The organism is Pseudarthrobacter sp. alpha12b, from assembly GCF_054130495.1.
The window spans coordinates 459304-685738 of the sequence record NZ_CP196746.1; the positions used below are offsets into that span (position 1 = coordinate 459304).

At 66.5% G+C, this 226435-nt stretch carries 213 protein-coding genes, 4 tRNA genes, 3 rRNA genes, 1 pseudogene and 2 riboswitches (2 of these 223 running past the window's edge); of the genes and pseudogenes, 163 read left to right on the plus strand and 58 right to left on the minus strand.

Annotated elements, in window-relative coordinates:
* From ACTAQI_RS01970 to ACTAQI_RS01990, 5 genes are all read left to right on the plus strand, one after another.
* Window positions 1–280 carry the final stretch of a glycine C-acetyltransferase gene (locus ACTAQI_RS01970; protein WP_457949198.1) on the plus strand. It extends 917 nt beyond the left edge of the window, so 280 of the gene's 1197 nt are visible here — the last part of the coding sequence; its start codon lies off the left edge, out of view; the stop codon is at window positions 278–280.
* A gap of 56 nt (window positions 281–336) precedes the next feature.
* The gene (locus ACTAQI_RS01975; RefSeq protein ID WP_457949199.1) at window positions 337–1482 is read left to right on the plus strand and encodes an NAD(P)/FAD-dependent oxidoreductase; all 1146 of its coding nucleotides are present in this window, start codon (window positions 337–339) and stop codon (window positions 1480–1482) included.
* Window positions 1483–1493: 11 nt separating this feature from the next.
* Window positions 1494–2705, plus strand: a complete 1212-nt coding sequence (hutI, locus tag ACTAQI_RS01980; RefSeq protein WP_457949200.1) for an imidazolonepropionase — start codon at window positions 1494–1496, stop codon at window positions 2703–2705.
* Window positions 2706–2805: 100 nt separating this feature from the next.
* Complete coding sequence (locus ACTAQI_RS01985; protein WP_457949201.1) at window positions 2806–3594, plus strand: DeoR/GlpR family DNA-binding transcription regulator; 789 nt, start codon at window positions 2806–2808, stop codon at window positions 3592–3594.
* 95 nt (window positions 3595–3689) lie between these two features.
* Window positions 3690–4469: a CPBP family intramembrane glutamic endopeptidase gene (locus ACTAQI_RS01990; protein WP_457949202.1), complete on the plus strand. Its 780-nt coding sequence runs from the start codon at window positions 3690–3692 to the stop codon at window positions 4467–4469.
* A 550-nt stretch (window positions 4470–5019) separates the two neighbouring features.
* On the opposite strand, the gene ACTAQI_RS01995 is transcribed toward ACTAQI_RS01990, so the two are convergent.
* Window positions 5020–6615, minus strand: a complete 1596-nt coding sequence (locus ACTAQI_RS01995; protein WP_457949204.1) for a DUF222 domain-containing protein — start codon at window positions 6613–6615, stop codon at window positions 5020–5022.
* Window positions 6616–6809: 194 nt separating this feature from the next.
* On the minus strand, window positions 6810–7448 hold the full coding sequence (locus ACTAQI_RS02000; protein ID WP_457949205.1) for a VOC family protein: 639 nt from the start codon (window positions 7446–7448) through the stop codon (window positions 6810–6812).
* A gap of 161 nt (window positions 7449–7609) precedes the next feature.
* Window positions 7610–7724, plus strand: a riboswitch (SAM riboswitch).
* 43 nt (window positions 7725–7767) lie between these two features.
* Between ACTAQI_RS02000 and ACTAQI_RS02005 the strand changes: the two genes are divergently transcribed.
* The 4 genes from ACTAQI_RS02005 (at window position 7768) to ACTAQI_RS02020 (ending at window position 13178) form a co-directional block, all read left to right on the plus strand.
* Entirely contained in the window at window positions 7768–9090 is a 1323-nt protein-coding gene (locus ACTAQI_RS02005) for a bifunctional o-acetylhomoserine/o-acetylserine sulfhydrylase (RefSeq protein WP_457949207.1), read from the plus strand.
* Between the two features lie 102 nt (window positions 9091–9192).
* Window positions 9193–9308: riboswitch (SAM riboswitch) on the plus strand.
* Window positions 9309–9320: 12 nt separating this feature from the next.
* Window positions 9321–10436 (plus strand): homoserine O-acetyltransferase MetX, encoded by a 1116-nt coding sequence (gene metX, locus ACTAQI_RS02010; RefSeq protein WP_457949208.1) that lies wholly within the window; start codon window positions 9321–9323, stop codon window positions 10434–10436.
* A gap of 209 nt (window positions 10437–10645) precedes the next feature.
* A complete protein-coding gene (locus tag ACTAQI_RS02015; RefSeq protein WP_457949210.1) occupies window positions 10646–12028 on the plus strand; it encodes an MFS transporter in 1383 nt (460 codons plus the stop codon).
* A 4-nt stretch (window positions 12029–12032) separates the two neighbouring features.
* Window positions 12033–13178, plus strand: a complete 1146-nt coding sequence (locus tag ACTAQI_RS02020) for a zinc-binding dehydrogenase (protein ID WP_457949211.1) — start codon at window positions 12033–12035, stop codon at window positions 13176–13178.
* A gap of 18 nt (window positions 13179–13196) precedes the next feature.
* On the opposite strand, the gene ACTAQI_RS02025 is transcribed toward ACTAQI_RS02020, so the two are convergent.
* Window positions 13197–14105 carry a LysR family transcriptional regulator gene (locus ACTAQI_RS02025; RefSeq protein WP_457949213.1) on the minus strand — a complete coding sequence of 303 codons (909 nt, stop codon included), beginning with the start codon at window positions 14103–14105 and terminating at the stop codon, window positions 13197–13199.
* 137 nt (window positions 14106–14242) lie between these two features.
* Here ACTAQI_RS02025 and mmsB point away from each other — a divergent pair, with 137 nt between their 5' ends.
* Window positions 14243–15163, plus strand: a complete 921-nt coding sequence (gene mmsB / locus ACTAQI_RS02030; RefSeq protein WP_457949214.1) for a 3-hydroxyisobutyrate dehydrogenase — start codon at window positions 14243–14245, stop codon at window positions 15161–15163.
* Window positions 15164–15196: 33 nt separating this feature from the next.
* Window positions 15197–16681 carry a CoA-acylating methylmalonate-semialdehyde dehydrogenase gene (locus ACTAQI_RS02035; protein ID WP_457949216.1) on the plus strand — a complete coding sequence of 495 codons (1485 nt, stop codon included), beginning with the start codon at window positions 15197–15199 and terminating at the stop codon, window positions 16679–16681.
* 72 nt (window positions 16682–16753) lie between these two features.
* Here ACTAQI_RS02035 and ACTAQI_RS02040 read toward each other — a convergent pair whose 3' ends face one another.
* Both ACTAQI_RS02040 and ACTAQI_RS02045 read right to left on the minus strand, forming a co-directional pair.
* Window positions 16754–17299, minus strand: coding sequence for a hypothetical protein (locus ACTAQI_RS02040; RefSeq protein ID WP_457949217.1), 546 nt, complete (start codon window positions 17297–17299; stop codon window positions 16754–16756).
* Between the two features lie 48 nt (window positions 17300–17347).
* On the minus strand, window positions 17348–18217 hold the full coding sequence (locus tag ACTAQI_RS02045; RefSeq protein WP_457949219.1) for an SGNH/GDSL hydrolase family protein: 870 nt from the start codon (window positions 18215–18217) through the stop codon (window positions 17348–17350).
* Between the two features lie 77 nt (window positions 18218–18294).
* On the opposite strand from ACTAQI_RS02045, the gene ACTAQI_RS02050 reads away from it, so the two are divergent.
* Window positions 18295–18945 (plus strand): alpha/beta hydrolase, encoded by a 651-nt coding sequence (locus tag ACTAQI_RS02050; RefSeq protein ID WP_457949220.1) that lies wholly within the window; start codon window positions 18295–18297, stop codon window positions 18943–18945.
* Window positions 18946–19002: 57 nt separating this feature from the next.
* Here ACTAQI_RS02050 and ACTAQI_RS02055 read toward each other — a convergent pair whose 3' ends face one another.
* Window positions 19003–19233, minus strand: coding sequence for an RNA-binding S4 domain-containing protein (locus tag ACTAQI_RS02055; RefSeq protein ID WP_457949221.1), 231 nt, complete (start codon window positions 19231–19233; stop codon window positions 19003–19005).
* Window positions 19234–19265: 32 nt separating this feature from the next.
* Here ACTAQI_RS02055 and ACTAQI_RS02060 point away from each other — a divergent pair, with 32 nt between their 5' ends.
* The 3 genes from ACTAQI_RS02060 to ACTAQI_RS02070 all read left to right on the plus strand — a co-directional run bounded on the left by ACTAQI_RS02060 (window position 19266) and on the right by ACTAQI_RS02070 (window position 22822).
* Window positions 19266–20261 (plus strand): DMT family transporter, encoded by a 996-nt coding sequence (locus ACTAQI_RS02060; protein ID WP_457949222.1) that lies wholly within the window; start codon window positions 19266–19268, stop codon window positions 20259–20261.
* A gap of 129 nt (window positions 20262–20390) precedes the next feature.
* Window positions 20391–21776 carry a glycine--tRNA ligase gene (locus ACTAQI_RS02065; protein ID WP_306631838.1) on the plus strand — a complete coding sequence of 462 codons (1386 nt, stop codon included), beginning with the start codon at window positions 20391–20393 and terminating at the stop codon, window positions 21774–21776.
* A 2-nt stretch (window positions 21777–21778) separates the two neighbouring features.
* Window positions 21779–22822, plus strand: a complete 1044-nt coding sequence (locus tag ACTAQI_RS02070) for a GNAT family N-acetyltransferase (RefSeq protein ID WP_457949225.1) — start codon at window positions 21779–21781, stop codon at window positions 22820–22822.
* A gap of 71 nt (window positions 22823–22893) precedes the next feature.
* On the opposite strand, the gene ACTAQI_RS02075 is transcribed toward ACTAQI_RS02070, so the two are convergent.
* Both ACTAQI_RS02075 and ACTAQI_RS02080 read right to left on the minus strand, forming a co-directional pair.
* The gene (locus ACTAQI_RS02075) at window positions 22894–23718 is read right to left on the minus strand and encodes a lysophospholipid acyltransferase family protein (RefSeq protein WP_457949227.1); all 825 of its coding nucleotides are present in this window, start codon (window positions 23716–23718) and stop codon (window positions 22894–22896) included.
* Window positions 23719–23729: 11 nt separating this feature from the next.
* Window positions 23730–24512 (minus strand): alpha/beta hydrolase, encoded by a 783-nt coding sequence (locus tag ACTAQI_RS02080; RefSeq protein ID WP_457949228.1) that lies wholly within the window; start codon window positions 24510–24512, stop codon window positions 23730–23732.
* A gap of 140 nt (window positions 24513–24652) precedes the next feature.
* Here ACTAQI_RS02080 and ACTAQI_RS02085 point away from each other — a divergent pair, with 140 nt between their 5' ends.
* Complete coding sequence (locus ACTAQI_RS02085; protein WP_457949229.1) at window positions 24653–26035, plus strand: YibE/F family protein; 1383 nt, start codon at window positions 24653–24655, stop codon at window positions 26033–26035.
* A 25-nt stretch (window positions 26036–26060) separates the two neighbouring features.
* On the opposite strand, the gene ACTAQI_RS02090 is transcribed toward ACTAQI_RS02085, so the two are convergent.
* Window positions 26061–27281 (minus strand): globin domain-containing protein, encoded by a 1221-nt coding sequence (locus tag ACTAQI_RS02090; RefSeq protein WP_457950965.1) that lies wholly within the window; start codon window positions 27279–27281, stop codon window positions 26061–26063.
* Between the two features lie 148 nt (window positions 27282–27429).
* On the opposite strand from ACTAQI_RS02090, the gene dusB reads away from it, so the two are divergent.
* The 10 genes from dusB (at window position 27430) to ACTAQI_RS02140 (ending at window position 35936) form a co-directional block, all read left to right on the plus strand.
* A complete protein-coding gene (gene dusB, locus ACTAQI_RS02095; RefSeq protein ID WP_457949230.1) occupies window positions 27430–28608 on the plus strand; it encodes a tRNA dihydrouridine synthase DusB in 1179 nt (392 codons plus the stop codon).
* Window positions 28601–29920: a deoxyguanosinetriphosphate triphosphohydrolase gene (locus ACTAQI_RS02100; RefSeq protein WP_457949232.1), complete on the plus strand. Its 1320-nt coding sequence runs from the start codon at window positions 28601–28603 to the stop codon at window positions 29918–29920. The genes dusB and ACTAQI_RS02100 overlap by 8 nt, the downstream gene beginning before the upstream one ends.
* A gap of 159 nt (window positions 29921–30079) precedes the next feature.
* Window positions 30080–30403, plus strand: coding sequence for a hypothetical protein (locus ACTAQI_RS02105; protein ID WP_457949234.1), 324 nt, complete (start codon window positions 30080–30082; stop codon window positions 30401–30403).
* A gap of 1 nt (window position 30404) precedes the next feature.
* Window positions 30405–31529, plus strand: coding sequence for an FAD:protein FMN transferase (locus tag ACTAQI_RS02110; RefSeq protein ID WP_457949236.1), 1125 nt, complete (start codon window positions 30405–30407; stop codon window positions 31527–31529).
* The gene (locus ACTAQI_RS02115) at window positions 31522–32079 is read left to right on the plus strand and encodes a ferric reductase-like transmembrane domain-containing protein (RefSeq protein WP_457949238.1); all 558 of its coding nucleotides are present in this window, start codon (window positions 31522–31524) and stop codon (window positions 32077–32079) included. The genes ACTAQI_RS02110 and ACTAQI_RS02115 overlap by 8 nt, the downstream gene beginning before the upstream one ends.
* Window positions 32076–33341 (plus strand): NADH-ubiquinone oxidoreductase-F iron-sulfur binding region domain-containing protein, encoded by a 1266-nt coding sequence (locus tag ACTAQI_RS02120; RefSeq protein ID WP_457949240.1) that lies wholly within the window; start codon window positions 32076–32078, stop codon window positions 33339–33341. The genes ACTAQI_RS02115 and ACTAQI_RS02120 overlap by 4 nt, the downstream gene beginning before the upstream one ends.
* Window positions 33338–33598 (plus strand): ferredoxin, encoded by a 261-nt coding sequence (locus tag ACTAQI_RS02125; RefSeq protein WP_457949241.1) that lies wholly within the window; start codon window positions 33338–33340, stop codon window positions 33596–33598. The genes ACTAQI_RS02120 and ACTAQI_RS02125 overlap by 4 nt, the downstream gene beginning before the upstream one ends.
* 29 nt (window positions 33599–33627) lie before the next feature.
* The gene (dnaG, locus tag ACTAQI_RS02130; RefSeq protein ID WP_457949243.1) at window positions 33628–35571 is read left to right on the plus strand and encodes a DNA primase; all 1944 of its coding nucleotides are present in this window, start codon (window positions 33628–33630) and stop codon (window positions 35569–35571) included.
* Window positions 35572–35666: 95 nt separating this feature from the next.
* A tRNA-Asn gene (locus ACTAQI_RS02135) sits at window positions 35667–35739 on the plus strand.
* 124 nt (window positions 35740–35863) lie between these two features.
* Window positions 35864–35936, plus strand: a tRNA-Asn gene (locus ACTAQI_RS02140).
* Between the two features lie 73 nt (window positions 35937–36009).
* On the opposite strand, the gene ACTAQI_RS02145 is transcribed toward ACTAQI_RS02140, so the two are convergent.
* The 3 genes from ACTAQI_RS02145 to ACTAQI_RS02155 form a co-directional block, all read right to left on the minus strand.
* A complete protein-coding gene (locus ACTAQI_RS02145) occupies window positions 36010–36417 on the minus strand; it encodes a hypothetical protein (protein WP_457949244.1) in 408 nt (135 codons plus the stop codon).
* A 77-nt stretch (window positions 36418–36494) separates the two neighbouring features.
* On the minus strand, window positions 36495–36674 hold the full coding sequence (locus tag ACTAQI_RS02150; RefSeq protein ID WP_457949245.1) for a hypothetical protein: 180 nt from the start codon (window positions 36672–36674) through the stop codon (window positions 36495–36497).
* Window positions 36675–36772: 98 nt separating this feature from the next.
* Window positions 36773–37996 (minus strand): multidrug effflux MFS transporter, encoded by a 1224-nt coding sequence (locus ACTAQI_RS02155; protein ID WP_457949247.1) that lies wholly within the window; start codon window positions 37994–37996, stop codon window positions 36773–36775.
* Between the two features lie 178 nt (window positions 37997–38174).
* On the opposite strand from ACTAQI_RS02155, the gene ACTAQI_RS02160 reads away from it, so the two are divergent.
* The 6 genes from ACTAQI_RS02160 to ACTAQI_RS02185 all read left to right on the plus strand — a co-directional run bounded on the left by ACTAQI_RS02160 (window position 38175) and on the right by ACTAQI_RS02185 (window position 43412).
* On the plus strand, window positions 38175–39026 hold the full coding sequence (locus ACTAQI_RS02160) for a phage holin family protein (RefSeq protein WP_457949248.1): 852 nt from the start codon (window positions 38175–38177) through the stop codon (window positions 39024–39026).
* Window positions 39027–39096: 70 nt separating this feature from the next.
* Window positions 39097–39720, plus strand: coding sequence for a CDP-alcohol phosphatidyltransferase family protein (locus tag ACTAQI_RS02165; protein ID WP_457949250.1), 624 nt, complete (start codon window positions 39097–39099; stop codon window positions 39718–39720).
* Entirely contained in the window at window positions 39720–40628 is a 909-nt protein-coding gene (locus tag ACTAQI_RS02170; RefSeq protein ID WP_457949251.1) for a DMT family transporter, read from the plus strand. Before ACTAQI_RS02165 ends, ACTAQI_RS02170 begins: the two co-directional genes overlap by 1 nt.
* A 111-nt stretch (window positions 40629–40739) precedes the next feature.
* Window positions 40740–41936 carry a glycosyltransferase gene (locus ACTAQI_RS02175; RefSeq protein ID WP_457949252.1) on the plus strand — a complete coding sequence of 399 codons (1197 nt, stop codon included), beginning with the start codon at window positions 40740–40742 and terminating at the stop codon, window positions 41934–41936.
* A 74-nt stretch (window positions 41937–42010) separates the two neighbouring features.
* A tRNA-Ile gene (locus ACTAQI_RS02180) sits at window positions 42011–42084 on the plus strand.
* Between the two features lie 137 nt (window positions 42085–42221).
* The gene (locus ACTAQI_RS02185; RefSeq protein ID WP_457949253.1) at window positions 42222–43412 is read left to right on the plus strand and encodes an acyl-CoA dehydrogenase family protein; all 1191 of its coding nucleotides are present in this window, start codon (window positions 42222–42224) and stop codon (window positions 43410–43412) included.
* A 43-nt stretch (window positions 43413–43455) separates the two neighbouring features.
* Here ACTAQI_RS02185 and ACTAQI_RS02190 read toward each other — a convergent pair whose 3' ends face one another.
* Entirely contained in the window at window positions 43456–44061 is a 606-nt protein-coding gene (locus ACTAQI_RS02190) for a M23 family metallopeptidase (protein WP_457949255.1), read from the minus strand.
* 447 nt (window positions 44062–44508) lie between these two features.
* Here ACTAQI_RS02190 and rpsB point away from each other — a divergent pair, with 447 nt between their 5' ends.
* From rpsB to ACTAQI_RS02220, 6 genes are all read left to right on the plus strand, one after another.
* Entirely contained in the window at window positions 44509–45396 is an 888-nt protein-coding gene (gene rpsB / locus ACTAQI_RS02195) for a 30S ribosomal protein S2 (protein WP_457949256.1), read from the plus strand.
* Between the two features lie 126 nt (window positions 45397–45522).
* Window positions 45523–46359, plus strand: a complete 837-nt coding sequence (gene tsf, locus ACTAQI_RS02200; protein WP_141161028.1) for a translation elongation factor Ts — start codon at window positions 45523–45525, stop codon at window positions 46357–46359.
* Between the two features lie 133 nt (window positions 46360–46492).
* Window positions 46493–47230 carry a UMP kinase gene (pyrH, locus tag ACTAQI_RS02205; protein WP_159632390.1) on the plus strand — a complete coding sequence of 246 codons (738 nt, stop codon included), beginning with the start codon at window positions 46493–46495 and terminating at the stop codon, window positions 47228–47230.
* A 130-nt stretch (window positions 47231–47360) separates the two neighbouring features.
* The gene (gene frr, locus ACTAQI_RS02210) at window positions 47361–47918 is read left to right on the plus strand and encodes a ribosome recycling factor (protein ID WP_255174994.1); all 558 of its coding nucleotides are present in this window, start codon (window positions 47361–47363) and stop codon (window positions 47916–47918) included.
* On the plus strand, window positions 47918–48838 hold the full coding sequence (locus ACTAQI_RS02215) for a phosphatidate cytidylyltransferase (protein ID WP_457949258.1): 921 nt from the start codon (window positions 47918–47920) through the stop codon (window positions 48836–48838). Before frr ends, ACTAQI_RS02215 begins: the two co-directional genes overlap by 1 nt.
* 121 nt (window positions 48839–48959) lie before the next feature.
* Entirely contained in the window at window positions 48960–49544 is a 585-nt protein-coding gene (locus tag ACTAQI_RS02220) for a DivIVA domain-containing protein (protein ID WP_457949260.1), read from the plus strand.
* Window positions 49545–49568: 24 nt separating this feature from the next.
* Here the strand turns inward: ACTAQI_RS02220 and ACTAQI_RS02225 are convergent, their stop codons facing one another.
* The 5 genes from ACTAQI_RS02225 to ACTAQI_RS02245 are packed head-to-tail and all read right to left on the minus strand — an operon-like array spanning window position 49569 to window position 54078.
* Window positions 49569–50258: a hypothetical protein gene (locus ACTAQI_RS02225; RefSeq protein ID WP_457949262.1), complete on the minus strand. Its 690-nt coding sequence runs from the start codon at window positions 50256–50258 to the stop codon at window positions 49569–49571.
* A gap of 19 nt (window positions 50259–50277) precedes the next feature.
* The gene (locus ACTAQI_RS02230) at window positions 50278–51768 is read right to left on the minus strand and encodes a sodium/solute symporter (protein ID WP_457950966.1); all 1491 of its coding nucleotides are present in this window, start codon (window positions 51766–51768) and stop codon (window positions 50278–50280) included.
* Window positions 51769–51778: 10 nt separating this feature from the next.
* Entirely contained in the window at window positions 51779–52150 is a 372-nt protein-coding gene (locus tag ACTAQI_RS02235) for a DUF485 domain-containing protein (protein WP_440165620.1), read from the minus strand.
* Complete coding sequence (locus tag ACTAQI_RS02240) at window positions 52147–52863, minus strand: LytR/AlgR family response regulator transcription factor (protein WP_457949264.1); 717 nt, start codon at window positions 52861–52863, stop codon at window positions 52147–52149. The genes ACTAQI_RS02235 and ACTAQI_RS02240 overlap by 4 nt, the downstream gene beginning before the upstream one ends.
* Window positions 52864–52896: 33 nt before the next feature.
* Window positions 52897–54078: a sensor histidine kinase gene (locus ACTAQI_RS02245; protein WP_457949266.1), complete on the minus strand. Its 1182-nt coding sequence runs from the start codon at window positions 54076–54078 to the stop codon at window positions 52897–52899.
* Between the two features lie 231 nt (window positions 54079–54309).
* Here ACTAQI_RS02245 and ACTAQI_RS02250 point away from each other — a divergent pair, with 231 nt between their 5' ends.
* Both ACTAQI_RS02250 and ACTAQI_RS02255 read left to right on the plus strand, forming a co-directional pair.
* The gene (locus ACTAQI_RS02250) at window positions 54310–54690 is read left to right on the plus strand and encodes a DUF485 domain-containing protein (RefSeq protein WP_457949268.1); all 381 of its coding nucleotides are present in this window, start codon (window positions 54310–54312) and stop codon (window positions 54688–54690) included.
* Window positions 54687–56303, plus strand: coding sequence for a solute symporter family protein (locus tag ACTAQI_RS02255; RefSeq protein WP_457949269.1), 1617 nt, complete (start codon window positions 54687–54689; stop codon window positions 56301–56303). The genes ACTAQI_RS02250 and ACTAQI_RS02255 overlap by 4 nt, the downstream gene beginning before the upstream one ends.
* A gap of 125 nt (window positions 56304–56428) precedes the next feature.
* On the opposite strand, the gene ACTAQI_RS02260 is transcribed toward ACTAQI_RS02255, so the two are convergent.
* The 4 genes from ACTAQI_RS02260 to ACTAQI_RS02275 form a co-directional block, all read right to left on the minus strand.
* Entirely contained in the window at window positions 56429–57094 is a 666-nt protein-coding gene (locus ACTAQI_RS02260) for a hypothetical protein (RefSeq protein ID WP_457949271.1), read from the minus strand.
* Window positions 57095–57096: 2 nt separating this feature from the next.
* Window positions 57097–57501 carry a DUF4383 domain-containing protein gene (locus tag ACTAQI_RS02265; protein ID WP_457949272.1) on the minus strand — a complete coding sequence of 135 codons (405 nt, stop codon included), beginning with the start codon at window positions 57499–57501 and terminating at the stop codon, window positions 57097–57099.
* A 170-nt stretch (window positions 57502–57671) separates the two neighbouring features.
* The gene (locus ACTAQI_RS02270) at window positions 57672–58217 is read right to left on the minus strand and encodes a hypothetical protein (RefSeq protein ID WP_457949273.1); all 546 of its coding nucleotides are present in this window, start codon (window positions 58215–58217) and stop codon (window positions 57672–57674) included.
* A 146-nt stretch (window positions 58218–58363) separates the two neighbouring features.
* Window positions 58364–58837 carry an Lrp/AsnC family transcriptional regulator gene (locus ACTAQI_RS02275; RefSeq protein WP_457949275.1) on the minus strand — a complete coding sequence of 158 codons (474 nt, stop codon included), beginning with the start codon at window positions 58835–58837 and terminating at the stop codon, window positions 58364–58366.
* 193 nt (window positions 58838–59030) lie between these two features.
* Here ACTAQI_RS02275 and pdhA point away from each other — a divergent pair, with 193 nt between their 5' ends.
* The 3 genes from pdhA to ACTAQI_RS02290 are packed head-to-tail and all read left to right on the plus strand — an operon-like array spanning window position 59031 to window position 62616.
* Window positions 59031–60200 carry a pyruvate dehydrogenase (acetyl-transferring) E1 component subunit alpha gene (pdhA, locus tag ACTAQI_RS02280; RefSeq protein ID WP_457949276.1) on the plus strand — a complete coding sequence of 390 codons (1170 nt, stop codon included), beginning with the start codon at window positions 59031–59033 and terminating at the stop codon, window positions 60198–60200.
* Entirely contained in the window at window positions 60200–61219 is a 1020-nt protein-coding gene (locus ACTAQI_RS02285) for an alpha-ketoacid dehydrogenase subunit beta (RefSeq protein WP_457949277.1), read from the plus strand. Before pdhA ends, ACTAQI_RS02285 begins: the two co-directional genes overlap by 1 nt.
* On the plus strand, window positions 61216–62616 hold the full coding sequence (locus tag ACTAQI_RS02290; protein ID WP_457949278.1) for a dihydrolipoamide acetyltransferase family protein: 1401 nt from the start codon (window positions 61216–61218) through the stop codon (window positions 62614–62616). The genes ACTAQI_RS02285 and ACTAQI_RS02290 overlap by 4 nt, the downstream gene beginning before the upstream one ends.
* 105 nt (window positions 62617–62721) lie before the next feature.
* Here the strand turns inward: ACTAQI_RS02290 and ACTAQI_RS02295 are convergent, their stop codons facing one another.
* A complete protein-coding gene (locus ACTAQI_RS02295; RefSeq protein WP_457949279.1) occupies window positions 62722–63378 on the minus strand; it encodes an SACE_7040 family transcriptional regulator in 657 nt (218 codons plus the stop codon).
* A gap of 145 nt (window positions 63379–63523) precedes the next feature.
* On the opposite strand from ACTAQI_RS02295, the gene ACTAQI_RS02300 reads away from it, so the two are divergent.
* The 7 genes from ACTAQI_RS02300 to ACTAQI_RS02330 are packed head-to-tail and all read left to right on the plus strand — an operon-like array spanning window position 63524 to window position 71492.
* Window positions 63524–65131 (plus strand): carboxyl transferase domain-containing protein, encoded by a 1608-nt coding sequence (locus ACTAQI_RS02300; protein ID WP_457949280.1) that lies wholly within the window; start codon window positions 63524–63526, stop codon window positions 65129–65131.
* A gap of 13 nt (window positions 65132–65144) precedes the next feature.
* Window positions 65145–67331 (plus strand): acetyl/propionyl/methylcrotonyl-CoA carboxylase subunit alpha, encoded by a 2187-nt coding sequence (locus ACTAQI_RS02305; RefSeq protein ID WP_457949281.1) that lies wholly within the window; start codon window positions 65145–65147, stop codon window positions 67329–67331.
* 2 nt (window positions 67332–67333) lie between these two features.
* Entirely contained in the window at window positions 67334–68497 is a 1164-nt protein-coding gene (locus tag ACTAQI_RS02310; protein ID WP_457949282.1) for an acyl-CoA dehydrogenase family protein, read from the plus strand.
* Between the two features lie 35 nt (window positions 68498–68532).
* Window positions 68533–69336, plus strand: coding sequence for a CoA transferase subunit A (locus ACTAQI_RS02315; protein WP_457949283.1), 804 nt, complete (start codon window positions 68533–68535; stop codon window positions 69334–69336).
* Window positions 69333–70115, plus strand: coding sequence for a CoA transferase subunit B (locus ACTAQI_RS02320; RefSeq protein ID WP_457949284.1), 783 nt, complete (start codon window positions 69333–69335; stop codon window positions 70113–70115). The genes ACTAQI_RS02315 and ACTAQI_RS02320 overlap by 4 nt, the downstream gene beginning before the upstream one ends.
* Window positions 70112–70648, plus strand: coding sequence for a MaoC family dehydratase (locus tag ACTAQI_RS02325; RefSeq protein WP_457949285.1), 537 nt, complete (start codon window positions 70112–70114; stop codon window positions 70646–70648). Before ACTAQI_RS02320 ends, ACTAQI_RS02325 begins: the two co-directional genes overlap by 4 nt.
* 4 nt (window positions 70649–70652) lie before the next feature.
* Entirely contained in the window at window positions 70653–71492 is an 840-nt protein-coding gene (locus ACTAQI_RS02330; protein WP_457949286.1) for an HpcH/HpaI aldolase/citrate lyase family protein, read from the plus strand.
* On the opposite strand, the gene ACTAQI_RS02335 is transcribed toward ACTAQI_RS02330, so the two are convergent.
* A complete protein-coding gene (locus ACTAQI_RS02335; protein WP_457949287.1) occupies window positions 71493–72962 on the minus strand; it encodes a lipase maturation factor family protein in 1470 nt (489 codons plus the stop codon).
* A 93-nt stretch (window positions 72963–73055) separates the two neighbouring features.
* Here ACTAQI_RS02335 and dxr point away from each other — a divergent pair, with 93 nt between their 5' ends.
* The 11 genes from dxr (at window position 73056) to ACTAQI_RS02390 (ending at window position 84565) form a co-directional block, all read left to right on the plus strand.
* On the plus strand, window positions 73056–74240 hold the full coding sequence (dxr, locus tag ACTAQI_RS02340) for a 1-deoxy-D-xylulose-5-phosphate reductoisomerase (protein ID WP_457949289.1): 1185 nt from the start codon (window positions 73056–73058) through the stop codon (window positions 74238–74240).
* A gap of 17 nt (window positions 74241–74257) precedes the next feature.
* On the plus strand, window positions 74258–75589 hold the full coding sequence (locus ACTAQI_RS02345) for a M50 family metallopeptidase (protein WP_457949291.1): 1332 nt from the start codon (window positions 74258–74260) through the stop codon (window positions 75587–75589).
* Window positions 75590–75666: 77 nt separating this feature from the next.
* Window positions 75667–76356, plus strand: coding sequence for a MarR family transcriptional regulator (locus ACTAQI_RS02350; RefSeq protein ID WP_457949293.1), 690 nt, complete (start codon window positions 75667–75669; stop codon window positions 76354–76356).
* A 29-nt stretch (window positions 76357–76385) separates the two neighbouring features.
* Complete coding sequence (locus ACTAQI_RS02355; protein ID WP_457949294.1) at window positions 76386–76913, plus strand: hypothetical protein; 528 nt, start codon at window positions 76386–76388, stop codon at window positions 76911–76913.
* 97 nt (window positions 76914–77010) lie between these two features.
* Window positions 77011–77304 carry a YciI family protein gene (locus tag ACTAQI_RS02360; RefSeq protein WP_457949296.1) on the plus strand — a complete coding sequence of 98 codons (294 nt, stop codon included), beginning with the start codon at window positions 77011–77013 and terminating at the stop codon, window positions 77302–77304.
* Window positions 77305–77338: 34 nt separating this feature from the next.
* Window positions 77339–78505 carry a flavodoxin-dependent (E)-4-hydroxy-3-methylbut-2-enyl-diphosphate synthase gene (gene ispG / locus ACTAQI_RS02365; protein ID WP_457949298.1) on the plus strand — a complete coding sequence of 389 codons (1167 nt, stop codon included), beginning with the start codon at window positions 77339–77341 and terminating at the stop codon, window positions 78503–78505.
* On the plus strand, window positions 78468–79358 hold the full coding sequence (locus tag ACTAQI_RS02370) for a GNAT family N-acetyltransferase (protein WP_457950967.1): 891 nt from the start codon (window positions 78468–78470) through the stop codon (window positions 79356–79358). The genes ispG and ACTAQI_RS02370 overlap by 38 nt, the downstream gene beginning before the upstream one ends.
* Before the next feature lie 40 nt (window positions 79359–79398).
* Window positions 79399–80160, plus strand: coding sequence for a hypothetical protein (locus ACTAQI_RS02375; RefSeq protein ID WP_457949300.1), 762 nt, complete (start codon window positions 79399–79401; stop codon window positions 80158–80160).
* Between the two features lie 355 nt (window positions 80161–80515).
* A complete protein-coding gene (locus ACTAQI_RS02380) occupies window positions 80516–82327 on the plus strand; it encodes a proline--tRNA ligase (RefSeq protein ID WP_457949302.1) in 1812 nt (603 codons plus the stop codon).
* Entirely contained in the window at window positions 82324–83118 is a 795-nt protein-coding gene (locus tag ACTAQI_RS02385) for a sulfite exporter TauE/SafE family protein (protein WP_457949304.1), read from the plus strand. Before ACTAQI_RS02380 ends, ACTAQI_RS02385 begins: the two co-directional genes overlap by 4 nt.
* A gap of 55 nt (window positions 83119–83173) precedes the next feature.
* A complete protein-coding gene (locus ACTAQI_RS02390) occupies window positions 83174–84565 on the plus strand; it encodes a pyridoxal phosphate-dependent decarboxylase family protein (protein WP_457949305.1) in 1392 nt (463 codons plus the stop codon).
* Window positions 84566–84608: 43 nt separating this feature from the next.
* Here ACTAQI_RS02390 and ACTAQI_RS02395 read toward each other — a convergent pair whose 3' ends face one another.
* From ACTAQI_RS02395 to ACTAQI_RS02405, 3 genes are all read right to left on the minus strand, one after another.
* Window positions 84609–85649 (minus strand): aminoglycoside phosphotransferase family protein, encoded by a 1041-nt coding sequence (locus ACTAQI_RS02395; RefSeq protein ID WP_457949307.1) that lies wholly within the window; start codon window positions 85647–85649, stop codon window positions 84609–84611.
* 4 nt (window positions 85650–85653) lie between these two features.
* The gene (locus ACTAQI_RS02400) at window positions 85654–86421 is read right to left on the minus strand and encodes a VIT1/CCC1 transporter family protein (RefSeq protein ID WP_457949309.1); all 768 of its coding nucleotides are present in this window, start codon (window positions 86419–86421) and stop codon (window positions 85654–85656) included.
* Between the two features lie 105 nt (window positions 86422–86526).
* Window positions 86527–87651: a DUF4439 domain-containing protein gene (locus ACTAQI_RS02405; protein WP_457949311.1), complete on the minus strand. Its 1125-nt coding sequence runs from the start codon at window positions 87649–87651 to the stop codon at window positions 86527–86529.
* A 107-nt stretch (window positions 87652–87758) separates the two neighbouring features.
* Between ACTAQI_RS02405 and ACTAQI_RS02410 the strand changes: the two genes are divergently transcribed.
* From ACTAQI_RS02410 to rbfA, 5 genes are all read left to right on the plus strand, one after another.
* Window positions 87759–88370 (plus strand): ribosome maturation factor RimP, encoded by a 612-nt coding sequence (locus tag ACTAQI_RS02410; protein WP_457949313.1) that lies wholly within the window; start codon window positions 87759–87761, stop codon window positions 88368–88370.
* Entirely contained in the window at window positions 88370–89350 is a 981-nt protein-coding gene (gene nusA / locus ACTAQI_RS02415) for a transcription termination factor NusA (RefSeq protein WP_457949314.1), read from the plus strand. The genes ACTAQI_RS02410 and nusA overlap by 1 nt, the downstream gene beginning before the upstream one ends.
* 179 nt (window positions 89351–89529) lie before the next feature.
* Window positions 89530–89877: a YlxR family protein gene (locus ACTAQI_RS02420; protein WP_457950968.1), complete on the plus strand. Its 348-nt coding sequence runs from the start codon at window positions 89530–89532 to the stop codon at window positions 89875–89877.
* A 152-nt stretch (window positions 89878–90029) separates the two neighbouring features.
* The gene (gene infB, locus ACTAQI_RS02425; RefSeq protein ID WP_457949316.1) at window positions 90030–92948 is read left to right on the plus strand and encodes a translation initiation factor IF-2; all 2919 of its coding nucleotides are present in this window, start codon (window positions 90030–90032) and stop codon (window positions 92946–92948) included.
* 291 nt (window positions 92949–93239) lie between these two features.
* Entirely contained in the window at window positions 93240–93749 is a 510-nt protein-coding gene (gene rbfA / locus ACTAQI_RS02430; RefSeq protein WP_457949317.1) for a 30S ribosome-binding factor RbfA, read from the plus strand.
* Between the two features lie 83 nt (window positions 93750–93832).
* Here the strand turns inward: rbfA and ACTAQI_RS02435 are convergent, their stop codons facing one another.
* Window positions 93833–94960, minus strand: a complete 1128-nt coding sequence (locus ACTAQI_RS02435) for a ScyD/ScyE family protein (protein WP_457949319.1) — start codon at window positions 94958–94960, stop codon at window positions 93833–93835.
* 174 nt (window positions 94961–95134) lie between these two features.
* Between ACTAQI_RS02435 and ACTAQI_RS02440 the strand changes: the two genes are divergently transcribed.
* Both ACTAQI_RS02440 and trxA read left to right on the plus strand, forming a co-directional pair.
* A complete protein-coding gene (locus tag ACTAQI_RS02440) occupies window positions 95135–95656 on the plus strand; it encodes a nucleoside deaminase (RefSeq protein ID WP_457949320.1) in 522 nt (173 codons plus the stop codon).
* Window positions 95657–95658: 2 nt separating this feature from the next.
* The gene (gene trxA / locus ACTAQI_RS02445) at window positions 95659–96096 is read left to right on the plus strand and encodes a thioredoxin (protein WP_457949321.1); all 438 of its coding nucleotides are present in this window, start codon (window positions 95659–95661) and stop codon (window positions 96094–96096) included.
* A gap of 40 nt (window positions 96097–96136) precedes the next feature.
* Here the strand turns inward: trxA and ACTAQI_RS02450 are convergent, their stop codons facing one another.
* Window positions 96137–97294, minus strand: coding sequence for a pyridoxal phosphate-dependent aminotransferase (locus ACTAQI_RS02450; protein WP_457949323.1), 1158 nt, complete (start codon window positions 97292–97294; stop codon window positions 96137–96139).
* 90 nt (window positions 97295–97384) lie between these two features.
* On the opposite strand from ACTAQI_RS02450, the gene truB reads away from it, so the two are divergent.
* From truB to ACTAQI_RS02500, 10 genes are all read left to right on the plus strand, one after another.
* Window positions 97385–98320 (plus strand): tRNA pseudouridine(55) synthase TruB, encoded by a 936-nt coding sequence (gene truB / locus ACTAQI_RS02455; RefSeq protein ID WP_457949325.1) that lies wholly within the window; start codon window positions 97385–97387, stop codon window positions 98318–98320.
* A gap of 2 nt (window positions 98321–98322) precedes the next feature.
* Window positions 98323–98676 carry a hypothetical protein gene (locus tag ACTAQI_RS02460; protein WP_457949326.1) on the plus strand — a complete coding sequence of 118 codons (354 nt, stop codon included), beginning with the start codon at window positions 98323–98325 and terminating at the stop codon, window positions 98674–98676.
* 19 nt (window positions 98677–98695) lie between these two features.
* Window positions 98696–99148, plus strand: a complete 453-nt coding sequence (locus ACTAQI_RS02465; RefSeq protein ID WP_457949328.1) for a hypothetical protein — start codon at window positions 98696–98698, stop codon at window positions 99146–99148.
* A 99-nt stretch (window positions 99149–99247) separates the two neighbouring features.
* On the plus strand, window positions 99248–100231 hold the full coding sequence (locus tag ACTAQI_RS02470; RefSeq protein WP_457949329.1) for a bifunctional riboflavin kinase/FAD synthetase: 984 nt from the start codon (window positions 99248–99250) through the stop codon (window positions 100229–100231).
* A gap of 40 nt (window positions 100232–100271) precedes the next feature.
* The gene (gene kynA, locus ACTAQI_RS02475) at window positions 100272–101126 is read left to right on the plus strand and encodes a tryptophan 2,3-dioxygenase (protein WP_457950969.1); all 855 of its coding nucleotides are present in this window, start codon (window positions 100272–100274) and stop codon (window positions 101124–101126) included.
* On the plus strand, window positions 101123–102382 hold the full coding sequence (locus tag ACTAQI_RS02480; protein ID WP_457949331.1) for a kynureninase: 1260 nt from the start codon (window positions 101123–101125) through the stop codon (window positions 102380–102382). Before kynA ends, ACTAQI_RS02480 begins: the two co-directional genes overlap by 4 nt.
* A gap of 185 nt (window positions 102383–102567) precedes the next feature.
* Window positions 102568–102837, plus strand: a complete 270-nt coding sequence (gene rpsO / locus ACTAQI_RS02485) for a 30S ribosomal protein S15 (RefSeq protein ID WP_285245402.1) — start codon at window positions 102568–102570, stop codon at window positions 102835–102837.
* A gap of 242 nt (window positions 102838–103079) precedes the next feature.
* Window positions 103080–105338, plus strand: coding sequence for a polyribonucleotide nucleotidyltransferase (locus ACTAQI_RS02490; RefSeq protein WP_457950970.1), 2259 nt, complete (start codon window positions 103080–103082; stop codon window positions 105336–105338).
* Between the two features lie 112 nt (window positions 105339–105450).
* Window positions 105451–106794: a M16 family metallopeptidase gene (locus ACTAQI_RS02495; protein ID WP_457949333.1), complete on the plus strand. Its 1344-nt coding sequence runs from the start codon at window positions 105451–105453 to the stop codon at window positions 106792–106794.
* Window positions 106795–106866: 72 nt separating this feature from the next.
* Window positions 106867–107373, plus strand: a complete 507-nt coding sequence (locus tag ACTAQI_RS02500) for a DUF1579 domain-containing protein (RefSeq protein ID WP_457950971.1) — start codon at window positions 106867–106869, stop codon at window positions 107371–107373.
* Window positions 107374–107381: 8 nt separating this feature from the next.
* Here ACTAQI_RS02500 and ACTAQI_RS02505 read toward each other — a convergent pair whose 3' ends face one another.
* Window positions 107382–107663, minus strand: coding sequence for a hypothetical protein (locus tag ACTAQI_RS02505; RefSeq protein WP_457949334.1), 282 nt, complete (start codon window positions 107661–107663; stop codon window positions 107382–107384).
* 414 nt (window positions 107664–108077) lie between these two features.
* Between ACTAQI_RS02505 and ACTAQI_RS02510 the strand changes: the two genes are divergently transcribed.
* Window positions 108078–108944, plus strand: coding sequence for a helix-turn-helix transcriptional regulator (locus ACTAQI_RS02510; protein ID WP_457949336.1), 867 nt, complete (start codon window positions 108078–108080; stop codon window positions 108942–108944).
* An 86-nt stretch (window positions 108945–109030) separates the two neighbouring features.
* Here the strand turns inward: ACTAQI_RS02510 and ACTAQI_RS02515 are convergent, their stop codons facing one another.
* The 3 genes from ACTAQI_RS02515 to moaA form a co-directional block, all read right to left on the minus strand.
* Window positions 109031–110614 (minus strand): DUF222 domain-containing protein, encoded by a 1584-nt coding sequence (locus tag ACTAQI_RS02515; protein WP_457949337.1) that lies wholly within the window; start codon window positions 110612–110614, stop codon window positions 109031–109033.
* 100 nt (window positions 110615–110714) lie between these two features.
* Window positions 110715–110981 carry a MoaD/ThiS family protein gene (locus tag ACTAQI_RS02520; protein WP_457949338.1) on the minus strand — a complete coding sequence of 89 codons (267 nt, stop codon included), beginning with the start codon at window positions 110979–110981 and terminating at the stop codon, window positions 110715–110717.
* Between the two features lie 5 nt (window positions 110982–110986).
* A complete protein-coding gene (gene moaA / locus ACTAQI_RS02525) occupies window positions 110987–112114 on the minus strand; it encodes a GTP 3',8-cyclase MoaA (RefSeq protein ID WP_457949340.1) in 1128 nt (375 codons plus the stop codon).
* Window positions 112115–112375: 261 nt separating this feature from the next.
* Between moaA and ACTAQI_RS02530 the strand changes: the two genes are divergently transcribed.
* The 8 genes from ACTAQI_RS02530 to ACTAQI_RS02565 all read left to right on the plus strand — a co-directional run bounded on the left by ACTAQI_RS02530 (window position 112376) and on the right by ACTAQI_RS02565 (window position 119419).
* Window positions 112376–113899 carry a molybdopterin-dependent oxidoreductase gene (locus ACTAQI_RS02530; RefSeq protein WP_457950972.1) on the plus strand — a complete coding sequence of 508 codons (1524 nt, stop codon included), beginning with the start codon at window positions 112376–112378 and terminating at the stop codon, window positions 113897–113899.
* 40 nt (window positions 113900–113939) lie between these two features.
* Entirely contained in the window at window positions 113940–115190 is a 1251-nt protein-coding gene (locus tag ACTAQI_RS02535; RefSeq protein ID WP_457949341.1) for a molybdopterin molybdotransferase MoeA, read from the plus strand.
* The gene (gene moaC, locus ACTAQI_RS02540) at window positions 115178–115669 is read left to right on the plus strand and encodes a cyclic pyranopterin monophosphate synthase MoaC (protein ID WP_457949342.1); all 492 of its coding nucleotides are present in this window, start codon (window positions 115178–115180) and stop codon (window positions 115667–115669) included. Before ACTAQI_RS02535 ends, moaC begins: the two co-directional genes overlap by 13 nt.
* Window positions 115670–115686: 17 nt before the next feature.
* Window positions 115687–116199, plus strand: coding sequence for a MogA/MoaB family molybdenum cofactor biosynthesis protein (locus tag ACTAQI_RS02545; RefSeq protein ID WP_457950973.1), 513 nt, complete (start codon window positions 115687–115689; stop codon window positions 116197–116199).
* Window positions 116189–116677 (plus strand): molybdenum cofactor biosynthesis protein MoaE, encoded by a 489-nt coding sequence (locus ACTAQI_RS02550; protein WP_457949344.1) that lies wholly within the window; start codon window positions 116189–116191, stop codon window positions 116675–116677. Before ACTAQI_RS02545 ends, ACTAQI_RS02550 begins: the two co-directional genes overlap by 11 nt.
* A gap of 111 nt (window positions 116678–116788) precedes the next feature.
* The gene (gene dapB / locus ACTAQI_RS02555; RefSeq protein ID WP_457949346.1) at window positions 116789–117559 is read left to right on the plus strand and encodes a 4-hydroxy-tetrahydrodipicolinate reductase; all 771 of its coding nucleotides are present in this window, start codon (window positions 116789–116791) and stop codon (window positions 117557–117559) included.
* A gap of 3 nt (window positions 117560–117562) precedes the next feature.
* Window positions 117563–118036, plus strand: coding sequence for a hypothetical protein (locus ACTAQI_RS02560; protein WP_457949347.1), 474 nt, complete (start codon window positions 117563–117565; stop codon window positions 118034–118036).
* A gap of 378 nt (window positions 118037–118414) precedes the next feature.
* Window positions 118415–119419 carry a TM2 domain-containing protein gene (locus ACTAQI_RS02565; RefSeq protein ID WP_457949348.1) on the plus strand — a complete coding sequence of 335 codons (1005 nt, stop codon included), beginning with the start codon at window positions 118415–118417 and terminating at the stop codon, window positions 119417–119419.
* 96 nt (window positions 119420–119515) lie between these two features.
* Here ACTAQI_RS02565 and ACTAQI_RS02570 read toward each other — a convergent pair whose 3' ends face one another.
* On the minus strand, window positions 119516–120766 hold the full coding sequence (locus tag ACTAQI_RS02570; RefSeq protein WP_457949349.1) for a heparan-alpha-glucosaminide N-acetyltransferase domain-containing protein: 1251 nt from the start codon (window positions 120764–120766) through the stop codon (window positions 119516–119518).
* Between the two features lie 148 nt (window positions 120767–120914).
* Between ACTAQI_RS02570 and ACTAQI_RS02575 the strand changes: the two genes are divergently transcribed.
* The 7 genes from ACTAQI_RS02575 to ACTAQI_RS02605 all read left to right on the plus strand — a co-directional run bounded on the left by ACTAQI_RS02575 (window position 120915) and on the right by ACTAQI_RS02605 (window position 128884).
* Window positions 120915–121397: a hypothetical protein gene (locus ACTAQI_RS02575; RefSeq protein ID WP_457949350.1), complete on the plus strand. Its 483-nt coding sequence runs from the start codon at window positions 120915–120917 to the stop codon at window positions 121395–121397.
* Window positions 121398–121455: 58 nt separating this feature from the next.
* Complete coding sequence (gene dapA / locus ACTAQI_RS02580; RefSeq protein WP_457949351.1) at window positions 121456–122364, plus strand: 4-hydroxy-tetrahydrodipicolinate synthase; 909 nt, start codon at window positions 121456–121458, stop codon at window positions 122362–122364.
* 40 nt (window positions 122365–122404) lie between these two features.
* Window positions 122405–124096 (plus strand): ribonuclease J, encoded by a 1692-nt coding sequence (locus ACTAQI_RS02585; RefSeq protein WP_441862058.1) that lies wholly within the window; start codon window positions 122405–122407, stop codon window positions 124094–124096.
* A 140-nt stretch (window positions 124097–124236) separates the two neighbouring features.
* Complete coding sequence (locus ACTAQI_RS02590; RefSeq protein ID WP_457949352.1) at window positions 124237–127128, plus strand: DNA translocase FtsK; 2892 nt, start codon at window positions 124237–124239, stop codon at window positions 127126–127128.
* A 17-nt stretch (window positions 127129–127145) separates the two neighbouring features.
* Complete coding sequence (gene pgsA, locus ACTAQI_RS02595) at window positions 127146–127790, plus strand: CDP-diacylglycerol--glycerol-3-phosphate 3-phosphatidyltransferase (RefSeq protein WP_457949353.1); 645 nt, start codon at window positions 127146–127148, stop codon at window positions 127788–127790.
* Window positions 127787–128266: a CinA family protein gene (locus ACTAQI_RS02600; RefSeq protein WP_457949354.1), complete on the plus strand. Its 480-nt coding sequence runs from the start codon at window positions 127787–127789 to the stop codon at window positions 128264–128266. Before pgsA ends, ACTAQI_RS02600 begins: the two co-directional genes overlap by 4 nt.
* Before the next feature lie 165 nt (window positions 128267–128431).
* Window positions 128432–128884, plus strand: coding sequence for a helix-turn-helix domain-containing protein (locus tag ACTAQI_RS02605; RefSeq protein ID WP_018771597.1), 453 nt, complete (start codon window positions 128432–128434; stop codon window positions 128882–128884).
* Between the two features lie 70 nt (window positions 128885–128954).
* Here the strand turns inward: ACTAQI_RS02605 and ACTAQI_RS02610 are convergent, their stop codons facing one another.
* Complete coding sequence (locus ACTAQI_RS02610; protein WP_457949355.1) at window positions 128955–129485, minus strand: MarR family winged helix-turn-helix transcriptional regulator; 531 nt, start codon at window positions 129483–129485, stop codon at window positions 128955–128957.
* A gap of 41 nt (window positions 129486–129526) precedes the next feature.
* Between ACTAQI_RS02610 and ACTAQI_RS02615 the strand changes: the two genes are divergently transcribed.
* The 6 genes from ACTAQI_RS02615 (at window position 129527) to dapF (ending at window position 135106) form a co-directional block, all read left to right on the plus strand.
* A complete protein-coding gene (locus tag ACTAQI_RS02615; protein WP_457949356.1) occupies window positions 129527–129751 on the plus strand; it encodes a DUF3046 domain-containing protein in 225 nt (74 codons plus the stop codon).
* A 229-nt stretch (window positions 129752–129980) separates the two neighbouring features.
* Complete coding sequence (recA, locus tag ACTAQI_RS02620) at window positions 129981–131036, plus strand: recombinase RecA (protein ID WP_026266121.1); 1056 nt, start codon at window positions 129981–129983, stop codon at window positions 131034–131036.
* 120 nt (window positions 131037–131156) lie between these two features.
* Window positions 131157–131657, plus strand: coding sequence for a regulatory protein RecX (locus tag ACTAQI_RS02625; protein ID WP_457950974.1), 501 nt, complete (start codon window positions 131157–131159; stop codon window positions 131655–131657).
* Window positions 131658–131660: 3 nt separating this feature from the next.
* Window positions 131661–133217, plus strand: a complete 1557-nt coding sequence (gene miaB, locus ACTAQI_RS02630) for a tRNA (N6-isopentenyl adenosine(37)-C2)-methylthiotransferase MiaB (RefSeq protein WP_457949357.1) — start codon at window positions 131661–131663, stop codon at window positions 133215–133217.
* A gap of 3 nt (window positions 133218–133220) precedes the next feature.
* Window positions 133221–134117 (plus strand): tRNA (adenosine(37)-N6)-dimethylallyltransferase MiaA, encoded by an 897-nt coding sequence (gene miaA, locus ACTAQI_RS02635; protein ID WP_457949359.1) that lies wholly within the window; start codon window positions 133221–133223, stop codon window positions 134115–134117.
* A gap of 44 nt (window positions 134118–134161) precedes the next feature.
* The gene (dapF, locus tag ACTAQI_RS02640) at window positions 134162–135106 is read left to right on the plus strand and encodes a diaminopimelate epimerase (protein ID WP_457949361.1); all 945 of its coding nucleotides are present in this window, start codon (window positions 134162–134164) and stop codon (window positions 135104–135106) included.
* On the opposite strand, the gene ACTAQI_RS02645 is transcribed toward dapF, so the two are convergent.
* Window positions 135078–135701: a class I SAM-dependent methyltransferase gene (locus tag ACTAQI_RS02645; RefSeq protein WP_457949362.1), complete on the minus strand. Its 624-nt coding sequence runs from the start codon at window positions 135699–135701 to the stop codon at window positions 135078–135080. The two genes, dapF and ACTAQI_RS02645, sit on opposite strands and share 29 nt — an antisense overlap.
* Before the next feature lie 434 nt (window positions 135702–136135).
* Here ACTAQI_RS02645 and hflX point away from each other — a divergent pair, with 434 nt between their 5' ends.
* Window positions 136136–137716: a GTPase HflX gene (gene hflX, locus ACTAQI_RS02650; protein ID WP_457949364.1), complete on the plus strand. Its 1581-nt coding sequence runs from the start codon at window positions 136136–136138 to the stop codon at window positions 137714–137716.
* Complete coding sequence (locus ACTAQI_RS02655; RefSeq protein WP_457949366.1) at window positions 137709–139766, plus strand: ATP-dependent DNA helicase; 2058 nt, start codon at window positions 137709–137711, stop codon at window positions 139764–139766. Before hflX ends, ACTAQI_RS02655 begins: the two co-directional genes overlap by 8 nt.
* A 99-nt stretch (window positions 139767–139865) precedes the next feature.
* On the opposite strand, the gene lexA is transcribed toward ACTAQI_RS02655, so the two are convergent.
* The gene (gene lexA / locus ACTAQI_RS02660; protein WP_457949368.1) at window positions 139866–140600 is read right to left on the minus strand and encodes a transcriptional repressor LexA; all 735 of its coding nucleotides are present in this window, start codon (window positions 140598–140600) and stop codon (window positions 139866–139868) included.
* A gap of 354 nt (window positions 140601–140954) precedes the next feature.
* Between lexA and ACTAQI_RS02665 the strand changes: the two genes are divergently transcribed.
* The 8 genes from ACTAQI_RS02665 to ACTAQI_RS02700 all read left to right on the plus strand — a co-directional run bounded on the left by ACTAQI_RS02665 (window position 140955) and on the right by ACTAQI_RS02700 (window position 147276).
* A complete protein-coding gene (locus tag ACTAQI_RS02665; RefSeq protein ID WP_457949370.1) occupies window positions 140955–141305 on the plus strand; it encodes a LysM peptidoglycan-binding domain-containing protein in 351 nt (116 codons plus the stop codon).
* A gap of 152 nt (window positions 141306–141457) precedes the next feature.
* Window positions 141458–142576 (plus strand): histidinol-phosphate transaminase, encoded by a 1119-nt coding sequence (locus ACTAQI_RS02670; RefSeq protein ID WP_457949372.1) that lies wholly within the window; start codon window positions 141458–141460, stop codon window positions 142574–142576.
* 61 nt (window positions 142577–142637) lie between these two features.
* Window positions 142638–143264: an imidazoleglycerol-phosphate dehydratase HisB gene (hisB, locus tag ACTAQI_RS02675; RefSeq protein ID WP_018771583.1), complete on the plus strand. Its 627-nt coding sequence runs from the start codon at window positions 142638–142640 to the stop codon at window positions 143262–143264.
* On the plus strand, window positions 143261–144022 hold the full coding sequence (gene hisH / locus ACTAQI_RS02680) for an imidazole glycerol phosphate synthase subunit HisH (RefSeq protein WP_457949374.1): 762 nt from the start codon (window positions 143261–143263) through the stop codon (window positions 144020–144022). Before hisB ends, hisH begins: the two co-directional genes overlap by 4 nt.
* Window positions 144023–144181, plus strand: a complete 159-nt coding sequence (locus ACTAQI_RS02685) for a hypothetical protein (protein ID WP_457949376.1) — start codon at window positions 144023–144025, stop codon at window positions 144179–144181.
* Between the two features lie 87 nt (window positions 144182–144268).
* On the plus strand, window positions 144269–145015 hold the full coding sequence (gene priA, locus ACTAQI_RS02690) for a bifunctional 1-(5-phosphoribosyl)-5-((5-phosphoribosylamino)methylideneamino)imidazole-4-carboxamide isomerase/phosphoribosylanthranilate isomerase PriA (protein ID WP_457949378.1): 747 nt from the start codon (window positions 144269–144271) through the stop codon (window positions 145013–145015).
* 20 nt (window positions 145016–145035) lie between these two features.
* Window positions 145036–145920: an SseB family protein gene (locus ACTAQI_RS02695; protein WP_457949380.1), complete on the plus strand. Its 885-nt coding sequence runs from the start codon at window positions 145036–145038 to the stop codon at window positions 145918–145920.
* Window positions 145921–145977: 57 nt separating this feature from the next.
* Window positions 145978–147276: an MFS transporter gene (locus tag ACTAQI_RS02700; protein WP_457949382.1), complete on the plus strand. Its 1299-nt coding sequence runs from the start codon at window positions 145978–145980 to the stop codon at window positions 147274–147276.
* Between the two features lie 212 nt (window positions 147277–147488).
* On the opposite strand, the gene ACTAQI_RS02705 is transcribed toward ACTAQI_RS02700, so the two are convergent.
* Window positions 147489–147875, minus strand: a complete 387-nt coding sequence (locus ACTAQI_RS02705) for a DUF1844 domain-containing protein (RefSeq protein ID WP_457949383.1) — start codon at window positions 147873–147875, stop codon at window positions 147489–147491.
* Between the two features lie 400 nt (window positions 147876–148275).
* On the opposite strand from ACTAQI_RS02705, the gene infC reads away from it, so the two are divergent.
* The 4 genes from infC (at window position 148276) to ACTAQI_RS02725 (ending at window position 151125) form a co-directional block, all read left to right on the plus strand.
* Entirely contained in the window at window positions 148276–149307 is a 1032-nt protein-coding gene (gene infC, locus ACTAQI_RS02710; protein ID WP_457949385.1) for a translation initiation factor IF-3, read from the plus strand.
* Window positions 149308–149426: 119 nt separating this feature from the next.
* Window positions 149427–149621, plus strand: coding sequence for a 50S ribosomal protein L35 (rpmI, locus tag ACTAQI_RS02715; protein ID WP_009358635.1), 195 nt, complete (start codon window positions 149427–149429; stop codon window positions 149619–149621).
* Window positions 149622–149739: 118 nt separating this feature from the next.
* Window positions 149740–150129 (plus strand): 50S ribosomal protein L20, encoded by a 390-nt coding sequence (rplT, locus tag ACTAQI_RS02720; protein ID WP_018763610.1) that lies wholly within the window; start codon window positions 149740–149742, stop codon window positions 150127–150129.
* Between the two features lie 69 nt (window positions 150130–150198).
* Window positions 150199–151125 carry a TrmH family RNA methyltransferase gene (locus tag ACTAQI_RS02725; RefSeq protein WP_457949389.1) on the plus strand — a complete coding sequence of 309 codons (927 nt, stop codon included), beginning with the start codon at window positions 150199–150201 and terminating at the stop codon, window positions 151123–151125.
* 135 nt (window positions 151126–151260) lie between these two features.
* Here ACTAQI_RS02725 and ACTAQI_RS02730 read toward each other — a convergent pair whose 3' ends face one another.
* Window positions 151261–151536, minus strand: a complete 276-nt coding sequence (locus tag ACTAQI_RS02730) for a GlsB/YeaQ/YmgE family stress response membrane protein (protein ID WP_457949391.1) — start codon at window positions 151534–151536, stop codon at window positions 151261–151263.
* A gap of 196 nt (window positions 151537–151732) precedes the next feature.
* Between ACTAQI_RS02730 and ACTAQI_RS02735 the strand changes: the two genes are divergently transcribed.
* Entirely contained in the window at window positions 151733–152689 is a 957-nt protein-coding gene (locus ACTAQI_RS02735) for a cation diffusion facilitator family transporter (protein WP_457949393.1), read from the plus strand.
* A 55-nt stretch (window positions 152690–152744) separates the two neighbouring features.
* On the opposite strand, the gene ACTAQI_RS02740 is transcribed toward ACTAQI_RS02735, so the two are convergent.
* Window positions 152745–153953, minus strand: a complete 1209-nt coding sequence (locus ACTAQI_RS02740) for an MFS transporter (RefSeq protein ID WP_457949395.1) — start codon at window positions 153951–153953, stop codon at window positions 152745–152747.
* Window positions 153954–154115: 162 nt separating this feature from the next.
* On the opposite strand from ACTAQI_RS02740, the gene ACTAQI_RS02745 reads away from it, so the two are divergent.
* Window positions 154116–154562: a (deoxy)nucleoside triphosphate pyrophosphohydrolase gene (locus ACTAQI_RS02745; RefSeq protein WP_457949397.1), complete on the plus strand. Its 447-nt coding sequence runs from the start codon at window positions 154116–154118 to the stop codon at window positions 154560–154562.
* Here ACTAQI_RS02745 and ACTAQI_RS02750 read toward each other — a convergent pair.
* The 3 genes from ACTAQI_RS02750 to ACTAQI_RS02760 form a co-directional block, all read right to left on the minus strand.
* Window positions 154559–155659 carry an Rv2578c family radical SAM protein gene (locus tag ACTAQI_RS02750; RefSeq protein ID WP_457949399.1) on the minus strand — a complete coding sequence of 367 codons (1101 nt, stop codon included), beginning with the start codon at window positions 155657–155659 and terminating at the stop codon, window positions 154559–154561. The genes ACTAQI_RS02745 and ACTAQI_RS02750 overlap by 4 nt on opposite strands.
* Window positions 155660–155763: 104 nt before the next feature.
* Window positions 155764–156426 (minus strand): SIMPL domain-containing protein, encoded by a 663-nt coding sequence (locus ACTAQI_RS02755; RefSeq protein ID WP_457949401.1) that lies wholly within the window; start codon window positions 156424–156426, stop codon window positions 155764–155766.
* Window positions 156426–156878, minus strand: a complete 453-nt coding sequence (locus ACTAQI_RS02760; protein WP_457949403.1) for a hypothetical protein — start codon at window positions 156876–156878, stop codon at window positions 156426–156428. Before ACTAQI_RS02760 ends, ACTAQI_RS02755 begins: the two co-directional genes overlap by 1 nt.
* A gap of 201 nt (window positions 156879–157079) precedes the next feature.
* On the opposite strand from ACTAQI_RS02760, the gene pheS reads away from it, so the two are divergent.
* Both pheS and pheT read left to right on the plus strand, forming a co-directional pair.
* Window positions 157080–158141, plus strand: coding sequence for a phenylalanine--tRNA ligase subunit alpha (gene pheS, locus ACTAQI_RS02765; protein ID WP_457949405.1), 1062 nt, complete (start codon window positions 157080–157082; stop codon window positions 158139–158141).
* A 3-nt stretch (window positions 158142–158144) separates the two neighbouring features.
* On the plus strand, window positions 158145–160688 hold the full coding sequence (pheT, locus tag ACTAQI_RS02770) for a phenylalanine--tRNA ligase subunit beta (RefSeq protein ID WP_457949406.1): 2544 nt from the start codon (window positions 158145–158147) through the stop codon (window positions 160686–160688).
* A gap of 108 nt (window positions 160689–160796) precedes the next feature.
* On the opposite strand, the gene ACTAQI_RS02775 is transcribed toward pheT, so the two are convergent.
* The 3 genes from ACTAQI_RS02775 to ACTAQI_RS02785 form a co-directional block, all read right to left on the minus strand.
* A complete protein-coding gene (locus tag ACTAQI_RS02775; protein ID WP_457949407.1) occupies window positions 160797–161255 on the minus strand; it encodes an SRPBCC family protein in 459 nt (152 codons plus the stop codon).
* 267 nt (window positions 161256–161522) lie between these two features.
* Complete coding sequence (locus tag ACTAQI_RS02780; RefSeq protein ID WP_457949408.1) at window positions 161523–162161, minus strand: SRPBCC family protein; 639 nt, start codon at window positions 162159–162161, stop codon at window positions 161523–161525.
* 154 nt (window positions 162162–162315) lie between these two features.
* Window positions 162316–163281, minus strand: a complete 966-nt coding sequence (locus ACTAQI_RS02785) for a quinone oxidoreductase family protein (protein WP_457949409.1) — start codon at window positions 163279–163281, stop codon at window positions 162316–162318.
* Window positions 163282–163439: 158 nt separating this feature from the next.
* Here ACTAQI_RS02785 and argC point away from each other — a divergent pair, with 158 nt between their 5' ends.
* The 10 genes from argC to ACTAQI_RS02835 all read left to right on the plus strand — a co-directional run bounded on the left by argC (window position 163440) and on the right by ACTAQI_RS02835 (window position 173496).
* Window positions 163440–164471 (plus strand): N-acetyl-gamma-glutamyl-phosphate reductase, encoded by a 1032-nt coding sequence (gene argC, locus ACTAQI_RS02790; RefSeq protein ID WP_457949410.1) that lies wholly within the window; start codon window positions 163440–163442, stop codon window positions 164469–164471.
* The gene (argJ, locus tag ACTAQI_RS02795) at window positions 164468–165634 is read left to right on the plus strand and encodes a bifunctional glutamate N-acetyltransferase/amino-acid acetyltransferase ArgJ (protein WP_457949411.1); all 1167 of its coding nucleotides are present in this window, start codon (window positions 164468–164470) and stop codon (window positions 165632–165634) included. Before argC ends, argJ begins: the two co-directional genes overlap by 4 nt.
* Window positions 165635–165689: 55 nt before the next feature.
* Entirely contained in the window at window positions 165690–166649 is a 960-nt protein-coding gene (gene argB, locus ACTAQI_RS02800) for an acetylglutamate kinase (RefSeq protein WP_457949412.1), read from the plus strand.
* Complete coding sequence (locus ACTAQI_RS02805) at window positions 166646–167899, plus strand: acetylornithine transaminase (protein ID WP_457949413.1); 1254 nt, start codon at window positions 166646–166648, stop codon at window positions 167897–167899. The genes argB and ACTAQI_RS02805 overlap by 4 nt, the downstream gene beginning before the upstream one ends.
* Window positions 167896–168897 (plus strand): ornithine carbamoyltransferase, encoded by a 1002-nt coding sequence (argF, locus tag ACTAQI_RS02810; protein WP_457949414.1) that lies wholly within the window; start codon window positions 167896–167898, stop codon window positions 168895–168897. The genes ACTAQI_RS02805 and argF overlap by 4 nt, the downstream gene beginning before the upstream one ends.
* On the plus strand, window positions 168897–169427 hold the full coding sequence (locus tag ACTAQI_RS02815; protein ID WP_457949415.1) for an arginine repressor: 531 nt from the start codon (window positions 168897–168899) through the stop codon (window positions 169425–169427). The genes argF and ACTAQI_RS02815 overlap by 1 nt, the downstream gene beginning before the upstream one ends.
* 45 nt (window positions 169428–169472) lie before the next feature.
* A complete protein-coding gene (locus ACTAQI_RS02820; RefSeq protein ID WP_056338239.1) occupies window positions 169473–170678 on the plus strand; it encodes an argininosuccinate synthase in 1206 nt (401 codons plus the stop codon).
* Window positions 170679–170683: 5 nt separating this feature from the next.
* Window positions 170684–172111: an argininosuccinate lyase gene (argH, locus tag ACTAQI_RS02825; RefSeq protein WP_457949416.1), complete on the plus strand. Its 1428-nt coding sequence runs from the start codon at window positions 170684–170686 to the stop codon at window positions 172109–172111.
* A gap of 70 nt (window positions 172112–172181) precedes the next feature.
* Window positions 172182–172730 (plus strand): pyridoxine/pyridoxamine 5'-phosphate oxidase, encoded by a 549-nt coding sequence (locus ACTAQI_RS02830; protein ID WP_457949417.1) that lies wholly within the window; start codon window positions 172182–172184, stop codon window positions 172728–172730.
* A 22-nt stretch (window positions 172731–172752) separates the two neighbouring features.
* Window positions 172753–173496, plus strand: a complete 744-nt coding sequence (locus ACTAQI_RS02835; protein ID WP_457949418.1) for a maleylpyruvate isomerase family mycothiol-dependent enzyme — start codon at window positions 172753–172755, stop codon at window positions 173494–173496.
* Here ACTAQI_RS02835 and ACTAQI_RS02840 read toward each other — a convergent pair.
* Complete coding sequence (locus ACTAQI_RS02840; protein WP_457949420.1) at window positions 173493–173987, minus strand: methylated-DNA--[protein]-cysteine S-methyltransferase; 495 nt, start codon at window positions 173985–173987, stop codon at window positions 173493–173495. The two genes, ACTAQI_RS02835 and ACTAQI_RS02840, sit on opposite strands and share 4 nt — an antisense overlap.
* The gene (locus tag ACTAQI_RS02845) at window positions 173984–175462 is read right to left on the minus strand and encodes an AlkA N-terminal domain-containing protein (RefSeq protein WP_457949421.1); all 1479 of its coding nucleotides are present in this window, start codon (window positions 175460–175462) and stop codon (window positions 173984–173986) included. Before ACTAQI_RS02845 ends, ACTAQI_RS02840 begins: the two co-directional genes overlap by 4 nt.
* A gap of 128 nt (window positions 175463–175590) precedes the next feature.
* Between ACTAQI_RS02845 and ACTAQI_RS02850 the strand changes: the two genes are divergently transcribed.
* The 6 genes from ACTAQI_RS02850 (at window position 175591) to rrf (ending at window position 185833) form a co-directional block, all read left to right on the plus strand.
* Complete coding sequence (locus ACTAQI_RS02850; RefSeq protein ID WP_457949422.1) at window positions 175591–176268, plus strand: DNA-3-methyladenine glycosylase; 678 nt, start codon at window positions 175591–175593, stop codon at window positions 176266–176268.
* Window positions 176269–176319: 51 nt separating this feature from the next.
* On the plus strand, window positions 176320–178548 hold the full coding sequence (locus ACTAQI_RS02855; RefSeq protein ID WP_457949423.1) for a HelD family protein: 2229 nt from the start codon (window positions 176320–176322) through the stop codon (window positions 178546–178548).
* A gap of 34 nt (window positions 178549–178582) precedes the next feature.
* The gene (gene tyrS / locus ACTAQI_RS02860; protein ID WP_457949425.1) at window positions 178583–179896 is read left to right on the plus strand and encodes a tyrosine--tRNA ligase; all 1314 of its coding nucleotides are present in this window, start codon (window positions 178583–178585) and stop codon (window positions 179894–179896) included.
* 495 nt (window positions 179897–180391) lie between these two features.
* A 16S ribosomal RNA gene (locus ACTAQI_RS02865) occupies window positions 180392–181917 on the plus strand.
* A gap of 499 nt (window positions 181918–182416) precedes the next feature.
* Window positions 182417–185546: ribosomal RNA gene (locus ACTAQI_RS02870) — 23S ribosomal RNA — on the plus strand.
* Between the two features lie 170 nt (window positions 185547–185716).
* Window positions 185717–185833 (plus strand): 5S ribosomal RNA (gene rrf, locus ACTAQI_RS02875).
* Together the 16S, 23S and 5S rRNA genes form the textbook arrangement of a ribosomal RNA operon.
* A 77-nt stretch (window positions 185834–185910) precedes the next feature.
* Here the strand turns inward: rrf and ACTAQI_RS02880 are convergent.
* On the minus strand, window positions 185911–187323 hold the full coding sequence (locus ACTAQI_RS02880) for a hypothetical protein (RefSeq protein ID WP_457949427.1): 1413 nt from the start codon (window positions 187321–187323) through the stop codon (window positions 185911–185913).
* On the opposite strand from ACTAQI_RS02880, the gene ACTAQI_RS02885 reads away from it, so the two are divergent.
* The 12 genes from ACTAQI_RS02885 to ACTAQI_RS02940 all read left to right on the plus strand — a co-directional run bounded on the left by ACTAQI_RS02885 (window position 187276) and on the right by ACTAQI_RS02940 (window position 198559).
* The gene (locus tag ACTAQI_RS02885; RefSeq protein WP_457949428.1) at window positions 187276–188139 is read left to right on the plus strand and encodes a hypothetical protein; all 864 of its coding nucleotides are present in this window, start codon (window positions 187276–187278) and stop codon (window positions 188137–188139) included. The two genes, ACTAQI_RS02880 and ACTAQI_RS02885, sit on opposite strands and share 48 nt — an antisense overlap.
* 6 nt (window positions 188140–188145) lie before the next feature.
* Window positions 188146–189135, plus strand: coding sequence for an HAD-IIA family hydrolase (locus tag ACTAQI_RS02890; RefSeq protein WP_457949430.1), 990 nt, complete (start codon window positions 188146–188148; stop codon window positions 189133–189135).
* A 9-nt stretch (window positions 189136–189144) separates the two neighbouring features.
* Window positions 189145–189393: a hypothetical protein gene (locus ACTAQI_RS02895; protein WP_457949432.1), complete on the plus strand. Its 249-nt coding sequence runs from the start codon at window positions 189145–189147 to the stop codon at window positions 189391–189393.
* Window positions 189393–190208, plus strand: coding sequence for a TlyA family RNA methyltransferase (locus tag ACTAQI_RS02900; RefSeq protein WP_457949433.1), 816 nt, complete (start codon window positions 189393–189395; stop codon window positions 190206–190208). The genes ACTAQI_RS02895 and ACTAQI_RS02900 overlap by 1 nt, the downstream gene beginning before the upstream one ends.
* Before the next feature lie 13 nt (window positions 190209–190221).
* Entirely contained in the window at window positions 190222–191247 is a 1026-nt protein-coding gene (locus ACTAQI_RS02905; RefSeq protein WP_457949434.1) for an NAD kinase, read from the plus strand.
* A gap of 4 nt (window positions 191248–191251) precedes the next feature.
* Window positions 191252–192991, plus strand: a complete 1740-nt coding sequence (gene recN / locus ACTAQI_RS02910) for a DNA repair protein RecN (protein ID WP_457949435.1) — start codon at window positions 191252–191254, stop codon at window positions 192989–192991.
* Between the two features lie 135 nt (window positions 192992–193126).
* A complete protein-coding gene (locus tag ACTAQI_RS02915; RefSeq protein ID WP_457949437.1) occupies window positions 193127–194902 on the plus strand; it encodes a CTP synthase in 1776 nt (591 codons plus the stop codon).
* Between the two features lie 25 nt (window positions 194903–194927).
* Window positions 194928–195587 (plus strand): NUDIX domain-containing protein, encoded by a 660-nt coding sequence (locus tag ACTAQI_RS02920; protein ID WP_457949438.1) that lies wholly within the window; start codon window positions 194928–194930, stop codon window positions 195585–195587.
* Window positions 195587–196627, plus strand: coding sequence for a site-specific tyrosine recombinase XerD (xerD, locus tag ACTAQI_RS02925; protein ID WP_457949439.1), 1041 nt, complete (start codon window positions 195587–195589; stop codon window positions 196625–196627). Before ACTAQI_RS02920 ends, xerD begins: the two co-directional genes overlap by 1 nt.
* A gap of 128 nt (window positions 196628–196755) precedes the next feature.
* On the plus strand, window positions 196756–197259 hold the full coding sequence (locus ACTAQI_RS02930; protein ID WP_457949441.1) for an RNA polymerase sigma factor: 504 nt from the start codon (window positions 196756–196758) through the stop codon (window positions 197257–197259).
* A gap of 2 nt (window positions 197260–197261) precedes the next feature.
* Entirely contained in the window at window positions 197262–198041 is a 780-nt protein-coding gene (locus ACTAQI_RS02935) for a hypothetical protein (protein WP_457949442.1), read from the plus strand.
* Window positions 198042–198076: 35 nt separating this feature from the next.
* Complete coding sequence (locus tag ACTAQI_RS02940; RefSeq protein WP_457949444.1) at window positions 198077–198559, plus strand: 8-oxo-dGTP diphosphatase; 483 nt, start codon at window positions 198077–198079, stop codon at window positions 198557–198559.
* A gap of 83 nt (window positions 198560–198642) precedes the next feature.
* Here ACTAQI_RS02940 and ACTAQI_RS02945 read toward each other — a convergent pair whose 3' ends face one another.
* From ACTAQI_RS02945 to ACTAQI_RS02960, 4 genes are all read right to left on the minus strand, one after another.
* The gene (locus ACTAQI_RS02945) at window positions 198643–199782 is read right to left on the minus strand and encodes a bifunctional 2-methylcitrate synthase/citrate synthase (RefSeq protein ID WP_457949446.1); all 1140 of its coding nucleotides are present in this window, start codon (window positions 199780–199782) and stop codon (window positions 198643–198645) included.
* 61 nt (window positions 199783–199843) lie between these two features.
* Entirely contained in the window at window positions 199844–200746 is a 903-nt protein-coding gene (prpB, locus tag ACTAQI_RS02950) for a methylisocitrate lyase (RefSeq protein ID WP_457949448.1), read from the minus strand.
* Complete coding sequence (locus ACTAQI_RS02955) at window positions 200746–202266, minus strand: MmgE/PrpD family protein (protein ID WP_457949450.1); 1521 nt, start codon at window positions 202264–202266, stop codon at window positions 200746–200748. Before ACTAQI_RS02955 ends, prpB begins: the two co-directional genes overlap by 1 nt.
* A complete protein-coding gene (locus ACTAQI_RS02960) occupies window positions 202259–202915 on the minus strand; it encodes a GntR family transcriptional regulator (protein WP_457949452.1) in 657 nt (218 codons plus the stop codon). Before ACTAQI_RS02960 ends, ACTAQI_RS02955 begins: the two co-directional genes overlap by 8 nt.
* A gap of 172 nt (window positions 202916–203087) precedes the next feature.
* On the opposite strand from ACTAQI_RS02960, the gene ACTAQI_RS02965 reads away from it, so the two are divergent.
* Entirely contained in the window at window positions 203088–204992 is a 1905-nt protein-coding gene (locus tag ACTAQI_RS02965; RefSeq protein WP_457950975.1) for a propionyl-CoA synthetase, read from the plus strand.
* 33 nt (window positions 204993–205025) lie between these two features.
* On the opposite strand, the gene ACTAQI_RS02970 is transcribed toward ACTAQI_RS02965, so the two are convergent.
* Window positions 205026–205739: a response regulator gene (locus ACTAQI_RS02970; RefSeq protein ID WP_457949454.1), complete on the minus strand. Its 714-nt coding sequence runs from the start codon at window positions 205737–205739 to the stop codon at window positions 205026–205028.
* Window positions 205736–207370 carry a sensor histidine kinase gene (locus ACTAQI_RS02975; RefSeq protein WP_457949456.1) on the minus strand — a complete coding sequence of 545 codons (1635 nt, stop codon included), beginning with the start codon at window positions 207368–207370 and terminating at the stop codon, window positions 205736–205738. Before ACTAQI_RS02975 ends, ACTAQI_RS02970 begins: the two co-directional genes overlap by 4 nt.
* 157 nt (window positions 207371–207527) lie before the next feature.
* On the opposite strand from ACTAQI_RS02975, the gene ACTAQI_RS02980 reads away from it, so the two are divergent.
* From ACTAQI_RS02980 to ACTAQI_RS03025, 10 genes and pseudogenes are all read left to right on the plus strand, one after another.
* The gene (locus tag ACTAQI_RS02980; RefSeq protein ID WP_457949458.1) at window positions 207528–208871 is read left to right on the plus strand and encodes a cation:dicarboxylate symporter family transporter; all 1344 of its coding nucleotides are present in this window, start codon (window positions 207528–207530) and stop codon (window positions 208869–208871) included.
* Between the two features lie 233 nt (window positions 208872–209104).
* A complete protein-coding gene (locus ACTAQI_RS02985) occupies window positions 209105–210004 on the plus strand; it encodes a ParA family protein (protein WP_079597205.1) in 900 nt (299 codons plus the stop codon).
* Between the two features lie 7 nt (window positions 210005–210011).
* A complete protein-coding gene (locus tag ACTAQI_RS02990; RefSeq protein WP_457949460.1) occupies window positions 210012–210827 on the plus strand; it encodes a segregation and condensation protein A in 816 nt (271 codons plus the stop codon).
* A 116-nt stretch (window positions 210828–210943) separates the two neighbouring features.
* Window positions 210944–211513, plus strand: coding sequence for an SMC-Scp complex subunit ScpB (scpB, locus tag ACTAQI_RS02995; protein WP_457950976.1), 570 nt, complete (start codon window positions 210944–210946; stop codon window positions 211511–211513).
* Between the two features lie 126 nt (window positions 211514–211639).
* A complete protein-coding gene (locus ACTAQI_RS03000) occupies window positions 211640–212878 on the plus strand; it encodes a pseudouridine synthase (RefSeq protein WP_457949462.1) in 1239 nt (412 codons plus the stop codon).
* Between the two features lie 3 nt (window positions 212879–212881).
* Window positions 212882–213991 carry a prephenate dehydrogenase gene (locus ACTAQI_RS03005; protein WP_457949464.1) on the plus strand — a complete coding sequence of 370 codons (1110 nt, stop codon included), beginning with the start codon at window positions 212882–212884 and terminating at the stop codon, window positions 213989–213991.
* Window positions 213991–214704 carry a (d)CMP kinase gene (gene cmk, locus ACTAQI_RS03010; RefSeq protein ID WP_457949466.1) on the plus strand — a complete coding sequence of 238 codons (714 nt, stop codon included), beginning with the start codon at window positions 213991–213993 and terminating at the stop codon, window positions 214702–214704. The genes ACTAQI_RS03005 and cmk overlap by 1 nt, the downstream gene beginning before the upstream one ends.
* A 31-nt stretch (window positions 214705–214735) precedes the next feature.
* A pseudogene (locus tag ACTAQI_RS03015) lies at window positions 214736–215414 on the plus strand (lysophospholipid acyltransferase family protein).
* A 10-nt stretch (window positions 215415–215424) separates the two neighbouring features.
* Window positions 215425–216972, plus strand: coding sequence for a ribosome biogenesis GTPase Der (der, locus tag ACTAQI_RS03020; RefSeq protein ID WP_457949468.1), 1548 nt, complete (start codon window positions 215425–215427; stop codon window positions 216970–216972).
* A 137-nt stretch (window positions 216973–217109) separates the two neighbouring features.
* Window positions 217110–217183, plus strand: a tRNA-Pro gene (locus ACTAQI_RS03025).
* 167 nt (window positions 217184–217350) lie between these two features.
* Here ACTAQI_RS03025 and ACTAQI_RS03030 read toward each other — a convergent pair.
* Together ACTAQI_RS03030 and ACTAQI_RS03035 are read right to left on the minus strand one after the other, a co-directional pair.
* Window positions 217351–219120, minus strand: a complete 1770-nt coding sequence (locus ACTAQI_RS03030) for a polysaccharide deacetylase family protein (protein ID WP_457949470.1) — start codon at window positions 219118–219120, stop codon at window positions 217351–217353.
* Between the two features lie 525 nt (window positions 219121–219645).
* A complete protein-coding gene (locus ACTAQI_RS03035; RefSeq protein ID WP_457949471.1) occupies window positions 219646–220515 on the minus strand; it encodes an Fpg/Nei family DNA glycosylase in 870 nt (289 codons plus the stop codon).
* Between the two features lie 167 nt (window positions 220516–220682).
* On the opposite strand from ACTAQI_RS03035, the gene gcvH reads away from it, so the two are divergent.
* The 5 genes from gcvH to ACTAQI_RS03060 all read left to right on the plus strand — a co-directional run bounded on the left by gcvH (window position 220683) and on the right by ACTAQI_RS03060 (window position 223770).
* Window positions 220683–221069 (plus strand): glycine cleavage system protein GcvH, encoded by a 387-nt coding sequence (gene gcvH, locus ACTAQI_RS03040; protein ID WP_255175126.1) that lies wholly within the window; start codon window positions 220683–220685, stop codon window positions 221067–221069.
* 156 nt (window positions 221070–221225) lie between these two features.
* Complete coding sequence (locus ACTAQI_RS03045) at window positions 221226–221702, plus strand: FHA domain-containing protein (RefSeq protein WP_457949473.1); 477 nt, start codon at window positions 221226–221228, stop codon at window positions 221700–221702.
* A gap of 22 nt (window positions 221703–221724) precedes the next feature.
* Window positions 221725–222441: a transcriptional regulator FtsR gene (gene ftsR / locus ACTAQI_RS03050; RefSeq protein WP_457949475.1), complete on the plus strand. Its 717-nt coding sequence runs from the start codon at window positions 221725–221727 to the stop codon at window positions 222439–222441.
* The gene (locus tag ACTAQI_RS03055) at window positions 222441–222944 is read left to right on the plus strand and encodes a bifunctional nuclease family protein (protein WP_457949477.1); all 504 of its coding nucleotides are present in this window, start codon (window positions 222441–222443) and stop codon (window positions 222942–222944) included. The genes ftsR and ACTAQI_RS03055 overlap by 1 nt, the downstream gene beginning before the upstream one ends.
* Before the next feature lie 232 nt (window positions 222945–223176).
* A complete protein-coding gene (locus tag ACTAQI_RS03060) occupies window positions 223177–223770 on the plus strand; it encodes a MerR family transcriptional regulator (RefSeq protein WP_018763528.1) in 594 nt (197 codons plus the stop codon).
* An 81-nt stretch (window positions 223771–223851) separates the two neighbouring features.
* Here ACTAQI_RS03060 and ACTAQI_RS03065 read toward each other — a convergent pair whose 3' ends face one another.
* Window positions 223852–224670 carry a ParA family protein gene (locus ACTAQI_RS03065; RefSeq protein ID WP_457949479.1) on the minus strand — a complete coding sequence of 273 codons (819 nt, stop codon included), beginning with the start codon at window positions 224668–224670 and terminating at the stop codon, window positions 223852–223854.
* Window positions 224671–224971: 301 nt separating this feature from the next.
* Here ACTAQI_RS03065 and ACTAQI_RS03070 point away from each other — a divergent pair, with 301 nt between their 5' ends.
* Window positions 224972–226435, plus strand: the beginning of a protein-coding gene (locus ACTAQI_RS03070) for a pyruvate carboxylase (RefSeq protein WP_457949481.1). The gene runs 1935 nt beyond the window's last position; the window shows 1464 of its 3399 coding nt (coding positions 1–1464); the start codon lies at window positions 224972–224974; the stop codon falls past the right edge of the window.

The window sequence follows — 226435 nt, forward strand, 5'->3', positions numbered from 1 at the left end:
GAACGCCGGGCTGTTCCGCCGCCGCATGACGGAAGAGGGCTTCGACCTGCTCCCCGGCGAACACGCCATCGTCCCGGTCATGTTCGGCGATGCCGTCATGGCGGCCAAGGTGGCCGACCGGATGCTGCAGCACGGCGTCTTTGTCACCGCCTTCAGCTTCCCCGTGGTCCCGCGCGGTGCCGCCAGGATCCGGGTGCAGCTTTCGGCTGCGCATTCAACGGACGACGTCGAAGCATGCGTGCGTGCCTTCGTCGCCAGCCGTGCCGAGGCAGCAGCCTGACGGGACTTCCGGAAAGGCAAGGTCCCCGCAAGCAGGAACTCTGTCAGGATGGACGAATGGCAGCACATTACGATGTCCTGATTGTGGGCGGCGGCATCGCCGGCCTGTCCCTGGTGTCCGCGCTCGCCGGCCGCTGCAGCGTGGCGCTGGTGGAGGCGGAGCAGGAGTTGGCGTACCACACGTCCTCCCGCTCCGCCCGCCAGCTGATCCCCAGTTATGGGCCTCCCGTGGTGCAGGAGCTCACCGTCCGGACCCTTGAGCTGCTTGCAGCCCGCGACGCCGAACTGCCGCAGCCGGTCCTGACGCCGCGCAGTTTCATGCTGGTGGGCTCCGCGGAGGATGTCGCTGCGGAAGCCAGCGGGCACATGCAACCCATCAGCGTGCACAGCGCCCTTGAGCTCTGTCCGGCGCTGGTCCCCGGAACCTTTGCCGCCGCCGGGCTCGATACCGGCTCCTTCGGCTGCGACGCGCCCCTGCTCCTGGAAGAGCACCGCAGGCGGGCGCTCGCCGCCGGGACCGACATCATTACCGGTGCGCGGGTGCATTCCGCGCAAAGGCTGGGTTCCGGCTGGCAGGTGGGTGCCGGGGCCGAGGGCTTTGAAGCGGGCGTCCTGGTGAACGCTGCCGGTGCCTGGGCCGATGAGCTCGCGGTGATGAGTGGCGTCGAGAAGCTGGGCCTGCAACCGTACCGGCGCACTGCGGCGATTGCCGCCGTCGAACGCCCCCTGCCCGCTGCCACCCCGATGGTAGCTGCGGCGGACAATACGTTCTACTTCCGCCCTGACGGTGACGACGTCCTGATTTCGCCGTCCGAAACCGTACCCAGTGGGCCAGAGGACGCCCGCCCGCGGCCGGGCGACGTGGAACGGCTGGTGGAGACGCTGAACGCCTTCACCAACTTGGGAATCACGGGAATCCGCCGGGCCTGGACGGGCCTGCGCACCGAAGCGGCGGACGGGATTCCGGTAGCTGGGTTCGACGCCGAAGCGGCCGGTTTCTATTGGCTCGCCGGGCAGGGCGGCTACGGATTCCAGACCTCCGCCGCCATGGCTGAGTTGGCGGCCAAGCAGATTCTTGACCGCCTGGAGGCGTCCGAAGGCGCGGGCTCTGATGGTCCAGCCGCTGATGCCTCAGCCGCTGATGGTCCGGGATCCCGGACAGCGCAGACCCTCGCGGCCACCCGCTGGTCCATCTGGCGTTGAAGAATAAACCCATGAGCACCCTGATCACCAACATTGCCGAGCTGATGACGCAGGACCTTGAGCACCGGGTCCTCAAGGATGCGGCGATGGTGATCGAGGGGGAGCGGATCGCCTGGATCGGGGCCGCAGCAGATGCCCCCGCGTCGGATGACGTTGTCGACGCCGGCGGCCGGGCCATGCTCCCGGGCTGGGTGGACTCCCACACCCACCTGCTGTTCGCCGGGGACCGGACCGCTGAATTCGAAGCCCGGATGGCAGGGGAGGCCTACGCCGCCGGCGGCATCGCCGTCACCATGAACGCCACGCGTGCCACCTCGGATTTCGACCTCACCCGCCTGGCCATGGGCCGGGTGGCTGAGGCGGTCTCGCAGGGCACTACGTATCTGGAGACCAAGACCGGCTACGGCCTTGACGTGGAACATGAGGCACGCAGTGCGCGCATCGCGGCCACCGTGGCAGACCAGGTGACCTACCTCGGCGCCCATCTGGTTCCGGCCGGCCAGGACCCGGAGGCCTACACCGACCTGGTCTGCGGGCCCATGCTGGACGCCGTCCGCCCATACGTCCACTGGGCCGACGTCTTCTGCGAGGAAGGTGCCTTCACTGCCGAGCAGTCCCGCCGCGTGCTGCTGGCCTGCCGCGACGCAGGGTTGGGGCTGCGTGTGCACGGGAACCAACTGGGCGAGGGCCCGGGCGTGCAGCTTGCCGTGGAGTTGGGCGCTGCCAGCGTGGACCATGTCAACTACCTGGCCGGGCAGGACGTGAAGGCCCTGGCTGCTTCCTGGTCCGAATGGGATCCCGTCACCGGAGCCGGTGAGCGGGGCACCGTGGCCACGTGCCTTCCTGCCTGCGACCTTTCCACCCGCCAGCCGTTGGCACCTGCCCGTCAGTTGCTCGACGCGGGAGTGCAGGTGGCGCTGGCGTCCAACTGCAACCCCGGAACCTCGTACACAAGTTCCATGGCATTTTGCGTGGCGACCGCAGTCCTGCAGATGAACCTGAGCGTGCACGAAGCGGTCCGCGCCGCCACCTATGGCGGCGCCTTGGCGTTGCACAAGGAAACCGGGCAGGACGCCGACGGCGAACGCGCTGTGGGGTCCATCGCCGTCGGGCACCGGGCCGACCTGCACCTGCTGAACGCCCCCTCCGCCACCCATCTCGCTTACCGCCCGGGCATGCCGTTGACATACGCTGTGTGGCGGGCGGGAGCCCGGCAGAGGTAGATTCCTCCGGCTTTGTGATTGTTCCTGATTGTTTTCCTCCGGCTATAATCAGGAAACGTCATCAGGAGTGGTGGCTGGTGTATCGAAAGGCCTCAACTGCATGACACGCACTGACCGGTTGACGGCGATCCTTGACCTGCTGGCCAAGACCGGCCAAGTAGAGGTCGACGAGATCGTCAGCACCCTCAATGTTTCCCCCGCCACTGCCCGCCGTGACCTCGACAGCCTTGCCAAGCGCCGGCTCCTCACGCGCACCCGGGGCGGCGCCACCACGGGTGCCCTGGCGTACGACCTGCCCGGGCGCTACAACCGTGACGACCATGCCGAGGCCAAGGAACAGATCGCGCAGTGCGCCTCGGCCCTGATCCGGCCCGGATCGGTCATTGGGCTGTGCGGGGGCACTACCAGCACCGCACTCGCGCAGATCCTGGCCACCCGGGAAGACTTGAACGCCCCCTCCAACCAGCCCACCCTCACCGTGGTGACCAACGCCATCAACATCGCCGGCCAGTTGGCGGTACGGCCCAACATCAAGGTGATGGTTACCGGTGGAATCCTCAATCCGCGGTCCTATGAACTGGTGGGGCCCTACACGGACATCATCATGCAGAAAGTGGTGCTGGACATCGCGTTCATCGGCGTCAACGGCATCGACCCCGAGGTTGGGCCCACCAACACGGGGGAGGGGGAGGCCTCGGTCAACGCCTTGCTGGCTTCCCGTGCCCGGGTGTCCTATGTCCTGGCCGATTCGTCCAAGGTGGGCGTGCGTGCCTTTGCCACCATGGACGGCTACCACTTCACCCGGCTCATCACCGACTCCGGGATTTCTGCCCGGGATAAGGCGGCGTTCGAGGCCCGGGGTACGGAAGTGATCGTCGCTCCGGCCTGATTGAGGCCGCGTAGCCCGGGATTCTTCCCCGTCTGCGCTACGGACACCGGCAACTCCATCAGGCCGGATCCAGAAACTGAAGGCAAGATGGGAACATGCTGGTTCCCTCCCGCCGTCGCATGCGGCTCGAAGTCTGGATCGTCCTGGGCCTGTCCCTGGGCCAGTCGGCCGTCTATTCCGTGGTACAGCTGCTGGATAAGATGACGCGCGCCCCGTTGGCCGAGGGCACGTCCACCCTGAACCGTTCCCAGAGCACCCGCGAGTACTTCGACCTCACTTATCAGCTGCTGGACATCATCTTTGCGCTGGTGCCTGTGCTGCTGGTCCTCTACTTCCTCACGGACCAGCGCCAGGCGGCGCCGGGCGACGCCGGCAACTCCGGCTCTGCGTTCCGCAAACTTGGCTTCAACTTCGCCCGGCCCGGTATGGACCTGCTGCAGGGCCTGGGCCTGGCTGCACTGATCGGCATACCGTCCTTGGGGCTCTATGCGGCCGGCCGGGCGCTCGGCATCACCACCGCCATCATTCCCAGTGCACTGGACGCGTATTGGTGGACCGTTCCGGTCCTGATCCTGTCCGCCGTCCGTCACGCGGTGCTCGAGGAAGTCATTGTGGTGGGCTATCTCCTGGACCGCTTCGGCAAGTTCGGCTGGAGCATGCCGCTGGCCATTGCGGTGAGCTCCCTGCTGCGCGGCAGCTACCACCTGTACCAGGGCTTCGGTCCGTTCATTGGCAACGCCGTGATGGGGGTTGTCTTCGCGTGGCTGTACACCCGTACCAAGCGTGTGATGCCGTTGGTCATCGCCCATGCGCTGCTGGATATCGTGGCTTTTGTAGGCTTCAGCCTCTTCGGCAAGGCCGTGGGGCTGGGGTAGGCACTGGGACACAGTCAGGGCGAACTGTCAGCAGACGGTTCAGGAGACTTATTCAGCCTGACCACCTGTTGACCATGAGATGGCTTTCATGGATCGTGTGCACCATGAGCCTGCGGTCGCGATGGACATCATGGTCGCTGCTGGCCGCAATGGTGCTGGCCGGACTTCTAGTTCTTGCCCGATTGTGGAGCGTCCATCAGCAAACAGCTGATTGGGTTCTCTGGGCCAACGAAGTTCCTTCACGAGTGCAGTTCGCCGGTCGTGACTATAACTGCGGTCCAAATCCTGCGACCGCACATCACGACTTAGCCGGAATGACTAGACAAGGCACGACAGCAGGCGGGGCCGAGATCCTCGCAGAACCGCCCTCTGATGAAGCCCGGGTCTTCATCGTCGTACGGACGGCTGAGGGAACTTTTGGTTGCGGCCTGCTCGGCGGCCCCTGATTTTCCAGTCCCCCTTCCTAGGCCGGGGGCCGTTTACCTTATGGAGCGCATCCCATACAGGAGCCTGCCATACAGGAGCTTGAGGCAGGTTTGGATTGCTGCTGTCACATCAGCGACAGCAGCAACTGCCAGTCCGCCTGCGGATCAGGCGGCAGCACGCAGGGCTTCGCGTAAAAGTCGTCCCATAGCGGACCCGTCGGCGAAAGGTCGTCCGGATCCAGCAGGTTGTCGCCGTCAGGTTCCTCCACCTCGGGCGCTGCCCACGCTGTCACCGCTGACACACCCGCTGGCGGTGGTGCAGCCTCCGGTGCGAAGGTGGATTTATCCGACGGCGATATCCCTGGCGGCCAGTGGGTTGGCTCGGGGTTGGGGTGTTCGGGTTTGTAGTGGCGGCCTGTGGGTGAGGTCCAGCCCGGCGGTTCATTCCGGTTTGCCTTATCGGGGAGCCAGGGCCGTGCGTGTTTGAGCCGGTGGTGTTTTGGGCAGAGCTGTGCCAGGTTGCTGGTGCCGGTGGTTCCGCCGTGTTCCCAGGCGGTGAGGTGGTCGGTTTCATTGTCCTGGGTGCGGTTGTTGCAGCCGGGGAAGGTGCATTTGCCGTCGCGCATGCGGATCCAGCGTTTGATGGTTTCGGGAAGCCGGTAGTTTTTGCGGCCGATTTCGAGTGGTGCGCCGTCGCGGGGGTCGACGAGGACCCGGTAGAACGACTCCGCCCCGTCCGCGACGAGTGTCCGGGCCACGGACGCCGGGATCGGCCCCTGACCGTCCAGTTCTGCGGGTTCGTCCGTCAGGCCGAGGAGGGAGCAGACCGGCACCGTGACCAGGACGTCGGCCCGCGGGGTGGGGACCTGGCCCGCATCGGTGGCGCTGCCTGCGCCGAGGAGTAGTGATGCTGCGATGTCGGGCCGTAGTTGGGTGAGGGTGCGGGTTTCGCCGGGGCCTTGGAGGCCGCGGGCGGTGGCGGTGCTGCGGTTCCAGATGGCGCAGGCGGTGTCGCCGGGGAGGTAGAGGGAGATCCAGGCCATGCCGTCGCGGTCAGGGGTGTATTCCATCCGCCGGTCGGCGACGCCTTTGGCATGGCGCTTCTCAAGGGTCTCGGGGTGGTGGCGTTCCCGCCAGGCGCGGACCTTGGCGCGGAACCGGGAGGGGATGAGTTCGCCGGGGGCTGCGCCGCGGGCGGGGTCGGGCGCACCGGGGTCGAAGAAGTGCACCACCAGGGCGGCGGCACCGGCTGGGGTGAGCCCCTCAGTTTCGTCGGCAACAATTCGGGCGTGCTGCCAGGAAATGGTCCCGGCTACCAGTGCGTCCATCACCGGCGGCAGGGAACACACCTGGCGGGACTGCTCCACGAACGCCCCGGCAGCACCTGAACTGATGGTCAGGACCCCCGCGATCTCCTCCACCGCTGACATCTCCGCATACATGCGTTCATGCACCGGTGCGTCCGGGGCCAGCATGGCCTGCTGGAAAACAACGCACTCCACCGCGTCCCGGGCTTCCACGGCCGCGAGCTGTGCCCTCAAACGGGACGAGACTTCCAAACGATCCAAGCGCAGCTCGTACCGCCGCTGCAACACGTCAACATCATGACCAACACCTGCCCCGGCGCCCAGGAAGGCATCCTCACGGTCCAGCGCATCAAGGGCAGCAACAGAGGCATGAATGCCCTCCATAGCCATCCCGCCACCGCTGCTGATTCCCATGGAAACATCATCCAACAGGGGTCCGACAATCAAGGTCCGCAGGCGTCCCGGCCGCGGGCAGTAACCAGTTAAATGGATTCGGCCGCCATCGGGTAGTGACGCCGTTGTCACCACCTGATGGCGGCCGAAGCAGATCCGGGCATTGGCCCGGCAAACCCACCTCCCGCGAGTGCCGGGAAAGAGGGATTGGAGCGTCAGAGAGTGACGGCTCCGTTGGCGGTCTCGAAGGTGACCGACAGGATGCCCGGTGTGCCGTGCGGTGCGACCCACTCCACTGCAACGTCCTCAAGCGGCTTCTCCACCGGCTCACCCAGCCACTCGGTCACCCGCGAGGCGGAGCCGGCGATGGTCAGGCAGCTCATCTTGAGGTTGCTCTCGTACGCGTTGGACGGGTGGAGCGACGGGTCCCCCTCCCACTTGAGCATGTACGGCACCTGGGGATCGGCGATGAGGCCCAGGATGCCAATCTGCTTCCAGACCAGCTCACGGCCGTCCGGGAACTTGCGGTTGCCGTTCACGGCGGCGCGGCCCAGGCGTTCCTCGAAGGGGGCGAGGTCGTCCACTTCGACGCACCAGCCCATCCATCCGCCACCGGCAGCGGAACGGGCACGCACTGCCTGACCGAACGGTGCCTTGTCGGATGCCGGGTGGTCCAGGACCTCAACGACTTCCAGGTACTTATGACCGGCGAGCGGGATGATCATATTCCGGGTTCCGAACCGGGGGTGTACGCCACCCTTCACTGCCTCAACGCCGAGGGCAGTTGCAATACGGTCGGTAGTGGCCGCGAGGCCATCGTGTTCACAGGCGTAAGAGACGTGATCCATGCGCATGCGAACATCTTGGCACTTTGTGATCGGGCTCTCAGCTAAGGCTAGCCTTACTAGCATTTTGACTGCCGGCTGCCCTGGTCCCAGCGCGCGCGGAGCCGCAGGAAGACCTTGTTCGTCACAATCCTGTTCACGGCAACCACCGGCTTCCTAGACTGGGCGCAGGTCATGAGTGCCAGCGCCAAGCCCCGGCTCGCTGGCCGGCAACCCTCCATCCGCGGTGGGGTGCCCCGGGTGAAGACCTGGCTCTCCGGCAACAGCCGGGAGCAAGCGCGGCCCGTAAGGCTCCGAGCATGCCGGGCCCATGTCAAAGGAGATTTGGATGTCCCACGGATGGTCCTTCGAAACCCGCCAGATCCATGCCGGCCAGGCGGTGGACAGTGCCACAGGGGCGCGTGCCCTGCCCATCTACCAGACCACGTCATTTGTGTTCCCGAGTGCCGAAAGCGCCGCCAACCGCTTCGCCCTGGCCGAACTTGCGCCCATCTACACCCGCATCGGCAACCCCACACAGGATGCCGTCGAACAGCGGATTGCCAGCCTCGAAGGAGGCCTGGCCGCGTTGCTGCTCAGCTCCGGGCAGGCCGCCGAGACCTTCGCGGTCCTGAACATTGCGGAGGCGGGCGACCATATCGTGGCCAGCCCCAGCCTCTACGGCGGCACCTACAACCTGTTTGCCCACACCCTGAAGAAGTTCGGTATCTCGGTCACCTTCGTGGCAGACCCGGACAACCTGGACCAGTGGCGCGATGCCGTCCAGCCCAACACCAAGCTCTTCTTCGGTGAAGTCGTTTCCAACCCGCGCCAGGATGTCCTGGACATCGAAGGCATCTCGCAGGTGGCCCATCAGGCCGGAGTGCCGCTGATCGTGGACAACACCCTGTCCACCCCCTACCTGATCCGCCCCTTGGAGTGGGGAGCGGACATCGTGATCCACTCAGCCACCAAATACCTGGGCGGCCACGGCACGGCCATCGCCGGCGTCATTGTCGATTCCGGCAAGTTCGATTTCAGCAAGGACCCCGCGCGGTTCCCCGGCTTCAACACCCCGGACCCCACCTACAACGGCCTGGTCTACGCCCGCGACCTGGGGGAGGGTGGCGCTCTCGGGGCCAACCTGTCCTACATCCTCAAGGCCCGCGTGCAGCTGCTCCGCGACCTGGGCTCGGCGGTGTCGCCCTTTAACGCCTTCCTGATTTCCCAGGGCCTGGAGACGTTGAGCCTGCGGGTGGAGCGGCACGTGGCGAACGCCACGGAGGTGGCGCGCTGGCTGGAGGCAAGGGACGACGTCGAATCCGTCGCCTACGCCGGGCTGCCGTCCAGCCCCTGGTACGGGCGTGGCCGCAAGTACGGGCCCAAGGGGACAGGCGCCGTCGTCGCCTTCAACCTTGCCGGCGGGGCTGAAGCGGGCAAGCGCTTCGTCGACGCCCTGGAGCTGCACTCCCATGTGGCCAACATCGGTGACGTCCGCTCGTTGGTCATCCACCCGGCGTCGACCACGCACAGCCAGCTCTCGCCGGAGCAGCAGGTCGTCGCCGGGGTGCATCCGGGACTGGTCCGGCTGTCCGTGGGCCTGGAGCATATCGATGACATCCTGGCCGACCTGGAAGCAGGCTTCCGCGCAGCCAAGGGCGCTGAAGCCTGACGTCAGAGCCGGGGCTGCAGCACGTGCCGCAGGCAAGCCGGGAAAGTCACAACCGGTCATACTCTTGGCCTGGAGTGGGGGGTGTTTCGTACACTCGAACCAGGTCATGAGTGCCAGTGACAGCCCCGGCTTGCTGGCCGGCAACCCTCCATCCGCGGTGGGGTGCCCCGGGTGAAGACCTGGCCTGCCGGTCAAATGACGGCAGGCAAGCGCGTAGAAGAGGTCTTGCCATGACGGTTACCGTCGCCCGAACCACCATCCCTGAACACGGAATCGTCCGCTACGCCTCCATCGGGGGACTGGAACTTGAAGCCGGCGGCTACCTGCCGGACGTCACCCTGGCCTACGAAACCTGGGGGACGCTCAACGCGGACGCCAGCAACGCCATCCTGGTCGAGCACGCACTGACCGGCAGCACCCACGTGACCCGCGGCGACACCGACGAAGAAGGCTGGTGGGAGCAGCTGGCCGGCCCCGGCGCCCCCGTGGATACAAACCGTTTCTTCGTGGTGTCCGTCAATATCGTGGGCGGCTGCTATGGGTCCACCGGCCCCTCCTCACCGGCCCCGGATGGAGCGCCGTGGGGCTCGAGGTTCCCCCTGGTCACGCTGCGCGACAGCACCGCTGCGGAGGCCCGGCTGGCAGACCAGCTGGGCATCAAGAGCTGGTTCGCAGTCCTTGGGGGATCCATGGGCGGCGCCCGGGCCCTGGAATGGGCCGTGATGTACCCCGAGAGGGTGCAGCGCTGCGCCGTGATCTCGGTGGGGGCCGCCAGCACGGCCGAACAGATTGCCTTCGCGCAGGCCCAGACATTGGCCATCCGGCAGGACCCGAACTTCAACGGCGGCGACTACTACGGCGGTCCAAGCCCGGAAGAGGGGCTCGCGCTCGCCCGGCGCATCGCCCACATCACCTACCGGTCCGCCGCGGAACTGGAAGGCCGCTTCGGCCGCTCACCGCAGGCGCCCGAGTCGCCCCTTCAGGGGGAAGTTCTTGCCTCCCGGGGCCGCTACCAGGTGGAAAGCTACCTGGACCATCAGGGCAACAAGCTCGTGAAGCGCTTCGACGCCAACAGCTATATCGCCCTGACCGAGGCGCTGATGAGCCACGATGTCTGCCGGGGACGGGGCTCCCTTGCCGAAGCATTGGCCAAGTCCACGGCACGGTTCTTTGTGGCCGCCGTCGACTCCGACCGGCTGTACTTCCCGTCGCAGTCCCATGAGCTGGCCCAAGCGCTGCCCGGCGACGTGGATGTCCACCTCATCCAGGCGCCAATCGGCCATGACGGGTTCCTGACGGAGATTGGGCAGCTGGGCGGCCAATTGCGCAGCACCTTCCTGGCCTAGCGGGGCACGCCCCGGGGCGTCGAGCCACGTCCAGCGCAGGAAGAAACAGCTGCATGTGCATTCCTGCAGATGCGTTCTGCACTAATCGGCGTTGAGGTTGCACCGCCAGCAGACCATACTCAATCGAATCCGGCTTTCGTGGTGTGCATCACACCCGTCTGCCATCGACTGGTCCCCGTGGTGTCGACGACGATGCCGAAGGAGTTCGCATGAGTACGGAAAGCTCCGCCGCAAGGCGTACAGAGGAAACCGACGTCAAGGCCTCAGGCCTGAAGAAGGTGGTTACGGCGTCCATGGCCGGAACCGTCGTGGAATGGTACGAGTTCTTCCTCTACGCGTCGGCTGCCACCCTGGTGTTCGGAAAGGCCTTCTTCCCCAACGCCGGCACCGAACTGGACGGCATCATCGCCGCCTTCCTCACCTATGCCGTCGGCTTCGTTGCACGCCCCATCGGCGGCATCGTCTTTGGCCACTTCGGCGACAAGTTCGGCCGGAAGAAGCTGCTGCAGCTGAGCATCATCCTGGTGGGGGTCTCCACCTTCCTCATGGGCTGCCTGCCCACATTCGCGCAGATCGGCTACTGGGCGCCCACGCTGCTGGTGGTCCTCCGGTTTGCCCAGGGCTTCGCGGTGGGCGGGGAGTGGGGCGGCGCGGTCCTCCTCGTGGCGGAGCACAGCCCCAGCAAGTCCCGTGGCTTCTGGGCCAGCTGGCCGCAATCGGCCGTGCCGTTGGGCAACCTCCTGGCCACGGCCGTGCTGTTCGTCCTGTCCTCCACGCTGACCCAGGACGCGTTCCTGGGCTGGGGCTGGCGCGTGGCGTTCTGGCTCTCAGCCGTCATCGTCCTGATCGGTTACTACATCCGCACCAAGGTCAACGACGCCCCCATTTTCCTGGAGGCCCGCAAGGAGGTGGCGGAGGGCCACAAGGGCTATGGCGTGGCTGAAGTGTTCCGGCGCTACCCGCGCGGCGTCTTCACCGCCATGGGCCTGCGTTTCGCTGAGAACATCCTCTACTACCTTGTAGTGACGTTCTCCATCACCTACCTGAAGACTGTGGTGCAGGCCGATACCACCCGCATCCTCCTGCTGCTGCTCCTCGCCCACGCCGTCCACTTCGCCGTCGTGCCCATGGTTGGCAAGCTGTCGGACCGCTTCGGCCGCAAACCCGTCTACATGGCCGGAGCCATCATGGGCGCCACCTGGGGTTTCTTCGCCTTCCCCATGATGGACACAAAGAGCGACTTCATCATCCTGGCCGCCATCATGATCGGCCTGGTGTTCCACGCCTTCATGTACGCCGGGCAGCCCGCCATCATGGCGGAAATGTTCCCCACCCGGATGCGCTATTCCGGGGTGTCCCTGGGCTACCAGGTGACGTCCATCGTGGCAGGCTCCCTGGCTCCGATCATCGCCGCGTCGCTCCTGGGAACCTATAAGTCCTCCGTCCCCGTGGCGGTGTACCTGCTCATCGCGTGTGCCATCACCGCCGTCGCGGTTTTCTTCCTGAAGGAAACCCGGGGCATCTCGCTGCACGACGTTGACGCGGCCGACGCCAAGGGCACTGCCGACCTGCTCGCGGCCAGCAAGAAGTAAGCCCATGAAAGCCGCCGTCCTTTATTCCACCGTTCCCGCTGCCCCCACTGCCGCGGGCGCTGCGGGGAAACAGACCTACTCCGAGGCCCGGCCGCTGCTGGTGCAGGAACTGGAGCAGCCGGAGCCGCGTGCCGGGGAACTGGGAGTTTCCATCACCTATTCGAGCCTGTGCCACTCGGACCTGTCGGTAGTGGACGGTTCCCGCGTCCGGCCTCTTCCCATGGCTTTGGGCCACGAGGCGGTGGGGCGCGTGGTGTCCGTGGGCGAGGGCGTGTCCGATGTATCCGTGGGCGACCACGTGGTGCTGGTTTTCGTGCCCAGCTGCGGGCACTGCCGGGCATGCCTGGCCGGACGGCCTGCACTTTGCCACCGGGCAGCAGAGGTCAATGGCTCCGGCGACCTGCTGCACGGGCCTGCGCTGTTGCGGACCCCGGCGGGGGAGCGCATCAACCACCACTTGGGCGTTTCCGCCTTCGCTGATTACGCGGTGGTTGCGCGGGAATCAGTGGTGGTAATTGACGACGACGTGCCGGACACGGTCGCGGCGATGTTTGGTTGCGCCGTGCTCACCGGAATGGGTGCCGTGCTCAACACCGCGGGCCTCAGCCCGGGGCAGTCCGTGGCAGTTTTCGGCCTCGGCGCCGTGGGCCTGTCCGCCGTCATGGCAGCGCGCCTCGCCGGGGCCGCCAGCGTGATCGCCATCGATCCAAACCAGGGCAAGCACCAGTTGGCCCGCGACGCCGGGGCTACGTCGGTTGGAACGCCGGAGGACGCAGCCGGGCTGATCGCGGACGCCGCCGGCGACGGCGTGGACGTCGCCATTGAGGCTGTCGGCTCCGCCGGCGTCATCGCCTCCTGCCTGGAACTGTTGACGCGGGGCGGCGCGGTGGTCTCGGTGGGCCTGCCCCACCCGTCCGCAGAGCTGACGGTGCCTGCCTTGCAGTTTGCCGGGGCCGGCAAACGGCTGCTGGGCTCCTACATGGGCGATGCCGTTCCTGCGCGGGACATCCCCAGGTACCTTGGGTACTGGCGGGAGGGCAGGCTGCCGGTTGAGTTGCTGCACACGGACACCCGGCCACTGAGCGAGATCAATGAGGGACTGGATGCCCTGGCCTCCGGGCAGGTGGTCAGGCGGCTTTTCCGGGCCTGACTCTTCCGGAAGGAAGGCCTAACCGGCCAGCAGCCCGGAGCGCTCCTGCACTTCCTCTTTCAGTGCCGCAATCACTGCCTGCACCCGGGCTGAGCGGAGCGACTCGGGACGTGCAACGGCCCAGATGGGGAGCTGGCGTTCAAAGTCGGCCGCCAGGACGGGCACGAAATCGGCGCAGTCTCCCACTATGAAGTTGGGCAGCAGCCCAATGCCGGCTCCTTTTCGCACCGCCTCCACCTGCGCGAACACGCTGGTGGCCTGGAAGCTGGTCCTGGGCGTCGGAAGCTGCGCTGACCACCGCGGCCCAAGCTCTTCGACCTGGAGCGCAGACTCGACATAAGAGACAAACGCGTGCTGCTTCACGTCGTCGAGCGTTTCCGGCAGGCCGTGCCGGGCTGCATAGCCGGGGCCCGCATAAAGGCGCAGGTAGTAGTTGCTCAGGAAGATGGTTTGTGCGGTGCTGATATCGGCCCGGCCCACCACAATCTCAAGGTCCACGCCGGACCGGTTCTGGCTGACTTTGCGGGTGGCGCTCAGCATTTCAATGTTCAGCTGCGGGTTCTGCTGCTGGAGCCGCACCAGCGACGGGGTGACGAACACAGCACCCACACCGTCCGTGGTGGCGACGCGGACCAGGCCGGCAAGCGCGCTCTGGTCCGGGCTGATCAGCCCGGACAGCGAGCCAAGCGTGGCCTCGATCGTCTCCGCAGCCTCCACTGCGGCGGCGCCAAGCTGCGTCAACTCCCAGCCGTGCGGGCTGCGTTCCAGGGTACGGCCGCCCAGCTGCTTGTCAAGGGCCAGGATCCGGCGGGAAATGGTGGTGTGGGTGGTTCCGAGGGTTTCTGCCACCGCGTTGAACCTGCCCAGGCGCGCCACGGTCAGCAGGATGAGCAGGTCGTCGGGGCTTGGCAACCGTTTCGCGTCCACGCATGGCCTTTCCTTCTATGTGCAGCAATGCACAGGGCGTCTGTGAATTTTTCCCTTGATTGCACTCTAGCAGGGTGTGATCCTAGACACAGACGTGTCCGGCAGCAACGCCGGAACGGAAGCAAAGGAGCTTACGCATGGCAGTTATCGGTTGGATCGGGCTTGGCAATATGGGCGGCCACATGTCCGTCAACCTGGTGAAGGCGGGGCACGATGTGCGCGGTTTCGACCTCAATCCCGCGGCGCTGGCAGCCGCTGAGGCGGGCGGCGTCAAGCGCGCGGCCAGCATCGCCGAAGCCGTGGACGGCGCGGACGCGGTGTTCACCATGCTGCCCAAGGGCGAGCACGCCCGCGCGGTGTATCTCGGCGAGGACGGGGTCCTGGCGCACGCGGACACCCGCACGCTGCTTGTGGACTCCTCCACGATCGACATCGCCTCGGCGCAGGAGCTGCACGACGCCGCTGCTGCCGCCGGCTTCCGCTTCGTGGACGCCCCGGTCTCGGGTGGCATGAGTGGCGCCGAGGCCGGAACACTGACCTTCATGGTGGGCGGTGAAGAGGGTGCCGTGGCGGACGCTTCGGGCTACATCGGCCCCATGGCCGGCAACATCATCCCCACCGGCGGGCCCACCACCGGGCAGGCGGCCAAGATCTGCAACAACCTGATGCTTTTCATTAACCTCGCCTCCACCGCCGAGGGCGCGGTCCTCGCGGACCGGCTGGGCCTGGACAAGCAGGTCTTCTGGAACATTGCCTCGGTCTCCTCGGGCGATTCGTGGGCGCTGCGGACCTGGTACCCGGTGCCCGGGGTGGTTCCCACCGCCGCTTCGAACAACGACTTTGCGCCCACCTTCACCACCGAGCTTGCAAACAAGGACATCGGACTGGCCATCAGCGCCGCCGAAGACACCGGCACGCCGCTGGAGATCGGCCGGCACGTCCAGCAGCTGTTCCAGCAGCTCATCGACGCGGGTGCGGCCGGCAAGGACTGCTCCATGATCATCAAACTCGTGGACGGCTCGCTTGAGCCGGCCACGCGGACGCCGTCCGCCCAGTAGCCCGCGTAAGCCACCGCACGAAAAGAGACTCCCTTGGAAACCATCCCGCATTACATCAACGGCGCCCGCGTCAGCGACGCCGACCGCTTCGGCCCCGTTTACAACCCCGCCACCGGCGAACAGGAAAAGCAGGTGGCCCTCGCCTCGGCGTCGCGGACGGAGGAAGCCATCGCGGCAGCGCGGGCCGCGCTGCCCGCCTGGCGGGCTACCAGCCTGGCGAAACGGACCACCATCTTCTTCCGGGTCCGCGAAATCCTGACCCAGCGCAAGCCGGAGCTCGCCGCGATCCTCACCAGCGAGCACGGCAAGGTCCTCTCGGACGCAGAAGGCGAGATTGCCCGCGGCCTGGAGAACATCGACTTCGCCACCGGACTGTCCCACATGCTCAAAGGCGAACGCTCGGAGCAGGTAGCCGGCGGCATTGACGTCCACTCGGTCCGCCAGCCGGTGGGCGTGGTGGCCTGCATTACCCCGTTCAACTTTCCGGCCATGGTGCCTCTCTGGATGATCGGCAGCGCCCTGGCCTGCGGCAACACCGTGCTGCTGAAGCCCAGCGAGAAGGATCCGTCGGCCGCCGTCTTCATCGCCGAGGCCTTCACCGAGGCGGGCCTGCCGCCCGGTGTGCTGAACGTGGTCCAGGGGGACAAGGAAACGGTGGACGTCCTGCTGGAGCATCCCGACGTCAAGGCAGTGAGCTTCGTCGGCTCCACCCCCATTGCCAAGACGATCTACCGGCGGGCGGCGGAGCATGGCAAGCGGGTGCAGGCCCTGGGCGGCGCCAAGAACCATATGGTGGTGCTTCCCGACGCCGACCTGGAGATGGCTGCCGACGCTGCGGTGTCCGCGGCCTACGGTTCGGCGGGCGAACGCTGCATGGCCGTCAGCGTCCTGGTGGCCGTGGGCAACATTGCCGACGACCTGGTCAAGGCGATTTCCAGCCGCATGGCAAACCTGAAGATCGGTGCTGGAACCGACCCCGCCTCCCAGATGGGCCCGTTGATCACTGCCGAGCACAGGGACCGCGTGGCCTCCTACGTTGCCGGAGCGGAAGGCGAAGGGGCCACGGTGGTTGTGGACGGGCGCTCGCAGCAGTTCGATTCGAAGGGGTTCTTCATCGGCGTCAGCCTGGTGGACCACGTCAAGCCGGGCATGAAGGTGTACGACGACGAAATCTTCGGCCCCGTCCTGTCCGTGGTCCGCGTCGATACCTACAGCGATGCCGTGCAGCTGGTCAATGACAACGAGTTCGGCAACGGTACGGCCATCTTCACCCGTGACGGCGGGGCGGCACGGCAGTTCGAGTTCGACGTCGAGGCAGGCATGGTGGGCGTCAATGTCCCCATCCCGGTCCCGGTGGGCACTTTCTCGTTCGGCGGGTGGAAGAACTCGCTGTTTGGCGACACGCACGTGTACGGCCCCGACAGCATCCGGTTCTACACGCGGGGCAAAGTGGTGACCACCCGCTGGCCGGATCCTTCCATCTCCGTGATCGACCTGGGCTTTCCGCAGGTGGACTGAGTAAAGGTGCATTAAGCAAAACAGGTCGGGGACCGCAAAACCGGTTCCCGACCTGTTTGACCATCACGCTTGCTAGCCGTTCATGATGTCTCCGCGGCGCTTCATGTACTCCTCCATGGACAGCTCACCGTTGCTGTACTGCTGGTCCAGCTCCGTGAGTTTCCGGGCCCGGAACCCTTGCGGTGCCGACGGCGGCGGGGGCGTGGCAGGACCGGAAGGCTGTTCCGGTCCCTGCTGCTGGTAGGGCTGCTGCTGGAACGGAGGTTCCTGCGGAGCGCCGTAGCGGGGGTCGGTCATGGGCGGCTGCCCGTACTGGTAGGGCACCGGCGGCTGGTCCTGCTGGCCCGGCCGGCGGAAGCCGCCGGAGAAGTAGTCCTGCTGGGTGTAACCGTCGCGGGGCTGGCGGTTCTGCGGCCTGGCCGAGCCTGGGAACTGGCCATAACCCGGGTACTGGTCGGACCCCGGATATTGGTTCGAACCGGGGAACTGGCCAGGCCCGGAAAACGGCCCGGGCAAGCCCTGGTCCCTGTCCCGCCGTGCCATGGAGCGCCGGTATGCCCGCATGGCCATGGGGACAACGAAGGACAGGATGATGATCCAGAAAAACAAGCTGCTCACGGTGCCGCGCCTCTCGAGTGTTGTCCTTCCAGCGTAACCCCGGCGGCCCTACCGGCGGCTGGGTTCTGAGGTTCCCAACGGACCCTCGCCGGATCCCAACGGAACGCCGGGGCCAAAGACGGGACCCGGCGTCGGCCGTTTTGCCGTGATGCCGTCGCCGGAGGACTGGTGGCGCAGCCGGCGCAGCACCCACGGCACGAAGTATTCGCGCGCCCACACGAAGTCCCCGCTCCTGGCCTCCCGCCAGGTCCGCGGCGGCAGTGGCTTGGGCTGAAGCGGTTCCAGGGAATGCTGCACGTTCAGCGCATCCAGCACCATCGCCGCAATGGTGTGGTGGCCCAAGGGGGAGAAGTGCAGGCGGTCCTGGTCCCACATCTGCGGGTCGCTCAGCTGCCGCAGCGACCACATGTCGGCGATGACGGCGTCATGGCGCGCTGCCACCGTCCGCAGGTTCTCGTTGTAGATGGCCACCTTGCTGCGGATCCGGCCCAGCACCGACGAACCTGTATCCGGGCCGTTGAACAACACCACCGTGGCGCCGCCCATGGACAGGATCTGGACCACGGAATCGAGTTTCTCGGCCAACGCGTCAGGGTCGCCGCCGGGACGGATCAGGTCGTTGCCGCCGGCGGACAAAGTCACCAGGTCCGGCTTCAGTTCCAGGGCGGGCGCGAGCTGCTGGTCCACGATCTGCTGCAGCAGCCTGCCACGGACGGCAAGGTTGGCGTAGGCGAAGTCCGGCTGGGTGCGGCCCAGCTCTTCGGCCACGCGGTCGGCCCAGCCGCGGTGGCCGCCGGGGCTTGAAGGCTCGGGGTCGCCGATGCCCTCGGTGAAGGAGTCGCCCATCGCCACGTACCGGGTCCAGGGGTGGGAACCGGGGTGCACGGAGGGGGTCTGGATGGCACTTGCGTCAGTCACGGTCCTATCCTGCCTTCCGCTTCGCTGCCTACGCGAACGTAGGTTGCTACTTTCCGGTAACTGTAAGAATGGAAACCATGACAGACGCCGAAGTATTTCCTGCCCCCGTTGTCCTGTGGTCCCATCCGGAAGACCAGCGTGCCGGCAAGCCGCTGCTGGTGCTGCTCCACGGCTACGGCGCCAATGAACAGGACCTGCTCAGCCTCGCCGACATGCTGCCCGGGGACTTCGCCGTCGCCTCAGTGCGCGCGCCCATCGCCATGGGCCCCGGCTTCACGTGGTTCCCGCTCACGGCCTCCATCGACTACTCGCTGGACCGGGTCAAGAAGGCCTCGGCCTACGTGCTGGACTGGATCGACACCATCAGGGTGGGCCACCCCTCCGTCTCGCTGCTTGGCTTTTCCATGGGCATGGCCATGGCCACCACGCTCCTGCGCCAGCGGCCCACCGACTTTGCCGCCGTCGTGGGACTCTCAGGCTTCGTGGTGGACGCCGGCGACGACCCCACTTTCAAGGACGCCGAGCTGGACGGAACCGTCCCCATGTTCTGGGGCCGCGACCAGCAGGATCCCGTGATCACCCAGGACAAAATCGAATTCACCATGGGCTGGGTGCGCAGGCACGTCAAGCTCATCAAGGTGCTGTACACCGGCATGTGGCACGGCATCAACCAGCAGGAGATCGGGCACGTGGGGGAGTTCCTCACCCACGAGGTGCTGAACAAGTAGGCGGACGACGGCGGCGCGGCGGCCTGGGAGGCCGGCCCGCCGCCGGCCCACCGGAGGTCAGCCCTCCGGTGCCACCACCTTCACCGAGTGGCCGTTGACTGTGACGATGTCGCCGTTGTGCAGCTGGCGGCCGCGGCGGTCATCGATTTCGCCGTTGACCTTGACCAGCCCGTTCTTGATGAGCTCCGCCGCCTCCACCCCGTCCTCCACGAGGTTGGCGAGCTTCAGCAGCTGGCCCAGCCGGATCATGCTGTCGCGGATGGGGACGTCGTCAATGGGGTTGCTCATACAGCAATAATGCCTGAACTAAGGTGGATTCAATGACCTCCCCTTCGCGCCTGCCGGTACTCGCAGGCCTGCCCTTGGCCGTGGGTTCCGGCCTCGCCATCCCCGTCCAAGGGCGCATCAACGGGGCCCTGGGTGCCCGGCTTAATGACGGAATCGCCGCCGCGGCCGTGAGTTTCAGCACAGGCCTGCTGGTTATGATCGTCATTTCGCTGGTCCTGCCACGCGGCCGGGCCGGCTTGGCAAGCATCCTCCCTGCGGTCCGCACGCGCGCCTTTCCCCGCATCTACGTCGTGGCCGGTGCCATCGGTGCGCTGTTCGTGTTTGCCCAGTCCTTCACCGTGGGCATCCTCGGAGTGGCACTCTTCACGGTGGCCACCGTCACCGGACAGACCGTCAGCGGTCTGCTGGTGGACCGGCTGGGAATTGGCCCGGCAGGAAAGAAATCCGTGACGGGCATCCGCATCATCGGCTGCGTCCTGACCATCGCCGCCGTGGCCTGGGCCGTTTCACCCCGGTTCAGCGGCGCAGGGGCCGGCTCCGAAGGCGGCCCGGGTGCATTACTCGTTCCCGTCCTGCTGCCCGTGGCGGCAGGCTTCCTCATGAGTTTCCAGCAGGCCATGAACGGCACCGCCACCGTCCATTACGGCACCCCCATTGCCGCGACCCTGGTCAACTTCGTGGCCGGCTGTACGGTGCTCTGGGTGGCGTTGGCTGCGAAGCTGGCCGTGGCGGGCCCGGCCAATCCGCTGCCCGCGGAGTGGTGGTACTACCTGGGCGGACCCATGGGCTGCGTCTTTATTGGTCTGGGTGCCCTCCTGGTCCGCAGCCTGGGCGTCCTGGTCACCGGGCTGGGCATGATCGCAGGCCAGTTGCTCGGTTCGCTGGCCCTGGACCTTGCGCTGCCTGCCCCGGGAACCGTCGTCGCTCCCGCCACCGTCCTGGGGACCCTGCTGACGCTCGGCGCCATCATCCTGGCAACTCTGCCCTGGCCGCGGGGCGCGCTGCGCAGGCAGCGGCCGGTACGCTAGGACTCAAGCTTTCCCACCACCTTCCTTCATCCGCCCCGACCCGCTGCCCGCTGTGCCCCGGCATACGGCAGCCGGGGCCTGACAACCGCGGACCGCACCCAGCGGCCCTGTAGAAACTGGAGTTACCCCATGGCAGCAAAATCCGTCCTCGACCAGGTCATTTCCCTCTCCAAGCGGAGGGGCTTCGTGTTCCAGGCCGGTGAGATCTACGGAGGTTCGCGTTCTGCCTGGGACTACGGGCCCTTGGGTGCGGAGCTGAAGGAAAACATCAAGCGCCAGTGGTGGCAGTCCATGGTCCGCGGCCGCGAGGACGTGGTGGGCTTGGATTCCTCCGTGATCCTGCCCCGCCAGGTATGGGAGGCCTCCGGCCACGTGGAGGTCTTCTCCGACCCCCTGGTGGAGTGCCTCTCCTGCCACAAGCGCTACCGCGCTGACCACCTCGAAGAGGAATACGAGGAAAAGAAGGGCCGCCCGGCGGAGAACGGCCTGAAGGACATCGCCTGCGCCAACTGCGGCACCCGCGGCCAGTGGACCGAGCCGCAGGAGTTCTCCGGCCTGCTCAAGACCTACCTGGGACCTGTCGCCAACGAGGAAGGCCTGCACTACCTGCGCCCCGAAACCGCACAGGGCATCTTCGTGAACTTCAACAACGTCCTCACCACCTCCCGGAAGAAGCCCCCGTTCGGCATCGGCCAGATCGGCAAGTCCTTCCGCAACGAGATCACGCCCGGAAACTTCATCTTCCGCACCCGTGAGTTCGAGCAGATGGAAATGGAGTTCTTCGTGGAGCCCGGCACTGATGAGGAATGGCACCAGTACTGGATGAAGGAGCGCATGGCCTGGTACACGGGCCTGGGCATCCGCGAGGAGAACCTGCGCTTCTACGAGCACCCCAAGGAAAAGCTCAGCCACTACTCCAAGGGCACCACGGACATCGAGTACCGCTTCGGCTTCCAGGGCTCCGAATGGGGCGAGCTGGAAGGCATCGCCAACCGCACCGACTTTGACCTTTCCACCCACGCCAAGGCCTCCGGTACGGACCTGAGCTACTTCAACCAGGCCACCAACGAGCGCTACACCCCGTACGTCATTGAGCCCGCGGCCGGCCTGACCCGTTCCTTCATGGCGTTCCTGGTAGACGCCTACACCGAGGACGAGGCCCCCAACGCCAAGGGCGGCGTGGACGTGCGCACTGTGCTGAAGCTTGATCCGCGCCTGGCTCCGGTCAAGGCCGCCGTGCTGCCGCTGAGCCGCAACGAGGACCTGTCCCCGAAGGCCAAGGCCCTGGGCGCGCAGCTGCGGAAGAACTGGAACATCGACTTCGACGACGCCGGCGCCATTGGCCGCCGCTACCGCCGCCAGGATGAGATCGGCACCCCGTTCTGCATCACCGTGGACTTCGACACCCTCGAGGACCAGGCCGTCACCATCCGCGAGCGGGACACCATGAGCCAGGAACGCGTCTCCCTGGACAAGGTGGAAGGCTACCTGGCCGCCCGCCTGATCGGCGCCTGAGCATGGCCATCGAATACCGCGAATGGCGGGACGGCGACGACCTGGCGCTGCTGGAAATCTGGGGCGACCCGGACACCGCGCAGGCCCGGCAGTTCCGTGGCGCCCTCGCCGTGTCCTCCAACGGCAGGGACGGCATGCCATGGCGCCGCTGCATCGTGGCGGAAGACGTCGTTGACGACGTGGGCATTCCTGTGGCTGCCGGCGTCGTCTATGAAGCCTCGCTGCACCCCGAGCGCCTGTGGACGTACATCGAAGTGGCGAAGGACCACCGGCGCGAGGGCATCGGTGCCAGCCTCCTGACCATGCTGCGGCGCGAAGCCGAAAACGCGCCGTCGGGCGTCACCAAGCTCCGCGCCAAGGTGGAACCCGGCACCGCGGGTGCCGCGTTCGCTGAAGAGTTCGGGCTGGCGCCGATCCAGCGCTCCCGGCTGGTCATCGTGGAACCCGGAGCCCTGAAGCTGCCCGTCTTCCCGGACAAGGACCACGGCGGCCGCCCCATTGACGGTGAAAACGCCGGTTCAGACATCGTGATGGACCTGGCCACCGGCTCAGTGGAGCTCACTGACGTGGTGGGCCGCTACTACACCTCCATCCACGGCTGGGACTCCCCGGGGGTCCTGTCGGTGGGGCAGGTGCAGAAGCTGTTCCTGGACGAGCTCACCGGCGCCCACGGCGCAATCGTGCTGCGGGCGCAGCCGGAATCCGCGTTTGGTGCCGGTGTGACGCCGGGCAGGAAGGGCCGCATCCGGGCGTTCGCGGTCAGCTACGCCGCCCCTGCCGGCCCCGACGACGCACCCCATGCGGACGCTGCCGGGAGCGCGGGACCGGACACGCCCACGGACGTTTTCGTGGGCCACGAGCCGGCACTGGCCGATGACGATGCGGCCGAGGCTGTCCGGGACATGCTCGCCCTGATCGCCTACCAGCACCCGGTCATGCTGGAACTGGACGATTCCATGACCGCCCTGCGCGCCGCCGTCGAGCCCCTCCTGGACAGTGGCAAAGCCCGGCTGGCGGGCGCCGAAACCCTGGTGGTCTCCGACTAGGGCACTTCCGGCCCACTGCATCGCGCCACGTGCCGTTCCCGGACGGCACGTGGCGCCGTCGTTTAATCCGGCTACTTGGTGCGGGGAGCACGACGGCGGCCCGCGGCTGCGTCAGCCGCGTCCAGCAGCTGCCGCTCGGCATCGGTGGGGGCGCCGCCGCCCAGGTGCGCCGGCACCCACCATGCCCCGGGTTCCGGCTGGAGCGGAAAGCCGGCGATGCAGTGGTCGATCCCGGACTGCAGGGTGCTGCGCAGCATGTCGGTGGCCGCCTCCACGTCAACGTCCGCCGGAAACATCAGGGGCTCGGCCACATGGACCCGGATGGGCGCCCGCCAGCCGCGCCGCAGGGAAAAGCCGTGCCCACGGGTCAACACCCGGTGGGCGCCCCAAATGGATACCGGAATGACCGGGACGCCTGCCTCCGCGGCCATCCGGACGGCCCCGGTCCGGCATTCGCGGACAGTAAAGCTCCTGCTGACCCCCGCCTCGGGGAACACCGCCAGGTATTCCCCGTCCTGCAGCTTGGCCACCGCAGCCGCGTAGGCGTCCGAGCGGTCCGCATACCCCACCACCACATGGCCGCTGGCGCTGATGGCTGGGCCGGCAAGCCAGTGGTCCGCCGCGCCCTGGTGGACCAGGAACCGCAGCTGGGCACGGGCACGTCGCCACAGGAGCAGCTCGAGCACGGCAAAATCCACGTAGCCGAAGTGCGTCACGGCAAAAACCGCGCCGTCACCGGGGGCAGCTTGCCGGGATGGTCCGCCCGGAGGTTCCTGTGCGGGCAGGTGCTCCAGGCCCGTGGCCCGGATGTCCAACTGCAGGGCCCAGCGCAGGAACTGGCCCGTGCGGACGATCAGCCGGTAGAAGCGGTCGTTGGACGGGGGACGCCAGGGCACGGGAACGGAACCTAGAGGGTGACGTGGACGGAAGACTCGGGAAGCAGTTCCGTGAAGGCGCGGGACGGCTGGATGCCGGCGCCCGTGCTCTCGGTGAAGGACTTGATGACGAACCCGGTAGCGAGGGTCTGCCACACGCGGACTTTCCGGAGCATGAAGTGGCCCACGCCCCTGAGCGACACGTACTGCATGCTCGCCGCGTCCGCGGACGCCCGGCGGGCGAAGGCAAGTGACTGCGAGGGACTGGTCATGTGGTCAGTGGTGCCATGGATGATCAGGACTTTCCTCCCGGCGACGTTGGCGGCGGGAGTTTCCGGGCTCAGCCAGGGGGCAAGCGCCACCACGGCCTCCACCTGGGGGTGGTCTGCTGCGCACACGGCGGTCAGCCCGCCCATGGAGTGGCCCAGCAGGAAGACGGGAACGTCGGGGTGGCGTTCGGCGATCTGCTGCAGGGCCCACCTGGCGTCCTGCAGCGGGGACATGTCCGGGCCGTTCCAGCCGCGGACGCTGTTGCGCAGGGACCACACGGCGAGGCCGTGTTTCCGGCCGGCGCGGTGCAGGTGCCTGGCGAACGGAACCATCCGGGCCGGGCTCAGGTGCCGGGCCTCCACCGGGTCCCGGCTGTGGGCCCTGCCGCCGTGCAGGACCAGGACTACGCCCTTGGTGTCACTGGATGCTTCAAGGACGCTCAGGACGGGTTTGTGGGCGGGAGCAACTGGGACCTGCCCGGCCCGCACCGTCCCGTTGTTTGCTGTCCCACTGCTGCCGGCCCCACGCGTACTCCGGTTGTCCATGCCTGGCTCCTCCCCATCCCGATGGTCCATTTATAAACCCTATGGCGCCCCACGTAGAGTTCAACCATGAGGTTGTACTGCTGATGGGCGCCGGTCACTCCCACGCTTCCTTGGATCATTCGGAGCCGACGCCCCAGGCGATGGCTGCCCGCAGCAAGGCGAACCGCATCCTGGCCGCGGTACTCATTCCGCTGGCGCTGCTGACCCTCGCCGGGATGGCCGCGCTGTGGCCATCCGGCAGCAAGGAAGGAGTCTCGCTCGCGAACCCCTATTCCACCGCCCCTGGGGTGACCTTCGATACGGGCACCATCCAGAACGTGGTGACGGAGAACTGCCAGCAGGGCACCGGCCAGCAGGGATCGGGCCAGCAGGGCACCGGCCAGCAGGGTTCAACGCAGCAGGCGCCAGGGAAAGGCTCGGACTGCACCTTCGCCTTCACCGAGCCGGACAAGGGCGGAAGCCCGGTGAAGGTGGTCATCAACCCCGACGTTGCCTCCTCGCACGGGGTCAAGCCCGGGGACCAGATCCGGTACCTGAACCTCTCCAACGCCCAGGGTGCGGCAGGGGCACAGGGGTCGCCGGCCTACATCTTCGTGGACTTCGTAAGGACCATGCCGATCGTCCTGCTCGCGGTGCTCTACGCGGTGGTGGTCATCGCCGTCGCCAGGTGGCGCGGGCTGCGTGCCCTGATCGGGCTGGTGGGCGCATACTTCGTGCTCGCAAACTTCCTGCTCCCTGGCCTGGTGGAAGGCAAACCGCCCCTGCTGCTGGCCCTGGTGGGATCCACCGTGATCATGATCGGGGTGCTGTATTTCGCCCACGGATTCTCCGCGCGCACGTCAACCGCGCTCCTGGGCACCATCTTCGGGCTGGCCATCACCGCCCTGCTGGCAGCGTGGGCCACCGACGCCGCCAACCTGGCCGGCGTGGGCAGCCACGACGCCGCCACCTTGGTGAACACGTCGTCGAACATCTCCATCTCCGGCGTGATCCTCTGCGGACTCATCATCTCCGGCCTGGGCGTCCTCAACGACGTCACCATCACCCAGTCCTCGGCGGTGTGGGAGCTCTACGAACTGGCACCGGCCAGCAGCGCCCGGAAGCTGTTCACCTCGGCCATGCGGATCGGCCGCGACCACATCGCCTCAACCGTATACACCATCGCCTTCGCCTACGCCGGCGCCGCGCTGCCCATCCTGATCATCGTCATGCTCTACGACCGGCCGCTGATGGACACCCTCACCAGCGCCGAACTCTCCGAGGAGGTCATCCGGACCCTGGTGGGTTCGATCGGGCTGGTCCTGGCCATCCCGGTCACCACCCTGATCGCCGTGCTGGTGGTCAAGGCAACAGGCATCAAGGCAACGGGCATGGCGGACGACGGCGGGCACAGCCATGCGGAGGACGTGGGGGATACCGGGGCGCTCGCCGCAGCCGCCCTTGACGAACGCAGCCGGCGCACCGCCGTCGAACCAGGCCAGGAGCCCGCCATCCGGCGGGGCCGGCGGGCAGACCGCGGCTGAACCTGCGGGGACGGCCGCCGGTTGCTTACTGGAAGTCGGCCAGCCAGAGATCCGGGCCGAAGACTTCGTATTGGATGTCCTTCGCCCGGACACCTGCGCCAACCAGGGCGGTCCGGACGGCCTGCATGAAGGGCACGGGGCCGCAGAGGTAATACTCGGCGTCGGACGGCAGTTTGACGTCCTTGATGTTCATGAACCCCGAGTGAACCGAGCCGCCGTCGCCGCCGGGGGAAGATCCGCCACCGTCCGGATTCAGGAACCAGGTATTGATGGACCCGTCGGGCAGCGCGGCGAGGTCGGCCGTCACCTGGTTCCGCAGCGCAAACGAGGCAGGGGAGTCGTCCGCGTGCAGGAACAGGACCTTCCGCTGGGAGCCGGACTTGACCAGGTGGGACAGCATGCCGGCCATGGGCGTGATGCCGATGCCGGCGCTTGCCAGCACCACGGGCCGGTCAGTGTATTCCAGGACAACATCGCCGAAGGGCGCGGAGAGGGTGACCTCGTCACCCACGTTGACGTGGTCGTGCAGGAGGTTGGACATCTCGCCGTCCGGCTTGCCTTCCGTGCGGACGCGCTTGACGGCGAACCGCCGGTGCTGCCCGTCGTCGGACTGGGTCAGGCTGTACTGGCGGGGCTGCAGGACGCCGTCGGGCATCTGCATCCGGAGGGTGACGTACTGTCCAGGCAGTGACGGCTTGACCTCCCGCTCGTCGGTCCGCTCCACCACGAAGCTGACAACGTCGTCGGTTTCCTGGATCTTTTCGGCCACCCGCCACGTGCGCCACACGGTCTCCGGGCTTAGCCGGACGGCGTCATACAGCCCGCGTTCCTTGTTGATGAGCATGTTGGCCATAAGCCAGTAGACCTCGTCCCAGGCCGCCGCCACCTCGGGTGTTACCGCGTCGCCAAGGACATCGACGATGGCCCACATGAGGTTGTCGTGCACCACCTGGTACTGCTCGGGGCTCAGGCCCAGGGACACGTGCTTATGCGAAATGCGGGAGAGCAGATGGTCCGGCAGGTGGGTGGGGTCGTTGACCAGGAAGCCTGCGAAAGCGGCGACCGAACCGGCAAGGGCCTGCTGCTGCCGGCCGTCAGCCTGGTTGCCGCGGTTGAACAGGCCATTGAGCAGTTCGGGGTGTTCCCCGAACATGTGCCGGTAGAAGCGGGCGGCGATCTCCTGGATGTTCTCGCCCACCACGGGGAGGGTGGCCTGGATGACGGGGTATGAGGTATCTGACAGCACTTCCATCTCTCCTTGGAGTCGTCCTGCAGGGTTGGACCGCCTCACGGGTGTCCGTCCGCGCCACGCTAGCACCGGGCCTGCAGCCGTAAAAGGCCCCAAAGGCACTGGCCGGAATCACCGATTTGCCCGGCTTTGCAACAATGGACAGGTGACTGTTGCTGCAACTCCGCCCGCCCCCAAGCTGGAACTCCCGCCCCTGAAGCTGGGACCCATCACGGTTGACACCCCGGTGATCCTGGCCCCGATGGCCGGCATCACCAACTCCGCCTTCCGCAGGCTCTGCCGTGAGTACGGCGGCGGCATGTACGTGGCGGAGATGGTCACCTCCCGCGCGCTGGTAGAGCGGACCCCCGAATCCCTCCGCATCATTTCGCATGACGACGACGAGAAAGTCCGCTCCGTCCAGCTGTACGGCGTGGACCCCGGGACCGTCGGCGCTGCCGTGCGGATGTTGGTGGAGGAAGACAGGGCGGACCATATCGACCTCAACTTTGGCTGCCCGGTGCCCAAGGTGACGCGGCGCGGCGGCGGTTCAGCCCTGCCCTGGAAGATCGACCTGTTCACCGCGATCGTGCAGACCGCCGTCAAGGAAGCCGCCAAGGGCAACATTCCACTGACCATCAAGATGCGCAAGGGCATCGACGATGACCACCTGACGTACCTCGACGCTGGCCGCATCGCCCGCGATGCCGGTGTTGCCGCCGTCGCCCTCCACGGCCGTACGGCTGCCCAGTTCTATTCCGGCAAGGCCGACTGGTCCGCCATCGCCCGGCTGCGCGAAGCCCTGCCGGATATCCCCGTGCTGGGCAACGGCGATATCTGGTCCGCCGAGGACGCCGTCCGGATGGTGCGCGAAACCGGCGTGGACGGCGTGGTGGTGGGTCGCGGCTGCCAGGGGCGGCCCTGGCTGTTCGGGGACCTGCAGGCCGCGTTCGAAGGCAGCGACGTCCGCCACCGGCCCAACCTGCGCCAGGTCGCCGAGGGCGTGTACCGCCACGCCGAATTGATGGTGGAGACCTTTGGCGATGAAGGCAAGGCGCTGCGGGAGATCCGCAAGCACATCGCCTGGTACTTCAAGGGCTACGTGGTGGGCGGGGAACTGCGCACCCGGCTGGCCCTGGTCACCAGCCTGGAGGTGCTCCGGGATACGCTGGCCGAGCTGGATCTGGACTCGCCCTACCCCGGCGTGGATGCCGAGGGGCCCCGTGGCCGCGCCGGCTCGCCCAAGAGGCCTGCCCTGCCCAAGGACTGGCTGGACTCCCGGGCCTTGAACGAAGACCAGTCCAAGGACATTGCCGCGGCCGAACTGGACATCTCCGGTGGCTGATGCCTCCGTGGCCGGACACGCAACTGCCGGAACCCCTACCGCCGCCCTGGCGCTGCCCGGCTACGACACGCACGATTCCGCCCGCTGGGTGGAGGAACCGCCCAAAAGCACCTACCGCTCCGACTTTGAACGGGACAGGGCCCGGGTGCTGCACTCCTCCGCCCTGCGCCGCCTCGGCGCCAAAACCCAGGTGGTGGCCCCCGATACGGACGACTTTGTCCGCACCCGCCTCACCCACAGCCTTGAGGTGGCCCAGGTGGGCCGCGAACTGGGCAGGGCCCTGGGTTGCGATCCGGATGTGGTGGACACGGCCTGCCTCAGCCACGACCTGGGCCATCCGCCCTTCGGGCACAACGGTGAGTCGGCGCTCAATGAGGTGGCGCATGCCATCGGCGGCTTCGAAGGCAACGCCCAGACGCTGCGCCTGCTCACCCGGCTCGAACCCAAGGTGCTCACGGCTGACGGCCAGCCCGCCGGACTGAACCTGACCCGCGCAAGCCTTGACGCGGCGTCGAAATATCCTTGGTCGGCACTGGAAGCGCCGGTGATCCACGGCCGGCGGACCAGCAAGTTCGGCGCCTACGAGGACGATCTCCCCATCTTTAACTGGATCCGCGAAGGTGCCCCGGAGCGGCGGACCTGCCTGGAAGCCCAGGTTATGGACCTGGCGGACGATATTTCCTATTCCGTGCACGACGTGGAGGACGCGATCGTCGCCGGCCACTTCCAGCTGCGCTGGATGGACAACCCGGACCACCGGGCACGCGTGGTGGGCTACGCCAAGCAGTGGTACCTGCCGCACAACGATCCCGCCGCCATTGATGCCGCCCTGGCCCGGCTGGAGGCCACGGACGTATGGGTGCGCGAGGCCGATGGCAGCCGCAAATCCATGGGAGCCCTGAAGAACATGACCAGCCAGCTGATCGGCCGGTTCTGCCAGAGCGCGCTGGAAACCACCCGTGCCGTCTATGGGCCGGAGAACCTGACCCGGTACAGCGCCGAACTGATGGTTCCCGATGAAACCGTCATGGAGATCGCGGTGATGAAGGGCCTTGCCACAACGTTCGTGATGACAACGGAGCACCGGCAGCCCATCTACGAGCGCCAGCGGGAAGTGCTCCATGCCCTGGTAACCGCCCTCAGCGCCACGGGGGACCGGCACCTGGAGCCGATGTTCGCGGCCGACTGGCGGGCGGCGGACGACGACGGCGCCCGCCTTCGCGTGGTCATCGACCAGGTGGCGTCCCTCACCGACGGGTCCGCCCTGGCCATGTACGAGCGCCTGGTGGGGAGCCTGCCCTCGCTCTGGTGACCCCCATTTGGTTACCGGCCCGCTTTACCTGCCCTGGTGTACCTGCCCTGTTGGGCCTGACATGGACATTCGCCTGATCAACAGCTTCCTTAAAGCATTTACACAGGAAGGGAGCGCACCATGGGAGGAAAGGCAGGCCGCTAGGAACGGGAGCAGGTCATGAGTACTCGCAGCAGGGGCAAGCGCCTTGCCACCGGGATCACCGCGGCCGTAGGCGTTGGCAGCTTCGCCGCCGCCGGGGTTGCGGCAGCCGCTGTGTACACCGCAACACCTTCCGTGGTTGCCAGGACAACTCCCGCTACAAACACCAGCACGCAGGGAAGCACGCCCAAATCAGGTTCTGCCCGCTCCGACGACGATGACTACGGGACCCGGCAGGACAACAGCTCGCGCCGCTCCAAGAGCTACGGCAACTACGGCAGCACCACGCCGGTCCAGCCAGGCAACGGCGGCACCGTCCACGGCCGGTCGTCGGGGTCCTGACGTGGCACGTTCCGGTATGGCTGGTCCTGGCGCCGCTGCTGCCGAGCGCACAACAACCCCGAATCACACAGCCCCTTCGGAGAAGACAGCCCAATCCAGCTGGACCGTCTGGGAGCTTGAAGCATCGGTCACCGTCACAGACCGGGGCCTGCTTGCGGCCGCTGAAGTAATGGTCCGCGATGTAGTGGCGGCCGTTGACCTCGCCTGCAGCCGCTTCCGTGAAGATTCCGAACTGATGAGGCTCCAGCCCCGAATGGCCGGGGGCGTAAGCATCAGCCCGATGTTCCGGCTGCTTCTCGAACACGCCCTGGACGCTGCCCGGATCACCGGGGGAGACGTCGACCCCACCCTCGGAGCAGACCTGGCCGCCCTGGGACACGGCCCGGGGATGCGCGGCAGGCCCGGGCTCACCAGCGTGGCGGTACCGCTGCAGGCTGCACCGCCCCAGGCTTCACTGCCACGCCCTGCATCACCGCAACCACCAGCACCGCGGGTGCCTGGCTGGTCCCGCCTGCAGCTCGACGGCGGGACCCTGACGGTGCCGCCCGGCCTCCGCCTGGACCTGGGAGCATCAGCAAAGGCAGCAGCGGCCGATCTCGCCGCTGCCGGTGTTCACCGGACGCTGGGCTGCGGGGTGCTCGTAGGCCTGGGAGGCGACCTGGCGAGTGCAGGGCCGGGGCCACAGGAGGACGGAAAGCCCGGCCAGTGGCAGATTGTGGTGCAGGACCTTCCTGCGGACCCTGCCCAGCACATTTCCCTGGCCCCCGGGTTTGCTTTGGCCACGTCCAGTACGCAAAAGCGCCGCTGGAAGCATCAGGGGGCTGAGGTCCACCACATCCTTGACCCCCGCTTTGGCCTCCCGGTCGAGCCAGTCTGGCGGTCCGTGAGCGTTGCGGCGCCTACCTGCCTGGAAGCGAACGCGTTCAGTACCGCTGCGATCGTCCGCGGTTTCGCGGCCCTGGCATGGTTCCGGACCGAAGGCATTTCCGCCCGGCTGGTGGACAGCCAGGGCAGGGTCGCAACCACCGGAGGCTGGCCCGCCGAGCGCCATGACCCCAGCGAAAGCCGCGAACCTCCCGCAGGTACCGGCCCAGGCTCCAGCCCCAGGGGTGCCGGCCATGGATGAGGCGATGTGGGCGTTTGGCCGGGTGAGCGGGTTCGTGTCCCTGGCACTGTTCACCGGGTCCGTGGTGCTGGGGATCCTGAACCGGTCAGGCCGGCCGCTGATGGTGCTGCCGCGATTCTCCATCAGCCTCCTGCACCGGAACATCGCCCTGCTTGCCACGGTCTTCCTGGGGCTGCACGTGGGATCGCTGCTCCTTGACTCCTTTGCCAAGTTGAATCCGGTGGACATCGTGGTGCCGTTCCTGGGATCCTTCCAACCATTCTGGCAGGGTCTGGGAACAGTGGCCCTGGACCTTGTCCTCGCCGTGGTGGTGACGGGCCTGCTGCGGCACCGGATCGGGCAGCGCAGCTTCAAGGCCGTGCACTGGCTCAGCTATGGTGTCTGGCCGGTGGCAATGGCGCACGCCCTGGGAAACGGCACCGACGTTTCAAGCGGCTGGTTCCTCCTGCTGGCTGCGGCGTCCGCGGTGGCCGTTGCCGCGGCCCTGCTGTGGCGGCTGAGCCCCTCCTTCCTCGAAACCTCCCACGCCAGGCAAGGAAACCTCCCGTGAGCCAAGCCAATAACACCTATCCACCGGTGCCCATGCAGATGCAGGACGGCACGGGGCAGGAACCGCGGCTCCTGGCGGCGGGCCCTGACGCGGGGTGGGAACAGCACCTGGACACCTTTGGCCCCTGGGAACCGCGCGCTGCCGGACCCGGACTCCTGGAGGAACTGGCGGCGGCCGGACTGACCGGCCGGGGCGGGGCGGCGTTCGAAACCTGGCGCAAGGCCACTGCCGCTGCCGGGTCCGGCAGGAAGGGCATGTTTGCGGCCCGCCCCGTGGTGGTCGCCAACGGCGCCGAAGGCGAACCGCTCAGCTTCAAGGACCGGACACTCCTTGCCCACGCGCCCCACCTGGTGATCGACGGGCTGATGGTCCTGGCCGAAGCCCTGGGCGGCGCAAGCACGTACGTGTACGCACCTGCGGCCCGGCTGCCCCGCGTGCGGCAGGCCATCAGTGAACGCCCCCGGGGCAAAAGGATCCGGCTGGTGCAGGCGCCCGAAACGTTCATCTCCGGTGAGTCAAGCGCCGTGGTCAATATGATCGCCAACGGCAGCGCCGTCCCCACCGACCAGCGCCGGCGCCTCAGCGAGTCCGGCCTCAACGGCCGGCCCACGCTGGTGGTCAACGTCGAGACCCTCGCCCAGGTTGCCCTGATAGCCCGCTACGGGGCGCAGTGGTTCCGCCAGGCTGGGACTGCGACGGACCCGGGTACCCGGCTGGTGTCCGTCTCCGGCCCCGCCCCGGTACGGGATGTGGTGCTGGAGGTGCCCGGCGGCGCGCAACTTTCGGCGGTCCTGCAGGAAGCGGGGATGGACCCTGCTGCCCTGTCGGCGGTCCTGGTGGGTGGCTACCACGGGCGGTGGGTGCGGCCGGCTGCGCACGCGCTCTCACCGGTGGGGCCACCGGGCCGCACGGCCCGGCCGGGCGCAGGCGTGATCCATGCCCTGGACCTGCAGGCCTGCGGCATCCAGGCGACGGCCCGGATGGTCAGCTACCTCGCCGACCAGTCCGCCAGGCAATGCGGGCCCTGTATGTTCGGGCTGCCGGCCATGGCGTCCGTCCTCAACCGGATCGCCGGAGGGGAAACAAATCCCCGCCTTGCCGCCGAGCTGGACCGCCTGGGGCGGCTGGTGTCCGGGCGCGGTGCGTGCAGGCACCCGGAAGGAACCACGGGACTGGTCAGCAGCGCCCTGGAGGTCTTCGCTGCCGACTTCCGCGCCCACCTTTCCGGATACTGCACGGGCCCCGGAGGCGCAGCAGCATGAAAACACACCTGCACATCGACTGGACCAGCTGCGACGGCCGCGGCCTGTGCGCCGAACTGCTTCCGGGGGTCCTGGACCGGGACGACTGGGGGTACCCCGTGGCGCGCGGGAAAGTGGGCCGCGAACGGACGGACGTTCCGCTGCGCGACGCCGACCGGGAAGCCGCGCAGGAGGCCGTCTTCCTTTGCCCCAAGCTGGCCCTGAGCCTGCTGGAGCGGTCGGTGCCGGAACCGGCGAAGCCCGCGCCTGGCCGTTGAGGCCGGCACAGTGACACTAAGATTGCTGTGTGGCTGGGCTGATTAAACGTGAAGATATTGACGAAGTACGCCAGCGCACTGACATCAAGGAAGTGGTTGACGGCTACGTCACCCTCAAGGGCGCCGGGCTGGGAACCTTCAAAGGTCTGTGCCCCTTCCACGATGAGCGCTCGCCGTCCTTCACCGTGCGTCCCCAGGTAGGCCGCTACCACTGCTTCGGCTGCGGCGAGGACGGCGATGTCATCGCCTTTGTCCAAAAGCAGGACCACAGTTCCTTCCAGGAAGCCGTGGAAAAGCTCGCGTCCCGGATCGGCTACGAACTCCGCTACGAGGACGGTGGAACCGGCCCCAACCGCGAGGAAGTGGGCCGCCGCCAGCGGCTGCTGGACGCACACAAGATCGCGGACGAATTCTTCCGTGCCCAAATGCTCACGCCAGGCGCCGCCACGGCCCGCAACTTCCTGTTCGGCCGCGGCTTTGACCGGGCAGCTGCAGAACACTTTGGCTGCGGCTACGCGCCCCAGGGCTGGGATGCCCTCCTGAAGCACCTTCGCGGCCGCGGCTTCACTGACGCCGAGCTCAGACTCACCGGGATGTTCAGTGAGGGCAACCGCGGCATTTACGACCGTTTTCGCGGCCGCCTTATCTGGCCCATCAAGGACATGGCCGGCGACACCATTGGCTTCGGCGCCCGCAAGCTGTACGAGGACGACCAGGGACCCAAGTACCTCAATACCCCTGAGACAACCCTCTACAAGAAGTCCCAGGTCCTGTACGGCATCGACCTCGCCAAGAAGAGCATCGCCAAAGACAGGCAGCTGGTGGTGGTGGAGGGCTACACCGACGTCATGGCCTGCCACCTTGCAGGAATTACGACGGCGGTGGCCACGTGCGGCACGGCGTTCGGCACCGAGCACATCAAGATCGCCCGCCGGCTTTTGTCCGATGACGGCACCGGGGGAGAGGTGGTGTTCACCTTCGACGGTGACGCCGCCGGCCAGAAAGCTGCCCTGCGGGCCTTCGAAGAGGACCAGCGTTTCACCGCCCAGACATACGTGGCCGTGGAACCCACCGGCGCAGATCCCTGCGACCTCCGCCTCAGCCGGGGGGATGAGGCGGTGCACGCCCTGATCCAGTCGCGGCGGCCGCTGTTCGAGTTTGCCATCCGCAGCACACTGAAGCAGTTCAACCTGGACACCGTTGAAGGCCGCGTCCAGGGCCTCAAGGCCTCAGTGCCGGTGGTGGCGGCCATCCGCGATGCCTCCACCCGGACGGGCTACTGCCAGGCGCTGACCGGCTGGCTGGGCATGCCGGACCCCAATGAGGTCCTGCGGCTGGTCACCGCAGAAGTGAAGAACGCCGGAAAACGCGGCGAACCGGGACGGTCCCCGGCTCCGGGCCAGCCGCAAGCAGGCGGTCCTTCCAGCCCAGCCCCCGCCCAACCCGGCGGGCCCGGCGTTGCCGCCGGGCCGTCGTCGGGCGTTGTCCCCTCCTTCCACCGCCCCGACCCGCGCGATCCCGTGGCCTCCATGGAGCGGCAGGCGCTCGAAGTTGCCCTGCAGCAGCCGTCCCTGCTGGCAGGCGGCGTCTGGGACCGCTTTGCCGCTGCCCGGTTCGCCATCCCGGCCTTCCAGGCCGTCCACGACGCCATGCGTGCCGCGGGACCCGGACTGACTGTCGATCCGGTGCGCTGGGTGGAGCAGGTGATGCACGAGGTCCCGGAGCCCCTCCGGCCCCTGGTCTCGGAGCTCGCCGTGGTGCCGCTGCCGGCCCATACGGAGGAAGCGGTGCTGAAGTACTGCCGGGATATCCTGTCGCGGCTTTTCGAACTCCAAATCACCCGGGTCAAGGCGGACAAGATGGGCCAGCTCCAACGCCTCGACGCCGCAGCGGACCCGGAAACCTACCAGCGGCTCAACCGCGAACTGATGATGCTGGAGATGGAACGCCGGGCGCTGCGGGCGGAGTCGTAGGCGCGGCCTGGCCCACGGGCCAAGGGGTGGGCCAGGTCACTGCCGCACGATTTCGTTTCGGCGGCAGGTGTTTGCTAGGCTAATATCCGCTTCATTCCTCCTTAGCTCAATTGGCAGAGCATTCGACTGTTAATCGAAGGGTTGCTGGTTCAAGTCCAGCAGGAGGAGCTTCCAATCCCCGTTCCGGCCTCCGGAACGGGGATTTTTGTTTCCCCAGCAGGGCCGTTTGAGCCCGGAAAACCGCCGATTTCCCATGGGCCGGAATCCTTTGCTAATGTCATACCTGCTTCATTCCTCCTTAGCTCAATTGGCAGAGCATTCGACTGTTAATCGAAGGGTTGCTGGTTCAAGTCCAGCAGGAGGAGCGCTACGAAAAATCCCCGTTCCTCCATTGGGAGGAATGGGGATTTTTTTGTTTCCGCGGGTGGGAAGCGGACGTCAGACGAAGTCCATTTCCACCTGCAGGAACCTTTCGGCCTCGGCGATCGCCGCCTGGAAGGCTTCGTTCTCCGTGGGGGATTTGCGGGGCTCGCGCGGGTTCCATTCATGCGGCGCGGAGTGGATCCGCACAAAGCCGGCGTCCGGCGGAGCGTAAAAGATTCCGAAGCGCTGAACGGGCCATTCCGGCGACGTTTCCGGCGCCACCAGCAGGGCCGCCTTGAAAGCGGGATTGAACCATTGGGCGATGGGCCGCCGCCGGTCCTCTGTGAACAGCCCTGCCGCATACAGCGCCGCCGACTGCTGGCCTGCCTGCGCGCACAGCCGCTCCCACCACAGTGGCAGGATCCTGGCGTCGCACCGTTGCCATGTGGCCGGAAGTGGCGGTTGGTTCTGCCAGCTGGACACGGGATCATTTTATCGCGCGAGGGTGCCGGAGGGCAGGGACGGCAGGCGTCAACCGGCGAGTCCGGCAGCAGGAGCAGTCAGCGGCGGTCGCGGCGGCCCGGATTGACCCGGTACAGGAGCGCGGCACCCGCCAGCGTTCCCAGGATGATGCCCATGGCGGGGTTGCCAAGGGCGCGGCCGGCAAAATAGCCCACGACGGCGCCAAGCACCGCCCCGAGGAACAGCCCCCTTCCGTTGCGGTGCGGTTTACGGCTCACAGGATGCCTTTCGTGGAGGGGACGGGCGGTGGTGGACCGTGTGCTTTGTAGGGGGTCAGTGCTCAGTGAATGGAAGGCGCCCAGTGTACGGCCGGAGCTCAGTGGATCGAGGGTACCGTGCGCGGCCGGACCACCAGCCAGAGTGCCGCGATCGCCAGCAGGATGCATGCCGCCTGCACTGCTCCCATGGGCGCGGCGCTGGTGATGCCGAGCCAGCCCACCACGGGGGAGATAAGCCCGGCCATGAGGAACGTCGCCGCGCCCAGCAGGGACGCTGCCGTGCCTGCCTGCGCGGCGTGCCCGGCCAGGGCCAGCACCTGGACGCAGGGGAACATGAAACCGGTGCCCATGATGTAGAACCACAGCGGGACCATCACGCCCCACAGGCCCAGGCCCGCCCGGTCGAAGACCACGATCAGCAGGGCCATCAGGAACATCCAGGCCGTGGCGCCTGCCAGGATCCACTGCGGCGGCACAATCCTGATCAGCCGCGAACTGGTCTGCACGCCGGCCACGATGCCCAGCGAGTTGATGCCAAAGAGCAGCCCGTACTGCTGGGCGGAGAATCCGAACACGTCCTGGAAAAGGAAGGGCGAGGCTGACAGATAGGTGAAGAGGCCGCCGAAATTGAAACCCGCCACCATGAGCAGGCCCACGAAGATCCGGTCGCTGAACAGAGCCTTATAACGTTGCCGGGCTGTCATGCCGCTCCGGCCCCTCTTCTCCGGCGGAAGCGTTTCCCGGACCAGGAGCAGTGCGGCCACGATCACCAATGTCCCGTATGCGGCCAGGAACACGAAGATGCCCGGCCACGGCATCACCAGGAGCAGTTGCGAGCCGATGACGGGGGCAAGGATGGGGGCCAGCCCGTTGACCAGGGACATCCGGGAGAACATCCGCACCATGGCGTAACCGGAAAACAGGTCCCGCACCATGGCCATGGCCACCACGCCGCCGCCCGCCGCGCCCACGCCCATCAGCACACGGAAAACTCCCAGCGTGGTGATGTCCGTGGACGTCGCGGCGCCCAGGGATGCCGCGATGTGCAGGGCCGTCGCCAGGATCAGTGGCGTCCGGCGCCCGAACTTGTCGCTGAAGGGACCGACCATCAGCTGCCCGAACGCGAAGCCGACCGTGGTCCCCGCCAGTGTGAGCTGTACCTGGGCCTCGGTCACCCCCAGGCTTGCTTCAAGTGCCGGAAAGGCGGGCAGGTAAAGGTCGATCGTGAACGGGCCGAGGGCGGTCAGGGCGCCCAGAAGGAGGATGTACAGCAGCTTCCGGCGGCGGGTCAGCAGGTCGCCCGGATTGGGGGGATTGGTCACGGAGAACAATCCTAGGCCCGGGCATGGCGGTTTTTGCAGCGTTGTAGGCCGCGCCGTCCGGCAAGCCCCCAAGTTCGCCCTGAACCTGAATGGTAGTTTTGGTGGCGTGGACTGTGCGGCTGCACATTTCCGCAGCAACGGAAGCAGTATCGACCCATAAACCAGTAAGGCGGAACCGATGAGTGGACGTCACAGCGGGCGTACCAGCCCGGGATTGCGTATCACTGCGCTGCCCGGAACGGCAAGACTCCTTTTCCGGTTGGCCCCCCGCCAGCTCAACGACGAGATCGCCTTCGCCAAGATTGAACTTAAGCGCAAGGGAATCCAGGTGGGGGTGGCCGCGGCCTTCTTCGCCGTGGCGCTTCTTTTCCTTGCGTTCCTGGTGGTTGGCCTGATCGTCGCGGCCATCATGGGGCTGGCCACCATCATGCCCGCCTGGCTGGCAGCCCTCCTGGTCTCCGCCGCTTTCCTGCTGATAGCCCTCATCGGTGGCCTGGTTGGCCTCGCGAGGTTCAAGAAGGCCATGCCGCTCATGCCGGAGGAAACGATCCGGGGCATCAGGCACGATATCGGGGTTGCCCGGGAAGGTTCCGCCTTCAACCCGGCCATCCTGGATCCGGAGAGCCCGGAGGCTAAGGCTGCGAAGGCCGCCAAGGCCGAAGCAGCTGCCAAGGCAAAGGCCGAGAAGGCAGCCAAGGCCGCCGAGCACGGCAAGGAGTTCCCGCACGCGTCCGAACCCGAGCTGGTGCGACGCCTGAGCCAGCGCCGCCACCACCTGACCGAGGTCCGGGACGAACTCGGCACCGAGCTGGACGTCAAGACCCAGGCGCGGTACGTGCTGGCCGCCGCCCAGGTCAAGGCGCGCGAAAGCCAGGTGCTGGCGCAGCGCGGTGTGGACGCGGCGGGGCAAAGGCTTGCAGCCCTGTCCGGTTCCGCTGACCTGCCCAGGCGCTGGAAGCCGCTGACGGCCTTTGTTGCGGCCGGTACCGTCCTTGTGGTCCTCCTGCGCAGGCTCCTGCGGTCCAACTAGGCCAGTTTCCGATGAACGTTTCATAACCGAAAGACCGCGCCGTGGCGCAGCAGGAAGGAAAGGGGGACGGGTGAAGTTCATTGGTGCAGGCGCCCGCCCCGGCCGTCCCCAGGTGGACCATGACCGCGTGGTCACCATCCCCAACCTGCTCACCGTGGTGCGGTTCATGGGTGTTCCGCTCTTTATGTGGCTTGTCCTGGCCCAAAAGGAATACGGGGCCGGTGTGATCGTCCTGGCTGTCATGGCCGGGACGGACTGGATTGACGGCTATATCGCGCGCCGGTTCGACCAAGCCTCCAAGCTTGGCAGGGTCCTTGACCCCATCGCCGACCGCCTTGCCCTGCTGGCCGTGGCGTTCACCCTGGTGATTGCCGGCGTCGTGCATTGGCTGTACCTGGCCGCTCTGGTGGTTCCTGACGCCGTCCTGCTCATACTGACGCTCTCCCTCTTCCGGGGCCACCCGGACCTGCCGGTCAGCGTGGTGGGCAAGGTGCGGACCGGGCTGCTGCTGCTGGGCACGCCGCTGCTGGTCCTCTCCCGCCTGGACAGCGGTTTCTCCGACCAGCTGTTCGCTACCGCCTGGGTGGTGCTGGGCCTGGGCCTGGTTGGCCACTGGATCGCCGCCTACAACTACTTCTGGGCCATGCTGCGCAAGGGCCGGGCGCTGAAACAGCACGACGGCGGGAACGGCTGATGGTGTGGTTTGCCGTCGGCCTGGCGGTGCTCGGCGCCTTCTGCCTGGCCCTGGGTGCCCAGCGCCAGGGCAGCGCCGTCAAAGCCGATACCGGCGGCCTGGCGCTGAGTTCCAACGGATTCCTGCGCCTGCTGCGCAATCCCCGGTGGATGTTCGGGCTCCTGCTGCTGTGCACCGGCATGGCCATGAACGCTGTTGCCCTGGTCTCCGCACCGCTCACGGTGATCCAGCCCATTGGCGCCATTGCCCTGGTGATCACCACGGTGGTCAACGCGCGGGACCAGGACCTGACCATCAACCGTGCCACCGCCGTCTCGATTGGCGCCTGCGTCGCCGGGTCTGCGCTCTTTGTCCTCCTGGCGGTCAACGTCACCCAGGAGAACCACCATGTCAGCCCGGAGGACGAGCTCACCATCGTGCTGCTGCTGGCCCTGGCGGTGGGGCTGTTCGGCACGCTGGCAGTGACGTTCAGGCACCGGATGAACGCGTTCATCTACATCCTCGGCGCCGGCATCCTGTTCGGCTTCGTGGCGGTCCTCACGCGGATTATTGGCAAGCACCTCCTGGACCCCAACGGACTCTTCCTGCTGAACGTCCAGTGGTACTCCGTGGTGGCCATTATCGCGGCCGGCGGCCTGGGCTCCTGGTTCGTGCAGAGCGCGTACTCCACCGGGCCGCCGGACCTGGTCATCGCCGGACTCACGGTGGTGGACCCCATGGTGGGCATTGCCATCGGCATCATCATCCTGGGCGAACTGCGCCCCGATGTCCATGCCGTCATGGCCATTGCAATGGGAACCGCCGCCTGCCTTGCTATCGTTGGGGTTATCGCCCTTTCCCGGCACCACCCGGAGGTCACCAAGCGCAAGAAGGACGCGCGGAAGGCCGCCGGAAGGCCGTCCCACTAGTCCATTTCCGCCCGAAACCAGCTATCCCACGAAGCCCGGCGCCCGTGCGCCAGCGGCCGACCGTGCTGTCAGTCCCAGCTGTCCGCACCGTGACCATCAGGAGTACTCCCCATGACCACGCCAGCCGACCAGCGTCCCCTGACCATCCTGATCGCGGCGGACACCTATCCGCCGGATGTCAACGGCGCTGCCCAGTTTGGATACAGGCTGGCCAAGGGAATGACTGCCCGGGGCCACAACGTCCATGTCCTCGCGTCCCGCGACAGCAAGGGAAAGAGCTTCACCGAGTTCCGCGCGGAAGCAACCGTGCACCGGCTCCGCTCGCACAGGGCGTTCACCCACGAGAGCTTCCGCATCTGCCTCCCCTGGGAAATCAAGAAGGAAATCAGCCTGCTGTTCGACCGGGTGAAGCCCGACGTGGTGCATATCCAAAGCCACTACATGATCGGCGAACACGTGCTCTATGAGGCCGTGAAGCGCGGCGTCAGGATCGTGGCCACCAACCACTTCATGCCCGAAAACCTCAACCCCTTCCTGCCGTTCCCCCAGTGGTTCAAGGACATCATTGGCCGGATCTCCTGGAAGGACATGGGTAAGGTTATGGGACAGGCGGACGTGGTGACCACCCCCACGCCCCTGGCCGCCAGGGCCATGCATGACCACGCCTTCCTGCGGAAGGTGCTCCCGCTGTCCAACGGCATCGACTCCGCCGCCTATGAACTGCAGCCCGGCGAGCACGTCGAGCCGCATGCCCACCCCACCGTGCTGTTCGTCGGACGCCTTGCGGAGGAAAAGCATGTGGATGTGCTCATCAAGGCCATCGCCAAGACGCCGCCGGAGCTCAACGTGCATCTGGAGATCGTGGGCGGCGGCGAAGTTCGCTCCGACTTGGAGGACCTGGTACGGCGGCTTGGACTTACCAGCCGGGTGAAGTTCCTGGGCCTCGCCAGCGACGATGAACTGCGTACCGCCTACATCCGGGCCGACCTGTTCTGCATGCCCGGAACCGCGGAGCTGCAGTCCCTGGTGACCCTGGAAGCGATGTCCGCCTCCACGCCCGTGGTCCTGGCCGATGCCATGGCCCTGCCGCACTTGGTGCGCGACGGCGAGAACGGCTACCTCTTCACGCCCAACGACAGCGATGACCTGGCCAAGAAGATCACCCAGGTCCTGGAGCTGCCCAAGGACGGGCAACGCGCCATGGGCCGGGCCAGCCGGCAGATGGTGGAGCCCCACAGCATCCAGGGAACGCTGCAGACCTTCGAGGACCTGTACCGCGGCGCCACCTACGAGGACAAAGTGGTCTGAACCCTTTCCCGGGTTTGCTAGAGTGTTTTTGCCCTGCCGGAGCGTGGCGTGTCAACACACGGTCCGGGGCTTGGGGGGCTATAGCTCAGCTGGTTAGAGCGCGGGACTCATAATCCTAAGGTCCTCGGTTCAAGTCCGAGTAGCCCTACCGACAACCGCGGCCGACGTTTTTCGTTGGCCGCGGTTTTCTTGGTTAAGCCCGGCCCCTGAGGTATGTTACTGACCAGTAACATACCGTGCTCCGCTCCGCTGCATGGTCAGCGCTGATCATCAAAGAAGGTAACCATGGCCACCTCCGCAGCCGATTTCCAAGAGCTTCCGTACGCTGATGGCGACTTCTTCGCCTTCGAGCAGCTTCTCTCCGGCAAGGAGCAGGACCGGCTCGCCGAAGTCCGCGACTTCCTGGCACGCGAAGTCAGGCCCATCGCGGTGGACTGCTGGAACCGCGGGGAGTTTCCCATGGACCTGGTGCCGAAGCTTGCCGGCCTGGACCTGGTCAGCCCGGTCCGGCGGCAGGGGTACTCCAACCTCTTCGCCGGCATGCTGCACGCCGAGGCCACCCGTGCCGACGCCTCCATCGCCACCTTCCTGGGCGTGCACGACGGGCTGTTCACCGGTTCCATTGAGTTGCTGGCATCGCAGGAGCAGAAGGACGAGTGGCTCCCCGACATCTACGCCCTCAGGAAGATCGGCGCCTTTGGCCTGACCGAGCCGCTGGGCGGCAGCGACGTGGCCGGCGGAACACGCACCACGGCGCGCAGGGACGGGGGCAACTGGATCCTCAACGGCGCGAAGCGGTGGATCGGCAACGCCACCTTCTCCGACTGGGTAGTGGTGTACGCCCGCGATGTGGCAGACAACCAGGTCAAGGGCTTCATGGTGGACACGACCCGTGACGGGTTCAGTGCGGCAAAGATCGAGAACAAGATCTCCCTGCGCACCGTCCAAAACGCTGACATCGTCCTGACTGACGTGGTGGTCCCGGACCACTTCAAGCTCGCCAACGCCAACAGCTTCCGCGACGTCAACAAGGTGCTCAAGGTCACCCGGCTGTCCGTAGCCTGGCAGGCTGTCGGGCTCCAAATGGCCGCTTTCGATGTTGCCCGCCGCTATGCCGTTGAGCGCCAGCAGTTCGGCCGCCCCCTGGCCTCCTTCCAGCTCATCCAGGACCAGCTGGTCCGGATCCTGGGCAACACGGTCAGCTCCATGGGCATGATGGTCAGGCTTTCGCAGCTGGAGGACGCCGGGGAAGCCAAGGACGAGCAATCCGCCCTGGCCAAGGCATTCGCCACTGCCCGCATGCGGGAGAGCGTGGCGCTGGGCCGCAGCATCCTGGGCGGCAACGGCATCGTGACCGACTATGAGATGGCCAAGATCTTCGCCGACGCCGAGGCCATCTACTCCTACGAGGGCACGGCCGAGATCAACACCCTGGTCACGGGCCGGGCCATCACCGGCATCTCGGCCATCGTGTAGGCTGCGCCGCGCTCCTTGAGCGGCGGCGCCGCGTTCCCGTGGCCTAGGGTGGCCCGGGCAGTGGAAGCAGGATGGACGGGCGAAGGTCCAGGACGAACTGCAGCGGATTGACGTACTCCGTCCCTTCCCGGACGCCCCAATGCAGGCACCGGGCTGCGGGGCAGTGGCCCGGCAGCACGGTCCCGATCACCTGGCCACCCGCTACTGCGGCGCCCACCGCGAGGGTGCTTTCCACCGGTTCGAAACTGCTGCGCAGTCCGCCGCCATGGTCGATGGTGATCACGGGACGGTCCACCACCACGCCAACGAAGGTGACTGTTCCCGCTGCGGGGGAAGTCAGCTGGGACCCGGCCGCGGCGTAGCCGAGGTCCACGCCGCGGTGGCCGCTGAGCCAGGGCTTTGGCGGGGGATCGAAACCCCGCAGCACCGGCGGGCGCGGCGCCAGCGGCCACTGCCAGGAATGCCTGGCAGCCGCGGGGGCGGCCGCGGTCGTACTTCCCCTGGGGCCGCCGGCCTCCTGGCTGAAGTTGGCCGTACCGTACAGAGCGGTGTTGCTGGTGAGGGCCGCGCTGTTGGGAAGGGCCGCGCCGGGGGAGGCGACGGACGCCGGCAGCAGCAGCAATGCGGCCAGCAGGGCTGGTGCTTTCATGCGACCAGCCTGCCCGGCTGTGCCCGGCACCGGCAGAGCCGGTTGGGGCTATGTGGATAACGTTCCGGACGGGTGCATCCTGTCCGGCGGCCGGGGGCTCCTGTAGTACACTTGATGGAGCAGTTTGCTGCGCCCTCAACGCCTTCCGTCCCAGTGGTTCACCCCCGCGGTGCATTCCCCTGTCCGGATGGCGTCGGCACATCTCATTCAGGAGTGTGGGGGAGCGGCGGCTGACTACGCGCATCCAGCCCTCCGGCAGCCAACGCCCCGGCGTCGTCCATGGAGGATCGCGCTTCCTGCGGTCAGGCTTTAGTCCTGATGGGAAGAGCGGTGGATGCCAGGAGCACGGCCCGTCCGGGCCACGCTGACCAACCGTCAACTATTGGCAGGGTAAGAAGCCTTCGGGCTTTCTCATGAATGACCTGCCGGAAAATAAGGAGCGCCGGAATGCCCGTCGTAACCATGCGCCAGCTGCTTGACAGCGGCGTCCACTTTGGACACCAGACCCGCCGTTGGAACCCGAAGATGAAGCGCTTCATCTTCACCGAGCGCAACGGCATCTACATCATCGACCTGCAGCAGTCGCTGTCCTACATCGACCGTGCCTACGAGTTCGTCAAGGCCACTGTTGCCCACGGCGGCACCGTACTCTTCGTCGGCACCAAGAAGCAGGCCCAGGAAGCAATTGCCGAGCAGGCAACCCGCGTGGGCCAGCCCTACGTCAACCAGCGTTGGCTCGGCGGTATGCTGACCAACTTCCAGACGGTCTCCAAGCGCATCCAGCGCATGAAGGAACTCGAAGAGATTGACTTCGACGACGTCGCCGGCTCCGCTTACACCAAGAAGGAACTGTTGCTCCTTCGCCGTGAACTGACCAAGCTGGAAACCAACCTCGGTGGTATCCGCAACCTGACCAAGGCACCCTCCGTGCTCTGGATCGTGGACACCAAGAAGGAACACCTCGCCGTTGACGAGGCCAAGAAGCTGAACATCCCGGTTGTGGCCATCCTGGACACCAACTGCGATCCGGACGAAGTCGACTTCCCGATCCCGGGCAACGACGACGCCATCCGCTCCGTCAACCTGTTGACCCGCGTTGTTGCCGACGCCGTCGCTGAGGGCCTGATCGCCCGCAACCAGCGCGCAACCGGCACCACGGAAGCTCCGGAAGAGCCGCTGGCCGAGTGGGAGCGCGAGCTCCTCGAAGGCAACAAGGCCGAGGAAGCCGCAGCTGCAGCTCCCGCCGCCGAAGAAGCTCCGGCCGCCGCTGCAGAGGAAGCCCCGGCTGCTGCCGAAGCTCCCGCCGCCGAGGCACCCGCCGAAGACGCCAAGTAACACCAGTAACTCCGGATTCTCCGCGCTGCCCGCAGCCGGAGCCACTGACAGGATGGCCGCCCACCCCGTGGGCTGCCATCCTGTCAGTCCGTACACCACATCAAATTTCTAGACAGAGGGGTTCACATGGCGAACTACACTGCCGCGGACATCAAGGCCCTGCGCGAGCGCACCGGCGCCGGCATGATGGACGTCAAGAAGGCTCTTGACGAAGCCAACGGTGATGCCGAGAAGGCCATCGAGATCATCCGCATCAAGGGCCTCAAGGGCGCTACCAAGCGCGAAGGCCGCTCCACCGCTGAAGGCCTCGTGGCCGCCAAGGTCAGCAACGGCGTCGGCGTCATGATCGAGGTCAACTGCGAGACCGACTTCGTTGCCAAGGCTGACAAGTTCATCCAGCTCGCCGACAAGGTCCTGGCCGTCGCCGTCGAGTCCGGTGCTGCCGACCTCGAGACCCTGCTGGCGACCGACGTTGACGGCAAGCCGCTCTCCGAGGTCGTCGTCGAAGAGGGCGCCATCCTGGGCGAGAAGGTCGTTGTCCGCCGCATCTCCCGCGTTGAGGGTGCAACGGTAGACGCTTACCTGCACAAGACCTCCAAGGACCTCCCGGCCCAGGTCGGCGTGCTGTTCGCCGTCGACGGTGAAGGCGAAGCCGCCACCGCCGCTGCCCACGACGTCGCCGTGCACATCGCCGCTATGGCTCCGAACTACCTCACCCGTGAGGACGTTCCGGCCGAGCTCGTTGAGTCCGAGCGCCGCATCGCCGAAGAGACCGCCAAGGCTGAGGGCAAGCCCGAAGCTGCCCTCACCAAGATTGTGGAAGGCCGCGTAACGGGCTTCTACAAGGGCGAGGTCCTGGTTGACCAGGCATTTGCCAAGGACGCCAAGAAGTCCGTGGCACAGGTCCTCGAAGAGGCCGGTGTCAAGGGAACTGCCTTCACGCGTTTCCGCGTCGGCTCCTAGTCGAAACTGCAAGGGGTGGCCACTTCGGTGGCCGCCCCTTTTGCATGCGCGCAGTCCACGTGGACCGCGGCCGGTTCCGACCACCGGATCCGGCAGGATACCCTTTTTTCAGAGTCACCAACGGGAAGGCATCATGGAAGCCGTCAACACTGTCACGCATTCGGAGAAGAGCCGGCGGCGGGTCCTCCTGAAGCTCTCCGGCGAGGTCTTCGGCGGCGGGAAGCTCGGTGTCGACCCCGAGACCGTCCGCAACGTCGCCAAGCAGATCGCCGCAGCCGTCCCCGAAGTGGAGGTGGCCATTGTGGTGGGCGGCGGCAACTTCTTCCGCGGCGCCGAACTGTCCCAAAGCGGCATGGACCGTTCCCGCGCCGACTACATGGGCATGCTGGGAACAGTCATGAACTGCCTGGCGCTGCAGGATTTCCTGGAGCAGGCAGGCGTGGAAACCCGCGTCCAGAGTGCCATCACCATGGGCCAGGTGGCCGAGGCCTACATTCCGCGCCGCGCCATCCGCCACATGGAAAAGGGCCGCGTGGTCATCTTCGGCGCCGGAGCAGGCCTGCCCTACTTCTCCACCGACACCGTGGCGGCCCAGCGTGCCCTGGAAGTCCACGCCGACGTGGTCCTCATGGCCAAGAGCGGGGTGGACGCCGTCTACACCGCGGACCCCAAGAAGGACCCCACCGCCGAACGCCTGGAAACCCTCAGCTACGACGATGCCCTCCGCCGCGACATCCGCGTCATGGACCAGACAGCCATGACCATGTGCAAGGACAACGACCTCTCCATGGTGGTCTTCGGCATGGAGGGTGAAGGCAACGTCACCCGCGCCATCCTTGGCGAAAAGCTGGGCACGCTGGTCACCGCCTAGCTCCGGCTAGGATGATTTCAGGACAGTTCCGTCCCCGCCCCTCGGGGCGGGCCCGGAAACAGCAACAAAGAACCACGTGAGTGCATGGAACCGGCGGCCCCGGACTGCACCAGAACCGTCAGGAGAGACCGTGATCGAAGAAACCTTGCTCGAAGCCGAAGAAAAGATGGACAAGGCGGTAGAGGTAGCCAAGGAAGACTTCGCCGCCGTCCGCACCGGCCGCGCCAACCCGGGCCTCTACAACAAGGTCCTGGTGGACTACTACGGCTCACCCACGCCGCTGCAGCAGCTGGCCTCCTTTGCCATCCCGGACGCCCGGACCATCCTGATCACCCCGTTCGACAAAACCGCCATGCGCGACATTGAACGCGCCCTGAGCGATTCCGAGGTCGGCGCCAACCCGTCCAACGACGGCAACGTCATCAGGATCACCATTCCTGAACTGACCAAGGAACGCCGCAAGGAATACGTGAAGATCGTCAAGACCAAGGGCGAGGACGCCAAGGTTTCCATCCGCAACATCCGCCGCAAGGCCAAGGAAACCCTGGACCGCCTGGTCAAGGACGGCGAGGCGGGCGAGGACGAAGGCAACCGCGCCGAAAAGGAACTGGACAGCCTCACCAAGGCCCACGTGGACGGCATCGACGAGCTGCTCAAGCGCAAGGAAGCAGAGCTGCTCGAAGTCTGATGGGCCAGGCAGATCAGGCCCCCGCACCAAGGGCGCGCACACGGGGGAAGCAGCCCAGGAGCAACCCCACGCCAAAGGCCGGGCGGAACCTGCCCGCCGCCGTCGTGGTGGGCCTGGCCATGCTTCTGGGCGTGTTGGGCGGGCTGCTGTTCCTCCCGCTGGCGTTCGTCGCCATCGTCACGGCCTTCGCTGTCTTTGGCGTATGGGAGATCTACCGGGCGCTGGAAGCGAACGGCACCCGGATGCCCATCGTGCCGGTCATGACCGGCACGCTGGCCCTGCCGTTCGCCGCCTACTTTGGCGGCATCGAGAGCCAGCTGTTCGCCCTGCTGCTCAGCGCCGTGGCCGTGCTGCTGTGGCGGTCGATCGAAAGTGCTGCCGGCTCGGCCAACAGCATCTTCGCCGGTGTCTTCACGTTGGGCTGGGTACCCTTCTTCATCAGCTTCGCCGCGCTCCCGCTGCACGCGGCCGGCACAACGCCCTTGGGGCTTTGGCCGGGCGGCATGGCCCCCATCGGAGCGTGGGAGATTGCCGTCATGCTGCTGCTGGTGGTCTCCAACGACACTTTCGGCTACCTCGTGGGCGCGTCGCTGGGAAAGCACCCCATGGCACCGAAGATCAGCCCCAAGAAGTCCTGGGAGGGCTTTGCGGGGTCGGTGGCAGGTGCCATGCTGATCGGCGTCCTGGCCGCCCTCTTCGTGCTGGACAAACCATGGTGGGTAGGTGCAGTGCTGGCCGTGGGAACCGTGGCCGCGTCCACCGCAGGCGACCTCGCCGAATCCATGGTCAAGCGTGAGCTGGGCGTCAAGGACATGAGCAGCATCCTGCCCGGCCACGGCGGAGTGATGGACAGGCTGGACTCCATCGTTTTCGCTTCACCGGTGGCCTTCATCCTGTACGGCCTGGTGGCCGGCGCCTAACCCCCTCATGCCCGGCAGGCCCGGGCATCCGACACAAACAGGGCCGGGGCGGCCGCACCAATCCCGGCACCCCTAAACTGGTGCGGAAGCACTACCGCTGAAGAGCATTGAAGGAATCGAAGTGGCATTGGACATTCATCGGCAGATCCCTGCGTCCTTTGAGCGCGTACAGCGCAGCGAGTACGGGTACAACGCCAGACAGGTTGACCAGTTCCTGCAGCGGGCACGGGTCTCACTGGAAACACCCCAGGCCGCCACCGACCCCGTCAACAGCGCCGACGTGAGGGCCGTGTCTTTCGACCCCGTCAAGGGCGGGTACTCCGCTGCCGTCGTCGATGCCGCGCTGGACCGGCTCGAGGACGCATTCGCCCGCCGGGAGCGGGACGAACTGATCGCGGCCCAGGGCGAGGAAGCCTGGCTGCGCCAAATCGGAAGCCTCTCCGGCATCCTCAGGGGACGGCTGCACCGGCCCGACGGAGACCGCTTCCGCCGGCCCACCAAAAAGAATGCCCGCAGCTACAACACCGACGACGTCGACCGGTTGTGCCGTGAGCTTGTCGCGTACCTCGAACAGGACAAGCCGTTGAGCGTGGACAGCGTGCGCCGCGCCGTCTTCCGCCCGGAGGTTGGCCGTGATGGCTACGAGGAATCGCAGGTGGACGCCTTCCTTGACCGCGTGGTCGAGCTGATGGCGGCCATCGACTGACCGGCCACAGCCTGGGGGCGGCGCCTATTCCCCAGTCGGCGGGGTGGGGGAGAGCGGCGTAAAGTGGCGCCACAGATGGCGGTAGCGCCGGCCCCCGCGCACGACTGACACAGCGAGGAACGCGGTTCCGCACACGGCGCCCGTCACTGTGGCCCCTGCCGTGCCGGCTCCTGCCAGGGTCACCAGCAGGCCCGTAAGGATGGCTATCAAGGCGGCGTTCGCCATGGTTATGAAGATCATGCTGCTGCCGGCCACTTGGCTGAAGCTGCCACGGTTGGCGAAGAAATAGTAGGTCTGCCTGGAACCTGCTTCGTCGTCATGATGGGCCGCCATCAGGTACGGTGCCACGCCCGGGTCAAGGTCCACATAGGCGGCCCGCAGCCTGTTCATGGCGGTCACGTACATAAGGTCCTCGTGGGCCACGTTCATAACCCGGAGCTGGGTGAGGAGCCCAATCGCCGCGTCGATGAACAGGACAATCACGGCCAGCAGGACGAAGGCATCGGAAAACCCGGTCGCCTGGCCCACCAGTGCCACGCTGACCAGGCTTGCCGACGTGAAGGTGAGGAACATGCTGATCCGGGTCAGTACCTCGCCTTGGGCCGTACTGCGTGATGCCAGCAGGCCCCAGTGTTCCGTGGCGAGCAGCTGCGCCCGCACGGAAGCCGGGACCGCACCTTCCTGGTGGAACGTACCGCCGTCCTCGATGGACATGGCGCTATTGTCCTCCCGATCACCGTTCGGTTGCCAGCGGCCGTTCCGGGGTGTGCAGGCGGGTCATGATGCGCGGCATGGTGCCGGGAATCCGGTGTGCGGTGGCCCGGGAAACGATGACCATCACGGCGAACGCGGCAGGCACGCTCCAGGCCGCAGGCTGCGCGAGCCACGCCGGGGTCAGGTCCGAGCCCGAAACCGCGCCCGCGATCATCGCCCCGCCGCACAGCACCCCGCCGGTCACCATTCCGGCGATCGCCCCGGTATCGGTCAGGCCGCGCCACCAGATGCCAAGCAGCAGGACCGGGCAGACCGTGGAGGCGGTGAAGGCAAACACCAGGCCCACGCTGCCGGCCAGTGCCAGGGAGCCGGTCATGAACGCAAAGCCAAGGGGGACGACGGCGGACACGACGGCGGCGAGCCGGAACCCGCGCACACTTCCGCCCAGGACGTCCTGGCTGATGACGCCCGCCAGGGAGACCACCAGGCCAGAGGTGGTGGACAGGAACGCGGCGAACGCCCCGGCCACCACCAGGGCGGAGAGCAGGTCGCCCGGCATCCCGCCAACCAGTTCGCCGGGCAGCCGCAGGACCATGGCGTCCGGCTGCCCTGAGCGGGCCAGGTCGGGGGCATACATCCGGGCCACCAGGCCGTACGCCGTGGGGAAGAGGTAGAACACCGAGAGCAGCCCCAGGACGATCAGCGTAGTGCGCCGGGCCGAATGCCCATCCGGGCTGGTATAGAACCGCACCAGCACGTGCGGCAGCCCCAGGGTGCCGAACAGCAGTGCCACCAGCAGGGACACGTTCTGGTAGGGCCCGGCCGGTGCCAGGCCCGTGGGGTTGACCGCCGGTAGTGACTGGGGCTCAGCGCCGTGGCGGGCCAGCACGAAGATGATGAACAGGATGGGCACGGCCAGGGCCGTGAGCTTGAGCCAGTACTGGAACGCCTGGACAAAGGTGATGGAGCGCATCCCGCCCGCCACCACCGTGAGGCACACCACCACAACCACTGCAACGGACCCCACCCAGGACGGCAGGCCGGTGGCGATATGGATGGTCAGCGCTGCACCGTGCAGCTGCGGCACGATGTAAAGCCACCCCACCATCACCACCACCAGGCTGGTGACCCGCCGGACCGTCCGGGAAGCGAGCCTGGCCTCGGTGAAGTCCGGAATGGTGTAGGCGCCCGACCGGCGCAGTGGGGCGGCAACGAAGAGCAGCAGCATCAGGTAGCCGGCGGTGTATCCCACAGGGAACCAGAGTGCGTCGGTCCCGGACAGCAGGATCAGTCCGGCCACGCCCAGGAAGCTGGCTGCGGACAGGTACTCGCCGCCGATCGCCGATGCGTTCCACCAGGGCCGCACGGTCCGCGAAGCAACGTAGAAGTCACCCGTGGTGCGTGAGATCCGCAGCCCGTAGAACCCGATAATTGCCGTGGCAAGGGACACCACCGTGACAGCCGTGATGGCGATTCCGGCATTCACCCGCGCCCCACCGGCCCGCTCCATGGCGCAGTGTTCACTGTTCACCTGCCAGGTCCCGGTACCGCGCCTCATTGCGCGCGGCGGTCCTGACATACAGCCAGGCACTCAACCCGATCACCGGGTAGATCCCGGCGCCCAGCAGGAGCCAGCCAAAGGGAATCCCGGCGATCCGGGTATCGGCCAGGCCGGGAACCACCACCAGCGTCAGCGGGAACGCAGCAAGGATCAGCAGGAAGCCCCCCGCAACCACCAGGGCAAGCCGCAGCTGGGACCTGATCAGCGACCGGACAAACACCTGGCCCACCTCGGAGTCCTGCGCGGCTTCCCGGGACTCGAGCGGACGGGGCGCCCCGCGCACGGCGGTGCGGGCCGACGCGCGCGGGGCCGTAACCCGGACCCGGGTCATGCGTGCGGCCTGATCCTGGTTGCCTCCAGTTTCTCCCGCACGATTGGCAGGTGCCGCCGGCTGATGGGCAGGCCGGCGCCGGCCACCGTCACGCGCGGTCCGTCGGCCGCCAGCTTCATCGAGGACACGTGCTTCAGCGCCACCAGGTAGGAGCGGTGCGTGCGGATGAATCCGGCGTCCGCCCATTGCTGTTCAAGGTCGGCCAGTGGCACCCGGATGAGGTAGCTGGCGTCGGCGGTATGCAGCCGGGCATAGTCCCCCTGGGCCTGGACGTACGTGACGTCGTCGCGCCGGATCATCCTGGTGGTCCCACCCTGGTCCACGGTGATCATCTCCGGTGCCGCCCCGCCGTCGCGCAGTTCACTGATCCGCCCCACGGAACGGGCCAGGCGCTCCGCGCGCACCGGCTTGAGCAGGTAATCCACGGCAGCGAGTTCGAACGCCGCCAAGGCGTGGTCCTCATCCGCAGTGACAAAAACGACGGCGGGCGGATTGCTGCTGCGCGCAATGGCACCGGCAATGTCCAGGCCGGACACCGCGGGCATGTGGATGTCCAGGAAAACGGCGTCGATGCTGCCGGCGGACAGGGCTGCGAGCGCTTCGGCGCCGGACGTCGCACGCAGCACTTTCCCGATGCGTTCGTCCCTGCCCAGCAGGAAGGCCAACTCCTCAACGGCGGGCAACTCATCATCAACGACGAGGACGTTAATCATTCTCCTAGGGTACTTCCAGCTGCAGGGCCCGCCTCACGCATCGTGCCCCGGCTGGGACTTCGGCACCCGCATGGTGATCAGCGTCCCCTCGCCCGGCGCCGTTTCCACCACGAGTCCGTGGTCGTTGCCGTACACCTGGCGGAGGCGTGCATCCACGTTCCGCAGCCCTACATGGTCCCCGTCCGCGTGGCCCGCCAGCACGGACCTGAGCTGCTCCGGATCCATCCCCACCCCGTCGTCCTCGATGGTGACCTCAGCGAAGGCCCCGGCGTCCTCCGCCGTGATGCTGATGTGCCCGGGGCCTGCCTTGGCCTCAAGTCCGTGCCGGACGGCGTTCTCCACCAGCGGCTGGAGGCTGAGGAAGGGGATGACCGTGCCCAGCACTTCCGGGGCCACCCGCAGGCTGACCTGGACGCGCTCGCCGAACCGGGCCCGCTCCAGCAGCAGGTAGCGGTCAATGCAGCGGAGCTCCTCGGCAAGGGTGGTGAAGTCGCCGTGCCGCCGGAACGAGTACCGGGTGAAGTCGGCAAACTCCACCACCAGCTCCCTGGCCCGCTCCGGATCGGTGTTGATGAAGGACGCGATGGCGTTCAGCGAGTTGTAGATGAAATGCGGGCTGATCTGGGCCCGCAGCGCCCGGACTTCCGCTTCCATCAGCAGTGTCCGGGACGCGTCCAGCTCGGCAAGTTCCACCTGGACGGCCACCCAGTCGGCCACTTCCCCCGTTGCCCTGACCAGGCCCGCCCCCGCGGAAGGAGCGAAGGCGGCCACGGCACCCACTACCCGGGTGCCGGCGCGCACCGGGGCGATGACGCCGGCAAGCCGGCCGCCGGTTCCGTCGTCGCCCGGGGAGAGTACGGCCGTCCGGCCCGACGCAAGGACCCCGGCGGCGAGTTCCATCAGCCGCGGCCTGATGTCCTCGGCACCCCCGTCCCAGGCCAGCACGCCGGAGGTGTCCGTAATCGCCAGGGCATCGCAGGCCAGCAGGGCCCGCAGCTGGCGGCTCGCCTTCGCTGCGCCTGCCGGGTTCAGGCCACGGCGCAGGTGCTGCCCGGCCTGGGACGCCGCATGCAGCGTGTGGTACGTGGCGCGCTCGGCGTCAGTGCCCAGCTCCCGGAAGGAGCGGAGCACCTTCAGGCCCACGCCGACGACGACGGCAATGGCCATGGCGATCACCGCAACGGCCGCGGCGGTCAGGAGGGGGGAGTCCGGCATGGTGCCCAGCGTAGCGGCGGGCGCCGTTTGCCGCAGCATCGCAACCGTTGAGCGACCGTGGGCCGTGGGGTTCTGGAATGGACAGGCTTGTGGACGGCAGAGTGATTGGTGTCACACCTGCGGTGTCCCTGTGCAGTGCCGCTGCCAGTGTCCCTGTCCGAGCCCCAGTCCAGGGCCTTCGTCCCAGGGCCTGCCGCCCGGTGTGTACCGGCAACTCAATGAGGAGGAACGATGGGTAATGATGCCCATACTCCGGACGCAGCGGCGTCCGTGGACTTCGAACAAGTCCAGTCGACCGGGCAGTTCCAGGAATTGCGCAAGCGTCACCGCAGCTTTGTCTTCCCCATGGCAGTGGCCTTCCTGCTGTGGTACTTCGCCTACGTCCTGCTCGCCGATTACGCGGTGGGATTCATGTCCACCAAGGTATGGGGCAACATCAACGTCGGCCTGATCCTGGGACTGCTCCAGTTCGTCTCGACGTTCGCCATCACCGGCTGGTACGTGCACTACTCCAACAAACGGCTGGACCCCATCGCCTCGGAAATCAGGCACGAAATCGAGGGGCACGAATTCGATAAGGACGGAAACCGAGTGGGCGGAGCCAACAAATGATCGCAATCCCAGCTGCGGTGGACGTCGCCGCCCTCAAGGACACCACCCTCTTGAACATGGGCATCTTCGGCCTGTTCGTGGCCGTGACCATGGTGATCGTGTTCCGCGCCAGCCGGAACAACAAGACCGCCGCCGACTACTACGCCGCAGGGCGCTCGTTTACCGGTTCGCAGAACGGCACCGCTATTGCCGGTGACTACCTGTCGGCAGCATCCTTCCTGGGTATCACCGGGGCCATCGCCATCAACGGCTACGACGGGTTCATGTACTCCATCGGCTTCCTGGTGGCCTGGCTCGTGGCGCTGCTGCTGGTGGCTGAACTGCTGCGCAACACCGGCAAGTTCACCATGGCGGACGTGCTGTCCTTCCGGCTGAAGCAGCGCCCGGTCCGGATTGCCGCCGCCATCTCCACCCTGGCGGTCTGCTTCTTCTACCTGCTCGCCCAGATGGCCGGCGCGGGAAGCCTGATCTCCCTCCTGCTGGGCATCAGCGACTGGGGCGGACAGGCCCTGGTGATCATCGTCGTCGGCGCCCTCATGATCATGTATGTCCTGATCGGCGGCATGAAGGGCACCACCTGGGTCCAGATCATCAAGGCCATGCTGCTGATCGCAGGCGCCGCCGTCATGACGCTGTGGGTCCTGGCCATCTACGGCTTCAACCTCTCCGCCCTGCTGGGCGGCGCCGTGGAGACGGCCAACAACCCGGCGGTCCTCAACCCGGGACTGCAGTACGGCAAGAGCGACACCTCCAAACTGGACTTCATGTCCCTGGGCCTGGCCCTTGTCCTGGGCACGGCAGCGCTGCCGCACGTCCTCATGCGTTTCTACACGGTTCCCACGGCCAAGGAAGCCCGCAAGTCAGTGGTGTGGTCCATCTGGCTCATCGGCATCTTCTACCTCTTCACCCTGGTCCTGGGCTACGGTGCAGCGGCGCTGGTTGGCGCGGACACCATCAAGTCCGCTCCCGGCGGCGTCAATTCCGCCGCACCCCTGCTGGCGTTTTACCTGGGCGGACCGCTGCTGTTGGGCTTCATCTCCGCGGTGGCCTTCGCCACCATCCTGGCGGTGGTGGCCGGCCTGACCATCACGGCGGCGGCATCGTTCGCCCATGACATCTACGCCAACGTCATCGCCAAGGGCAAGGCCGACGCCGCCACCGAAGTCCGGGTGGCCCGGCGCACCGTGGTGGTGATCGGCATCCTGGCCATCCTGGGCGGCATCTTCGCCAACGGCCAGAACGTGGCCTTCCTGGTGGCGCTGGCGTTCGCCGTCGCAGCATCGGCGAACCTTCCCACCATCATCTACTCGCTGTTCTGGCGGAAGTTCACCACCCAGGGCGCTATCTGGAGCATGTATGGCGGCCTGGCCTCGGCGATCCTGCTCATCGTGTTCTCCCCGGTAGTTTCCGGGGCTAAGACCTCGATGATCCCGGGCGCCAACTTCGCCCTCTTCCCGCTCAGCAACCCGGGCATCGTGTCCATTCCGCTGGCCTTCTTCCTGGGCTGGCTGGGCACCACCCTGGACAAGAGGCGGGAAGATCCCGCCAAGCAGGCCGAGATGGAGGTCCGGTCGCTCACGGGCATTGGGGCCGAAAAGGCAGTGGACCACTGATACACCGACCACTAACGGATATGCCGGCCGCACCGGCGTAACGGAAAGAGCCTCCAAGCCGCACACCGCGGCTCGGAGGCTGTTTCCGTTTTGTGGGCACCTTGATTGGCTCCCTATGGGTTGCTTCAGCGCTGGTGGTGGCCCGCCGGCACCTGCTTGCTGTGCTCGCCGTGCGGGACGGCGTACTGGCCGGCCGTCGAGGCGGCGAGGCCCGGCGTCGTAATTCCTGCCACCAGGACGGCTCCGGCGAAAGCTCCCAGCAACAGCCGGCCCGGCCGCACTCCTGCCGCCCCCGCCGCGGCAGGAACCGGCTGCCGGTCACTGTCCTGCCGAACGTCGCCTTGCCGGATGGACGCGCGCTGAAGCCACCCGAGCGACGCGAAGATCATGAGCGTGAGCAGCAACGCCGAAAGCTGCGTCAGGCTGAGGCCGGAGGTCGTGGACATGGGGAACGCGATGGCGGCAACGTGGGCCGCGGCCGCGCCTGCGAGCGCGGACCGCGCCCACCGGTTACCCGCCGGCCGGTCCATTGCCAGGAACGCCACGGCACCGGCCAGCAGTGCGGCGCCCCATAGGCCGGCCACCACACCGGCAAGGAGTTCTGCCGGTTCCGGGGAGCCTGCTGCGAAGAAGCTGGATGAGATGGCCAGGTTGACCGAGCCCGCACCGAAGCCGGCGAACCCCGTGACCAGGCGAACCGAGGGGTTCGCCTGGGACGCCGTAGGCTGCAGCGTCACGTGGTGGGCTGACGGTGCTGTGGGCCGGGGCGCGGCCATGCCCGGCGTTGCCATGCCTAGGCCCGGGCCGTGGCCGGGGACTTGTCCAGGGACAGGCCCACGCCCAGGAGGAGTACGGCGCTGGCGAGGTGGAGGACGTTATCGGCTCCGTTCAGGGCGATGATGTTCAGCGGCGAATTCAGCAGGAACAGTCCCACGATGCCCACCAGGAGGTAGACGGCGCCCACCGTCGCGTTCAGCGTGCGGGCGCTGTCCGTCCCGCGAAGCCCCGCGAAGAGCAGCGCGGCGCCGATGGCCAGGTGGATGACGTTATGCAGCGGGTTGACTTCGAAAATGATGAGGTTCGCGCCTTCGGTGGCAACGAAACCGACGCCTGAGGTGACGGCGAAGCCCAGGAGGCCCACCAGCAGGTAGACAGCTCCGAAAATGGTGGCGACGAGGCGGTTGGGTGAGTTGCGCATGTCCGATTCCTTCCGATAAGGCGGGCAGGAGTTCCCGCCGGACCAATGGGCCCCTTGGCGGGACCCTCGGAAGCGATTCGGATCATGGCCATGGGTGGATGGGTAAAACGATCAGTACCCTTTCCACTTTCCCGCCGGCAACCACCAGCAGGCCAGGCGGAGGCCGCCCGCTAGGCTGCCGGGCGCAGCTTGATGTTTGTCATCAGCAGCCGGTCCGTGCCCTCAAAGCGGTAGGCGAGGTCCACCTTCTTGCCGGTGCAGCTGATCTGGCCCACCACCTCGGCCGATTTCACCCCGTTCTCGGTGGCAACCTTGAGGTCGTTGTAGGCGGGCTGGCAGGAGCTGTCCATTTCCAGGCTCTTTACGCCGGAGATGAATGCCTCCTTGGACAGCTGCTTCTGCAGGGCCGGGTCGAGGTATTGGTCGTAGGCGCCGGAAGAGTCACCGGCAATCACCCTCTTGGTGAAATCGTCAGCAAGGCCCCTGGCCTGGTTGGTGGCACTGCCCACCACGTTCACCAGGATCACGACGCCGAGGATCACCAGGAGCAGTACGCCACCAATGCTGCCAAGGATGATCCACAGCTTCCGCCGGCTCCGCTGCCGCGGCGGTTCCCCGGGGAGGCCGAATGGGGCGGGCTGCTCCGGCAGCTGGGGAAACTGCTGCGGCGTGAAGCCCGCCTGGCCCTGCCGGTACGGATCCTGGGGACTGCTCAAAAGGGAGCCTTTCGTCGAACCGGCGCTGCGGCGCCGGCGAACTGGCCCGGACCTATCCCGGCCCGGCACATGACTGCAACCAGCCTATAACCCCGCCCGCCGCCGTCGTGCGTGGATCGCTGCGTCCGGAAGGTTCGGCGCTGACGCTATGCGCCCTCCGAGCCCCGGTCCAGCAGGGGCTGCACACGGAAGGGGATCAGCTCGCCCATGGCCAGGGCGGTATCGGCACGCTCCACGCCATCGCACGCCAGGATTTTGCCGTTGATACGGAACAGGTCCTCGGCGTCCCTGGCCACCACGCGCAGCAGCAGGTCCGCTGAACCTGTCAGCCCGTAGCCCTCCAGGACCTCGGGAATGGCGGCGATGTCCTCCGCCAGCCGCCCGAGCTTCTGCTGCTGGACGTGGACGGAGATGAACGCCATGAGCGGATAGCCCAAGGCCACCGGGTTTATGCGCCGTTCGAAGGACAGGAAGACGTGCTTCTTCTCCAACTGGGCCATGCGTGCCTGGACAGTATTGCGGGACAGGCCGAGCTTCTGCGCAAGGGCCACCACTGTGCGGCGCGGGTCCTGTGCCAACGCAGCCAGCAGTCGGGTGTCAGTGCCATCCAAAGCTCGCATAATGCGCAACGCTAGCACGGTGCCACGGCGCCAGACAGGGCACCTTGCTCAGAAATAACCGCAGTGGTTGTACCCCCTGGCCATTGTGAGTAGGGTCACAGTATCTGGGGCAATGACGCCCGGAAGGCCGGTGGCGGCAGGGGCCAAAAGCCCCGAAACCACAGGTCAACGACGTACGAAGGTTGCGGCAATCGTGTCTACAGACGAAACGGGCCATGGCGGCGCACATACCCCCGAAAGCGCAGGAAACCCTGGTGGAACCGGACCGGAATTCCTCCAGCTGATCACCCCGTCGGGTGAACGCATCAGCCACCCTGAGTTCGATTTCTGGGTCAGGGACATCACCGACGAGCAATTGTGTTCCCTCTTTGAGGACATGACCGTCATCCGCCGGATTGACGTTGAGGCCACCGCCCTGCAGCGGCAGGGTGAGCTGGCACTGTGGCCCCCGCTCCTGGGCCAGGAAGCCGCCCAGATCGGTTCCGGCAGGTCATTGCGCGCCGATGACTTTGTTTTCTCCAGCTACCGCGAGAACGGCGTGGCGTACTGCCGCGGCGTGGACCTGACGGACCTCCTCCGGGTGTGGCGCGGGAACGCCTCCGGCGGCTGGGACCCGTACAGCATCAACATGGCAACCCCGCAGATCATCATCGGGGCCCAGACCCTGCACGCAGCGGGCTACGCCATGGGTATCCAGAATGACGGCGCCGATGCCGTGGCCGTTACCTACTTCGGCGACGGAGCCACCAGCGAGGGCGATGTCAACGAGGCCATGGTGTTCGCCGCCAGCTTCCAGGCCCCGGTGGTGTTCTTTTGCACCAACAACCACTGGGCCATCTCCGAGCCAGTGCGCCTGCAATCGCACATCCAGCTTGCCGACCGGGCCACCGGTTTCGGCATCCCCAGCCTGCGGGTGGACGGCAACGACGTCCTGGCGGTCATGGCCGCCACCAGGCTGGCCCTGGACCGGGCAAGGCGCGGTGGCGGCCCCACGTTCATCGAAGCCGTCAGCTACCGTATGGGCCCGCACACCACCGCCGATGACCCCACGCGCTACCGCGATGCCAACGAGCTGGAGGACTGGGCCGCCAAGGATCCCATCTCCCGGCTGGCAGGCCTCCTGGAGCGGAAGGGGCTGCTGACCGAGGAACTGCAGCAGCAGGTCCGGGACAAGGCCGACACTGTGGCATCGCAGATGCGGCGCGGATGCACCACCATGCCGGAACCCCGGCCCATGGACATCTTCAAGCACGTCTACAGCACGCCCAACTCCTGGCTGGAACGCCAGCAGGACCATTACGCCCGCTATTTGGCCTCCTTTGGCGATCCCGCAGGAGCCGTTTCAGAGGAAGGTGCACGCTGATGACCCAGTTGACCTTTGCCCGTGCGATTAACGCCGGGCTGCGGAAGTCCCTGGAAAACGACTCCAAGGTGGTTCTCCTCGGCGAGGACATCGGCGCCCTGGGCGGCGTCTTCCGGGTGACGGACGGCCTGCAAAAGGATTTCGGCACGCACCGGGTGGTGGACACCCCGCTGGCGGAATCCGCCATCGTGGGGACCGCCGTCGGCCTGGCCTACCGCGGCTACCGGCCCGTGGTGGAGATCCAGTTCGACGGGTTCATCTACCCGGCGTTCGACCAGATCGTCAGCCAGGTGGCCAAGCTGCATTACCGCACCCGCGGGGCCGTGAAGATGCCCATCACCATCAGGGTCCCGTTCGGCGGCGGCATCGGCTCACCGGAGCACCACTCCGAGTCCCCGGAAGCCTATTTCACCCACACCTCGGGGCTCCGCGTGGTCACCGTTTCCAACCCGCAGGACGCGTACACGGTCATCCAGCAGGCCATCGCCTGCGACGATCCCGTCCTGTACTTCGAACCCAAGCGCCGCTACCACGACAAGAGCGAAGTGGACGAGTCCATGGACCCGGATTCCGCGCTGCCCATGGACAAGGCCCGCGTCCTGACCGACGGAAACGACGTCACCCTGGTGGCCTACGGCCCCCTGGTCAAGACGGCCCTGGACGCCGCCTCCGCCGCAGCGGACGAGGGCATCTCCATTGAAGTTATCGACCTGCGCTCGCTGGCCCCCGTGGATTATGAGCCAGTAGTGGCGTCCGTGCGGAAGACCGGGCGCCTGGTGGTAACCCACGAGGCCGCACAATCCGGCGGGCTGGGCGCGGAAGTGGCGGCCAGCATCACCGAGCGCTGCTTCTACCACCTCGAGGCTGCCCCGGTCCGGGTGACCGGCTTCGACATTCCCTACCCGTACTCCAAGCTGGAGATGCACCACCTGCCGGGCCTGGACCGCATCATGGACGGCGTGGACCGTGCCCTGGGGCGCCCCAATTCCCTGAGTGGACTGAGCGGACTGGAAGGATGAGCGCCACCATGATCAAGGAATTCCGGCTCCCGGACCTGGGCGAGGGCCTCACAGAATCCGAAATCCTCAGCTGGAAGGTGGATGTTGGCGATACCGTCAGCCTGAACCAGGTCATCGCCGAGGTGGAAACCGCCAAGGCCGTGGTGGAGCTTCCGTCGCCGTTCGCCGGGGTCATCAAGGAACTTCACGAACAGCCCGGGTCCGTCGTGGAGGTGGGCAAGCCGATCGTCTCCTTCGAGGTAGCGGACGACGCCGGGCCCTCACCGTCGGCGCCGTCGGCGCCGTCCGGCGCCGTGTCCGCCGTCCAGGGGGAGCCGGCGGTGGAGACTCCAAAACGGGAACCGAACCTCGTGGGGTACGGCGCCGTCGTCGAAGGTTCCGGGCGCCCCACGCGCCGGCCGCGGAACTTTGCCTCGGTGGTTGAGGCGGGGGGAACCAAGGCCCCGGAGGTGGGGCCGGTCGAGCCTGCAGTTGTCCAACCCGCACCTGTGGAGGGCAAGGCCGCCGAACGGCCCCGGTCCACGCCTCCGGTCCGCAAACTGGCCAGGGACCTTGGACTGGACCTCGCGAAGGTCCCCGGCACCGGCCCCGGCGGGCTGATCACGCGGGAGGACGTCCAGGAGTTTGCCGGGCACGCGGGAGAGCCTGCCATGCAGGGCCAAGGGTCCGCGCCCTCAGCTGGAGCCAGGCCAGGGGAGCGGGAGACCCGGACTCCCATCAAGGGGGTGCGCAAGCACACCGCTGCCGCGATGGTGCAGAGCGCCTTCACCGCGCCCCATGCCACTGAATTCCTGACCGTGGATGTCACGCCGAGCCTTGACCTGCTGGCCAGGCTCAAGACCAGCAGGGAGTTCGCGGGTATCAAGCTCACGCCGTTGACGCTCGCTGCCAAGGCCCTCCTGATCGCCCTGCGCCGCAACCCGGCACTGAATTCCCGCTGGGACGAAGAAAACCAGGAGATCGTCACCTTCAATTACGTGAACCTGGGCATTGCAGCGGCCACGCCCCGGGGACTCACGGTTCCGAACATCAAGGACGCCGAGACCCTGCCGCTCCCGCAGCTTGCCCAGGCGCTCACGGCGCTCGCTGAAACCGCCCGGGCGGGCAAGACCACGCCCGCCGACCTGTCCGGCGGCACCATCTCCATCACCAACATCGGCGTCTTCGGCATCGACGCCGGTACTCCCATCCTCAATCCGGGGGAGGCGGCGATCCTTGGCCTGGGTGCGGTCCGGACCATGCCGTGGGAATACAAGGGCGAGGTGGCACTGCGCCAGGTGCTCACCCTGAGCCTGTCCTTTGACCATCGCCTGGTGGACGGCGAGCAGGGGTCCCGGTTCCTGGCCGACGTCGGAGCCATCCTGGCCGAGCCCGGCATGGTGCTCACCATGGTGTAGCGGCTCCTTACCTGCACATCACCGGCCCCAACCCGCACAAGCGGTGCTGCCAGGGACCGGTTCTGCGGGCGGGGGCCGTTCGTGTGGTGCCCGGTGTCGGGCGGGTCAGGCCGGGGGCACAGTCAGGGCGGCGAGCGCCATGCGCTCAAGCAGCGGGCGGGCAAGGCCGGCGGCCATCCGCCGGCCGTGGCTGCGGACCGAGTGCGGCGTGGAATTGATGAGGCCAAACGTGGCGTGGGCGCGCATCCGCAGCTCAGCAGGATCGACCGCTGGATGGACCTTGGCCAGGACGTCCACCCACACCTCCACGTAGCTGCGCTGGAGCGTCCGCACGGCCAACTGGTCCTGCTCCGACAGGTTGGTGAAGTCCCGGTCCTGCACCCGGATCACGTCCGGCTTGCCGAGCGCGAAATCCACCTGGAACTCCACCAGCCTCCGCAGTGCAGCCAAGGGATCGGCACTGCTTTCCGCCACCTGCCGGCCGCCGTCCAGCAGTTCCTGGCTCACGGTGACCAGGAGGTCTGCAAGTACTGCCTGCTTGCCGGAAAAGTGGCGGTACACCGCAGGTCCGCTGACGCCTGCTGCCGCACCAAGATCCTCCAGTGAAACCCGGTTGAAGCCATTGGCCGCGAACAGCGAGGCCGCGGCTGACAGCAAAGCCTGCCGCCGGTTCTCTTTGGCCTTGCCGCGCTGCGTTGTTGGAATGCGCTGGGTTGTCGGGGCTGGGGCGGCAGGGACCGGCTGGACTGAATTGCTGGGCACTTTTCCTCCTGGGAACCGACGCAAATTCTAGCAAGGCGATGATGTGTTGGACATCACAGTTAATCGAGACTAACCTGAATTTCAGTTATGAGTCACTAACCGAGTTGGCATGGGCCGGCCCGGACCACACAAGGACGGAACGTCGATGGAGACCCTGGCCACCCGGCTCGACCCAGCAAGCGAGTCCTTCCGCGCCACCCGGGAAGAGCAGATGTCACTCGCCGGAGAGCTGCGGAAGAAGCTGGCGGATGCCGCACTGGGCGGCCCCCAAAAGTCGCGGGACCGCCATGTGGCCCGGGGCAAGCTGCTGCCGAGGGACCGGATCGACCAACTGCTGGATGACGGCAGTCCGTTCCTGGAAATCGCACCCCTCGCGGCCAACGGGATGTACGGGGACGAGGCACCCGGCGCCGGCGTCATCGCCGGGATCGGCCTGGTGCACGGCCGGCAGGTCCTGGTCATCTCCAACGACGCCACCGTCAAGGGCGGCACCTATTACCCGATGACGGTCAAGAAGCACCTCCGCGCCCAGGAGATCGCCCTGGAGAACCGGCTGCCCTGCGTCTACCTGGTGGATTCGGGCGGCGCCTTCCTGCCCAAACAGGACGAGGTGTTCCCGGACAAGGACCACTTTGGCCGGATCTTCTACAACCAGGCACGCCTCTCCGCGGCCAAGATTCCACAGATCGCCGCCGTCATGGGGTCCTGCACGGCCGGCGGCGCCTACGTCCCCGCCATGAGCGATGAAACCGTCATCGTCCGGAACCAGGGCACCATCTTCCTGGGCGGGCCGCCGCTGGTGAAGGCAGCCATCGGGGAAATCGTCACCGCGGAGGAACTGGGCGGCGGCGAGGTGCACTCCAGGGTTTCAGGCGTGACGGACCACCTGGCCGAAAACGACGAGCACGCCCTGCAGATCATCAGGGACATCGTTTCCACCCTGCCGCCTTCCGCCGCGCCCGCCTGGCAGGTGGAACCCGCCGTCGAACCCGCCGTCAACCCGGACGGGCTCTACGGCGCCGTGCCCACGGACGTCAACGCGCCCTACGACGTCCACGAAGTCATCGCCCGGCTGGTGGACGGCAGCAGCTTCCATGAATTCAAGAAGGACTACGGCACCACCCTGGTCACCGGATTCGCCCGGATCCACGGACACCCGGTAGGGATCGTGGCCAACAACGGCGTCCTGTTCAGCGAATCCTCGCTCAAGGGGGCCCACTTCATTGAATTGTGCGACCAGCGCGGCATCCCGCTGCTGTTCCTGCAGAACATCTCCGGCTTCATGGTGGGCAGGGACGCCGAACAGGGCGGCATCGCCAAGAACGGGGCCAAGATGGTCACCGCTGTTGCCACCGCCCGCGTCCCCAAACTGACGGTGGTCATCGGCGGCTCTTTTGGTGCCGGGAACTACTCCATGTGCGGCCGCGCCTACTCGCCCCGGTTCCTGTGGATGTGGCCCGCGGCCCGGATCTCGGTAATGGGCGGCAACCAGGCTGCGAGCGTGCTGGCCACCGTGAAGCGGGACCAGTACGAAGCGGCGGGGGAGGAATGGGCGGCCGACGACGAGGAAGCCTTCAAGGCGCCCATCCGCCGGCAGTACGAAGACCAGGGCAGTCCCTACTACTCAACCGCCCGGCTGTGGGACGACGGCGTCATCGACCCCGCCGATACCCGCACGGTCCTGGGCCTGGCGCTCGACGTCGTCTCCCGCACCCCCTTGCCGGAGACCTCCTTCGGCCTCTTCCGGATGTGAGCCAGCAATGACCATGCAGACCAACGCAACCACCACCAGCACGGCTGCGACCCCAGAGGCGGATGCAAAAGCCCTCTTCAGCACCGTCCTGGTGGCCAACCGCGGTGAAATCGCGTGCCGGGTCATCCGTACACTGCGCCTCCTGGGAATTCGCTCTGTCGCCGTTTACAGCGATGCCGACGCCGGCGCCCGCCACGTGCGCGAAGCTGACGCTTCCGTCCGGATTGGCCCCGCCGCGGCAACCGAAAGCTACCTCAGCATCGACGCCATCCTCGAAGCATGCCGGCAGTGCGGCGCCGAAGCGGTCCACCCCGGCTATGGCTTCCTGAGCGAAAACGCCGACTTTGCCCGGGCGCTGGAGAAGGCCGGCATCGCGTTCATCGGCCCCGGCGTGGAAGCGCTGAACGTCATGGGCGACAAGATCCGCGCCAAGAACCACGTGGCAGGGTACGGCGTTCCCGTCGTCCCCGGAATCGCCAGGCCCGGCTTGACGGACAGCGAACTGACGGAGGCCGCGGCCGCCGTCGGCTTTCCCCTCCTGATCAAGCCGTCCGCAGGTGGTGGCGGAAAGGGGATGCACGTCGTTGAAAAGGCGGCGGACCTGCCTGCCGCCCTGGCCACGGCGCGGCGCGTGGCGGCAGCCGCGTTCGGCGACGACACCCTGTTCCTGGAGCGCCTGGTGACCACCCCGAGGCACATCGAGGTGCAGGTGCTCGCAGACGCCCACGGCAACGTCATCCAACTGGGCGAACGCGAATGCTCCCTGCAGAGGCGGCACCAGAAGGTTATTGAGGAAGCCCCGTCGCCCCTGCTGGAAGGCCTTCCCAACGGCCCGGAAGTGCGCGCGCGTATCGGCGAGGCCGCCTGCAACGCTGCCCGCAGCGTCGACTACACGGGGGCCGGGACCGTGGAGTTCCTGGTCTCGGACGATTCGCCGGATGAGTTTTTCTTCATGGAGATGAACACCCGGCTGCAGGTGGAACATCCGGTCACCGAGATGGTCACGGGCGTCGACCTGGTGGAATGGCAGGTGCGGATCGCCGCCGGTGCCGAACTGACGCTCCGGCAGGCCGACGTCGAACTTTCCGGGCACGCGGTGGAGGCGCGGGTTTACGCCGAGGTGCCGGAGAAAAACTTCCTCCCGTCCACCGGGACCGTGCTCCAGCTGGAGGAACTGTCCCCTGGCACGGACAGCCGGGTCCGGGTGGATTCCTCCCTGGTGGAAGGACTGGAGCTCTCCGCGAACTACGACCCCATGATTTCCAAGGTGATCGCCTGGGGCGGGGACCGTGGGGCAGCTTTGGCATCCCTGGACACGGCGCTGTCCGGCTACACCGCACTGGGCATCGACACCAACGTCGAATACCTGCGGCTCCTGCTCAACGATCCCGACGTCCGCGCAGGGCACCTGGACACCGGACTGATCGAACGGAAACTGCCGGCGCTGGAATTCCGGCACGCCGGTGATTCCGAACTGGTGGCCGCCGCGCTCTACGCCCTCTGCCTGGAGCCACAGGGCAGCCCGGCCCCCGGGTCCGGCCCATGGCAGGGCAGGAGCGGCTGGCGCCTTGGAGCGCCGGCGCCGCGCCGCGTCAGCCTGGGAACGCCCGACGGCGGCGTGGCAACCGTGCAGGTCAGCGGCAGTCCCAACGGTAGAGACATTGCAGTGGTTGCCGTCGACGGCGGCCCGCAGCGCACTGCCGCACTGCGACGGGCGGATGGCGGCGTCGCCATCCTTACCCTGGGCGAGGCGGTCCGGGAGTACCAGCTGGCCGTATCGCCCGGGCAGCCACTCCGACTCTTCCTTGGCAACGACGGCTGGTCCTGCAGCCTGCAGGTTTTGACGCGGGAAGCGCGGCTGGAACGGGTGCTGGCCGCCGTCCAACGGCAGGAAGGGGCGGCTGACCCCGAGGTGCGGTCGCCGATGCCCGGAACCGTGGTGGCCGTCCCCGTCAGCGACGGCGACGCGGTCAAGGCCGGGGAGGTCCTGGTGTCCGTGGAAGCCATGAAGATGGAGCACCACCTGGTGGCACCCCTGGCGGGGACGGTCCACCTGGCCGCCCGTACCGGTGACCTTGTGAAGGCCGACCAGATCCTGGCCACCATCCACCCTCATCCCACGGGTACGGAACCCGCCTCCACAGGCACAGACGCAGCTACAGACACAGACACACCTGCAGAGCAAGGCGAAGGAGCCTGACCATGACCGGTTTTGAACTCAGCGAGGAATACCAGGACCTCAGCGACACCGTCCGCGACTTCGCGGACAACGTGGTGGCCCCGGTCTCCGCCAAGCACGACGAAGAGCACAGCTTCCCCTACGAAGTGGTGAAGCAGATGGCGGAGATGGGCCTGTTCGGGCTGCCGTTCCCGGAGGAATACGGCGGAATGGGCGGGGACTACTTCGCCCTGGCGCTTGCGCTGGAGCAGCTTGGCAGGGTGGACCAGTCCGTGGCCATCACCCTGGAGGCCGGCGTGTCCCTGGGCGCCATGCCGGTGTACCGCTTCGGTACCGACGCGCAGAAGCAGGAATGGCTGCCGATGCTGGCGTCAGGCCAGGCGCTCGCGGGCTTTGGGCTCACCGAGCCGGAGGCCGGCTCGGACGCGGGCGGCACCAAGACCTCCGCCCGGCGCGAGGACGGCAGCTGGGTGATCAACGGCAACAAAGAGTTCATCACCAACTCCGGAACCGACATCACCCGGCTGGTCACCGTCACGGCCGTCACGGGGCAGACGGAACGCGAAGACGGCACCGTCAGGAAGGACATCTCCACCATCCTGGTGCCCACCGACACGCCCGGTTTCAAGGCGGAAAAGCCGTACAACAAGGTGGGCTGGAACGCGTCGGACACGCACCCCCTGACGCTGAAGGACGTCCGCGTCCCGGAAGCCAACCTGCTGGGAGCGGAAGGCCGCGGCTATGCGAACTTCCTGTCCATCCTGGACGAGGGCCGGATCGCGATCGCGGCCCTGGCCACCGGCGCGGCCCAGGGCTGCGTGGACCTGTCCGTCAAGTACGCCAGGGAACGCAGGGCGTTCGGCAGCGAAATCGGCAAGTACCAGGCCATCTCGTTCAAGATCGCACGCATGGAAGCGCGGGCCCACACGGCCCGGCTTGCCTACTACGACGCCGCCGCCCGGATGCTTGCCGGGAAGCCGTTCAAGACCCAGGCAGCCATCGCTAAGATGGTCGCAGGCGAGGCGGCCATGGACAATGCGCGGGATGCCACCCAGGTATTCGGCGGCTATGGCTTCATCAACGAGTTCACCGTGGCACGCCACTACCGCGACTCCAAGATCCTTGAAGTGGGGGAGGGCACCACGGAGGTCCAGCTGATGCTGATCGCCCGCGAACTGGGTCTCTAGAACCTGGGACCGTAGCCGGCCTGAGAGGATCACTGATGATTGACAAGGTTGTTGCCAGCGCTGACGAAGCGGTTGCGGATATCCCGGACGGCGCCTCGCTGGCGGTGGGCGGATTCGGCCTGTGCGGAATTCCGGTGGCCCTGATCGACGCCCTGCACCGCGCCGGCACCTCCGGACTGGAAACCGTCAGCAACAACTGCGGCGTGGACGACTGGGGGCTTGGCATCCTGCTCCGCGACGGCCGCATCCGCCGCACCATCAGCTCCTACGTGGGCGAGAACAAGGAGTTCGCCCGGCAGTACCTTGCCGGCGAGCTCGAGGTGGTGCTCACTCCGCAGGGCACGCTGGCGGAGAAGCTGCGGGCCGGCGGTGCCGGCATCCCGGCGTTCTACACCAAGGCGGGGGTGGGCACGCAGGTGTCCGACGGCGGCCTGCCGCAGAAGTACGACGCCAACGGCGGAATCGCGGTTGCCTCCGCACCCAAGGAAGTGCGCTCGTTCGGCGGAGTGGACTACGTCCTGGAAGAGTCGCTCACACCGGACTTCGGGCTGGTGCACGCCTGGAAAGGCGACCGGCACGGCAACCTGGTGTTCCACGCCACGGCCATGAATTTCAACCCGCTCTGCGCCATGGCAGGAAAAATCACCATCGCCGAGGTGGAGGAACTCGTGGAGCCAGGCGAACTGGACCCGGAACACATCCATACCCCCGGTATCTTCGTCCAGCGGGTGGTCCTGGCCCGGAACGGAGAGAAACGGATCGAAAAGCGGACGGTTGCCCTCACTGCGCCGCCCACGGGAAGCGGAATACCAAGCGGCAGCCAGCAGGCAGGAGCATGACCATGGATCCCAACAACACTGAAGCGCCGCGCCCCGAAGCTGTACGCCCGGAATACCGGAGGGCCCGTTCCCAGGAGCATGCGGGCGCCGGTGACTCCACGTCCGCCGCCGAAACGAAAGGCTGGACGCGCAATGAACTCGCTGCCCGGGTGGCCGGGGAACTTCGCAACGGCCAGTACGTGAACCTGGGCATCGGGATGCCCACCCTGATCCCCAACTACATTCCGGCCGGGGTGGAAGTGGTGCTGCACTCCGAGAACGGGATCCTCGGCGTCGGCCCCTACCCGGCCGAGGACGCCATCGATCCGGACCTGATCAACGCCGGCAAGGAAACCGTGACTGTCAACAGGGGAGCGGCGTTCTTCGACTCGGCAACATCCTTCGGCATGATCCGGGGCGGCCATGTGGATGTCGCCGTCCTTGGGGCCATGGAGGTGGCCGCCAACGGGGACCTGGCCAACTGGATGATCCCCGGAAAGATGGTCAAAGGCATGGGCGGCGCCATGGACCTGGTGTTCGGGGCCAAACGGGTCATCGTGATGATGGAGCACGTGGACCGCAACGGCAATCCCAAGATCGTCCAGGAGTGCTCACTGCCGCTGACCGGGAAGGGCTGCGTGGACCGGATCATCACCGACCTTGCCGTCATCGACGTGGTCAGGGACGGCGGGTCACCGCGGCTGGTGCTGCGCGAACTGGCCCCCAATGTCTCCGCCGAGGACGTGGTGGCAGCCACCGGCGCGGAGCTCTTCGAGGAAGACCAGGAACTCACCGTATGACCGGCAGCAGCGAAAAGGACGACGGCGCCCGGCGGGTCATCGAGCAGCGCGGCCTGTATTTCGACGAACTGGAGGACGGCCTGGTCTATGCCCACCGCCCCGGCCGGACGGTGACCGAAACGGACAACGTCCTGTTCAGCACCCTGACCATGAACACCCAGGCACTGCACCTGGACGCAGCCTGGAGCGCCGGGCAGCCGTTCGGGCAGCGGTTGATGAACTCCATGTTCACCCTTGCCACCATGGTGGGCCAGTCCGTCACCCAGCTGACCCAGGGGACCATCATCGCCCAGCTCGGCCTGACCGATGTCTCCTTCCCGCACCCGCTGTACCACGGGGACACGCTGTACACGGAGACAGTCATCACCGGCCGGAGGCTTTCGGCCTCACGCCCGGGGCAGGGCATCGTGACCATGGCACATACCGGGCGCAACCAGGACGGAACGGTGGTGGCACGGGCAACCCGGAGTTGCCTTATGTGGACCCGGGAGGCGCACCTGGAGGTGCAGCGCGGCCAAAACATCGGAGAATAGTCTCATGACCTTTGTGATGGGCCCCGCCCTGCTTTTCTGCCCCGCCGACCGTCCGGAGCGCTACCAGAAGGCGTCCGCCCGGGCGGACGCCGTAATCCTGGACCTTGAAGACGCGGTGGCGCCGGCGGACAAGCAGCGGGCCCGCGGTGCCATCCTGGCCCAGCTGGGCACCACGGGGGTGGAACCGGAGCTTGAGCCCAGCTGCACCATTGTCAGGGTCAACCCGGTAGGTACAGAGGACTTCGAAAAGGACCTGCACTGCCTGGCCCATACCCCCTACCGCACCGTGATGCTGGCCAAGGCTGAATCGGCCGAACAGCTCAAGGCGCTGGAGGGCTACCAGGTAATTGCGCTGTGCGAAACGGCGACGGGCGTGCTCAACGCACCGGCCATCGCCGCCGCCCCCAACGTGGTGGGCCTGATGTGGGGGGCCGAGGACCTGCTGGCCAGCTTGGGTGGTACTTCCAGCCGGAAGGACGACGGCGGCTACCGGGCGGTGGCGCTGCACGCCCGCTCGTCAGTGCTGCTGGCAGCGCGGGCCCATGGCAAGGAAGCGGTGGACGCGGTCTACACCAACATCCCCGACCTCGACGGACTGGCGGCCGAGGCCGCCGACGCCATTGCCTCGGGCTTCAGCTCCAAGGCCTGCATCCATCCCAGCCAGGCGGCGGTGGTCCGCAAGGCCTATGCACCCTCGGAGGACGAGGTGGCGGCAGCCCGTGCCTTGCTGGACGCTGCAGCCTCGGCGGGGTCGGGAGTTTTCCAGTACCAGGGAAAAATGATCGACGGCCCCATCCTTAAACATGCCCAGGAGATCGTCCGCCGCGCCGCTGTGGACGCATAGCTACCGCTGGCGCCCCTCCGGCCGCCGCAGGGATGTGGCAGGGATGGGCTCGTACAGCAGTGTCCGCACCCAGCGGTTCCCTGTCTCCCGGAACTCCTTCCGGCTGGCGAAGCGGTAATGGAAACTGCGCACGCGCACCCAGCGTGGTGCGGCGCCGTCGAACGGGTCATGCCGGAGCAGCCGCAGCATCTGCCGGTCCGCCGCCAGCAGCTTGGCAAGGAACGCGTAAAACCATTCCTCGTGCACGCTCCGCAGCGGCAGGAACCACATGAGCCAGTCCAGCCGCAGGTGGTACGGGGCCCACTGCTGCGGAACCCGGCGTACGTCCCCGGGCTTGCCCTTGAAGCCGTACTCGCGCCAGTCCGGACTGTCGTCGGGGTCCTCGTCCAGCGTGCCTTCCACCACGATCTCGATGCGCTGTTTGGTGACGGTGCCGAACGCCCCGTAGGCGTTGACCAGCTGCCACCGGTTGAAGCTGGCATTCATCAGCTGCCGGCGGGAGAAGAGGTTCCGCAGTGGCCAGTAGCTCAGCACCAGCAGCAGGAGGGACGCCGCCAGGGTGATGGCCAGCCACCACACCGGGGTCTCCGGCTGGGCTCCCGTGGCGGCATTCCAGTCCGCCGGGATGGCAGGGATCACGGCGTGAGCCACGGGATCGCTGATGGCCGCGAAGGCCAGGACTATCGCCATCCAGTTCAACCAGGCGAAGTTGCCGCTCGCCACCAGCCACAGCTGGGTCACCACCACCACTCCCGCCGCCACTCCGGCCACCGGTTGCGGCGCGAACAGCAGGAACGGCACCACCAGTTGGGCAATGTGGTTGCCTACCACCTCGATGCGGTGCAGCGGCTTGGGCAGGAGGTGCGCCTGCCGGCTCAGTGGCCCGGGCATGGGCTGGGTCTCGTGGTGGTAGTACAGCGCCGTCATATCGCGCCACTCCCGGCCGCCGCGGATCTTGATCATTCCCGCCCCGAATTCCAGCCGGAACACCAGCCACACGACCAGGATCAGGATGGTCCGGGGCGGCTCTGTCTGGTTTGAGCCCAGGAAACCAACGGTAAAGCCCGCCTCCAGGAGCAGCATTTCCCAGCCGAACCCGTAGAACGTCTGGCCCACATTCACGATTGACATATACAGCAGCCACAGGGCCAGGAATGCAATCAGCGGAACCCAGGGCGGACCCGCCTGCGGGAGCCCTGCCACGAGCAACGCCGACACCACCAGGCCGGCTGCACAGACCCCGCGCAGCAGCTTGTCGGAGTAGCGCCAGCGGAACAGCGTGGGCCGGCGAAAGCGGGTGAACGCGGCAAGGAACTCCGGCACCGGGAGGAGGCCGCGCTCGCCGAGCAGGGCTGGGAACTGGTTCAGCGTGGACAGGAACGCAACAAAATACAGCGCCGCGACACCCCGTTGCAGCACCTGCCGAGCGAACTCGTACTCCGGCGCGTCAAACCACGACAGCCAGTCCACGCATTCCACGTTACGCCCGGTCACGCGGGGGTCAAGGCGCAGCAGCAGGCCAGGGGCGCAAGCAGGCACGGAAGGGTGCGGGATACTTAACCAATGCAGCCACGCAGAATCGTCCTCCTCGGATCCACCGGTTCCATCGGCACCCAGGCGATTGACGTCGTCGACGGCGCCCCGCACCTGTTCGAGGTGGTGGCACTCAGCGCCGGGGGCGGCAACCTGGAGCTCCTGGCCCGGCAGGCGGTCCACACCGGCGCGGCAACGGTGGGAATCGCCGGCGGCGACCCCGGCCGCCTTGAAGCGCTGATCCGTGACGCCGCCGCCGCAGCGGGCCGGCCAGGGTACCGGCCGGACATCGTGGCAGGCCCGGACGCTTCTGCCCGGATCGCCGCCGTGGAAGCGGACGTGGTGCTCAACGGCATCACCGGTTCCATCGGCCTGGCGCCCACGCTCGCCGCCCTCAAATCCGGCGCCACCCTGGCCCTTGCCAACAAGGAGTCGCTGATCGTGGGCGGCAGCCTGGTCAAGGCTGCGGCCAGGGATGGCCAGATCGTGCCGGTGGACTCGGAACACTCGGCGATTGCCCAGTGCCTGCGCTCCGGGACTGCCAATGAGGTGGACAAACTCATCCTCACCGCTTCGGGGGGACCGTTCCGCGGCAGGAGCCGGGAGGAACTCCACGGCGTCACCCCGCAGGAGGCCCTGGCCCACCCCACCTGGGACATGGGCGTGATGGTCACCACCAACTCGGCCACGCTGGTGAACAAGGGCCTGGAGGTTATCGAGGCGCACCTGCTGTTCGATATTCCGCTGGACCGGATCGACGTCGTGGTGCACCCCCAGTCCGTGGTCCACTCCATGGTCCAGTTCGTGGACGGCTCCACCATCGCCCAGGCCTCACCGCCGGACATGCGCCTGCCCATCGCCCTGGGGCTTGGCTGGCCGGCCCGCGTGCCCAACGCCGCCAGCCCGTGTGACTGGACCCAGGCTGCCACGTGGACCTTCGAACCGCTGGACACGGAAGCCTTCCCCGCCGTCGGTCTGGCCAAGGACGCCGCAAAGCAGGGGAGTACCTTCCCTGCCGTCTTCAACGCGGCCAATGAGGAGGCGGTCACGGCGTTCCATGCCGGCCGGATCCGGTTCACCGACATCGTGGATACCGTGGACAGCGTGCTCAGCGAACACTCAGGTTCTTCCGGGCTTACGGTGGAATCGGTGCTGGATGCTGAAAAGTGGGCACGCGCCCGCGCCCACGAACGTTTAGCAGTCAGCAGTCTCTAGGAAGCAGCAGCACCTCCATGACCCCTGTCCTACTTTTCATCCTCGGCGTCGTCTTCGTCGCGCTTGGCATCGCCGTGTCCATTGCGCTCCACGAAGTGGGGCACCTGGTGCCCGCCAAGCTCTTCAAGGTCCGCGTCACCAAGTACATGATCGGGTTCGGGCCGACACTGTGGTCACGCCGGAAGGGCGAAACCGAATACGGGGTGAAGGCCGTCCCGCTGGGCGGCTACGTCTCCATGATCGGCATGTACCCGCCCAACAAGGAGGACGGCTCGGTCCGGCCCTCCAGCACGGGCATGTTCCAGACGCTGGCCACCGAAGCCCGCTCCATGGCCCACGAGGAAGTTGGGGCCGGCGACGAAAACCGGGTCTTCTACCGGCTGCCGGTTTGGAAGAAGGTGATCGTGATGCTGGGCGGGCCGGCCATGAACATGATCCTTGGCGTGCTGCTTACCGCCGTGCTGCTGATGGGTTTTGGCATTGCCACGGCCACCACCACCATCTCTGATGTTTCGAAATGCCAGGTGGCCGCAGGACAAACCGTCGATCCCGATTCCGCCGACTGCCAGCTGACGCCCGCCGCCGCGGCCGGGCTGAAGCCCAATGACACCATCACCTCCTTCGACGGCAAGCCCGTCACCAGGTGGGACCAGTTGACGGAATGGATCCGCGCCTCCGCCGGCAAGGAAGTTGCCATCACGGTGCAGCGGGACGGCAACCCGGTATCCACCACCGTGACCCCCGTCCTGTCGGCCCGGCCAGTGATGGGAACCGACGGACGGCAGGCCACCGACGCCGCCGGCAACCTCCAGTACCAGGACGTCGGATTCCTTGGCATCGGTGCGCAGACGGCGCTGGTGCCCCAGCCGGCGTCGTCCGTCCTGCCCATGGCAGGGGAGAACATCCGTCAGGTGGCCGGCGTTGTCTTCAACCTGCCCGCGCGCGTGGTGGGGGTGGCGAAGGCAGCGTTCAGCGAAGAGCCGCGAGACCCCAACGGTCCCATCAGCGTGGTGGGCGTCGGCAGGGTTGCCGGCGAGGTGGCAGCCATGGAGGCCATACCGCTGCAGTCCCGGGTGGCAACCCTCGTGGGCCTGCTGGCCGGCCTGAACTTTGCGCTTGCGGTGTTCAACCTGATCCCGCTCCTGCCGCTGGACGGCGGCCACGTTGCAGGTGCCCTGTATGAGGGCGCACGCCGGCAGATGGCAAAGCTGCGCGGACGTCCGGATCCCGGGGCCTTCGACATCGCCAAACTGCTTCCCGTCACCTACGTGGTGGCAGCGCTGCTGATGGGCATGAGCGCGCTGTTGATCTACGCGGACATCGTCAAGCCAGTCAACCTCTTCGGTTAGTCACCCAATACCGGACGACTTCAAAAAATCAGCCAAATCTGATTGATTGATGGAACTCAACCGCCTATGGTTGAGCAATGTTCGTCATGACTATTGACCAACGCGGAAGCACCGGGGACCAGGACCGCGTACCGGCCCTGCTGGCGCAGGTTGCACGCCTTGGACTCCCGGGAACCGAACGGCCTGTCTTCGATCGTTCCGTCGGGGATGAAGTCCAAGGGGTGGTGCGGGATGCCTCCGCCGTGGTGGAGATTGCCCTGCACGCGCTCCGCGACGGACGCTGGTACGTGGGGATCGGCGTCGGAACCGTATCCCTCCCGCCGCATGCCAGCCCCCGGGAAGGCGCCGGCACCGCTTTCGTTGCCGCCCGGAAGGCCGTTGAGCTTGCCAAGGGCGCCGGGTCCCAGGTGCCGTTGTCAGTGGTGCCGGGCACCATGGCAGGGGAAGCGGCCAGGGGCGTCCCTGCCGGGGAAGGGGCGCAGGCGTGTGCCAATGCGGAGGCGGTGCTCAGGTTGCTGGGCCGGCTTGTCCAGGAACGTACGCAGGCCCAGTGGCGGGTGGTGGATGCCCTGCGCCGCCTGGGTGCGCGCGGCCAGGGCCAGGGCCGGCACGGAAGCCAGAAGCAGGTGGCGCTTGAACTCGGAATCTCGGAGCAGTCGGTGAGCCGTACCGTGCTTCGCTCCGGGTGGCAGGAAGAATGGGCAGCCAGGCCGGCTGCTTCGATGCTTCTTGGTTTTGCCGATTCCCAGGTTGTCCAGGCCCCGTAGGGGCCCGCGGACCGGATTGAAGGAGACAGGTGACCGCACTTTGGGTGGCAGTGGCGCTGGTGGTGGCGGGCTTCGCCGGCTGGCCGGTCACCGCGCTGGTGTTCAAGCTCGCCCGGACCATTGACGACAGAGCAGACGCTGCCAAGGCAGCGGAGGAAGCCCGAAGGGCGGAACGCGACCCCTCGGCTGACGTCACCGTCGACGACCCCTCACGCACCGCCGGCCGGGCAGCAGACCAGGCAGTGGACGGTGAGCTGACCGCCCCTCCTGCCGGGCCGGCGTCGGACGCTCCAGCTGAAGGACCCGCCCTGCCCAGCCAGCGCATCCTGCGCGGCGGAGCCATCATCGGTGTGCTGGAGCGCCTAGGCGTGTGCCTTGCCATTCTGACCGGCCAACCCGTGGCCATCGCTTACATCGTGGCCATCAAGGGCCTTGGCAGGTTCGCCGAGCTGAAGGAGACGCCGGTTGCCGCTGAACGCTTTATCATCGGGACCCTCACGTCCATGCTCTGGGCGGCCGGAACGGCTGCCGCAATCAAGGTCCTCTTCCTGCACTGAGTCCTTCTCCTGCGGCGGGTCCACTTGGTGCACGGATGTTCCCGCTGGGTGGGGTACAGGGACGGTACCAAGCCGGTCTTGGCGATAGGGTAGCGGTATGACAGTTTTTGCCGTTGAGTACGTTTATGCCGCCAACTCCACCGAAACCCGCAACGAGGTCCGGCCCGCACACCGGGAATGGACGGGCGGCCTGGCACAGGACAGCGTCATCGTGGCCAGCGGCCCCTACGGCGACGGCGCGGGTGCCCTGCTGATCTTCAAGGCATCAGATGAAGCCGCCCTCAACTCGATCCTCAAGCAGGACCCTTTCGCCGAAGCCGGCGTGATCGCCGGAACCCGCATCACGGAATGGTCTCCGGTCACCGGCTTGCTGGCCGGGATTGCCGCGTAGCCGCCTTTTTACCCTTTCAACTCAAGGAGTCCACGTGACCTCGGTCAGCCTGGGAATGCCGTCAGCACCACCGCCCGTCCTTGCCCCGCGCCGCAAGACGCGCCAGATCAAAGTCGGCTCGGTAGGCGTGGGATCTGATTTCCCCATCAGCGTGCAGTCCATGACCACCACGCCCACCACGGACATCAACGCCACCTTGCAGCAGATCGCCGAGCTCACGGCGTCCGGCTGTGACATTGTCCGCGTTGCCTGCCCGTCCGCTGACGATGCCGAGGCGCTGCCCATCATCGCCCGGAAATCCCAGATCCCGGTCATCGCGGACATCCACTTCCAGCCCAAGTACGTCTTCGCCGCCATCGAGGCCGGCTGCGCAGCCGTGCGCGTGAACCCCGGAAACATCCGCAAGTTCGATGACCAGGTCAAGGAAATCGCTGCCGCCGCCAAGGACCATGGCACCTCCATCCGCATCGGCGTCAACGCCGGCTCCCTGGAGCCGGGCATCCTCAAGAAGTACGGCAAGGCCACCCCCGAGGCGCTGGTCGAATCAGCAGTCTGGGAAGCATCCCTTTTCGAAGAGCATGGCTTCCACGACTTCAAGATCTCCGTGAAGCACAACGATCCCGTGATCATGGTGGCCGCCTACGAAATGCTCGCTGAAAAAGGCGACTGGCCCCTGCACCTTGGCGTCACCGAAGCCGGGCCTGCCTTCCAGGGCACCATCAAGTCCGCCACCGCCTTCGGGGCGCTCCTGTCACGCGGTATCGGCGACACCATCCGGGTGTCCCTCTCGGCGCCGCCGGTGGAGGAGATCAAGGTGGGCAACCAGATCCTCCAGTCGCTGAACCTGCGGCCCCGCAAGCTGGAAATCGTGTCCTGCCCTTCCTGCGGCCGCGCCCAGGTGGACGTGTACACTCTGGCAGAACAAGTGACCGCCGGGCTGGAGGGGATGGAGATCCCGCTGCGCGTGGCGGTCATGGGCTGCGTTGTGAACGGCCCCGGCGAGGCACGTGAGGCTGATCTTGGCGTTGCTTCCGGCAACGGCAAGGGCCAGATCTTCGTTAAGGGCCAGGTCATCAAGACTGTTCCTGAGAGCGCAATTGTTGAGACACTGATCGAAGAGGCCATGCGTATCGCGGAAGAGATGGGGGAGGCCGATGGCGAAGATGCTGTCAAGGGTAGCCCCGTGGTTAGCGTCTCGTAGGGACGCGGCAGACCCTGCCGGGCTTTCCGTCCGTACCCTTGACGGTCAGGACACTCCCGCGCTGACGTTGCTGGCACGGCAGGACCCGGTAACCAACGTGTTCATCCTGGCCCACCTTCGGGCCACGGGGACGGCGGCGCCCACCAGCGGAGGGGCCGGCGTCATCGGGGTTTTCGACGACGGCATCCTCACTGGTGCGTGCTGGGCCGGAGCCAACCTGGTTCCGGTCCAGCTCGATCCCGCCCTGGCCCCCCTGGTAGCGGAGGCTGCAAACAGCTCCGGCCGCAGGTATGCCTCCGCCTTCGGTCCGGCGGACGCGGTGCTGGCGCTCCATGCCGAGCTCGCAGAACTGGGCCACGGTGCCCACGAGGTCCGGGCAGACCAGCCCCTGATGGTCATCGAGGGACCGCCCCTGGTGCAACCCAATCCCGGCCTGGCCTTGGGGAACATCGCCGACTTCGACCGCATCCTGCCCGCCTGCGCCGCCATGTTCGAGGAAGAAGTGGGGTATTCGCCCTACCTTGGCGGCAGGGAGTTCTACAGCCGCCGCGTCGAGGGCCTCATCCGGCAGGGACACTCCATGGTCCACCTCAGCGACGCGGGGGAGGTGGTGTTCAAGGCCGAGCTTGGGGCAGTCACCGACGACGTCACCCAGGTCCAGGGTGTCTGGATGAACCCGATCTTCCGCGGCCAGGGATTGAGCGCCGGCTACATGTCGGCAGTAGTGGAAAAGGCCCAGCAGATCGCACCGGTGACCAGCCTCTACGTGAACGGCTTCAACACCAGGGCCAGGTCCACCTACGAGCGCGTTGGCTTCCGCCAGGTGGGGACGTTCGCTACAGTTCTTTTCTAGCCGGCAGCAGCTGGCGGGCCAGCTGAATATTGGGGGAAAAGTGAAGACGTCCGTGCTGGGAACTGTCGGGGCATCGGCCCTATTGGCCATAACAGTCGCCGCCTGCGGGGGGCCGTCCTCGCCGCAGGCCGCAGATTCCACCCCTGCAAGAGCAGGAGCGTCCGAAACGCCTGCGGCGACCCCCACTCCAACAGCAACGCCCACGCCAACCGCCAAGGCCTACACGGCCGGAGAGCTCGCTGCCATCGTGGGCCAGGTGCGGGACGCGGCCGACCGAAGGCTTTCCGTCCTGCCAAGCGGTGACATCGCCAGCACACTGGAGCAGACCAAAGCCATGATCGCCTCCATCGACGTCACGCCGGCGGAGTGCAAGGAACTCGCTGCCGCAAGCACAGTCCCCTCGGTGGATGGCGCCGCGATGGCGATGGGCATGAGCACCGATGCCGGTACCGGGGCCGTCACGGCACTGTCGCTGGTGGCGGGCCTGGATCAGGGCTTCCTCGCCAAAGTTGCCGACCCGTCGGAACAGCTGGCGAAGTGCTCCTCCATGACCATGACCGCCTCCGGCATGCAGATCGCGGTCACCGTCAAGCCCGTGGAAGGGGTGGGTGGACTGCCCGGTACCGTTGCCTACCGCACCGACAGTGCGTTGCCGGATGGCCGTACCCAGTCCACCGTCACAGCCCAGGCGGTCCAGCAGGGCGTGGTGCTAACCTCCGTTGCGTCCGGCGGCGAAAGCGAGGCCGACGCCGTCCGGCGGGCAGGTGCGCTCCTGGACTCGGCCGCCGCCCTGGTGAAGTGACCCGGTGTCAAGTACCACGGGCAAACGAATTCCCAAAGTCAAAACACTTGTCAAACGTGTGCGCGATCACATAAGTTCGATCTAGCTGCGCTGGAAGTGGGGTGGGCGGTCTCACCAGTCCTCACCAGTACTTAGGCGATAACGGCGTTGGGCCACGCCCGGATGCGATGACCAGCCCTATTGGGGGGCCAGGGGCTTTGTATTCCCGGGCGTGGCCCTACTGTGTCCGGGCACGGTCCGTGGTGGCTGCCTGCGACGCCCAGTCGGTGCCGCCGGGCGTGTGCCGGTAGATTAGTACCCAGACGAATTGTCCGGCCCTGCTGATCCAGCACTTCCCCAGAAACGGATACCACCCGTGGTCCTACGACTGTCCCAGCTTTTCCTGCGCACGCTGCGCGAAGACCCCGTCGATGCCGAGGTTGCCAGCCACAAGCTCCTGGTCCGCGCCGGCTACATCCGGCGCGCCGCTCCCGGCATCTACACCTGGCTCCCGCTGGGGCTGAGCGTCCTGCGCAAGGTCGAGGAAATCATCCGCCAGGAAATGACTGCCATCGGCGCCCAGGAAGTCCACTTCCCGGCCCTCCTGCCCCGGGAGCCGTACGAAGCGACCAACCGCTGGACCGAATACGGTGAGGGCCTGTTCCGGCTCCAGGACCGCAAGGGCGCCGACTACCTGCTGGCCCCCACGCATGAGGAGATGTTCACGCTCCTGGTGAAGGACCTGTACTCGTCGTACAAGGACCTGCCGCTGAGCCTGTACCAGATCCAGAACAAGTACCGCGACGAAGCGCGCCCCCGGGCAGGGCTCCTCCGGGGCCGCGAGTTCATCATGAAGGATTCCTACTCCTTCGACGTTGACGACGCCGGCCTGGACGCCAGCTACGCAGCCCACCGCGCCGCCTACCTGAAGATCTTTGAACGCCTCGGGCTCGAAGTTGTGCCGGTGGCAGCCACCGCCGGTGCCATGGGCGGGTCCAAGAGCGAGGAATTCCTGTTCCCCACCGAGATCGGCGAAGACACCTTCGTCCGCTCCGCAGGCGGCTACGCAGCCAACGTGGAGGCCGTCACCACGGTGGTCCCCGACGAGATCGACTTCACCAACGCCCCGGCCGCAGAAGTCCTGGACACCCCGGATACACCCACCATCGAGACCCTCGTTGCCGCTGCGAACCAAATTGCCCCGCGGGCAGAGGCCGACGGCGGCGCGTGGACTGCCGCGGACACGCTCAAGAACGTGGTCCTTGCCGTCACGCTGCCCACGGGTGAGCGGCAGTTGGTGGTCATCGGTGTCCCCGGGGACCGCGCAGTGGACCTCAAGCGCGTTGAGGCGAACATCGGCGCCTTCCTGCCGATCGCAGGCGAGATTGGACTCGAACAGGCCGGCGAGGAGGACCTCAAGAAGCAGCCGCTGATCGTCAAGGGCTACCTGGGCCCCGGGCTTTCCCTGGACCAGGCACTCCTCGGTTCCGAAAGCGCAACCAAGCTGCTGTACCTCGTGGACCCGCGGGTGGTCAGCGGCACCGCATGGATCACCGGAGCGAACCAGGCCGGCAAGCACGTCTTCGGCCTGGTGGCCGGCCGCGACTTCGGCTGGGACGGCGCCATCGAATGCACCGAAGTGCGCGCCGGCGACCCCTCACCCGACGGCTCCGGCCCCCTGGAGACCGCCCGCGGCATCGAGATGGGCCACATCTTCCAGCTGGGCCGCAAGTACGCCGAAGCCCTGGACCTCAAGGTGCTGGACCAGAACGGCAAGCAGGTAGTGGTCACCATGGGCTCCTACGGCGTCGGAGTCACCCGGGCCGTGGCCGCCCTGGCGGAGGCCAACCATGATGACCGCGGACTGGTCTGGCCGCGCACCGTGGCTCCTGCCGATGTTCACGTGGTGGCCGTGGGCCGCGGGGAGGAGATCTTCCAGGCAGCGGAGAAGCTCTCCGCTGAACTCGAAGAAGCCGGCCTGTCCGTCATCTACGATGACCGCCCCAAGGTCTCGCCCGGCGTGAAGTTCGGCGACGCGGAACTGGTGGGCGTGCCCACTATCCTGGCCGTGGGCCGGGGCCTGGTGGACGGCGTGGTGGAGATCAAGGACCGCCGCAGCGGGGAAGCCGAGAACGTGGCAGTGGACAAAGCCGTCGACTACGTGGTCAACGCCGTCCGCGACCGGTGATCTCCGGCTTCGAGTCGATCCAGCTCACCACCATCATCCTGATCGTGGTGGCTGGATTCGCAGCCGGCTGGGTTGATGCGGTGGTGGGCGGCGGAGGCCTCATCCAGCTTCCCGCGCTGCTGTTGGTTCCCGGCATTGCACCCGTCCAGGCCCTGGCCACCAACAAGATGGGCTCCATCTTCGGGACCGCCACCAGCGCCGCCACCTATTACCGGAGGGTAGGGCCGGACCTTCGGACTGCCGTGCCCATGGCCGTCATAGCCCTGGCCGGCAGTTTCGGCGGGGCGAGCCTGGCGGCCACCCTTCCGGCCGGGGTCTTCAAGCCCATTATCGTGGTGGCGCTTGTCGCCGTCGCGCTTTTCACCGCACTTAGGCCCAGCGTCGGAGAGCTGACGGCGCTGCGGCACGAAGGCCACAGGCACTACGTCGTCGCCTGCCTCATCGGCGCGGTGATCGGCTTCTACGACGGCCTCATCGGTCCCGGGACAGGATCCTTCCTTGTCATCGCGCTGGTGTCCGCCATGGGCTATGCCTTCCTGGAGGCGAGCGCCAAAGCCAAGATCGTGAACATGGCCACCAACGCCGGCGCGCTGCTGTTCTTCCTCCCGCACGGGTCCATCCTGTGGGGAATCGGCCTGCTGCTTGGCGGAGCGAACATGGCCGGCGGCTACCTTGGCGCCCGCACCGCCGTGCAGCAGGGCAGCAAGTTTGTCCGGGTGGTTTTCCTGGTGGTTGTCGCGGCCCTGATCGTCAAGCTCGGCTACGACGTCTGGCAGGAAAACTTCGCCTGATCCGGGCTGGAAACCGGGCCTCGTGGCGGGACGGGCCCCGGCGTAGCATGCAGGTATGGCACACGGCGACGACGAGTATGCCGCGGCACTGGCGGCCGCCGCAAGACATTCGCAGGCCTGGTTGGGCAGCCTGCCGCACCGGCCTGTTGGACCCCGACTGCATGCCTCCGAACTCGCCGAAGTGTTTGGCGGCCCGCTGCCGGAAGCAGGCATGCCGGCCGCTGACGTGGTCGATTTCCTGGCCGGCGCGGCCGAGCCCGGGCTGATGGCAATGCCCTCCGGCCGGTTCTTCGGCTGGGTCATCGGCGGCACCCTGCCCGCTGCCCTGGCCTCCGACTGGCTGGTCAGCGCCTGGGACCAGAACGCCGGACTCCGCTACGCAACCCCTTCCACCGCCGCCATCGAGGAAGCCGCCGGACACTGGGTGCTGGAGCTGCTGGGACTGCCGTCCGCGGCCGACGTCGGATTCGTCACCGGAGCCACGATGGCAAATTTCACCGGGATGGCCGCGGCCCGGTGGCGGTTGCTTGCTGACACCGGCTGGGACCTGGACCGGGACGGCCTCTTCGGCGCACCGCGGATCCGCTGCTTCGTGGGACGGGAACGGCACGACACCGTGGACCTTGGCCTGCGGTACCTGGGCCTCGGAAAGCCGGTGCAGGTCGACGCCGACGGCCAGGGCCGCCTGGTCCCCGCAGCCCTGGATGCGGCCCTTGCCGCCGGCACGGGGCCCGCGCTGGTGTGCCTCCAAGCGGGCAACCTGCACTCCGGCGCCTTCGATCCCTTTCCGGAGGCCATCGCCGTTGCTCGCAAACACGGTGCGTGGGTGCACATCGATGGTGCCTTCGGTTTGTGGGCCGCCGCCGCGCCTGAACTGCGGCACCTCACCCGGGGGTTTGAAGAGGCGGACTCGTGGGGCACGGATGCCCACAAAACCCTGAACGTGCCTTACGACTGCGGCATCGCCATCGTCCGGGACCAGTCCGCACTGCGGGCCGCGATGGGCCTGCACGCGAGCTACCTGGTGCATGACGCCGAAGGCCCGGGCGACCCTTTTGAAAAGGTCCCGGAACTGTCCCGGCGGGCACGTGGCGTGCCGGTATGGGCAGCCCTGAAAAGCCTGGGCCGCGACGGCGTAGCCGCCCAGGTGGGCGGGCTGGCGGCTGCTGCCGCGGCCATTGCGGCCGGGCTGGGAACCCTGGACGGCGTGGAGGTACTCAACGACGTTGGCTACACCCAGGTGTGCCTGGCTTTCGGCGACGACGACACCACCCGTGCTGTCACCGCCCGCATCATCGAGGAGGGGAAAGTGTGGATGTCCGGTTCGCATTGGCGGGACCGCGACATCCTCCGGGTTTCGGTGAGCAACTGGCACACGGCAGCTGATGACGTTGCCACTGCCGTGGAGGCCGTCCGGTCAGCACTGGCCGCGGTGCGGAATTCCTGACTGTTCCGCAGCAATGGAACCCTTCGGGTGGCCGCCGCGGGCCCTATCCGCCCTGTCCCGGTTCGGGCAGCGAATGGGGATGCGGCAGCCCGTCCAGGGTGTTCCCGGCAAGGGTGCTGGCCACCCAGAGCGACCGGGCCAGGTCACCGCGGTGGCCCTGCGCGGCATACCACAGCGCACTGTCCACCTCCCTGGCGATGCCCCACTCCCGGGCCACCCCAGGGTCAAGGCCGGCGGCCGTGCTGAAGTCGTGGCAGCGCTGCAGGAGTGCCGGACCGGCCTGGACCGCGGGCAGGTCCCCGAGGCGGTTCCACAGCAGCGGAGCGACGCCGAACTCGGGTTCGCCGACCATTGGCTGCGGGTCGATCGCCGCGTAGCCGGCCGGCGCGGGCTTTCCACCCGCCCCCGCCGTCCCCGGCCGAGCCAGGACGTTCAGGAAATGCAGGTCAGTGTGGACCAGGAGATCGCGGGCTGACCTGCGTCCCACCGCGCCGCGCGTCTGGCACACCTCCAGGGCCGCCTCCAGCAGCCACCTGGGAAAGGGCCGGCCCAGCTGCTCCCAGTCGGCGGGCAGGTCGTCGCTCCATTGCTCGGCGCGGGCAGCAATATGGCTGAATTCCTGCCATTCAGGGCGGTGGTCCGGGGCAAGCCCCAGCTGCCACACCAACCCGCCCCACACCTGCGCCGCATCATCCAGGGGCAGGTCCGCCAGTGACCGCCCGGCGTCGAGGCGTTCCAGGAGCATGGCGCATGATCCGCTGTCCGAGGCGAGCAGGGCAACGGCTCCCTGGCCGCCCCAGAGTGAAAGCGCATGCCGCTCCACCGTGGCCTCGTCGTGGGGGAAGGCGATTTTGAGGGCTGCGGGGGAGCCGTCGTCCTGCCGCACCGGGACCACCAGGCCGCCGTGGCCGCTCCACGGGAAGCTGCCCGGTGCCAGGTCAACCTTCAATTGCCACTGCTCCAGGCGGTCTTCCAGCAGGTGCGGAAGGCTGCCGAGCCACGCGCGGCCCGGACTGGTGCGTGCGTACCGGGCAGAAAGGCCTGGGGGGATGGGAACTGCAGGCAGGACGGGCCCAGTCACCATGGGGTCAGACAACGCCCGAGGCTCCGAGCAGGTTACCGATGAGGAACGTTGCCGCGAGTGCCAGGGCGCCGCCCACCACCACACGGACAGCTGCCCGGGTTCTCGAGCCACCGCCGATCCAGGCACCAAGGGCACCCGTCAGGGCCAGGGCCACCAGGACCGAAATGAAGGTCAGCGGGACCCGGATCCCTGGTGGCGGGAGCAGGATGGCCAGCATGGGCAGGATGGCCCCGATGGTGAAGGCAATGGCTGAGGCGAAAGCCGCGTGCCAGGGACTGACGATGTCCGCCTCGTCGATGTTGAGCTCGGCGGACAGATGCGCTGCCAGGACATCATGGGCCGTAAGCTCCTTGGCAACCTTGGCCGCTGTTTCTGGGGTGAGGCCTTTGGCCTGGTAGATGGCGGTCAGCTCGGCCAGTTCCGCTTCCGGTTCCTCCGCCAGCTCCCGGCGTTCCTTCTCGATCAGCGCCCGCTGGCTGTCGCTTTGGCTGCTGACGGAAACATATTCGCCCAACGCCATCGATACCGCACCGCCCACCACCCCGGCCACGCCGGCCGTGAGGATGGGGCCCAGCTCGGCAGTAGCCCCGGCCACGCCCACCACGATCGCTGCTACCGAGACGATGCCGTCGTTGGCGCCCAGGACGCCGGCGCGCAGCCAGTTCAGCCGGTGCGCGATGTCCTCGCCGTGTGGTTCGGTCTCAAGGTGGCGGTTCAGTCCGGGGCTGGCTGCACTGGCTCCCGGCGCATCGGCCGGTTCATCGGCGTTCATCCCTTCAGCAAACCACCCCGGCCCGCCCAATGCCACCCTCCACATGGCGTTCCTTGCCGGCGCGGGTCCTGGGGGGAAAGGGAAACCCGGCGGGCGCGGAGGGGTTCAGGATGCGGCGGCCGACGGCGTCCGGCCAGGCCCGGCGGGAAGGGCATCGCCCGGGGGAAGGGCAGGGAGCTGGCCGGCGTCCAGGGCCAGGCCTGGAATGGGGCCCGGGTCTACACCCCACCGCAGTGCCCGGCCTGCCGCGGACTGGAGGGCTGCCAGGGCCCACCTCCGGTCCTGGCCCTGCGATACCGCCACGACGTCGCCATAGGACGCCAGTGTCGCCGCCTCAAGCTTGCCCAACGCCGACGCCGGGGCATCCAGGAAGCCCGGATCGAGGACGTACCCGGGCTGTTGCGGCACGGACCCGCCGCAGGCCAGCCGGAGGTGTTCCTCTGCGGCGCTGGCCAGTTCCTTGTGCCGCGCCAGGAATTCCGACGCCGGGCCGGCTTCAGCGGGAGCGAGGCGGGGGAGCGCCGCCTGGTAGCCGTAGACTGCCTGGTGCTCCGCGGAAATGGCAGCGGCAAGTGCCTGGCCCGTGCCTGGGGGAGTGCCGGGCTTCGCGGTTTCCTGGGCAGCCGTGGCTGAAGGCGACGGGCAGGGAGAGGCGGTTGCTGCTGTCCCGGGCACTTCTGCCTCTTCTGCTTCCTCCTGCGGCAAGGGCACCCCGGAGGCGGCGGCAAGGCGCCCGGCAGCGATGAGTTGTGCGGTACCGATGCCCGCGAGAAGCCGCGCCATGCCGCCGTCGGCCGTTTCCGCGTCCTTGACGCGGGTTCTCCCGCTGACGGCCAGGGCCTGGACGAGCACCGCAGCGCTTCGGGGACCGTCGGTGGAAGCCTGTGGCGCAGCTGCCGGCGGGGAGGCCTGTGCAGACGTGGTCGTGGACCCGGCCGCAGGGGACATCAGCGCCCTGGCCTGGATGGTCAGCAAGGTCACAACAGGGTCCAAGGCGGTGGAATTTGTGCCGCCGGCGGAACTGAGCTCCAATCCGGCGGCCCGCAGATCCAGCGCGGCATCGAGTGCTGCCGCCCTGGCCTGTTCCGAGAACGAAGGTTCGGCAGGTGCCGGTTTTTCCGCGGGAATAAGGGCGAAACCGAGGCTCAGGACAACCAGGGCAGCAAGGGCAAACACGGCAAACCGGAACGGCCGCGTGCGGCGGTTGGTGTCCTGGCGGGGGTCTTTCACAACAGACCATGGTGTCACGCTGAGGAGGCACCCGGGTGCACCACTGGGCCGGTAAAATGGCTACGCTAGTAAACACCACATCATCTATAGGGAGGGCGGCCGGCATCGTGAGCAATGCAGAAGCCACGGCTTCACCAGACCACACCGGAACGGGAAGCGGAACCGCGCCGGCCCACAACCCCGAAGCTGCCCGGCTCCGGGCCCTCCTGGAACCCGCGGTCCAGGCCAACCGCCTGTACCTTGAGGACGTTGCCATCATTCCCGGCTCCCACCGCGTGGTCCACGTTGTCGTGGACCTGCCGCAGGAGGAATCCGGCGGGGTCAGCCTGGACGTCATCGCCGACATCTCAAAGGTGCTCTCGGATGTGCTGGACAACGATCCCAACGACGACGGCCGTCCCTACGACCTCGAAGTGTCCTCACCCGGCGTCGGACGTCCCCTGACGGAACCCCGGCACTGGCACCGGGCCCGCGGCCGGATGGTCAAGGTCAACGTCCTCCAGGGCGAAAACGTCACAGGCCGCATCCAGGCCGTGGACGGCGGGGGAGTGACGCTGATCCCCGAGGTCGCCGTCAAGAAGGGTATGAAGCCCCGGCAGGGTGAACCCCTAAAGCTTCCTTTCGACAGGATCCGCAACGGAAAAGTCGAGATCGAATTCAGCCACCTCCCGGAGGACGGTCTGGAACCTGAACACAATGGACCTTCCGAGGAGGCCTGATGGATATTGACATGAGCGCACTGAGACTTTTGGAGCGTGAGCGTGAAATCCCGCTGGACCTCCTGATCCCCACTATCGAGCAGGCGCTCCTGGTGGCCTACCACAAGTCACCCGGCGCCTTCGAAAAAGCGCGCGCCGAGCTGGACCGCAAGAGCGGCCACGTCACCATCTGGGCTGTCGAAATTGACGACGACGGCGCTCCCATCGGTGAATTCGAGCACACCCCGGAGGGGTTCGGCCGCATCGCCGCCAGCACCGCGCGGCAGATCATCCTGCAGCGGCTGCGCGATGTTGAGGACGACAACGTCCTGGGCGAGTTCAAGGGCCGCGAAGGCGAACTGGTGTCCGGCACCATCCAGCAGGGCAACAACCCGCACATGATCCAGGTCAACCTCGGTTCGCTGGAGGCACTCCTTCCCCCGCCCGAGCAGGTCCCCGGGGAGAAGTACATCCACGGAAACCGCCTGCGTGCCCTGGTCATCGACGTGCACCGCGGCACCAAGGGCCCGTCCGTCACGCTGTCCCGGTCACACCCCGGACTGGTTCGGAAACTCTTCGAACTGGAAGTACCTGAAATCGCCGACCACTCGGTGGAAATCGTGGCGCTGGCCCGCGAAGCCGGGCACCGCACCAAGATCGCAGTCAAGGCCAACACACCGGGCATCAACGCCAAGGGCGCCTGCATCGGTGAAATGGGCTCCCGCGTCCGCGCGGTCATGACCGAGTTGAACGACGAAAAGATCGACATCGTCGACTTCAGCGAGAACCCGGCCACCTTCATTGCCAGCGCCCTTTCGCCGTCCCGCGTGAATTCGGTCACCATCACGGACGAAGCCACGCGCTCCGCCCGGGTGGTGGTCCCGGACTACCAGCTGTCCCTGGCCATCGGCAAAGAGGGGCAGAACGCCCGCCTGGCGGCCAAGCTGACCGGGTGGCGCATCGACATCGTCTCCGACGCCGCGGGCAACCGCGATAAGTGAGGCCCGGCGGGGTGGCTGCCGCGCCGCGGCAGCCACACCCGTTTCGGGCAGAACGCCCCGGAGGGGCTAGAATAGATAAGACCGCGCCTAACGGCCGGTAGCCGTGTGCCTTGGGCGTGCTCGTTTCCGTGACTGCGGAAGCGGTAAAACCTGCGGCCAGCAGAAAGAACGTCAGGACGATGACCGTGGCAGAAGTGCTTTCCACCGGGAATCAGCCCCAACGTACCTGCATCGGATGCCGGAAGAAGGGCCCGCGGTCGCAGTTGCTCCGGCTCGTCGCCGCAGGCAGCGGGTCAACCGCTGTTCTGGTGGATGAACGACGCCGGATGGCTGGCCGGGGTGCATGGCTGCACCCCAGCGCATCGTGCCTGGCTCTGGCGATCAAGCGGCGAGCATTCGGGCGTGCCCTTCCGGGCGCAACCGGGACCGCCGCCGTCGAACACCGGATCACGTCAGGCCCGAACGTTGACGCCGCCCCGGTGGCTGCAACACCAACCGTCCAACCTGAAAGCGGGTCAGAAATCTGATGGAAACCCGATGAGTTCCCAGCGATGAGTGCGTAACGATGACAACTTTGTTGCGCTCTGCAATGGGCCCCTTCGCATCAACAGCGGCTGGGGTCCGCAGTAAGAAGTAGACGGTTCGTGCCTGGCTCGGTGCGGACCGAGACAGGAGAAATGTGGCCAAGGTCCGCGTACATGAGCTCGCCAAAGAGCTCGGTATAACTTCCAAAGATGCAGTGACAAAACTGCAGGAACTGGGCGAATTCGTTCGCTCCGCCTCGTCAACCATCGAGGCCCCCGTTGTGCGGAAACTGCGCAACGCCTTCCCCGACGCTGCTGCAAAGTCAGCGTCGCCGGCCGCAGCGCCCGCCGCTGCCCCCAAGGCACCCGCTCCGGCAGCAGGTAACCGTCCTTCAGCCCCGGCCCCCGGTCCGGCGGCGCCCAAGGCTCCGGCCCCCAAGGCCGAGACACCGGCTCCGGCGGCTTCCGCAGCACCGGCGGCGAAGGACGCTGCACCGGCAGCCCCGGCTCCCGCAGCACCTGCCGCCCCCGCAGCTCCGTCTGCGGGTGCTCCGTCCACCGGCGCCAAGCCCGGTGCACGTCCGGCCCCCAAGGCCGATACCCCTGCTCCGTCCTCCCGTCCGGGTGGATCCACGGGCGCGTCGGGTCCCCGTCCCGGCGGTCCCCGTCCGGGCAACAACCCCTTCGCCACCTCCCAGGGCATGCCCCGTGGCCGCGGCGGAGACGGTGAGCGCGCCCCCCGTCCGGGCAACAACCCGTTCGCCACCTCGCAGGGCATGCCCCGTCCCGGTGGCAGCCGTAACGACGGCGACCGCCCCGGTGGCCCCCGTCCCGCAGCAGGTGCAGGCGGACCGCGTCCGGGTGGGCCCCGTCCCGCCGCCGGTGCCGGTGGCCCCCGTCCCGCAGCAGGTGCAGGCGGACCGCGTCCGGGTGCACCGCGTCCCGGCGGTCCCCGTCCTACTCCCGGCATGATGCCCAACCGCACTGAACGCCCGGCTCCTGCCGGTGCAGGACGTCCGGGTGCCGGCGGCCGTGGTCCCGGACGCCCGGGCGGCGCTCCCGGAACCGGCGGTCCCGGTGGCGGCGGCGGTGCTCCCGCCGGCGGTGGCTTCGGCAAGGGCGGCCGCGGCCGCGGCGGCACCCAGGGTGCCTTCGGCAAGGGCGGCGCAGGCCGTGGCAAGCAGCGCAAGTCCAAGCGCGCAAAGCGCCAGGAACTCGAGCAGATGAGTGCCCCGTCGCTGGGTGGCGTGAGCGTACCCCGCGGCGACGGCAACACCGTCATCCGGCTGCGCCGCGGCTCGTCCATCACGGACTTCGCCGACAAGATCGAGGCGAACCCCGCCGCACTGGTCACCGTGCTGTTCCACCTTGGCGAAATGGCCACGGCAACGCAGTCACTGGATGAGGAGACCTTCGCCCTGCTGGGCGAGGAGCTTGGCTACAAGCTCCAGGTAGTGTCGCCGGAAGACGAGGAGCGCGAGCTGCTCTCCGGATTCGACATCGACTTCGAGGCCGAGCTGGAAGCCGAAGGCGACGAGCAACTCGAGGCACGTCCTCCGGTTGTCACCGTCATGGGCCACGTCGACCACGGTAAGACCCGCCTGCTTGATGCCATCCGCAAGTCCGACGTCATGGCCGGCGAACACGGCGGCATCACGCAGCACATCGGTGCCTACCAGGTCACGCACAACCACGAAGGCGACGACCGCAAGATCACCTTCATCGATACCCCGGGCCACGAGGCGTTCACCGCCATGCGTGCCCGTGGTGCCAAGGTCACCGACATCGCCATCCTGGTGGTCGCAGCGGACGACGGCGTCATGCCGCAGACCGTTGAGGCCCTCAACCACGCCCAGGCGGCCAACGTGCCGATCGTCGTGGCCGTGAACAAGATCGACAAGGAAGGCGCCAACCCGGAAAAGGTCCGCGGCCAGCTGACCGAATACGGCCTGGTTCCCGAGGAATACGGTGGCGACACCATGTTCGTGGAGGTCTCTGCCCGCCAGAACCTCAATATCGACGAGCTGCTCGAGGCCGTCCTGCTCACCGCGGACGCTGCCCTTGACATGCGCGCCAACCCGAACAAGGACGCCCGCGGCATCGCGATCGAAGCCAACCTGGACAAGGGCCGCGGTGCAGTTGCCACCGTCCTGGTGCAGTCCGGTACCCTGCGCGTCGGCGACACCATCGTGGCAGGCACGGCCCACGGCCGCGTCCGTGCGATGTTCGACGACGACGGCAGCGCCCTGACCGAGGCCGGCCCGTCCCGCCCCGTCCAGGTGCTGGGTCTGTCCAACGTGCCGCGCGCCGGTGACACCTTCTTCGTGACCGCTGACGAGCGCACCGCCCGCCAGATCGCCGAGAAGCGTGAAGCCGCCGACCGCAACGCCGCCCTGGCCAAGCGCCGCAAGCGCATCAGCCTGGAAGACTTCGACCAGGCCGTCGCCGAAGGCAAGATCGACACCCTCAACCTCATCCTCAAGGGTGACGTATCCGGTGCCGTGGAAGCCCTCGAAGACGCGCTGCTCAAGATCGACGTCGGCGAAGGCGTGCAGCTGCGCGTCATCCACCGCGGTGTGGGTGCCATCACCCAGAATGACGTCAACCTGGCAACGGTCGACTCCGCCGTCATCATCGGCTTCAACGTCAAGCCCGCCGAGCGGGTTGCCGAACTGGCAGACCGCGAAGGCGTGGACATGCGCTTCTACTCCGTCATCTACGCAGCAATCGATGACATTGAGGCAGCACTCAAGGGCATGCTCAAGCCGGAATACGAAGAAGTCCAGCTCGGCACCGCCGAGGTCCGCGAAGTCTTCCGCTCCTCCAAGTTCGGAAACATCGCCGGCTCGATCGTCCGCTCGGGCATCATCCGCCGTAACACCAAGGCACGGATCAGCCGCGACGGCAAGATCATCGGTGACAACCTCACCGTTGAGACGCTCAAGCGCTTCAAGGACGACGCCACCGAGGTCCGCACGGACTTCGAATGTGGTATCGGTCTTGGGTCGTACAACGACATCACCGAAGGTGACATCATCGAGACCTTCGAGATGCGCGAGAAGCCGCGCGTCTAAGCTGGTACGCCTTCGGGCAGTCAGCAGTGCCAGGTGCGGGGCCGTTGGATTTTTCCGGCGGCCCCGCCCCTTCGCCGGGCAGCTTACGATCTTCGATCGCAAGCCGCCCGGCTCCGACAGGCCCGATGCCACTCCCTGGCCGCCGGAAAAATCCAACCCAGGTCCGTCGTGCGCCCGCCATAGTGCGCGGCAGCCCGGCCCCAGGTGTGTGGCAGATAACTGAAGCGTCCGTTGGCAGCCACTGTGCCGTCGTCGTACGTCCCTAATTTTTTCTTCTTATAGGAGTTGTTCATGGCTGATCCGGCACGTGCTGCCAAGTTGGCGCAGCGGATTAAGGTTGTTGTTGCTGAGGCTCTGGGCCGGAAGGTCAAGGATCCCCGGCTGGAGGGCATTACTGTTACCGATGCCCGCGTGACCAATGATCTGCAGCACGCCACTGTTTACTACACCGTCCTTGGCGACCAGGCTGTCCAGGCTGATGCTGCCAAGGGGCTTGAGAAAGCCAAGGGCGTGCTTCGGCAGGAGGTTGGCCGGAACATCACCGTCCGCCTCACCCCCACCCTTGAGTTTGTGGCTGACCAGATTCCCGTGGTGGCGTCCAACCTCGAAGAACTGCTCCGCGAGGCCAAGAAGCGCGACGCCGAGGTTGCGGCCCTTGCCGCCAACGCCCGGCACGCGGGCGACGCCGACCCCTACAAGTCCGATGCGTCCGCTGACGTGGACATCGACGAGGACGATTTCGACGAAGAGGACCTGGACCTCACCGACGATGAGGACCTTGACGAGGACGGCAACAAGTAGGACGCAGACCAGGGCCCGGGAAAGAATCCCGGGCCCCGGTGCTTTTAACCCGTCTGTGTCTCAACGGGTGGACAGCCTGCCGCCTACCGGAGGTCGGCCTTGACCACCTTGCCCGTCGGCGGCTGGGACGGATCGCCCAGGGCATCGATGGTGGCGTAGAGGGTGTGGCCGCTGATGTCCAGATCTGCCGGCATGTTCACCGCCAGGAACTGGGAGCGGTGCCCCTCGCAGGTGAACTTCAGGATCTCGCCGCCGAACAGCGAAGCGACGTAGACATCACCGTTGCCGGCCACCGCCACGCCCGTGGGGCTGAGGATGTCCTCTGCCCACAGGTCGGTGTCGCCGTTCCACGGATTGATTTTGAAGATCGCACCGCGGGCGCCCAGTTCCGGTCCTTCCGGGCCGCCGGGCAGCGACGTCACATACAGCATGCCGTCAGGTCCGATCCCGACATCCGTGGGAACCGGTTCAAAGGCGTACTCATGCCCCACCACGCAGGCGGGCACCTCCGCAGTGCCTCCCATCATGTCAGTGGGAATCCGCAGGCCCGCCGGAATCACGGCCGGCCGTGGGGGAAGGACGGCGACAGTATCGATGTCACCGTTCTTCAGGTCCACCTTGAGGACGGCATTCATGCCCGCATCCGCAACATAGGCAGTGTTACCGCGGACCGCCAGTGCGTAGGGGTGCGAGTCCACCAATCCCTTATAGGTGGCGGGCGGGAAATTCGGCCACGCCGCGAGGCACTGCGCGCTGACGTCGTCGCCGAATCCGTAGTGCTGGTCGCCGTCAGGGTTGTGGCGCCGCTCGTAGTCGGCAAAGTTGGCGACCGTTTCCACGTCGCCGCTGGAGTCGATGGACTTCAGGTATCCGTGCAGTCCCGCGGGGTCACCCTGGCCGGCGCCCACGCTTTCAAGAAAGTACGCTGTGCTGCCGCGGGTGTCGGCTCCGGCTACTTCCCAGCCCTGGGCAGTGTCGGTGGAAAGGTTTTCAGTGGATCTGTCACGGTTGATCCGGGTGAGTTTCCCCGCGAAATCCTGGGACACCAGGACCGATTTTCCGTGTCCTGCAGTGACGTGCAGCGGCGAGACGAGGCCGTCGGCAAGGACGTCATAGTCGGGTGGATTCGCGGAGGCGGCGGCGGGGCCTGCGGACGCTATGGCAGCGGCCGAGGCCGCTATGCAGGCTAAGAGTGCGAGTCTTTTCTTCATTGGGTACTCCGGGGTGCGAGGCCCTTGCGGGCTGGATATGTAGCCTCGGCAGAGGCAAAATGGATCCCCCGGGCGCAAGCGTAGGCCCCTACCAGCTGGTAGTGGTTGCGGACGTCCCCCCTTTTTGGCCCCCTTTCCGTCCCCCTGCGAGGCGCGCGTGGCTAGGATCGTGCTATGACCTCCGCGGACCACGGCAAGAGCCCGTCTAAACAGCCCGAACAGGCCCAGTTCCTTGAACAAGCCCAGTACCTCGAACAGGCCGTGGACCTGGCCACGCAGAACGTCGGCGACGGCGGCGGCCCGTTTGGAGCGGTGGTGGTAACGCCTGACGGGCGCGTCCACGCCGGCGTCAACAGGGTGACCCGGGACAACGACCCCACCGCCCACGCCGAGGTGGTGGCCATCCGGGCCGCGGCGGCCGCAACAGCGGACTTCGACCTCACCGGCTCGGTCCTCTACGCAAGCTGCGAGCCGTGCCCCATGTGCCTGGCGTCCGCCCTGTGGGCCAGGATAGGCCACGTCTACTTCGCCGCGGACCGCAACGGCGCCGCAGCTGCGGGCTTTGATGACGCTCTCTTCTATGACTACTTCAGCGGCGCCACGCCGGAGCTGATGCCGGTCACCAGGGGTGACATCCCGACGTCGGACGTCCCCTTCCAGGCGTGGCGCGCGTATGACAGCAGGAAGGAATACTAGCCATGGAACCAACACTTCTCAGCTGCCCCGCCTGCGGGAAGACCAACCGGGTGCCGGCGCAGGCCGCAGGCCACCCCCGCTGCGGCAACTGCAAGGCAGACCTGCCCTGGATCGTGTCCGCGGGCGACAGCGACTTCGCTGCCGTAGCGGAGCAGTCGTCAGTTCCGGTGCTGGTGGATTTCTGGGCCGCGTGGTGCGGACCCTGCCGGATGGTCAGCCCCATCCTGGACAAGCTTGCCCGGGAACGGCCAGGGAAGATCAAGCTGGTCAAAGTGGACGTGGACAAGTCGCCCGGCCTGTCGCGGCGGTTCGACGTGCAGGCCATCCCCACGCTGATGGTGCTCGTCGACGGGAAGGTCGCGGCCCGCCAGGCCGGCGCCGCACCGGCGGAGGCCCTCCGCACATGGCTGGACAGGGCACTCGCCGGCGCACGCAGCTAGCACTGCCTGCAGCCGGGCGCCGGTGGGGTGGCAGCCGGGTCTACAGGGGCGCGGCAGGTAGCCGTGACAGTCCTTCCAACAGGTCCTCCTTCCGGCCGCACAGCGCGATCCGGACCCAGCCTTCACCGATGGACCCAAAGGCGGTCCCGGGAGCCAGCGCCACGCCGGAGTCCGCGAGGAATTGCCGTACCCAGTTCCGTACGTCGCCGCCGGTGACATGGGACATGTCCGCCCACAGGTAGAACGCCCCCTGCGCCGGCAGGTAGCGGATCCCCTTCGCAGCCAGGACCGCGGAGGCGGCGTCCCGGTTATCCCGGTAGTGCCGGTGGGCGTGCCGGACATAATCCTGGGGGCCGGTGAGGGCCGCGAGCGCCGCGTACTGCGGGGCAGACGCCACGCACGAGACGATTGATTCCATGACGTTGTCCATCTTCTGTTCCAGCCCCGGCGGGCAGACAAGCGCGCCGATCCGCAGCCCCGTCAGGCCGTAGGTCTTGGACAGCGTCAGCGAAGTGAACACGCGCGCGTCTTCCGCGGTGCCGCCGTCGAACCGTGCCGGGCTGACGTGGGGCACATCGTAGGTGAATGCCTCGTAGCACTCGTCCGAGATGACCCAGATATCGTGCCGGCGGGCCAGGCCCACCAGTTCCCGGACCAGGTCTTCACTGAGCACGGCGCCGAGCGGATTGGACGGGGAGTTGAGCACCAGAACCCGGGTGCGGCGGGTAATGAGGGCCTCCACATCGGCAACCCGGGGCTGGAAGCCGTGGTCAGGGTGCAGCGGATAGCCCACGGGAACGGCATGGAGCAGCCGGCTGGTCATGGCAAAGGTGGGGTAGCCCGGGTTCGGGATCAGGATCTCGTCCCCGGGGCCAAGCAGGAGGCTCATGGCGAAGTGCAGGCCCTGCTGCGCGCCGGAGACCACGTAGACGCGGTCAGCGCCGACGTCGATGCCCTGCTCTTCCCGGAACCTTGCGGCAAAGGCCTCACGGAGAGCCGGTATACCGGCGTTGGGGGTGTAGTTCGTCTCGTCCCGGTCAAAGCAGGCAATACCCGCGTCCAGGACGTGGCGGGGGAGCGGGAAGCCGGGCTCCCCGATGCTCAGCACGATGGCGCCGGGAGTCCGCCAGGCGGCCTCGGTGATCTCACGGATCTGGTTGACGGGCACGTCGCTGACATGGGCGGCAAGCTCAGGCATGCCAGCCATCCTAGCTGTCCCCGCAACCTGCCGGGCCCGCCCCCGGGGGTCCGTGCCTGGGCGCCAACCTGCGCCGATATACTGGGAGGCGTGCTTTCTGGACTGGTGATAGTGGACAAGCCGCAGGGATGGACCAGCCATGATGTGGTTGGCCGGATGCGGCGCCTCGCAGGTACCCGGAAAGTGGGGCACGCGGGCACCCTCGATCCCATGGCCACCGGCGTGCTGGTGCTTGGCATCAACAAAGCCACCCGGCTGCTGACCTACATCGTGGGCACTTCCAAGACCTACACGGCCACCATCCGGCTGGGCCAGTCCACGGTGACGGATGACGCGGAGGGCGAGGTCACGGCCACCACCAGCGCCGCCGGCGTCACTGAGCAGGCAATTTACGACGGCGTCGCTGCGCTCACGGGCGAGATCCAGCAGGTGCCCAGCAGCGTCAGCGCGATCAAGGTCAACGGCGAACGCGCCTACGCACGCGTGCGGTCCGGCGAGGACGTCAAGCTCGCCGCGCGGCCCGTCACCATCCACCGGTTCGACGTCCACGCTGTCCGCAGGGATCCAGCGGCGGGCGTGGTGGACCTGGACGTGACGGTGGAATGCTCCTCCGGCACGTACATCCGCGCCCTGGCCCGGGACCTCGGCAACGCCCTTGGCGTGGGAGGCCACCTCACGGCGCTCCGCCGGACCCAGGTGGGCCCGTACTCCCTTGACCAGGCGCGCACCCTCGAACAGCTCGCCGAGGAGCTGAACGTCCTGGACATGTCCCTTGCCGCCCGGGCACTGATGCCCAACCGCGAACTCACTGCCGGGGAAACTGCCGAGATCTCCTTCGGCCGGCGGATCGCGGCCGGCACGGCGCCCGGCACTCCCGGGGCCGCCACGGCGGAGCACCCTGCCGCGGCCTTCGCCCCGGACGGCAGCCTGGTGGCCCTGCTCGCTGATGCGGGCAGCTACGCCAAGCCGGTCCTTGTCTTCGCCCCTGGCAACGGTGCGGCCCCAACCGCCGCTGCGGAGGCATAGGCGTGGACGCATATTTCTGGATCATCCTCGTGGTGGGCCTGGTGTCCACGGTCGTGTGCCTGGGCGCGGGAATCCTGAAGAAGGCGCCGAACGACGTCACCATCCTGTCCGTCGTTGCCGTGGAGGCGGCCCTTGTGGTCTACCTGGTGGGCTCCATTGTCCGCGTCATCGCCGGCGAACCGATTGCCGGGGAGGCATGGGAGTTCTGGGGCTACATGGCCACCGCCATGCTCCTGCCGCCCGCGGCAATCTACTGGTCCATCCTGGAGCGCACGCGGTGGAGCAACTTTGTCCTGGCAGCGGTCGGCGTCACGGCGCTGGTGATGGCTGCCCGAATGAACCAGATCTGGTACTGAAGTGGAAGAAGCAGCAGAGATGAAAGACCAGCAGGCCCCGGCGGCCACCGGCGGCACACCCGTCAGAAATACCCGCAACACCGGACCCGGCCGCCTGCTGATTGCGGTGTACGGGGTTTTCGCCATCTCGGCCACTGCCCGCGCCGGCTACCAGATCCTCACCAAGTTCTCCGAGGCGCCCCTGGCCTACCTGCTTTCGGCCTTCGCGGCCCTGGTCTACATCCTGGCAACAGTGTCGCTGGCCAAGGCCGGCACCACCTGGTTCAAAGTCTCCGTTGCCGCGGTGCTGGTTGAACTGGCCGGTGTCCTGGTGGTGGGGACCCTGAGCATCCTGGACTCCGTGCAGTTCCCGCACGAGACCGTCTGGTCGCTGTTTGGCCGCGGTTACGGCTTCATCCCCCTGCTGCTGCCCATCCTGGGTCTGGTGTGGCTTTACCGGCGCCGGCCCTCGCAGGCCAAAGCTGCGAAGTGACGGGCAAGGCTGCGCAGTGAATCCGGGTAACCTTGAAGAGTTCCGCGGCCGGCAGGGTTCCGGAACGTTGATGCTTTCAGGCAGCTTAAGGCGAGGGTGATGGTTTACATCTGGAACGATCCGTCCGATGTCCCGGCGGACTTCGGCCCATCTGTTGTCACTTTCGGAAACTTCGACGGCGTTCACCGCGGCCACCAGCAGGTGCTGTCCCAGCTCATCCGGTCGGCCCGTCTCTCCCACGCCAAGGCTGTAGCAGTCACTTTCGACCCCCATCCGGCCCTCATCCACCGGCCCGAGGCCGCGCCGGAGTTGATCATGGGACTGGATGACAAGCTGGAGGCACTGGGCGGGCTGGGCCTGGACGCCATCCTGGTGGTCAAGTACTCGCTGGACCTCGCCAGCCTTACGGCCGAAGAGTTCGTGGAGCAGTACCTGGTGGACTGCCTGCACGCCAGCCATGTGGTCATCGGCCACGACGCCCGTTTTGGGCGGGGCAACTCCGGCGACCTGGACACCATGAAGGCGCTGGGCGAAAAATTCAGCTTCGACGTGCAGGTCATCAGCGAGTTCGGGGCCGAGGGCTACCCCCTGCATGACGACGACGGCACGGACCGCCGCTGCTCCTCCACCTGGGTGCGTGAAGCGCTGCAGGCGGGAGACGTCACCACCGCCGCCTCGGTCCTGGGCCGGCCGCACCGGATGCGCGGTGAAGTGGTCCACGGCGCCGCCCGCGGCAGGGCACTGGGGTTCCCCACGGCGAACCTCGCCTCCAACGCCACGGGACTGATTCCCGCCGACGGCATTTACGCCGGCTGGCTCGTGGACCAGGCCGGTAAACGCTGGCCGGCAGCCATCTCCGTGGGCTCCAACCCCACCTTCGACGGCGTCAGCCGCCAGGTCGAGGCGCACGTGATCGACAGGCCAAAGGAAGCCGTGGAGGACTTCGATCTGTACGGCCAGACAGTAGTGGTTGAATTCGTGGAGCGGCTCCGCGGCATGGTGGCCTACCGTGGCCCTGAGGCCCTGGTGGAACAAATGCGGCTGGATGTGGCCCAGGCCCACCAGCTCCTGGGCGGCCGCTGACCGCAGCATCGGCCGGGGTGACAACAACGAAAGGCAGTACGTGTCCGTCGAGAAGAACACCCGCAAGCTGGATAAGGGGATTGTCCGCGACTTCAGTTCACGGATGAGCTACGCCTCCTACCTGCAGCTTCCCACCCTGCTCAGCGCGCAGCAGCCGGTCAGCCAGCCCGAACACCACGATGAGCTGCTGTTCATCATCCAGCACCAGACCACGGAGCTGTGGCTGAAACTGGTCCTGCATGAACTGCGCAGCGCGGCCGCCTGGCTCCGCGAGGACGACCTCGGCTCGGCGCTCAAGGGCATCGCCCGGGTCAAGCACATCCAGAAGACCCTCACCGAGCAGTGGTCTGTCCTGGCCACCCTGACACCCACCGAGTACTCGCAGTTCCGCGGCTTCCTGGGCAACTCATCCGGTTTCCAGTCCGCCCAGTACCGGGCCGTGGAGTTCGTCCTGGGAAACAAAAACCGTAAGGTGCTGCCGGTCTTCGAATCGGACCCGGAGGCCTACGCCATGCTGGAGGAGCTCCTCGCAGCCCCCAGCATCTACGACGAATTCCTGGCCTACCTCTCCCGGCAGGGTTTCGATGTGCCCCGCGCGGTCCTGGACCGGGACGTGACCCGGGCGCACGAGTTCACCCCGGAACTGGTCCCGCTGTTCAAACACATCTATGAAAACGCGGCGGACAACTGGGCGGCGTACGAGGCATGCGAGGAACTGGTGGACCTGGAGGACAACTTCCAGCTCTGGCGTTTCAGGCACCTGCGCACCGTCCAGCGGACCATCGGCATGAAGACCGGCACCGGGGGGTCCAGCGGGGTGACCTTCCTGCAGAAGGCCCTGGAACTGACATTCTTCCCGGAACTATTCGCCGTCAGGACGGAGATCGGACAATGAGCATCCACCAGGAAAACCCCACTGAGGTGACCGCCGAAGAACTCCGCCGCCGGGCCGGGGAGCTGGACCGCCGGGACGCCTTGGCACGCTACCGGGACCACTTCATTGGGACGGACACACCCCTGTCCTACCTGGACGGGAACTCCCTGGGCCGGCCCCTGAAGCGGACCGCCGACGACGTGGCCGCCTTCATCCGGGACGAGTGGGGCGGCCGCCTGATCCGCGGCTGGGACGAACGGTGGCTGAACATGCCGCAGGCCATCGGGGACCAGCTGGGCCGCGCTGTCCTGGGGGCGGCACCGGGGCAAACCATCATTGCCGACTCCACCACCGTGGTGCTTTACAAGCTGATCCGGGCAGCCCTTGCGGCGGTGCAGGACCCGGACCGCAACGAACTGGTGCTGGACACCGAAAACTTTCCCACCGACCGCTACCTGGTGGAGGGCATCGCCCTCGAGGAAGGCCTGACCCTCCGCTGGATCGAACCGGACCCCGCGGCCGGGGTGACCCTTGAGCAGGTGCGCCAGGCCACCGGGCCGCGCACCGCCGTCGTCCTTCTCAGCCAGATTGCCTACCGCTCGGGCCACCTTGCGGACCTGCCGGGCATCACCGCGGCAGTGCACGACGCCGGCGCCCTGGTGGTGTGGGATCTTTGCCATTCGGCGGGGTCGGTGGAGATCGGCCTGGATGGCGCGGACGTGGACTTTGCTGCCGGCTGCACCTACAAGTACCTCAACGGGGGGCCCGGATCCCCGGCGTTCGCCTACATCAATGCCCGGCACCTGCCCTCGCTGAACCAGCCGATCTGGGGTTGGATGGGGCGAAAGGACGCCTTCGAGATGGCCGCAGGCTACGAGCCGGCCTCCGGCATCCGCGGCTTCCTCAGCGGCACACCCGCCATCTTCGGGATGCTCGCCATGCAGGGGACCCTGGACCTCATCGAGGAGGGGTCCATGGCGGCCATCCGGGAGAAATCCGTGGCGCTGACCTCCTTCGCCGTGGAGGTCTTCGATGCCTGGCTTGCACCGCTGGGCGCGCAGCTGGCATCGCCGCGGGATCCGGGGGAGCGGGGTGGCCACATCACGGTTGACCACCCGGACTTCACCAAGGCCGCGGTCGAGGCACTCTGGGACGGGGACGTCATCCCCGACTTCCGGGCGCCGCACGGCATCCGGGTTGGGCTGTCCCCGCTGAGTACCAGCTTCGACGAAGTACTCCAGGGCATGGCGGCCATCAGGGACCGGCTGCGGGGCTGACCGCAGCACTGTTTCGACAACGTTAGGCCGGGGCCGGTAAACTGGACGATGGATCCGGCTGCAGTCCGTGGCGGCTGGCTCCTGTTGTTTGCGGCCTGCCCCGGTTTTCCGGATCGGGACGTACGCGGCAGACCCGGCGGTGAGTTACTGACCTGGGCCCTCACGGCACATCCCAAGGAGTTATTGTGGCACTTGACGCCGCTGTAAAGCAGTCCATCATCAAGGAATACGCAACCGCCGAAGGCGACACCGGTTCACCCGAGGTCCAGGTTGCTGTCCTGACCCAGCGGATCAAGGATCTGACTGAGCACATGAAGGAGCACAAGCACGACTACCACACCCAGCGCGGTCTGCTGGGCATGGTTGGTCGCCGCAAGCGCATGCTTGGCTACCTCAAGAAGACTGACATCGCCCGCTACCGTTCGCTCATCGAGCGCCTCGGCCTGCGCCGCTAGTCTGGCTTTGGGGCGGCCCAATCCACATGGAACGGGCCGCCTTCTTCAAATGAAAAACTAAACAGGAGGATCAACCGCATCACGCATTCGCGGTCCTCGGTAGTGATCCCCGGGAACGGCTTCGTTGACTGAAGCCGGCGGCCCGTGGGTCTCGATCGATGACCGGGTGCAGGGCCAGTAGACAGATGCTGGCCGGGTTGATGCGGCTGGACTTCCGTCAAACAGAAACGGAGGTGACTCTCTTGGAGGGTCCCGAAATCCAGTTCTCGGAAGCAGTCATTGACAATGGCCGTTTCGGCAAGCGCGTAATCCGCTTCGAAACCGGCCGCCTCGCCAAGCAGGCAGCCGGCGCAGCCATGGTGTACATCGACGATGACACCGCGCTGCTGTCCGCCACCACCGCGGGCAAGCACCCGCGTGAAGGCTTCGACTTCTTCCCGCTGACGGTCGACGTCGAAGAGCGCATGTACGCTGCCGGCCGCATCCCGGGCTCGTTCTTCCGCCGCGAAGGCCGTCCGTCCACCGAAGCCATCCTGGCCTGCCGCCTGATGGACCGCCCGCTGCGCCCCGCCTTCATCAAGGGCCTGCGCAACGAGGTCCAGATCGTGGTGACCGTCCTGGCCATCAACCCGGACGAACTGTACGACGTGGTGGCCATCAACGCTTCCTCGATGTCCACCCAGCTGTCCGGCCTCCCGTTCTCCGGCCCCATCGGCGGCGTCCGCGTCGCCCTGGTGGCAGACGAAAACGGATCGCAGTGGGTTGCCTTCCCCAAGCACTCGCAGCTGGAAAACTCCGTGTTCAACATGGTGGTTGCCGGCCGCGTTGCCGGTGACGACGTCGCCATAATGATGGTTGAGGCCGAAGCCACGGACAACTCCTGGAACCTGATCAAGGAACAGGGCGCCACCGCCCCGACCGAAGAGGTCGTGGCCGAGGGCCTCGAGGCCGCCAAGCCGTTCATCAAGGCACTCTGCGACGCCCAGTCCGACCTGGCGGCCCGCGCCGCCAAGCCGACCGTCGAGTTCCCGGTCTTCCTGGACTACCAGGACGACGTCTACGCCGCGGTGGAAGCCGCCGGCGCCGAGAAGCTGGCCGCGGTCTTCCAGATCGCCGACAAGCAGGAACGCGACACCGCCTCCGACGCGCTCAAGGATGAGGTTGTCTCCTCCCTGGCCGGCCAGTTCGAAGGCCGCGAGAAGGAACTCTCCGCAGCCTTCCGCTCCGTCACCAAGCAGGTCGTGCGCCAGCGCATCCTCAAGGACCAGGTCCGCATCGACGGCCGTGGCCTGACGGACATCCGCCAGCTCACCGCCGAGGTCGAGGTCCTGCCCCGCGTCCACGGTTCGGCCATCTTCGAACGCGGCGAGACCCAGATCATGGGTGTCACCACGCTGAACATGCTCAAGATGGAACAGCAGATCGACTCGCTGTCGCCGGTGACGCGCAAGCGCTACATGCACAACTACAACTTCCCGCCGTACTCCACCGGTGAGACCGGCCGCGTCGGTTCGCCGAAGCGCCGCGAAATCGGCCACGGTGCCCTGGCAGAACGCGCCATCGTGCCCGTGCTGCCGTCCCGCGAGGAATTCCCCTACGCCATCCGCCAGGTGTCTGAGGCTCTCAGCTCCAACGGTTCGACGTCGATGGGTTCCGTCTGCGCCTCCACCCTGTCGCTGCTGAACGCCGGTGTGCCGCTGAAGGCCGCCGTCGCCGGCATCGCCATGGGCCTGGTCTCCGACCAGGTGGACGGTCAGACCCGCTACGCCGCCCTGACCGATATCCTCGGCGCCGAAGATGCCTTCGGTGACATGGACTTCAAGGTCGCCGGCACCTCCGAGTTCGTCACGGCCATCCAGCTGGACACTAAGCTCGACGGCATCCCGGCCTCCGTGCTGGCAGCGGCCCTCAAGCAGGCCCGCGAAGCCCGCCTGCACATCCTGGACGTCCTGAACTCCGCGATCGACACCCCGGACGAGCTCTCCGAGTTCGCTCCGCGCGTCATCGCCGTCAAGATCCCCGTGGACAAGATCGGCGAGGTCATTGGCCCCAAGGGCAAGATGATCAACCAGATCCAGGAGGACACCGGCGCCGACATCTCCATCGAGGACGACGGCACCGTCTACATTGGCGCCACCAACGGTCCGTCTGCCGACGCAGCACGCTCCGCCATTAACGCCATTGCCAACCCGCAGGTCCCGGAAATCGGCGAGCGATACCTGGGTACGGTCGTCAAGACCACCACCTTCGGTGCCTTCGTGTCGCTGACCCCCGGCAAGGACGGGCTCCTGCACATCTCCGAGCTCCGCAAGCTGGCCAACGGCAAGCGCGTGGACAACGTGGAGGACGTGGTCTCCGTCGGCCAGAAGATCCAGGTGGAAATCACCAAGATCGACGACCGCGGAAAGCTCTCGCTCGCCCCGGTGGTAGCTGAGGAAGAGGCTCCGGCCGACTCCGAGCGCGCCCACGCCACGGAGCCTGCTGAAGGCGCCGACGTCTAACAGCCCGGGCTTCCCGGCACAAGCATGAAGCGGCGGGACCGGTGGATGATCCACCGGTCCCGCCGCTGTTACGATGGCAGCCAGATCCGGCTGCCCGTCCTGAAAGGCATCAATGACTGTTGTACCCCTGCCGCTTGAGCAGAACCACGCCGGCGACACTCTGGTCCACGGCTCCGACGGCGGGTCCGAGGTCCGGCGTTCCGTGCTGCCAGGGGGAGTGCGGGTACTGACGGAAGCGATGCCGGGCCAGCGGTCAGCCACCATCGGGTTCTGGGTCGGCGTCGGGTCCCGCGACGAAGCTCCCGGCCAGCACGGATCCACACACTTCCTGGAGCACCTGCTGTTCAAGGGCACCAAGCGCCGCACGGCCCTGGAAATTGCTTCCGCCTTTGATGAGGTGGGCGGCGAATCGAACGCGGCCACCGCCAAGGAAAGCACCTGCTACTTTGCCAGGGTCCTGGACTCGGACCTGCCCATGGCCATCGACGTCATTGCGGACATGATCACCGGCGCCGTGCTGGATCCCGCAGAAATGGAGCAGGAACGGGACGTCATCCTGGAGGAAATCGCCATGGACAGCGATGATCCCACCGACGTTGCGCACGAGCACTTTGTCGCCGCCGTCCTCGGCAGCCACCCGCTTGGCCGCCCCATCGGGGGGACCCCCGCCGCGATCAAGGCCGTCGCCCGGGACTCCGTATGGGAGCACTACCGCAGGTTCTACAAGCCGGAGGAACTGGTCATCACCGCCGCGGGCGGGCTGGATCACGACGTCGTCTGCGGACTCGTGGTGGATGCCCTCGAGACCGCGGGGTGGTCCCTGATGCCGGACGCGGCGCCGGTGCAGCGCCGTTCCACCGAGCGTGCCATGATCACCGGGACAGCAGGACTGCACGTGGTCAAGCGCGCGGTGGAGCAGGCGAACATCATCATGGGATGCCCCACGATCGTGGCCACCGACGAACGCCGCTACGTCATGAGCGTCCTGAACGCGGTGCTGGGCGGCGGCATGTCTTCCAGGCTGTTCCAGGAAGTCCGCGAGAAGCGCGGCCTGGTGTACTCCACCTACTCCTTTGCGTCGTCCTACGCCGACGCCGGCTACTTCGGGATGTATGCGGGCTGCACGCCGTCGAAGGTCCGGCAGGTGCTGGACCTGCTGGCGATCGAGCTGGACAAGCTCGCCGAACACGGAATCTCCGAGGATGAACTCCGCAAAGCCGTGGGACAGCTTGGCGGCGGAATTGTCCTGGCCCTGGAGGACACGGGCTCCCGGATGTCCCGGCTCGGCAGGGCCGAACTGGTCTCCGGCGAATACCAGGACATCGACGAGACCCTGCGGCTGATTAAAGCCGTCACCACCGAGCAGGTCCAGGAGCTGGCCGCCGAACTCGCTGCCGCGCCGCGGACCGTCACCGTGGTGGGCCCGTTCGACGAGACGGAAACCTTCGGGCTGTAGGAAGCTGGCGCGGTTGCCCTGCGCGGTCCATCCTGAGTATGGGGGTGATCTTCGGCAGGGGGTAGCGTGGCGATGGACGGGCCGGCATTGGAGCGCGGGCATCCTGCGTTGACAGGCTTGTTGGGTCTCTGGCGGGGCCGCACCCAGATAGCGTCCGGTCCCTGGGGCCCGGCGCGCACGGTGGACGCCCAGGTGTCCTACAGCCGGGTTGCCGGAGGCCTCCGCGTGGTCCAGAGCTATCGTCACCTTGAACCGGATGGCGGCCATTTCGAGGGCCACGGCATCTTCACGGTCGATCCGGTCCACAACGATGTGCTGTGGTACTACGTCGACAGCGCCGGCGTGCCGCCCGGTACCGCCGCCCGCTGCACCTGGCGCAACGGCATCCTCCGCGTCGAGCGCCACAGTGCCGCCGGCTCGACACAGCATTCCATTTGGGTGGAGGACGGCGTCCTGACGCACGTCACCGAGTTACGGGCAATCGGCAAGGACGACGGCGGCGACAGCCTTGACGCCGGCACCAACGGCAAAGCTTCGGCCTACAGGCCGTTCATGCGCTCGGTCTTCCACCGCGACTGAGCGCAGGGTCAGGCCGCGGCCTCGATGATGCGGGTCCTGGGCGCACCGGCGAGGGCAGGGGCGTTGGCAGGTGAACGCCACACATGCTCCTGCAGGTTCGAGAGCAAGCGCTCCGCCTGGCTCAAGTCTGCAAAGTCGAGCTCCACCACGATGTAGTGCGGGTCCCCGACTGGTTGGCCTATGCGGTGGGAGAGTACGCCGGCAGCCGCTCTGTTCACCGGGTCGCGGTCAAAAGCGGTCTTCCAGGTTGGGAAGTCCGTGATGGTGTGTTCGATCTGCAGGGTGTACATCGGAAAGTCTCCTTTTCCTCATCCAGACCACTTGGATACCGACGACTGGATAACACTGCCCAAGGTAGACCCGCCCGCATCCATCGGGTATCCCAGAATTCTGGGTGGCACGGTCCGACAACACAGTGGGAAGGACTAACGCATACTGGGGGAATGACGAGGGCGTGGACGCTGGCCCGAAGCCTTGAACACATCCGGGTTCTTGCTGGATCCGTCCTGGACCACCAAGCTCTCCGAAAAACCGTGCTCGCAGAAATGGGCACGATAATCCCCTTCGATGCATTCGTTTGGCCTCTTTGCGACCCTCGCACAACGGTAGGCATGGCACCTCGGGCCAGGATTCCCTGCCCGGAGGAATTGCCCGCTCTCATCCGCCTCAAGTACCTTTCCCGTCCGGCGCGCTGGACCGGGTTGGTGTCTTCTTCAGTCCCCGCACTGAGCCTCCAGCATGCAACCGACGGTGATCCTGCCCGCAGCCTGATGTGGACGGGAGTACTGAATCGCTACGACGTTCGCGACGTACTGTCAGTCGTCTTCGCCGACAAGCACGGGTGCTGGGCATGGCTTGATCTCTGGCGGACGGGAGAGGCGGGCCACTTCACCGAACAAGAAACCACTTACCTTGCTGAGCTGGCAGCGGAACTGACGCCAGGACTGCGGCGTTCCATGGCCAGGCAATTCAATGCAGGAACAGCACCGGACGCCATCAGTGGGCCGGATCTGGCTGCCCGGCCGGATGTTGGGCGGCAGGAATTACCCGAGCAGGCTGTCCTGACTTTAAGCGAAGACCTCGCGGTTGTTGGCCGGACTGAATCGGTCAACGACTGGCTCCATCTGTTGCAGCCCGGCCCCAGCCCGCATCACCAAGTCCCGGCCGAGGTGCTGAACGTTGCCGCGCAGTTGCTCGCGAGGGAGGCCGGAGTGGACGACCATGACGCGGAGAGCAGGGTGCATATTGGTTCTGGCAGATGGGCCCTGCTGCGAGCCAACCGGATTGCCCCGGCCGCAGAACGGTCCGCACCGCCGCTGGCCGTGACCATTCAGGGCTGTATGCCTTCCGACCGGGTGGAAGTCTTTGCCCGTGCATTCGGCCTTACGCCCCGGCAGAGGGAGCTGTTGTGGTTGGTTGCCGCCGGTGCGGACACAGGAACTATGGCGGAGGCGCAGGGAGTGACCCCATACACCGTCCAGGACCAGTTCAAGCAGATTTTCCTGAGCTGCGGAGTCCACAGCCGCCCGGCATTGATGGCCATGGCGCTTGGAACCGGCTCACGGGGGTAACAATGGCTGCCTGGAACCACGGTTTTTTCCTTATCACCATGGACGGCGGACCACCAGCGTTGGCGGCACAAGGGGCGGCAGGACTATCACGACAGCAGCAACTGCCATTTGTCTAGTGGATCCGGCGGCAGGCGGAATGGCGTGGCGTAGAAGTCGTCCCATATCGGATCCGCCGGCGACAGTTCATCCGGGTCAAGGAAGCGGTCGCCGGGCGGCTCTTCACATGGCACTGCCGGTATATCCGGCCAATCCGGCATCTCGGTTAGTAACTCCTGGATGGCGGGTGGCCAGTGGGTTGGTTCGGGGTCGTGGTGTTCGGGTTTGTAGTGGCGTCCGGTGGGTGAGGTCCACCCGGGTGGTCCGTTTTGGGTGGCGGGGTCGGGGATCCAGGGCCGGGCGTGTTTGAGCCGGTGGTGTTTTGGGCAGAGTTGTGCCAGGTTGCTGGTGCCGGTGGTTCCGCCGTGTTCCCAGGCGGTGAGGTGGTCGGTTTCGTTGTCGGGGGTGCGGTTGCTGCAGCCGGGGAAGGTGCATCTGCCGTCGCGCATGCGGATCCATTGTTTGATTGTTTCGGGGAGCCGGTAGCGGGTGCGGCCGATCTCCAGCGGGGCACCGTCGCGGGGGTCGACCAGGACCCGGTAGAACGATTCCGCGCCGTCCGCGACGAGTTGGCGTGCAATGGATGCCGGGATGGGGCCGTGGCCATCCAGTTCTGCGGGTTCGTCGGTGATGCCGAGCAGGGCGCACACCGGGACCAAGACCAGCACGTCGGCCCGTGGGGTGGGGACTTTCCCGATCTCACCGGTGCTTCCGTTGGCCTGGGTTGCGTCGGTGGTGTTGCTGGCGCCGAGGAGTAGTGATGCTGCGATGTCGGAGCGGAGTTGGGTGAGGGTGCGGTGCTCGTCGGGTCCCTGCAACCCGCGGGCGGTGGCGGTGGTGCGGTTCCAAATGGCGCACGCTGTGTCGCCGGGGAGGTAGAGGGAGAGCCAGGCCATCCCGTCGCGGTCCGGGGTGTATTCCATCCGCCGGTCCGAAACCCCTTTGGCGTGTCGCTTCTCGATCGATTCCGGGTGGCGGCGTTCCCGCCAGCCCCGGACCTTGGCCCGGAACCGGGATGGGACCAGTTCGCCGGGGGCGGCGCCGCGGGCGGGGATGGGGGCATCGGGGTCGAAGAAGTGTGCCACCAGGGCGGCGGCACCGTCCGGGGTGAGGCCCTCGGTTTCGTCGGCAACAATCCTCGCGTGCTGCCAGGACAGGGCCCCGGCGGCCAAAGCCTCAAGGACCTGCGGGAGGGAACACACCCGCCGGGACTGTTCCACGAACGCCCCGGCAGCGCCGGAGCTGATGGTCAGGACCCCGGCGATCTCCTCCACTGCTGACATCTCCGCATACGTGCGTTCGTGCACCGGCGCGTCCGGGGCGAGCATCGAGTGCTGGAACCCAACACACTCCGCCGCGTCCCGGGCTTTCACCGCAGCGAGCTGCGCCTCCAGCCGCTTCACCACCTCCAGCCGTTCCAGCCGGAGTTCATACCGCCGCTGCAAAACGTCCACGTCAGCACCAATACCCGCCCCGGCAGCCAGGAGACCATCCTCACGGTCCAGCACATCGAGGGCAGCAACAGAGGAGTGAACACCCTCCAAAACCACCCCGCCACCGATGCTGGTTCTCATACGAACATCATCCATCGAGGCACTGACATTCGAAGCCGCCCCAGGCAATCCAGAAGGCCGCGGCAGGCTCAACGAGCCGTTCCGGCTACAACCCGGATGTCTATCCGCCCGCGAACGGAGGCAGCACATCCACCACGTCGTCCGGACCAAGAACGGTCGAGTGGTTCCGCACGGCCACCTCATTGAGCAGGAAGCTGCTGCGGGAAAGGATGCGCGGAAGCGGCGGCGTCCCGGCAGGGGGTTCGGCACGCTCCACGGCGAGCACCGCTTCCAGCAGGTCCGCGACGGTAGCACCATCCGGAAGTTCGAACTTTTCTTCCTCGAAGCCTGCGGCAGCGCGTGCGGCAGCAAAATAGCGTACAAGCATCTGTCTCAGCCCCCGATGGCGCTCATGCTGCGGTCCGGCTGGACGAAGTCCGGAGCGTCCAGCCCCACGTGGTCCATGCCGTGGGCTTTCGGTTTGATCCACATGGCGTCCTGCCACCGCTGCGCCAGTTCCCGGTCGTCGGCGCCAGCGCGCAGCAGACCCAGCAGGTCGAACTCCTCGCGTGAGAACAGACAGCTCATGATTTTGCCCTCGGCAGTGATCCTGGTGCGTCGGCAGTCAGAGCAAAACGGCTCGGTGACGGAAGCGATAATTCCCACGGTTCCCAGCAGCGGACCGGACGAATCCGCAGAACCTGCCACCCGTCGTCGTACTTCAAACCGCTCGGCGGGGGCGCCGTCACGTGCCCGGGGATCGGGGGTGAGGACAAAGTCGCGGGACAGCAGTCCGCGGATCTCGGCGGCGGTGATCATGTTGCGGCGGGTCCAGCCGTGATCGGCGTCCAACGGCATCTGTTCGATGAAACGCAGTTCGTAGCCGCGCCCCAACGCCCAGTCGAGCAGCTGCGGCGATTCGGCGTCGTTGATGCCACGCATGAGGACGGCGTTCAGTTTGACCGGGCCCAGGCCCGCGGCCCAGGCGGCGTCCACGCCGGCCAGGACCTGGTTCAGGAACGGGCGGCGGGTGAGCTTGGTGAACGTTTCCTCATGCAGGGAATCCAGCGAGACGTTGATGCGGGTCAGCCCCGCATCCTTGAGCGCCGGTGCCTTCTTCGCCAGGCCCACGCCGTTGGTAGTCATGGAGATCGGGAGGTCCGGGTGGTTGGCGCGCAGGGCCGCGATGATCTCCACGAGATCGTGCCTGACAAGCGGCTCGCCGCCCGTCAGCCGGAGTTCGCGGACCCCCAGCTGTTCCACGCCAACCTTGACAATCCGCACGATTTCCGCGGCGGACATCACTGCCTGCTTGGCCAGCCATTCCAAGCCCTCTGCCGGCATGCAGTAAGTGCAGCGGAGGTTGCATTTGTCCGTCAGGGACAGCCTCATGTCCGTGGCGCGGCGGCCATACCGATCCACCAGCCCGGCCGGGGCATCGGCCGGGCGGCGCGCGGGAACGCCGGGCAGCGCCGACGCTGCTTCCTCCCGCGGCTGCGGCATGCCTAGCTGGACACTCATGAACTCAGGCTACGCCACGTTGAGCCGGGCATCACACCTGTGACCAGAGTCAGGCGGACAAGACATATGGACGCACCGCCGCCGGCGACCCTTGGCAAACCTATGCTGGAAGATGTGAAGAGTTCCCAGCACCGGCACGCGGCGTACGACGACGGCGCCGGCCTTGGGGAGCGCAAGGAGAGTCCCGTCCCGCTGCAGGCAGTCCAACGCGCCAGGGGCGGTTGGGCTGCGGCTGCCGGGATAGCCGCGGCAGGCGCCGGTGTGGCGGTGGGGGAGTTGGCCGCCGGGGTTATCAGCCCATCTCTTTCACCCTTGACGGCCGTTGGCGGGGCCGTCATTGACGCCGTCCCGCCCGGCGTCAAGGACTGGGCCATCTCCGTCTTCGGCACGGCAGACAAGGCGGCGCTCCTGGTGGGAATGGCGCTGGTCATCGCCGCCCTGGCCGCGCTTGCCGGGGTCCTGGAGTATCGTCGGCGGTTCACTGGTGCTGCCGTGATGGGTGTCTTTGGGCTGGCCGGAGTGGCAGCGGTCCTGACGCGTTCCCAGGTGACCACCATGTCCCTCATCCCGCCGCTTCTGGCCGCGGGGGCCGCCGTCGTACTGTTGCGCGTCCTGGTGCCAAGGCTGCACGCGTGGGACGCGCTCGTGCCCGTCCACCCAACCGCCAGCCGGCCTGCTGCGGCTGGCGGAACCACGCCCGACCCCACGAACGGCCAACCCCGCCGCAGCTTTCTCCAGTTCCTCGGCATCACCGCAGCGGCTTCCGCAGTGGGGGGAGTACTGGCGGGAATCTGGCGCGGGGCCACCATGGCGGTCAGCGAAGCCAGGGCCCGCATTGCCCTTCCCGCGCCGGCGTCACCGGCACCAGCCATTCCGGCCGCTGCAGAGTCCGGCGTGGCTGACATGCCGCCGCTGGTCACCCCGAACCCGGACTTCTACCGGATCGACACCGCCCTGTCCGTCCCCGCGGTCAACCCGGACACCTGGGTCCTCAAGGTCACCGGAATGGTGGCCCGGGAAGTCCAGCTCTCCTACGCCGAGCTGCTCGCCAAGCCCCTGGCCGAACGCCACGTCACCATCGCGTGCGTCTCCAACGACGTTGGCGGCGACCTGATCGGCAACGCCCGCTGGCTGGGCTGGCCGGTCCGCGAACTTCTGGCCATGGCCGGTCCCCAGCCGGGGGCGGACATGGTCCTTTCCCGAAGCACCGACGGCTGGACCGCCGGAACGCCACTGGAGGTCCTCACCGACAACCGGGATGCCCTGCTTGCCGTGGGCATGAACGGAGAACCGCTGCCGCTCGAGCACGGCTTCCCGGTGCGCCTGGTGGTCCCGGGCCTTTACGGCTACGTATCGGCCACCAAGTGGGTCACGGAACTCAAAGTCACCAGGTTTGCTGATGACGCCGGGTACTGGACCCCGCGGGGGTGGTCCGAGCGCGGGCCCATCAAGACGTCGTCCCGCATCGACGTGCCCCGCAGCGGCCGCCCGGTCAATGCGGGAACGGTTGTTTTCGCCGGAGTCGCCTGGGCCCAGCACACCGGCGTCCGGAAAGTGGAACTGCGGATCAACCGGGGGCCGTGGCGGGAAGCCGAGCTGGCCCCCGGCATCTCGCTGGACACCTGGTACCAGTGGAAGCTGGCCGTTGACCTCACCCCCGGGCAGTATGAGGTGCAGGTCCGCGCCACCGACCTGAAGGGTACGCCCCAGGACGAAACCGCACGGCCGCCGGCACCCGACGGAGCCACCGGATTCCACACCGTTAGAGTGGACGTAAAATCCTGACGGCCCAGACCACCCGGCGGCCACGATCGAAGGCGTACCCATGACCAGCCACACCCTGCACGGCCACGACCGGCACCCGGCACAAGGTGCGCGGTCCGTCGCCGAGCATGCCGCCGCCGTCGCGGACCTCCTCCAGCAGTTCAGTGCAGCGGACCGCACAGAGATCCTGCCGCTCGGCCTGGCGCTGGGCCGAGGCCTGGCGCACGGATTCCTGGCACCGCTCAGCCTTCCCCCCTTCGCGAATTCCCAGATGGACGGCTATGCCGTCCGTTCCGCGGACATCCCCGACGAGGGCACCGACCTGCGCATCATGCCCCCCGTTCCCGCCGGGGCAAGCCCGCAACCGCTGCAGCCCGGAACAGCCGCGCCCATCATGACCGGTGCCATGATCCCGGCGGGGGCTGACGCCGTCGTACCTATCGAAAAGGCGATGCCTGACCACTTCCTCACGGAAGGAGCTGGCGCCCTTGTGACGCTGCCTGCCACCGCCCCGGGAACGTATGTGCGCGCCGCCGGGAGCGACATCGCGGCGGGGGAGCGGGCCCTCGCGGCCGGCACTTTCCTCGGTCCCGCCCAACTGGGGCTGCTCGCGGCGCTCGGAATGCCGGACGTGGAGGTCTACAGGACCGTCACCGTCCTGCTGGTCACCACCGGAGATGAAGTCGTCGAACCGGGCCGGCCACTGCCGGAGGGCAAGATCTACGACTCCAACGGAACCCTCCTGGAAGCGGCCATGCAGCAGGCAGGACTGACCGTCCGGCGCATTGGCATTTCCACCGACAATCCCGCGGAGCTGCTGACGCTGCTGCGCACCGGGAGCCAACGCGCCGACCTGATCGTGACCACGGGCGGGGTCAGCAAGGGCGCCTACGAGGTGGTGCGCCAGGCGATGGCGGACCAGCCCGTCGAGTTCCTCCACGTGGCCATGCAGCCAGGTGGCCCCCAGGGAATCGGAACGTTCGACGGCGTCCCCTTCCTTGGGTTTCCGGGCAATCCGGTCAGCTGCCTGGTGTCCTTCGAGATGTTCCTCCGTCCCGCCCTGTCCGCCTCGTTGGGGGCGCCGGCACCCAGGCTGCCGCTGCGCGCCCGCCTGGGCCAGCCGCTCACTTCACCCGGGCAGAAGCACCAGGTCCGGCGTGGAAGCCTGCAGCCGGACGGGACCGTACAGCTGGAGGGCGGCGAGGGATCGCACCTGATGCACGCCCTCGCGGGGTCCAACGTCCTGGTTCATGTCCCTGCCGGCGTCACGGAGCTCGCCGCCGGTGATGAGGTGGAAGTATGGATGCTGTGAACGCAGAACAAACCCCCGCATTGACGCACCTGCGCCAGGACGGCAGCGCCCAGATGGTGGATGTTTCCGCCAAGGCAGAGACAACCCGTGAGGCCACGGCCACCGCCACGGTCCGGACCACTCCAGAGGTGATGCAGCTCCTGGGCGCCGGCGGGCTCCCCAAGGGAGACGCCGTGGCCGTGGCACGCGTGGCCGGCATCATGGCCGCCAAGAAGACCCCGGACCTGATTCCGCTCTGCCATCCGCTGCCGCTTTCCAAAGTCACGGTCGATTTTGACCTCGGCGCGGACGCCGTCACCATCAGCTCCACCGTCAAGACCCGGGGCGTCACCGGCGTGGAAATGGAGGCCCTGACCGCCGCGTCCGTGGCAGCCCTCAGCGTCTACGACATGATCAAGGCCGTGGACAAGCATGCCGTCCTGACGGACATCAAAGTGCTGGCCAAGACCGGCGGCAAGAGCGGAGACTGGGCCCTGTGACCACCACCCCCAACATCGTGCACGTCCCCGAACCCCACCGGCACGGCGAGGCGCAGGGGCGCAAGGCCGGCGTCGTCATTGCCTCCACCCGCGCTGCCGCCGGGATCTACGACGACGAAACCGGTCCCGTCATCACCGACTGGCTCACGGAACACGGCTTCGACGTCTTCCCCGCCATGGTGGTCCCCGACGGCGAGCCCGTGGGCGCTGCCATCAGGGCGCTCCTGACCCAGCATCCCGCCGTCGTCATCACCAGCGGCGGCACCGGCCTCAGCCCGGACGACCGGACGCCCGACGTTACCCTGCCGCTGCTGGACCGGGAGATCCCGGGAATCATGGAAGCGATCAGGCGGGCCGGCGCTGCCAAAACCCCGCTCGCTGCTTTGAGCAGGGGTTACGCCGGCGCCGCCGGGCGGACTTTTGTCGTGAACCTGCCCGGGTCGCCCAAGGGCGTCATGGACGGGTTGACTGTCCTGGACCCGGTGATCGGGCACCTCTGCGACCAGCTGGAAGGCGGACATGGGCACTGAAGCATTCGAGGTAGTGCGGGCCGTCCTGAGTGCGGGCCCCATCTCCGTTGACCAGGCAATCGCCGCGGTGGAGAGTGACACTGCCGGTGCAGTGGTCAGCTTCAGCGGCGTGGTCCGCAACCACGACGGCGGCAAGGCCGTTGAGCGGCTCAGTTACAGTGCGCATCCCTCGGCCCACCAGGTGATGGCCGACGTCGTTGCCCGGCTGGTTGCCGAGCAGAACGCGGTGGTGGAGGACGCGGCCGCGGAGACGTCCGCGGGCAAGGCTGGCCAGCCCGTCCGGATCTGGGCCGCACACCGGATCGGGATGCTGGAGATCGGGGATCCGGCGCTGGTGTGCGCGGTATCCGCTGCCCACCGCGGACAGGCCTTTGCGGTCTGCTCCGAACTGGTGGACCGGATCAAGGAACAGGTGCCCATCTGGAAGGAACAGTTCTTCGCGGACGGCACAGTGGAATGGGTCGGCGCAGGCAGCTGATGCTGCGCTCGGCCGGGCGGCCCGCGCGGACGGCGTACGTGCCCCCAACTGCGAGGTAACGCACGCTGCCCGGTTCCTGTACCCACCCGTCCCGCCGGTAGGGTTAATGCCATGACCGAACAACACCCCGTTCCCAAGCTGGTGGCCGTCCTTGGTGCCAATGGACGCATGGGCGCCGAGGCCGTCAAGGCCATTGACGCCGCGCCTGACATGAAGCTCGTCGCAGCCCTGGGACGGGGTGATTCGCTGGAGCAGCTGACGGCCTCCGGTGCCCAGTACCTGGTGGACCTCACGGTCCCCGAAAGCACCGAAGCCAACGTCCGCTTCGCCGTCGAGCATGGGATCCACGCCGTGGTGGGCACCACCGGCTGGGACGCGGACCGCCTGGCCGCACTGGAGTCCCTCCTGGCCGGGCACCCGGAAACGGGCGTACTCATTGCACCGAACTTTGCCCTGGGCTCGGTGCTGGCTTCCGCCTTCGCCGCGAAGGCGTCCAAGTACTTCGAGTCCGTTGAGGTCATCGAGCTGCACCATCCGGACAAGGTGGACGCACCTTCCGGCACCGCGGTCCGCACTGCCCAGCTCATTGCTGCGGAACGCAGCGCAGCGCAGGTTCCGCCCAGCCCGGATGCCACCACCAGCGAACGTCCGGGCGCACGCGGCTGCGAAGTGGACGGCATCCGCGTCCACAGCGTCCGGCTCCGCGGCCTCGTGGCGCACCAGGAGGTCCTGCTGGGCGGTCCAGGGGAGCAGCTGACCTTCCGCCATGATTCGTTCGACCGCGCATCGTTCATGCCCGGCGTGCTCCTGGGCGTGCGCAACGTCGCGGCACACCCCGGCCTCACGGTCGGCCTGGACGGCTACCTGGACCTGGGGCTCTAAGCGGTGAACGGGCTCGTTGCCGGCTTCCGGAAGAACCGCACCAAAATCTGGGTGGGAGCGGTCACGCTCCTGCTGGTCTTCTACCTGGTGGTGTCCTTCCAACGCTCCCTCCTGCTCCTTGCAGACAGCAACCTGACGGCCAAGGCCATTGGCGCCGCCTACCTGGTGCTGCCCGTCGTAGGTGCCTGGGCCCTGATCCGCGAGCTGATGTTCGGTGCCCGCACCGAGCAGATGGCCAAGGTCCTGGAAGCCGAAGGCGGCCTGCCCGTGGATGAGCTCCCGCGTACACCCGGTGGCCGGATCGTCCGGGCCGCGGCAGACGCGGAGTTCGAAAAATACCGGGCTGAAGCCGAGGCCGCTCCCGACGATTGGCGTTCCTGGTTCCGGCTGAGCTGTGCCTATGATGCGGCCGGGGACCGCAAACGCGCGCGGGCATCCATGCGTGACGCGGTGAAGCTCTTCACCGCCGCGTCCTAGTCCCTCCTGGGACAGGCGCTGGCCCAGCAGTCTCCGTAGCCCGCTGGTTTCCTGCGATGGGCATTTCTGCCCATCGCAGTTCTGTGCCGCCCGCGGTAGGTTTATTTAGTAAACACTCTTTAGCTTTGGGGGAAAGCATGAGGTTGGCGATGTCCATGCCACGGGCGTGGCTCAGCAGCACCCCAGGCCCCGACCCCGGGCAGCACCCATCCCCGCACCGCACCTGCCCCTCCTGCGCGCCGGGAAGCCGGAGGCCGCCTGACGCTGCGCGCATCCCACCCGCTGAAACCACCCGCATCCCTGCAGCGTGCACCTCGCACCCGCACTCGCACTCGCACTCGCACCCACGCACCCGCATCCCGGACAGAAGGACCATCCATGAGCCACCCGAATTTCCCGCACCCGCCACAAGGCGGACAGTCAGCTCCGCCGATTCCGCCCGCACCGTCCACCTTCGGCGGACAGCCCACTTTTGAGGGGCAGTATCCCGCAGGGAAATACCCTGCAGGTCCGCAGGGGGAATACCAGCCGGGATTCCATGGCAGCGCTCCCTACTCCGACGGCCCGGGGAAGTCCTTCGTGACAACCTGGATCCTGTCCCTCCTGTTGGGCACCTTCGGTGCGGACCGTTTCTACCTTGGCAAGATCGGCTCGGGCGTCGCCAAATTGCTGACGGCCGGCGGCCTGGGCATCTGGGCCATCGTGGACCTGATCATGACGTTGGCGGGAAACACCCGGGACAAGGATGGCCGCCCGCTGGAGGGCTATCCGGAGAACAAGAAGAAGGCCTGGATAATCACGGGGGTGGTCTGGCTGGTGAGCATCATCACCGGAATCCTGCTGACCATCATGTCCATGGCCATGCTCGGTGCTGCCCTTGACGCCCGGAAGATCCCCGCGACTCCCGGACTTCCGCCGGCCTCCCAGGCAGCGCCCGCCCCGTCAAATGGCTCCGCCCCGTCTAATGGCTCCGCCCCGTCGGGTGGCACTGCCGCCGGTGCAAACTCCTTTGTGGCCACCGTGTCCGAAGGCAACACCGTAAAGATCAGCGTCCTGGACTCCATCTACACCGCCGAGATTCCCGGCATGACCTACATGCAGCCGAAGAACGGCGGCTTCCTGGCGGTCAAGGTTTCCTGGGAGACGCTGACCGGAAGCAGCTTCTCCAGTCCCTCGAACTTCAAGGTCTTTGACGCCGATGGGAAAGAGAGCGAGCTGGTCTACCTGGACGATGGATTGGGGGCACTCCCCACCGATGAGGTCGGTGCCGGTGATGTCCGCCAGGGCGTCATTGCGTTCGATGTGAAGAAGGGCCCGGTCCAGGTTGTCCTGAATGATGACTACGGCGACAAGACGGCCACTTTCACCCTGACGCCGCAGTAGCCGGCCAGACCCGGCATCCGGTTTCGGAACGGAACCCGCGTCCCCACCCTGTGGTGGGGCCGCGGGTTCTTGTTTATGCCAGGCGAAGTAGGTGGGTCAGGCGTGGAGCCCGGAGTTCAGGGCCTTTAAGCCACCCCGGCCTACCAGGCTTGCCGCATGGCCGGCCCATTCGAGAGGGCCGCGCCACGACAGCCGTGCAAAGACAATGCCGATAGTAATGGCAGTGGCCGCCTGGGCAAAGTACATCCCGTCCTCGGTCCACCCCGCCGGCAGGGGTTTCAGGTAGAAGCTGGAGACCACCCAGACGTGGACGGTGTACAGGGTCAGCGTCATGGCGCCGGCTCCCCGCAGCGGCAGCAGCAGGTCCAGGTCCACCCATTCGGCGAGGCGCCCCAGGAGCAGGCATGCGCCAATGACGGCGGCCGCCACTGCCGAGGTGTGCAGCAGGTCCAGCGGAGTTGCCGAGTGCGGGGCGGCCGACGCCAGCCACCACCAGGAGCCCTCCTGGGAGAGCCCGGTCAGGTTCACCTGCAGCACGCTGCCCAGCGGGTAGCCCGGTGATTTGAGGACCTTTTCCAGCGCTGCCCGTCCGCCCCAGTCCTCCATGGCTGCTGTACCCAGGGTCTTGGCTGCGATGGCCACCACGGTTCCGCCCACCAGCAGCAGTACAGGGACCAGTGCCTTGGCGAGGACCAGGCGGCCGATCGCCAGTCCCACCAGCAGATAGGACAGCCACTGGAATACAGGGTAGTAGCCGGTGAAGAACACATCAGCGAGCAGTCGCCACGGCGTTCCGAGGTCCTCCCAGCCCGGATTGTGGCCCAGCTTCAGGGGTGGCTCCGGGGCAAGCAGCCAGGGCCGCAGCAGGTACGCGAGTACCGGCGATGCAAGGATCCAGCCGGCAGCCCACGCACAAAGTGGCTTCACTCCCAGGCCCAGGAAGGGGAGGATGCACAGGAACAGAACGGCGTAGTGGACCAGGATGATGGCCACATTCACGTCCAGGCCGCCCAAGGTAAGTCCGACGGCGGCAATCACCAGGGCGCGCAGTGCCACGCCGCGCCGGGCCGCGGAGAGTTCGGTGCCCGCCAGCGGCTTGTCCTTTCCAGTGGACAAGGCAAGTCCCACGCCGGCCAGCACGGCGAAAAGGGCGGCGGCCCGGCCGGAGAACGTGAGGCCGATCCAGGTTGGCGTGAGGTTGGCATTCGATTCGAACGTCGGCAGCAGGTGCGTGGCCATCATGCCCAGCAGTGCCACGCCGCGTGCCGCGTCGATGCCCCTGAGGCGCCCCGGTTGTGGCCTGCCTGGGGTCTTGCGGGACCGGGTGGCCGGGGTGCGGGACGTCATGACCAGATCGTCTCACATGCGCCTCGGGGGCGGCTTGTCACAGCAGGATGCGCCGCTGACCGGGGGCTCCGCCGTGGACGGCGCCCCTCGTCCCGCGGGTGCAGCCACGTCCTTGTATTCGAATATATGTTCGAATATTATGGCAGCCATGGAAATGACATCATCCGGCGCCCCTGCACCGCAGGGGCGGGGGCACCAGCAGCCGGGACATGGCCAGTCAAAGACCCAGTCAAAGACAACGTCGTCAGGACCTGCGCAGCCAGGAAGCCTGCCGCAAGGTCTAGGCACCGGCGTGCCGTCCGGCGATCCTGACGCCGGGGGCGGCTTGTTGAGGGCAATGAGTCCGGGGGTGGTGGACTATCTGTTCCGCCAGCTTGTCTCCGGCCGGCCGGCCGAGGACGTCGCCTGGGAACGGGAAGGCATCAGCCTGGCTGCCCAGCCGGAGGGGGCGGAACTGGCCCGCCGGCTTGCGGAAACCGATATCGACGCCCTGACGCCCACGGAGCTGTTCCACTATGTGCGGGCAGCGCAGCGGCTCGCGTCCTGGGCTGAGGGCCTCCGGCAGTCCGCCGTCGGCCGCTATTGCCATGCCGGTGCGGACGCGCCACAGCCCCGGCCGCACCGTATTTGACGCTTGTCACGCCCGTGGCATTGTCCTAACCAGCCGGGGACAGGGTAACGTTTTTTCCATGGCTGACTCTTCTGCGCATATCCCTGCCCTCGGTACCCTCCTGACCGCCATGGTCACGCCGTTCACCAAGGACGGCGCAGTGGATTACGACCAGGCGGCAGCGCTGGCCAGCAAGCTGGTCGACGACGGCTGCGACGGCCTGGTGGTCACCGGCACCACCGGTGAAACCTCCACGCTGACGGACGAAGAGAACCTCGGCATGTTCCGCGCCGTGAAGGACGCCGTGGGCGGCCGCGCTGCCATCATTGCCGGTACCGGCACCAACGACACCGCGCACTCGGTGCACCTCTCCCAGCAGGCTGCTGCCCTCGGCGTCGACGGCCTCCTCCTGGTGACCCCCTACTACAACAAGCCCAGCCAGGCCGGTGTCCGCGCCCACTTCGAGACCATCGCCTCCGCCGTGGACGTACCCGTCATGCTGTACGACATCCCCGGCCGGTCCTCCATCCCGATCGAACCCGACACCATGATCCGGTTGGCACAGCACCCCAATATCGTCGCTGTCAAGGACGCCAAGGCCGACCTCGCCGCAGCCACCCGCGTCATGGCCGAAACCGACCTCCTCTTCTACTCGGGCGATGACGGGCTGACCCTTCCGTGGATGGCGCTGGGCGCTGTTGGCCTGGTGGGTGTCACCACCCATGTGGCCACCCGCCGGTTCCGTGAACTTATTGATGCCGTCAATGCCAACGACCTTGGGACTGCCCGCAAGATCAACTTCGAGCTGCAGCCCGTGGTCCGCGCAACCATGACCCGTGTCCAGGGGGCCGTGGCAGCCAAACAGATTCTTAAATGGCAGGGAGTCCTGCCCAACTCGATTGTCCGTTTGCCCCTCGTGGAGCCGGACGAAACCGAGATCGAAACCATCCGCGGGGATTTGGCGGAAGCGGGGCTGGTCTTCTCCTGAGGCTAAGACCGGCACCCTTCCGCCTGGAAAGAAGTGCACTATGACCCAAACTGCCCTTACCGGCCTCGTCACCCCTCCGCGCCTGCCCCAGGGCACGCTGCGGATCGTTCCGCTCGGCGGGCTGGGGGAGATCGGCCGGAACATGGCCGTGTTCGAAATCGACGGCAAACTGCTGATCGTTGACTGTGGCGTCCTCTTCCCCGAGGAAACCCAGCCCGGCGTTGACCTGATCCTGCCCGACTTCTCCTACATCGAGGACCGGCTGGACGACGTCGTGGCCGTGATCCTCACCCACGGCCACGAGGACCACATCGGCGCCGTGCCGTACCTGCTGCGCCTGCGCAACGACATCCCCCTGGTGGGATCCCAGCTGACCCTTGCCCTGATCGAGGCGAAGCTGCAGGAGCACCGCATCCGGCCCTACACGCTGACGGTCGAAGAGGGCCAGGTGGAGAAATTCGGGCCGTTCGAATGCGAGTTCGTGGCCGTCAACCACTCCATTCCGGATGCCCTGGCCGTGTTCATCCGTACTGCCGGCGGCACGGTCCTGCACACCGGCGACTTCAAGATGGACCAGCTGCCGCTGGACGGACGCATCACCGACCTGCGGCACTTCGCCAAGCTTGGTGAAGAGGGCGTTGACCTCTTCATGTCCGATTCCACGAACGCCGACGTCCCCGGATTCACCACCGCTGAGAAGGAAATCGGTCCCACGCTGGAGCGGCTTTTCGGCCAGGCCACCAAGCGCATCATCGTGGCGTCCTTCTCCTCCCACGTCCACCGCGTGCAGCAGGTCCTCGACGCGGCGGCCAAGCACAACCGCAAGGTGGCCTTCGTGGGCCGCTCCATGGTTCGCAACATGGCCATCGCCGAAAAACTGGGTTACCTGGACGTCCCGGCCGGGCTCATCGTGGACATCAAGAACATCGACAACCTTCCGGACAACCGCGTGGTGCTCATGTCCACCGGCTCCCAGGGTGAGCCCATGGCGGCACTGTCGCGGATGGCAAACGGTGACCACCGGGTGGTGGTGGGGGACGGCGATACCGTCATCCTGGCGTCCAGCCTCATCCCGGGCAATGAGAATGCGGTGTTCCGGATCATCAACGGCCTCCTCAAGCTCGGCGCGGATGTGATCCACAAAGGCAACGCCAAGGTCCACGTATCCGGCCACGCCGCCGCCGGGGAACTGCTCTACTGCTACAACATCCTCGAGCCCCTGAACGCCATGCCCGTGCACGGTGAAACCCGCCACCTGATCGCCAACGGCAAGATCGCCATTGAGTCCGGCGTGCCGGAAGCAAGCGTCATCCTCGCGGACAACGGCACCGTCATCGACCTCCGCGACCACCAGGCAGACATTGTGGGCCAGGTGGAGGTTGGCTTCGTCTATGTGGACGGCTCCAGCGTGGGCGAGATCACCGATGCTGACCTCAAGGACCGCCGCATCCTGGGCGACGAAGGGTTCATCTCCATCATCACGGTCGTCCACCGCGCCACCGGCAAGGTGGTGTCCGGTCCGGAGATCCACGCCCGTGGCGTGGCCGAGGACGATTCGGTGTTCGACGACATCATCCCCAAGATCAACGCGGCCCTGGAGGAAGCAGTCCAGAACCACGCCGATCACACCAGCCACCAGCTCCAGCAGGTGGTGCGTCGCGTCGTGGGCACCTGGGTCAACCGGAAGCTCCGCCGCAAGCCCATGATCATCCCGGTAGTGCTTGAGGCCTAACCGCCCCTGCCGCCGGCTCCGGCCCGTACTCCCCGCTTCAGGCAGGAGTGCGGGCCGGAGGTCTTTAACTGCAGGTGCCGGGGATGGGCCCGGCCCCGATATCCCCGGAATCACAGCATGCTTCCGGTACCGTGGCTACTATGGCCACACGTACTACTTCCGCGCCCAAAGGTACCGGCAGGGGCAGCTCCGGCAGCAAATCCGGGAGCTCCACCGGCCGCGGAACCGGCTCAACCGCCAGCAAGGCAGGGCGCGGCGGCTCGTCCAGCACCGCCCGCACCCGCCAGCTTCCCGCCGTCGAACACCACCAGCCGTGGCTGCTGCGCGTGGTAGGCGGAGCATGGCTGGGAGTGGGCCACCTGGTGGGCGGGGGAGTGCGCCGCATCGGCCACGACGTCAGTGACCTTCCCGCCGAGGACCGCCGCGACGGCGCCGCCCTGTTCAACCTGGCACTGGGCGTCTTCATCGCCACCTTCGCCTGGTGGGGCCTGACGGGCTGGTTCCCGGACGCCGTCTACGCCGTGGTGAACGGCACCTTCGGCTGGATTTCCCTGCTGCTTCCGCTCATGCTGTTCGTCTGCGCCTTCCGGCTGTTCCGGCAGCCCTCCGACGGCCGGGGAAACAACAGGGTGGGCATCGGCTTCCTGATCATGACGTTCGCCGGCTGCGGCCTGGCGCACATCCTTGGCGGCCAGCCCACGGTTGCCGACGGCTTCGACGGCCTCCGCAAAGCGGGCGGCATGCTCGGCTTCCTGGCCGCCACACCGCTGGCCGCCATCCACCCCGCCGTGCCCGTGGCCCTCTACGGCCTGCTCGCTTTCGTCTCCCTGCTGATCATCACCGCCACCCCGTTCACGGCCATCCCGCGCCGCCTTCGCGGAGCCTACGAGCACCTCATGGGCATCGACCTGATGGACCAGGAACACCCCGGCGATACCCACGATCGCAGCTACCTCGAACGGACAGCGCCGGCCGCGCCCAAAAAGAAGAGGCGCAAGCTCTTCGGCAAGGACCAGGAGTCCGACGCCGGCCTTGAGGGCTACGTGGGTGACGAGGCCTTCGAGCACGCCGTCATTGACGACGACGAGCGCGAACCCGCGCCGCCCGCGCCCGGCGTGCGTCGGCCCACCCAGGCGGAGATCGCCGTCGAAAAGATCAAGGCGGCCCAGGGCCTGGGCGCCGGTCCGCAGGCGTCCCCGCCGGAGAACGCCACCGAGGCCATTCCGCTGGTCATCCCCGGCGCGGCTGCTCCCGGTAAATCGGGCTCCGCACCCACCGTGCCCTCGAACCCTGTGGCGCCCGCTCCGCCCCCCGTGCCCATCCCGCAGCGGACCGAGCAGCTCTCGCTCGCGGGCGATGTCACGTACACCCTGCCTGCGTCGGACTTCCTGACCCCGGGATCCATTCCAAAGGAGCGCACCGAGGCCAATGACGCCGTCGTCGCCGCGCTCACCGACACCCTGACGCAATTCAACGTCGATGCCACCGTAACCGGCTTCAGCCGCGGCCCCACTGTTACCCGGTACGAGATCGAGCTCTCGCCCGGCACCAAGGTGGAACGTGTCACGGCGCTGTCCAAGAACATCTCCTACGCTGTGGCGTCCAGCGACGTGCGGATCCTCAGCCCCATCCCCGGCAAATCGGCCATCGGCATCGAGATCCCCAACACTGACCGCGAAACCGTCTCCCTGGGCGACGTCCTCCGCAGCCAGAATGCACGCCGAACGGACCACCCCATGGTGATGGGCGTGGGCAAGGACGTGGAGGGCGGCTACGTGGTGGCCAACCTGGCCAAGATGCCGCACCTCCTGGTGGCCGGTGCCACCGGTGCCGGTAAGTCGTCCTTCGTGAACTCGATGATCACGTCCATCCTTATGCGCGCCACCCCCGACGAAGTGCGCATGGTCATGGTGGACCCCAAGCGTGTGGAACTGACCGCCTACGAAGGCGTCCCGCACCTGATCACGCCCATCATCACCAACCCCAAGAAGGCTGCGGAAGCCCTGCAGTGGGTGGTGCGGGAAATGGACGCCCGGTACGACGACCTCGCCAACTATGGCTTCAAGCACATCGACGACTTCAACAAGGCCGTCCGCGCCGGCAAGGTGATCCCGCCTGAGGGTTCCAAGCGCGTCATCCGGCCCTACCCATACCTGCTGGTGATCGTCGATGAACTTGCCGACCTCATGATGGTGGCCCCGCGCGACGTCGAAGACTCGATCGTCCGCATCACCCAGTTGGCCCGTGCCGCCGGCATCCACCTGGTGCTCGCCACGCAGCGGCCCTCCGTCGACGTCGTGACGGGCCTGATCAAGGCCAACGTGCCCTCACGCATGGCCTTTGCCACGTCCTCCGTCACCGACTCCCGCGTGGTCCTTGACCAGCCCGGCGCCGAGAAGCTCATCGGCCAGGGTGACGCGCTCTTCCTGCCCATGGGCGCCTCCAAGGCGATGCGCGTCCAGGGCGCCTGGGTCACCGAGTCGGAGATTCACAAGGTGGTGGAACACGTCAAGGGACAGCTTCAGGCCGTCTACCGTGACGATGTGGCGCCTGAGGCGGAAAAGAAGCAGATCGACGACGACATCGGGGACGACCTCGAGGTGCTGCTGCAGGCCACAGAACTGGTGGTGACCACCCAGTTCGGGTCCACCTCCATGCTGCAGCGCAAGCTCCGCGTCGGGTTCGCAAAGGCAGGCCGCCTCATGGACCTGCTCGAGTCCAGGGGAGTGGTGGGACCCTCCGAAGGCTCCAAGGCCCGCGACGTGCTGGTCAAACCGGACGACCTCGCCACCGTCCTGGCCGCCATGAAGGGCCAGGAGGCGCCGGCAGCCCCCGATTCGCAGACAGCCGCGCTCAGTGACAATGCGAACGCCAACATCGCCCAGGGCGGCTACGCCGAAGACCTGGTGGCCGCGGACCTGGACAAAAGGAAGCAGAACGTCGAATATTACGACGGCTCCGATTCCGCTCCCGGCGGCTACGGCGATGACGAGGACGGCTCCGAAGACGCCTGGTCCCTCACCGGACGCTAGCCCGGTAGCCTAGAAACGTGACTAGCACTGATGCAACCGCCGCCGGCCAGGGCCGTGCCGGGGTCTGGAACCTTCCCAATGTCCTGACCATGATCCGCATCGCGCTGGTCCCGTTCTTCGTCTGGTTCCTCGTGGCGGACGCGCCAGGGCTGCACAGCGTCTCCGGACCCTGGCGCTGGGCAGCGGTGGCGGCGTTCGCCGTCGCCATCTACACGGACAAGCTCGACGGCGATATCGCCAGGAGCCGGAACCTCGTCACGGACTTCGGCAAGATCGCCGACCCCATCGCCGACAAGCTCCTCATCGGCTCCGCGCTGGTGATGCTGTCCCTGCTGGGTGAACTGCCGTGGTGGGCGACCTTGGTGATCCTGGTCCGGGAATGGGGCATCACCGCCCTGCGCTTCTTCGTGATCCGCTACGGTGTTATCCCCGCTTCCCGCGGTGGCAAGCTCAAGACCGTTGTGCAGACCGCGGCGATCTTCCTGTACCTGCTGCCGTTCGGTGCGTTCGCACCGTGGATGTCCTGGGTGGCATTCGCCGTCATGATGGCCGCGGTGGCGATCACGCTGTGGACCGGCGCCGAATACGTGGTTGAAGCCCTGCGCCTGCGCGCCAGGGGAAAGCGCCAGGCAGGGACCGTGGAAGGACAGGAACAGGCATGAGCAACCTCCACCATTTGGCCGCACAGGCCGTCAGGCAGGCGCTCGAGTCGGGACAGACCGTTGCCACCGCGGAATCACTGACGGCAGGCATGCTCTCCGCTGTCTTGGCCGACACCCCCGGCGCCTCCGGCATGCTGCAGGGCGGGGTGGTGGCTTACCAGAACTCCGTGAAGGACGCGGTACTGCACGTCCCCGCCGAACTTCTGGCCCGTGCCGGCTCCGTCGACCCCGATGTTGCCCGCGCCATGGCAGCCGGGGCGCGCACTGTCCTTGGCGCCGACGTCGGGGTTTCCACCACGGGCGTTGCAGGTCCTGAGGCCCACGATGGCAAGCCCGTAGGCCGGGTCTACATCGGGATTGCCACCGCTGCCGGAACCGCCGGGTTCGAGTATTCCTTCACCGGCAGCAGGCCGGACATTCGCGCCGCTGCCTGCGGCGCCGCCCTGGAAAGGCTCCTTGAGGCGTTGTCTGCCTGACCTTCGCCAGCGAAGTTACCGCGCGTAAAGTTACCGGGAACAAAAGCCGGTACCGATTAGTTATTACATTGTGTCGCTTCCGGATAGCGGAGGCGCCTAGGATGAAATGACCAAGACGGGTTCGCCGGCGGCGGACCTGACCAATGAGGGAGCAAGGCGATACAGATGGTAAAGCAGCCCGTATCCGTGAACGGCGTTGTCCGCTGGAAGGATGTGGGCCTCGCCGAACAGGCTAAGAGCGAACAGAAGGAGCGCAAGATGGTAGTACTTCGTCACGAAATTGGTGATGTCCTGCGCGATGTCCGCCAGCGTCAGGGGCGTACGCTCCGTGAAGTTTCGCACAGCGCCCGTGTCTCCCTGGGATACCTCAGCGAAGTGGAGCGCGGCCAGAAGGAAGCATCGTCGGAGCTTCTGTCCTCGATCTGCTCGGCACTGGATGTTCCGTTGTCAAGCATGCTCCGTGAGGTCAGCGACCGCGTGGCAGTAGCCGAAGGCGTCGCAGTTCCGGACACCGTCCCGCAGGAATTCTCCCAGCGTTACGGCCGTGACCTGGAACGTGACCTCAACACTGAACTGAACGACGAACTGTCCACGGGCCTTCTCTCCGGCGCCCGGTAAAGGCGCCCCACCGAAGGTGGGACGTGAACGCAGGAAGCCCCCGGCCTGGCCGGGGGCTTCCTCTCGTTTTCTAGTCCTCCTGTGTGCGGGATGCGTCCGCAGCTTCCCTGGGGAACCCGTCGCGCTCATAAGTGGAGTTCAGCTTGGCCATGTAACGGGCCAGTTCCTGGAGGTCAGCCACCGGCCACTCGCGAAGCCGTTCCTGGAAGACCTGGCGACGGGCGTCCTGCACCTGGTGCATCTTCTCTTCGCCCTTTGGCGTGAGCCGGATGGACTGTGCGCGGCGGTCCAGCGGGTCCGCTTCCTTGGACACCAGTCCCAGGCTTTCGAGGAAGGCAATCTGGCGGCTGACCGACGGCTTGCCCACCCCGATGTTCATGGCAAGCTCGGTGAGCCGGATGGGCCCTTCCCTGCGGATAACCGTCAACAGCCCGTACGCAGCCGGCTCCATGTCCGGATGGACCTCGCGTGAGAGTTGGTTGGAGATGGCCCGGGCCCGCCGCCAAAAGAGACTGATTTGGTGTTCGACATTCTGCAGCGCGGAGTCGGCGGCATCGTTGCCTGTGTCCTGCAGCGGCGGGAGATCCGGGGGGTTGCTCATGGCAATAATTCTAGGGTCCCCAATCATGAGAGGATTTACCGATGCGAATCAGCGACTACTGGCGCCTCATGGATGACGAGTTCGGCGCGGGGTACTCCCGTGTGCTGAGCAGTACCCTGGTCCTTGCCGGCGTCGGTGGGCGCACCGCGGACCAGGCCCTGGCCGCGGGCGTCGAGCCGCGCAGGGTCTGGCTTGCGCTTTGCGACGTCCAGGACGTGCCGGCGGAACGGCGGCTGGGCCGCGATATCGCCCCCCGCCGCGATTAGCAGCGGAGCCCCGCACTGGCCCGTGCCGAGGCCGGGCCCCTGCCCCTGACACGCCGCAGGAGGCCCACTCTTCGAATACCTGTTCGGATAACGCTATGCTTTTTCTATCGGGTTTATCCACATAGCCGTTGTCCTCCAGCCGGAATGTCAGTGGGTCCCCTTAGCGTCAGAGATGACCAATAAAACGGCCGCGAAGGCCACCATCGAGAAAGCATTAGAGGTGTCAACCATGGCGGCAGCCCCGGATCGTGCAAAAGCGCTGGAAGCAGCGCTTGCCCAGATTGACAAGCAGTTCGGCAAGGGCTCGGTCATGCGCCTGGGCGACGAAGTCCGCGCCCCGATCGAAGTCATCCCCACCGGCTCCATCGCCCTGGATGTCGCCCTTGGCATTGGCGGGCTCCCGCGCGGCCGCGTCATCGAAATCTACGGTCCTGAATCCTCGGGTAAGACCACCGTTGCCCTGCACGCTGTGGCGAATGCCCAGCGCGCCGGCGGCATCGCGGCCTTCATCGACGCCGAGCACGCCCTGGACCCGGATTACGCCGCCAAGCTGGGCGTGGACACCGATGCCCTCCTCGTCTCGCAGCCGGATACCGGCGAGCAGGCCCTGGAAATCATGGACATGCTGGTCGGCTCCGGCTCGCTGGACGTCGTCGTCATCGACTCCGTTGCCGCCCTGGTGCCCCGCGCCGAAATCGAAGGCGATATGGGCGACAGCCACGTAGGCCTCCAGGCACGGCTCATGAGCCAGGCCCTGCGTAAGATCACCGGCCGGCTGAGCCAGACCAAGACCACCGCCATCTTCATCAACCAGCTGCGTGAAAAGATCGGCGTCTTCTTCGGTTCCCCCGAAACCACCACCGGTGGTAAGGCCCTGAAGTTCTACGCGTCGGTCCGCATCGACGTCCGCCGGATCCAGACCCTCAAGGAAGGCGCCGATTCGGTTGGCAACCGGACCAAGGCCAAGATCGTCAAGAACAAGATGGCTCCGCCCTTCAAGGTGGCCGAATTCGACATTATCTACGGCCAGGGCATCTCCCGCGAAGGCGGCATCATCGACATGGGCGTGGAGCACGGCATCATTAAGAAGTCGGGTTCCTGGTTCACCTACGATGGCGACCAGCTGGGCCAGGGCATGGAGAACTCGCGCCGGTTCCTCCGCGACAACCCCGAGCTGGCCGCCGAGCTGGAGCGCCTCATCAAGGAGAAGCTTGGTGTGGGCGTCAAGCCTGCCGAGGACGAGTCCAAGGACGCGCCAAAGCTGAAAGCTGTCGACGGGTTCTAGCCCTTGACCGGACCACGTGCACGGCGGACCCGTTCCGGCAGCCCCTCGGAGGGGGTGTCGGACGGCCTTGCCGTGCCTGAGGACCCGCAGGCTGCGGACGCCGAACCGGATCCATTCACGGTGGCTCAGGCGATCGTGTACCGGCAGCTGACGGCATCGCCCAAGAGTCGGCTCCAGCTCGCCCGGAAGCTGGCGGAACGGAACATCCCGGAACACGTCGCCGAGGCGGTGCTGGACAAATTCCAGGAAGTCCGACTGATCAACGATGCCGAGTTTGCGGACATGTGGGTCAGGAGCCGCTCCCAGTCCCGGAAGCTTGCCAAGGGCGCCCTCCGGCGTGAGCTCGCCGAAAAGGGCATCGACCAGGAAACGGCCGCTTCAGCCTTGGAACAGCTGACCGACGCCGACGAGGAAGCCGCGGCGCGCACCCTGGTTGAGCGCAAGCTTCGGCCCGGGACGGACGTATCCGTTCCGGGAGAACGTGAAAAGACCGTCCGGCGGCTGGCGTCCATGCTGGCACGGAAGGGTTACCAGCCGTCCCAGGCGTTCCGGATAGTCAACGATGTCCTCGATTCCCAGCGGGATCCCGACGCCGGCATGTTCCGCAGCCGGTACCCTTAACGGGTGAGCTTGACCATTCCTTCCCCCCATTCCGGCGCCACCCCCTCCGTTGAACCCGGGACCGTGCCGCAACCCGGAGTCCAGCCCCGCACCTACCAGGTGCGCACCTTCGGTTGCCAGATGAACGTCCACGACTCCGAGCGGATGGCCGGCATGCTCGAGGACGCCGGTTACGTACCCGCGGTAGGCGACCACGCCGACGTCGTGGTGTTCAACACCTGCGCGGTCCGGGAAAACGCGGACAACAAGCTCTACGGCAACCTGGGCATCCTGGCCCCTGTGAAGGCAGCCAACCCCGGCATGCAGATCGCCGTGGGCGGGTGCCTGGCCCAAAAGGACCGCGAAACCATCCTCAAGAAGGCGCCGTGGGTGGACGCAGTCTTCGGTACCCACAACGTCGGTGCCCTGCCCGCCCTCCTTGACCGGGCCCGGCACAACAATGAAGCACAGCTGGAGATCCTCGAATCCCTGGACGTCTTCCCTTCCACGCTGCCCACCAAACGTGACTCCGTCTACTCCGGCTGGGTGTCCATCTCCGTAGGCTGCAACAACACCTGCACCTTCTGCATCGTGCCCGCCCTCCGAGGCAAGGAAAAAGACCGCAGGCCCGGGGATATCCTCGCCGAGATCCAGGCACTCGTGGACGACGGCGCCATTGAAGTCACCCTGCTCGGCCAGAACGTCAACTCCTACGGGGTGGAATTCGGGGACCGGCAGGCGTTCTCCAAGCTCCTGCGTGCCTGCGGTGACATCGAGGGGCTGGAACGCGTCCGCTTCACCAGCCCGCACCCGGCCGCCTTTACCGACGATGTCATCGACGCCATGGCAGAGACGCCCAACGTGATGCCGCAGCTCCATATGCCGCTGCAGTCCGGTTCGGACCGCATCCTCCGGGCCATGAAGCGTTCCTACCGCTCCACCAAGTTCCTGGGCATCCTGGACAAGGTCCGGGAAAGGATTCCGCACGCCGCCATCTCCACCGACATCATCGTCGGCTTCCCCGGCGAAACGGAAGAGGACTTCCAGGCCACCCTTGACGTGGTGGAAAAGTCGCGCTTTGCCACCGCCTTCACCTTCCAGTATTCGAAGCGGCCCGGCACCCCTGCCGCCGACCTGCCCGACCAACTGCCCAAGGCAGTCGTCCAGGAACGCTTCGAACGCCTCACCGCCCTACAGGACCGGATCGCCGCGGAGGAAAACCGGAAGCAGCTCGGCCGCCGGCTGGAAGTCATGGTTACCGCACAGTCAGGGCGGAAGTCGGAGGTAACGCACCGACTGTCCGGCCGGTCCCAGGACCAGCGGCTGGTCCATTTCTCGGTCCCGGAGGGTTCTCCCGCCCCCAGGCCCGGGGACCTCGTAACGGTCACCATCACCGAAGCCGCCGCGTTCCACCTCGTGGCTGATCCCACGCCCGGGGACTACAGCCTGCGCCGGTCACGGGCAGGGGACGCATGGGACAGGTCCCAGGCCGACTCCTGCGGAGCACCTGCGCCCGGGTCAGGAGGGGCACCAAAGGGCGTCTCGCTCGGCATGCCCTCGCTGCCGCTGCGCACCCGCTGACAGGTGGCTGCCCCGCCCGTCATCGCCGTCGTCGGTCCTACCGGCTCCGGCAAGTCCGACCTCGCCGTCAACCTTGCCCTCGCGCTGGACGGCGAGGTCATCAACGCTGATGCCATGCAGTTCTACCGCGGCATGGACATCGGCACCGCGAAAATCACGATGGCAGAGCGCAGGGGAATCCCGCACCACCTCCTGGACATCCTGGACATCACCCAGGAAGCAAGTGTTTCCGACTTCCAGCACCAGGCCCGCGAAACCATTGATGACATCCACGCCCGCGGCAAGCGCGCCATCCTGGCCGGCGGCTCCGGGCTGTACGTTCGGGCCGCCCTGGACGTCCTGGAGTTCCCGGGGACGGACCCCGTGCTGCGTGCACGGCTTGAGTCCGAGCACGCAGAACTCGGCACCGGGGCACTCCTGGCCAGGCTCCGGGCAGTTGATCCCGTATCCGCGGAGAGGGTCTCCGATGCCCGGCGGATCATCCGTGCCCTCGAGGTCCAGGAACTCACAGGCCGGCCCTTCAGCTCCTTCATGCCCCGCCGCGAGTACCATCAGCCGGCCGTCCAGGTGGGCCTCGCCGTGGACCGCGAGGTCCTGCGGGAGATGCTCGCAGCACGGGTGCACCGGATGGTGGACGCCGGGCTGCTGGACGAGGTCCGCGGGCTCGATGCCCGGGGCCTTCGCGCGGGCAAAACCGCTTCCCGGGCACTTGGCTATTCACAGTTCCTGCGGGTCATCGACGGCGCGTCAACGGTTCAGGACGCCGCGGAGGAAACCATCGTGGCCACCCGGCAGTTTGCCCGGCGCCAGCTGACCTGGTTCCGGGCCGACCCGCGCATCGGCTGGCTGGACTGGCAGGATCCGGAGCTCACGGGCAAGGCAGTGGAGTTGTGCGGGTAGCAGCGGTTTCAGCGCCGGCAGCATCCGCCGCTACGCTTGGACCCATGAATGCTACCCCCGCAGAAACCACCGGGCCCGCCCTGCGCACACTGAGCGGGCTCCGCTTTTCCAAGGGGCACGGTACCGGCAACGACTTCGTCCTGGTGGCCGATCCCCAGGGCACCTGCGTCATCGGCTCAGACCAGGCCGCCGCGCTCTGCGACCGGCACCGCGGGATCGGGGCCGACGGCCTGATCAGGGCCGTCCCGTCCCGCTTCCTGCCGGAGGGCCAGGAACTGCTCGCTGATGCCCCGGACGCCGAATGGTTCATGGATTACCGGAACGCCGACGGCTCACTGTCCGAAATGTGCGGCAACGGGGTCAGGGTGTTCGTCCACTTCCTGCGCACCGAGGGCCTGATCGACCTGCCCGACGGCGGATCGCTCACCATCGGCACGCGCGGCGGAGTCAAAACTGTGGTCCGGACCGGCGACGGTTATGCGGTGGACATGGGACCCTGGGAGTTCATTTTCCCCGGTGAAGCCAGCGCCAAGGCCATGGATTCCCTGGTTACCGCCGACGGACTGGAGGTTGCCCGGCCTGCCCTCTCCGTGAGCATGGGGAATCCGCACACGGTGGTGGCCCTCGCTGAACTTGCCGAACTCGCAGGCACCCGGCTCTTCACCGCGCCGAAGGTCGATCCGGTGCCGGTGAACGGGACCAACGTGGAATTCGTGGTTCCCGCGGAACCGTTGGTCCACGACGGCGTCGGCTCCGTGACCATGCGGGTGCACGAGCGTGGCGTGGGGGAGACCCAGTCCTGCGGTACAGGCGCCTGCGCTGCGGCTGTTGCCATCAGGCACTGGGCCGGGGCGGAAGCACCTGACGCCTGGCGGGTCCACGTGCCCGGCGGAGTGGTGGGCGTGAAGTTTTTTGCCGGCCCCGGCGGCCACGAGCATGTGGAGCTCAGCGGCCCGGCCGTCATTGTGGCAAGTGGGACCCTTTCGTGACCCTCAGAATCCGGAAGGACTTTGACGTGGACTCCCGGGCCACAGTGAAGGAGCTGTCCAGTTCGGCGGCCAGCCAGCGCTGAAGGGAATCAGAGCCCAGGTTCTTCTGTACCACCAGCCACGCGGTTCCGCCCTCTGCCAGGCGGGGCAGCCACAGCTTCAGCAGGGCATGCAGCTCTTCCTTGCCGATCCTGATGGGCGGATTGGACCAGATGGTGTCGAAGCGAACGTCCGGGTCTACGGCCTGCGGCGTGCTGGCGACCACGTTGGTCAATCCCAGCGCTGCGGCGTTCTCGTTGGTCAGGGTGATGCAGCGTTCGTTGACGTCCACCGCATAGACCTTTGATTGGGGAGCCAGCAGTGCCATGGTGAGCGCCACCGGACCCCAGCCGCATCCGATATCCAGGAGGTTGCCCTGGGGGTGCGGGGCCGGGATTTCAGCCAGGAGGACCGCCGTGCCCTTGTCGATACCGTCCGGGCTAAAGATGCCCGAGGAGGTCTGGAGCCGCCGCGTCTCACCTGCCAGTTCCACCGTCAGGGGCTTCCGGGTGAAGGGGCCGGCGGGGGACGTGCTGAAATAGTGTGCGGACTCCATAACTGGCCAGAGTAGTTCCCCTCGCAGCGTAAAGGGAAACCGTGCAGGAGGCCCTCTGCTACGCTGGAGGGCATGTTCCTGATCTTCGAGTAGCCGGGACGGGCCACGCCCGTCCCCAGCCTGTCCTCCAGCGACAGACCGTCCCGCAGCGACGCAGGTTTCCATGCCTTCCGCTTGCGCACCGGCCAGACCGTTCCGTCTTCCCGGTAGCCGGACAATACTCGAGAGTCAGCCCCCTGCTGCACTTCCTGCCATTCTCCGGCCTTCTTCAGCCCTGCCGCCATCCTGACGCGGCATCCCGGCCCCGGCATCGCAGCCGGTGGCGAAACAACCAGGAGAACTGCATGACCGCGGCCCGTCAGCCCAGCGCGAATACTTTCCACCTTCCAGCCAATCAGCACTATTCTGGAATTGCCGAATCTTCAAAGGAGACCATGACCAGCCAGCCCAATACCGGTTCCGATCCAGCCGCCCAGGACATGAGTCCGCAGGAGATCCAGGCTGTCATCGACCGGATCCTCGCCAAGGACGTACCGGCCAAGAATGTCAGCACGTCCGGGGGTGATGGCGGCGGCAGTGGTAAAGCCGTGCTCGGCCAGGCTCAGGCCATTTCCCGCCTGGACGAAGAACACTCAACGTACGACGGCGACCAGCAGGATCTGGAGGAACGGCGCGCCCTGCGCCGGAGGGCAGGCCTGTCCACCGAGCTCGAAGACGTCACCGAAGTCGAATACCGCCAGCTGCGCCTGGAGCGCGTTGTCCTGGCAGGGCTCTGGTCCGAGGGAACCCTTGCCGACGCCGAAAACTCGCTTCGTGAGCTCGCCGCCCTGGCAGAGACTGCCGGTTCAGAGGTCCTCGACGGGTTGGTGCAGCGCCGTGACAAGCCGGACCCCGGCACCTTCCTGGGCTCCGGCAAGGCCCTTGAGCTCAAGGACATCGTGGCGTCCACGGGCGCGGATACCGTGGTGGTGGACGCCGAACTGGCCCCTTCCCAGCGCCGTGGCCTTGAAGACATCGTCAAGGTCAAGGTCATTGACCGCACGGCCCTGATCCTGGACATCTTCGCCCAGCATGCCAAGAGCCGTGAAGGCAAGGCCCAGGTGGAGCTGGCGCAGCTCGAATACCTGCTTCCCCGCCTCCGCGGCTGGGGCGAGTCGATGTCCCGCCAGGCCGGTGGCCAGGTGGGCGGCGCTGCCGCCGGCATGGGCTCCCGTGGTCCCGGTGAGACCAAGATCGAACTGGACCGGCGCCGGATCCGTACCCGCATGGCAAAGCTGCGGCGCGAGATCGCCGCCATGAAGCCGGCACGCGAGACCAAGCGGGCCAACCGCCGTCGTAATGAAGTGCCCTCCGTTGCAATTGCCGGGTACACCAACGCCGGCAAGTCTTCGCTGCTCAACCGGCTCACGGACGCAGGGGTCCTCGTGGAGAACGCGCTGTTCGCCACCCTGGATCCCACCGTCCGCAAGGCGGAAACCGCTGACGGACTGGGGTACACCCTGGCCGACACCGTTGGATTCGTCCGTTCGCTGCCCACCCAGCTGGTGGAAGCCTTCCGGTCCACCCTTGAGGAGGTGGCGGACTCGGACCTGATCCTGCATGTGGTGGACGTTTCGCACCCCGATCCCGAAGGACAGATCGCTGCCGTCCGTAAGGTCTTCAGTGAAGTTGATGCCCGCAAGGTGCCCGAGATCATCGTGCTCAACAAAGCCGATGCGGCCGACCCCTTCGTGGTGGAGCGGCTGAAGCAGCGCGAGCCGCGGCACGTGGTGGTCTCGGCCCGGACAGGGGAGGGCATCCCGGAACTGCTGAAGGCCATCAGCGAGTCCATTCCGCGGCCATCGGTCAAGATGGAGCTGCTCATTCCGTACGACCGCGGAGACCTGATCAGCAAGCTCCATGAGTCCGACGCCGAAATCCTCAGCCTGGACCATGTTGAGGCAGGTACCAGGGCTGCGGTGATGGTCCGGGAGGGCCTGGCGTCCGAACTGGAACCATTCGTCGTCAATGACTGACCTTGCAGCCGGCGAAGCTGCGCAGACGGCGGGCGAGCAGTTCGTTATCGAACTGCTCGACCGCGCCGTTGCCGGCATGGGCGGACAAAGCCGCACCGGACAACACGAAATGGCCAAGCAGGTGGCCCGGGCCATCGAAACCGGCAACCATCTCCTGGTCCAGGCGGGCACCGGCACCGGTAAGTCACTGGCTTACCTGGTGCCGCTGATCGCCCATGCCCTGGAAAGCAACAAGCCTGCCCTCGTGTCCACGGCCACGCTGGCACTGCAGACCCAAATTGTGGGACGGGACCTGCCGCGGCTCCTGAAAAACATCACCCCTGCCCTGGACCGGCCGGTCAAGGTTGCGCTGGTCAAGGGGCGGTCCAACTACGTATGCCGACACAAGCTCGAGGGCGGGTTCCCATCAGAGGAACCGTCCGAAGGGCAGCTCTTCTCCCTGGGAGAGGACACCAGCGTTCCGCATTTCGCCGCTTCCGTAGGTGGACCCTCATCGCAGCTTGGCAAGGAAGTGGTGCGGCTCCGCGAGTGGGCGGAGAAAACAGCGACGGGCGACAGGGATGAGCTCCTGCCCGGTGTGACCGACCGTGCCTGGCGCCAGGTTTCCGTGACGTCCATGGAGTGCTTGGGCGCGCAAAAATGCCCCATGGCCGCTGAATGTTTCAGCGAGCTCGCACGGCAGGACGCAGCCGAGGCCGATGTAGTGGTGACCAACCACGCCATGTTGGCTGTCAGCGCGTTCGAGGGGCTTGCCGTCCTGCCCGAATACGACGTCGTGGTGGTGGACGAAGCGCACGAACTGCAGGACCGGGTCACCGGTGCCGTGTCCGGGCAGCTGTCCGTAGCCATGGTCCATGCCGCCGCCTCGGGCGCCCGGAAACATACCGCCATCACCGTTGATGCCCTGAACGCCGCAGCTGCCAACCTTGAGCTGGCCGTCGCCGGCGCGCCGAACGGGCTGCTGCCCAACGGCCTGAACGATGAACAGCTGGACTGCGTGGACCAGTTGCGTGAGGCGTGCCGCGCCGCGTTGTCCGATTCCAAAGGGGACAGCAACACCACAGCCGACGGCGGCCGGCAGCTGGCCCGTTCCCGCCTCATGCTCATCCTGGAACTGTGCGAGCGGCTGATCGCTGCCCGTGAAAACCGGGAGGTGGTGTGGTTTTCCCGCGCCAGCACGTTCGATCCCGGCCAGGGCTACTCCCAGCCGGATGACAGTGCGCCGGTGTTGATCAATATCGCACCGTTGTCAGTGGCGGGCAGGTTGCGGGAAGGGCTCTTTGCCGGGCACACTGTGGTGCTTACGTCCGCCACCCTGGCCATCGGCTCCGCCTTTGAACCTGCAGCCGGGGGACTGGGCCTCATCGGTGACGGTGCGCCCAGCTGGACGGGCGTGGACGTGGGCTCGCCCTTCGACTACGCCAAACAGGGCATCCTCTACGTGGCCGGACACCTCCCCAAGCCCGGGCGCGGCGTTTCCCCGGAGGCGCTGGCGGAACTCGAAGCGCTTATCAAGGCGTCCGGTGGGGGAGCCCTGTGCCTGTTCTCCTCGCGGCGGGCCGCCGAAGAGGCTGCCGACGCGCTCCGGCCCAAGCTCGATATGACTGTCCTCTGCCAGGGCGAATCGACCATGACTGCCCTGGTCAAGCAATTCGCTGATGAGCCGGACACCTGCCTCTTCGGGACCATGTCCCTGTGGCAGGGGGTTGACGTTCCCGGAGGTTCCTGCCGGCTGGTGGTGATCGACCGTATTCCGTTCCCGCGGCCGGATGATCCGCTGATGACGGCGCGTTCGCGTGCCGTGGCGCAGGCAGGGGGAAACGGCTTCATGTCCGTCTCCGCCACGCATGCCGCCATCCGGCTCGCCCAGGGCGCCGGCCGGTTGATCAGGTCAACCGGAGACAAGGGAGTGGTGGCCGTCCTGGATTCGAGGCTGGCCACCGAACGCTACGCAGGATTCCTGCGGGGCGCCCTGCCCCCGTTCTGGGCCACCACCGACCGCACCAAGGCGCTTGCGGCGCTCACCAGGCTGGGCGCAGACGCGTCCTGACAACGGCGAAGCGCCGCCAGGTACCTTCGGTATAAGCCGGCGGAGTGCGGCCGGCGTGGACGCAGCCCAGGGGAGTCGGGGCTGGAGCGGGAACGGAGCCTAGAGGGAACGCAGGACCGAGACCACTTTGCCCATGATGGTGGCGTGGTCGCCCAGGATAGGTTCGTATTGCGTGTTCTGGGGGAGCAGCCAGGTATGGCCGTCGCGTTGACGGAAGGTCTTGACGGTTGCCTCATCGTCCAGCAGTGCGGCAACGATGTCTCCGTTGGCAGCGTCCGCCTGGCGCCGCACCACTACCCAGTCGCCGTCGCAAATGGCGGCGTCCACCATGGAGTCGCCGGCCACCTTAAGCATGAAGAGCTCGCCTTGGCCCACCAATTGGCGGGGCAGCGGCATGACATCTTCCACGAGTTGCTCGGCGAGGATGGGGCCGCCGGCAGCGATACGACCCACCAGGGGAACCATGGCGGTGTCCAGTGCCGTGGGCAGTTCCGACACCGTGGCCCCGGTACCCGTGGCGTGCGGCGCAGGAGACGTGCCGGCAGCTTTGGCGCCGCCGTCCAGTGTGAGGGGCATCAGGACTTCCATGGCGCGCGGCCGCTTGGGGTCGCGCCGCAGGTAACCCAGCTTTTCCAGTTGGGAGAGCTGATGGGTCACGCTGGACAGGCTTGCGAGGCCGACTATATCGCCGATCTCGCGCATGGACGGCGGGTATCCGTTCTCATTGACTGAGCGCTGGATGGTTTCGAGGATCTTCTTCTGCCTGGGGGTCAGGCCCTTGGCGGTCCTCTTTGGTTGCGGGGCGGTCCTGCCCCCGGCGGCTGCTGCTGCCATATTCGCCAATGCCTTTCGCTTGCCGCCGGATCTCCCGCCTGGCGCTGGTCCACAGCGCCGCCGGAAGGAGTCCCACCGTCATTGTCAGACCCTGCTGTTCAACTTCAGTGGTGGTTGTTCTTTGGTTCAAAGCTAGGCCAGCCACATTGCTTTTTCAAACATTTGTTCTAGCGAGTCTCGACATTATTCGTCGATAGGTGCTAAAACTTAACAAGCAAAGTTCGAACATGTGTTCTAACCAGCGCATGCCCTATTCGAATACGCGGCCGGTAGAGGTTCCGGCAGCGCTACGAGCGGCAGGGCAGCGGCCGGCGGACACCCGGGCAGCACGGCAAGTCCAGGAGGGCTTAGTTCATGTCAGCTTTATCTCTTCACCAGGTTTCACCTTCGTCTGCGCCCCTGAGGCTGACCCGTCGGGGGAGGATCGTCCTGATTGGAGTTCCGCTAGTATTCCTGGCCGTTCTCCTGCTGTCGCTTTCCGGGCTTTTCCACTCCCCGGCCAAGGCCTCGGATTCGGTTTCGGATCTGGCAGTTACGCCCACGGTCACGGTGACCGTGCAGTCCGGCCAGTCGCTGTGGGCCATCGCCGGTGCCGTTGCTCCCCACCGCGATGCCCGGGACGTGGTGGCGGACATCGTCCAGTTGAACAACCTCGCCGCCGGCACCGTCATTCCGGGCCAGCAGCTCTTCGTCCCCACGCGCTGAAACAGGTGCCGCGGTCGCCCCGGATCGGAAACCAGGTCAAGCGATGACAAGGCGCCTCATATGGCGCATGCCGGGGAGAGCATCAGGCATGCCCAGGGCGAACAACGGCTGTCACATTTTCCGGCAGTTGCCGTGGCCACTAAACTGTTCAGGTGAGCGACCAGCTAGAACGTCTGAACCGGCTTCCCCTCCGCAGCAACCTTCGCGGGCTGACCCCCTACGGGGCGCCCCAACTGGACGTCCCCATCCTGCTGAACGTCAATGAAAATACCCATGGTGTTCCCGCCGACGTCCGTGCCGCCATCAGCGCCGCCGTTACGGAGGCCGCCGCCGGGCTCAACCGCTATCCGGACCGCGAGTTCACCGCCCTCCGGAAAGCCTTGGCTGAGTATCTCGGGCATGGGCTTGATGAAACCAACCTGTGGGCAGCCAATGGCTCCAATGAAGTCCTGCAGCAGATCCTCCAGGCGTTCGGCGGCCCCGGACGCACCGCACTCGGCTTTCCACCCACGTACTCCATGTACCCCCTGCTGGCCAGCGGTACGGACACCCGCTACATCACCGGGGAACGCGCGGAAGGCTACGACCTCAGCGCAGAGTCCGCAGCCCGCCAGGTCAAGGAACTGCAGCCGAACATTGTGTTCCTCTGCTCGCCCAACAACCCCACGGGGACAGGACTTGGGTTGGACGTCGTGGAAGCTGTCTATGACGCCGGGGCGGACAGCCAGGCCATCGTGATCGTCGATGAGGCTTACCACGAGTTCGCGCACGACGGAACGCCCAGCGCACTGACCCTGTTGCCCGGCCGGGAGCGGCTGATCGTTTCCCGCACCATGAGCAAGGCTTTCGCCCTGGCGGGCGCGCGGCTCGGCTACATGGCCGCAGCCCCGGAGGTCACTGATGCTCTGCGGCTGGTCCGCCTCCCGTACCACCTGTCCGCCATTACCCAGGCCACTGCCCTGGCCGCCCTGGAACACCGTGAAGCGCTGATGGCCGATGTCCAGGACATCAAGACGCAGCGGGACCGGATTGTGGCGGAACTGACCCGGATGGGCCTCAAGCCGGCCGCATCGGACTCCAACTACGTTTTCTTCGGCGGCCTGGAAAATCCGCACCAGGTCTGGCAGGAGCTGCTGGACGCCGGGGTGCTCATCCGCGACGTGGGCATCCCCGGCCACCTTCGGGTCACTGCTGGCACTGAGGCGGAGACTACAGCCTTCCTTACCTCCCTGGAACGCATCCTTGCGGGCCACGCCGCGCTTCCCGCCTAGACTTGTTACTGCGGCGCTGGGCGCCTTGAACCACTTCTTCTCCCACTAAGGATCCTTCACCATGAGTCCAACCGGATCGAACACGGCTGCAGCCAGGACCGCCCGCATGGAGCGTGCCACCAGCGAGTCCTCCGTCCTCGTGGAGATCAACCTCGATGGAACCGGAGTATCGGACATCGATACCTCCGTGCCGTTTTACGACCACATGCTCACCGCGCTGTGCAAGCACTCCCTGATCGACATGACCGTCAAGGCCACCGGGGACACCCACATCGACGTTCACCACACGGTGGAGGACGTGGCCATCACCTTCGGCGAGGTCCTGCGGACAGCCCTGGGCAACAAGGCGGGGATCCGCCGGTTCGGCGAGGCCACCGTCCCGCTGGACGAGGCCCTTGCCAACGCGGTGGTGGACGTATCCGGCCGCCCCTACCTGGTGCACGGCGGCGAGCCGGCCGGCCAGGAATACCACCTGATCGGCGGCCACTTCACCGGGTCCCTGACCCGCCACGTCTTCGAGGCCATCACACTCCACGCCGGCATCTGCCTGCACATGAACGTTCTGGCTGGCCGGGACCCGCACCACATCGTCGAGGCACAGTTCAAAGCCTTCGCACGCGCCCTCCGCGCCGCCGTCGAGCCCGATCCCCGGGTTGAGGGCATCCCTTCCACCAAGGGAGCGCTGTGAGCGGGCAGGTCCTGAAAGACGGCGCGATCATCGATCCGGCGGCTTCGCGGAAGCTGCCGTCACCGGAGGGCAAGCCCACGGTCACGGTACTGGACTACGGTTCCGGGAACGTCAGGTCCGCCGTTCGCGCACTGGAACGGGCCGGCGCGGAAGTAATCCTGAGCTCCAAGCCAGAGGACGTGCTGAACGCAGACGGCCTGGTGGTGCCCGGCGTGGGTGCGTTCGAGACCGTCATGCGTGAACTCAAGGCCGTGGACGGTATCCGGCTTATCGGCCGGCGCGTGGCAGGCGGGCGCCCGGTGCTTGGCATCTGCGTGGGCCTGCAGGTCATGTTCGAAGCCGGAGTGGAACACGGCACCGAGGCCGAGGGCATCGGCGAGTGGCCCGGCAAGGTGGAGGCGCTCCGCGCGGAGGTGGTTCCGCACATGGGCTGGAACACCGTCAAGGTGCCGGAAGGCTCGAAACTCTTTGCCGGCGTCGAAAACGAGCGGTTCTACTTCGTGCACTCGTACGGCGTGCAGGAATGGAACTTCGACGTCATCCAGCCGCGGATGGCCCCGCCGCTGGTCACCTGGTCCGAGCACGGCGGCCCGTTCATCGCCGCCGTCGAAAACGGCCCGCTCTGCGCAACCCAGTTCCACCCCGAAAAGTCCGGCGATGCCGGTGCGCGGCTCCTGCGCAACTGGGTGGAAGGCCTGCGCAAGCCGGCCGGGGTTGACTCCGGCGCACCGGCGGCCGACGCCGGCAGTGACGCCTAGATGTGGTCCGTACTCCTGATGGGCCTCGCCGGCATCCTCATTGGCGGCGGCATCTCGTTCCGGCAGCAGCGCAAGCCGCTCTGGATCCAGGTGTCCTTCTACGTCCTGGCCGCCATGTCGCTGGTCGCCGCCTACCTGCTCACGCTGCCGGCCGGCTGACTACCAAGGGGCGGCGCGGAACTCCCTGAACCGCACCGATCAAACCCCGCTTTTGCCCAAACCGAAGAACCAACACCGAGGATGAGTATGACCACCGCACATGACCTGCCGGTACTTGAACTGCTGCCAGCCGTCGACGTCGTCAACGGCCAGGCCGTCCGGCTGGTCCAGGGCGAGGCGGGCAGCGAGACCAGCTACGGAACCCCCCTCGAAGCGGCGCTGAATTGGCAGCAGCAGGGCGCCGAATGGGTGCACCTGGTGGACCTTGACGCAGCGTTCGGTCGCGGCTCCAACGCCGACCTGCTCCGCGAAGTGGTCGGCCGGCTGGATATCAAGGTGGAGCTCTCCGGCGGCCTCCGTGACGACGAAACCCTGGAAGCCGCGCTTGGCCTCGGCGTGGCCCGGGTCAACCTGGGAACCGCCGCACTGGAGAATCCCGAGTGGACCCGGCGGGCCATCGAGCGCTTCGGCGACAAGATCGCCGTCGGCCTTGACGTCCGGGGAACCACCCTCGCAGGCCGCGGCTGGACCAAGGAAGGCGGGGACCTCTGGGACGTGCTGGGCCGCCTCGAAGAGGCCGGCTGCGCCCGCTACGTGGTGACCGACGTGACCAAGGACGGCACCCTCCAGGGACCCAACGTTGAACTCCTCCGGCAAATGGTGGAAAAGACCGGCAAGCCCGTGGTCGCATCCGGCGGCATCTCCAGCCTGGACGACCTGAAGGTCCTTCGCTCGCTGGTCCCGCTGGGCGTGGAAGGTGCCATCGTGGGCAAGGCGCTGTACGCCGGAGCCTTCACGCTGCCTGAAGCCCTCGACGTCGCCGGCCGCCGCTAAGCGCGGGGAAGTAGCAGGCCATGGCCAGCTCCGAAGAACCGGTAAGTCCTCCAGCCCGCCAACTGCCGGGCCATATCGCTGCAGCGCTGGCCGGTGCAGGCAGTGCCACGGATTCCGCGGGCCAGCCGTGGGCCGGGCGCAGCCTCGCCGGTGACGACGCGAAGATCCACAACTTCGAGGACGACGACGGAACGGCCGACGCCGGCTACCTCGCCGCGGTTGCCGCGCTCCGCGAGGGGCGGGGCGACGAAGCGGGCGTGGTTGCCTCGCTGGCAACGGCCCGGGTCTTTATACCGATCGTGGCGCAACTGGCTGAAGAGGCGGAGGCGGCCCACGGGCTGCACGCCGACAAACAGGCGGACATGGCGCTGGTGACCCTCAAGGCGGCCGACGGCAGGACTGCGCTGCCCGCATTCACCTCAGCGGCGGCTCTGGCTGCCTGGCACCCCGAGGCCCGGCCCGTGGCGGTGTACGCCGCGCGGGCGGCCCTCTCGGCAGTGGCCGAAGGCGCCGAGCTTCTGGTCCTGGACCCGGGAGCCGACGTGACGTTCGTGGTGCGCCGCCCCGGTGTCTGGGAACTGGCCCAGCAGCATGGCTGGACCCCCTCCTACAACGACCCTGAGCTCGCCCGTGAAATGGGCGGGGCCGCTGCCGGTTTCGCCGCCATCCGGAGCATCGAGCTGCTGCCTGGCAGGGGAGTGGCGGCCAGAGCTGCCGACGGCTCGGCAGTGCCTGGCGGCGGCGCCGGGCCGGAGCTGCAGGTGGTGCTGTACCTCGAGGACGGCCTGGACGCTTCCGGTGTCCAGGAACTGGTGGCCGGCCTCCAGTCGGAGTGGTCGCGGAATGTATTGTTTGGGGAGCGCGTCGACTCCCTTGAGATCAAACTGAGGCGCGCTCCCGACTAGCCGCAGCAGGGTGGGTGATCCCCGCCGGACCAGCGGCATACGCTGAAGGACCGCTTCGTGAATTTCGCTCTCTACCGGGAGTTGCTCGCTGTCCGGCCGATCCGCCGGCTGCTGCTGGTGGGCATGGTTGCCCGCATCCCGCACTCAGCCGCAGGGGTGCTCCTGACCCTGCACATCGTCCTCACCCTGGGCCAGGGGTACGCGGCGGCCGGTGCCGCCGCGGCGGTCATGACCATCGGCATTGCCCTGGGCGCTCCGTGGCGGGGCAGGCGCGTTGACACTGTGGGACTGCGGACCGCGCTCATCCCTTCCGTCATCTCCGAAACGGTGATCTGGTCGGTCGTGCCGCACGTGTCCTATCAGTGGCTCCTTCCGCTGGTATTCGTGGGCGGGCTGCTCACGCTGCCCATCTTCAGCGTGGTCCGGCAATCCCTCGGGGTCCTGGCGGACGGTGACCAGCGCCGGACCGCGTTCGCCCTGGATGCCATCACCACCGAAGTGGTGTTCATGATTGGACCGGCTGCGGGAGCCGTTGTTGCCACCAGCGGTTTCACCGTTGCCGGCCTGACGGTGGTGGGCGTGGCCACTTCCCTCTCCGGGCTGTTCCTCATGTGGTTCAACCCGCCCACGCGAAGCCAGGGCCTGACTGTCGAATGCGCAGAGGATGAGCAGCACGCCGCGGAAGCCGCCGTCGTCTCCACTGCTCCTGCCCATCTCCAGGAAGCCGCCGCGGAACTGGCCCCCGCGGGCGCGGCCACCAGTGCGGCACAGCGCGGACTGCGCGGACGGCTTGCGGGCGGCTTCGCGTGGTTCACTGCCACGGTTGCGGCACTCTTCGCCGTTGCCGCGGGCGCCGGAATGGTCCTCAGCGGTACCGACGTAGGCATTGTCGCAGCACTGCAAACCGGTGGGCACCAGAGCGAAATCGGGATCGTCTTTGTCTTTTGGTGCGCTGCCTCCGTGGTGGGCGGGCTCATCTACGGCGCCATGCACCGGCCCATCCCACCTGTCATCCTGCTGCTGGGAATGGCCGCACTGACCCTGCCCATGGCTTTTGCCCACGACACCTGGACCCTGGCTTTCGTCTCCGTCCTGCCGGGCCTGCTCTGCGCTCCCGTGCTCTCCGCGGCTTCCGAAAAGGTCGCCGAGCTGGTGTCCGAGGAGCGGCGGGGGGAGGCCATGGGCTGGTATGGCTCGGCCCTCACCGCCGGTGTTGCCCTCGGTTCGCCGCTGGCCGGCATCTTCATCGACGTTATGGGGCCCTCCGGCGGCTTCGTTTCCGTCGGCGCCGCGGGCGTGGTGCTGTGCCTCGTGGGCCTGGCCCTCCAGCGCCGGCGCCGAAAAGCCGCCGCCTGACGCCGGCCTACCCGCCGATTGCTCGCCACCGGCACCCTAACCTCGCAAGCTCGGCCGGGGAACCCTGCCGGCCTGCCCATCGATTGCTGCGTAATTGCCCTTTTGGGCTGGGAAAACGGCAGGTACGGAGCAATCGATGGAGTTAAAGCGCGACGGCGGGACGACCTTGAAAGGCCGTCCCGCCGTCGGGCGCTGCTTGGGGGAGTTGTTCCCTAGTTCACTGCTCCGGTGTACTTTTCACCCGGGCCCTTGCCCGGTGCATCCGGAATCAGCGACTCCTCACGGAAAGCCAGCTGCAGGGAGCGCAGGCCGTCGCGCAAGGGTCCGGCGTGCTGGGACCCGATTTCAGGGGCGGCTGCGGTGACCAGGCCGGCCAGCGCGGTGATCAGCTTCCGGGCCTCGTCAAGGTCCTTGAGTTCGGCTGCGTTGTCTTCCGCTGCCAGGCCAAGCTTTACCGCGGCCGCGCTCATCAGGTGCACGGCGGCCGTGGTGATGACCTCGATGGCCGGAACTTCGGAGATGTCGCGGATGTGTTGTGAAACGTCTGCGCCTGCGTCACCGGGCTCGAAGACGTACGAATTACTGTCTGAGGTGCTCATACTGGTAAGCTTGACACAGACCGACTGGATGTCGTTATTTCAGAGATTGTCCCAAACGATCAGGTTCCCAACAGCGCTTCGCAGCGTTGACGGGAATTTTTTCTGTAGAATGGCTTCCAGTTTGCAAGCGGAGTTCTCTCCCACCCGCGTCAGCCGTTGTCCCAGGCGTTCCTTTGGAACCTGCAGGGGACGCAAGGTTGCCGGGTACCTGGTTGGGCACGGACCGGCATCCGCCGGCGCAGTGCACGTGCAGCCCTTTTCGGGTTGCCGGTCCAACCTCTTTGAGGCCTTCGATTGCTCCGGCAATTGGGGGCCTTCTCTATTTGCCGGACTCAACAACAAACACAGGAGCTTTAACATTAGCGAGCCAAGAATCAATGAGCGTATCCGCGTCCCCGAGGTGCGGCTGGTCGGCCCTGCAGGTGAACAGGTAGGAATCGTCCGTATTGAGGATGCCCTGCGCCTGGCTGCCGAGTCCGACCTTGATCTCGTTGAAGTTGCACCTCAGGCGAAGCCTCCGGTGTGCAAGCTGATGGACTTCGGCAAGTACAAGTACGAGGCCGCGGTCAAGGCACGTGAGGCCCGGAAGAACCAGACGAACACGGTTCTGAAGGAAATCCGCTTCCGCCTGAAGATCGACACCCACGACTACGAGACCAAGCGCGGCCACGCCTTGCGCTTCCTCGGTGCCGGGGACAAGGTCAAGGCAATGATCCAGTTCCGTGGCCGTGAGCAGCAGCGTCCGGAGATGGGCATTCGCCTGCTCCAGCGCTTCGCGGAGGACGTCGCCGAAGTTGGCGTAGTGGAGTCCAGCCCCCGTATCGACGGCCGCAACATGGTCATGGTGGTTGGCCCGCTGAAGAACAAGGCTGAGGCCAAGGCGGAAGCACGCCGGGCAACCCAGCGCGCCGAGGCCAAGGCACAGAATGAAGCCAAGGCTTCGGGACGTGTTGACACGTCCGGCGAGGACCAGGCCCCCATGACGCAGTCGCTGGCGGATCTCCTTCCGGAAGGCTTCACCGTCTCCACCGAGCCGGAGGCAGCCGCTGCGGACACTGCCCCGGTTGAGGCGCCCGCTGCCGCCGCTCCTGAGCAGGAAGCTCCCAAGGCTCCGGCTCCGAAGCAGGAAGCTCCCAAGACTCCGGCTCCGAAGCAGGAAGCTCCCAAGGCTCCGGCTCCGAAGCAGGAAGCTCCTAAGGCTCCGGCTCCGAAGCAGGAAGCTCCTAAGGCTCCGGCTCCGAAGCAGGAAGCACCGAAGGCCGCCGCTCCGGCGCCCAGGCCTGCAGCTGCCGCCAAGCCGGAAGCGGCCGCGCCGAAGCCGGCCGGTGTGCCTGCACCGCCCAAGCCGGTGGCCAGGCCTGCTGCGCCGAAGCCTGCTGCCCGCCCTGCCCCCAAGGCAGTGCCGAAGCCGGCCGGTAAGAAGACCAACTAGTTCATAGCTGCCGGGGGCATGCCCCCGGCAGTCAGCAACCAGCATGCTGCCCGCAGGGGCGGCTGCGCGATAGAACTGCCGGCCCCAGGGTCCGCAGAAACGTAAGGAGATCGGTTCCCATGCCGAAGATGAAGACCCACAGTGGTGCTAAGAAGCGCTTCAAGCTGACCGGCAGCGGCAAGCTGCGCCGCCAGCAGGCCAACCGCCGCCACTACCTGGAGCACAAGTCCAGCCGCCTGACCCGCCGCCTTGCCGGTGACAAGATCGTCTTCAAGGGCGATGCCAAGGTCATCCGGAAGATGCTCGGCATCTAGTTTCCAAGTTTATTGATGGATCGCTTCCTGGTGGTCCGTCACCTGCCAAACAGCCTTCTCAGGCCGCCGGAATACCGGCAACAGATGCTTGGGATCAGATTTTCGAAGGAGTACGCACGTGGCACGTGTGAAGAGGGCGGTCAACGCCCACAAGAAGCGCCGGGTTGTTCTTGAACGGGCAAAGGGCTACCGCGGACAGCGTTCGCGCCTGTACCGCAAGGCCAAAGAGCAGCTGCTGCACTCGTTTGTGTACAGCTACGGCGACCGCAAGAAGAAGAAGGGCGACTTCCGCCGCCTGTGGATCCAGCGTATCAACGCTGCGTCCCGCGCCAACGGCCTCACCTACAACCGCCTCATCCAGGGCCTGAAGGCCGCCGAGGTCGAGGTTGACCGCCGCATGCTGGCCGAGCTTGCCGTCTCTGACGCCAACGCCTTCGCCGCACTGGTCCAGGTGGCCAAGGACTCCCTGCCGGCAGACACCTCCGCCAAGAAGGTTGCCGCAGCCTAGCAGCCGCTGCAGCCCCTCGCCTGAGGGGCCGGTTCAGGAACTCGAAGCGTCAGCTACTACAGTTCTTGTATGAACGAAACCGGGCGCCCGCAAGATCTTCCACTGTCCAACCCCCGAGCCGATCGGGTCAGGGACGTGGCAAAGCTTGCAGGGCGCCCGGCCCGTTTAAAGCGTGGCCAGTTCCTTGCCGAGGGGCCGCAGGCGGTCCGGGAAGCCCTCAAGCTCCACCAGCAGCGCCTCGCGGCGGGAGCGCCCGGAGTGGTCACCGAGCTATTCGCCAGCGAAAGCTGCCTGGACCGCTTCCCCGAATTCGAAGAGCTCGCCGAAGGCACCAACGCCCGGCTGGCCACCGACGAGGTCCTGGCGGCCATGGCGGACACCGTTAATCCGCAGGGGATCGTGGCCGTCTGCAGGTTCGTGGACGTTGCGCTGGCGGAAGTACTCGACGCCGGCCCCCGCCTGATCGCCGTCCTGTGCCAGGTCAGGGACCCGGGGAATGCGGGCACCGTGCTGCGCGCGGCCGACTCGGCCGGCGCCGACGCCGTCATTTTCACGACGTCCAGCGTCGACATCTACAACCCCAAAGCGGTCCGCTCCACCGCAGGGTCACTGTTCCACCTTCCGGTGGTCCTCGCCGCGGACCCCGCGGAACTTGCCGCCGCCTGCAAGGCCGCCGGCATCGGCATCCTCGCTGCCGACGGTTACGGGCAGCTGGACCTGGATGTCCTGCAGGACGAGAACGCGCGCCGCAGACTGACTGGAGCCGGCCCCGATTCCGTTTTCGACCTCGCCGCACCGACCGCCTGGTTCTTCGGGAACGAAGCGCAGGGGCTCTCCGACGAGGAGCTTGAACTGGCGGACCACCGGGTTGCCGTTCCGGTCTACGGTGCCGCGGAAAGCCTCAACCTGGGAACGGCAGCCACCGTGTGTCTCTACGCCAGCGCCCGTTCCCAGCGCCGTGCCCACAGTGCCGCGGAGCAGGGCCGCGCAGAATAAGGACGCCCGACGGCGCACGGGAGCCGTGCGTACTCCGTGCACCGGGGGCACTGCATCCCGGAGTCGAACCTATCCAGGGGCACAAAGAAAGGCCCCGGAATTCCGGGGCCCGTTGGTTATTGCTGGACAGAGCGATCAGGGTGCGCGGCTGGCTTTGCCGCGTCCGGTGACTGCTCCGTAGATGCCGGCGACAAGCAGGCCGCCAACGATAGCGAGAATCCAGGTGCCGAGGTCGAAGAAGCCAAGATCGCCCTTGTTGAACAGAAGGCTGCCGATCCAGCCGCCAACAATCGCACCAACGACACCCAGGATGAGGCTGGTCACCCAGCCGCCGCCGACCCGTCCGGGCATAACGGCTTTAACGATGGCCCCGACAATCAGGCCCAAAATAATCCAAGCAAGAAAACCCATGTCTCCTCCTCATTGTGACCGGGATTAATAGTCCCGATGAGCCTCAAGCTAACATAAGCACCCCGTAAAGTCAGTAGCTTCGCCGGCCTGTGCTGCGGTATGCCACGGGCCCGGCGGGTACGGTATCCAAAGAGCGGGCTGCGGCCTGGACCCGCAGTATCCGACATATGAGCAACCCGCAAAGAGGTGAAGCCCCGTGGCTGCAAGTGGCGGTACCAAGGCGATCATTGCGGCCCTCGCCGCGAATCTGACCATCGCAGTGCTGAAGTTCCTGGCATACTTCCTGACGTTGTCGTCATCGATGCTTGCCGAGGCCATCCACAGCCTGGCGGACTCCGGCAACCAGCTGCTGCTCCTGGTGGGCGGCAAGAAATCCCAGCGGGCCGCCAGCCCTGAGCATCCGTTCGGTTACGGCCGTGAGCGCTACATCTACGCGTTCATCGTGTCGATTGTGCTGTTCACGGTCGGTGGCCTCTTTGCCCTCTTCGAAGCATATGAGAAGTTCCTGCACCCGCACGGCATCGAAGGCGGGTTCTGGTGGGTTCCGCTGGCCGTGCTGGTGGGAGCCATCCTGGCCGAGTCCTATTCCTTCCGGACCGCCATCAGGGAATCGAACCATACCCGCGGCAAGCAGTCCTGGGTAAAGTTCGTGCGCAGCGCCAAGCAGCCCGAGCTGCCGGTCATCCTGCTTGAGGACTTCGGCGCCCTTCTGGGCCTGCTGTTCGCACTGATCGGCGTGGGCTTGACCCTGATCACGGGCAACGGCGTGTGGGATGCCGCCGGCACGGGGATGATTGGACTCCTGCTGGTGGCCATCGCCGTGGTCCTGGCGCTGGAAACGAAGTCGCTTCTGCTGGGCGAGTCCGCCACGAAGGCCGACGTTGATCGGATCCGGGCTGCCATCGAGTCGGACGGCGGCCGCATCATCCACCTCAGGACGCTGCACCTGGGGCCTGAGGAGCTGCTGGTAGCGGCCAAGATCGCCGTCAGCAGGTCCGCGACCGGCGAGGAGATAGCACGGGCCATTGACGGCTGCGAGGAGAGGATCCGGGCTGCTGTCCCCATTGCGCGGGTCATCTACCTCGAACCGGATTTGCACCGGACGGCGACGGCGGCCGGCCAGGATCCTGCCGCGGCTGCACCGCGCCCCTAGTGCCGGGCCGGCCGGAATCGGGCCGGCCGCACCCTCCCTGTGCGGTGATGCGGGGTCAGGCAGTCAGCGGCCTCTTGCGTTCCAGCAGGCCGCTGAGGAGGGCGACGCCGAAACCGAGGACGGCAAGGACGGCGCCGACCAGGGCGGGGGCAACAAAGCCCCACCCCAGGGCGATGACCAGGCCGCCGAGGAATGCGCCCAGCGCGTTGGCGACGTTCAGCGCGGCATGGTTGAGGGAAGATGCCAGCGATGGTGCGTCCGGCGACGCGTCCAGCAGCCGGGTCTGCAGGGCGGGGATCAGCATGGAGCCTGAAGCTCCCACCACGAACACCATAACCATGGCGCTCCACTGCCAGTGGGCGGCCACCGCGTATACCACCAGGGCCACGGCAATGGCCGGAAGGACGCGGTACAGGGTGCCCATGACCGATTTGTCGGCCAGCCTGCCTCCGACGACGTTCCCGGCTACCATGCCCAGCCCATAGAGCGCCACCACCAGGGGGATCAGCGCCGACGGGATGCCGGCCACCGCGGTCATGGTGTGCGCAATGTAGGTGTAGGTGGCGAAAAAGCCGCCGAAGCCCACGATGCCCACGAGGAGGGCCAGCCACACCTGGAGCCGCTTGAGGGCCCCGAGTTCGCGCCGGATGCTCGCGTCCGGGTGCGCGTGCTGGAATGGGACAAATTTCCACACCATGACCAGGGCCAGCAGGCCGATGCCACCCACCAGGACAAACAGCAGGCGCCAGCCAAAGGTTTGCCCCAGCCATGTGGCGAACGGGACGCCCACTACATTGGAGACGCTGAGCCCGGCCATGACCATGGAGATGGCCCAGCCCCGGCGCGTCGGCGGAACCAGTGATGCGGCGATGACGGCCGCAACCCCGAAGAACGCGCCGTGGGGCAGACCGGCGGCAAAGCGGGACACGAGCATGGACCCATAGTCAGGGGCGACGAACGAGGTCAGGTTGGCCACGGTGAAGAACAGCAGGAGGGCAAGCGCCAGCTTCTTGCGGGGCAGCTTCGCACCGACGGCGGCCAGGAGGGGAGCGCCTACCACCACTCCCAGTGCATACGCAGAGATCAGGTGCCCAGCCTCGGGAGTGCTGATCCCCAGGCCCTGTTCAACTTCCTTCAGCAGGCCCATCATGGTGAACTCGGTAACGCCGATGCCCACACCGCCCATGGCCAGGGCAAAGATGGCCATGCCGACGTTGGGGGCCTTGATGCGGGCCGCCGTGGACGGGGAAAGAACGCTGCTCATATGCCTGCTTCTCAAAAGGTGGAACTGGAAATGGGACGGGCGCCACGGCAATGGGGCAGGAAGGTCCGGATAGTGAGGCAAACCCTGGGCGGGCAGACGCTGTTCCCCTGGACGGGAAATGCTGTTCCGGGCCATTCCCATTGTGGCCCATAGAATGGGCCGGTGACTGGACTGATACAGGTAGTGGGCGGAGCTGTGGTGGACAGGCTGGCCGATCCAACGGCACTGCTGGTGGCACGGCGGAGCGCTCCGGAGCACCTGGCAGGGCTGTGGGAGTTCCCCGGGGGCAAGGTTGAACCCGGTGAGGAACCTGAACCGGCGCTGGTGCGGGAGCTGGCCGAGGAACTCGGAATCGGCGTCCGCCTGGGCGCAGAGCTGCCCGCGGAAACACCGGACGGCTGGCCCCTGAATGACCGGGCCAGTATGAGGGTCTGGTTCGCCGAGGTGACCCGCGGGGCGCCATTGCCCCTTGAAGACCATGACGAACTGCGCTGGGTCCAACTGCAGGACCGTCACGCGGTCCTTGGCCTGCCGTGGATACCGGCCGATTATCCGATTGTCCATGCGCTCCTGGATTCGGTGGAATCGCCGCGTGGCAGGACCTACTAGAAGAGCGCGTCCTGCTGCGAGGGCCGGGAAACTGAAATCTCGGTGGCGCCATCCGTAACGGCGGTGGGAATGATCCCGGCCGGGTATTCGGCTTCCTCGGCCCGCGGATCATCCAGGTCCCTGTGGCTGAAGCCCGAGGAGTGCGAAAAGCCGTGGCGTGCCTTGAAATAGCGGACCTTGCCGGCAAGCCACATCCGGTATTCCTTGGACGCGTAGGAGCCGGTCCCGTAGAGCCGCCGGTAGCGCCCGGCCAAGTCGGGGTGGTTGGCAGCGATCCATTTCATGAACCATTCCCTGGTACCCGGCTTCAGGTACAGCGCGCCCGCGCTGACTCCGGTTGCGCCGGCGGCCGCCAGTGAACCGAACAGTGAATCCAGTGCTTCGTCGCTGTCGGAGAGCCAGGGCAGGATGGGCATGGCCATGACGCCGCAGGGCAGTCCGGCCTCGCGCAGCCGGGACACCAGTTTGAGCCGGGCCCTGGGTCCGGGGGTGCCGGGCTCGATTGCCTCGGAAAGGGCTTCGTCGGTCATGGCCAGGGAGATGCCGAGCCCTACGGGCACCTGCGTGGCAGCGCTCTTGAGCAGCGGGATGTCGCGGGCCAGCAGGGTCCCCTTGGTGAGGATGGACAGGGGAGTCCCGGACTCCGCCAGCGCGTTGATGATTCCAGGCATGAGCCGGTACCTGCCCTCGGCCCTTTGGTACGGATCGGTGTTCGTGCCCAGCGCCACCTGCTGGCGCGTCCAGGACGCCTTGTTCAGTTCCTTCCGCAGGATCTCCGCGGCGTTGACCTTCACCACCACCTGGCTGTCGAAATCCATGCCGGCGTCAAAGTCCAGGTACGTGTGCGTCTTGCGGGCAAAGCAGTAAACGCAGGCGTGGCTGCAGCCGCGGTAGGGATTCACCGTCCATTCGAACGGCATCTTCGATCCCGCCGGAACCCTGTTGAGCACCGACTTGGCAGTGACCTCGTGGAACGTGATTCCGGCGAACTCAGGGGTGGTGACGGAACGGACCAGGCCTGCCAGCGGAAGCAGTGCCGGTCCCGGTCCTCCCGCGGAGTCCGGCGTGGGCACCAGTGCTTGAGCTTCCCATCTCATGACACCCATTCGAAAACATGTTCGAATTTAAGTCAAGGCGACGCGCGGTCGAAGCCGGCTACAACGTATGCTTCGGCGCCGCCACGCAACGCAGCAGCTGCCCGTCACTGCTGGTGCCTCAGCTCCCATGTGACGGTAATGGCTGCCTCCACCCGGTTCGCCCCCGGTTCAACCGATGGGCCTTCAGCGGCGGATGCCCGCTGCAGTCCGGCAAGAGGCACCGGTCCCGGGGCCGGGTGCTGGTCCGTCACGGACAGGACCCTCCCCAAACTGGCCGAGGCCAACGCGGCATACTGTCCGGCGGAGCTGAGAGCGTCCTGCCATGCGGCCTCGCGGGCCTGTGCCCGGACCGCGGAGTCGTCGGAAAGGACCAGTTGCAGGTTGTTCAGCCGCACAGCATCCCCGCCGGCGCGAACGGCGTCGGAGACGGCAACGGACGCGCTGCCGAGGTCCCGCAGCCTGACCGCGAGGCTGCTGGACGCGACGTAGCCCACCAGCCTTTGGCCTTCGCCGTCCCGCCAGGCGAGGTCGGCGCGGACGGACAGGCCGGCCGAACGGATATCAACCGGGGCAACGCCGCGGCTGCGGAGGACCGAGCCAACTGCCCCCAGGTCGTTTCCGGCTGCCGCGTAGGCTTCCGACACCGATTCGGCGCGGCACTCCACCCCTATGGAGACCAGCATCAGGTCGGGGGCAGCTTCCGCCCATCCCGTCCCCGTGACAGTGACTGTCCCCGTATCCACGCGGACGTTCGATACCTGGCCCATTAGACTTGCCTCCCCGCGGTGAGCGGATAACCGCCGGCGGCCAGTCCCGCCCGGCGTTCAAAGATGTTCGCCGTCCCCGGATTCCCGGTACGCAGCACTGACCAGCCGGCGGCCGCCAGGTACAACGGGATAAAGGGAAGCCCCAGGCACCACGCATACTGGCTGCAGTGCCGTTCCTCGTGTCCCAGGAGAGCGGGCCGGGACAAGAGGTCCGCAGCGGTGCTGCGGCACAGCACCACGTTGCCCAAGGTGTAGGCGCCGGCGAAAGGCAGCCGCCAGCGGTAACCGGCCGCAATGACCAGCCCGCGGGGACCCCGGCTGATGCGCGTCCCGGCGGCCAGGGCGACGGCGAGCCCGGCCACGGTGCTCCCGTTGAGGAGGTTCGCTGCCCGCCTGAGCCGCTGGGCCGTCGTCGGGCCGTCCAGTGAGCCCACGCGCTGCCGCAAAGTCATGAGGCCATGGTAGCCGGAGGGTTCTACTAGACTGGAAGGCAGTGGCCGCCGGTCCTGCCGGCGAGCCCTGACCTGGTCATTGAATGACACTGACGTTCAGCGCATTCATCCATGACCTGCCAGCGACGGACGCGCCGGGCGGGAAACCGCGCGTGGCTGCCCCGCCTGCCGGCAGCCACGACTCGTAGCTAAGAACAGTAGATGACTGAAACTTTGCCGGGCGGCGCCATCCCGAACCCCACGGATGAGGCCGCCATCAACGCCGCTGTAGACCAGGCCATCACCGCCATCGCCGGTGCGGCCACCCTTGACGAGCTGAAGGCGGTGCGGCTTGTCCACAGCGGCGAGAAATCCCCGCTGAGCCTTGCCAACCGTGAAATTGGCCGCCTGCCCAAGGACCAGAAGGCGCTCGCCGGAAAGCTGATGGGTGCCTCCCGCGGCCGGGTCAACAAGGCGCTCGCCGATCGTGCCACGGTTCTGGAGGCTGAAAACGACGCCAGGATCCTGGTCGAGGAAACCGTGGACGTCACCGCAGCGCCGCGTCGCCGCCGCGCCGGTGCCCGCCACCCGCTCTCCACGCTGCAGGACCGCGTGGCGGACATTTTCGTGGGCATGGGCTGGGAAATCGCCGAAGGTCCCGAGGTGGAATCGGAGTGGTTCAACTTCGACGCCCTGAACTTCAAGCCGGACCACCCGGCCCGCGAAATGCAGGACACCTTCTTCGTGGAACCCCCCGAGGCCCACTTGCTGATGCGCACCCACACCTCGCCGGTGCAGGTCCGGTCCATGCTGGAGCGCGAGGTGCCCATCTATGTGCTGTGCCCCGGCAAGGTGTTCCGCACCGATGAACTGGACGCCACCCACACCCCGGTGTTCCACCAGTTCGAAGGCCTGGCCATCGACAGGAACCTGTCCATGGCGGACCTGCGCGGCACCCTGGAGCACTTCGCCCGCCAGATGTTCGGCGACGAAGCCCAGATCCGGCTGCGCCCCAACTACTTCCCGTTCACCGAGCCCTCCGCCGAACTGGACATCTTCCACCCCGGCGCCAAGGGCGGCCCGGCCTGGATCGAGTGGGGCGGCTGCGGCATGGTCAACCCCGATGTCCTGCGCGCTGCGGGCATCGACCCGGATGTCTATTCAGGTTTTGCTTTCGGCATGGGCATTGAGCGCACCCTTATGTTTCGCAACGAGGTGGGGGACATGCGCGACATGATCGAAGGCGATGTACGGTTCAGCGAGCACTTCGGGATGGAGATCTAAACAGTGCGTATCCCACTTTCCTGGCTGCGTGAATTCGCGGCCGTACCGGCCGATGCAACGGCCGAAGATGTCATGGCCGAGCTGGTCAAGGTCGGCTTCGAGGAAGAAGCAGTCCACCGCCCCACGGACACGCTGAAGGGCCCCATCGTGGTGGGGCAGGTCCTGAGTCTGGTCAAGGAACCGCAGACCAACGGCAAGACCATCAACTGGTGCCAGGTCCGCGTTGTGCCCGAAGGGCAGGAACAGACCCTTACCGGAGACGGGATCGACCCTTCCGGTGTCCAGGGCATCATCTGCGGCGCCCACAACTTTGTTGAGGGCGACAAGGTGGTGGTCACGCTTCCGGGTGCCGTGCTGCCCGGCGACTTCCACATCTCGGCCCGCAAGACCTACGGCCACCTGTCGGCCGGCATGATCGCCTCGGTCCGCGAACTGGGCATCGGCGAGGACCACGACGGCATCCTGGTGCTGTCCCGCATCGGGCTTGACCCGGAAATCGGCACCGACGCCATGGAGTTGCTGGGACTGTACGATGAGGCTGCCGAAATCAACGTCACCCCGGACCGCGGCTACGCCTTCTCCATCCGCGGGGTGGCCCGCGAGTATGCGCACGCCACCGGAACCGCCTTCACGGACCCGGCAGCGAAGGTCAACGCACCGGCAGGGCTGTCGGGCGGCTACGGCGTCAAGCTCAACGACGACGCCCCCATCTACGGCAAGCCCGGCTGCGACCGCTTCGTGGCGCGCACGGTCCGCGGCGTCGATGCAACCAGGCCCACTCCGCCATGGATGGTGTCCAGGCTCCGGCTGGCAGGCATCCGCTCCATCTCGCTGCCGGTGGACATCTCCAACTACGTCATGCTCGAACTGGGCCAGCCCACGCACTGCTACGACCAGGACAAGCTGTCCGGTGAGATCGCGGTGCGGCGCGCGGCGGCAGGCGAGAAGATCACCACACTGGACGGCAAGGAACGCACTCTTGACACCGAGGACCTGCTCATCACCGATGACTCCGGTGCCATCGGCATTGCGGGCGTCATGGGCGGCGCGGCCACCGAGGTGAGTGACTCGACGTCGAACGTCCTGGTGGAAGCTGCACACTTTGACGAGGTGTCCATTGGGCGGTCCCGGCGCCGGCACAAGCTGCCGTCCGAGGCGTCCAAGCGTTTCGAACGCGGGGTTGACTGGCAGGTTGCGGGCATCGCCGCCCAGCGCGTGGTTGACCTCCTGGTGGAACTTGCCGGCGGCACCGCCGACGAAACGGGCACCGACGTGGGCACGGCACCGGAAACCGTCACCATTGGACTGCCCGCCGGCTTCGCCGCGGCCCGCATCGGCATCGACTTCACCGACGAGCAGATTGTCACCTCCCTTGAAGACCTGGGCGCTGTTGTGGTGAAGAACGACGCTGGCTGGACCGTTACGCCCCCGAGCTGGCGCAGCGACCTGGAGACCAAGGAAGACCTGACCGAGGAGATCGCCCGGCTGGTGGGCTACGACAAGATCCCCGCCACGCTGCCGGTGGCCCCTCCGGGCCGCGGCCTCACCCGGGTCCAGCAGCAGCGCCGGCGCCTGATCCAGGCCCTGGCGGACGCCGGACTTACCGAGGTCCTGTCCTACCCGTTCGTGTCCAAGGCCGCCAACGACACCTTTGGCGTGGCCGAACAGGGTGCGGAGCGGAGTGCGGTCAAGCTGGCCAACCCCATCAGCGAGGAGCAGGGCTTCCTGCGGACCTCCATCCTCCCGGGGCTGATCGAGGTGGCCAAGCGGAACCACTCGCGGGGCTTCCGCGATCTTGCCCTGTTCGAATCGGGCCTGGTATTCCTGCCGGCCGGGACCGTGGGCACAGCTTCGATCCCGCCGCTGGGCGCCAAGCCTGACGCCGAGGTCCTCGACGCACTGTACGACGGCGTCCCGGACCAGCCGTTCCATGTGGCTGCCGTCCTCACCGGCCATGATTCCCGGGCCGCCGCGGGGCACACCCCCCGGCAGTGGGACTGGGCCGATGCGCTGGATGTTGCCCGCCTCGCCGGCGACGTCCTCGGCGTCGACCTGGTGGTCAGCCAGGGCAGCCACCAGGCGTTCCATCCCGGCCGCACCGCCCGCCTGGCGCTGCGGACAGGGGAGACCGTGGGCTACGCGGGCGAACTGCACCCCAAGCTGCTGGCAGCTTCGGACATGCCTGCCCGTTCGGTGGCACTCGAACTCGACGCCGACGCCCTGTTTGAGGCGGCACCGGACGTGATCGTGGCCCGCCACATCTCCACGTACCCGGTAGCCACCCAGGACGTTGCACTCGTTGTTCCTGCCGAGGTGCCGGCGGACGAGGTCCTTGACGCGCTGCGTGAAGGTGCCGGCGAGCTGCTGGAGGACGTGGCGCTGTTCGACGTCTACGCAGGCAAGGGCATCGAGGAAGGCAAGAAGTCGCTGGCCTTCGGCCTCCGGTTCCGGGCCGCCGACCGCACCCTCACCGCAGACGAAGCCTCGGCTGCGCGTGAGCAGGCAGTGGCGTTGGCCGCAGAACGCTTCGGAGCCGTCCAGCGCTAAACAGGGCAACCTCCGGACGAAAGCAGTCCCCGCACCCCTTGAATCGGGTGCGGGGACTGCTTCGTTACGGCGCCAACTGTTCGAACATGCTGATGGCGCAGAAATTTCTTACTTCCGAAGTTTCTCGGCACGTTGACGGATTCCCTTGAGCATCCTTCGCTCCATAACGAACCAGCATGCATCGACCAGCGGCGCCAGAATCCAGAGGACCACCTTTGTGTAGATCCGGATGCGCACCCGGCTCACCAACCGTGTATTGTCCCCCTCCGGGTACAGCGCGAAACACCAACTGACGCGGCCGGAGACCGGTTCCAGTACCATGGCCCGCTCGGCGTCAAGGATCCTGACCGGCCAGTCCGGGCCCTTGCCCAGGGGAATCACGTCACCTGCCGCAAGCCCTTGGAACTCGGGAAGTATCCTGCCGGCGCTTGGGCCACTCAGGATACCGAAGGCCCGGTCCAGGACGTCGTAGCTGTACAGGCCCCCGCGCCTGTCGCCCATTTGCACAAGCCAAGGCCAGATGCTGCCGGGGCGGGCCTTGATGGACACGGCCCTGGTAGTCGTCATGTACGGATCGTTCACGAACTCATCGCCTGGCATTGGGCGTTCTTCTTCGTCCTTGGTCGCTCCCCAGTGAAGGTGGAGCGGGCGGAGGAACTGGTGATAGACAGCTACCGCGGCGAGGATTGCCCCAGGAATGCGCAGGATTTTCGGGGGCAAATGAGCTGGCTGCCTGGGACTGTCCATGATTGAGGACTCTCCATCCTGTGACTGGTATCCCTGGCGGTGTCAATGTACTTGCCCCGGGATGGCTGCGGTCTGCAGCCTGTTCCTTTAAGTGAGTCCCTCGGCCCGGCTCCTGATCCCGTGGAGCATGCGCAGGGACATGACGAAGCTGGCGACTTCCACGGTCTCGACCAGGAACCGTGCCCACCAGTGCCGGTAGGCGTACCGCTCACGGACAATGAGCCGGGTGGTGTCGTTTGGCTTGGGTTGGAGGATGAAGGCCCAGGTGAAGTCGAAGGGGCCAGGTGCTGGACCCGGGGGGATGCGCAGGACGAGCGCTCTTTCCGGTTCAAGGAGCGCCACCTCCAGATTCGAGGAGTCCGTGGGTGCCAGATGGACAGGGTCCCCCACTTTGATGTCCTGCCACTCAGGATGGATGCGGTCCGCGCTGTGGATGTCCAGGCCGGCGAGGTTCTCCAGGAAATCGTAGCTGTAGAGTCCCCCTCGGCGCTGGCCCATCTGCACCAGCCAGGGCCACACCCGTTCTGCCGGGGCATGGACGGTAACAGACCGCGTTGCCTGCAGGCCGGCGACAGCGATCAGGTCATCACCGGGCAGTTGCCCGCCCGCCTCCTCCGGGGTTGCACCCCAGCGCAGTTGGAGGCGCCGGAACGCAAGCCAGCAGGCCGGAACACAGATAAGTGCTCCGGCGGCAGGAAGCGGGCGCAGGTTCCGTTGATGCATCATTGGCCGAGTGTCCCACCCCGGGGCTGCCTTTGGGGTGGGACGAAAGCCCTGTCCCACCATCCCAGGGCCGGGGTGTGAGCGCCCCATGTACAACCGCCGCACTCAGGCTGCGAGCCGCCGTCGTGGCTGGTTCACGGTCCACAAGGACCAGGTGTCAGGGCACCAGGATGACCTTGCCCGTGGTCTTCCGGCCCTCCAGATCGCGGTGCGCCTGGCCTGCCTGGCTCAACGGGTAGCGCGCGCCAATCCGGACCTTCAGGCTCCCGTCGGCAGCGGCGGCAAACACCTCGTCCGAGCGCCAGCGCCGCTCAGTCGCGTCCCGCAGGTAATGTCCCATGGTGGGCCGCGTCAGGAACAGGGAGCCCGCTGCGTTGAGGCGCTGCGGGTCAAACGGCGGCACGGGCCCCGAGGCGGCCCCGAACAGCACCAGCATTCCGCGGACCCGCAGGGCGGCGAGCGAGCCGTCGAAGGTATCCTTCCCCACCCCGTCGTAGACCACGTCCACTCCCGTGCCGCCCGTAATGTCCCTGACCCGCTCCGCGAATCGGTCGTACCGCAGCACGTGATCCGCTCCGGCTTCGCGCGCCAACTGCTCCTTTTCGTCGGTGGAAACCGTGGTGAGAACCTCCGCACCCCTGGCCTTGAGCAGCTGGATCAACAGCAGCCCCACGCCGCCGGCTCCGGCGTGCAGCAGTACCTTGTGGCCGCGTTCCACCTTGAAGGTCGAATTCATCAGGTAATGGGCGGTGACGCCCTGGAGGGGGAGGGCTGCGGCGGTAAAGACATCCAGGCCTTTGGGCACCGGCAGGGCGGCGTCCTCATCCACCAGCGCATAGTCCGCGTAGCAGTTGATGCCTTCCGCGGTAGCTACCCGGCTGCCCGCGATGAAGCCGGTCACGCCCTCGCCCACTGCCTCCACCGTGCCCGCGGCCTCCGAACCGGGAGTGAAGGGGTAGGAGACTTTGTACGTGCCGCTGCGCTTGTAGGTGTCGATGAAGTTGACGCCGGCCGCCCCGACCTTGACCAGCAGCTGCCCCGGGCCAGGAGCAGGGGGCTCCACCTCCGTGTACTCAAGGACTTCCGGTCCGCCTGCCTGCCGTGCGACGATTGCGTGCGTCATGGCTCTCCTTTCACGGGTCCCGGTGTCTCCGGCCCTGGCTGCCGAAACCATCCTAGGGACACCGCAGACTGGGACGACAGTCCTGGTGTCATCCCCGGGACACGGTTCCTTGCATAAATATCAGTACTTATGCATAACTATTGCTGTATAGTCGGAGCATGACTATTTCTGTTGCGGTTTCGGGAGCCAGCGGCTACGCCGGGGGAGAGGTCCTTCGCCTTCTTGCCGGCCACCCCGGTGTGACCATCGGTGCCATCACAGCCCACAGCAATGCCGGTTCCCGCCTCGGTGAACTGCAGCCGCACCTGCATGGGCTGGCCAGCCGCATCCTCGAAGACACCACCGTGGAGAACCTCTCCGGCCATGATGTCGTCTTCCTGGCGCTGCCGCACGGAGCCTCCGCCGAGATCGCTGCCCAGCTTCCCGAAGGGACGGTTGTCATCGACGCCGGCGCCGACCACCGCCTCGAGGACCCCGCCGCGTGGGAGAAGTTCTACGGCTCGCCCCACGCCGGCACCTGGCCCTACGGGCTCCCGGAACTGCCCGGACAGCGTGAGGCCCTCAAGGGCGCCAAGCGCATCGCCGTTCCCGGCTGCTACCCAACCTCGGCCCTCCTGGCACTGACCCCCGGATTCGCCGCGCACCTGCTGGAGCCGGACGACGTCGTGATCGTGTCCGCTTCCGGCACCTCGGGCGCGGGCAAGGCCGCCAAGGTCAACCTGATCGGCGCCGAAGTCATGGGTTCGATGAGTCCCTACGGCGTGGGCGGCGCGCACCGGCACACCCCCGAGATCGAGCAGGGCCTCTCCAACGCAGCCGGGGAAAAAGTCAGCGTTTCCTTCACTCCCACGCTTGCACCGATGAGCCGCGGCATCCTGACCACCGCCACCGCCAAGGTCAAAGCCGGCACCACCGCAGCGCAGCTTCGCCAGGCGTGGACCGAAGCGTACGACGACGAGCCGTTCGTCCACGTTCTGTCCGAGGGCATGTGGCCCGCGACCAAGTCCGTCCAGGGCTCCAACCACGCCGCCCTGCAGCTGGCCTTCGACGCGCACACGGGACGGGTCATCGTCACCTCCGTGATTGACAACCTCACCAAGGGCACGGCCGGCGGCGCTGTGCAGTCCATGAACATCGCACTCGGCCTGCCCGAAACCGCCGGCCTCAACCTCCAGGGAGTAGCCCCGTGACCATCACCGCACCCCAGGGATTCCGGGCAGCCGGCGTCACTGCCGGACTCAAAGCCTCCGGCAACCCGGACCTCGCCCTGGTCGTCAATGACGGCCCCTCCAAGGCGGCCGCCGCCGTCTTCACCAGCAACCGCGTGGCAGCAGCCCCCGTGCACTGGTCCCGCCAGGTGGTCTCCGACGGCCGCGTGGACGCCGTCATCCTCAACTCCGGCGGAGCCAACGCCTGCACCGGTCCCACCGGCTTCCAGAACACCCACAGCACCGCCGAGAAAGTGGCCAAGGTGCTGGGCGTCTCGGCTACCGACGTCTTTGTCTGCTCCACGGGCCTGATCGGCGAGCAGTTGCCCATGGACAAGATCCTGCCGGGGGTTGAGGCCGCTGCTGCAGAGCTCAGTACCGACGGCGGCCCGGCCGCCGGCACCGCCATCATGACCACTGACAGCGTGCCGAAGTCAGCCCTCTTCATCGGCACCGACGCCGATGGCCAGGAATTCACCATCGGCGGGATCGCCAAGGGTGCCGGCATGCTGGCACCCGGCCTGGCCACCATGCTGGTGGTGCTCACGACGGATGCCATGGTGCAGCCGGAACTGCTCGACGTTGTCCTCCGCGATGCCACGCGCGTCACCTTCGACCGCGCCGACTCCGACGGCTGCATGTCCACCAACGACACGGTGGTCCTCCTGGCTTCCGGCGCCGCCGGTGCCGTTCCCTCCGCCGAAGCGTTCGGCGAGGGCCTGACCCAGGTCTGCGCCGAACTCGCCCGGAAGCTGATCGCCGATGCTGAAGGTGCCAGCCACGACATCGCCATCCGCACGTTCAACGCCGCCAGCGAAGCCGACGCCGAAACGGTCAGCCGCTCGGTGGCCCGCTCCAACCTGTTCAAGGCCGCCATCTTCGGCAAGGACCCCAACTGGGGCCGCGTGTTGTCCGCCGTCGGCACCACGGACGCCGTCTTCGAACCGGACAAGCTCAACGTGGCCATGAACGGCGTCCAGATCTGCCGCAACGGCAGCATCGGGGACGACCGGAGCCTGGTGGACCTGGAACCGCGCGAGGTGCTGGTGGAGATCGACCTGCAGGCAGGCGACGCCGAAGCTACCATCTGGACCAACGACCTCACCCACGACTACGTGCACGAGAACAGCGCCTACTCCAGCTAGGGGCTCCGCCAGCCATTGCCCGCCCAAGGCATAATCCGCTGTGGAAAGTGACAACATGAACACCCAGACGCGTGAAACCACCAGCATGTCCGCTGCCCAGGACAAGGCGGCAACCCTGATCGAGGCGCTGCCCTGGATCCAGCGGTTCGCCGGCACCACCATGGTGGTCAAGTACGGCGGCAACGCCATGGTCAACGACGAACTGCGCCGCGCCTTCGCCGAAGACATCGTTTTCCTCCACCATGTGGGCATCCACCCCGTGGTGGTCCACGGCGGCGGCCCCCAGATCAACTCCATGCTGGGCCGGCTGGGCATTGAATCCGAGTTCAAGGGCGGCCTCCGCGTCACCACCCCCGAAGCCATGGACGTGGTCCGCATGGTCCTCACCGGCCAGGTGGGACGCGAACTGGTGGGCCTGATCAACTCCCACGGGCCCTACGCCGTCGGCATGTCCGGCGAAGACGGCGGACTGCTGCGCGCCGTGCGCACCGGCACCGTGGTGGACGGCCAAGACGTTGACCTTGGGCTGGTGGGCGAGGTGGTGGGTGTGGACCCCGCCGGGATCGTGGACATCCTCGCTGCCGGCCGTATTCCCGTGATTTCCACGGTGGCCCCCGAGATTGTCGACGGCGGCGAGAACGTAGTGGGGACCGCGCGGTTCCAGCCCACCGGGCAGGTCCTGAACGTCAACGCGGACACCGCAGCGGCGGCCGTGGCCTCGGCCCTTGGCGCTTCGAAGCTGGTGATCCTGACAGACGTCGAAGGCCTCTACGCGAACTGGCCGGACAAGTCCTCGCTGATCTCCTCCCTCACGGTGTCGGAGCTGCGGGAGATGCTGCCAAGGCTCGAATCGGGAATGATCCCCAAAATGGCCGCTTGCCTCAAGGCTGTGGATGAGGGCGTGGAACAGGCACACATCGTGGACGGCCGGCTGGCCCACTCCATGCTTCTTGAAACATTTACGACCGCCGGCATCGGCACCCAGGTAGTCCCGGACGAGGAGATCAACGGATGAACACCATGGAAAAGTCAACGGTGACGGAGCTGGTGGAAACCACTGGGCACGCAGGCTCCGAGTGGCTCTCCCGCTACTCCAGCTCGCTCATGAACGTGTTCGGCACGCCGCAGCGGGTCCTGGTCCGCGGAGCCGGCTGCCTGGTGTGGGACGCCGACGGCAAGGAGTACCTGGACCTCCTGGGCGGCATCGCCGTCAACGCCCTGGGCCACGCCCACCCCTTCGTGACATCGGTCATCGCCAGCCAGCTGGCCACCCTGGGCCACGTCTCCAACTTCTTCACCAGCCCCACCCAGGTGGCGCTGGCCGAAAAACTCCTGGAACTGGCCCACGCTCCCGCCGGCTCCAAGGTGTTCTTCAGCAACTCGGGCACGGAAGCGAACGAGGCCGCCTTCAAACTTGCCCGCCGCAACACCGGCGACGGCGACACGAAGCGGACCAAAATCATCGCCCTCGAAGGGGCCTTCCACGGCCGGACCATGGGCGCGCTGGCGCTCACTGCCAAGGAAGCCTACCGGGCACCCTTCGAGCCGCTGCCCGGCGGTGTAGTCCACATCCCGTTTGGGGATGTGGAGGCACTCAAGGCAGCAGTAGATGAAACCGTCGCCGCCGTGTTCCTCGAGCCCATCCAGGGCGAGGCAGGCGTCCGTCCGCTGCCGCCGGGCTACCTGAAGGCAGCGCGGGAAGCCACCAGCAACGTGGGCGCCCTGCTCATCCTGGACGAGGTCCAGACGGGCATCGGCCGGACCGGCAAGTGGCTTGCCAGCGAGGACGCCGGGATCGTCCCCGACGCCGTCACCCTGGCCAAGGGGCTGGGTGGCGGGTTCCCCATCGGTGCCCTGATCACCTTTGGCGAGCAGGCGTCGTCGCTGCTGTCCGCAGGCCAGCACGGCACAACCTTCGGCGGAAACCCGGTGGCCACGGCGGCCGCCCTCGCCACCCTGCACGTCCTCGAAAGCCAGAACGTCCTGGCCAACGCCGCCGCGGTGGGGGAGCACCTGCGGTCCGCACTCGCGGCAATCCCCGGCGTGACCGAAGTCCGGGGCGAAGGACTGCTGATCGGCTTCGACCTGGACGCCGACGTCGCCCCGGCTGTGGTGCAGGCCGCCCTCGACGCAGGCTTCATCGTCAACAGCCCGGGCCCGCGCACCATCCGCCTGGCCCCGCCGCTGATCCTTACCGCAGCACAGGCGGACACCTTCCTCGCCGCCTTCCCGGCAATCCTCCAAGCAGCAAAGGACGCCCAGTGACAACCGCAACCCGGCACTTCCTCAAGGACACCGACCTCAGCCCTGCCGAGCAGGCGGAAGTGCTGGAACTCGCCGCCCGCATGAAGGCAGCCCCCTACAGCGTCCAGCCCTACGCGGCGGAAGGCAGCGGCCGCAAGACCGTGGCCGTGATCTTCGACAAGACCTCCACCCGGACCCGCGTCTCCTTCGCCACCGGCGTTGCGGACATGGGCGGCAACGCCCTGATCATCAACCCGGGCGAAGCCCAGATCGGGCACAAGGAATCCGTGGAGGACACCGCCAGGGTGCTTGAGCGGATGGTGTCCACGATCGTGTGGCGCACTGGCGCGCACGCCGGCCTGGTGGCCATGGCGGAGAACTCCCGGGTGCCGGTCATCAACGCCCTGTGCGACGACTACCACCCCTGCCAGCTCCTGGCCGATTTGCTCGCCGTCAAGGAACACAAGGGCGATCTCAAGGGACTCACCATGAGCTACTTGGGCGATGCCGCGAACAACATGGCCAACTCCTACCTGCTGGCCGGCGTCACTGCCGGGATGCACGTGCGCATCGCCGGGCCGGAGGGCTACCTGCCGGCCGCGGAGATCGTGGCGGCAGCGAAAGAGCGCGCGGCGGAAACCGGCGGCTCGGTGCTCATCACCACCGATGCCAAGGAAGCACTTCAAGGCGCGGACGTTGTGGCCACCGATACCTGGGTGTCCATGGGCCAGGAGGCCGAAAAGGAAGCCCGGATGCAGCTGTTCCGGGACTACTCCGTCGGCTCCGACGCCATGGCACTCGCTGCGGATGACGCCGTCGTGCTTCACTGCCTGCCCGCCTACCGTGGCTACGAGATTTCCGCCGACGTCATTGACGGCCCGCAGTCCATCGTCTGGGACGAGGCCGAGAACCGTCTCCACGCCCAGAAGGCACTGATGGCCTGGCTGATGCACCGCTCGGGCCTGGCCTTCGTTGACGGACTTTCGCCCGTCGAGGGGACCGGGGAGAGCACGTTCTAGTGTCCGCCCAGCTGTCCTCCCCGGGCACCAGCCCCGCCACCAAGACCGCCCGGCAGGCACGCATCACCGCCATCCTCACCGGGCAGTCCGTGCGTTCGCAGGCGGAGCTGGCGGCGTTGCTGGCGGACGACGGCGTGCAGGTCACCCAGGCCACGCTGTCCCGCGACCTCGTGGAGCTGGGCGCCGTCCGTGTCCGCGGGAAGGAGGGCGTCCTGGTCTACGCCGTCCCCGGCGAAGGCGGCGAACGGGGTGCCAAGAGCGGCGTGACCCAGGAAATCCTGGACGCCCGGCTCGCCCGGCTGTGCAGCGAACTGCTGGTCACCGCGGAAGCCTCTGCCAACATCGCGGTCCTGCGGACGCCGCCCGGTGCCGCGAATTTCCTGGCCCTGGCCATCGACCATTCGGTGATGCCCTCCATCCTGGGCACCATCGCCGGTGACGATACCGTCCTGCTGGTCTCCCGTGATCCGCTGGGTGGCCCGGACCTCGCAGCCCGCTTCCTGCAACTGGCCGAGGAAGCCGGGCAATAAGCTTGAAGACAATCAACCAACAAACCCCAACAAGGAGCATCTAAAGTGACTGAACGCATTGTGCTGGCCTACTCCGGCGGCCTGGACACGTCCGTAGCCATCGGCTGGATCGGTGAAGCCACCGGTGCCGAGGTCATCGCCGTGGCGGTCGACGTCGGACAGGGCGGCGAATCGCTGGAAACCATCCGCCAGCGTGCCCTGGGCTGCGGCGCCGTGGAGGCCTACGTGGCCGACGCGTCGGACGAGTTCGCCAACGAATACTGCGTGCCCACGCTGAAGGCCAACGCCCTGTACCAGGGCCACTACCCGCTGGTGTCCGCCATCTCCCGCCCGGTCATCGTCAAGCACCTGGTGAAGGCCGCCCGCGAATTCGGTGCCACCACCGTGGCGCACGGCTGCACCGGCAAGGGCAACGACCAGGTCCGCTTCGAGGTGGGCATCCAGACCCTGGGCCCGGACCTGAAGTGCATCGCACCGGTCCGCGACCTCGCCCTGACCCGCGACAAGGCCATCGCCTTCGCCGAGGAAAAGGGCCTGCCCATCGAGACCACCAAGAAGAACCCGTACTCGATCGACCAGAACGTCTGGGGCCGCGCGGTGGAAACCGGCTACCTCGAGGACATCTGGAACGCCCCCACCAAGGACATCTACGACTACACCGCCACCCCGGAGTTCCCGCCGGCACCGGATGAAGTCACTATCTCCTTCGAAGCCGGTGTTCCGGTCGCGATCGACGGCGTCAAGGTCACCCCGCTGCAGGCCATCAAGGAACTCAACCGCCGCGCCGGCGCCCAGGGCGTGGGCCGCATCGACGTGGTCGAGGACCGCCTGGTGGGGATCAAGTCCCGCGAAATCTACGAAGCCCCGGGTGCCATGGCGCTGATCACCGCGCACAAGCACCTTGAGGACATCACCGTCGAGCGCGAGCAGGCCCGCTTCAAGGCCACCGTTGGCCAGCGCTGGGCCGAGCTGGTCTACGACGGCCAGTGGTTCTCCCCGCTCAAGCGCTCCCTTGACGCCTTCATCGAGGACACCCAGAAGTACGTCTCCGGCGACATCCGCATGACCCTGCACGGCGGCCAGGCCATCGTCAACGGCCGCCGCTCCGACACCTCGCTGTACGACTTCTCGCTGGCCACCTACGACACCGGTGACACCTTCGACCAGTCCCAGGCCAAGGGCTTCATTGAGCTGTGGGGCATGTCCGCCAAGGTTGCCTCCGGCCGCGACATCCGGGTCGCAGGGAAGTAGCCCCTGTGGCTGAGCAAAAGACCGAAGCCACAAATGCGGGAGCGTTATGGGGCGGCCGGTTCGCCGGCGGCCCCGCCGACGCCCTCGCGGCCCTGAGCAAGTCCACGCACTTTGACTGGCGGCTGGCGCGCTACGACATTGCCGGTTCCAAAGCGCACGCCCGCGTGCTGCACAAGGCCGGGCTGCTGGATGACGCGGAGCTGGAAGGCATGCTCGCGGCCCTGACGCAGCTGGACGAGGACGTTGCCTCCGGCGCGTACCTGCCGGCGGAGTCCGATGAGGACGTGCACGGTTCGCTGGAGCGCGGCCTGATCGAGCGTGCCGGTGCCCAGCTGGGCGGCAAGCTCCGCGCCGGCCGGTCCCGCAATGACCAGGTGGCAACCCTGGGCCGGATGTTCCTGCGCGACCACGCCCGGATCATCGCCCGCGGTGTCCTGGCCACCGTGGACGCGCTCGTGGCGCAGGCCAAGGCGCACCACGGTGTCGCCATGCCGGGCCGCACCCACCTGCAGCACGCCCAGCCGGTCCTGCTCAGCCACCACCTCCTGGCCCACGCCTGGGCCCTGCTGCGCGACGTGCAGCGGCTCCAGGACTGGGACAAGCGGGCCGGCGTTTCGCCCTACGGTTCCGGCGCGCTGGCCGGTTCCTCGCTGGGCCTGGACCCGGAAGCAGTGGCTGCGGACCTCGGATTCTTCTCCGCCGTGCACAACTCGATCGACGGCACCGCCTCCCGCGATGTCTTCGCCGAGTTCGCGTGGGTTTGCTCGATGATCGGGGTGGACCTGTCCCGCATCTCCGAGGAAGTCATTTTCTGGGCCACCAAGGAGTTCTCCTTCGTCACGCTGGATGATTCGTACTCCACGGGGTCCTCGATCATGCCGCAGAAGAAGAACCCGGATGTGGCGGAGCTGGCCCGCGGCAAGGCCGGGCGCCTGATCGGCAACCTGACCGGGCTGCTGGCCACGCTCAAGGGCCTGCCGCTGGCGTACAACCGCGACCTGCAGGAGGACAAGGAGCCGGTGTTCGACGCCGCGGACACCCTGGAGCTGCTGCTCCCGGCCGTGTCCGGCATGATCGCCACCCTGAAGTTCAACACGGAGCGGATGGAATCGCTGGCTCCCCAGGGCTTCGCGCTGGCCACGGACATCGCCGAATGGCTGGTCCGCCAGGGCGTGCCGTTCCGCGAGGCCCACGAGCTGTCCGGCGCGGCCGTCAAGCAGGCCGAGTCCCGGGGCGTGGAGCTGTGGGACCTCACCGATGAAGAGTACGCGGCCATCTCGGCGCACCTGACTCCAGAGGTCCGCACCGTGCTCTCCACCGAAGGTTCGCTCAACAGCCGCAACTCCCAGGGCGGTACCGCGCCGGCCGCCGTCGAACGCCAGCTGGCGGCGCTGGAAGCCGAGCTCGCCGGCGCGCGGGAGTACGCCGGGTAGGAAACATTGTTGCAAGGGGCCCCGGGGCATGTCTTCCGGGGCCCTTGGCGTCTGTGGCTAGGCTGGGGCCATGAGCGAAACCTTCCGCAAGTTCCTTCGCACCCTGCCCGACTTCCCGTCCGGCCTGCCCGGCTTTGACCCGTCCAACGCCCCGCAGGACCCGGCACTGCTGTTCAAACAGTGGCTGGACGAGGCACTGGACGCGGGGGAGCAGCAGCCGCATGCGTTCAGCCTGGCCACGGTGGGCGCAGGGGACGGGGGCGGCGCACAGCCGTCCTCGCGGATGCTGATCCTGAAGAACATTGACGACGACGGCTGGCACTTCGCCACGTCCCGCACCTCCCGGAAGGGCCGGGAACTGGCCGCCGAGCCACGTGCCGCCATGAACTTCTACTGGCCGGGCCTGGGCCGGCAGGTCCGGGTGGCGGGCAGCGTGGCTGAGCTCTCCGCCGGGGCTTCCGCCGTTGACTGGCACGAGCGGCCCCGGGCCGACGGGAGCGACAACCCGCACTGGCAGCTCTACGCCCTTCAGCCCATCGAGATGGAGTTCTGGCAGGCCAGCGACGACGGCCGGCACGTCCGCCACCGTGTCGGGCCGGACGGTAGGCCGCTGGGCTAAACTGCTCGGCTAGGCTGGCCGCATGACCTCTCCAACACCAGCCGCCCTGCTGGCTGAGCTGCACAAGGCCGCCACTGCGTTGACTGCCGGGCTGGACCGGATTCGCGCCGGCGGCGAAAAGGCTCCCTCCACCCTTCCCGGCTGGAGCCGCGGCCACCTCATGGCCCACATCGCCGGAATCTGCAGCGCCCTGGCCCGCCAGGTGGAATACGGCCGCCGCGGCGAAACCGTGGAGCTTTACGACGGCGGCGTGGAAGGCCGCAACCGGGCCATCGATCTTGCCGCCGGGCACAGCCTGGAGCAGCACCGGGAGGACGTTGCGGCCGCCTTGCAGCGGGCGCTGGCCGCCTTCGATGCGCTGGGGGAGGACCAGTGGCAGACGCCCATCGCCTTCCGCGACGGGGTGATCTTCGACGCCGGACTGGCGCTCTGGCGTGAGCTCGTTATCCATACCGCGGACCTGGGCACCGGCACGGGACCCGAAACCTGGAGCGGCCAGTTCTGCTCGCACCTTTTCGATTTCCTGGCCGCCCGCGTCCCGGCCGAAACCAGGCTGGTCCTGCAGCCCGTGGCTCTTCCGCCGCTGGCGCTCGGTGCCGGCGGCAGCACCGTCGTCGTCAGCGGCATGGTCACCGACATTGCGGCGTGGCTCGCGGGGCGGAAGCCTTCGCTGGACAGCCTGCGGGCCACGGCCGCCGGCGACGGCACTGACCTCCCGGGTCTGCTGCCCTGGCCTTCGGCGATGCCGGAGCCCAAGCAGCGTTAGGCGGCCTCGCGGGCCAGCAGGCTCTCCTTGATGCGCAGGCCCCAGCGGAAACCGCCCAGGGAGCCGTCGGTGCGGATCACGCGGTGGCACGGAACGAACAGGGCGGCCGCGTTGAAAGCGCAGGCGCTGGCGGCGGCCCGCACGGCCCGCGGATTGCCGGCAAGGGCCGCGTATTCGGTGTAGGTGACGGGGGAGCCCGGTTTGACCTGCCGCAGCACATCCCAGGCGTGGGCTCGGAACGGGCCGGACTGCTGGTGGACCGGCACTGCCATGGCCGGCGCAGGGTCGCCGGCATAGAAGGCCTCGACGGCGGATGAGATGCCGCCGAGGTCCGTCACCTCTTCCACGGCGTCCGGCCGCAGCACAGGATGGACCTGCCCGGTCAGCTCCGACAGGCCGGCCGTCCAGCCTGAGGCAAGGACCACACCGTCCCGGGCGAGGATGGTGAACGGTCCGTCCGGCGTGGACAGCTGCAGCAGTTGCGCTTTCATGGCATCCCTTTCGCGGGAACGGTTGTTGTCGTGGCGGGCCTGACCGCGGCACGCCACAGGTGCATCGTGGCGTAGGAGCGCCACGGGCTGGTTTCCCGGAAGTCCGGACTGAGGGCGCTGTTCCCATTATCGACGGCGCGGATCCCGTTCCGCACGGCGGCGTCGTTGGCGAGGAAGATGTCCGGGGCGCCCAGAACCCGCATTCCGACGTAGCCCACCGTCCACGGCCCCACCCCCGGCAACGGCAGCAGGGTGGCGGTGAGGCCTGGAAGGTCGTCGCCGTACCCGAACGCCAGGTGCCCGGCGGCCATTGCGGCCGCGGCATGCAGCAGCGATTCGGTCCTGCGCCGGGGACCGCGGAGCAGGTGTCCCGCCGCCGCGATTTCGGCGGAGGTGGGAAACAACCGGTCCAGGCCGTCGCCGGGTGCACTGCTGGAACTGCCGGCCGCTGACAGTTGGGTTAATGCGGTCCTGGCTGCCGCCACCGTGATCTGCTGTCCCATCATGGCCCGGACCAGCAGCTCCTGCGGATCCACCGCCCCCGGCATCCGGATCCCGGGGGCCCCGGCAACGGCGGGAGCCAGCCGGGAGTCTGCGGCGAGGGTGCCGTCGATCGCTTCCGGGTCCGCATCCAGGTCGAACAGCCTCCGTACCCGGCTGAGCAGGGCCGGAAGGTCGCGAAGGTCCACCGCGCCGACCGTGAGGGTCAGCGGCCGTTCCCGGGCCCCGGCGTCGTACTCCACCCGGAACCGCGCGTCGCCGTGGGGGAGCCGCAGCGTCCGGGCGTAGGAGGTGGGCGTGCCCTCCTCGACTCGTGGGATGGCGCGGACTGCCAGGAAGGAGAAGATTCCCGGCTCGAACGGCGGGCGGTAGGGCAGTCCCAGGGTCAGGGCTGTGGTGCCGCCGCCGGGCACCGGGTGTCGCACGGTCCTGCGGAGGGCCGTGGGGGTCATGTCGAATACCTCGGCAATGGTCTCGTTGAACTGCCTGACGCTGCTGAAGCCTGCCGCAAAGGCGACGTCGGCAAGTTTCATCGACGTGGAGACCAGGAGGGTCCGGGCCGTTTGGGCCCTTGCCGCGCGGGCCAGGGACAGGGGGCCGGCGCCAAGCTCCTGGCCCAGGATCCGGTTGAGCTGCCGTGGCGAGTAGCCCAGCCGGGCAGCAAGCCCGGCCACGCCATCGCGGTTGATCACGCCGTCGTTGATCAGGCGCATGGCCCGGCCCGCCACGTCCTGGCGCACGTTCCACGCCGGGGTTCCCGGCACCGCCTCCGGCAGGCAGCGTTTGCAGGCGCGGTAGCCTGCCTCGTGCGCCGCGGCGGAGGTTTCGTAGAACGTCACGTTGGATGCCTTGGGGGTGCGGGCAGGGCACGACGGGCGGCAGTAGATCCCTGTGGTGCGGACCGCCGTGAAGAACTGGCCGTCGAACCGGGGATCGCGGGCATCGATTGCCCGGTAGCGCTGCCAGAAGTCCATTCCTCCATCCTGCCAGCCGCCGCCCGCTGCTACTAGCGGAAATCGGACATGGCCGTGGGGCGGAAAACCTTCAGTCGCACCGTGTTCCAACGCGGATGAAACGGGCAGCGTTTGGGTAAGGTCAAGCAATGGACAAAAGCACCTGGGCCGCGGCGCCGCTGCGGGAGTTCCTCTCCCGGGACGCCCGTGAGCTCGCCCCGCTGTTGCTGGGCGCCGTGCTGACCCATGAGTCCCGCGACGGTGCTGTGTCCGTCCGGCTCACCGAGGTGGAGGCCTATCTGGGGCCCGAGGACTCGCTGCATCCGGATCCCGGCTCACACACCTACCGCGGCCCAACGCCGCGCAATGCGCCCATGTTCGGCCCTGCCGGGCATCTGTACGTCTACTTCACCTACGGGATGCACCACTGCACCAACATCGTGTGCGGTCCGGAGGGCGTCGCCTCAGCCCTGCTGCTGCGCGCAGGGGAGATCGTGGACGGGGTGGAGCTGGCCCGGCAGCGCCGTCCGACGTCCAAGACTCCCGCAGACCTGGCCAGCGGTCCGGCCCGCCTTGCCAAGGCGCTGGGATTGACGACGGCGGACAGTGGCCGCGACGCGCTGGCTCCGCCTTTCGGATTGGTACTTCCCTCCGTTCCCGGCGGCCCGGTCAGTTCCGGTCCCCGGGTGGGCGTGGCCGGCGCCGGAGGCTCGGAAGAATACGCTTGGCGGTTCTGGCTCACCGGCAACCCCACTGTGTCCACGTACAGGGCAGCGAAGCCGCGGACCCGGAGACAGGCGCCGGGTGCAACGTTTCACCAGCGTTAACGGAAATGGTTGTAGAATGGACGGTCTGTCTTTTGCGATAGGGGAACGTTGATGCTCGACGCCGAATTGGCCCACGAACGGGAGTATGTAGCCGGCCTGTATGCCCGGCTGGAGGAACTCCGGGAGGAAAAGCGCCGCCAGCTGGCGCAGGTCCGTCGTGCCGGAGCCGTGGGCACCATGCAGAACGTTTCGGAACGTGACGCCTTCGCCGCACTGTATGAGGACCGCCTGGCGCAGCTGGACGCGGTGGATGACCGGCTGGTCTTTGGCCGCCTGGACCTGGACTCAGGCGAGGCGCAGTACATCGGCCGCATCGGACTCACCACGGAGGACCTGCAGCGGCTCATGGTGGACTGGCGCGCCCCTGAGGCCGGACACTTCTACCAGGCCACCGCCTTTGACCGGCAGGGCGTACGCCGCCGCCGGCACCTGATCCTGCAGGGTCGCGACGTCAAAGCAATCGAGGACGACGTCCTGGACGCCGGGATGCTCACGGACGACGAATCGCTGCAGGGCGAAGGCGCCCTCCTGGCTGCCCTGAACTCCAAGCGGACCGGCCGCATGTCGGACATCGTCAGCACCATCCAGTCGGAGCAGGACCGGATCATCCGGTCCTCCATCTCCGGTGCCGTCGTCGTCCAGGGCGGGCCCGGCACGGGCAAAACCGCCGTGGCCCTGCACCGCGCCGCCTACCTGCTCTACACCCACCGCGACCGCCTCAAGAGTGCAGGCGTGCTGCTGGTGGGGCCGTCGTCGTCGTTCATGAAATACATCGAACGGGTGCTGCCCTCGCTGGGTGAAACGGGCGTGGTCATGGCCAGCGTGGGACGGCTGATGCCGGGCATCCACGCCGTGCCGGAAACCAACGCCGACGTGGCCGCCATCAAGGGGCGCCTCGACATGGCTGCCATCGTGGCCAACGCCGTCTCCAACCGCATGCGCGTCCCGGCGCAGAACCGCATTCTTGAGGTGGACGGGCGCAAGCTCACTCTCACGCCGCGGCAGGTGCGCCGCGCTCGGGAACGTGCCCGCGCCACCGGAAAGCCCTACAACGAGGCACGCGTGACGTTCGTGAAGATCCTGCTGCGCGAGCTGACCGAACAGATGACCGAACTCGTCGAGGCCGGCAACATCGGCAACAACGCGGACCGGTCTTACCTTGCTGAAGACGTCCGGACTGCCCGCGACGTGCGGATCGCACTGAACCTGTGCTGGATGCCCATGACACCGGAGAAGCTGATCTCCGACCTCTTCAGCAAGCCTGCGGTGCTGGAATTCTGCACCCCAAACCTGACCCCGGCCGAGCGGGCGCTGCTGCAGCGTCCGGCCGACGCGCCGTGGACCGAATCCGACGTCCCGCTGCTGGATGAGGCCGCCGAATTGCTCGGTGAGCTGGACCCGGCGGCAGGCCGCGGGCTGGCGCAGCAGGAGCACGACCGCGCCCGGGATCTGGCGAATGCAAAGCAGACCCTGGTCAACATGGAGGCCGCCGGGGTGGACCCGCTGATGTCTGCAGAGGAACTGGCCGAGCAGAACCAGGAACAGGACGCGCGGCAGACGGCCGCCGAACGCGCAACCAGCGACCGCACGTGGGCCTTCGGGCACATCGTGGTGGACGAGGCCCAGGAACTTTCACCCATGCAGTGGCGGCTGCTGGTGCGGCGTTGCCCGCTGAAGTCGTTCACCATCGTGGGTGACATCGCCCAGACCAGCTCCGTGGCCGGTGCCAATTCCTGGCAGGGGGCGCTGGCCCCGATGTTCGGCGACCGCTGGCAGCTGGAGGAACTGACAGTTAACTACCGCACGCCCTCGCAGATTGCCGAGGCCGCCGTCAGGATGGCCAACGCAGCGGGCCTTGTGGTCTCCGCGCCCAAGGCCGTCCGCGAGGGGCGCTGGTCGCCCGTCATCGACGAAGTTTCCACCGGCGCCGTGGTGGACCGGCTTGTTGAGGTGCTTCCCGAGGAGCTTGAAGCGCTCGACGGCGGCCTGCTCGCCGTGATCGCCGACGGTGACCTCCTGCCCCAGGCCACGGCGGCCCTGCGTGCCGTTTACGGGCGGCGGATCGGCACGGGTGCCGGCAGCTACGAACAGGACATTGTGGTGATCAGCCCGCGTGAGGCGAAGGGCCTGGAGTTCGACGGCGTCGTGGTCCTGGAACCGTCAGTGATGCTGAACCACGAGCATGGCAAGGTGGGGGATCTCTACGTGGCCATGACCCGCGCCACGCAGCGGCTGCGGCTGATTGCGGCGCAACCTGTGCCCGCGGGTATTGCCGGCTGACAGGGCAATCGGCGTTACTGCTAACTTAGGAAGCGTGCCAGAACTGAACAACCTCGAACCGCAGCGCAACGACCCCACTTTCGCCAACATTTGGCAGGAACTGAAGTGGCGTGGGCTGGTCCATGTTTCCACCGACGAAGCAGAGCTCGAAAAGCTCCTCGCCAACGGGCCGGTCACGTACTATTGCGGCTTCGACCCCACCGCGCCGAGCCTGCACCTGGGCAACCTGGTCCAGCTGCTGGTCATGCGGCGGCTTCAGCTGGCGGGGCACAAACCGCTCGGGCTGGTGGGCGGCTCCACCGGCATGATCGGCGATCCCCGTCCGACGGCGGAGCGCACCTTGAACACCAAGGACACGGTGGCGGAGTGGGTCGGCTACCTCCAGGCACAGGTAAGCCGCTTCCTCAGCTTCGAGGGGGACAACGCCGCCCGGATCGTGAATAACCTGGACTGGACTGCGCCGCTGAGCGCCATCGACTTCCTGCGTGAAGTTGGCAAGCACTTCCGGGTTGGCACCATGCTGCGCAAGGATGCCGTGGCGTCCCGCCTGAACTCGGATGAAGGCATCAGCTACACCGAGTTCAGCTACCAGATCCTCCAGGGCATGGATTACCTGCAGCTCTACCGCGACTACGGCTGCGTCCTGCAGACCGGCGGCTCGGACCAGTGGGGCAACCTCACCAGCGGCACGGAACTAATCCGTAAGGTGGAGGGCAAGAGCGTCCACGCCCTCGGCACGCCGCTCATCACGAACTCCGATGGAACCAAGTTCGGCAAGAGCGAGGGCAACGCCATTTGGCTTGACGCCGGCATGTGCAGCCCCTACGCGTTCTACCAGTTCTGGCTCAACACCGCCGACGCCGACGTCGTGGACCGGCTCAAGGTCTTCACGTTCCTGACCCGCGCGCAGATCGAAGAGATTGGCGTGTCGGTGGCTGAACGCCCATTCGCCAGGGAAGGGCAGCGGAAGCTAGCGTTCGAAGTGACCTCACTGGTGCACGGCGTGGAAGCCACCGAAAAGGTGATTGCCGCCTCGGCAGCCCTGTTTGGCAATGGCGACCTGACCGTACTGGACAAGGCCACCCTGCAGGCGGCAACTTCCGAGCTTCCGTCCACCACCGTGCAGGTGGATGAGATGGGAATCGTGGACCTGCTGGTGGCGTCCGGTCTTTCCGAAAGCAAGTCGGCTGCGCGCCGCACCGTCGGTGAAGGCGGGGCCTACGTGAACAACGAAAAAGTATCGGATCCCGAGGCCGTGATTTCCGAGTCGGAGCTTCTGCATGGCCAGTACCTGCTCCTGCGCCGGGGCAAGAAGAACCTGGCCACTGTAGAGGTTCTGGTTCCGTAGCACTTTAGGATCCTGCATGCACGCCCTTCGGCAGCCGATTTGCACGGCTGCTGGGGGGCGTGTATTGTTTTCTGAGTCGCCGCCGCTGAGTGGTGACAAACCCCAACTGATGAGAAGCAATTCTTGCCGCGCGCCGCGTGGATCAGCGAGAAATTGCTTCTTATTTTGCTGGGCGGATTCATTCCACCGAGTGAATTCCGGGAAAACAACCGGATTTGCAAAAGTGAATATGAATGAAATAAGATAGAAACATCGCAGCGAAGAAATACGGAATACAAATTCTTTTGTGAATTAGTTCCGAAAGTATTCGAATGTGTCTGTTGTTTGAGAACTCAATAGTGTGCCAAGTTTGTTGATACCGATTTTTTATAAAATTGGTTGATTGTGCTGGGTTTGTCCACCCCGTGGATGGGCCTGGTGTTTTTAGCTGGTTTCAAATTTTGTGCAGCTGTTTCCGCCGTTATTTCCGGTGGTTGTGGTTGTGTCTGTTTGTTTTCAACGGAGAGTTTGATCCTGGCTCAGGATGAACGCTGGCGGCGTGCTTAACACATGCAAGTCGAACGATGAACCGGTGCTTGCACTGGGGATTAGTGGCGAACGGGTGAGTAACACGTGAGTAACCTGCCCTTGACTCTGGGATAAGCCTGGGAAACTGGGTCTAATACCGGATATGACCGACTATCGCATGGTGGTTGGTGGAAAGCTTTTGTGGTTTTGGATGGACTCGCGGCCTATCAGCTTGTTGGTGGGGTAATGGCCTACCAAGGCGACGACGGGTAGCCGGCCTGAGAGGGTGACCGGCCACACTGGGACTGAGACACGGCCCAGACTCCTACGGGAGGCAGCAGTGGGGAATATTGCACAATGGGCGCAAGCCTGATGCAGCGACGCCGCGTGAGGGATGACGGCCTTCGGGTTGTAAACCTCTTTCAGTAGGGAAGAAGCCGCAAGGTGACGGTACCTGCAGAAGAAGCGCCGGCTAACTACGTGCCAGCAGCCGCGGTAATACGTAGGGCGCAAGCGTTATCCGGAATTATTGGGCGTAAAGAGCTCGTAGGCGGTTTGTCGCGTCTGCCGTGAAAGTCCGGGGCTCAACTCCGGATCTGCGGTGGGTACGGGCAGACTAGAGTGATGTAGGGGAGACTGGAATTCCTGGTGTAGCGGTGAAATGCGCAGATATCAGGAGGAACACCGATGGCGAAGGCAGGTCTCTGGGCATTAACTGACGCTGAGGAGCGAAAGCATGGGGAGCGAACAGGATTAGATACCCTGGTAGTCCATGCCGTAAACGTTGGGCACTAGGTGTGGGGGACATTCCACGTTTTCCGCGCCGTAGCTAACGCATTAAGTGCCCCGCCTGGGGAGTACGGCCGCAAGGCTAAAACTCAAAGGAATTGACGGGGGCCCGCACAAGCGGCGGAGCATGCGGATTAATTCGATGCAACGCGAAGAACCTTACCAAGGCTTGACATGAACCGGTAACGCCTGGAAACAGGTGCCCCGCTTGCGGTCGGTTTACAGGTGGTGCATGGTTGTCGTCAGCTCGTGTCGTGAGATGTTGGGTTAAGTCCCGCAACGAGCGCAACCCTCGTTCTATGTTGCCAGCACGTGATGGTGGGGACTCATAGGAGACTGCCGGGGTCAACTCGGAGGAAGGTGGGGACGACGTCAAATCATCATGCCCCTTATGTCTTGGGCTTCACGCATGCTACAATGGCCGGTACAAAGGGTTGCGATACTGTGAGGTGGAGCTAATCCCAAAAAGCCGGTCTCAGTTCGGATTGGGGTCTGCAACTCGACCCCATGAAGTCGGAGTCGCTAGTAATCGCAGATCAGCAACGCTGCGGTGAATACGTTCCCGGGCCTTGTACACACCGCCCGTCAAGTCACGAAAGTTGGTAACACCCGAAGCCGGTGGCCTAACCCCTTGTGGGAGGGAGCTGTCGAAGGTGGGACTGGCGATTGGGACTAAGTCGTAACAAGGTAGCCGTACCGGAAGGTGCGGCTGGATCACCTCCTTTCTAAGGAGCACCTCCAACGATCACGTACCGGCGCATGTTGGTGTGTGGTGTTGTCAGGAAGCAAGCCCGCAGCATGGACGATTGTTCCGTGGCGGGTGCTCATGGGTGGAATATCAACAAATAGGTGCCTGGTGGCACGGACCATTGTTAGTACGGATGCTTTCCTTTGTGGGGGTTGTCCTGGAACGCGGTTGGTTTGTTGCTGCTGGGTAGTGTTTGGCACACTGTTGGGTCCTGAGGCAACAGGGCCGGGGGTTTTTGCCTTCGGTACTTTGTTTCTGGTTTCCCTGCCATGGCGGTCCGTGCACGTGTTTGTGTGTGGGGTGTGTGGTGTGGGGTTGTTGTTTGAGAACTACATAGTGGACGCGAGCATCTTGTATAAGAAGCAATTTCCAAGATTAATGAACCTGGATCTGGTTCGTGTGCTGTGACTCTTTTGGGGTTGTGGTGCGTGGAACGGTTTTCATGGTTCTCTCGAAAATTTGTTTTTGATCTTTGTGGTCAAGTTTTTAAGAGCACACGGTGGATGCCTTGGCATTAGGAGCCGAAGAAGGACGTAGGAATCTGCGATAAGCCTGGGGGAGTCGATAACCGGACTGTGATCCCAGGGTGTCCGAATGGGGAAATCCCGCCGAGCGCGCGAGTGACTCGGTGACCCGTACCTGAACACATAGGGTGCGTGGGGGGAACGCGGGGAAGTGAAACATCTCAGTACCCGCAGGAAGAGAAAACAATAGTGATTCCGTTAGTAGTGGCGAGCGAACGCGGATCAGGCTAAACCGTTCCATGTGTGATAGCCGGCGGGCGTTGCATGGTCGGGGTTGTGGGACTTTCCATACCAGTTCTGCCGGGCTGGTGGGGTGTGATGTGCGCGCATAGGTGAACGGTTTTGAAAGGCCGGCCAGAGAGGGTGTTAGTCCCGTAACCGTAATGTGTTTGTACCGCCTGTGAGAGTATCCCAAGTAGTACGGGGCCCGAGAAATCCCGTGCGAATCTGTCAGGACCACCTGATAAGCCTAAATACTCCCTAATGACCGATAGCGGACCAGTACCGTGAGGGAAAGGTGAAAAGTACCCCGGGAGGGGAGTGAAACAGTACCTGAAACCGTGTGCTTACAATCCGTCGGAGCCAGTCTGATTCTGGTGACGGCGTGCCTTTTGAAGAATGAGCCTGCGAGTTAGTGTTACGTCGCGAGGTTAACCCGTGTGGGGCAGCCGTAGCGAAAGCGAGTCTGAATAGGGCGTGTGAGTGGCGTGATCTAGACCCGAAGCGAAGTGATCTACCCATGGCCAGGTTGAAGCGACGGTAAGACGTCGTGGAGGACCGAACCCACTTCAGTTGAAAATGGAGGGGATGAGCTGTGGGTAGGGGTGAAAGGCCAATCAAACTTCGTGATAGCTGGTTCTCCCCGAAATGCATTTAGGTGCAGCGTTGCGTGTTTCTTGCTGGAGGTAGAGCTACTGGATGGCTAATGGGCCCTACAAGGTTACTGACGTCAGCCAAACTCCGAATGCCGGTAAGTGAGAGCGCAGCAGTGAGACTGTGGGGGATAAGCTTCATAGTCGAGAGGGAAACAGCCCAGACCACCAACTAAGGCCCCTAAGCGTGTGCTAAGTGGGAAAGGATGTGGAGTTGCCCAGACAACCAGGAGGTTGGCTTAGAAGCAGCCACCCTTAAAAGAGTGCGTAATAGCTCACTGGTCAAGTGATTCCGCGCCGACAATGTAGCGGGGCTCAAGTACACCGCCGAAGTTGTGGCATTCAAGCATTGACTAAGCCTTCGTGGTTCAGGTGTTTGGATGGGTAGGGGAGCGTCGTGTGGGCGGTGAAGTCGCGGTGTAAACCAGCGGTGGAGCCTACACGAGTGAGAATGCAGGCATGAGTAGCGAAAGACGGGTGAGAAACCCGTCCGCCGAATGATCAAGGGTTCCAGGGTCAAGCTAATCTGCCCTGGGTAAGTCGGGACCTAAGGCGAGGCCGACAGGCGTAGTCGATGGACAACGGGTTGATATTCCCGTACCGGCGAAAAACCGTCCATGTTGAACAGGGGATACTAACCGCCCGAGACCTGACCGATCACCCTTGTGGTGTGAGGTTTTTGGTGGAGCGCGGGACCTGATCCTGGGAGGCAAGCGTATTAACAGGTGTGACGCAGGAAGGTAGCCGAGCCGGGCGATGGTTGTCCCGGTCTAAGGATGTAGGGCGAGTGGTAGGCAAATCCGCCACTCATTGTGCCTGAGATCTGATGGGACCCCCGTTTGGGGGGATTTGGTGATCCTATGCTGCCGAGAAAAGCATCGACGCGAGGTTTTAGCCGCCCGTACCCCAAACCGACACAGGTGATCAGGTAGAGAATACTAAGGCGATCGAGAGAATTATGGTTAAGGAACTCGGCAAAATGCCCCCGTAACTTCGGGAGAAGGGGGGCCCCAACCTTGAACGGACTACGCGTCCGGGAGGGGATCGGGGCCGCAGAGACCAGGGGGAAGCGACTGTTTACTAAAAACACAGGTCCGTGCGAAGTCGCAAGACGATGTATACGGACTGACTCCTGCCCGGTGCTGGAAGGTTAAGAGGACCGGTTAGCCCGCAAGGGCGAAGCTGAGAATTTAAGCCCCAGTAAACGGCGGTGGTAACTATAACCATCCTAAGGTAGCGAAATTCCTTGTCGGGTAAGTTCCGACCTGCACGAATGGAGTAACGACTTCCCCGCTGTCTCAACCATAAACTCGGCGAAATTGCAGTACGAGTAAAGATGCTCGTTACGCGCAGCAGGACGGAAAGACCCCGAGACCTTTACTATAGTTTGGTATTGGTGTTCGGAGTGGCTTGTGTAGGATAGGTGGGAGACGTTGAAGCCCGGACGCCAGTTCGGGTGGAGTCATCGTTGAAATACCACTCTGGTCACTTTGGACATCTAACTTCGGCCCGTAATCCGGGTCAGGGACAGTGCCTGATGGGTAGTTTAACTGGGGCGGTTGCCTCCTAAAAAGTAACGGAGGCGCCCAAAGGTTCCCTCAGCCTGGTTGGCAATCAGGTGTCGAGTGTAAGTGCACAAGGGAGCTTGACTGTGAGAGAGACATCTCGAGCAGGGACGAAAGTCGGGACTAGTGATCCGGCGGTACATTGTGGAATGGCCGTCGCTCAACGGATAAAAGGTACCTCGGGGATAACAGGCTGATCTTGCCCAAGAGTCCATATCGACGGCATGGTTTGGCACCTCGATGTCGGCTCGTCGCATCCTGGGGCTGGAGTAGGTCCCAAGGGTTGGGCTGTTCGCCCATTAAAGCGGTACGCGAGCTGGGTTTAGAACGTCGTGAGACAGTTCGGTCCCTATCCGCTGCGCGCGCAGGAAATTTGAGAAGGGCTGTCCTTAGTACGAGAGGACCGGGACGGACGAACCTCTGGTGTGTCAGTTGTACTGCCAAGTGCACCGCTGATTAGCTACGTTCGGATGGGATAACCGCTGAAAGCATCTAAGCGGGAAGCTCGCTTCGAGATGAGATTTCCATACACTTTATGTGTGAGAGGCCCCCAGCCAGACCACTGGGTTGATAGGCCGGATGTGGAAGCGAGGACTAACGACTCGTGAAGCTGACCGGTACTAATAGGCCAACAACTTACACCACACAGAAACATACAAAACACTGTGCTTGCGTCCACTATGTGGTTCCCAACCAACAACCCCGCCACGGGGAACGGTTACACGGAACCAACAACTGAATAACAACACCACAAATGTTGTAACCACCAGTCTTCCCACCCCCCAAAGCATCACCGGGGGACCGGGTAAAAGGGTTACGGCGGTCATAGCGTGGGGGAAACGCCCGGTCCCATTCCGAACCCGGAAGCTAAGACCCACAGCGCCGATGGTACTGCACCCGGGAGGGTGTGGGAGAGTAGGTCACCGCCGGACACACATTAAAAATGGTCGAGGCCCCAACCACACGGTTGGGGCCTCCCACATTTAACACACCAACCACCACACCCACATCACTTCCCCCACCGCCGCACACGACCCGCGGGACGTGATGGCGCGTCCCAGGGAAATGTGCAGGACGTGATGGCGCGTCCCAGGGAAATGTGCAGGACGTGATGGCGCGTCCACGAAGAGCTGCCACAAGTGAGCGGGCGTTGGCTGTGAAGATGGCCACGATACTGGTGCCAGGGGTCCCGCCGTGCCTCAAGATTTTGTGGCTCCACTAGAATTGATGAAGATGTACGGACTTCGAAGCGCTTGTTTCGGGTTGCGTAGGAAACGAAACGAGCGGCTGCAGTTGCGCCAGTGGTCGGCTCACAACAGGAGGAATCCATATGGCCGAGCACAACGGCGGCAACCGCGGCAACGACCGCGGCGCGTTCCGCGGTAACAACAACTCCGGCGGGGATCCCCGTGGATTCCGGTCCCGGTCCGACCGCGACGGCAACAACGCCTCCCGTGGTGGTTCTGCCGGCGGTGGTGAGCGGAAGCCGTTCGGTGATCGTGATCGTAAGCCGTTTGGTGATCGTCCGCGCCGCGATGGCGAGGGTGATCGTCGTGGTTTCGGCGGTGGGGCCGGCGGTGGTGAGCGTAAGCCGTACGGTGATCGTGATCGTAAGCCGTTTGGTGATCGTCCGCGCCGCGATGGCGAGGGTGATCGTCGTGGTTTCGGCGGTGGGGCCGGCGGTGGTGAGCGGAAGCCGTTCGGTGATCGTGATCGTAAGCCGTTTGGTGATCGTCCGCGCCGCGATGGCGAGGGTGATCGTCGTGGTTTCGGCGGTGGGGCCGGCGGTGGTGAGCGGAAGCCGTTCGGTGATCGTGATCGTAAGCCGTTTGGTGATCGTCCGCGCCGCGATGGCGAGGGTGACCGCCGCGGTTTCGGCGGTGGGGCCGGCAGCGGTGAGCGGAAGCCATTCGGTGATCGTGATCGTAAGCCGTTTGGTGATCGTCCGCGCCGTGACGGCGAAGGCGACCGCCGAGGTTTTGGCGGTCCCTCCGGCGACCGTGACCGCAAGCCCTATGGTGACCGTCCGCGCCGTGATGGTGAAGGCGACCGCCGCGGTTTTGGCGGCGGCGAGAACCGCAAGCCGTTCGGTGACCGGCCGGACCGGGCACCGCGCAGTTTCGACCGCGGTGACTCCCGCGGCGAGTCCGGCCGTAGCGGCTCCGGCCCCCGCGGCTTTGGCCGCGATCGCCAGGAGGACCGTCCTGTCCGCGTGGCCAATGCCGCAGACCTCCGCAGCGCCAACCGGCCGGACCGGGAACGCTCGCCCGAGATCGACGAGGACGTCACGGGCAAGGAACTGGATCGCGCCACGCAGCACCAGATCAAGACCCTGGAAGCCAAGAGTGCAGAATGGGTGGCCCGTCACTTGGTGATGGCTGGCCGCCTCATCGATGAAGAGCCGGAACTTGCCTTCCAGCACGCACTCGCTGCCAGCCGCCGTGGCGGAAGGCTCGCCGCTGTCCGTGAAGCCGTTGGCCTGACAGCCTACTCCGCCGGCCACTATGGTGAGGCGCTCCGCGAGTTCCGCACCTTCCGCCGGATCAGCGGTTCCAACGTCCACCTCCCCGTGATGGCCGACTGCGAACGTGGCCTGGGCCGCCCCGACCGCGCCCTTGATGTGGCACGCTCGGAGGAAGCCCAGGACCTTGATGCTCCAGGCAAGGTGGAACTGGCGATCGTAGCGGCTGGTGCGCGCACGGATCTCGGCCAGTTGGACGCGGCAGTAGCCGAACTCGAAATCCCGCAGCTGGACATCAACCGTGCGTTCTCCTACAGCCCCCGCCTCTTCCGCGCCTACGCCGACGCCCTGGCAGCGGTAGGACGCCAGGAAGAATCGGAAAAGTGGAGCAGGCAGGCCGTGGTGGCAGAAAACGCCCTGGGCCTGGGTGCGGACCAGGAACCCGAAATCATCGACCTCGGCTGGGACGAGGAAGAGGAAGCCCGGGAAGAGGCCGAACGCCGCAGGATGCTGGACCGGGCCGCGAAGGGCTCCGACGCCGAAATCCCAGCAGCAGGTTCGGCGGAGCCAGCGGCGGAGAGTGCCCGCGCCACCGAAGCGAAGTCCTCGCAGGACAGCAGCATCGACGACCAGGACGCCGACTACTTCGTCTCCGACGACGCAGAATCGGACCAGGACTCGGTGGAACACGACGAGCTCGATGCCACGCCCGCGGATGACGCCGGTGCGGAGGACCACGTAGACATCGACCACGATGAAAACCGCCGGGAAGACTGAACACAGATGAGCGACGTTTCCCTGGTTTCCCGCTTCGATGCGCTCCTCGCCGATCTGGACGGCGTGGTCTACGCCGGGCCAGATGCCATCCCCGGAGCTGTTGAGTCGCTGAAGCAGCTCTCCGGGCTCGGCATCGGCCTGGGCTATGTCACCAACAACGCCTCCCGCTCACCGGCGGAAGTGGCAGCACATCTTCGTGAACTGGGTGCGCCCGCAGCGGACAACCAGGTTGTCAGTTCTTCCCAGGCGGCGGCCGAGCTGCTCGCCTCCATGCTGGCACCCGGGTCAAAGGTCCTCATCACCGGCAGTGCTGCACTCGCCCGTGAAATTGAGCTTGCAGGCCTGGTGCCGGTCGCCGGCCAGGACGAGGACCCGGTCGCCGTGGTCCAGGGGTTCAGCCCCGCCCTTGGCTGGAAAGACCTGGCGGAAGCCACGTACGTGGTGAACGCCGGTGCCCTCTGGGTGGCCACCAACACGGACATGTCCATTCCCCAGGCGCGCGGGATCGCACCGGGAAACGGCACCCTGGTTGCCGCGGTCGCTGCGGCCACTGGCCAGCAGCCCAAAGTCGCGGGAAAACCGGAGGCGCCGCTGTTCCATTCAGCTGCCAAGCGCCTCGGGGCCGAGCGTCCCCTGGTGGTGGGCGACCGGCTGGACACGGACATCCTGGGCGGCAACAACGCCGGGTTCGCCACCGTGGCTGTCCTGACCGGCGTCGACACGCGCGAGACCATCCTGGCGGCCCGGGCCGCGGAACGTCCCGACTACATCATCGAAAACCTCACGGACCTGCACCGCCCGTACCCGGACGTAACGCACGACGACGGCACCTACACCTGCGGCCAGTCCACGGCGCGCGTGGCCAATGATGCCGTGGGCATCATTGGCAGCCAGGACCACATCGACTCCTGGCGCGCGGCGTGTGCGGCCTGGTGGGCCGGTACCCCCGATGCGGCAACCCCCCAGGCGCCCAAGCTGGTGTGGCTGGATCACTAGACTGGTTCAATGACCGAGCTGACCGAACCGGACCATGCGACAGCCGAGCCGGCCCCGGAGTGGCCGCAGACCGGCCAGGACATCACCGATCCGCAGGTGGCGCAGGCCACGGCCAGGCTTCTCGACCTGCCAGGGCTTCCAACAGCGGACCACGAAGCCGTCTACAACATGCTTCACGATGACCTGCTGGCGGCCCTCAACAGCGATCCCGCAAGCGGCGATCCAACAGGCAGCGCCCAGGCCGGCGGGGGAGCCTGATGCCGGTGCGCCTTGACCAGGCACTGGTAGCCCGCGGACTCGCAAGGTCGCGGACCCACGCAGCCTCGCTCATCGCCGAAGGCAAGGTCAGTTCCGGCGGCCAGATCCTTGCCAAGGCCTCCCTCCAGGTGGACGACAGCCGGGACCTGGCCGTCGAACACGATGACCAGGACACCTACGCCAGCCGGGCAGGCCACAAGCTGGCCGGCGCCCTGGACGCCTTCCCGGACGTATCTGCCCAAGGGAAAAGGTGCCTTGACGCCGGTGCCTCCACCGGCGGCTTCACCGACGTCCTCCTTCGGCGGGGCGCCGCGCACGTGGTGGCGGTCGACGTCGGGCACGGCCAGCTGGTGCCGCACCTGCGCAGCGACCCGCGCGTGGACGTTCACGAAGGGATGAACGTCAGGTACATGGCGCCCGCTGACATCGGCGGCCTGGCCGCGCTGACGGTCGCCGACCTGTCCTTCATCTCCCTCACCCTCGTGGTGCAGCCGCTGGCAGACTGCACCGAACCAGGCGGTGACCTGGTGCTGATGGTCAAGCCGCAGTTCGAGATCGGCAAGGACCGCCTGGGCCGCACCGGCGTCGTCACATCGGAGCGCGAGCGCCGGATGGCCGTGGAGAAGGTGGCGAGGGCAGCGCTGGACGCCGGCCTGGATCTCTGCGGCCTGGCGGTCAGTCCGTTGCCCGGACAGGACGGAAACGTCGAATACTTCCTGTGGATAAAACGCAGGATCACCAAAGACTTGCCTAAGATCGAAGAGCGAGAGTCAGCAGCCGCTGCCTTGCTCGGACAAATCTGGCAGAACCACTAGAGAGCGGAACCTGATGAGCAGGCGTGTACTGGTCCTTGCCCACACCGGCCGCGAGGAGTCATTGAAAGCCGCCTGGGAAGCCTGCGCCCTGCTGCATGCCTCAGGGATGGTCTCCGTGATGCAGGAGTCCGAGCTGGGGGACATGGAGCGGTTCTTCGGACATCTGGCGCAGCCGGTGGAGGTCCTTCACGACCATGTCCAGCTGCCCGACGTGGAACTGGTCATGGTCCTGGGCGGCGACGGGACCATTCTGCGGGCCGCCGAGCTGGTCCGCGAAGTGGACGTGCCACTGCTGGGCGTCAACCTGGGCCATGTTGGCTTCCTGGCCGAAAGTGAGCGGGCGGACCTGGCCCAGACCGTCGAATGGATCGCCAGCCGCGAGTACACGGTTGAAGAGCGGATGACCATCGATGTCCAGGTGTGGGTCAAGGGACAAAAGATCTGGCACACGTGGGCGCTGAACGAGGCCGCCATCGAGAAGGCCAACCGCGAACGGATGCTGGAAGTAGTGACCGAGGTGGACGAGCGCCCGCTGACGTCCTTCGGCTCTGACGGCATCGTCCTGGCCACTCCCACGGGGTCCACGGCCTACGCGTTCTCCGCAGGCGGGCCGGTGGTGTGGCCGGAGGTTGAGGCCCTGGTCATCGTGCCCATCAGTGCCCACGCGCTCTTCGCCAAGCCCCTCGTCGTCTCACCCCGGTCAAAACTTGCCGTCGAAGTGCTGGGCCGGACGGATGCCCAGGGCGTGCTCTGGTGCGACGGCCGCCGCTCGGTGGACCTGCCGCCCGGCGCCCGGGTGGAGGTAACCAAGTCCGCCACTCCCGTCCGGCTGGCCCGCACCCACCAGACACCGTTCTCCGCCCGCCTGGTCCGCAAGTTCGAGCTGCCCATCCATGGCTGGCGCGGCCCCGTGCCCAAGTCAGATGCCGTGCACACCGGCCCCATCCCCATTGTGCGGACGCCGCGGCCCATGCCGCCGCTGCCGGTACCGCATGCGGAGAACCCGGACAGCGATCCCGATCCGTCGACTGCGAAGTGAATCCATGCTTGAAGAACTGAGAATCCGCGATCTGGGCGTCATCACCGATGCAACGCTTCCGCTCGGCCCCGGGCTGAGTGTGGTGACCGGCGAAACCGGTGCCGGCAAAACCATGGTGGTCACCGCCGTCGGACTGCTGCTGGGGGCGCGTTCGGACGCCGGAGCGGTCCGGAGCGGCGCGAAAAGCGCCACCGCAGAAGCAGTCCTCAAGCTCGACGCCGGGCACCCAGCCATCGCCCGTGCCCTTGATGCCGGTGCCGAAGTCGAGGAGTTCGACGGCGGCGCCGAGCTCATCCTGGCCCGTCGCCTGGGCGCTGACGGCCGCAGCCGCGCGTTCCTGGGTGGCCGGGCTGCACCGGTGGGCGTCCTGGCCGAGATCGGCGAGTCCCTGGTGGTGGTGCACGGCCAGTCGGACCAGATCAGGCTCAAAAGCGCCACCGCGCAGCGGGAAGCCCTGGACAAGTTCGCGGGGGACAACCTGGCCGGCCCGTTGGCCGCGTACCAGGAGTTGTACAGCCGGTGGAAGTCCAGCCAGGCGGAACTGGACAGCCTGCGGAGCGCCGCGCGGGACCGGCTTCGAGAAGCCGAATCCCTGGAGGCGGCCCTCGCCGAAATAGACGAGGTCGATCCACAGCCTGGGGAGGACGAGCTGCTGAAGGCAGAGGCCGTCAAGCTCGCCAACGTGGAGGAACTGCGGATCGCGGCAAGTACGGCGCACCAGGCCCTCATTGCCGAGGACTTCGGCGAGACCGGCGATGCCACCACCCTGGTCGATTCCGCCAAGCGCACTTTGGAGCACGTAGCCGAGCACGATGCCGAGCTGGGGTCCGCGGCCGCCCGGCTGGCAGAGGTGGGATTCCTGCTCAATGACATCGCCACCGAACTGGCCAGCTACCAGGCCGGCCTGGACACCGAGGGCCCCGAACGGCTCGCCGAAATCGAGGACCGCCGGGCAGCCCTGGCCAAGCTGGTCCGCAAATACGCCCCCACCATCGACGAAGTGCTGGAGTGGGCGGAAAAGGCTCGCCTCCGGTACGACGAGCTGCAGGACGACTCCTCCCGCATCGAGGCGCTGGACGCGGAGGTGGTACGCGCCGAAGCGGAGCTGACCAGGCAGTCTGCTGCCATCAGCAAGATCCGTGCCAAGGCCGCCAAGGACCTGTCCGCCCGCGTCAGCGCCGAACTGAAGGCCCTGGCCATGGCCGACGCCACGCTGGTGATCAACCTCGAGCCCGCCGGGCAGCTGGGCCCGCACGGCGCGGACGAGATCAGCTTCCTGCTGCAGCCGCACTCCGGTGCGCCGGCCAGGCCGCTTGGCAAGGGCGCGTCAGGTGGTGAATTGTCCCGTGTGATGCTTGCCATCGAGGTGGTGCTCGCCGCCGTCGACCCCGTCCCCACGTTTGTGTTCGACGAGGTGGACGCCGGCGTGGGCGGCCGCGCCGCCGTCGAGATCGGCCGCCGGCTGGCGATGCTGGCACGCCACGTCCAGGTGCTGGTGGTCACGCACCTTCCGCAGGTGGCCGCCTTCGCGGACCAGCACATCACCGTGACCAAGACTTCCGTCAGGGGAGCCGACGGCGGCACCGCCACCGGGTTCACCTCCAGTGACGTCCGCCTCCTTGACGGGCCGGAGCGAGTGCGTGAGCTCGCCCGGATGCTGGCCGGCCAGGAAGACTCCGAGTCTGCCCGGGCGCACGCCCAGGAACTGCTGGATGACGCAAAACTCCTGCCACAGCGGGCCTGACAAGGGAAAGCAGCGGGGGACCAGGCAGGCCGGACCCTCTGGTTGAGGATGGACAGCCCTTGATTCAGGGCCCCCGGCCCAGCAGACTGGAACGCTTGGGTGCAGGTTCCGCCCGATCCGTGGAAGGCTCAATTGATGATAGGCTCGAATTCCGTGGTGCAGCGATCAAATTCCCGTGTAAATTCCCGGTTCCCGGGCTCCTCCAAGATGACCAAGCACATCTTCGTCACCGGCGGTGTGGCGTCCTCGCTCGGTAAGGGACTGACGGCCTCCAGCCTCGGTCATCTGCTCCGGGCCCGCGGCTTGTCCGTAACGATGCAGAAGCTCGATCCCTACCTGAACGTGGATCCGGGCACAATGAACCCCTTCCAGCACGGTGAGGTCTTCGTCACGGACGACGGCGCAGAGACGGACCTGGACATCGGGCACTACGAGCGCTTCCTCGACGAGAACCTCGAAGGTTCCGCGAACGTCACCACCGGCCAGGTGTACTCCACGGTGATCGCCAAGGAACGGCGTGGCGAATACCTCGGCGACACCGTCCAGGTCATCCCGCACATCACGGACGAAATCAAACGCCGCATGCGCCTGCCTGCCGAAGGCAAGAACGCCCCCGACGTCATCATCACCGAAATCGGCGGCACCGTTGGCGATATCGAATCCCAGCCGTTCCTCGAATCAGCCCGCCAGGTCCGCCAGGATGTGGGCCGCGGCAACGTCTTCTTCGTCCACGTCTCGCTGGTCCCGTACATCGGACCGTCGCAGGAACTGAAGACCAAGCCCACCCAGCACTCGGTAGCGGCCCTGCGCTCCATCGGCATCCAGCCTGAAGCCATCGTCATCCGGTCCGACCGCGAGATCCCCGAAGCCATGCGCGCCAAGATCGGCCGCATGTGCGACGTCGACCTTGAGGCGGTCATCGGCTGCCCGGACGCCCCCAGCATCTATGACATCCCCAAGACCCTGCACACGCAGGGCCTGGACTCGTACATCGTCCGTGCCCTGGACCTCCCGTTCAAGGACGTGGACTGGACCAGCTGGGACCGTCTCCTGGAGGCCGTTCACAACCCGAAGCACGAGGTCGAAATTGCCTTGGTGGGCAAGTACATCGACCTTCCGGACGCGTACCTCTCGGTGACCGAGGCGCTGCGTGCCGGCGGCTTTGCCAACGAGGCCAAGGTCAAGATCCGGTGGGTCCCGTCGGACGAGTGCGAAACCCGCGAAGGTGCCATTAAGGCGCTGGACGGCGTGGACGCCATCTGCGTGCCGGGCGGCTTCGGTATCCGTGGCCTCGAAGGCAAGCTGGGCGCCCTCAAGTTCGCCCGCGAGACCAAGCTGCCCGTGCTGGGCCTGTGCCTTGGCCTGCAGTGCATGGTCATCGAGTACGCCCGCAACGTGGTGGGACTGGAGGGCGCTTCCTCCAGTGAGTTCGAGCCGGACTCCAAGTACCCGGTCATCGCCACCATGGAGGAGCAGCTCGAGTTCGTTGAAGGCCGTGGCGACCTGGGCGGCACCATGCGCCTTGGCCTCTACGAAGCCAAGCTGGATGAGGGCTCGGTCATTGCCGGAACCTACGGCAAGACCACCGTCAGCGAACGCCACCGGCACCGCTACGAGGTCAACAACAAGTACCGCCAGCAGATTGCCGAGAAGGGCCTGGTCTTCTCCGGCACCTCCCCGGACGGCAAGCTCGTCGAATTCGTTGAGCTGCCTGCCGACGTCCACCCGTACTACGTAGCCACCCAGGCGCACCCCGAGCTGAGCTCGCGGCCCACCCGCCCGCACCCGCTGTTCACCGGTTTGGTCAAGGCCGCCCTGGACCACCAGGGCGCTGGCCGGCAGGGCGTTGCCGACACGGCTGCGCCCACGGCAGGGGAGCCTGCAGCATCCGGTACCGTTACCGCTAAGTAGTCAATAGAACAAAAAGGACGGCGCGATGCCTGGTACACCTGAAGCCACCCCTGCCAAACAGGTTTCGGATGCACCAAGCCCGCGCCGTCTTTTGTCCACTGAGAAGGTCTACCAGGGCCGGATCTGGGACGTCGTCAGCGATACCTTCCAGCTCTCCGAATCCGGGGACGCCCTCACCCGTGACTACATCGACCACCCCGGCGCTGTTGCCGTCCTGCCCATGAATGACGAAGGCCAGATCCTGCTTCTGAAGCAGTACCGGCACCCCGTGGGCATGGATCTATGGGAGGTCCCCGCGGGCCTGCTGGACATCGAAGGCGAAGACTTCGTGGTGGGGGCGGCACGGGAGCTCGCTGAGGAAGCAGATTTGGCGGCCGGGACCTGGAACGTGCTGGCCGATGTCTTCAATTCCCCGGGGTCCTCCAGTGAGGCCATCCGCATCTATCTGGCGCGCGACCTCACGGAGGTGCCGCATCACGAGCGCCACGAGCGGACTGATGAGGAAGCGGAGATCGAATTCCACTGGATCAGCCTGGACGATGCCGTGGACTCTGTGCTGGCCGGCCGCCTGCACAACCCGTCCGCCGTCGTCGGGATCCTCGCCGCCGCGGCCGCCCGGGCAGGCAGCTACGAGGGACTCCGCCCCGCCGACGCCCCTTGGCCCGCGCACCCCAGCCAGCGCTGATGGGTCCGGGTCCTGCGGCTGAAGCGGCACCAGAGGTGGAACCCGCACCTGTGGTCGGACCGGCTCCGGGCGCTGGAACGGCCGGTGCCGCCCCTGCGGGAATCCCGTCCGCGATCGACCGGGGAATCACCGATTACCTCCAGCACGTGGGCGTGGAACGGGGACTGGCCGCAAACACCCTGGCAGCCTACCGGAGGGACCTGGCCAGGTACGCCCGCTACCTCGCCGCCGCGGGCTGCTCGCGCCCCGGGGACATCACCCGGCACCATGTCACCGGCTACGTCCGTGCCCTCTCCGACGGGTCCGACGGCGGCTCCACCCTGGGCGTGCGCTCCGCGGCCCGGACCGTGGTGGCCGTCAGGGGGCTGCACAAGTTCTGGGCCCTGGAGGGCCACACGCCAGCGGATCCGGCCAGCGAAGTGCATCCGCCCATGGCCGGCAAACGGCTGCCCAAAGCCATCAGCGTTGACGAGGTAACCCGCATCCTTGAAGCGGCGGGAACGGACACCGCCACGGGACTGCGTGACCGCGCCCTGCTTGAATTCCTCTACTCCACCGGCGCCAGGATCAGTGAAGCTGTGGGACTGGACGTTGACGATATCTCCCTTGCCGAGCCGGAATCCGGCCCTGCCATTGTCCGGCTTTTCGGCAAGGGATCGAAGGAACGCCTGGTGCCGCTGGGATCCTACGGGGCCCGGGCACTCGATGCCTACCTGGTCCGCGGACGCCCGCTGCTTGCCGCCAAAGGGAAGGGCACGCCGGCGCTGTTCCTCAATGCCCGCGGCGGCAGGATCAGCCGGCAGAGTGCCTGGACCATCCTGAAGGCGGCAGCGGAGAAAGCCAACATCACCCGGGATGTATCGCCGCACACGCTGCGGCACTCGTTCGCCACCCATCTTCTTGAAGGCGGCGCCGACGTTCGGGTAGTGCAGGAACTGCTGGGCCACGCCTCCGTGACCACCACACAGGTGTACACGCTGGTCACCGCCGATACCCTGCGCGAGATCTACGCCGCGGCGCATCCCCGCGCGTTGGGCTGACCAGCCGGGCTCCTTGCCGGCCCGCTATCCCCAGCCGGAAAAATATCCTGTGTGCACTGTAAGAAATGGTCAGGCCCGGGACACTTAGCTTTTACGAGGAAGTCATCACGGGGTCCGGGGGAAACACTATGTTGGCCGCAGAAGCGCAGGCGTTCATTGAACTCCACACTCAGCATTCCGGGCGGGTTTACCGCTACATCGCCTGCCGCATCACAGACCGGTACCGGGCCGAGGAACTCGCGGCGGACGTATTCAGGATTGCCTGGGAGAAACAATTGCCGGAACCGCCCGGCATCGGGTGGCTGCTGGCCACCGCACGGCATGTGCTCGGAAATGAGTACAGGGGCCGCCGTCGCCGCCAGGAGCTCATCGAACGCCTGAAGGACCAGGCCCGCGGACAGTGCCCTGAGCCGGACACGGCGGAACAGGAGGCCGTGGCGGAAGTGCTCATCCGCCTGAGGGAACGCGACCGCGAAGTCCTGATGCTCAGCTACTGGGACGATCTGACCATCCCCGAACTGGGCCAGGCCCTGGAATGTTCCCCCGGCGCCGCTGCAGTGCGGCTGCACCGGGCCCGCCGCGCATTCGCGAATGCCGCGCCCCAGCACCTCATGACCGAACGGAAGGATTAGCCATGGACCGCATCGAACAGCTGATGAAAGCTGCCAAACCCCGGACCGGGGCATCGGACCGGGTCCCTGGCAACGATGCCGTCCGCTCCATCATCCTTCCCGCCGACCCGGACGTCCTTTACCCGGCCGGCGGCACATCAGGAGGGCGCCCTCCGGTACGGCGAACTGCCGTGCGGACCGCCGCTGCTACTGTCCTCGCTGCCGCGGCAGTGGCGGGAGCAGTGGTGGTGGGCGGCACCATCATGCCGCAGCCGGTGCCTGGTCCCGCTCGGACCGGCACTGCCCCCGCCACAACGGCCGGCCCCTCCGCGACCCCAAGCCCCCCGTCAAGTGCCGGGCTGCCGGTAGCGGCGTCAACCGCCCCTGCCGGCAACGGAGCGGCAACGCCGGAAACGGGCGGTGTGGCGTGCACCATGGCCAACGTGGACCTGCAGCGCAGTGACCAGCAACGGGCAATCCTGCCGATTCCCGCCGCCGAGCAGAAGTACTACACGGTCCTGGGCTGTGCCGAAGGATGGCTCGCGTTCTCCATCTCCGATGAAGGAGCCAGGGCGCAGCAGCTCGACGGCGGCAACGCCTGGTACCAGCTCGCAAAGCTGCAGGACGGCCGGTTCCTTTGCGATTTCCGGCAAATCTACTCGAGTGTCTTCAACTGGGAATTCCAGGCGATGAACAACCAGGGTCTGACACCCCAGCAGGCGATGGACAAGGAATTCGAGCAGAAGGGGATTCCGGTGGAACTTCGGCAGGAACTCGTTGGCGACGGTCCGGCGGCCAAATAACTCCGCCCACTGGGGCCGGTTATAGGGTGGGGCACATGAGATACACCGCAGTCACCCTGTGTTTCCTCCTGCGCGAGGGGCCAACTGGTGCCGAGGTGCTGCTGGGACTGAAGCAAACCGGCTTCGGCAAGGGCAAGATCGTTGGCATCGGCGGCCACGTGGAACCGGGGGAGACCGACGCTCAGGCGGTGATCCGTGAGGTCCTCGAAGAAACCGCAGTAGTGCTCCGTCACGAGGACCTGGCTGACGCCGGTACCGTCCGTTTTGTCTTCCCCGCCAGGCCGGAATGGAACATGGCCACCCGTCTCTTCACCGCGCGCACCTGGCACGGCGAGCCGGTGCCCAGCGACGAAATCCTGCCTGAGTGGTTCAGCGTCCAGGCCCTTCCGGTGGACCGCATGTGGCAGGACGCCGACCACTGGCTGCCCGTGGTGCTCGAAGGCGGCCGGGTGAATGTGGTTGTCACCATGCACACCGATAACGAGTCCGTCGCGTCGTCTGAAAGCCTCCTGGGCTAGGAGGACAAACGCCAGGCCGTTAAACGTCCGACGGCGGGTAGGCACCAGGGTGCCCGCCCGCCGTCGGACGTTCCTGCCAAAGGCTAGGCCAGGTGCCGTTCCTCCACGCCGTTGTATTCGCTCAGCGGGCGGATCAGCGAGTTCGCGTCCAGCTGCTCCATGATGTGCGCCGTCCAGCCGGTGATCCGGCTGGCGACGAACAGGGGAGTGAACGTGGGGGTGTCGAAGCCCATCAGGTGGTACGTGGGCCCGGCGGGGTAGTCCAGGTTCGGCTTGATGGCCTTGGCCTCGTCCATCGCCGTCTCCAGTCCGTTGTACAGCCCCAGCAGCTCCGGCCTGCCGTAGTGCGCGATCATCTTGTCCAGGGCGGCCTTCATGGTGGGCACCCGGGAATCACCGTGCTTGTAGACGCGGTGGCCGAAGCCCATGACCTTCTTCTTCTGCGCCAGGGCATCCTCCATCCAGGCCTTCGCCCGGGCCGCAGCCTCTTCGAGCGACTCTTCCTGCCGGATGCCGATCTCGTCGAAGGTGTGCATCACGGCCTCGTTCGCTCCGCCGTGCAGCGGACCCTTCAGGGCGCCAATGGCTCCTGTGACCGCTGAGTGCAAGTCAGAGAGCGTGGAGGTGATGACGCGCGCGGTGAACGTTGACGCATTGAAGGAGTGCTCGGCGTAGAGGATCATCGAGACGTTGAAGGCCTCGATGACTTCCGGAACCTGCTCCTCGCCGAAGGCCATCCACAGGAAGTTCGCCGAGTAGCCCAGATCCTCCCGCGGCTCCACCAGCTCCTGGCCGTGGCGGCGGCGCTGGTCATAGGCCACTACCGCGGGCATGGCAGCGAACAGGTCCACGGCTTTGGCCATGTTGGCCTCCCGCGAGGAGTCCTCGGCCAGGGGATGCCGGGCGCCCATCACGGAGGCCGCGGTCCTGCAGACATCCATCGGGTGCGAGGTCACCGGCAAGGCATCGATGACCTGCTTGACCACGGGGTCAAGGGCGCGGCCGGCGCGCTCCCTCGCGGTGAACTCAGCCAGCTGCTCTTTGGTGGGCAACTCCCCGTTCCACAGCAGGTAGGCCACTTCCTCGAAGCTGCACCTGGCCGCCAGTTCCTGGACGGGATAGCCCCGGTACAGCAGGGAGTTCGTGTCAGGGTTGACCTTGGAGACCGCGGTGTAGTCCACCACGACGCCGGCAAGGCCCTTTTTGATCTCATTTTCAGCCATGCTGAAACTCCTTTGTTCCTAACGCCTGTTGACCGGCCGGGGCCGGCAGTCCGGTGGGGTGTCAGACACCGGGGATCTGGAAGTTGAAGACCCCGGTGTCAAAGCGGTTGTAGGCCTCGTAATCGACGAGGTCGTAGAGACGCGCACGGGTCAGCATGCTCGAAACCTGGGCCTCCTGGGTGCCGTCGGATTTGATCGATTCCAGAGTACGCTCAGCAGCACCCATGGCACTACGGAGCAGCGTCACCGGGTAGATGACCATGTTGACGCCCACGCCGGCCAACTCCTCCACGGTGAACAGCGCGCTCTTGCCGAACTCGGTCATGTTCGCCAGGATCGGCACGTCAACAGCGTCCCGGATGGCCTGGAATTCGCTGAGGTCCTTCATGGCTTCCGGGAAGATCGCGTCCGCCCCGGCTTCAACCAGGGCCTTGGCACGTTGCTGGGCGGCCTCGAGGCCGTCCGTGGCCCGGATGTCGGTGCGGGCCATGATCAGGAAGTTCGGGTCCCGGCGGGCGTCGGCCGCGGCGCGGATGCGTTTGGTGGCGGTCTCCAGGTCCACCACGTTCTTGCCGTCCAGGTGGCCGCAGCGCTTCGGGTTGAATTGGTCCTCGATGTGCAGCCCTGCCAGGCCTGCGTTCTCGAGTTCCTGCACGGTCCGGGCCACGTTCATGGGCTCGCCGAACCCGGTGTCGGCGTCGACGATCGAGGGCAGGTCCGTCATGCGGGCGATCTGCCCGGCACGGGTGGCCACCTCCGTGAGCGTGGTGAGCCCGATGTCCGGCAGGCCCAGGTCATTAGCCAGGACGGCGCCGGAAATGTAAACACCAGCGAAGCCCTTCTCCTCGATCAGCCGGGCCGACAGCGGGTTGAACGCGCCGGGGAACTGCTGGATGGTCCCGGAGGAAAGCAGTTCCCGGAACCGGATCCGCTTCTGCTCCGGGGTGGTCTTCGAATACAGCATCAGAAGAGTCCCTTCGGTGCCGCCGCCAGGTCGATGACGCCGGGAGCGGCGGTGATGTTCAGCTGGTCCAGTTCCCCGGCCGCCAGTTCCGGGAGGCGTTCGACGGCGGCGAGGAACCGTTCGATCTCGGCCTCCTCCACCAGGCCTGCGGCGAGCGTGCGGAACTTGTTGATGTACTGCTCCCTGGCGAACGGGCGGGCGCCGAGGGGGTGGGCGTCGGCGACGGCGATTTCATCGGTGATGACGGTGCCGTCGGTGAGCGTGATCTCCACGGAGCCGCCGAAGGCCTTTTCTGCGATGTCCAGGGAGTGGTAGCGGCGGGTCCATTCCGGATCTTCCACCGTGGTGACCTTGTGCCACAGCTCCACGGTGTCCGGGCGTGCGGCGCGCTGCGGGGCGTAGGAGTCCACGTGGTGCCAGGCGCCGTCCTGCAGTGCCACGGTGAAGATGTACGGGATGGAGTGGTCCAGGGTTTCGCGGGACGCGGTGGGGGAGTACTTCTGGGGGTCGTTGGCGCCGGAGCCGATCACGTAGTGCGTGTGGTGGCTGGTCTTGATCAGCACGGACTCGACGTTGGCCGGGTCGGTCACCTCGGGGTGTTCACGGTGCAGCTTGCGGGCCAGGTCGATCCAGGCCTGCGCCTGGTACTCGGCGGAGTGTTCCTTGGTGTAGGTGTCCAGGATGGCGCGCTTGGCTTCACCGGGCGTGGGAAGCGGGACCATGTAGGACGCGTCCGGGCCGTCGAGCATCCAGGCGATGACGCCGTCTTCGCCTTCGTAGATGGGCACGGGGGAGGTCTGGCCGCGCATGGCCCGGTCCGCGGACTCGATGGCCATCTTCCCGGCGAACGCCGGGGCGTGGGCCTTCCAGGTGGAGATCTCGCCCTTGCGGGACTGCCGGGTGGCGGTGGTGGTGTGCAGCGCCTGGCCCACGGACTGGAAGATGGTTTCGACGTCGAGGCCCAGCAGGGTGCCGATCCCGGCGGCTGCGGAGGGGCCCAGGTGCGCCACGTGGTCGATCTTGTGCTTGTGCAGGCAGATGGCCTTGACCAGGTTGACCTGGATCTCGTAGCCGGTGGCGATGCCGCGGATCAGGTCGTGGCCGTTGGCGCCGACGTGCTGGGCGACGGCAAGGATCGGCGGGATGTTGTCGCCGGGGTGGGAGTACTCCGCGGCGAGGAAGGTGTCGTGGTAGTCCAGTTCCCGGACAGCCACGCCGTTTGCCCATGCAGCCCACTCCGGCGCCACCCGCTCCTCGATGCCGAAGACCTTGGAACCCTTGCCGCCGGTGCTGGGTCCGTGCGTGAGCGCCTGGGCGCGTGCTGCGACGATCGGGGCCCGGTTCAGGGAAGCGATGGCCACCGACGCGTTGTCAATGACGCGGTTGATCACCATGTCGGTCACTTCGTCGGTGACGGCGACGGGATCGGCCGCGACCTGGGCGATCTTGTAGGCGAGCTGGTCCTCGCGGGGCAGGTTTTCTTCACTCTTGTAGACGCGGACGTGGTGTTCCTTAACCATGATGCTCCTTCGGTTGGGATGCGTGGGTTGCTTTGACGTGGGAGAGGCTTCGGTGCAGGTGGACGACGGTAGCCGCCTCGGCGAGCTTCGGGTTGCCGGCTGCGATGGCCTCCGCGATGGCGGCGTGTTCGGCGGCTGCGGCGGTGAGGCGGCAGGCGTCATCAGCGGCGAGCCGTCGGATCCGGACCAGGTGCACGCGCAGGCTTCGCATGGCCTGGGCCAGGTAGGAGTTGGAGATGGCGGCGTCGATGGCTGTGTCGAGCCGGCCCACCAGTTCGTAATAGTCGTGCAGGGCGGGGTTGTCGCCGCTGATCAACCGCGGAGCCTCGAGCAGTTCACGCTGAAGTTGCTCGAACGTGCCGGCGTCGCCGCGCCGGGCGGCCAATGCCGCGGCCTTGCCTTCAAGGGTTTCGCGCAGTTCGAACAGTTCGTCGATGTCCTCAAGCGAGATGTCGGTAACGACGACGCCGCGGCCGCCCGCCGTCGTCAGCCCTTCCGCCGTAAGGCGGCCCAGTGCCTCCCGCAGGGGTGTGCGCGAGACGCCGAGGCGCTCGGACTGTTCCACCTCGGCCAGGACGGTGCCGGGCGCCAGGCGCCATTCGATGATGTCGTCGCGCAGGGCCGCATAGGCCTTGTCACTGGCGCGCATGGTGGTCTCCTTCCTCGGTGACGGCACCAGTGTATACAAAACAGCTGCCCGAATACAGTAAAATCCGGAAAATAAGGAATCGGCGCCGCCCCATGTATACAAAACCCTTGTGGGAGGCGGCCGCCGCCCGCTACCATGGCTGCATCACATCGTCGTGGACGGGATACCCCTCATGGTCACCAACAGCTACCGGGACAGCTACCAGCGCAGCGTCGAACAGCCCGAGGATTTCTGGCTGGCGGCAGCGCAAAAAATCTCCTGGATCGCTCCGCCGGGCCGGGCCCTGGACTCCAGCCGGGCGCCTCTCTACCGCTGGTTTCCGGACGGGCAGCTGAACACCTGCTACAACGCGCTGGACCGGCACGTCGCGGAGGGCCGCGGAGGGCAGGATGCCCTGATCCATGACTCAGCCATGCTGGGAACACAGCAGCGCTACACCTACGCTGAACTGACGGACGTCGTGGCCCGCTTTGCCGGCGTACTGCGGAATCACGGCGTAGGCAAGGGCGACCGGGTGGTGATTTACATGCCGATGATCCCGGAGGCGGCCATCGCCATGCTGGCCACCGCACGGCTGGGCGCGGTCCACTCGGTGGTCTTTGGCGGCTTTGCGCCCAAGGAGCTCGCCGCGCGGATCCGCGATGCCGCCCCCGCCGCAGTGGTCACGGCCTCCGGCGGGATCGAACCCGCCCGGCGCATCGAGTACCTGCCGGCGGTCGCGGAGGCCCTCGATCTGGCCGGCACCCCTGATATCCCCGTCCTGGTCAAAGCACGCGACGGCTTCGCATCGTCGGCCGCAGACTACGCCGGCTGGTTGGACTGGGATACGGCCATGGCATCGGCCAGCCCTGCTGCGCCCGTCGCGGTGCAGGCCACGGACCCGCTGTACATCCTTTACACCTCCGGGACCACCGGCGCGCCCAAGGGCGTGGTGCGGGACAACGGCGGCCACGCCGTCGCCCTGCGCTGGACCCTGGAGAATATCTACGACATCGGTCCCGGTGACGTGATGTGGACCGCCTCGGACGTGGGCTGGGTGGTGGGGCACTCGTACATCGTCTATGGTCCGCTGCTGGCCGGCGCCACCACCGTGATGTACGAGGGCAAGCCGGTGGGCACCCCGGACGCGGGCGCGTTCTGGCGCGTGGTCCAGGACCACAAGGTCAACGTGCTGTTCACCGCCCCTACCGCGCTGCGGGCCATCCGGAAGGCCGATCCGGAGGCGTTGCTGCTGGGAAACTACGACGTCTCCAGCCTGCGGACGCTCTTCGCCGCCGGCGAGCGGCTGGACACCGACACCTTCCATTGGGCATCGCGGGTCCTCGGCGTCCCGGTGGTGGACCACTGGTGGCAGACCGAAACCGGCTGGGCCATCTGTGCCAATCCGCGGGGACTGGAGCCGTTGCCCATTAAGGCCGGCTCCCCGAGCGTTCCCATGCCCGGATTCCGGCTGCGGATCCTCGACGGCGCGGGCGGGGAAGTGGAGCCCGGAACCGAAGGCAACATCGTTCTGGGGCTGCCGCTGCCGCCGGGCACCCTCACCACTCTGTGGGGAAATGACGAACGCTTCATCTCGTCCTACCTGCAGGCGTTCGAGGGCTGCTATGCCACGGGCGATTCCGGCTACCGTGACGAGGACGGGTACCTGTTCGTCATGGGCCGCACCGACGACATCATCAATGTTGCCGGCCACCGGCTGTCCACCGGCGCCATGGAACAGGTGATCGGCCAGCACCCGGCTGTCGCCGAGTGCGCGGTCATTGGGCTCGCCGACCCCCTCAAGGGCCAGCGTCCCAGCGGTTACGTGGTGCTCAAATCAGGGGTGGACATCCCTGAAGATGTCCTGGCAAAGGACCTGGTGGCACTGGTGCGGCGGGACATTGGTGCGGTTGCGGACTTCAAGCACGTGACGGTGGTGGACGCCCTGCCCAAGACCCGGTCCGGGAAGATCCTCCGCAAGACCATGCGCCAGATCGCAGACGGCGAGGAGTACACCGTGCCCTCCACCATCGAAGATCCGGGGGTTATCGACCAGCTGATCGGCACGCTCCGGGTGGGCGGGGCGGAAGCCCGCTGACGGCATGGCGGGTGCGTTCAGCCCCGAAGTGCTTCAGCGGGCGTTCCAGCGGTACTCGTTCTCCGGCCTGCCCGGCGTGCCGTAGCGGGCGGTGCGGGAAACCGTGCCGGCGTCGGCAAGGTACTCCAGGTAGCGCCGCGCCGTCACCCGGGACATGCCCAGGGCATCCATGACCTCGGTGGCGGACACTGCCTCGGGCTGCCCGCGGAGGAACTCCTGGACGGAGCCAAGCGTCGACGTCGAGAGGCCCTTGGGGAGCGGGAGTTCGGACGGCGCCCGGAGGCTCGCAAAGGCCTGGTCCACCTCGCTTTGCGAGGCGCCCCCCTTGCCGGGACTGCCGCTGGAACCGGCCAGCTGCTGCCGGAACTGTCGGTAGTTCTCCAGCTTGTCGGAGAAGGTGGCGAAGGTGAAGGGCTTGATCAGGTACTGGACCACACCGATGGCAACGGCGCTGCGGACAATTGCGAGCTCGCGGACGGCGGTGATGGCGATGATGTCCGCGAGGATGCCCGCCGAACGCATCCGCCGGGCGATGTCCAGGCCGTGCAGGTCGGGCAGGTTCATGTCCAGCAGAACCAGTTCCACGGGCTCTCCAGCGGCCACGAACTCGTTGAGAAGCCGCAGGGCGGACTGGCCGTCGGGCGCGGTCCCCGCGAGCTCGAATCCTTCCAGCCGCCCCACGTACGCGGCATGGGCCGCCGAAGCGATGGCCTCGTCTTCGACGACGAGGACCCGGATGTTGCTCACTGTCTGTGCTCCTTCTCCGCGGACACCGCCGTGGGCAGGAATACTTCGAACTTGGCGCCGCGCCGGCCGTTGATGGCCAGCGTACCGCCCAAACGCTGCACAGCCTGCCGGACCAGGGCCAGGCCAATGCCCCGGCCCCCCGTCCCGGCGGGCTTCGTACTGAATCCGTGCCGGAGAATCTTTTCGGAGTCTGCGGGGTCGATGGGCGCCCCTGAATCGTCAACGGCGATGTCCATTCCTTCTTCGTCCGCCTCCAGGGTCAGGACAACCCGCCGCGGCGGCGGCGCATCGGCGGCAGCATCGATGGCATTGTCCAGCAGGTTGCCCAGGATCGTCACCAGGTCCTGGACGGCCACCCGGGGTGCCGCGCCGGAGCCGAGGGTGGAGACATCCAGCTGGACGCCGCGTTCGTGGGCCTCGGCCACCTTGCCCATGACCAGGGCTCCGACCACCGGTTCATCGATCGAGCTCAGCATATCGTCTGTCAACTGCTGGCTCAGGGCCAGGTCCTGGGTGGCGAAATCGAGGGCTTCCCCCGTCCGGCCAAGTTCCAGGAGCGAAACCATCGTGTGAAGCCTGTTGGCGTGTTCGTGGGTCTGGGCCCGCAGCGCGTCGGAAAGGGTCCGCATGGTCTGGAGTTCGTTGCCAAGGGCTTCAATCTCGGTCCGGTCCCGGAGAGTGGCCACCGTTCCGTACACGGGGACCTTGCCGCGTGCCCCGGGGGATTCGGGGGCCCGGGCCGGCCCCTGGTTGACCACCAGCACGCGGGAGCCCGTCAGGACGATCTCGTCCTTGGTGGTGCGTCCGGAATCAAACAGGCTCCGCAGTTCGCTGTCCAGGGGGAGGTCCGACAGCGATGGCGGCCGGGTGGGATCGTTGCTTCCGGTCTCGGCCAGGCCCAGCAGATCGGCAGCGTGGTCGTTGTACATCACCACGCGCTTCCTGGCATCGATGAGGATCAGCCCCTCGCGGACCGAGTGCAGTACCGATTCGTAGTATGCGAACAGCTGCGCCAGCTGTTCCGGCCCCCAGCCGCGCGTTACCCTGCGGAGATACCTTCCCAGCAGCCAGGACGCCAGGGATCCGCCCAGCAGCAGGGCGATGCCGACGGCGAGCAGGACCGGCAGGCGCCCGGCGAACGCCACATCGACGCTGCGGACGGTAACGCCGGCCGCCACCAGCGCCTTGACGTTCCCCGCGGCGTCCTTGACCGGAACGATTGTCCGGACGGAAGGACCAAGGGTGCCAGCGGTTACCTCGGTGAACGGCTGTCCCCGCAGCGCGGCGTCGATGGATCCGATGTATGGGCGGCCCAGTTCTTCATCCCGCGGGTGCGTCCAGCGGGTCCGGTCGGGAGCCATGATGGTAATGAAGTCGATATGGGCCGCGCTGGTGACATCCCTCGCGTAGGGCTGCAGGAGGGCCGACGGGTCCGGCGTGGCTGCTGCCTGCAGCACCAGGGGATTGGCGGCGATGGAGGCGGCCACCCCTTCCATGCGGCGGCCGGCCTCGTCATACGTCCGGTCCCGCGCGTCAACGTATGCGGCCGTTCCCACAATGGCGATGAAGGATATGACGATCAGGAGGTTCGCCAGGAAGAGCCGGCGGGCAATACTCCAGCGGTGGATCATGCCTGCCTCCCTTAACCCTGCGGCTGCCGCGACCAATATGAACGCAACGGTGAGCTGGATCACGGGGTGCCCAATGATGGATATCACATTGCACGGACGTGTTGAGCCCAGAGACTGCGCCGCAACGTCTATCAGAATATCCACAAGGAGACACATCATGGCTTCTCAACGAGGAGAGTCGCTCAAGACCGCGACGCCGCGGCGCAAGGGACTGGACAAGTCCCACTACCTCTACATTGCCGTAATCGCCGCCGTCGTCCTCGGCGCGGTGGTGGGCCTGCTCTTCCCGGAGGTGGGCAAGTCCCTCAAGCCCCTGGGTGACGGCTTCGTCAAGCTCATCAAGATGATGATCGCCCCGGTCATCTTCTGCACCATCGTCCTGGGCATCGGCTCCATCGCCAAGGCGGCCACCGTCGGCAAGGTGGGCGGCCTCGCACTGGGCTACTTCATCATCATGTCCACCTTCGCCCTGGCCATTGGCCTGGTGGTGGGCAACCTGATCCACCCCGGCGAAGGCCTGAAGCTGACGCCCTACGATCCCAACAAGAAGGCCGCCACGGACAGCACCGTGGACTTCCTGATGGGCATCATCCCCAGTGACATCCCTGTCCTGCCCACCCTGCTCGCCGCCATCCTGGTTGGCTTCGCGCTGCAGAAGATGGGCGCCCAGGGCGCTCCGATCCTCAAGGCCATCGGCCACGCCCAGGCGCTTGTGTTCCGCATCCTCATCATGATCATGTGGATCGCTCCGGTCGGTGCCTTCGGCGCCATCGCCGCCGTCGTCGGCGCAACGGGCTTCCAGGCCATCGTGAGCATGTTCACCCTGATGATTGCTTTCTACATCACCTGTGCACTGTTCATCGTGGTCATCCTGGGCGGCCTCCTCCAGGTGGTTGCCGGCGTGAACATCTTCAAGCTGATGAAGTACCTGGCACGTGAGTACCTCATCATCTTCTCCACCTCCTCCTCGGAAGCGGCGCTGCCCCGCCTGATCGCCAAGATGGAACACCTCGGCGTCTCCAAGCCGGTTGTGGGCGTCACCGTTCCCACGGGCTACTCCTTCAACCTGGACGGAACCGCCATCTACCTGACCATGGCCTCCCTCTTCGTTGCCAACGCCATGGGAACCCCGCTGGACCTCGGCGCACAAGTCTCCCTGCTGGTCTTCATGATCATCGCCTCCAAGGGTGCCGCCGGCGTGACCGGCGCCGGCCTTGCCACCCTCGCGGCAGGCCTGCAGGCACACCGTCCCGAGCTGCTGGGCGGCGTGGGCATGATCGTTGGCATCGACCGCTTCATGTCGGAGGCCCGGGCCCTGACCAACTTCACCGGCAACGCCGTGGCAACGGTCCTGGTGGGCACCTGGGTCAAAGAGATCGACGGCGGCCAGGTTGCCCGCGTCCTCTCCGGCGAAGTGCCCTTCGATGAGCAGACCATGATCGCCGGCCACGGCGAGATGGCGCCGAAGGAAGAAGGCGCACTCGAGGCTGCCAAGGCCTAGCCGGCCAGCCGCGTACGACACGCAAAACCGCCCCCGCAGCCACGCTGCGGGGGCGGTTTTTTGTTGCCCGGCACTTCAACCTTAGACCTCAGCTAGAGGGTCAAGGCTCAACATTCGCGGAAAGTCAAGTTCCGTCGAATACCGTGTCGGGCGCTGTAACCTAGGGAGCAGAACGAACGGCGCTGGTCAGCCAGCGGCAGGAAATCACCGTCATCGAAAGTGTGGACAGATACGTGAGCAGCGAACAGGGTTCAGCAACTCTGGAGGGCACGGAATTCGACCTGGAAAACGCGGTGATGGGCCCTACGGGACGCCCATACCGCGAGTTCCCGGAACCCGCGCCGCTGTCCTCCCACGGCCCGGCCCGCGTCATCGCCATGGTCAACCAGAAGGGTGGCGTGGGGAAGACCACCTCCACCATCAACCTGGCCGCGGCGCTCGCCGAGTACGGTCGCCGCGTCCTGCTCGTGGACTTCGACCCGCAGGGCGCGCTGTCCGCCGGCCTGGGCGTCAACCCGCATGAGCTTGACCTCACCGTGTACAACGTCCTGATGGACCGCAAGGTGGACATCCGCGACGCCATCCACCAGACCGGCGTCGAGAACGTCGACCTGCTGCCGGCCAACATCGACCTCTCCGCCGCGGAAGTGCAGCTGGTCAATGAGGTGGCGCGTGAACAGGTCCTGGACCGTGCGCTCAAGAAAGTCGAAGACGACTACGACGTCGTCCTCATCGACTGCCAGCCTTCCCTGGGCCTCCTGACCGTTAACGCCCTCACCGCGGCCCACGGCGTCATCATCCCGCTCATCTGCGAGTTCTTCGCCCTCCGCGCCGTGGCCCTGCTCGTCGAAACCATCGACAAGGTCCAGGACCGGCTGAACCCGCGGCTGCAGGTGGACGGCGTGCTGGCCACCATGTATGACGCACGGACGCTGCACAGCCGCGAAGTTATCACGCGCCTGGTGGAGGCGTTCGGTGACAAGGTCTTTGAAACCGTGATCAAGCGCTCCATTAAGTTCGCTGATGCCACCGTGGCCGCGGAGCCCATCACCAGCTACGCCGGAAACCACGTGGGGGCCGACGCCTACCGCCGGCTCGCCAAGGAGCTGATCTCCCGCGGCGGCGCACCCTAAGCACGCCGTGGCCGAATCCAAACCCGGCTTCGAGGTGCGGCTGGCCAACTTCACCGGTCCGTTCGACCTCCTTCTGGGACTGATCGCCAAGCACCAGCTGGACATCACTGAAGTGGCCATCGCCACGGTCACCGATGAGTTCATCAAGTACATCCGCAGACTGCAGCAGCTCGGTGAAGAATGGGCCCTGGACGAGGCGAGCGAGTTCCTGGTGATTGCCGCCACCCTGCTTGACCTCAAGGCGGCACGGCTCCTCCCTGCCGGTGAAGTCGAGGACGACGAGGACATCGCCCTGCTGGAAGCGCGGGACCTCCTCTTCGCCCGTCTACTCCAGTACAAGGCGTTCAAGCAGGTGGCAGGCATCCTGGGCGAAACGCTGCACCAGGAAGGCCGCCGCTTTCCGCGGCAGGTGGCGCTTGAGGAACATTTCGCGGCGATGCTCCCCGAACTGGTCTGGAAACACACCCCCCAACAGTTTGCTGCGTTGGCCGAGGCCGCGCTCCGGCCCAAGGTGCCGGCGCAACCACCGCAGGTGGCACTGGGCCACCTCCACGGCAGCAACGTCAGCGTCAAGGAGCAGGCCGAAGTACTGGGGCGCCGCCTTCAGTCCGAGTCTCCGCTGACCTTCCGGTCCCTGATTGCCGACGCCGACTCCACGCTGGTGGTGGTGGCACGGTTCCTGGCCCTCCTGGAGCTGTTCCGGGACAGGGCTGTCTCGTTCGACCAACTGTCCCCGCTGGCGGAGCTTGCCATCCACTGGACGGCCGGCGTGCGGGACTGGTCGGCGGAAAACCTGAGCGAAGAATATGAGGAGCAACTGTGAACCCCAAGGCACAGGAGAGGGAGCGGGACTGCAGCGATCCGCAGGAGGGGACGGGATACGGCCCGGACTTCGCCGACCTTCCCGGCGGCGCCAAGGCTGCCCTGGAAGCGGTCCTCATGGTGTTGGATGAACCAGCCACGGAGGATGAGTTGGCCGCCGGGGTGGGGCTGACGGTCGATGCGGTCCGTTCCCTGCTGGCAGAACTGCAGGGCGATTATAACGGCTATACTGTTAAAGCCCCGGAGATGGAGAGTGCCAGCAGCGCTGGTATAGGTTCCAGCCCCCGGGGTTTTGAATTGCGGAACATCGCCGGTGGCTGGCGGATCTATTCCCGCGCGGAGTTTGCCGACATTGTGGGCAAGTACGTGCTTGAGGGACAGACTGCCAGGCTTACCCAGGCGGCGTTGGAAACACTGGCAGTCATCGCGTACCGCCAGCCCGTTTCCCGGGCGCGCGTGTCTGCAATTCGCGGTGTCAATGTTGACTCCGTCGTACGGACGCTGGCCCAGCGCGGGCTGATCGAGGACGCGGGAACGGATCCCGAGTCCGGCGCAATCCTCTACCGGACTACCTCGTATTTCCTCGAACGGATGGGAATCAGTTCGGTGGGGGACCTGCCCCAACTGTCGCCGCACCTTCCGGGGCTCGACGGGATCGCAGAGTTCTACGACGCCGAGACGATGTAGGCGGGACAACCCTGCCGGCACCAATCCAATGAGCAGGTTTATTTATCAGGGCAGACGAAGTCTGCGTGGCTGGCTAAGGTTGTCCTTGGACATCTCTGCCGGCCAAAACACATTGAAGGACGGGTCATGACACAGGCGGGACGCCAGGGTTCACCACGTAACAGCTCGGGACGCGGCGGGAACGAACGCAGCGGTTCACAGGGCAATTCAGCACAGCGCAGTTCAGCGCAGCGCAACCCAACACAGGGCGGCAGTTTCAGCGGAGGCTCCCGCGGCGGAGCAGGCAAGCGCGCTTCAGGATTCGGCGGGGACCGCCCGAACCGTGCGCCCAAGCCGCGCGAAGAACGCTTCGTGGACCCCGACCTCGCAGGGGAGCAGCAGGGACGTGGAGCTGAGGGCGCCAGGGGTGCCAAGCCGTCGTCGCGCAAGCCCGCTGCCCGCAAGCCCGGCGCCAAGAAGGCCCCCGGAACTCCCGGCGCCCCCAAGGCCAAGCCGCGTACCGGCGCTCCCGGTGCAGCCGCTTCCCGCGCCTTCGGCAGCGAACGCTTTGGCCAGAACCTCGGTCCGGTCCGCAAACCCGCCCGGAAGAAGGGCCCCCGCGGCAACGTTCCCCAGTCCGAACTCCACGATGCCGACGGCGTCCGCCTCCAGAAGGTGATGGCCTCCGCAGGAGTCGCGTCCCGGCGCGTCTGCGAGGAAATGATCGCTGAAGGCCGCGTTGAAGTGGACGGCCAGGTGGTCACCGAACTCGGCGTCCGCGTGGATCCCAAGACTGCCGTCATCCATGTTGACGGCCTGCGGATCCAGCTGGACGAGAACCTGGTCTACATGGTGTTCAACAAGCCCAAGGGCGTGGTGTCCACCATGGAGGACCCCGAAGGCCGTCCCTGCATCAGCGACTTCCTGAAAAGCAACAAGAATACCGGCGAACGCCTCTTCCACGTGGGCCGGCTCGACGTCGCCACCGAAGGCCTGCTGCTGCTGACCAACGACGGCGAACTCGCCAACCGGCTCACCCACCCGTCATACGAGGTTCCCAAGACCTACCTGGTGCAGGTGCGCGGCCCGTTCCCGCAGGGGGTCGGCGCCCAGTTGAAGGCGGGCGTCGAGCTGGAGGACGGGTTCGCTTCGGTTGACTCCTTCCGCCTGGTGGACTCCACCCCGGGCCACGTGTTGATTGAGGTTGTGCTCCACTCCGGCAAGAACCGGATTGTCCGCCGCCTCTTCGATGCTGTTGGCTTCCCGGTCCAGCGGCTGGTCCGCGTCAAGGTGGGCCCCATTGGGCTCGGGGACCAGCGCCAGGGCAGCATCCGCAACCTGGGCAAGCAGGAAGTCGGCCACCTGCTGGCATCCGTAGGGCTCTGACGCATGTCCGCGTTCAAAAGCCAGGGCCGCGGCCACCTGGATGGCCCGGTGATGGTCATTGGCACCGGACTGCTGGGCACCAGCATCGGGCTGGGCCTGCGGGGGCGGGGTGTACCAGTGTTCCTTTCGGACCCGTCGCCCACCAACCAGGCGGTCGCGGTGGATATCGGTGCCGGGCGTCCATTGCAGGACCTCGGCGGCGCGAAGCCCCAGCTCGTGGTGGTTGCCGCTCCGCCGGACGTTACTGCCGGCGTCGTGAACCAGGCGCTGGCTGACTACCCCGACGCCGTCGTGGTGGACATCGCCAGCGTGAAGGCGGACATCCTGTCCCGGCTCCGCGGCCTCGGCGCAGACCTCTCCCGCTACGTTGGCACCCACCCTATGGCCGGCAGGGAGAAATCCGGTCCGGTGGCGGCCCGCGGCGAGCTCTTCACCTCCATGCCGTGGGTACTCTGCCCGTCGGAGGAGACCTCGGCCGCTGCCCTGCAGGTAGCCCGTTCGCTCGCCTCGGACCTGGGTGCGGTCGTTTCCCAGTTCAGCGCCGATGAACATGACGAAGCCGTCGCCCTGGTTTCCCACCTGCCCCAGGTGATGTCGTCCCTGCTTGCCAGCCGCCTGCAGGGGACGCCGCTGCATGCCTTGTCCCTTGCCGGCAACGGCCTGCGCGACGTCACCAGGATCGCCGCCAGCGATCCCACCCTGTGGGTGCAGATCCTGGGCGGCAACGCGGCCAAGGTTGTCCAGATCCTTTACGGCGTCCGCGAGGACCTGAACCGCCTGATCGGGACCCTGGAGCAGCCCACCGCGCCGGGAGCCCGGCTGGACCTGGCCCAGCTCATCAGTGAAGGCAACGCAGGGCAGGCCAGGATTCCCGGCAAGCACGGCGGTCCGCCACAGGCATACTCCTGGCTCACGGTCCTGGTGGATGACAGGCCCGGCCAGATCGCACAGCTGCTCACCGAAATCGGGGAAATCGGCGTCAATGTCGAGGATCTCCGGCTGGACCATTCCTCCGGACAAAACGTGGGCATGGTGGAATTGTCAGTGTTGCCGAACAAGCACGACCACCTGATCGAAGCCCTTAACGACCGTGGATGGCGGGTACTTCAGTAATGACACAGGAACTCCTCGAAACCATGCGCGCGCTGCGCATCGGCCGGCCGCTGGTGGTTGCCATCGACGGGCCGTCCGGCTCCGGAAAATCCAGCGTGAGCAAGGAAGTTGCCCGCAGGCTCCGGCTGGCCTACCTGGACACCGGCGCCATGTACCGTGCCCTGACCTGGTACTGCGTCACCGAAGGCATCGACCTTGGCGACGGCGCGGCAGTGGAACAGGCCTCCCGGGACTTTGTCCTGGAATTGAGCACCAGCCCGCAGGAGGAATACGTCCGGGTCGGTGGCGTGGACGTCACCGATGCCATCCGGGAGCCGGCCATCTCCTCAGCCGTCAGTGCCGTCGCCACCACCCTTGGTGCCCGCACGGAACTGATCCGGCGGCAGCGGGACCTGATCGAAAAGCACCACCGCCGCATGGTGGTGGAAGGCAGGGACATCACCACCGTCGTCGCGCCCGGAGCCGAAGTGCGCATGCTCCTCACCGCCAGCGAGGAAGCCCGCCTGCGCCGGCGGGGCATGCAGCTGGGCGGCACGCAGAACGCCGAGCAGCTGGCAGCCCAAGTGACGCACCGGGATGCCAAGGACTCCACGGTGGTGAACTTTACCCAGGCCGCGTCCGGGGTGGTGACGCTGGACTCCTCGGACCTGGACTTCGAACAGACCGTGGATGCAGCCCTCGTGATCGTCACCAAGGTCCTCAACCGTGACTGACGCCGGTGCCGGCCTGCCGTCCGGGCTGACCATGGCGTGGAGCAGGCCTGTCGGCTGGATCCTGGACCACCTGGTATACCGGACCACCGTGACCGGCAGGACCAACGTCCCCACGGGCGGACCGGTGATCTTCGCAGGCAACCACATCAGTTTCCTTGACGGGCCGGTGATGTTTGGTGCCGCGCCGCGGCCCATGCACATCCTGGTGAAGCAGGAAATGTTCAAGGGTTTCCTGGGCCGCGTGCTCACCGCCTCCGGACAGCTGCCCGTGGACCGCCGCGGGGACCGTGCCGCGCTGCAGCGCTGCAAGGACATGCTCGACGCCGGACGCTGCGTTGGGATTCTTCCGGAAGGGACGCGGGGGAGCGGCGCAGCTGCGGACATCAACGGCGGCGTGGCCTGGCTGGCGCTGAACTCCGGGGCGCCGGTGGTGCCGGTGGCCATCCTGGGCACACGGCAAGGCGAAGAACACCTGGACTTCGTTCCACGGCCGGGACGGCGCTTCCACGTCAGCTTCGGGTCGGCCCTTACCCTGGCCCGCCGGGCCGGTGAAAGCGGGCGTGCTTCAATGGACAGGGCGGCGCAGGATATCCGGGCAGCGCTGGCAGGGCACGTCCAGGACACCATCCAACTCAGCGGGCAGCCCCTGCCCTTCGCTGACCACAACGACTTGACAGCAGTAGCCGGGGACGCCGGCAGATGACCACTAAGGACAGTGCAATGAGCGACACCACCCAGACTTCCGGGCATTCCGGCGCCGACGACGAATACACGCCCTCGGGCACCGACCAGGTTGCCGAACGCCTGGCAGCGATTGGCGACGACGAAGCCGAGCTCCGTGCCGCTTCCCTCCGGGCCGGCCTGGAGGATTACGAGCTCGACGAGGACGACGCCGCCCTGCTGAGCGGCGAGTACGGCGACGAGGACCTTGAAGGCCCCCTCAAGCTGGATCCTGTCCTGGCCATCATCGGCCGGCCGAACGTGGGCAAGTCCACCCTGGTGAACCGCATCCTGGGCCGCCGCGAAGCAGTGGTGGAGGACACTCCCGGTGTCACCCGCGACCGCGTCATGTACTCAGCGAACTGGAACGGCCGCAACTTCACCCTTGTGGACACCGGCGGGTGGGAACACGACGCCCGCGGCATCCACGCAAGGGTCGCCGAGCAGGCTGAGATGGCAGTGGAACTCGCCGATGCCGTGCTCTTCGTAGTGGACTCCGCCGTCGGTGCCACCGCTACGGATGAGGGCGTCATGAAGATGCTGCGCCGGAGCAAGAAGCCCGTCATCATGGTGGCCAACAAGGTGGATGACTTCGCCCAGGAAGCCGACAGCGCATCGCTGTGGGGCCTCGGTTTTGGCGAGCCGTATCCGGTGTCCGCCCTGCACGGCCGCGGGGTGGCCGATCTCCTGGACCACGTCATGGATGTCCTGCCCGAGTTCTCCACCGTGGAAGGAGTGGAACGATCCGGTGGCCCACGCCGCATCGCCCTGATTGGGCGCCCGAACGTGGGCAAATCCTCGCTGCTGAACAAGCTCGCAGGTTCCGAACGCGTGGTGGTGGACAACACCGCCGGCACCACCCGGGATCCCGTGGATGAATTCATCGAACTCGGCGGCCGTACCTGGCGTTTCGTGGACACCGCCGGCATCCGCCGCCGCCAGCACATGGCGCAGGGCGCGGACTACTACGCCTCACTGCGGACGCAGGCCGCGCTCGAGAAGGCGGAGGTGGCCGTCGTGCTCCTCGCCGTGGATGAGGTCCTCAGCGAGCAGGACGTGCGTATCCTGCAGCTTGCCATCGAGTCCGGCCGTGCCCTGGTCCTGGCCTTCAATAAGTGGGACCTGCTCGACGACGAACGGCGCCGCTACCTGGAACGCGAAATCGAGCAGGACCTGGCCCACGTGGAGTGGGCGCCGCGGGTCAACATCTCGGCCAAGACCGGCTGGCACAAGGACCGCCTGGTCCCGGCCCTGGACCTGGCCCTGGAGAATTGGGACCGGCGGATCCCCACCGGGCGCCTCAACGCGTTCCTGGGCGAGCTCGTCGCCGCCCACCCGCACCCGGTGCGCGGCGGAAAGCAGCCGCGCATCCTCTTCGGCACGCAGGCATCGAGCCGGCCGCCCAAGTTCGTGCTGTTCACTACCGGTTTCCTGGATCCCGGGTACCGCCGCTTCATCACGCGCCGCCTTCGCGAGACTTTTGGTTTCGAGGGCACGCCCATCGAGGTGAGCATGCGCGTCCGTGAGAAGCGTGGCCGGAAGCGTTAATTGCGACACACCTTGGGGCTGATCACCGGAAAGTGTCACTGGCACCCCTCCGGATCGTGTAAGCTCTTCTAGGTGGTTCGGCCGGACTGCTGATGAAAATCCTCGGGTTTGAGTTCAGCGGAGAACGGCAGAACCAGCGGGCTGTAGCGCAGCTTGGTAGCGCACTTGACTGGGGGTCAAGGGGTCGCAGGTTCAAATCCTGTCAGCCCGACCGAAAAGCGGAAAGCGCCGGAGAATGTCTCCGGCGCTTTCCGCTTTTTTTGGGTCCGTGGTGTTTCCCGGCCGCGCACCTTCCTTCGGACAAATCACCCCGCGCGCCGGGGGTGATTTGTCCGGACGGGGGTGTCCTGGGCGGAACGCGCCATCACAGCGGGCCGGCTAGCCGAGGGCGGCGTCGAGGGTGACGAAGCCGTAGCCCGCGGCCCGGAGCTGGGAGATCACTTGTGGGAGGGCCGCGGCGTCGAGCGTTGAACCGTCGTCGGGGTTCGAGCCGAGGTGCATCAGGACGATCTCCCCGGGCTGTGCAGCAGCCATGACGCGCTGGACGACAAAGCTTGGGCCGCGCGTTCCGTTCAGGGTGCCTTGCCAGCCCAGGGTGTCAACAGTCCACCGGATCGGCGCGTACCCGGCGGCGTTGACGTCTGCGATCGTGCGGGAGTCGCGGGCGCCGAACGGGAAGCGGAAGAACGGGAGCGGGTCGCCTCCAGCGGCCTCGATGGCCCTCTGCGCACTGCTGATCTCGGCCGCGATCTGGGCGTCGGTCAGGGCGGTGAAGTCTGGGTGGGTCATGGAGTGATTGCCGATCCGATGCCCCGCGTTATAGATCAGCGCCGGATCGGAGGGGAACTGGTTGACCCAGTCTCCGGTAAGGAAGAACGTTCCCGGTACGCCGTTGGCTGCGAGGGTGGCGAGGATGGATCTGAGGGCGGCGTCGTTGGCGCCGGCGTCGAACGTGAGCGCGACAACCTTCTGCGCGGTCGGAATGCGCTCAAGATCCACGCCCAGGAGCGCCGGCGGAACGCTGGTGTAGATGACCTCGATCCTGCTGCTGGCAGCGTGCCACAGGATCGAACCGTGCTGGAAGTCGTTGCGGCGGCCGCCCGTGATGCCGTACTCGTCCGTCACGGGGAATCCGAGCGCGCCGGCGGGTCCGCCGAGTTCGAGGTAGCGTCCGCGGATTGCCCCGTGCACCTCGTGTGCTCCGGTGGTGGGGCTGAAGTAGAGTGCTCCTCCGGCGAAGTTGTTGTATCGGCCTGCGGCGCCCGGGGTGGAGGTTTCGTCCGTGAGTGGGAAGCCGAGGAAGCCGGCGGGTCCGCCGAGTTCGAGGTAGCGTCCGCGGATTGCCCCGTGCACCTCGTGTGCTCCGGTGGTGGGGCTGAAGTAGAGTGCTCCTCCGGCGAAGTTGTTGTATCGGCCTGCGGCGCCCGGGGTGGAGGTTTCGTCCGTGAGTGGGAAGCCGAGGAAGCCGGCGGGTCCGCCGAGTTCGAGGTAGCGTCCGCGGATTGCCCCGTGCACCTCGTGTGCTCCGGTGGTGGGGCTGAAGTAGAGTGCTCCTCCGGCGAAGTTGTTGTATCGGCCTGCGGCGCCCGGGGTGGAGGTTTCGTCCGTGAGTGGGAAGCCGAGGAAGCCGGCGGGTCCGCCGAGTTCGAGGTAGCGTCCGCGGATTGCCCCGTGCACCTCGTGTGCTCCGGTGGTGGGGCTGAAGTAGAGTGCTCCTCCGGCGAAGTTGTTGTATCGGCCTGCGGCGCCCGGGGTGGAGGTTTCGTCCGTGAGTGGGAAGCCGAGGAAGCCGGCGGGTCCGCCGAGTTCGAGGTAGCGTCCGCGGATTGCCCCGTGCACCTCGTGCGCTCCGGTGCCGGGGCTCCAGTAGATCGCGCCTCCGGCGTAGTCCTGGGCGCGACCCCCAGCGATGTCGTATGTGCTGCCGACTGGCGTGCCGAGGAACGATGCGCTGCCGCCGAGCTGCTCATAGTGCTGGAAGATCGCGTCATCGCCGGCCTGCGCGACCGCCATCGACGCTGGAACGCTCCGCGGGGCAGCCACCGCTGATGCGTCGGCAGCGGACGGCCCCAGGGCCGTGCCCCCGAGGCCACCGCCGAGGGCGAGGGCCAAGGCCATTCCGAGGACGGCGGATCGAGACCGGCGCATTGTGACCCCTTCGTGCTAATCGAGACATGCGAGCCTTGGTCAGGACGCTACGCCCAAGGGGTGTGCCCGGGCAGGGCCAGAGGTCCCGAGCCCGCAATCCGATCACCCGCGGCACCGTCCGCGGCGCTGCCGCAGTCGCCGCGCTTTGGGGTCCGCTCGAAGATCAGCCGGGTGCCAAGGGTCCCGGGGGAGAGACAGAAGGCTGCCGAGGAAGACTGGCGGGGCGGGAGAGGACGGTCTCGAGGACCCGTAGGAGGAGTCGACCTACTCCTCCGGCGGCATCGACGGCTGGTACGTCTATAACTTCACCAACCCCACCCTCAAGGGCGGTTGGCCGGTGGTCTTCACCATGACGGGGCAGGTTCCCCTCGCGTTCCTCCCGGCTGGCCTCCTCGGGCACCTTGCGGGCAACTGGCGCGGCGCTATGGCAGCGGGGCGTGCATGGGTGTGACGGACCTGGTGGCTTTAATGGCCCACTACGTGGGCTTCCCGGGCAGCCGCGGGACGCCTCGGGGCCGAATTTTCCTACTTCAGGAACTTCGACGTCCTCCGGTCAGCCAGGATCTTGCCTTTGGTCTGGCAGGTGGGGCAGTACTGCAGCGCTGTGTCTGCGAACGACACCTCGCGGACGGTGTCACCGCAGACCGGGCAAGGCTGGCCCGTCCGGGCATGGACCCGCATATGTCTGCGTTTGACGTCCTTGAGATCCTTGGGCGGTTTGCCGGCGGCCTCCGCCAGGGCTTCGCCGAGCACGCTGTGAATAGCGTCGTAAAGCACCTGTACTGTCTCCCGGTCCAGGGACTTCGCGATGGCGAACGGCGAAGTCCGGGCGGCGTGCAGGATTTCGTCGCTGTAGGCATTGCCGATTCCCGCGATGACGCTCTGGCTGCGCAGGAGGCCCTTGACCTGCTGTGAACTGCCAGCCAGGATTTCAGCCAGCATGTCGGCGTCGAACGCTTCCGTAAAAGGATCCGGGCCCAGCGTGGCGATGCCCGGCACGTCCTGCGGGTCATGCACCACGTAGACGGCCAGGCTCTTCTTGGTACCCGCCTCCGTCAGGTCCAGGCCGCGCGGTCCGTTGGGGCCGGAGAACGCGCACCGGACCGCGATGAGGCCCTTGCCCATCCGGAGCTGGCTGTCGGCGGGGGTGTCAGTGAAGCGCACCCAGCCCGCACGCGCCAAGTGGAACACCAGGGAAATTCCGTCCGTATCGATGCTGATGAACTTTCCGAACCGGCGGACGCCGGACACGGTGCGGCCCTCCATGGCGTTATAGGGAGGGTCAGCCGTCTTGAGCACGGCGAAGGAGACAACCTGCAGTTTGGTGACGGTGCAGCCCCGCAGCTGTTCGTCAAGGAACCCCGCCAGGCCGGCGACTTCAGGAAGTTCCGGCATGGCCTACCCGCACTCTCTCGAAGATGCTGCACCGGTGCTTGCACTCATGGGCTCCATCTTGTCAGAAAGGCCCGCGCCGGCCCCGGCAGTTGTGCCTATACTTTCAGCGGCGGCCCGATTTTCGGGCCCTTTGTGACATTGGCGCGTACCCCGATGAAAGGCCCCCCATGAGCAACATTCCCGAAGACCTGTCCTACACCGCCGAGCACGAGTGGGTCACCGCCCCGAACACTGACGGCGTGGTCCGCGTTGGAATCACGGATTTCGCCCAGGACGCCCTCGGAGATGTGGTTTACGCCCAGATGCCCGAGGTAGGCACGAAGATTACGGCAAACGAAGTGGTGGGCGAGGTTGAGTCCACCAAAAGCGTGAGCGATATCTACGCACCCGTTTCCGGTGAAGTCGTGGCCCGCAACGACTCCCTGGACAGCGATTCGGCCCTCATCAACACCGATCCGTACGGCGACGGCTGGCTCATCGAGATCAAACTGGCCGAACCTGACGCCGTTGAGTCATTGCTCAGTGCATCCGAGTACGAACAACAGGTAGGCTAAAGCTAACCGGTATTTCCGGTCCGGCCCCGCATCGCGGGCATGGCGTCTCCGCACGTCAGAGCCCGGATCGGGAGCCGGTGCCGGACCTGCCGGGCAGGCCGGGGACTAAACGTTGGTTGCGGGTTTCGCGCCTGCAACGTCTATGAGGAGGAATCCATGGCTGGCCACAGACACAACCCTGCCGATGGGGATCACGGCACGGGTGCGGCTAGGGCGTCGGAGACCACCTCGATCCATCTCACCCCCGTTACTGACGAACCCACCATCGCCCCCAAGCTGTCCTCGGAAGAGCGCAACTCGGTGGAGGCCCTGCCTGCCGGGTCAGCGCTGCTCGTTGCCCACAGTGGCCCGAATGCCGGCGCCCGGTTCCTGTTGGATTCGGACGTAACCACGGCGGGCCGCCACCCGGATGCGGACATCTTCCTGGATGACGTCACGGTGTCGCGGCGCCACGTGGAGTTCCGGCGTACCGCACGCAGCTTCGAAGTTGTGGACAAGAACAGCCTCAACGGCACGTACGTCAACCATGACCGCGTGGACAGTGTGGAGCTGAAGTCCGGCAGCGAAGTCCAGATCGGCAAGTTCCGCCTCACCTTCTACCTGAGCCCTGCCACGGCTGCAGGCCGCAGCTGAACCGGGACCGCTGCCTGTGGCAATGGCACAACCGGAACGCCGGGGCCCCCAGGTCCTGAACATTGGTGAAGTCCTCGCTCAACTGAGCGCGGACTTCCCGGGCATGACCGCGTCGAAGATCCGGTTCCTTGAGGAAAAAGGACTGATCAACCCGCGGCGCACCCCTGCCGGCTACCGCCAGTATTCGGACGGGGACGTGGAGCGGCTGCGCTTCGTCCTGGCCCTTCAGCGGGACCAGTACCTGCCCCTGAAAGTCATCAAGGACTACCTTGACGCCATCGACAGGGGAGAGCGGCCGGAGAACCTGCCGCCCGGCGTCGTGGTTTCCCCCCGTATTGTCTCCGATGAGCTGGCCGCCGAGCTGCAGAACCGCGCCCGCAAACTGAGCGAGGAGCAGCTCCGCACCGAGTCCGGCGCCAGCGTTCCCCTGCTGCAGTCACTCCTGAGTTTCGGCCTCATCAGCCACAGCAACGGCCAGTTCGACGAGCATGCCCTCCAGGTTGCCCGCGCCTGTGTCCAGCTGGAAAGCCACGGCCTGGAACCGCGCCACCTGAGGCCGTTCCAGGCAGCGGCCGAACGGGAATTCGGCCTGGTGGAACGCGCTGTCGCACCCCTTGCCTCGCGCAAGGACTCGGCATCACAGGCACGCGCGGCAGAGGCCGCCCGCGAGATCAGCGATCTCTGCCTTACCCTGCACCGGGCCCTGGTGCAGGACCACATCTCACGCATGGACATCTGATGATCGAAGTCGAGATTGTAGGCGTTCGCATCGAACTGCCTTCGAACCAGCCGCTGGTCCTGCTCAAGGAGATGCACGGCGAACGCCACGTCCCCATCTGGATCGGCACCCCGGAAGCCAGTGCCATCGCCCTGGCCCAGCAGGGCGTGGTCCCGCCCCGTCCCATGACCCACGACCTCCTGGTGGACGTGGTGGAGTCGCTGGGCCACTCCGTGGTCAGCGTCAACATCGTTGCCGTGGAAGACAACATTTTCTACGGGCAGCTGCAGTTCGAAAATGGCACCACCGTCAGCTCCCGGGCCTCGGATGCGCTGGCCGTTGCGCTGCGTGCGAAGTGCCGGATCTGGTGCGCCGATTCCGTGATGGACGAGGCCGGAGTCCGCATCACGGAGCACGATGATGGCGAGGACGCCGAGCCCGGCCCCACAGTCGATGAGGAGCGCGAACTGCGGCGCTTCCGCGAATTTCTGGATGACGTGGAACCAGAGGATTTCGACGGCTAAGGTCACGTTAAGGTTAAAGTTAAGGCTGAAAGTTTCGACACGCCTCTTCCAAGCCCCGAAGGTCTTTGACCTAGGGACCCGCCGGGCCTAACGTCGAAGTATCAAGTTCCCTTGCTTACGGCAGCCGCGCAAGTCACACTGGAAAGTGCGCCCCGCGGAAGAATTACACCCATGGCCTTCGTGCCACGGCTGCAGTATCAGTTCTGGGGAGCGTACGACAAGGAGGATCCAGGTGAGTCCCAAAGGCGAAGCAGGCGGGCTTAAACAGCCCACGGCTGGTGTTGCTGTGCCCGTGAGCGGTGCCCAGGGCCTCCTGTTCACCGAAGACCTGCCGGTGCTGGATGAGGACGCCGGCTACCGGGGTCCCACTGCCTGCAAGGCCGCAGGCATCACCTACCGCCAGCTCGATTACTGGGCCCGCACTGGCCTGGTTGAGCCTGCCGTCCGCGGCGCCGCCGGATCCGGTTCGCAGCGGCTTTACGGGTTTCGCGACATCCTGGTCCTTAAAGTGGTCAAGCGGCTCCTGGATACCGGAGTTTCCCTCCAGCAGATCCGCACGGCCGTGGAACACCTGCGGGAGCGCGGCGTTGAAGACCTGGCCCAAATCACGCTCATGAGCGACGGCGCCAGCGTCTACGAGTGCACCTCCGCCGATGAAGTCATTGACCTCGTGCAGGGCGGCCAGGGCGTCTTCGGCATTGCCGTAGGCCGCGTATGGCGCGAAGTCGAGGGCAGCCTCGCCTCCCTGCCGAGTGAGCACGCCGCCGAGCAGTCCTTTCCGGACGACGAACTGAGCAAGCGGCGGGCGGCGCGGAAGATCAGCTAAGGCTTTAGTGGCAAAAAAGGTGCCGCTCTCCGGATGGAGGGCGGCACCTTTTTATCGCTGCACCGGAGGTCGTGCCCTGTGCTACCGCGCGCGGCTGCGCAGGCCGCTGCCAGTGGCCATCAGGTTGGACAGCAGGTCATCGAACAAGCCGGCGGCGGACTTTGCAGAATCCCCGGGCCAGTGGTGGACGGGGTGGGCTGCGCCCTGGATCTGCTGCCAGTTGGCCTGTTCGGGAATGCGAGGGCTCAGCAGGAGCTCGCCGAACATTGACTCCATCTCCGCCAGCCGGTAGGTGTGCTCGGAAGAGCCGCTCCGGACCCGGTTGGCCACTATTCCCGCCGGTGAAAGATTTGGCGCAAACTCCTGCCTGAACAGCTGGATGGCGCGCATGGTGCGTTCGGTCCCGGCAACCGAGAACAGGCCGGGCTCGGCGACCAGGGCAACCTTGTCGCTCGCCGCCCAGGCCATACGGGTCAGCCCATTGAGGGACGGCGGGCAGTCGATAAGGACCAGTTGGTAGTCGTCGGCGCCGGTGAGCACGGAGGAGAGCCGGCGGAGATCGCGGCGGCCAAGGTCCGGCCGGTCGTAGATTCCGGTGTAGGCAGAGCCGACGGCGACATCCAGGACCGCGGGCCCGGAGCCGTTGGAGGGGGCGCGGTCAGCCCAGCTGCTCCGCACCACGTTCTCAGCCAGTTTGGCCCTGCGGGGGCTCTTCAGCATCCTGCCGATGTCCAGCTGGTCACCGGGCTGCACGCCGAGGGCGGTGGTGGCGTCGGCATGCGGATCGAGGTCCACCACCAGCGTGCGGACTCCGGCGGCCAGCGCCGCAGACGCCAATCCTGTGGTGACGGAAGTCTTGCCGACTCCACCCTTGAGGCTGCTGATGCTGACTACTTGCACTTGAGAGACCAAAACCTAACGCCGGATGCCGTGTTGGGGGTAATGTTTGCCTCGGCAGAGCCGAAGCCGGACGGTCCTGCCGCCCCACTCATCATATGTTGAAGCGTCGGCGAATCCTGCTTTATCGGGCGTCGGCATGGCACCCACTGTGCTGCCGGGGCGGTTTCCGCCAGCCAGGCTGAAAGCGTTCGGGACATGACGGGAAAATCTGTGACCGTGGCCACAAAGATTTGTGTTTGCCCTTGCAGGTCCTAGACACTGTGACCACTCATCGATCCACCCGCAATGATGCAGGAGAAGTATGTTTTCCAAAGTTCTGGTGGCCAACCGCGGTGAAATCGCGATCAGGGCCTTCCGCGCCGGCTACGAGCTGGGCGCCAAGACCGTTGCCGTTTTTCCCCAAGAGGACCGTAACTCGATCCACCGCCAGAAAGCGGACGAGGCCTACCTGATTGGCGAGGAAGGACATCCCGTCCGGGCATACCTGGACGTGGCGGAGGTGGTGCGGGTCGCAAAGGAATCCGGCGCAGACGCCATTTACCCGGGCTACGGCTTCCTCTCGGAAAACCCGGAGCTGGCCCGTGCGGCGAAGGAAGCCGGCATCACTTTTGTGGGTCCGCCTGCCGAGGTCCTTGAGCTTGCCGGCAACAAGGTGGCCGCACTGAAGGCTGCCCGTGAGGCCGGTGTCCCGGTCCTGAAGTCCAGCGAGCCGTCCAAGGACCTGGACGAGCTCCTGGCTGCGGCCGACGAGATTGGCTTCCCCATTTTCGCCAAGGCTGTTGCCGGCGGCGGCGGCCGCGGCATGCGCCGGGTGGATACCCGCGACGCCCTGCCCGAAGCCCTGAAATCGGCCATGCGCGAAGCCGATGCTGCGTTCGGTGACCCCACCATGTTCCTGGAGCAGGCAGTCCTCCGCCCCCGGCACATCGAGGTGCAGATCCTTGCGGACGCCGAGGGCAACGTCATGCACCTTTTCGAGCGTGACTGTTCCATTCAGCGGCGGCACCAGAAGGTCATCGAGATCGCTCCTGCCCCCAACCTGGACGAGGGCATCCGGCAGGCCCTCTACCGGGATGCGGTGAAGTTCGCCAAGGCCTTGAACTACGTCAACGCAGGGACCGTTGAGTTCCTGGTGGACACCGAGGGTGAGCGGGCAGGCCAGCACGTCTTCATCGAAATGAACCCGCGCATCCAGGTGGAGCATACGGTCACCGAGGAAGTCACGGACGTGGACCTGGTCCAGGCCCAGATGCGGATTGCCTCCGGGGAGACCCTTGCCGACCTGGGCCTGTCGCAGGACACTGTCAAGCTTCGCGGCGCCGCCCTTCAGAGCCGCATCACCACGGAGGATCCCGCCAACGGGTTCCGGCCGGACGTCGGAAAAATCACCGGTTACCGCTCGGCAGGCGGTGCCGGTGTGCGGCTTGATGGCGGAACGGTCTACTCCGGAGCCGAGATCAGCCCCCACTTCGACTCCATGCTGGTCAAGCTCACCTGCCGCGGCAGGGACTACCCGAGTGCCGTTGCGCGTGCCCGCCGCGCCCTGGCCGAGTTCCGCATCCGCGGTGTCTCCACGAACATCCCCTTCCTCCAGGCCGTGCTGGATGACCCGGACTTCATTGCCGGGGATGTTGCCACGAACTTCATCGACCAGCGCCCGGAGCTGCTCAAAGCCCGCGTCTCCGCTGACCGCGGCACCAAGCTCCTGACCTGGCTTGCGGAGGTCACCGTCAACAAGCCCAACGGCGAGCTCACGGTCCACTCC

What these genes read in the sequence shown, in the direction of transcription:
- ACTAQI_RS02850 (WP_457949422.1), top strand. Translation starts at nt 175,591, where the DNA reads ATGGACAAAAGCACCTGGGCCGCGGCGCCGCTGCGGGAGTTCCTCTCC.
- ACTAQI_RS02495 (WP_457949333.1), top strand. Translation starts at nt 105,451, where the DNA reads ATGACTGTTGTACCCCTGCCGCTTGAGCAGAACCACGCCGGCGACACT.
- ACTAQI_RS03005 (WP_457949464.1), top strand. Translation starts at nt 212,882, where the DNA reads ATGTCCGCGTTCAAAAGCCAGGGCCGCGGCCACCTGGATGGCCCGGTG.
- ACTAQI_RS02170 (WP_457949251.1), top strand. Translation starts at nt 39,720, where the DNA reads ATGGTGTGGTTTGCCGTCGGCCTGGCGGTGCTCGGCGCCTTCTGCCTG.
- ACTAQI_RS02400 (WP_457949309.1), bottom strand. Translation starts at nt 86,421, where the DNA reads ATGAACGCCGATGAACCGGCCGATGCGCCGGGAGCCAGTGCAGCCAGC.
- ACTAQI_RS02920 (WP_457949438.1), top strand. Translation starts at nt 194,928, where the DNA reads ATGCCTGGTACACCTGAAGCCACCCCTGCCAAACAGGTTTCGGATGCA.
- ACTAQI_RS02470 (WP_457949329.1), top strand. Translation starts at nt 99,248, where the DNA reads ATGGTTTACATCTGGAACGATCCGTCCGATGTCCCGGCGGACTTCGGC.
- ACTAQI_RS02895 (WP_457949432.1), top strand. Translation starts at nt 189,145, where the DNA reads ATGACCGAGCTGACCGAACCGGACCATGCGACAGCCGAGCCGGCCCCG.
- ACTAQI_RS02020 (WP_457949211.1), top strand. Translation starts at nt 12,033, where the DNA reads ATGAAAGCCGCCGTCCTTTATTCCACCGTTCCCGCTGCCCCCACTGCC.
- ACTAQI_RS02945 (WP_457949446.1), bottom strand. Translation starts at nt 199,782, where the DNA reads ATGGCTGAAAATGAGATCAAAAAGGGCCTTGCCGGCGTCGTGGTGGAC.
- ACTAQI_RS02940 (WP_457949444.1), top strand. Translation starts at nt 198,077, where the DNA reads ATGAGATACACCGCAGTCACCCTGTGTTTCCTCCTGCGCGAGGGGCCA.
- ACTAQI_RS02835 (WP_457949418.1), top strand. Translation starts at nt 172,753, where the DNA reads ATGACCTCTCCAACACCAGCCGCCCTGCTGGCTGAGCTGCACAAGGCC.
- xerD (WP_457949439.1), top strand. Translation starts at nt 195,587, where the DNA reads ATGGGTCCGGGTCCTGCGGCTGAAGCGGCACCAGAGGTGGAACCCGCA.
- ACTAQI_RS02695 (WP_457949380.1), top strand. Translation starts at nt 145,036, where the DNA reads ATGGCCAGCTCCGAAGAACCGGTAAGTCCTCCAGCCCGCCAACTGCCG.
- moaA (WP_457949340.1), bottom strand. Translation starts at nt 112,114, where the DNA reads ATGAGTGTCCAGCTAGGCATGCCGCAGCCGCGGGAGGAAGCAGCGTCG.
- ACTAQI_RS02585 (WP_441862058.1), top strand. Translation starts at nt 122,405, where the DNA reads ATGACCCAAACTGCCCTTACCGGCCTCGTCACCCCTCCGCGCCTGCCC.
- ACTAQI_RS02900 (WP_457949433.1), top strand. Translation starts at nt 189,393, where the DNA reads ATGCCGGTGCGCCTTGACCAGGCACTGGTAGCCCGCGGACTCGCAAGG.
- ACTAQI_RS02855 (WP_457949423.1), top strand. Translation starts at nt 176,320, where the DNA reads ATGCTCGACGCCGAATTGGCCCACGAACGGGAGTATGTAGCCGGCCTG.
- ACTAQI_RS02480 (WP_457949331.1), top strand. Translation starts at nt 101,123, where the DNA reads ATGAGCATCCACCAGGAAAACCCCACTGAGGTGACCGCCGAAGAACTC.
- ACTAQI_RS02250 (WP_457949268.1), top strand. Translation starts at nt 54,310, where the DNA reads ATGGGTAATGATGCCCATACTCCGGACGCAGCGGCGTCCGTGGACTTC.
- nusA (WP_457949314.1), top strand. Translation starts at nt 88,370, where the DNA reads ATGGATATTGACATGAGCGCACTGAGACTTTTGGAGCGTGAGCGTGAA.
- dapB (WP_457949346.1), top strand. Translation starts at nt 116,789, where the DNA reads ATGACCGAACAACACCCCGTTCCCAAGCTGGTGGCCGTCCTTGGTGCC.
- ACTAQI_RS02730 (WP_457949391.1), bottom strand. Translation starts at nt 151,536, where the DNA reads ATGGGTTTTCTTGCTTGGATTATTTTGGGCCTGATTGTCGGGGCCATC.
- der (WP_457949468.1), top strand. Translation starts at nt 215,425, where the DNA reads ATGAGCGACACCACCCAGACTTCCGGGCATTCCGGCGCCGACGACGAA.
- argC (WP_457949410.1), top strand. Translation starts at nt 163,440, where the DNA reads ATGACTATTTCTGTTGCGGTTTCGGGAGCCAGCGGCTACGCCGGGGGA.
- ACTAQI_RS02915 (WP_457949437.1), top strand. Translation starts at nt 193,127, where the DNA reads ATGATAGGCTCGAATTCCGTGGTGCAGCGATCAAATTCCCGTGTAAAT.
- scpB (WP_457950976.1), top strand. Translation starts at nt 210,944, where the DNA reads ATGGTGTTGGATGAACCAGCCACGGAGGATGAGTTGGCCGCCGGGGTG.
- gcvH (WP_255175126.1), top strand. Translation starts at nt 220,683, where the DNA reads ATGAGCAACATTCCCGAAGACCTGTCCTACACCGCCGAGCACGAGTGG.
- ACTAQI_RS02240 (WP_457949264.1), bottom strand. Translation starts at nt 52,863, where the DNA reads ATGATTAACGTCCTCGTCGTTGATGATGAGTTGCCCGCCGTTGAGGAG.
- pyrH (WP_159632390.1), top strand. Translation starts at nt 46,493, where the DNA reads ATGGAAGCCGTCAACACTGTCACGCATTCGGAGAAGAGCCGGCGGCGG.
- ACTAQI_RS02360 (WP_457949296.1), top strand. Translation starts at nt 77,011, where the DNA reads ATGACAGTTTTTGCCGTTGAGTACGTTTATGCCGCCAACTCCACCGAA.
- ACTAQI_RS03055 (WP_457949477.1), top strand. Translation starts at nt 222,441, where the DNA reads ATGATCGAAGTCGAGATTGTAGGCGTTCGCATCGAACTGCCTTCGAAC.
- trxA (WP_457949321.1), top strand. Translation starts at nt 95,659, where the DNA reads ATGGAACCAACACTTCTCAGCTGCCCCGCCTGCGGGAAGACCAACCGG.
- hutI (WP_457949200.1), top strand. Translation starts at nt 1,494, where the DNA reads ATGAGCACCCTGATCACCAACATTGCCGAGCTGATGACGCAGGACCTT.
- ACTAQI_RS02070 (WP_457949225.1), top strand. Translation starts at nt 21,779, where the DNA reads ATGGCCATCGAATACCGCGAATGGCGGGACGGCGACGACCTGGCGCTG.
- ACTAQI_RS02930 (WP_457949441.1), top strand. Translation starts at nt 196,756, where the DNA reads ATGTTGGCCGCAGAAGCGCAGGCGTTCATTGAACTCCACACTCAGCAT.
- ACTAQI_RS02565 (WP_457949348.1), top strand. Translation starts at nt 118,415, where the DNA reads ATGAGCCACCCGAATTTCCCGCACCCGCCACAAGGCGGACAGTCAGCT.
- ACTAQI_RS02230 (WP_457950966.1), bottom strand. Translation starts at nt 51,768, where the DNA reads ATGGAGCGGGCCGGTGGGGCGCGGGTGAATGCCGGAATCGCCATCACG.
- ACTAQI_RS02255 (WP_457949269.1), top strand. Translation starts at nt 54,687, where the DNA reads ATGATCGCAATCCCAGCTGCGGTGGACGTCGCCGCCCTCAAGGACACC.
- ACTAQI_RS02550 (WP_457949344.1), top strand. Translation starts at nt 116,189, where the DNA reads ATGGGCACTGAAGCATTCGAGGTAGTGCGGGCCGTCCTGAGTGCGGGC.
- ACTAQI_RS02435 (WP_457949319.1), bottom strand. Translation starts at nt 94,960, where the DNA reads ATGAAGAAAAGACTCGCACTCTTAGCCTGCATAGCGGCCTCGGCCGCT.
- ACTAQI_RS02115 (WP_457949238.1), top strand. Translation starts at nt 31,522, where the DNA reads ATGGATGAGGCGATGTGGGCGTTTGGCCGGGTGAGCGGGTTCGTGTCC.
- ACTAQI_RS02275 (WP_457949275.1), bottom strand. Translation starts at nt 58,837, where the DNA reads ATGCGAGCTTTGGATGGCACTGACACCCGACTGCTGGCTGCGTTGGCA.
- ACTAQI_RS01990 (WP_457949202.1), top strand. Translation starts at nt 3,690, where the DNA reads ATGCTGGTTCCCTCCCGCCGTCGCATGCGGCTCGAAGTCTGGATCGTC.
- ACTAQI_RS02345 (WP_457949291.1), top strand. Translation starts at nt 74,258, where the DNA reads ATGACCCCTGTCCTACTTTTCATCCTCGGCGTCGTCTTCGTCGCGCTT.
- ACTAQI_RS02465 (WP_457949328.1), top strand. Translation starts at nt 98,696, where the DNA reads ATGAAAGACCAGCAGGCCCCGGCGGCCACCGGCGGCACACCCGTCAGA.
- ACTAQI_RS02935 (WP_457949442.1), top strand. Translation starts at nt 197,262, where the DNA reads ATGGACCGCATCGAACAGCTGATGAAAGCTGCCAAACCCCGGACCGGG.
- ACTAQI_RS02590 (WP_457949352.1), top strand. Translation starts at nt 124,237, where the DNA reads ATGGCCACACGTACTACTTCCGCGCCCAAAGGTACCGGCAGGGGCAGC.
- ACTAQI_RS02175 (WP_457949252.1), top strand. Translation starts at nt 40,740, where the DNA reads ATGACCACGCCAGCCGACCAGCGTCCCCTGACCATCCTGATCGCGGCG.
- ACTAQI_RS02705 (WP_457949383.1), bottom strand. Translation starts at nt 147,875, where the DNA reads ATGAGCACCTCAGACAGTAATTCGTACGTCTTCGAGCCCGGTGACGCA.
- ACTAQI_RS02840 (WP_457949420.1), bottom strand. Translation starts at nt 173,987, where the DNA reads ATGAAAGCGCAACTGCTGCAGCTGTCCACGCCGGACGGACCGTTCACC.
- ACTAQI_RS02320 (WP_457949284.1), top strand. Translation starts at nt 69,333, where the DNA reads ATGACCATGGATCCCAACAACACTGAAGCGCCGCGCCCCGAAGCTGTA.
- ACTAQI_RS02685 (WP_457949376.1), top strand. Translation starts at nt 144,023, where the DNA reads ATGTGGTCCGTACTCCTGATGGGCCTCGCCGGCATCCTCATTGGCGGC.
- ACTAQI_RS02390 (WP_457949305.1), top strand. Translation starts at nt 83,174, where the DNA reads ATGGCACACGGCGACGACGAGTATGCCGCGGCACTGGCGGCCGCCGCA.
- ACTAQI_RS02575 (WP_457949350.1), top strand. Translation starts at nt 120,915, where the DNA reads ATGGAAATGACATCATCCGGCGCCCCTGCACCGCAGGGGCGGGGGCAC.
- moaC (WP_457949342.1), top strand. Translation starts at nt 115,178, where the DNA reads ATGGATGCTGTGAACGCAGAACAAACCCCCGCATTGACGCACCTGCGC.
- ACTAQI_RS02805 (WP_457949413.1), top strand. Translation starts at nt 166,646, where the DNA reads ATGAACACCATGGAAAAGTCAACGGTGACGGAGCTGGTGGAAACCACT.
- ACTAQI_RS02520 (WP_457949338.1), bottom strand. Translation starts at nt 110,981, where the DNA reads ATGCTTGTACGCTATTTTGCTGCCGCACGCGCTGCCGCAGGCTTCGAG.
- mmsB (WP_457949214.1), top strand. Translation starts at nt 14,243, where the DNA reads ATGGCAGTTATCGGTTGGATCGGGCTTGGCAATATGGGCGGCCACATG.
- ACTAQI_RS02725 (WP_457949389.1), top strand. Translation starts at nt 150,199, where the DNA reads ATGAACGAAACCGGGCGCCCGCAAGATCTTCCACTGTCCAACCCCCGA.
- dxr (WP_457949289.1), top strand. Translation starts at nt 73,056, where the DNA reads ATGCAGCCACGCAGAATCGTCCTCCTCGGATCCACCGGTTCCATCGGC.
- ACTAQI_RS02245 (WP_457949266.1), bottom strand. Translation starts at nt 54,078, where the DNA reads ATGCCGGACTCCCCCCTCCTGACCGCCGCGGCCGTTGCGGTGATCGCC.
- ACTAQI_RS02610 (WP_457949355.1), bottom strand. Translation starts at nt 129,485, where the DNA reads ATGAGCAACCCCCCGGATCTCCCGCCGCTGCAGGACACAGGCAACGAT.
- ACTAQI_RS02305 (WP_457949281.1), top strand. Translation starts at nt 65,145, where the DNA reads ATGCAGACCAACGCAACCACCACCAGCACGGCTGCGACCCCAGAGGCG.
- ACTAQI_RS02755 (WP_457949401.1), bottom strand. Translation starts at nt 156,426, where the DNA reads ATGGGCCAGGTATCGAACGTCCGCGTGGATACGGGGACAGTCACTGTC.
- ACTAQI_RS02080 (WP_457949228.1), bottom strand. Translation starts at nt 24,512, where the DNA reads ATGGACAACCGGAGTACGCGTGGGGCCGGCAGCAGTGGGACAGCAAAC.
- ACTAQI_RS02395 (WP_457949307.1), bottom strand. Translation starts at nt 85,649, where the DNA reads ATGGTGACTGGGCCCGTCCTGCCTGCAGTTCCCATCCCCCCAGGCCTT.
- ACTAQI_RS02190 (WP_457949255.1), bottom strand. Translation starts at nt 44,061, where the DNA reads ATGAAAGCACCAGCCCTGCTGGCCGCATTGCTGCTGCTGCCGGCGTCC.
- ACTAQI_RS02885 (WP_457949428.1), top strand. Translation starts at nt 187,276, where the DNA reads ATGGCTGGCCGCCTCATCGATGAAGAGCCGGAACTTGCCTTCCAGCAC.
- ACTAQI_RS02290 (WP_457949278.1), top strand. Translation starts at nt 61,216, where the DNA reads ATGAGCGCCACCATGATCAAGGAATTCCGGCTCCCGGACCTGGGCGAG.
- ACTAQI_RS02060 (WP_457949222.1), top strand. Translation starts at nt 19,266, where the DNA reads ATGACCTCCCCTTCGCGCCTGCCGGTACTCGCAGGCCTGCCCTTGGCC.
- ACTAQI_RS03035 (WP_457949471.1), bottom strand. Translation starts at nt 220,515, where the DNA reads ATGCCGGAACTTCCTGAAGTCGCCGGCCTGGCGGGGTTCCTTGACGAA.
- dapF (WP_457949361.1), top strand. Translation starts at nt 134,162, where the DNA reads ATGAATGCTACCCCCGCAGAAACCACCGGGCCCGCCCTGCGCACACTG.
- ACTAQI_RS02605 (WP_018771597.1), top strand. Translation starts at nt 128,432, where the DNA reads ATGGTAAAGCAGCCCGTATCCGTGAACGGCGTTGTCCGCTGGAAGGAT.
- ftsR (WP_457949475.1), top strand. Translation starts at nt 221,725, where the DNA reads ATGGCACAACCGGAACGCCGGGGCCCCCAGGTCCTGAACATTGGTGAA.
- ACTAQI_RS02975 (WP_457949456.1), bottom strand. Translation starts at nt 207,370, where the DNA reads ATGATCCACCGCTGGAGTATTGCCCGCCGGCTCTTCCTGGCGAACCTC.
- hflX (WP_457949364.1), top strand. Translation starts at nt 136,136, where the DNA reads ATGACCAGCCAGCCCAATACCGGTTCCGATCCAGCCGCCCAGGACATG.
- ACTAQI_RS02665 (WP_457949370.1), top strand. Translation starts at nt 140,955, where the DNA reads ATGTCAGCTTTATCTCTTCACCAGGTTTCACCTTCGTCTGCGCCCCTG.
- ACTAQI_RS02965 (WP_457950975.1), top strand. Translation starts at nt 203,088, where the DNA reads ATGGTCACCAACAGCTACCGGGACAGCTACCAGCGCAGCGTCGAACAG.
- ACTAQI_RS02535 (WP_457949341.1), top strand. Translation starts at nt 113,940, where the DNA reads ATGACCAGCCACACCCTGCACGGCCACGACCGGCACCCGGCACAAGGT.
- ACTAQI_RS02215 (WP_457949258.1), top strand. Translation starts at nt 47,918, where the DNA reads ATGGGCCAGGCAGATCAGGCCCCCGCACCAAGGGCGCGCACACGGGGG.
- ACTAQI_RS03045 (WP_457949473.1), top strand. Translation starts at nt 221,226, where the DNA reads ATGGCTGGCCACAGACACAACCCTGCCGATGGGGATCACGGCACGGGT.
- ACTAQI_RS02050 (WP_457949220.1), top strand. Translation starts at nt 18,295, where the DNA reads ATGACAGACGCCGAAGTATTTCCTGCCCCCGTTGTCCTGTGGTCCCAT.
- ACTAQI_RS02000 (WP_457949205.1), bottom strand. Translation starts at nt 7,448, where the DNA reads ATGCGCATGGATCACGTCTCTTACGCCTGTGAACACGATGGCCTCGCG.
- ACTAQI_RS02505 (WP_457949334.1), bottom strand. Translation starts at nt 107,663, where the DNA reads ATGTACACCCTGCAGATCGAACACACCATCACGGACTTCCCAACCTGG.
- ACTAQI_RS02980 (WP_457949458.1), top strand. Translation starts at nt 207,528, where the DNA reads ATGGCTTCTCAACGAGGAGAGTCGCTCAAGACCGCGACGCCGCGGCGC.
- ACTAQI_RS02015 (WP_457949210.1), top strand. Translation starts at nt 10,646, where the DNA reads ATGAGTACGGAAAGCTCCGCCGCAAGGCGTACAGAGGAAACCGACGTC.
- ACTAQI_RS03000 (WP_457949462.1), top strand. Translation starts at nt 211,640, where the DNA reads ATGACACAGGCGGGACGCCAGGGTTCACCACGTAACAGCTCGGGACGC.
- ACTAQI_RS02420 (WP_457950968.1), top strand. Translation starts at nt 89,530, where the DNA reads ATGACCGTGGCAGAAGTGCTTTCCACCGGGAATCAGCCCCAACGTACC.
- ACTAQI_RS02960 (WP_457949452.1), bottom strand. Translation starts at nt 202,915, where the DNA reads ATGCGCGCCAGTGACAAGGCCTATGCGGCCCTGCGCGACGACATCATC.
- ACTAQI_RS02780 (WP_457949408.1), bottom strand. Translation starts at nt 162,161, where the DNA reads ATGATGCATCAACGGAACCTGCGCCCGCTTCCTGCCGCCGGAGCACTT.
- ACTAQI_RS02085 (WP_457949229.1), top strand. Translation starts at nt 24,653, where the DNA reads ATGGCTGCCCGCAGCAAGGCGAACCGCATCCTGGCCGCGGTACTCATT.
- ACTAQI_RS02265 (WP_457949272.1), bottom strand. Translation starts at nt 57,501, where the DNA reads ATGCGCAACTCACCCAACCGCCTCGTCGCCACCATTTTCGGAGCTGTC.
- ACTAQI_RS02225 (WP_457949262.1), bottom strand. Translation starts at nt 50,258, where the DNA reads ATGTCCATCGAGGACGGCGGTACGTTCCACCAGGAAGGTGCGGTCCCG.
- ACTAQI_RS02055 (WP_457949221.1), bottom strand. Translation starts at nt 19,233, where the DNA reads ATGAGCAACCCCATTGACGACGTCCCCATCCGCGACAGCATGATCCGG.
- ACTAQI_RS02515 (WP_457949337.1), bottom strand. Translation starts at nt 110,614, where the DNA reads ATGAGAACCAGCATCGGTGGCGGGGTGGTTTTGGAGGGTGTTCACTCC.
- ACTAQI_RS02315 (WP_457949283.1), top strand. Translation starts at nt 68,533, where the DNA reads ATGATTGACAAGGTTGTTGCCAGCGCTGACGAAGCGGTTGCGGATATC.
- ACTAQI_RS02890 (WP_457949430.1), top strand. Translation starts at nt 188,146, where the DNA reads ATGAGCGACGTTTCCCTGGTTTCCCGCTTCGATGCGCTCCTCGCCGAT.
- priA (WP_457949378.1), top strand. Translation starts at nt 144,269, where the DNA reads ATGACCACCGCACATGACCTGCCGGTACTTGAACTGCTGCCAGCCGTC.
- lexA (WP_457949368.1), bottom strand. Translation starts at nt 140,600, where the DNA reads ATGGCAGCAGCAGCCGCCGGGGGCAGGACCGCCCCGCAACCAAAGAGG.
- ACTAQI_RS02750 (WP_457949399.1), bottom strand. Translation starts at nt 155,659, where the DNA reads ATGAGATGGGAAGCTCAAGCACTGGTGCCCACGCCGGACTCCGCGGGA.
- rpmI (WP_009358635.1), top strand. Translation starts at nt 149,427, where the DNA reads ATGCCGAAGATGAAGACCCACAGTGGTGCTAAGAAGCGCTTCAAGCTG.
- dapA (WP_457949351.1), top strand. Translation starts at nt 121,456, where the DNA reads ATGGCTGACTCTTCTGCGCATATCCCTGCCCTCGGTACCCTCCTGACC.
- ACTAQI_RS02905 (WP_457949434.1), top strand. Translation starts at nt 190,222, where the DNA reads ATGAGCAGGCGTGTACTGGTCCTTGCCCACACCGGCCGCGAGGAGTCA.
- ACTAQI_RS02955 (WP_457949450.1), bottom strand. Translation starts at nt 202,266, where the DNA reads ATGGTTAAGGAACACCACGTCCGCGTCTACAAGAGTGAAGAAAACCTG.
- ACTAQI_RS01975 (WP_457949199.1), top strand. Translation starts at nt 337, where the DNA reads ATGGCAGCACATTACGATGTCCTGATTGTGGGCGGCGGCATCGCCGGC.
- ACTAQI_RS03030 (WP_457949470.1), bottom strand. Translation starts at nt 219,120, where the DNA reads ATGCGCCGGTCTCGATCCGCCGTCCTCGGAATGGCCTTGGCCCTCGCC.
- ACTAQI_RS02645 (WP_457949362.1), bottom strand. Translation starts at nt 135,701, where the DNA reads ATGGAGTCCGCACACTATTTCAGCACGTCCCCCGCCGGCCCCTTCACC.
- prpB (WP_457949448.1), bottom strand. Translation starts at nt 200,746, where the DNA reads ATGCTGTATTCGAAGACCACCCCGGAGCAGAAGCGGATCCGGTTCCGG.
- pheS (WP_457949405.1), top strand. Translation starts at nt 157,080, where the DNA reads ATGACTGAAACTTTGCCGGGCGGCGCCATCCCGAACCCCACGGATGAG.
- ACTAQI_RS02065 (WP_306631838.1), top strand. Translation starts at nt 20,391, where the DNA reads ATGGCAGCAAAATCCGTCCTCGACCAGGTCATTTCCCTCTCCAAGCGG.
- ACTAQI_RS02500 (WP_457950971.1), top strand. Translation starts at nt 106,867, where the DNA reads ATGGACGGGCCGGCATTGGAGCGCGGGCATCCTGCGTTGACAGGCTTG.
- ACTAQI_RS02350 (WP_457949293.1), top strand. Translation starts at nt 75,667, where the DNA reads ATGTTCGTCATGACTATTGACCAACGCGGAAGCACCGGGGACCAGGAC.
- ACTAQI_RS02370 (WP_457950967.1), top strand. Translation starts at nt 78,468, where the DNA reads ATGCTGTCAAGGGTAGCCCCGTGGTTAGCGTCTCGTAGGGACGCGGCA.
- hisB (WP_018771583.1), top strand. Translation starts at nt 142,638, where the DNA reads ATGAGTCCAACCGGATCGAACACGGCTGCAGCCAGGACCGCCCGCATG.
- ACTAQI_RS02440 (WP_457949320.1), top strand. Translation starts at nt 95,135, where the DNA reads ATGACCTCCGCGGACCACGGCAAGAGCCCGTCTAAACAGCCCGAACAG.
- ACTAQI_RS02615 (WP_457949356.1), top strand. Translation starts at nt 129,527, where the DNA reads ATGCGAATCAGCGACTACTGGCGCCTCATGGATGACGAGTTCGGCGCG.
- rbfA (WP_457949317.1), top strand. Translation starts at nt 93,240, where the DNA reads ATGGCTGATCCGGCACGTGCTGCCAAGTTGGCGCAGCGGATTAAGGTT.
- ACTAQI_RS02005 (WP_457949207.1), top strand. Translation starts at nt 7,768, where the DNA reads ATGTCCCACGGATGGTCCTTCGAAACCCGCCAGATCCATGCCGGCCAG.
- ACTAQI_RS01985 (WP_457949201.1), top strand. Translation starts at nt 2,806, where the DNA reads ATGACACGCACTGACCGGTTGACGGCGATCCTTGACCTGCTGGCCAAG.
- ACTAQI_RS02600 (WP_457949354.1), top strand. Translation starts at nt 127,787, where the DNA reads ATGAGCAACCTCCACCATTTGGCCGCACAGGCCGTCAGGCAGGCGCTC.
- ACTAQI_RS02845 (WP_457949421.1), bottom strand. Translation starts at nt 175,462, where the DNA reads ATGGACTTCTGGCAGCGCTACCGGGCAATCGATGCCCGCGATCCCCGG.
- ACTAQI_RS02330 (WP_457949286.1), top strand. Translation starts at nt 70,653, where the DNA reads ATGACCTTTGTGATGGGCCCCGCCCTGCTTTTCTGCCCCGCCGACCGT.
- ACTAQI_RS02760 (WP_457949403.1), bottom strand. Translation starts at nt 156,878, where the DNA reads ATGACTTTGCGGCAGCGCGTGGGCTCACTGGACGGCCCGACGACGGCC.
- ACTAQI_RS02325 (WP_457949285.1), top strand. Translation starts at nt 70,112, where the DNA reads ATGACCGGCAGCAGCGAAAAGGACGACGGCGCCCGGCGGGTCATCGAG.
- ACTAQI_RS02310 (WP_457949282.1), top strand. Translation starts at nt 67,334, where the DNA reads ATGACCGGTTTTGAACTCAGCGAGGAATACCAGGACCTCAGCGACACC.
- ACTAQI_RS02740 (WP_457949395.1), bottom strand. Translation starts at nt 153,953, where the DNA reads ATGAGCAGCGTTCTTTCCCCGTCCACGGCGGCCCGCATCAAGGCCCCC.
- ACTAQI_RS02160 (WP_457949248.1), top strand. Translation starts at nt 38,175, where the DNA reads ATGAGTGGACGTCACAGCGGGCGTACCAGCCCGGGATTGCGTATCACT.
- ACTAQI_RS02655 (WP_457949366.1), top strand. Translation starts at nt 137,709, where the DNA reads ATGACTGACCTTGCAGCCGGCGAAGCTGCGCAGACGGCGGGCGAGCAG.
- ACTAQI_RS02125 (WP_457949241.1), top strand. Translation starts at nt 33,338, where the DNA reads ATGAAAACACACCTGCACATCGACTGGACCAGCTGCGACGGCCGCGGC.
- ACTAQI_RS02235 (WP_440165620.1), bottom strand. Translation starts at nt 52,150, where the DNA reads ATGACCCGGGTCCGGGTTACGGCCCCGCGCGCGTCGGCCCGCACCGCC.
- ACTAQI_RS02570 (WP_457949349.1), bottom strand. Translation starts at nt 120,766, where the DNA reads ATGACGTCCCGCACCCCGGCCACCCGGTCCCGCAAGACCCCAGGCAGG.
- ACTAQI_RS02300 (WP_457949280.1), top strand. Translation starts at nt 63,524, where the DNA reads ATGGAGACCCTGGCCACCCGGCTCGACCCAGCAAGCGAGTCCTTCCGC.
- ACTAQI_RS02260 (WP_457949271.1), bottom strand. Translation starts at nt 57,094, where the DNA reads ATGGCAACGCCGGGCATGGCCGCGCCCCGGCCCACAGCACCGTCAGCC.
- ACTAQI_RS02285 (WP_457949277.1), top strand. Translation starts at nt 60,200, where the DNA reads ATGACCCAGTTGACCTTTGCCCGTGCGATTAACGCCGGGCTGCGGAAG.
- ACTAQI_RS02105 (WP_457949234.1), top strand. Translation starts at nt 30,080, where the DNA reads ATGAGTACTCGCAGCAGGGGCAAGCGCCTTGCCACCGGGATCACCGCG.
- argB (WP_457949412.1), top strand. Translation starts at nt 165,690, where the DNA reads ATGAACACCCAGACGCGTGAAACCACCAGCATGTCCGCTGCCCAGGAC.
- rpsB (WP_457949256.1), top strand. Translation starts at nt 44,509, where the DNA reads ATGCCCGTCGTAACCATGCGCCAGCTGCTTGACAGCGGCGTCCACTTT.
- metX (WP_457949208.1), top strand. Translation starts at nt 9,321, where the DNA reads ATGACGGTTACCGTCGCCCGAACCACCATCCCTGAACACGGAATCGTC.
- ACTAQI_RS02785 (WP_457949409.1), bottom strand. Translation starts at nt 163,281, where the DNA reads ATGACGCACGCAATCGTCGCACGGCAGGCAGGCGGACCGGAAGTCCTT.
- recA (WP_026266121.1), top strand. Translation starts at nt 129,981, where the DNA reads ATGGCGGCAGCCCCGGATCGTGCAAAAGCGCTGGAAGCAGCGCTTGCC.
- ACTAQI_RS02775 (WP_457949407.1), bottom strand. Translation starts at nt 161,255, where the DNA reads ATGACGACTACCAGGGCCGTGTCCATCAAGGCCCGCCCCGGCAGCATC.
- ACTAQI_RS01995 (WP_457949204.1), bottom strand. Translation starts at nt 6,615, where the DNA reads ATGGGAATCAGCAGCGGTGGCGGGATGGCTATGGAGGGCATTCATGCC.
- recN (WP_457949435.1), top strand. Translation starts at nt 191,252, where the DNA reads ATGCTTGAAGAACTGAGAATCCGCGATCTGGGCGTCATCACCGATGCA.
- ACTAQI_RS02830 (WP_457949417.1), top strand. Translation starts at nt 172,182, where the DNA reads ATGAGCGAAACCTTCCGCAAGTTCCTTCGCACCCTGCCCGACTTCCCG.
- ACTAQI_RS02450 (WP_457949323.1), bottom strand. Translation starts at nt 97,294, where the DNA reads ATGCCTGAGCTTGCCGCCCATGTCAGCGACGTGCCCGTCAACCAGATC.
- ACTAQI_RS02185 (WP_457949253.1), top strand. Translation starts at nt 42,222, where the DNA reads ATGGCCACCTCCGCAGCCGATTTCCAAGAGCTTCCGTACGCTGATGGC.
- cmk (WP_457949466.1), top strand. Translation starts at nt 213,991, where the DNA reads ATGACACAGGAACTCCTCGAAACCATGCGCGCGCTGCGCATCGGCCGG.
- tsf (WP_141161028.1), top strand. Translation starts at nt 45,523, where the DNA reads ATGGCGAACTACACTGCCGCGGACATCAAGGCCCTGCGCGAGCGCACC.